The sequence below is a fragment of the Aliidiomarina sedimenti genome (assembly GCF_003986955.1).
GTDB classification, from domain to species: Bacteria; Pseudomonadota; Gammaproteobacteria; order Enterobacterales; family Alteromonadaceae; genus Aliidiomarina; species Aliidiomarina sedimenti.
This window is the reverse complement of record NZ_PIPN01000003.1, coordinates 230,032-456,427: the sequence shown is the minus strand read 5'-3', so window position 1 is coordinate 456,427 and position 226,396 is coordinate 230,032. Positions and strand designations below refer to the sequence as shown.

Annotated in this window: 206 protein-coding genes, 5 tRNA genes and 1 pseudogene (1 of these 212 cut by a window edge); 54 read left to right on the top strand and 158 right to left on the bottom strand. The window is 52.0% G+C overall.

The genetic code is table 11. From position 1 onward, the window contains the following. Positions 1 to 629: 629 nt before the first annotated feature. The 32 genes from rplQ to dusA all read right to left on the bottom strand — a co-directional run bounded on the left by rplQ (position 630) and on the right by dusA (position 18,861). The gene (gene rplQ / locus CWE12_RS09105) at positions 630 to 1,028 is read right to left on the bottom strand and encodes a 50S ribosomal protein L17 (protein ID WP_126789379.1); all 399 of its coding nucleotides are present in this window, start codon (positions 1,026 to 1,028) and stop codon (positions 630 to 632) included. A 55-nt stretch (positions 1,029 to 1,083) separates the two neighbouring features. Continuing rightward, positions 1,084 to 2,073, bottom strand: coding sequence for a DNA-directed RNA polymerase subunit alpha (locus tag CWE12_RS09100; RefSeq protein ID WP_126789378.1), 990 nt, complete (start codon positions 2,071 to 2,073; stop codon positions 1,084 to 1,086). A 25-nt stretch (positions 2,074 to 2,098) separates the two neighbouring features. After that, a complete protein-coding gene (rpsD, locus tag CWE12_RS09095; protein WP_126789377.1) occupies positions 2,099 to 2,719 on the bottom strand; it encodes a 30S ribosomal protein S4 in 621 nt (206 codons plus the stop codon). Between the two features lie 30 nt (positions 2,720 to 2,749). Further along, on the bottom strand, positions 2,750 to 3,139 hold the full coding sequence (gene rpsK / locus CWE12_RS09090; RefSeq protein WP_126789376.1) for a 30S ribosomal protein S11: 390 nt from the start codon (positions 3,137 to 3,139) through the stop codon (positions 2,750 to 2,752). Between the two features lie 14 nt (positions 3,140 to 3,153). Beyond that, positions 3,154 to 3,510 carry a 30S ribosomal protein S13 gene (gene rpsM, locus CWE12_RS09085; protein WP_126789375.1) on the bottom strand — a complete coding sequence of 119 codons (357 nt, stop codon included), beginning with the start codon at positions 3,508 to 3,510 and terminating at the stop codon, positions 3,154 to 3,156. A 122-nt stretch (positions 3,511 to 3,632) separates the two neighbouring features. Then, positions 3,633 to 3,746 (bottom strand): 50S ribosomal protein L36, encoded by a 114-nt coding sequence (gene rpmJ / locus CWE12_RS09080; protein ID WP_111570027.1) that lies wholly within the window; start codon positions 3,744 to 3,746, stop codon positions 3,633 to 3,635. Between the two features lie 24 nt (positions 3,747 to 3,770). Next, positions 3,771 to 5,099, bottom strand: coding sequence for a preprotein translocase subunit SecY (gene secY / locus CWE12_RS09075; RefSeq protein ID WP_126789374.1), 1,329 nt, complete (start codon positions 5,097 to 5,099; stop codon positions 3,771 to 3,773). A 7-nt stretch (positions 5,100 to 5,106) separates the two neighbouring features. Then, complete coding sequence (rplO, locus tag CWE12_RS09070; protein WP_126789373.1) at positions 5,107 to 5,541, bottom strand: 50S ribosomal protein L15; 435 nt, start codon at positions 5,539 to 5,541, stop codon at positions 5,107 to 5,109. A 3-nt stretch (positions 5,542 to 5,544) separates the two neighbouring features. After that, positions 5,545 to 5,727, bottom strand: a complete 183-nt coding sequence (rpmD, locus tag CWE12_RS09065) for a 50S ribosomal protein L30 (RefSeq protein WP_126789372.1) — start codon at positions 5,725 to 5,727, stop codon at positions 5,545 to 5,547. 7 nt (positions 5,728 to 5,734) lie between these two features. Then, complete coding sequence (gene rpsE, locus CWE12_RS09060; protein ID WP_126789371.1) at positions 5,735 to 6,235, bottom strand: 30S ribosomal protein S5; 501 nt, start codon at positions 6,233 to 6,235, stop codon at positions 5,735 to 5,737. A gap of 9 nt (positions 6,236 to 6,244) precedes the next feature. Then, on the bottom strand, positions 6,245 to 6,598 hold the full coding sequence (gene rplR, locus CWE12_RS09055) for a 50S ribosomal protein L18 (RefSeq protein ID WP_126789370.1): 354 nt from the start codon (positions 6,596 to 6,598) through the stop codon (positions 6,245 to 6,247). 9 nt (positions 6,599 to 6,607) lie between these two features. Beyond that, positions 6,608 to 7,141 (bottom strand): 50S ribosomal protein L6, encoded by a 534-nt coding sequence (gene rplF / locus CWE12_RS09050; RefSeq protein ID WP_126789369.1) that lies wholly within the window; start codon positions 7,139 to 7,141, stop codon positions 6,608 to 6,610. A 14-nt stretch (positions 7,142 to 7,155) separates the two neighbouring features. Next, positions 7,156 to 7,548, bottom strand: coding sequence for a 30S ribosomal protein S8 (gene rpsH, locus CWE12_RS09045; protein ID WP_126789368.1), 393 nt, complete (start codon positions 7,546 to 7,548; stop codon positions 7,156 to 7,158). Positions 7,549 to 7,574: 26 nt separating this feature from the next. Further along, positions 7,575 to 7,880 (bottom strand): 30S ribosomal protein S14, encoded by a 306-nt coding sequence (gene rpsN / locus CWE12_RS09040; RefSeq protein WP_126789367.1) that lies wholly within the window; start codon positions 7,878 to 7,880, stop codon positions 7,575 to 7,577. Between the two features lie 4 nt (positions 7,881 to 7,884). Next, positions 7,885 to 8,430, bottom strand: coding sequence for a 50S ribosomal protein L5 (gene rplE, locus CWE12_RS09035; protein ID WP_126789366.1), 546 nt, complete (start codon positions 8,428 to 8,430; stop codon positions 7,885 to 7,887). Positions 8,431 to 8,449: 19 nt separating this feature from the next. Further along, the gene (gene rplX, locus CWE12_RS09030; protein ID WP_126789365.1) at positions 8,450 to 8,764 is read right to left on the bottom strand and encodes a 50S ribosomal protein L24; all 315 of its coding nucleotides are present in this window, start codon (positions 8,762 to 8,764) and stop codon (positions 8,450 to 8,452) included. 10 nt (positions 8,765 to 8,774) lie between these two features. Then, positions 8,775 to 9,143, bottom strand: coding sequence for a 50S ribosomal protein L14 (gene rplN, locus CWE12_RS09025; RefSeq protein WP_126789364.1), 369 nt, complete (start codon positions 9,141 to 9,143; stop codon positions 8,775 to 8,777). A 232-nt stretch (positions 9,144 to 9,375) separates the two neighbouring features. Further along, positions 9,376 to 10,674, bottom strand: coding sequence for a carbohydrate porin (locus CWE12_RS09020; protein WP_126789363.1), 1,299 nt, complete (start codon positions 10,672 to 10,674; stop codon positions 9,376 to 9,378). 142 nt (positions 10,675 to 10,816) lie between these two features. After that, positions 10,817 to 11,080: a 30S ribosomal protein S17 gene (rpsQ, locus tag CWE12_RS09015; protein WP_126789362.1), complete on the bottom strand. Its 264-nt coding sequence runs from the start codon at positions 11,078 to 11,080 to the stop codon at positions 10,817 to 10,819. After that, complete coding sequence (gene rpmC / locus CWE12_RS09010) at positions 11,080 to 11,271, bottom strand: 50S ribosomal protein L29 (RefSeq protein WP_111570013.1); 192 nt, start codon at positions 11,269 to 11,271, stop codon at positions 11,080 to 11,082. Before rpmC ends, rpsQ begins: the two co-directional genes overlap by 1 nt. Next, positions 11,271 to 11,684, bottom strand: a complete 414-nt coding sequence (gene rplP / locus CWE12_RS09005; protein ID WP_126789361.1) for a 50S ribosomal protein L16 — start codon at positions 11,682 to 11,684, stop codon at positions 11,271 to 11,273. The genes rpmC and rplP overlap by 1 nt, the downstream gene beginning before the upstream one ends. A gap of 11 nt (positions 11,685 to 11,695) precedes the next feature. Continuing rightward, complete coding sequence (gene rpsC / locus CWE12_RS09000; protein WP_126789360.1) at positions 11,696 to 12,388, bottom strand: 30S ribosomal protein S3; 693 nt, start codon at positions 12,386 to 12,388, stop codon at positions 11,696 to 11,698. Between the two features lie 10 nt (positions 12,389 to 12,398). Continuing rightward, positions 12,399 to 12,731, bottom strand: a complete 333-nt coding sequence (rplV, locus tag CWE12_RS08995; RefSeq protein WP_126789359.1) for a 50S ribosomal protein L22 — start codon at positions 12,729 to 12,731, stop codon at positions 12,399 to 12,401. Positions 12,732 to 12,743: 12 nt separating this feature from the next. Continuing rightward, complete coding sequence (gene rpsS / locus CWE12_RS08990; RefSeq protein WP_126789358.1) at positions 12,744 to 13,022, bottom strand: 30S ribosomal protein S19; 279 nt, start codon at positions 13,020 to 13,022, stop codon at positions 12,744 to 12,746. Positions 13,023 to 13,041: 19 nt separating this feature from the next. After that, positions 13,042 to 13,866: a 50S ribosomal protein L2 gene (rplB, locus tag CWE12_RS08985; protein ID WP_126789357.1), complete on the bottom strand. Its 825-nt coding sequence runs from the start codon at positions 13,864 to 13,866 to the stop codon at positions 13,042 to 13,044. 17 nt (positions 13,867 to 13,883) lie between these two features. After that, positions 13,884 to 14,186: a 50S ribosomal protein L23 gene (gene rplW, locus CWE12_RS08980; protein WP_126789356.1), complete on the bottom strand. Its 303-nt coding sequence runs from the start codon at positions 14,184 to 14,186 to the stop codon at positions 13,884 to 13,886. Next, on the bottom strand, positions 14,183 to 14,788 hold the full coding sequence (gene rplD, locus CWE12_RS08975; RefSeq protein WP_126789355.1) for a 50S ribosomal protein L4: 606 nt from the start codon (positions 14,786 to 14,788) through the stop codon (positions 14,183 to 14,185). Before rplD ends, rplW begins: the two co-directional genes overlap by 4 nt. Positions 14,789 to 14,806: 18 nt before the next feature. Continuing rightward, positions 14,807 to 15,445 (bottom strand): 50S ribosomal protein L3, encoded by a 639-nt coding sequence (gene rplC / locus CWE12_RS08970; RefSeq protein WP_126789354.1) that lies wholly within the window; start codon positions 15,443 to 15,445, stop codon positions 14,807 to 14,809. A gap of 33 nt (positions 15,446 to 15,478) precedes the next feature. Beyond that, positions 15,479 to 15,790: a 30S ribosomal protein S10 gene (gene rpsJ / locus CWE12_RS08965; RefSeq protein ID WP_126789353.1), complete on the bottom strand. Its 312-nt coding sequence runs from the start codon at positions 15,788 to 15,790 to the stop codon at positions 15,479 to 15,481. A gap of 224 nt (positions 15,791 to 16,014) precedes the next feature. Next, positions 16,015 to 17,211, bottom strand: a complete 1,197-nt coding sequence (locus tag CWE12_RS08960; RefSeq protein ID WP_126789352.1) for a dipeptidase — start codon at positions 17,209 to 17,211, stop codon at positions 16,015 to 16,017. 205 nt (positions 17,212 to 17,416) lie between these two features. Continuing rightward, a complete protein-coding gene (locus CWE12_RS08955; protein ID WP_126789351.1) occupies positions 17,417 to 17,683 on the bottom strand; it encodes a hypothetical protein in 267 nt (88 codons plus the stop codon). Positions 17,684 to 17,889: 206 nt separating this feature from the next. Then, positions 17,890 to 18,861, bottom strand: a complete 972-nt coding sequence (gene dusA, locus CWE12_RS08950) for a tRNA dihydrouridine(20/20a) synthase DusA (protein WP_126789350.1) — start codon at positions 18,859 to 18,861, stop codon at positions 17,890 to 17,892. Positions 18,862 to 18,953: 92 nt separating this feature from the next. Here dusA and zur point away from each other — a divergent pair, with 92 nt between their 5' ends. Both zur and CWE12_RS08940 read left to right on the top strand, forming a co-directional pair. Next, a complete protein-coding gene (gene zur, locus CWE12_RS08945; protein WP_126789349.1) occupies positions 18,954 to 19,406 on the top strand; it encodes a zinc uptake transcriptional repressor Zur in 453 nt (150 codons plus the stop codon). A 19-nt stretch (positions 19,407 to 19,425) separates the two neighbouring features. Beyond that, positions 19,426 to 19,896, top strand: coding sequence for a chemotaxis protein CheX (locus tag CWE12_RS08940; RefSeq protein WP_126789348.1), 471 nt, complete (start codon positions 19,426 to 19,428; stop codon positions 19,894 to 19,896). An 83-nt stretch (positions 19,897 to 19,979) separates the two neighbouring features. On the opposite strand, the gene alr is transcribed toward CWE12_RS08940, so the two are convergent. The 9 genes from alr to rnr all read right to left on the bottom strand — a co-directional run bounded on the left by alr (position 19,980) and on the right by rnr (position 27,845). Continuing rightward, positions 19,980 to 21,062, bottom strand: a complete 1,083-nt coding sequence (gene alr / locus CWE12_RS08935) for an alanine racemase (RefSeq protein WP_126789347.1) — start codon at positions 21,060 to 21,062, stop codon at positions 19,980 to 19,982. Further along, positions 21,062 to 22,459: a replicative DNA helicase gene (gene dnaB / locus CWE12_RS08930; protein WP_126789346.1), complete on the bottom strand. Its 1,398-nt coding sequence runs from the start codon at positions 22,457 to 22,459 to the stop codon at positions 21,062 to 21,064. Before dnaB ends, alr begins: the two co-directional genes overlap by 1 nt. Before the next feature lie 194 nt (positions 22,460 to 22,653). Next, complete coding sequence (gene rplI, locus CWE12_RS08925) at positions 22,654 to 23,106, bottom strand: 50S ribosomal protein L9 (RefSeq protein WP_126789345.1); 453 nt, start codon at positions 23,104 to 23,106, stop codon at positions 22,654 to 22,656. Between the two features lie 42 nt (positions 23,107 to 23,148). Continuing rightward, positions 23,149 to 23,376 carry a 30S ribosomal protein S18 gene (gene rpsR, locus CWE12_RS08920; RefSeq protein WP_126789344.1) on the bottom strand — a complete coding sequence of 76 codons (228 nt, stop codon included), beginning with the start codon at positions 23,374 to 23,376 and terminating at the stop codon, positions 23,149 to 23,151. Positions 23,377 to 23,388: 12 nt separating this feature from the next. After that, a complete protein-coding gene (gene priB, locus CWE12_RS08915; protein ID WP_126789343.1) occupies positions 23,389 to 23,721 on the bottom strand; it encodes a primosomal replication protein N in 333 nt (110 codons plus the stop codon). A gap of 20 nt (positions 23,722 to 23,741) precedes the next feature. Beyond that, a complete protein-coding gene (rpsF, locus tag CWE12_RS08910; RefSeq protein WP_126789342.1) occupies positions 23,742 to 24,149 on the bottom strand; it encodes a 30S ribosomal protein S6 in 408 nt (135 codons plus the stop codon). Between the two features lie 129 nt (positions 24,150 to 24,278). After that, on the bottom strand, positions 24,279 to 24,704 hold the full coding sequence (locus tag CWE12_RS08905) for a hypothetical protein (RefSeq protein WP_126789341.1): 426 nt from the start codon (positions 24,702 to 24,704) through the stop codon (positions 24,279 to 24,281). Continuing rightward, a complete protein-coding gene (gene rlmB / locus CWE12_RS08900; protein ID WP_126789340.1) occupies positions 24,701 to 25,447 on the bottom strand; it encodes a 23S rRNA (guanosine(2251)-2'-O)-methyltransferase RlmB in 747 nt (248 codons plus the stop codon). Before rlmB ends, CWE12_RS08905 begins: the two co-directional genes overlap by 4 nt. Before the next feature lie 7 nt (positions 25,448 to 25,454). Further along, positions 25,455 to 27,845, bottom strand: a complete 2,391-nt coding sequence (gene rnr, locus CWE12_RS08895) for a ribonuclease R (RefSeq protein ID WP_126789339.1) — start codon at positions 27,843 to 27,845, stop codon at positions 25,455 to 25,457. Between the two features lie 215 nt (positions 27,846 to 28,060). On the opposite strand from rnr, the gene CWE12_RS08890 reads away from it, so the two are divergent. The 5 genes from CWE12_RS08890 (at position 28,061) to CWE12_RS08870 (ending at position 34,597) form a co-directional block, all read left to right on the top strand. Further along, positions 28,061 to 29,965 carry a DUF885 domain-containing protein gene (locus CWE12_RS08890; RefSeq protein WP_126789338.1) on the top strand — a complete coding sequence of 635 codons (1,905 nt, stop codon included), beginning with the start codon at positions 28,061 to 28,063 and terminating at the stop codon, positions 29,963 to 29,965. Between the two features lie 136 nt (positions 29,966 to 30,101). Beyond that, positions 30,102 to 30,902 (top strand): aldo/keto reductase, encoded by an 801-nt coding sequence (locus tag CWE12_RS08885; RefSeq protein WP_126789337.1) that lies wholly within the window; start codon positions 30,102 to 30,104, stop codon positions 30,900 to 30,902. A 77-nt stretch (positions 30,903 to 30,979) separates the two neighbouring features. Next, entirely contained in the window at positions 30,980 to 32,008 is a 1,029-nt protein-coding gene (locus CWE12_RS08880; RefSeq protein ID WP_338024193.1) for a response regulator, read from the top strand. Continuing rightward, positions 32,005 to 32,955 carry a GGDEF domain-containing protein gene (locus CWE12_RS08875; RefSeq protein WP_126789335.1) on the top strand — a complete coding sequence of 317 codons (951 nt, stop codon included), beginning with the start codon at positions 32,005 to 32,007 and terminating at the stop codon, positions 32,953 to 32,955. Before CWE12_RS08880 ends, CWE12_RS08875 begins: the two co-directional genes overlap by 4 nt. 97 nt (positions 32,956 to 33,052) lie before the next feature. Beyond that, the gene (locus CWE12_RS08870) at positions 33,053 to 34,597 is read left to right on the top strand and encodes a methyl-accepting chemotaxis protein (RefSeq protein ID WP_126789334.1); all 1,545 of its coding nucleotides are present in this window, start codon (positions 33,053 to 33,055) and stop codon (positions 34,595 to 34,597) included. A 43-nt stretch (positions 34,598 to 34,640) separates the two neighbouring features. On the opposite strand, the gene CWE12_RS13795 is transcribed toward CWE12_RS08870, so the two are convergent. The 6 genes and pseudogenes from CWE12_RS13795 to CWE12_RS08845 form a co-directional block, all read right to left on the bottom strand. Then, positions 34,641 to 35,135 carry a methyl-accepting chemotaxis protein gene (locus CWE12_RS13795; protein ID WP_476723723.1) on the bottom strand — a complete coding sequence of 165 codons (495 nt, stop codon included), beginning with the start codon at positions 35,133 to 35,135 and terminating at the stop codon, positions 34,641 to 34,643. Between the two features lie 30 nt (positions 35,136 to 35,165). After that, a pseudogene (locus tag CWE12_RS13790) lies at positions 35,166 to 35,867 on the bottom strand (PAS domain-containing protein); the annotation flags it as partial. Between the two features lie 340 nt (positions 35,868 to 36,207). After that, complete coding sequence (locus CWE12_RS08860; protein WP_126789332.1) at positions 36,208 to 36,990, bottom strand: ferredoxin--NADP reductase; 783 nt, start codon at positions 36,988 to 36,990, stop codon at positions 36,208 to 36,210. A gap of 343 nt (positions 36,991 to 37,333) precedes the next feature. Then, entirely contained in the window at positions 37,334 to 37,705 is a 372-nt protein-coding gene (locus tag CWE12_RS08855) for a DUF805 domain-containing protein (protein ID WP_126789331.1), read from the bottom strand. 36 nt (positions 37,706 to 37,741) lie between these two features. Continuing rightward, positions 37,742 to 38,269, bottom strand: a complete 528-nt coding sequence (locus CWE12_RS08850) for a hypothetical protein (RefSeq protein ID WP_126789330.1) — start codon at positions 38,267 to 38,269, stop codon at positions 37,742 to 37,744. 361 nt (positions 38,270 to 38,630) lie between these two features. Continuing rightward, a tRNA-Leu gene (locus CWE12_RS08845) sits at positions 38,631 to 38,717 on the bottom strand. Positions 38,718 to 38,860: 143 nt separating this feature from the next. Here CWE12_RS08845 and CWE12_RS08840 point away from each other — a divergent pair. Then, complete coding sequence (locus CWE12_RS08840) at positions 38,861 to 39,364, top strand: RDD family protein (RefSeq protein ID WP_126789329.1); 504 nt, start codon at positions 38,861 to 38,863, stop codon at positions 39,362 to 39,364. Positions 39,365 to 39,433: 69 nt separating this feature from the next. Here CWE12_RS08840 and lptG read toward each other — a convergent pair whose 3' ends face one another. Next, positions 39,434 to 40,504, bottom strand: a complete 1,071-nt coding sequence (lptG, locus tag CWE12_RS08835) for an LPS export ABC transporter permease LptG (protein ID WP_126789328.1) — start codon at positions 40,502 to 40,504, stop codon at positions 39,434 to 39,436. Next, positions 40,504 to 41,610, bottom strand: coding sequence for an LPS export ABC transporter permease LptF (gene lptF, locus CWE12_RS08830; RefSeq protein ID WP_126789327.1), 1,107 nt, complete (start codon positions 41,608 to 41,610; stop codon positions 40,504 to 40,506). The genes lptG and lptF overlap by 1 nt, the downstream gene beginning before the upstream one ends. Positions 41,611 to 41,791: 181 nt before the next feature. On the opposite strand from lptF, the gene pepA reads away from it, so the two are divergent. Genes pepA through CWE12_RS08815 form a run of 3 tightly spaced genes read left to right on the top strand, consistent with a single transcriptional unit; the run spans position 41,792 to position 46,619 of the window. Beyond that, a complete protein-coding gene (pepA, locus tag CWE12_RS08825; RefSeq protein ID WP_126789326.1) occupies positions 41,792 to 43,297 on the top strand; it encodes a leucyl aminopeptidase in 1,506 nt (501 codons plus the stop codon). Between the two features lies 1 nt (position 43,298). Further along, complete coding sequence (locus CWE12_RS08820) at positions 43,299 to 43,745, top strand: DNA polymerase III subunit chi (protein WP_126789325.1); 447 nt, start codon at positions 43,299 to 43,301, stop codon at positions 43,743 to 43,745. Positions 43,746 to 43,757: 12 nt separating this feature from the next. Further along, entirely contained in the window at positions 43,758 to 46,619 is a 2,862-nt protein-coding gene (locus CWE12_RS08815; RefSeq protein ID WP_126789324.1) for a valine--tRNA ligase, read from the top strand. Between the two features lie 111 nt (positions 46,620 to 46,730). Here CWE12_RS08815 and rraB read toward each other — a convergent pair whose 3' ends face one another. The 6 genes from rraB to nudF all read right to left on the bottom strand — a co-directional run bounded on the left by rraB (position 46,731) and on the right by nudF (position 53,297). Continuing rightward, positions 46,731 to 47,144 (bottom strand): ribonuclease E inhibitor RraB, encoded by a 414-nt coding sequence (rraB, locus tag CWE12_RS08810; RefSeq protein ID WP_126789323.1) that lies wholly within the window; start codon positions 47,142 to 47,144, stop codon positions 46,731 to 46,733. A 9-nt stretch (positions 47,145 to 47,153) separates the two neighbouring features. Then, positions 47,154 to 47,897, bottom strand: a complete 744-nt coding sequence (locus tag CWE12_RS08805) for a 1-acylglycerol-3-phosphate O-acyltransferase (RefSeq protein ID WP_126789322.1) — start codon at positions 47,895 to 47,897, stop codon at positions 47,154 to 47,156. A gap of 83 nt (positions 47,898 to 47,980) precedes the next feature. Next, complete coding sequence (gene parC / locus CWE12_RS08800; protein ID WP_126789321.1) at positions 47,981 to 50,278, bottom strand: DNA topoisomerase IV subunit A; 2,298 nt, start codon at positions 50,276 to 50,278, stop codon at positions 47,981 to 47,983. Positions 50,279 to 50,281: 3 nt separating this feature from the next. Then, positions 50,282 to 52,168, bottom strand: a complete 1,887-nt coding sequence (parE, locus tag CWE12_RS08795; RefSeq protein ID WP_126789320.1) for a DNA topoisomerase IV subunit B — start codon at positions 52,166 to 52,168, stop codon at positions 50,282 to 50,284. Positions 52,169 to 52,186: 18 nt separating this feature from the next. Then, the gene (locus CWE12_RS08790; protein ID WP_157981832.1) at positions 52,187 to 52,654 is read right to left on the bottom strand and encodes a DUF1249 domain-containing protein; all 468 of its coding nucleotides are present in this window, start codon (positions 52,652 to 52,654) and stop codon (positions 52,187 to 52,189) included. 25 nt (positions 52,655 to 52,679) lie between these two features. Continuing rightward, positions 52,680 to 53,297: an ADP-ribose diphosphatase gene (gene nudF, locus CWE12_RS08785; protein WP_126789318.1), complete on the bottom strand. Its 618-nt coding sequence runs from the start codon at positions 53,295 to 53,297 to the stop codon at positions 52,680 to 52,682. 233 nt (positions 53,298 to 53,530) lie between these two features. Here nudF and tolC point away from each other — a divergent pair, with 233 nt between their 5' ends. From tolC to lpxL, 3 genes are all read left to right on the top strand, one after another. Further along, positions 53,531 to 54,907: an outer membrane channel protein TolC gene (gene tolC, locus CWE12_RS08780; RefSeq protein ID WP_126789317.1), complete on the top strand. Its 1,377-nt coding sequence runs from the start codon at positions 53,531 to 53,533 to the stop codon at positions 54,905 to 54,907. A gap of 70 nt (positions 54,908 to 54,977) precedes the next feature. Next, positions 54,978 to 55,775, top strand: a complete 798-nt coding sequence (locus tag CWE12_RS08775; protein WP_126789316.1) for an undecaprenyl-diphosphate phosphatase — start codon at positions 54,978 to 54,980, stop codon at positions 55,773 to 55,775. A 28-nt stretch (positions 55,776 to 55,803) separates the two neighbouring features. Next, a complete protein-coding gene (gene lpxL, locus CWE12_RS08770) occupies positions 55,804 to 56,763 on the top strand; it encodes an LpxL/LpxP family Kdo(2)-lipid IV(A) lauroyl/palmitoleoyl acyltransferase (RefSeq protein ID WP_126789315.1) in 960 nt (319 codons plus the stop codon). Here lpxL and glnE read toward each other — a convergent pair. Further along, positions 56,760 to 59,636: a bifunctional [glutamate--ammonia ligase]-adenylyl-L-tyrosine phosphorylase/[glutamate--ammonia-ligase] adenylyltransferase gene (glnE, locus tag CWE12_RS08765; protein ID WP_126789314.1), complete on the bottom strand. Its 2,877-nt coding sequence runs from the start codon at positions 59,634 to 59,636 to the stop codon at positions 56,760 to 56,762. The genes lpxL and glnE overlap by 4 nt on opposite strands. A gap of 39 nt (positions 59,637 to 59,675) precedes the next feature. Continuing rightward, positions 59,676 to 60,323, bottom strand: a complete 648-nt coding sequence (locus CWE12_RS08760) for a CYTH domain-containing protein (RefSeq protein ID WP_126789313.1) — start codon at positions 60,321 to 60,323, stop codon at positions 59,676 to 59,678. Between the two features lie 226 nt (positions 60,324 to 60,549). Here CWE12_RS08760 and putA point away from each other — a divergent pair, with 226 nt between their 5' ends. Both putA and upp read left to right on the top strand, forming a co-directional pair. Further along, positions 60,550 to 63,717 (top strand): bifunctional proline dehydrogenase/L-glutamate gamma-semialdehyde dehydrogenase PutA, encoded by a 3,168-nt coding sequence (gene putA / locus CWE12_RS08755; protein WP_126789312.1) that lies wholly within the window; start codon positions 60,550 to 60,552, stop codon positions 63,715 to 63,717. 141 nt (positions 63,718 to 63,858) lie between these two features. Continuing rightward, positions 63,859 to 64,488 (top strand): uracil phosphoribosyltransferase, encoded by a 630-nt coding sequence (gene upp, locus CWE12_RS08750; RefSeq protein ID WP_126789311.1) that lies wholly within the window; start codon positions 63,859 to 63,861, stop codon positions 64,486 to 64,488. 26 nt (positions 64,489 to 64,514) lie between these two features. Here the strand turns inward: upp and CWE12_RS08745 are convergent, their stop codons facing one another. From CWE12_RS08745 to CWE12_RS08730, 4 genes are all read right to left on the bottom strand, one after another. Continuing rightward, positions 64,515 to 65,489 (bottom strand): META domain-containing protein, encoded by a 975-nt coding sequence (locus tag CWE12_RS08745; protein WP_126789310.1) that lies wholly within the window; start codon positions 65,487 to 65,489, stop codon positions 64,515 to 64,517. A gap of 37 nt (positions 65,490 to 65,526) precedes the next feature. After that, positions 65,527 to 68,715, bottom strand: a complete 3,189-nt coding sequence (locus CWE12_RS08740) for an AAA family ATPase (protein ID WP_198675722.1) — start codon at positions 68,713 to 68,715, stop codon at positions 65,527 to 65,529. Further along, positions 68,702 to 69,925 (bottom strand): exonuclease SbcCD subunit D C-terminal domain-containing protein, encoded by a 1,224-nt coding sequence (locus tag CWE12_RS08735; RefSeq protein WP_126789308.1) that lies wholly within the window; start codon positions 69,923 to 69,925, stop codon positions 68,702 to 68,704. The genes CWE12_RS08740 and CWE12_RS08735 overlap by 14 nt, the downstream gene beginning before the upstream one ends. Before the next feature lie 97 nt (positions 69,926 to 70,022). Further along, positions 70,023 to 71,072, bottom strand: a complete 1,050-nt coding sequence (locus CWE12_RS08730; protein ID WP_198675721.1) for a cytochrome-c peroxidase — start codon at positions 71,070 to 71,072, stop codon at positions 70,023 to 70,025. 175 nt (positions 71,073 to 71,247) lie between these two features. Between CWE12_RS08730 and CWE12_RS08725 the strand changes: the two genes are divergently transcribed. The 4 genes from CWE12_RS08725 to CWE12_RS08710 all read left to right on the top strand — a co-directional run bounded on the left by CWE12_RS08725 (position 71,248) and on the right by CWE12_RS08710 (position 74,624). Next, positions 71,248 to 72,498 (top strand): DUF2254 domain-containing protein, encoded by a 1,251-nt coding sequence (locus CWE12_RS08725; RefSeq protein ID WP_126789307.1) that lies wholly within the window; start codon positions 71,248 to 71,250, stop codon positions 72,496 to 72,498. A 9-nt stretch (positions 72,499 to 72,507) separates the two neighbouring features. Next, positions 72,508 to 73,521, top strand: a complete 1,014-nt coding sequence (locus CWE12_RS08720) for an LLM class flavin-dependent oxidoreductase (RefSeq protein ID WP_126789306.1) — start codon at positions 72,508 to 72,510, stop codon at positions 73,519 to 73,521. Positions 73,522 to 73,523: 2 nt separating this feature from the next. Beyond that, a complete protein-coding gene (locus tag CWE12_RS08715) occupies positions 73,524 to 74,039 on the top strand; it encodes a gamma-glutamylcyclotransferase family protein (RefSeq protein WP_126789305.1) in 516 nt (171 codons plus the stop codon). Between the two features lie 120 nt (positions 74,040 to 74,159). After that, the gene (locus CWE12_RS08710; RefSeq protein WP_157981956.1) at positions 74,160 to 74,624 is read left to right on the top strand and encodes a GNAT family N-acetyltransferase; all 465 of its coding nucleotides are present in this window, start codon (positions 74,160 to 74,162) and stop codon (positions 74,622 to 74,624) included. Positions 74,625 to 74,685: 61 nt separating this feature from the next. On the opposite strand, the gene CWE12_RS08705 is transcribed toward CWE12_RS08710, so the two are convergent. Together CWE12_RS08705 and CWE12_RS08700 are read right to left on the bottom strand one after the other, a co-directional pair. Next, positions 74,686 to 75,492: a PhzF family phenazine biosynthesis protein gene (locus CWE12_RS08705; protein ID WP_126789303.1), complete on the bottom strand. Its 807-nt coding sequence runs from the start codon at positions 75,490 to 75,492 to the stop codon at positions 74,686 to 74,688. A gap of 133 nt (positions 75,493 to 75,625) precedes the next feature. Continuing rightward, positions 75,626 to 77,638 carry a hypothetical protein gene (locus CWE12_RS08700; RefSeq protein ID WP_126789302.1) on the bottom strand — a complete coding sequence of 671 codons (2,013 nt, stop codon included), beginning with the start codon at positions 77,636 to 77,638 and terminating at the stop codon, positions 75,626 to 75,628. A 236-nt stretch (positions 77,639 to 77,874) separates the two neighbouring features. On the opposite strand from CWE12_RS08700, the gene CWE12_RS08695 reads away from it, so the two are divergent. The 3 genes from CWE12_RS08695 to rimI all read left to right on the top strand — a co-directional run bounded on the left by CWE12_RS08695 (position 77,875) and on the right by rimI (position 78,933). Beyond that, positions 77,875 to 77,951, top strand: a tRNA-Trp gene (locus tag CWE12_RS08695). 23 nt (positions 77,952 to 77,974) lie between these two features. Beyond that, positions 77,975 to 78,493 (top strand): hypothetical protein, encoded by a 519-nt coding sequence (locus CWE12_RS13605; RefSeq protein WP_157981955.1) that lies wholly within the window; start codon positions 77,975 to 77,977, stop codon positions 78,491 to 78,493. After that, positions 78,463 to 78,933: a ribosomal protein S18-alanine N-acetyltransferase gene (rimI, locus tag CWE12_RS08690; protein WP_198675720.1), complete on the top strand. Its 471-nt coding sequence runs from the start codon at positions 78,463 to 78,465 to the stop codon at positions 78,931 to 78,933. Before CWE12_RS13605 ends, rimI begins: the two co-directional genes overlap by 31 nt. A gap of 31 nt (positions 78,934 to 78,964) precedes the next feature. On the opposite strand, the gene CWE12_RS08685 is transcribed toward rimI, so the two are convergent. After that, positions 78,965 to 80,395 carry a M14 family metallopeptidase gene (locus tag CWE12_RS08685; RefSeq protein WP_157981953.1) on the bottom strand — a complete coding sequence of 477 codons (1,431 nt, stop codon included), beginning with the start codon at positions 80,393 to 80,395 and terminating at the stop codon, positions 78,965 to 78,967. Beyond that, entirely contained in the window at positions 80,364 to 83,216 is a 2,853-nt protein-coding gene (locus tag CWE12_RS08680; protein WP_126789299.1) for a TonB-dependent receptor domain-containing protein, read from the bottom strand. The genes CWE12_RS08685 and CWE12_RS08680 overlap by 32 nt, the downstream gene beginning before the upstream one ends. 255 nt (positions 83,217 to 83,471) lie before the next feature. Here CWE12_RS08680 and CWE12_RS08675 point away from each other — a divergent pair, with 255 nt between their 5' ends. The 5 genes from CWE12_RS08675 to CWE12_RS08655 all read left to right on the top strand — a co-directional run bounded on the left by CWE12_RS08675 (position 83,472) and on the right by CWE12_RS08655 (position 91,952). Continuing rightward, positions 83,472 to 84,044, top strand: a complete 573-nt coding sequence (locus tag CWE12_RS08675) for a hypothetical protein (RefSeq protein ID WP_126789298.1) — start codon at positions 83,472 to 83,474, stop codon at positions 84,042 to 84,044. Positions 84,045 to 84,245: 201 nt separating this feature from the next. Further along, positions 84,246 to 84,941, top strand: coding sequence for a hypothetical protein (locus tag CWE12_RS08670; protein WP_126789297.1), 696 nt, complete (start codon positions 84,246 to 84,248; stop codon positions 84,939 to 84,941). A gap of 10 nt (positions 84,942 to 84,951) precedes the next feature. Beyond that, positions 84,952 to 87,966, top strand: a complete 3,015-nt coding sequence (locus CWE12_RS08665) for a zinc metalloprotease (RefSeq protein WP_126789296.1) — start codon at positions 84,952 to 84,954, stop codon at positions 87,964 to 87,966. 235 nt (positions 87,967 to 88,201) lie between these two features. Then, the gene (locus CWE12_RS08660; protein ID WP_126789295.1) at positions 88,202 to 88,897 is read left to right on the top strand and encodes a hypothetical protein; all 696 of its coding nucleotides are present in this window, start codon (positions 88,202 to 88,204) and stop codon (positions 88,895 to 88,897) included. A 10-nt stretch (positions 88,898 to 88,907) separates the two neighbouring features. After that, a complete protein-coding gene (locus CWE12_RS08655) occupies positions 88,908 to 91,952 on the top strand; it encodes an InlB B-repeat-containing protein (RefSeq protein ID WP_126789294.1) in 3,045 nt (1,014 codons plus the stop codon). Positions 91,953 to 92,224: 272 nt separating this feature from the next. Here CWE12_RS08655 and CWE12_RS08650 read toward each other — a convergent pair whose 3' ends face one another. The 30 genes from CWE12_RS08650 to CWE12_RS08505 form a co-directional block, all read right to left on the bottom strand. After that, positions 92,225 to 95,128 carry a YjbH domain-containing protein gene (locus CWE12_RS08650; RefSeq protein ID WP_126789293.1) on the bottom strand — a complete coding sequence of 968 codons (2,904 nt, stop codon included), beginning with the start codon at positions 95,126 to 95,128 and terminating at the stop codon, positions 92,225 to 92,227. A gap of 3 nt (positions 95,129 to 95,131) precedes the next feature. After that, positions 95,132 to 95,797: a YjbF family lipoprotein gene (locus CWE12_RS08645; protein ID WP_241984178.1), complete on the bottom strand. Its 666-nt coding sequence runs from the start codon at positions 95,795 to 95,797 to the stop codon at positions 95,132 to 95,134. 90 nt (positions 95,798 to 95,887) lie between these two features. Then, entirely contained in the window at positions 95,888 to 96,193 is a 306-nt protein-coding gene (locus CWE12_RS08640) for a hypothetical protein (protein ID WP_126789292.1), read from the bottom strand. A gap of 162 nt (positions 96,194 to 96,355) precedes the next feature. Further along, entirely contained in the window at positions 96,356 to 97,804 is a 1,449-nt protein-coding gene (locus tag CWE12_RS08635) for a capsule assembly Wzi family protein (protein WP_157981952.1), read from the bottom strand. 40 nt (positions 97,805 to 97,844) lie between these two features. Further along, positions 97,845 to 100,607 (bottom strand): SLBB domain-containing protein, encoded by a 2,763-nt coding sequence (locus CWE12_RS08630; protein ID WP_241984177.1) that lies wholly within the window; start codon positions 100,605 to 100,607, stop codon positions 97,845 to 97,847. Between the two features lie 52 nt (positions 100,608 to 100,659). Further along, positions 100,660 to 102,603, bottom strand: a complete 1,944-nt coding sequence (locus CWE12_RS08625) for a nucleoside-diphosphate sugar epimerase/dehydratase (RefSeq protein WP_126789289.1) — start codon at positions 102,601 to 102,603, stop codon at positions 100,660 to 100,662. Positions 102,604 to 102,616: 13 nt separating this feature from the next. Beyond that, positions 102,617 to 103,168 carry a sugar transferase gene (locus CWE12_RS08620; protein ID WP_126789288.1) on the bottom strand — a complete coding sequence of 184 codons (552 nt, stop codon included), beginning with the start codon at positions 103,166 to 103,168 and terminating at the stop codon, positions 102,617 to 102,619. Between the two features lie 25 nt (positions 103,169 to 103,193). Then, a complete protein-coding gene (locus CWE12_RS08615; protein ID WP_157981951.1) occupies positions 103,194 to 104,150 on the bottom strand; it encodes an NAD-dependent epimerase/dehydratase family protein in 957 nt (318 codons plus the stop codon). 3 nt (positions 104,151 to 104,153) lie between these two features. Next, positions 104,154 to 104,894, bottom strand: coding sequence for a glycosyltransferase family 2 protein (locus CWE12_RS08610; RefSeq protein ID WP_126789286.1), 741 nt, complete (start codon positions 104,892 to 104,894; stop codon positions 104,154 to 104,156). A 128-nt stretch (positions 104,895 to 105,022) separates the two neighbouring features. Further along, positions 105,023 to 106,015, bottom strand: a complete 993-nt coding sequence (locus tag CWE12_RS08605) for a hypothetical protein (RefSeq protein WP_126789285.1) — start codon at positions 106,013 to 106,015, stop codon at positions 105,023 to 105,025. Positions 106,016 to 106,073: 58 nt separating this feature from the next. Then, a complete protein-coding gene (gene wecB / locus CWE12_RS08600; RefSeq protein ID WP_126789284.1) occupies positions 106,074 to 107,219 on the bottom strand; it encodes a non-hydrolyzing UDP-N-acetylglucosamine 2-epimerase in 1,146 nt (381 codons plus the stop codon). Then, a complete protein-coding gene (locus tag CWE12_RS08595) occupies positions 107,216 to 108,289 on the bottom strand; it encodes a glycosyltransferase (RefSeq protein ID WP_126789283.1) in 1,074 nt (357 codons plus the stop codon). The genes wecB and CWE12_RS08595 overlap by 4 nt, the downstream gene beginning before the upstream one ends. A gap of 318 nt (positions 108,290 to 108,607) precedes the next feature. Beyond that, entirely contained in the window at positions 108,608 to 109,735 is a 1,128-nt protein-coding gene (locus tag CWE12_RS08590; protein ID WP_126789282.1) for a CDP-glycerol glycerophosphotransferase family protein, read from the bottom strand. After that, entirely contained in the window at positions 109,716 to 110,498 is a 783-nt protein-coding gene (locus tag CWE12_RS08585) for a sugar phosphate nucleotidyltransferase (RefSeq protein ID WP_157981950.1), read from the bottom strand. The genes CWE12_RS08590 and CWE12_RS08585 overlap by 20 nt, the downstream gene beginning before the upstream one ends. Continuing rightward, positions 110,492 to 111,898, bottom strand: coding sequence for a capsular polysaccharide export protein, LipB/KpsS family (locus CWE12_RS08580; RefSeq protein ID WP_126789280.1), 1,407 nt, complete (start codon positions 111,896 to 111,898; stop codon positions 110,492 to 110,494). Before CWE12_RS08580 ends, CWE12_RS08585 begins: the two co-directional genes overlap by 7 nt. Before the next feature lie 45 nt (positions 111,899 to 111,943). Further along, positions 111,944 to 113,011, bottom strand: coding sequence for a pseudaminic acid synthase (gene pseI, locus CWE12_RS08575; protein ID WP_126789279.1), 1,068 nt, complete (start codon positions 113,009 to 113,011; stop codon positions 111,944 to 111,946). An 18-nt stretch (positions 113,012 to 113,029) separates the two neighbouring features. After that, positions 113,030 to 113,530 (bottom strand): UDP-4-amino-4,6-dideoxy-N-acetyl-beta-L-altrosamine N-acetyltransferase, encoded by a 501-nt coding sequence (pseH, locus tag CWE12_RS08570; RefSeq protein ID WP_126789278.1) that lies wholly within the window; start codon positions 113,528 to 113,530, stop codon positions 113,030 to 113,032. A gap of 8 nt (positions 113,531 to 113,538) precedes the next feature. Next, positions 113,539 to 114,645, bottom strand: coding sequence for a UDP-2,4-diacetamido-2,4,6-trideoxy-beta-L-altropyranose hydrolase (gene pseG, locus CWE12_RS08565; RefSeq protein ID WP_126789277.1), 1,107 nt, complete (start codon positions 114,643 to 114,645; stop codon positions 113,539 to 113,541). Continuing rightward, positions 114,642 to 115,352 (bottom strand): pseudaminic acid cytidylyltransferase, encoded by a 711-nt coding sequence (gene pseF, locus CWE12_RS08560; RefSeq protein WP_126789276.1) that lies wholly within the window; start codon positions 115,350 to 115,352, stop codon positions 114,642 to 114,644. Before pseF ends, pseG begins: the two co-directional genes overlap by 4 nt. Beyond that, entirely contained in the window at positions 115,349 to 116,509 is a 1,161-nt protein-coding gene (pseC, locus tag CWE12_RS08555; RefSeq protein ID WP_126789275.1) for a UDP-4-amino-4,6-dideoxy-N-acetyl-beta-L-altrosamine transaminase, read from the bottom strand. Before pseC ends, pseF begins: the two co-directional genes overlap by 4 nt. Continuing rightward, the gene (gene pseB, locus CWE12_RS08550) at positions 116,509 to 117,507 is read right to left on the bottom strand and encodes a UDP-N-acetylglucosamine 4,6-dehydratase (inverting) (protein WP_126789274.1); all 999 of its coding nucleotides are present in this window, start codon (positions 117,505 to 117,507) and stop codon (positions 116,509 to 116,511) included. Before pseB ends, pseC begins: the two co-directional genes overlap by 1 nt. 7 nt (positions 117,508 to 117,514) lie before the next feature. Further along, positions 117,515 to 118,801: a lipopolysaccharide biosynthesis protein gene (locus tag CWE12_RS08545; RefSeq protein ID WP_126789273.1), complete on the bottom strand. Its 1,287-nt coding sequence runs from the start codon at positions 118,799 to 118,801 to the stop codon at positions 117,515 to 117,517. Between the two features lie 54 nt (positions 118,802 to 118,855). After that, positions 118,856 to 120,025: a nucleotide sugar dehydrogenase gene (locus CWE12_RS08540; RefSeq protein WP_126789272.1), complete on the bottom strand. Its 1,170-nt coding sequence runs from the start codon at positions 120,023 to 120,025 to the stop codon at positions 118,856 to 118,858. A 16-nt stretch (positions 120,026 to 120,041) separates the two neighbouring features. Continuing rightward, positions 120,042 to 120,989 (bottom strand): Wzz/FepE/Etk N-terminal domain-containing protein, encoded by a 948-nt coding sequence (locus CWE12_RS08535; RefSeq protein WP_126789271.1) that lies wholly within the window; start codon positions 120,987 to 120,989, stop codon positions 120,042 to 120,044. Positions 120,990 to 121,493: 504 nt separating this feature from the next. Next, a complete protein-coding gene (locus tag CWE12_RS08530) occupies positions 121,494 to 122,861 on the bottom strand; it encodes a hypothetical protein (protein ID WP_126789270.1) in 1,368 nt (455 codons plus the stop codon). Positions 122,862 to 122,968: 107 nt separating this feature from the next. Then, entirely contained in the window at positions 122,969 to 124,681 is a 1,713-nt protein-coding gene (locus tag CWE12_RS08525; RefSeq protein ID WP_126789269.1) for a glycoside hydrolase family protein, read from the bottom strand. A gap of 133 nt (positions 124,682 to 124,814) precedes the next feature. Further along, entirely contained in the window at positions 124,815 to 126,176 is a 1,362-nt protein-coding gene (locus CWE12_RS08520) for a serine hydrolase domain-containing protein (protein ID WP_241984175.1), read from the bottom strand. A 123-nt stretch (positions 126,177 to 126,299) separates the two neighbouring features. Beyond that, entirely contained in the window at positions 126,300 to 127,445 is a 1,146-nt protein-coding gene (locus CWE12_RS08515) for a cytochrome-c peroxidase (protein WP_157981949.1), read from the bottom strand. Next, on the bottom strand, positions 127,439 to 130,129 hold the full coding sequence (locus CWE12_RS08510; RefSeq protein ID WP_157981948.1) for a TonB-dependent receptor: 2,691 nt from the start codon (positions 130,127 to 130,129) through the stop codon (positions 127,439 to 127,441). Before CWE12_RS08510 ends, CWE12_RS08515 begins: the two co-directional genes overlap by 7 nt. Next, positions 130,107 to 132,782 carry an Ig-like domain-containing protein gene (locus CWE12_RS08505; RefSeq protein ID WP_126789266.1) on the bottom strand — a complete coding sequence of 892 codons (2,676 nt, stop codon included), beginning with the start codon at positions 132,780 to 132,782 and terminating at the stop codon, positions 130,107 to 130,109. Before CWE12_RS08505 ends, CWE12_RS08510 begins: the two co-directional genes overlap by 23 nt. A 205-nt stretch (positions 132,783 to 132,987) precedes the next feature. On the opposite strand from CWE12_RS08505, the gene ligD reads away from it, so the two are divergent. From ligD to ku (CWE12_RS08485), 4 genes are read left to right on the top strand one after another with little or no spacing between them, the layout of a single operon-like run. Next, on the top strand, positions 132,988 to 135,600 hold the full coding sequence (ligD, locus tag CWE12_RS08500) for a DNA ligase D (protein ID WP_126789265.1): 2,613 nt from the start codon (positions 132,988 to 132,990) through the stop codon (positions 135,598 to 135,600). Next, on the top strand, positions 135,597 to 135,803 hold the full coding sequence (locus CWE12_RS08495; RefSeq protein WP_126789264.1) for a hypothetical protein: 207 nt from the start codon (positions 135,597 to 135,599) through the stop codon (positions 135,801 to 135,803). The genes ligD and CWE12_RS08495 overlap by 4 nt, the downstream gene beginning before the upstream one ends. Next, positions 135,803 to 136,579 carry a non-homologous end joining protein Ku gene (gene ku / locus CWE12_RS08490; protein WP_126789263.1) on the top strand — a complete coding sequence of 259 codons (777 nt, stop codon included), beginning with the start codon at positions 135,803 to 135,805 and terminating at the stop codon, positions 136,577 to 136,579. The genes CWE12_RS08495 and ku (CWE12_RS08490) overlap by 1 nt, the downstream gene beginning before the upstream one ends. Continuing rightward, entirely contained in the window at positions 136,572 to 137,390 is an 819-nt protein-coding gene (ku, locus tag CWE12_RS08485) for a non-homologous end joining protein Ku (protein WP_126789262.1), read from the top strand. The genes ku (CWE12_RS08490) and ku (CWE12_RS08485) overlap by 8 nt, the downstream gene beginning before the upstream one ends. A gap of 5 nt (positions 137,391 to 137,395) precedes the next feature. Here ku (CWE12_RS08485) and CWE12_RS08480 read toward each other — a convergent pair whose 3' ends face one another. Then, positions 137,396 to 138,829 carry an MBL fold metallo-hydrolase RNA specificity domain-containing protein gene (locus tag CWE12_RS08480; protein WP_126789261.1) on the bottom strand — a complete coding sequence of 478 codons (1,434 nt, stop codon included), beginning with the start codon at positions 138,827 to 138,829 and terminating at the stop codon, positions 137,396 to 137,398. A 143-nt stretch (positions 138,830 to 138,972) separates the two neighbouring features. On the opposite strand from CWE12_RS08480, the gene CWE12_RS08475 reads away from it, so the two are divergent. Continuing rightward, the gene (locus CWE12_RS08475) at positions 138,973 to 140,949 is read left to right on the top strand and encodes an acyltransferase family protein (RefSeq protein WP_126789260.1); all 1,977 of its coding nucleotides are present in this window, start codon (positions 138,973 to 138,975) and stop codon (positions 140,947 to 140,949) included. Positions 140,950 to 141,103: 154 nt separating this feature from the next. Here CWE12_RS08475 and CWE12_RS08470 read toward each other — a convergent pair whose 3' ends face one another. The 6 genes from CWE12_RS08470 to CWE12_RS08445 form a co-directional block, all read right to left on the bottom strand. Then, positions 141,104 to 145,699, bottom strand: a complete 4,596-nt coding sequence (locus CWE12_RS08470) for an RCC1 domain-containing protein (protein ID WP_198675719.1) — start codon at positions 145,697 to 145,699, stop codon at positions 141,104 to 141,106. Between the two features lie 193 nt (positions 145,700 to 145,892). Continuing rightward, the gene (locus tag CWE12_RS08465; RefSeq protein WP_126789258.1) at positions 145,893 to 146,714 is read right to left on the bottom strand and encodes an SDR family oxidoreductase; all 822 of its coding nucleotides are present in this window, start codon (positions 146,712 to 146,714) and stop codon (positions 145,893 to 145,895) included. Between the two features lie 21 nt (positions 146,715 to 146,735). After that, entirely contained in the window at positions 146,736 to 147,224 is a 489-nt protein-coding gene (gene rfaH, locus CWE12_RS08460) for a transcription/translation regulatory transformer protein RfaH (protein WP_126789257.1), read from the bottom strand. A gap of 175 nt (positions 147,225 to 147,399) precedes the next feature. After that, complete coding sequence (locus tag CWE12_RS08455) at positions 147,400 to 148,395, bottom strand: capsular polysaccharide export protein, LipB/KpsS family (protein ID WP_126789256.1); 996 nt, start codon at positions 148,393 to 148,395, stop codon at positions 147,400 to 147,402. A gap of 103 nt (positions 148,396 to 148,498) precedes the next feature. Continuing rightward, positions 148,499 to 149,350: a transposase gene (locus tag CWE12_RS08450; RefSeq protein WP_198675718.1), complete on the bottom strand. Its 852-nt coding sequence runs from the start codon at positions 149,348 to 149,350 to the stop codon at positions 148,499 to 148,501. A gap of 227 nt (positions 149,351 to 149,577) precedes the next feature. After that, positions 149,578 to 150,117: a hypothetical protein gene (locus tag CWE12_RS08445; protein WP_126789254.1), complete on the bottom strand. Its 540-nt coding sequence runs from the start codon at positions 150,115 to 150,117 to the stop codon at positions 149,578 to 149,580. A 294-nt stretch (positions 150,118 to 150,411) separates the two neighbouring features. Here CWE12_RS08445 and CWE12_RS08440 point away from each other — a divergent pair, with 294 nt between their 5' ends. Continuing rightward, positions 150,412 to 151,659 (top strand): conjugal transfer protein TraF, encoded by a 1,248-nt coding sequence (locus CWE12_RS08440; protein WP_126789253.1) that lies wholly within the window; start codon positions 150,412 to 150,414, stop codon positions 151,657 to 151,659. Between the two features lie 98 nt (positions 151,660 to 151,757). Here the strand turns inward: CWE12_RS08440 and CWE12_RS08435 are convergent, their stop codons facing one another. The 5 genes from CWE12_RS08435 to CWE12_RS08415 all read right to left on the bottom strand — a co-directional run bounded on the left by CWE12_RS08435 (position 151,758) and on the right by CWE12_RS08415 (position 159,896). Next, the gene (locus CWE12_RS08435) at positions 151,758 to 153,641 is read right to left on the bottom strand and encodes a M1 family metallopeptidase (RefSeq protein ID WP_126789252.1); all 1,884 of its coding nucleotides are present in this window, start codon (positions 153,639 to 153,641) and stop codon (positions 151,758 to 151,760) included. A 140-nt stretch (positions 153,642 to 153,781) separates the two neighbouring features. Next, the gene (locus CWE12_RS08430) at positions 153,782 to 154,831 is read right to left on the bottom strand and encodes an ABC transporter ATP-binding protein (protein WP_420836637.1); all 1,050 of its coding nucleotides are present in this window, start codon (positions 154,829 to 154,831) and stop codon (positions 153,782 to 153,784) included. Continuing rightward, on the bottom strand, positions 154,818 to 156,575 hold the full coding sequence (locus CWE12_RS08425; protein WP_241984174.1) for an ABC transporter permease: 1,758 nt from the start codon (positions 156,573 to 156,575) through the stop codon (positions 154,818 to 154,820). The genes CWE12_RS08430 and CWE12_RS08425 overlap by 14 nt, the downstream gene beginning before the upstream one ends. Before the next feature lie 59 nt (positions 156,576 to 156,634). Continuing rightward, entirely contained in the window at positions 156,635 to 157,675 is a 1,041-nt protein-coding gene (locus CWE12_RS08420; protein WP_126789250.1) for a Fe(3+) ABC transporter substrate-binding protein, read from the bottom strand. A gap of 223 nt (positions 157,676 to 157,898) precedes the next feature. Then, positions 157,899 to 159,896: a BCCT family transporter gene (locus CWE12_RS08415; protein ID WP_126789249.1), complete on the bottom strand. Its 1,998-nt coding sequence runs from the start codon at positions 159,894 to 159,896 to the stop codon at positions 157,899 to 157,901. A 188-nt stretch (positions 159,897 to 160,084) separates the two neighbouring features. On the opposite strand from CWE12_RS08415, the gene CWE12_RS08410 reads away from it, so the two are divergent. Next, the gene (locus CWE12_RS08410; protein ID WP_126789248.1) at positions 160,085 to 161,053 is read left to right on the top strand and encodes a calcium/sodium antiporter; all 969 of its coding nucleotides are present in this window, start codon (positions 160,085 to 160,087) and stop codon (positions 161,051 to 161,053) included. Positions 161,054 to 161,080: 27 nt separating this feature from the next. Further along, complete coding sequence (locus CWE12_RS08405; RefSeq protein WP_126789247.1) at positions 161,081 to 161,521, top strand: DUF3429 domain-containing protein; 441 nt, start codon at positions 161,081 to 161,083, stop codon at positions 161,519 to 161,521. Here the strand turns inward: CWE12_RS08405 and CWE12_RS08400 are convergent. The 5 genes from CWE12_RS08400 to asnC form a co-directional block, all read right to left on the bottom strand. Further along, complete coding sequence (locus CWE12_RS08400) at positions 161,518 to 163,125, bottom strand: Na/Pi cotransporter family protein (RefSeq protein ID WP_126789246.1); 1,608 nt, start codon at positions 163,123 to 163,125, stop codon at positions 161,518 to 161,520. The genes CWE12_RS08405 and CWE12_RS08400 overlap by 4 nt on opposite strands. An 80-nt stretch (positions 163,126 to 163,205) precedes the next feature. Beyond that, positions 163,206 to 164,219 carry an ArsJ-associated glyceraldehyde-3-phosphate dehydrogenase gene (locus CWE12_RS08395; RefSeq protein WP_126789245.1) on the bottom strand — a complete coding sequence of 338 codons (1,014 nt, stop codon included), beginning with the start codon at positions 164,217 to 164,219 and terminating at the stop codon, positions 163,206 to 163,208. Position 164,220: 1 nt separating this feature from the next. Next, positions 164,221 to 165,264: an ACR3 family arsenite efflux transporter gene (gene arsB / locus CWE12_RS08390; protein ID WP_126789244.1), complete on the bottom strand. Its 1,044-nt coding sequence runs from the start codon at positions 165,262 to 165,264 to the stop codon at positions 164,221 to 164,223. Positions 165,265 to 165,289: 25 nt separating this feature from the next. Beyond that, positions 165,290 to 165,625, bottom strand: coding sequence for an ArsR/SmtB family transcription factor (locus tag CWE12_RS08385; RefSeq protein WP_126789243.1), 336 nt, complete (start codon positions 165,623 to 165,625; stop codon positions 165,290 to 165,292). Between the two features lie 135 nt (positions 165,626 to 165,760). Beyond that, positions 165,761 to 166,207 (bottom strand): transcriptional regulator AsnC, encoded by a 447-nt coding sequence (asnC, locus tag CWE12_RS08380; protein ID WP_126789242.1) that lies wholly within the window; start codon positions 166,205 to 166,207, stop codon positions 165,761 to 165,763. Between the two features lie 177 nt (positions 166,208 to 166,384). On the opposite strand from asnC, the gene asnA reads away from it, so the two are divergent. Continuing rightward, positions 166,385 to 167,374, top strand: coding sequence for an aspartate--ammonia ligase (gene asnA / locus CWE12_RS08375; RefSeq protein ID WP_126789241.1), 990 nt, complete (start codon positions 166,385 to 166,387; stop codon positions 167,372 to 167,374). A gap of 69 nt (positions 167,375 to 167,443) precedes the next feature. Here the strand turns inward: asnA and bfr (CWE12_RS08370) are convergent, their stop codons facing one another. The 3 genes from bfr (CWE12_RS08370) to CWE12_RS08360 are packed head-to-tail and all read right to left on the bottom strand — an operon-like array spanning position 167,444 to position 168,729. After that, the gene (gene bfr / locus CWE12_RS08370) at positions 167,444 to 167,935 is read right to left on the bottom strand and encodes a bacterioferritin (protein WP_420836633.1); all 492 of its coding nucleotides are present in this window, start codon (positions 167,933 to 167,935) and stop codon (positions 167,444 to 167,446) included. A 30-nt stretch (positions 167,936 to 167,965) separates the two neighbouring features. Continuing rightward, a complete protein-coding gene (gene bfr, locus CWE12_RS08365; RefSeq protein ID WP_126789240.1) occupies positions 167,966 to 168,430 on the bottom strand; it encodes a bacterioferritin in 465 nt (154 codons plus the stop codon). Between the two features lie 26 nt (positions 168,431 to 168,456). Continuing rightward, positions 168,457 to 168,729 (bottom strand): bacterioferritin-associated ferredoxin, encoded by a 273-nt coding sequence (locus tag CWE12_RS08360; RefSeq protein ID WP_241984173.1) that lies wholly within the window; start codon positions 168,727 to 168,729, stop codon positions 168,457 to 168,459. A gap of 84 nt (positions 168,730 to 168,813) precedes the next feature. Here CWE12_RS08360 and CWE12_RS08355 point away from each other — a divergent pair, with 84 nt between their 5' ends. The 8 genes from CWE12_RS08355 to CWE12_RS08320 are packed head-to-tail and all read left to right on the top strand — an operon-like array spanning position 168,814 to position 175,768. After that, positions 168,814 to 169,317: a Na+/H+ antiporter subunit E gene (locus CWE12_RS08355; RefSeq protein WP_126789239.1), complete on the top strand. Its 504-nt coding sequence runs from the start codon at positions 168,814 to 168,816 to the stop codon at positions 169,315 to 169,317. Continuing rightward, complete coding sequence (locus tag CWE12_RS08350; protein ID WP_126789238.1) at positions 169,314 to 169,583, top strand: MrpF/PhaF family protein; 270 nt, start codon at positions 169,314 to 169,316, stop codon at positions 169,581 to 169,583. Before CWE12_RS08355 ends, CWE12_RS08350 begins: the two co-directional genes overlap by 4 nt. Continuing rightward, positions 169,580 to 169,897, top strand: a complete 318-nt coding sequence (locus CWE12_RS08345) for a cation:proton antiporter (protein WP_126789237.1) — start codon at positions 169,580 to 169,582, stop codon at positions 169,895 to 169,897. The genes CWE12_RS08350 and CWE12_RS08345 overlap by 4 nt, the downstream gene beginning before the upstream one ends. Beyond that, positions 169,897 to 170,823: a hydrogenase subunit MbhD domain-containing protein gene (locus CWE12_RS08340; RefSeq protein WP_126789236.1), complete on the top strand. Its 927-nt coding sequence runs from the start codon at positions 169,897 to 169,899 to the stop codon at positions 170,821 to 170,823. The genes CWE12_RS08345 and CWE12_RS08340 overlap by 1 nt, the downstream gene beginning before the upstream one ends. Next, the gene (locus CWE12_RS08335; RefSeq protein ID WP_126789235.1) at positions 170,813 to 171,112 is read left to right on the top strand and encodes an NADH-quinone oxidoreductase subunit K; all 300 of its coding nucleotides are present in this window, start codon (positions 170,813 to 170,815) and stop codon (positions 171,110 to 171,112) included. The genes CWE12_RS08340 and CWE12_RS08335 overlap by 11 nt, the downstream gene beginning before the upstream one ends. Beyond that, complete coding sequence (locus tag CWE12_RS08330; protein ID WP_126789234.1) at positions 171,109 to 172,551, top strand: complex I subunit 5 family protein; 1,443 nt, start codon at positions 171,109 to 171,111, stop codon at positions 172,549 to 172,551. The genes CWE12_RS08335 and CWE12_RS08330 overlap by 4 nt, the downstream gene beginning before the upstream one ends. Further along, positions 172,548 to 174,041, top strand: a complete 1,494-nt coding sequence (locus tag CWE12_RS08325; RefSeq protein ID WP_126789233.1) for a proton-conducting transporter transmembrane domain-containing protein — start codon at positions 172,548 to 172,550, stop codon at positions 174,039 to 174,041. Before CWE12_RS08330 ends, CWE12_RS08325 begins: the two co-directional genes overlap by 4 nt. Then, a complete protein-coding gene (locus tag CWE12_RS08320) occupies positions 174,038 to 175,768 on the top strand; it encodes a complex I subunit 5 family protein (RefSeq protein WP_126789232.1) in 1,731 nt (576 codons plus the stop codon). The genes CWE12_RS08325 and CWE12_RS08320 overlap by 4 nt, the downstream gene beginning before the upstream one ends. An 89-nt stretch (positions 175,769 to 175,857) precedes the next feature. On the opposite strand, the gene CWE12_RS08315 is transcribed toward CWE12_RS08320, so the two are convergent. Then, positions 175,858 to 177,225 (bottom strand): SLC13 family permease, encoded by a 1,368-nt coding sequence (locus CWE12_RS08315; protein ID WP_126789231.1) that lies wholly within the window; start codon positions 177,223 to 177,225, stop codon positions 175,858 to 175,860. Between the two features lie 287 nt (positions 177,226 to 177,512). On the opposite strand from CWE12_RS08315, the gene gltB reads away from it, so the two are divergent. Both gltB and CWE12_RS08305 read left to right on the top strand, forming a co-directional pair. After that, positions 177,513 to 181,988 carry a glutamate synthase large subunit gene (gltB, locus tag CWE12_RS08310; protein ID WP_126789230.1) on the top strand — a complete coding sequence of 1,492 codons (4,476 nt, stop codon included), beginning with the start codon at positions 177,513 to 177,515 and terminating at the stop codon, positions 181,986 to 181,988. A 13-nt stretch (positions 181,989 to 182,001) separates the two neighbouring features. Then, positions 182,002 to 183,417: an FAD-dependent oxidoreductase gene (locus CWE12_RS08305; RefSeq protein ID WP_126789229.1), complete on the top strand. Its 1,416-nt coding sequence runs from the start codon at positions 182,002 to 182,004 to the stop codon at positions 183,415 to 183,417. Between the two features lie 37 nt (positions 183,418 to 183,454). Here CWE12_RS08305 and CWE12_RS08300 read toward each other — a convergent pair whose 3' ends face one another. The 4 genes from CWE12_RS08300 to CWE12_RS08285 all read right to left on the bottom strand — a co-directional run bounded on the left by CWE12_RS08300 (position 183,455) and on the right by CWE12_RS08285 (position 187,353). Continuing rightward, positions 183,455 to 183,859 (bottom strand): type 2 periplasmic-binding domain-containing protein, encoded by a 405-nt coding sequence (locus tag CWE12_RS08300; RefSeq protein ID WP_126789228.1) that lies wholly within the window; start codon positions 183,857 to 183,859, stop codon positions 183,455 to 183,457. Positions 183,860 to 183,869: 10 nt separating this feature from the next. Further along, positions 183,870 to 185,018 carry a hypothetical protein gene (locus tag CWE12_RS08295; RefSeq protein ID WP_126789227.1) on the bottom strand — a complete coding sequence of 383 codons (1,149 nt, stop codon included), beginning with the start codon at positions 185,016 to 185,018 and terminating at the stop codon, positions 183,870 to 183,872. 80 nt (positions 185,019 to 185,098) lie between these two features. Continuing rightward, positions 185,099 to 186,712 carry a methyl-accepting chemotaxis protein gene (locus tag CWE12_RS08290; RefSeq protein ID WP_126789226.1) on the bottom strand — a complete coding sequence of 538 codons (1,614 nt, stop codon included), beginning with the start codon at positions 186,710 to 186,712 and terminating at the stop codon, positions 185,099 to 185,101. A gap of 500 nt (positions 186,713 to 187,212) precedes the next feature. Continuing rightward, entirely contained in the window at positions 187,213 to 187,353 is a 141-nt protein-coding gene (locus CWE12_RS08285; protein WP_126789225.1) for a DUF3149 domain-containing protein, read from the bottom strand. Between the two features lie 198 nt (positions 187,354 to 187,551). Between CWE12_RS08285 and CWE12_RS08280 the strand changes: the two genes are divergently transcribed. Continuing rightward, positions 187,552 to 189,555: an alpha/beta hydrolase family protein gene (locus CWE12_RS08280; RefSeq protein WP_241984172.1), complete on the top strand. Its 2,004-nt coding sequence runs from the start codon at positions 187,552 to 187,554 to the stop codon at positions 189,553 to 189,555. Positions 189,556 to 189,619: 64 nt separating this feature from the next. Here CWE12_RS08280 and CWE12_RS08275 read toward each other — a convergent pair. The 20 genes from CWE12_RS08275 to CWE12_RS08180 form a co-directional block, all read right to left on the bottom strand. Continuing rightward, positions 189,620 to 189,707: transfer RNA gene (locus CWE12_RS08275), tRNA-Ser, on the bottom strand. Positions 189,708 to 189,805: 98 nt separating this feature from the next. Further along, positions 189,806 to 190,141: a peptidylprolyl isomerase gene (locus tag CWE12_RS08270; RefSeq protein ID WP_126789224.1), complete on the bottom strand. Its 336-nt coding sequence runs from the start codon at positions 190,139 to 190,141 to the stop codon at positions 189,806 to 189,808. A gap of 88 nt (positions 190,142 to 190,229) precedes the next feature. Further along, positions 190,230 to 190,460, bottom strand: a complete 231-nt coding sequence (locus CWE12_RS08265) for a DUF2798 domain-containing protein (protein WP_126789223.1) — start codon at positions 190,458 to 190,460, stop codon at positions 190,230 to 190,232. Further along, complete coding sequence (locus CWE12_RS08260; protein WP_126789222.1) at positions 190,447 to 191,286, bottom strand: NAD-dependent epimerase/dehydratase family protein; 840 nt, start codon at positions 191,284 to 191,286, stop codon at positions 190,447 to 190,449. The genes CWE12_RS08265 and CWE12_RS08260 overlap by 14 nt, the downstream gene beginning before the upstream one ends. Before the next feature lie 120 nt (positions 191,287 to 191,406). After that, a complete protein-coding gene (gene nadA, locus CWE12_RS08255) occupies positions 191,407 to 192,447 on the bottom strand; it encodes a quinolinate synthase NadA (protein ID WP_126789221.1) in 1,041 nt (346 codons plus the stop codon). 155 nt (positions 192,448 to 192,602) lie between these two features. Beyond that, positions 192,603 to 192,678 (bottom strand) — tRNA-Lys (locus CWE12_RS08250). 29 nt (positions 192,679 to 192,707) lie between these two features. Further along, positions 192,708 to 192,783 (bottom strand) — tRNA-Lys (locus tag CWE12_RS08245). A gap of 149 nt (positions 192,784 to 192,932) precedes the next feature. Further along, positions 192,933 to 193,697, bottom strand: a complete 765-nt coding sequence (gene ybgF, locus CWE12_RS08240) for a tol-pal system protein YbgF (protein ID WP_241984171.1) — start codon at positions 193,695 to 193,697, stop codon at positions 192,933 to 192,935. 79 nt (positions 193,698 to 193,776) lie between these two features. Further along, the gene (gene pal, locus CWE12_RS08235; protein ID WP_126789219.1) at positions 193,777 to 194,322 is read right to left on the bottom strand and encodes a peptidoglycan-associated lipoprotein Pal; all 546 of its coding nucleotides are present in this window, start codon (positions 194,320 to 194,322) and stop codon (positions 193,777 to 193,779) included. Between the two features lie 82 nt (positions 194,323 to 194,404). Further along, on the bottom strand, positions 194,405 to 195,775 hold the full coding sequence (gene tolB / locus CWE12_RS08230; RefSeq protein WP_126789218.1) for a Tol-Pal system beta propeller repeat protein TolB: 1,371 nt from the start codon (positions 195,773 to 195,775) through the stop codon (positions 194,405 to 194,407). A 17-nt stretch (positions 195,776 to 195,792) separates the two neighbouring features. Beyond that, positions 195,793 to 196,695, bottom strand: a complete 903-nt coding sequence (gene tolA / locus CWE12_RS08225; protein WP_241984170.1) for a cell envelope integrity protein TolA — start codon at positions 196,693 to 196,695, stop codon at positions 195,793 to 195,795. Then, complete coding sequence (tolR, locus tag CWE12_RS08220; protein WP_126789217.1) at positions 196,696 to 197,130, bottom strand: protein TolR; 435 nt, start codon at positions 197,128 to 197,130, stop codon at positions 196,696 to 196,698. Position 197,131: 1 nt separating this feature from the next. After that, complete coding sequence (gene tolQ / locus CWE12_RS08215) at positions 197,132 to 197,884, bottom strand: protein TolQ (RefSeq protein WP_126789216.1); 753 nt, start codon at positions 197,882 to 197,884, stop codon at positions 197,132 to 197,134. Then, on the bottom strand, positions 197,874 to 198,278 hold the full coding sequence (gene ybgC, locus CWE12_RS08210) for a tol-pal system-associated acyl-CoA thioesterase (protein ID WP_126789215.1): 405 nt from the start codon (positions 198,276 to 198,278) through the stop codon (positions 197,874 to 197,876). Before ybgC ends, tolQ begins: the two co-directional genes overlap by 11 nt. Before the next feature lie 591 nt (positions 198,279 to 198,869). Beyond that, complete coding sequence (gene ruvB / locus CWE12_RS08205; RefSeq protein WP_126789214.1) at positions 198,870 to 199,871, bottom strand: Holliday junction branch migration DNA helicase RuvB; 1,002 nt, start codon at positions 199,869 to 199,871, stop codon at positions 198,870 to 198,872. Between the two features lie 139 nt (positions 199,872 to 200,010). Continuing rightward, the gene (gene ruvA / locus CWE12_RS08200; protein ID WP_126789213.1) at positions 200,011 to 200,622 is read right to left on the bottom strand and encodes a Holliday junction branch migration protein RuvA; all 612 of its coding nucleotides are present in this window, start codon (positions 200,620 to 200,622) and stop codon (positions 200,011 to 200,013) included. 59 nt (positions 200,623 to 200,681) lie between these two features. Next, the gene (gene ruvC, locus CWE12_RS08195) at positions 200,682 to 201,224 is read right to left on the bottom strand and encodes a crossover junction endodeoxyribonuclease RuvC (protein ID WP_126789212.1); all 543 of its coding nucleotides are present in this window, start codon (positions 201,222 to 201,224) and stop codon (positions 200,682 to 200,684) included. Next, positions 201,224 to 201,961 carry a YebC/PmpR family DNA-binding transcriptional regulator gene (locus tag CWE12_RS08190; protein WP_126789211.1) on the bottom strand — a complete coding sequence of 246 codons (738 nt, stop codon included), beginning with the start codon at positions 201,959 to 201,961 and terminating at the stop codon, positions 201,224 to 201,226. The genes ruvC and CWE12_RS08190 overlap by 1 nt, the downstream gene beginning before the upstream one ends. Positions 201,962 to 202,106: 145 nt before the next feature. After that, complete coding sequence (aspS, locus tag CWE12_RS08185; protein ID WP_126789210.1) at positions 202,107 to 203,864, bottom strand: aspartate--tRNA ligase; 1,758 nt, start codon at positions 203,862 to 203,864, stop codon at positions 202,107 to 202,109. A gap of 86 nt (positions 203,865 to 203,950) precedes the next feature. Beyond that, positions 203,951 to 206,104 (bottom strand): diguanylate cyclase domain-containing protein, encoded by a 2,154-nt coding sequence (locus CWE12_RS08180; RefSeq protein ID WP_126789209.1) that lies wholly within the window; start codon positions 206,102 to 206,104, stop codon positions 203,951 to 203,953. A gap of 80 nt (positions 206,105 to 206,184) precedes the next feature. Here CWE12_RS08180 and cmoA point away from each other — a divergent pair, with 80 nt between their 5' ends. From cmoA to CWE12_RS08165, 3 genes are all read left to right on the top strand, one after another. Next, positions 206,185 to 206,964 (top strand): carboxy-S-adenosyl-L-methionine synthase CmoA, encoded by a 780-nt coding sequence (gene cmoA / locus CWE12_RS08175; protein WP_126789208.1) that lies wholly within the window; start codon positions 206,185 to 206,187, stop codon positions 206,962 to 206,964. After that, the gene (gene cmoB / locus CWE12_RS08170; protein ID WP_126789207.1) at positions 206,957 to 207,934 is read left to right on the top strand and encodes a tRNA 5-methoxyuridine(34)/uridine 5-oxyacetic acid(34) synthase CmoB; all 978 of its coding nucleotides are present in this window, start codon (positions 206,957 to 206,959) and stop codon (positions 207,932 to 207,934) included. Before cmoA ends, cmoB begins: the two co-directional genes overlap by 8 nt. A gap of 64 nt (positions 207,935 to 207,998) precedes the next feature. Beyond that, on the top strand, positions 207,999 to 208,922 hold the full coding sequence (locus CWE12_RS08165) for a LysR family transcriptional regulator (RefSeq protein ID WP_420836636.1): 924 nt from the start codon (positions 207,999 to 208,001) through the stop codon (positions 208,920 to 208,922). Between the two features lie 89 nt (positions 208,923 to 209,011). Here CWE12_RS08165 and galU read toward each other — a convergent pair whose 3' ends face one another. Next, a complete protein-coding gene (gene galU / locus CWE12_RS08160) occupies positions 209,012 to 209,920 on the bottom strand; it encodes a UTP--glucose-1-phosphate uridylyltransferase GalU (RefSeq protein WP_126789205.1) in 909 nt (302 codons plus the stop codon). 66 nt (positions 209,921 to 209,986) lie between these two features. Here galU and CWE12_RS08155 point away from each other — a divergent pair, with 66 nt between their 5' ends. Further along, entirely contained in the window at positions 209,987 to 210,385 is a 399-nt protein-coding gene (locus tag CWE12_RS08155; RefSeq protein WP_126789204.1) for a DUF6170 family protein, read from the top strand. On the opposite strand, the gene CWE12_RS08150 is transcribed toward CWE12_RS08155, so the two are convergent. From CWE12_RS08150 to ccmA, 11 genes are all read right to left on the bottom strand, one after another. Beyond that, the gene (locus CWE12_RS08150; RefSeq protein ID WP_126789203.1) at positions 210,354 to 211,355 is read right to left on the bottom strand and encodes a response regulator; all 1,002 of its coding nucleotides are present in this window, start codon (positions 211,353 to 211,355) and stop codon (positions 210,354 to 210,356) included. The two genes, CWE12_RS08155 and CWE12_RS08150, sit on opposite strands and share 32 nt — an antisense overlap. Positions 211,356 to 211,438: 83 nt before the next feature. Further along, complete coding sequence (locus CWE12_RS08145) at positions 211,439 to 212,356, bottom strand: MlaA family lipoprotein (protein WP_126789202.1); 918 nt, start codon at positions 212,354 to 212,356, stop codon at positions 211,439 to 211,441. Next, positions 212,356 to 213,558 (bottom strand): c-type cytochrome biogenesis protein CcmI, encoded by a 1,203-nt coding sequence (ccmI, locus tag CWE12_RS08140; protein WP_126789201.1) that lies wholly within the window; start codon positions 213,556 to 213,558, stop codon positions 212,356 to 212,358. Before ccmI ends, CWE12_RS08145 begins: the two co-directional genes overlap by 1 nt. Further along, a complete protein-coding gene (locus tag CWE12_RS08135) occupies positions 213,555 to 214,055 on the bottom strand; it encodes a cytochrome c-type biogenesis protein (RefSeq protein WP_126789200.1) in 501 nt (166 codons plus the stop codon). Before CWE12_RS08135 ends, ccmI begins: the two co-directional genes overlap by 4 nt. Next, positions 214,048 to 214,662: a DsbE family thiol:disulfide interchange protein gene (locus CWE12_RS08130; RefSeq protein ID WP_126789199.1), complete on the bottom strand. Its 615-nt coding sequence runs from the start codon at positions 214,660 to 214,662 to the stop codon at positions 214,048 to 214,050. Before CWE12_RS08130 ends, CWE12_RS08135 begins: the two co-directional genes overlap by 8 nt. Continuing rightward, positions 214,659 to 216,638 (bottom strand): heme lyase CcmF/NrfE family subunit, encoded by a 1,980-nt coding sequence (locus CWE12_RS08125; RefSeq protein ID WP_126789198.1) that lies wholly within the window; start codon positions 216,636 to 216,638, stop codon positions 214,659 to 214,661. Before CWE12_RS08125 ends, CWE12_RS08130 begins: the two co-directional genes overlap by 4 nt. Beyond that, a complete protein-coding gene (gene ccmE, locus CWE12_RS08120) occupies positions 216,635 to 217,141 on the bottom strand; it encodes a cytochrome c maturation protein CcmE (protein ID WP_126789197.1) in 507 nt (168 codons plus the stop codon). The genes CWE12_RS08125 and ccmE overlap by 4 nt, the downstream gene beginning before the upstream one ends. Before the next feature lie 24 nt (positions 217,142 to 217,165). Then, positions 217,166 to 217,390 (bottom strand): heme exporter protein CcmD, encoded by a 225-nt coding sequence (gene ccmD, locus CWE12_RS08115; protein ID WP_126789196.1) that lies wholly within the window; start codon positions 217,388 to 217,390, stop codon positions 217,166 to 217,168. Next, complete coding sequence (locus CWE12_RS08110) at positions 217,391 to 218,143, bottom strand: heme ABC transporter permease (protein WP_126789195.1); 753 nt, start codon at positions 218,141 to 218,143, stop codon at positions 217,391 to 217,393. Position 218,144: 1 nt separating this feature from the next. Beyond that, the gene (ccmB, locus tag CWE12_RS08105) at positions 218,145 to 218,828 is read right to left on the bottom strand and encodes a heme exporter protein CcmB (RefSeq protein WP_126789194.1); all 684 of its coding nucleotides are present in this window, start codon (positions 218,826 to 218,828) and stop codon (positions 218,145 to 218,147) included. Then, complete coding sequence (gene ccmA, locus CWE12_RS08100) at positions 218,828 to 219,466, bottom strand: cytochrome c biogenesis heme-transporting ATPase CcmA (protein ID WP_126789393.1); 639 nt, start codon at positions 219,464 to 219,466, stop codon at positions 218,828 to 218,830. The genes ccmB and ccmA overlap by 1 nt, the downstream gene beginning before the upstream one ends. A gap of 117 nt (positions 219,467 to 219,583) precedes the next feature. Here ccmA and CWE12_RS08095 point away from each other — a divergent pair, with 117 nt between their 5' ends. Then, the gene (locus tag CWE12_RS08095; protein ID WP_126789193.1) at positions 219,584 to 220,666 is read left to right on the top strand and encodes a hypothetical protein; all 1,083 of its coding nucleotides are present in this window, start codon (positions 219,584 to 219,586) and stop codon (positions 220,664 to 220,666) included. A 1-nt stretch (position 220,667) separates the two neighbouring features. Beyond that, positions 220,668 to 220,955, top strand: a complete 288-nt coding sequence (locus tag CWE12_RS08090; RefSeq protein WP_126789192.1) for an EscU/YscU/HrcU family type III secretion system export apparatus switch protein — start codon at positions 220,668 to 220,670, stop codon at positions 220,953 to 220,955. Between the two features lie 466 nt (positions 220,956 to 221,421). Here CWE12_RS08090 and CWE12_RS08085 read toward each other — a convergent pair whose 3' ends face one another. The 6 genes in view from CWE12_RS08085 to CWE12_RS08060 are tightly spaced (at most 32 nt apart) and all read right to left on the bottom strand, a layout consistent with a single transcriptional unit that may run on beyond the window. Continuing rightward, positions 221,422 to 221,964 (bottom strand): DUF2802 domain-containing protein, encoded by a 543-nt coding sequence (locus CWE12_RS08085; RefSeq protein WP_241984169.1) that lies wholly within the window; start codon positions 221,962 to 221,964, stop codon positions 221,422 to 221,424. Between the two features lie 26 nt (positions 221,965 to 221,990). Beyond that, positions 221,991 to 222,497: a chemotaxis protein CheW gene (locus CWE12_RS08080; protein WP_126789191.1), complete on the bottom strand. Its 507-nt coding sequence runs from the start codon at positions 222,495 to 222,497 to the stop codon at positions 221,991 to 221,993. A 32-nt stretch (positions 222,498 to 222,529) separates the two neighbouring features. After that, complete coding sequence (locus CWE12_RS08075; protein ID WP_241984168.1) at positions 222,530 to 223,354, bottom strand: chemotaxis protein CheW; 825 nt, start codon at positions 223,352 to 223,354, stop codon at positions 222,530 to 222,532. Continuing rightward, on the bottom strand, positions 223,351 to 224,130 hold the full coding sequence (locus CWE12_RS08070; protein ID WP_126789190.1) for a ParA family protein: 780 nt from the start codon (positions 224,128 to 224,130) through the stop codon (positions 223,351 to 223,353). Before CWE12_RS08070 ends, CWE12_RS08075 begins: the two co-directional genes overlap by 4 nt. 9 nt (positions 224,131 to 224,139) lie before the next feature. After that, complete coding sequence (locus CWE12_RS08065; protein WP_126789189.1) at positions 224,140 to 225,309, bottom strand: protein-glutamate methylesterase/protein-glutamine glutaminase; 1,170 nt, start codon at positions 225,307 to 225,309, stop codon at positions 224,140 to 224,142. Between the two features lie 8 nt (positions 225,310 to 225,317). Then, on the bottom strand, positions 225,318 to 226,396 hold the 3' portion of the coding sequence (locus tag CWE12_RS08060; RefSeq protein ID WP_126789188.1) for a chemotaxis protein CheA. The gene runs 973 nt beyond the window's last position; the window shows 1,079 of its 2,052 coding nt (coding positions 974-2,052); its start codon lies beyond the right edge, outside the window — the gene reads right to left on this strand; it ends in the stop codon at positions 225,318 to 225,320.

Here is a 226,396-nt window from a genome sequence, read left to right as displayed (position 1 = left end):
AATTTTGACCCTACCTGCAGGACAAGCCTGTGGTTGAGATCTGCTACCGAAGTAGCTTTTTAAGTTGCTCAATCAATGTAAGTGCCCACACAGATTGCTTGGCTTTGATAGATTGTTAAAGAACGTTGCGTACGACTTTTGCCGTAGCAGGGATGCGCATTCTACGCTTCCGGTTACTGAAGTCAAGCCCCATTCATTAAGAATTTTGAACTTTTTCTTCAGCCCTTGTGCTCGACTAATTCATAATGAACTCAGGAGCTTCAAGGGTTGTCTGTGCGCTCAATGTGCCCTGACAACGGAGGCGAATTATAGAGATCTTCTCGCTGCGCGCAACCCCTTTTTGGATCTTTTTCCAATAAACAGGATCGAACGAATAAAATTCACCCAAAACGACCAATAATTAAACTCATTTTGTACGACATTGGCTAATCGTTTAAAAAATGAGCAAATAAGTCTGGCTAAGAGCAAGTATACATGTAACATTAATAAAACATGGATGTTGCGCGCTGCAAGGATGCTCCAGCGCACTTTCATTAGCTCTATCCACAATTACCTATTCAGAACTAAAACCATAGACATAAAAAAACGGGGTCACAAGGACCCCGTTTTTTATGAATAAAGCCTAAACCTTATTCTTCAGCTGCTTCTACAACAGCTTCTTCTTCAACTTCTGGACGGTCAACTAACTCGACGTACGCCATAGGCGCTGTGTCACCAGTACGGAAACCACACTTCATAATACGTGTGTATCCACCTGGACGCTCTGAATAGCGTGGACCTAAATCGTTGAACAGCTTACCTACTACTTCTTTATCACGTGTACGTGCGAAAGCCAGACGGCGATTTGCAACGCTGTCTTCTTTTGCCAATGTGATCAAAGGCTCGATAACGCGGCGTAATTCTTTAGCTTTTGGCAACGTAGTTTTAATAACTTCGTGGCGCACTAACGAACTAGCCATATTGCGGAACATCGCTTGACGATGACTGCTGTTACGGTTGAGTTGACGACCACTCTTACGATGGCGCATAACCTATACCCTTCTAAATAAAACTCTATACCAAGGTTATACCTGGTACGAACGATTAATCGTTGTCGATCAGGCTAGCCGGCGGCCAGTTTTCCAGGCGCATACCCAGAGACAGACCACGCGACGCCAAAACGTCTTTGATTTCAGTTAACGATTTCTTACCTAAGTTAGGAGTTTTTAACAGCTCCACTTCGGTACGTTGTACGAGGTCACCAATGTATTGAATCGCTTCTGCTTTCAGGCAGTTCGCTGAACGAACTGTCAGTTCCAAGTCATCGACTGGACGCAGCAAGATTGGATCGAATTCTGGTTTCTCTTCTTTCTCTTCTGGTTCACTCATGTCGCGTAGTTCGACAAAAGCTTCCAACTGTTCAGCCAGGATAGTCGCAGCACGACGGATAGCTTCTTCTGGATCTAGAGTACCATTGGTCTCCATATCGATCACAAGCTTGTCCAGGTCAGTGCGCTGTTCAACACGCGCTGAATCCACTGTATATGCGATACGCTCAACAGGGCTGAAAGAAGCATCAACCAGCAAGCGGCCGATTGGACGATCTTCATCCTCGTCATTATAACGAGTATTCGCAGGCACATAACCACGACCTTTCTCTACCTTGATTCGCATTGACACTTCAGTGTCGCCAGTCAAAGTACAGATAACGTGCTGTGGATTACAGACTTCAACGTCACCGTCAGTGGTGATGTCGCCTGCAAGTACAGGACCTGCGCCGGATTTAGTCAAGGTCAACGTAGCCTCGTTTTTGCCGTCCATTTTAACGGCAAGGCCTTTAAGGTTAAGCAGGATTTCAATAATGTCTTCCTGAATACCCTCTTTCGTGCTGTATTCATGCTGCACGCCGTCAATCTCAACTTCCGTGACCGCACAACCGGGCATCGAAGAGAGCAAAATACGACGCAGCGCATTTCCTAGCGTGTGACCAAATCCGCGCTCCAACGGCTCAAGGGTTACCTTGGCATGGTTGGCGCCGACTTGTTCAATATCTACTAACCTTGGTTTTAAAAATTCGGTTACAGAACCCTGCATTGTGTCCTCTCTTTATGCTTAAGCCTTACTTAGAGTAAAGCTCTACGATCAACTGTTCGTTAATTTCAGCAGATAAATCTGTACGCTCTGGAAGACGCTTAAAAGTCCCTTCCATTGCTTTATTATCTACTTCAACCCAAGTTGGCTTTTCACGTTGCTCTGCCAACTCAAGGGCCGCTGCAATTCGTGCCTGCTTTTTAGCTTTCTCACGAATGCTGACAACATCTTCTGGCTTCACGTTAAATGAAGGAATGTTGACCACTTGACCGTTAACGACTACAGCTTTATGGCTGACCAACTGACGCGCTTCCGCACGAGTTGTTGCAAAGCCCATACGGTACACAACATTGTCAAGACGCTGCTCAAGCAATTGCAGTAGGTTCTCACCTGTATTGCCTTTGATACGTGCAGCTTCCTTGTAGTAATTACGGAACTGCTTTTCTAACACGCCGAACATACGACGTACTTTTTGCTTTTCGCGTAACTGAACGCCGTAGTCAGACAGGCGACCGCGACGGGCACCGTGCTGACCAGGTGCAGTTTCTAACTTACACTTGGTGTCAATTGCGCGAACGCCGCTTTTCAGGAACAAATCGGTTCCTTCGCGACGACTCAGTTTGAGTTTTGGACCCAAATATCTAGCCATCTTCTTTCTCCAACTATCGTTTCACGCCAATTAAACGCGACGTTTCTTAGGCGGACGACAACCGTTGTGAGGAATCGGTGTCACGTCAGTAATGTTAGTGATTTTATAACCAACAGCGTTCAGAGCACGAATCGATGATTCACGACCTGGACCTGGGCCCTTCACAAACACTTCTAAATTCTTAACGCCGTATTCCTTCGCCATTTCACCAGCACGTTCCGCAGCTACCTGGGCAGCAAACGGTGTAGATTTACGCGAACCACGGAAGCCTGAGCCGCCTGAGGTTGCCCACGACAGAGCGTTGCCCTGACGATCGGTAATAGTGATAATGGTGTTATTGAAAGAAGCATGGATATGAGCCATGCCATCGGCGACTTGCTTTTTAACGCGTTTCCGAGAACGAGTAGGTTGCTTAGCCATTGCTCAATTCCCCCTTATTTACGGATTGGTTTACGCGGACCTTTACGAGTACGAGCGTTTGTTTTAGTACGCTGTCCACGAAGAGGTAAGCTACGACGATGACGAAGGCCACGGTAACAACCGAGGTCCATCAAACGCTTGATATTCATAGAAACTTCACGACGTAAATCGCCTTCTACAGAGTAGACGGCAACAGCTTCACGAAGTTGATCCAGTTGTTCTTCTGACAAAGAACCAATTTTAGTGGTTTCTGCGATACCAGTCGTTGCAAGGATTGCCTTCGAACGAGTACGGCCTACACCATAAATCGAAGTCAATGCAATGACTGCATGCTTATTGTCAGGGACGTTAATGCCAGCGATACGGGCCACTAACACATCTCCTATAGTTAAAGGGTCATCGGGTAAAAAGCCCGTTAGGATACTCAACCGATTGACTCAATGCAAATAAAAACCGAGCCCAGTGCCATTAGGCACTGGACCGATTCACTTACTTAACCCTGCCGTTGCTTATGCTTAGGGTCACTGCAGATTACACGTACAACACCGTTGCGACGGATAACCTTACAGTTACGGCAGATCTTCTTAACGGAAGCACGAACTTTCATTGCTACTCTCCGTAACGCGCGAACTTATCGGCCGTAGCCTTTAAGATTCGCTTTCTTCAGCACAGACTCATATTGATGAGACATCATGTGAGTTTGTACCTGTGCCATGAAATCCATGATCACGATGACGATAATCAGCAAAGATGTACCGCCGAAGTAGAACTGAACGTTCCACGCAATCATCATGAATTCAGGAACCAAACAAATAAAGGTAATGTACAACGCACCTGCGAGTGTCAGACGAGTCATTACTTTATCGATATAACGCGAGGTTTGCTCACCTGGGCGAATACCCGGAATGAACGCACCAGACTTCTTCAGGTTATCTGCTGTATCGCGAGGGTTAAATACCAACGCAGTATAGAAGAAACAGAAAAAGATGATCGCGGCTGCATACAGCATCACGTAAAGCGGTTGTCCAGGTGATAGCGTTAACGCTACTTCCTGAAGAATATTCGCAATACCAGTGTCACCCTGTCCAAACCAGGTCGCTATTGTACCTGGAAACAGAATAATACTCGATGCAAAAATTGGCGGAATTACACCAGCCATATTCACTTTAAGCGGCAGATGCGAGCTTTGTGCGGCAAAAACCTTACGGCCTTGCTGGCGTTTCGCATAGTTTACCACAATGCGACGCTGTCCGCGCTCAACAAATACTACAAAATAAGTGATGGCCAGAATAATTACGGCAATTAAAAACAGCAGTAAGACATTCAAATCGCCTTGACGTGCCTGCTCAATCGTTTGACCGATAGCAGACGGCAGGCCAGCGACAATCCCGGCAAAGATGATAATTGAGATACCGTTTCCAATCCCACGCTCGGTAATCTGTTCACCTAACCACATTAAGAACATGGTACCAGTAACCAGAGAAACAACCGCAGTAAAGTAAAACGCAAAACCCGGATCAATAACCAAACCTGGCATCAGGTTTGGTAAACCGGTCGCGATACCAATTGACTGGAACGTAGCAAGTACTAACGTACCCCAACGCGTATACTGACTGATCTTACGTCGTCCAGCTTCGCCCTCTTTCTTAAGCTCTGCCAACTTTGGATGAACCACAGTTAACAGCTGCATAATAATCGAGGCCGAAATGTACGGCATAATTCCCAACGCGAGTATGGAAGCTCGCTCCAGAGCACCACCAGAGAACATGTTAAACATGGCCACGATGGTGTCCTGTTGCTGGGAAAAGAGTTCAGCCAGAACGGCGGCATCTATACCAGGAATAGGCACAAAAGAGCCAGCACGGAACACGATGATCGCACCGAGCACGAATAGCAAACGCGATTTGAGCTCAGACAAGCCGCCCTTTGCGCTGGAGTTCTCCAATCCTGGTTTAGCCATTTATCTCTTATCCTTCGATTTTACCGCCGGCCGCTTCGATAGCTTCGCGCGCGCCTTTAGTTACCTTTACACCCTGAACAGTGATAGCACGATTGATTTCGCCAGACTTAACCACTTTCACGAACTGAATGTTCTTTTTGATTAAACCTAGTTCTTTCAACGTTGCTACAGAAGCAGTATCACCGTTCACTTTCGCCAACTCTGCCAGAGTTACTTCAGCAGTTACCATCGCTTTACGCGAGGTAAAACCGAACTTAGGCAGACGACGTTGAATTGGCATTTGGCCGCCTTCAAAACCTGGTTTCACGCTGCCACCTGAGCGAGACTTCTGTCCCTTGTGACCACGACCACCAGTTTTACCCAGGCCAGAACCAATACCGCGACCTACACGCTTCTTAGAGGTTTTCGCGCCTGGTGCAGGAGTCAATGAATTCAACAACATATCTTAACCCTCCACCTTAACCATGTAATTTACCTGGTTAATCATACCGCGAACTGAAACTGTATCTTCCAGCTCAACAGTGTGATTAATGCGACGTAAACCTAAACCGCGAAGAGTCGCTTTGTGCTTAGGCAAACGCCCAATTGCACTTTTAGTTTGGGTTACTTTAACTGTCTTTTTAGCCATTGTTCACTTACCCCACAATTGAACCAACAGGCAGTCCACGTTTCGCAGCAATCTGCTCTGGAGAATTCATAGCTTCCAGGGCTTTGATCGTAGCGCGGACTACGTTGATCGGGTTGGTTGAGCCGTATGCCTTAGACAATACGTTGTGAACACCAGCCACTTCGAGTACTGCACGCATCGCACCACCGGCGATGATACCAGTACCTTCGGAGGCAGGCTTCATAAATACCTGCGAACCAGAGTGACGGCCTTTAACAGGATGCTGAAGGGTGTCCCCATTCAGCTGCACAGTCACCATGTTGCGACGTGCTTTTTCCATAGCTTTCTGGATAGCGGCAGGAACTTCACGTGCCTTACCGTAACCGAAACCTACTTTACCCTGACCATCTCCGACCACAGTTAATGCGGTGAAACTGAAAATGCGACCACCTTTAACCACTTTTGATACGCGGTTAACTGTGATCAACTTTTCCATGAACTCACCGTTTTGAGCTTCTACATTTGCCATGTTCGTCTCCTAGAACTGAAGTCCTGCTTCACGGGCAGCATCTGCCAGTGCAGCAACGCGACCGTGGTACTTGAACCCGCTACGGTCAAAAGATACAGACTCAACGCCTTTTTCTTTTGCCCGCTCAGCAATGGCTTTACCCACTGCTTTAGCTGCTTCAACATTACCGGTTTTGCCAACGCCTTCGGCGATAGCTTTTTCAACCGTTGAAGCGGCCGCAAGTACTTCAGAACCATTTGGTGCAATCAGCTGTGCGTAAATGTGCCGTGGGGTACGGTGAACCACAAGGCGCATTGCACCCAACTCTTGAATCTTTTTACGAGCGCGAGTGGCGCGACGTAAGCGAGCTGTTCTCTTGTCCATCGTCCTACCCTACTTTTTCTTGGCTTCTTTACGACGCACATGCTCATCGGCATAACGTACACCTTTGCCTTTATAAGGCTCTGGTTTCCGATATGCGCGAATGTTAGCGGCAACCTGGCCAACTAACTGCTTGTCTGCGCCTTTCACTACGATCTCAGTCTGAGTCGGACATTCCACAGTAATACCCTCTGGAACTTCGTACTCGACCGGATGTGAGAAGCCTAAATTTAGGTTTAATTTCTTACCCTGTGCTTGTGCGCGGTAACCGACACCTTGCAGTAAAAGCTTACGCTCATACCCTTGGGCGACACCTTGCACCATGTTGTTCAACACTGCACGAGCGGTACCAGCTTGTGCCCAACCATTTGCAAAACCTTCGCGTGGAGCGAAAGTCAGCTGCTGGTCAGCACTGGTTACTTCAACAGCGTCGTTAACAACGCGGGTCAATGACCCTTTAGCACCTTTAATGGTTACTTCCTGGCCCTGTAACGTAACTTCTACGCCAGCAGGAATAGCGACAGGTGCTTTAGCAACGCGTGACATATCCTACCTCCCCGTTACGCTACATAACCGATGATTTCGCCACCAAGACCCGATTTACGGGCGGCGCGATCGGTCATTAAGCCTTTAGAAGTTGAAACCACAGCAACGCCTAAACCACCCATAACTGATGGTAAATCGTTGCGCTTTTTATAGATACGCAGACCAGGACGGCTAACACGTTGAATTGACTCGATGACAGGTTTGCCTTCGAAATACTTCAATTCAATAGTCAGCTCAGGCTTAGCGCCTTCTGCTACGTCGAAGCCAGTGATGTAGCCTTCTTCTTGCAATACTTTGGCAATCGCCTGTTTTTGCTTAGAAGCTGGCATGGTCACGGCGACCTTGTTCGCACCTTGCGCGTTGCGAATGCGAGTGAACATATCCGCAATTGGATCTTGCATGCTCATATTTGCTATCTCCCGTGATTCGTGGCTTACCAGCTAGCTTTTTTCAAGCCAGGGATTTCACCGCGCATTGCTTTCTCACGTACCTTGATCCGGCTCATGCCGAATTTACGAAGGAAACCATGAGGACGACCAGTCACATTACAGCGGTTACGCTGACGTGCTCGACTGGAATCACGAGGAAGCTTTTGTAGCTCTAGAACCGCTTCCCAACGTTGCTCGTCTGATGATGAAGGATCAGAAATAACTGCCTTCAGTGCGCTGCGCTTCTCTGCGTATTTCGCTACAAGCTTAGTACGCTTGAGCTCCCGCATTTTCATTGAAACTTTTGCCATAACTCTACACCTTACTCTTGAATGGGAAGCCAAATGCAGCAAGCAGTGCGCGTGCTACTTCGTCATTCCCAGCATTAGTGGTGATAGTGATGTCCAAACCTCTAACCTTGTCGACCTTGTCGTAGTCAACTTCAGGGAAGATAATTTGTTCACGGACACCCATGCTGTAGTTACCACGGCCATCGAACGACTTAGCGTTCAGACCACGGAAGTCACGAATACGAGGAATTGCGATTGAAATCAAACGCTGCAGGAAATCCCACATTCTCTCGCCACGTAGAGTTACTTTACAGCCAATCGGAAAGCCTTCACGGACTTTGAAGCCAGCAACAGATTTACGAGCAACAGTGCGAACTACTTTCTGGCCAGCAATGGCCTCCAGGTCTGCTACTGCGTTATCGAGAATCTTTTTGTCGGTTAATGCTTCACCAACACCCATGTTTAGGGTGATTTTTTCAATCCGAGGGACTTGCATGACGCTGTCGTAGCCGAACTGTTTCATCAGCTCAGGAACTACAGTCTCTCTATAATGTTCATGCAGTTTCGCCATCGTACACTCCAATGTTTAGTTAAATGATTTCGTTATTAGATTTGAAGGTGCGGACTTTTTTGCCGTCTTCAATCTTGAAACCAACACGATCTGCTTTTTCAGTCGCTGGATTAAAAATCGCTACGTTAGAAACATGAATGGAGGCTTCTTTTTCAATAATGCCACCAGCCTGGTTCAGAGCCGGATTTGGCTTCTGATGTTTCTTGATCAGGTTTACACCTTCAACGATTACACGATCCTTCTCGGCTAAGACAGACAGCACTTTACCGCGCTTGCCTTTGTCTTTACCGGCCAGGACTACCACTTCGTCATCACGTTTAATTTTTGCCGCCATTGTTTACTCCTTACAGTACTTCCGGCGCCAGTGAAACAATCTTCATGAACTGCTCAGAGCGTAGTTCACGAGTCACTGGTCCAAAGATACGAGTACCAATTGGCTGCTCATTTGCATTAAGCAAAACAGCCGCGTTGCGGTCAAAACGGATAACAGAGCCGTCTTGACGACGGACGCCTTTCCGGGTGCGTACGACCACCGCGTTTACTACATCGCCTTTCTTCACCTTACCGCGAGGAATTGCTTCCTTGACAGTAACTTTGATGATGTCGCCAATGTTAGCGTAACGGCGGTGCGAACCACCTAGAACCTTAATACATTGTACGCTACGCGCGCCGGAGTTATCGGCAACGTCCAGCATAGTTTGCATTTGGATCATCTCAGTGCTCCGCTTGAGTTAAATTACAGGCCCAAATTGGACCCTCTCCCACATCTTTACTCTGCTTTTTAACGAGCATTATAAAGACGTCCCCATATTAAAAGGGCGGCGAATTGTAACAGAAAAAAAAGCCAGGGAATAGGGCTGAAGGGAATTAAAATAATAACTGGGCCAAACCGTTGCGGCCCAGTCCAAGGCAAGGAGTCTTGCCTGTCGCGTAGTGTACTACAAATTAGAAGTAGTAGCCAAAATTGATGTTAAAACGAGTATTCCAACCAGTGTCTTCACCCGCTATCGAACCATTCGCAAACGGTTGATTTTTTGCGCTGACTAAATCGAAGTAGGTATAGATGCCGCCGGCAGCAACCGCCATCCCCGCTACATTCATCACAGTATCCTCCTGATAGCCCCTTTTGTCAGTGATCAGGCTGGTATTGTTATAGAACTGAAGTGACTCAACCGGGCCGAAGTCGAGCGGATAATTGTAGGCAACATTGGCGGTGTAAAGATTCGAGCGAGTCGGAATGGTATCAAAGTAGGCGTAGGCACCCACCACTACGCCTTCATTTTCTATATCAAGGTCGTAGTCATAATGTGTCCACTGGCCATGAAACTCCCAGCGCCCGGTGGTGTAGGCAGCGTGCAGTCCCAATGCCCGCTTACTGCCGACTGAATCAAGGCCATCATTGATATCACCATACTGACCCGAGACGCCAATTTCGAGCTCGTCTTCACCGAATGATAACTTGCGGGCAATGCGGGTAATAAAGGTATTGTTTTCGCTGGCGGTACGCTCAGGCTCGGCGTAAATATCCTCACCTGGCAGGCGAATTCCGCTGACATTGTAGTTGTAGCTGTCTGCGCGGCTGCGCACATCCCCCGTGCTGCCACCAAGGTCGTCATTGAGGATCAGGGCAAAATCGAGATCCCAGTCATCGCTACGCTTGGTAAATTTTATCCCGGTACCGGGGTTATCTTCAAAACCAATATAAAAGTTCGAACTAAAGAAATAGCTATGGGAATTGTAGGGCATTACGCCCCAGGGCTGGATTACCACCCCAACCTGGCCCTGCCACTCATCCGTGAAATTGTACCCAAAATAGGCATGACGGAGCGCGTCCATGTATTCAAACCAGCGATACTCAGCAGACAGAATAGCGCCGTTCATTTCGCCATCAAAATTCAGCCGGAACAAGTCGAACTGCATATCGCCGCCGCGATTTTTCTGACCTTCATCGTAATCAGCCAGCACATACTGGAAGCGCACCGCGCCACCGAACTGAATACCGCTACTGTCATCGTCCTGCGCTGCGACGGTCTCGGCAACCTCTTCATTTTCACGCTGAGTCTCGCGTAAGTCACGCTTGGCTACTGCGAGCTCCTCTTCCAGCTCACTCAGTCGCTGTTCCAGTGACTGCAGCCGCTGTTCTTCTCTATCGGACTCAGGGTTTTGTTGCGCTGTGACCGAGGTACTCACTAAACCACAGGCAATCGCTATTGGAATCACTTTCAACACTGTGTTGGCAGGCATCCTTACTCTCCGTTTTGCTATTGTGTAGCCCAAGTATAGTTACCTTTAACTCCTTAACAATCTGAGTTAAATCAAACGGATAAAAAAACGGCCCCGAAGGGCCGTTTTCTAAACCTTAAAACTATCTATGCAAAATAGACAATTAAATGGTGTTCGCTTTCTCAACAACGTCAACCAGTGTCCAGTTTTTCCCTTTCGAGATAGGACGCGTTTCGCGAATAGTCACGAGATCGCCCTGGCCACATTGGTTAGACTCGTCGTGCGCTTTGATCTTGGTAGTACGAGTGATGTACTTGCCATAGATTGGGTGTTTAACCCGGCGCTCGATAGCAACAACGATAGACTTGTCCATCTTGTCGCTAACTACACGACCTTGCAGAGTACGGATAGTTTTAGCTTCGGTCATTACGCACCCGCCTTCTGGTTGATAACAGTTTTCACACGTGCGATATCACGACGCACTTGCTTCAACATATGAGTTTGATTCAGCTGGCCGGTGGCAGCTTGCATACGCAAGTTGAATTGCTCGCGAAGCAGGCCAAGCAGCTCTTCATTCAGCTGTTCAACGCTCTTTTCATTAAGTTCGCTAGCTTTCATTACATCACCGTCCGAGAAACAAAAGTGGTTTTGAATGGCAGTTTAGCAGCCGCTAATTTGAATGCTTCACGTGCCAACTCTTCAGGAACGCCGTCCATTTCGTATAAAACACGACCTGGCTGGATTTGGCAAACCCAGTATTCAACGTTACCTTTACCTTTACCCATACGCACTTCAAGCGGCTTTTGAGTAATTGGCTTGTCTGGAAATACACGGATCCAGATTTTACCTTGACGCTTGACGTGACGAGTCATCGCACGACGTGCGGCTTCGATTTGACGAGCAGTCATACGACCACGCTCTGTCGCTTTCAGGCCGAAAGTACCGAAGCTAACTTTGTTACCAGTCTGCGCCAGACCGCGGTTACGGCCTGTATGAACCTTGCGAAATTTCGTACGCTTAGGTTGTAACATATCGGTTCTCCTTACTTACGACCTTTGCCGCGCTTAGCAGGTTTAGGTTGCTGTTGCTCTTCCTGAACCGGCATGCCACCAAGGACTTCGCCGCGGAATACCCAAACCTTCACGCCGATGATACCGTAGGTCGTGTGAGCTTCTGAGGTTGCATAATCAATGTCCGCACGCAGAGTATGCAGTGGAACACGACCTTCACGATACCATTCGGTACGTGCAATCTCAGCGCCGCCTAAGCGACCGCTAACTTCAACCTTGATACCTTGAGCACCCAGACGCATTGCGTTCTGTACCGCACGCTTCATAGCGCGACGGAACATGACGCGACGCTCTAACTGACCAGCGATGTTCTCACCGATAAGCTGTGCATCGAGCTCAGGCTTACGAACTTCTGAAATGTTGATCTGCGCTGGAACACCAGTCAGTTTAGAAACTTTCTGACGCAGCTTCTCAACATCTTCACCTTTTTTACCAATAACAACACCTGGACGAGCAGTGTGAATTGTTACGCGAACACTCTTTGCAGGGCGCTCAATAACAATCCGGCTCACAGACGCGCTTTTAAGTTCTGTTTTCAAGAACTCACGCACCTTGTGATCACTGTGCAGGTTGTTGGCGAAATCCTTGGAATCCGCGTACCAGGTAGCATTGTATGGCTTGGTGATACCTAGGCGAATACCATTAGGATGTACTTTTTGACCCATAATTTATCTCCTAGCTATCTGACACAACCACAGTAATGTGGCTGGTACGCTTCAAGATACGATCGGCACGACCTTTAGCACGAGGCTTGATGCGCTTCATAGTAGGACCTTCATCAATCATGATGGAGGATACTTTGAGCTCATCGATGTCAGCACCTTCATTATGCTCCGCGTTGGCGATAGCAGACTCTAAAACTTTCTTAACCAAAGCTGCCGCTTTCTTCGGGCTGTAACCCAAAATATCAAGCGCTTGTGCAACCGATTGGCCTCGAATTTGATCTGCAACCAGACGCCCCTTTTGAGGGGAAACGCGGGCAAATTTATGTTTAGCAATAGCTTCCATTGTATTTACCTCTTAACGTTTCTTCGCTTTCTTATCCGCAGCGTGGCCGCGGTAAGTGCGAGTCGGAGCAAATTCGCCTAGTTTATGACCAATCATTTCATCAGTAACGAATACTGGAACATGTTGACGGCCATTGTGAACAGCGATGGTCAATCCAATCATATCTGGAATGATCATTGAACGACGAGACCAAGTTTTTAATGGTTTCTTGTCCCCGCTTTCCATCGCTTTCTCCACCTTTTTCAATAGGTGAAGGTCAATAAATGGACCTTTTTTAAGAGAACGTGGCATTTAATGAATCCTCTTGCCTTTATTTAGTGCGACGACGCACGATGTACTTGTCAGTACGCTTATTCTTACGGGTCTTGAAGCCTTTAGTTGGCATGCCCCACGGAGATACCGGGTGACGACCACCTGAAGTACGACCTTCACCACCACCGTGTGGGTGATCAACCGGGTTCATGGCAACACCACGAACAGTCGGACGAACACCACGCCAGCGTGCAGCACCAGCTTTACCCAGTTGCTTCAGCATGTGCTCAGCGTTACCGATCTCACCGATAGTTGCACGGCAATCTGATAAGATTTTACGAACTTCACCAGAGCGCAGACGTACAGTTACGTACAAGCCTTCACGAGCCAGGATTTGAACGTAAGCACCAGCCGAACGTGCTAACTGAGCACCTTTACCAGGCTTCATTTCTACCGCGTGCACAGTACTACCTACTGGAATATTGCGCATTGGCAGAGTGTTACCTGCTTTAATCGGTGCATCAGAACCTGAAACGACGCTAGCGCCAGCTTTCAGGCCTTTTGGTGCCAGGATGTAACGGCGTTCACCGTCGGCATACAGCACCAACGCAATGTTTGCAGAGCGGTTTGGATCATATTCAATCCGTTCAACCTTTGCAGGAATACCGTCTTTATTGCGTTTAAAGTCAATCACGCGGTAGTGATGCTTATGTCCACCACCGATATGACGAACTGTGATACGACCTTTGTTGTTACGACCACCAGACTTGCTGTTCTTTTCCAGCAACGGGGCGTAAGGCTTGCCTTTATACAGGTCCTGGCCAACGACTTTAACGACGTGGCGACGACCCGGAGATGTAGGCTTCTGTTTAACAACAGCCATTTTCACTATCCTCCTGTTTATTCAGCGCCGCCGACGAAGTCGATGTCGGCACCTTCGGTCAGGGTTACGTAAGCTTTTTTCCAATCGCTACGCTTGCCCATGCGCGCACCAGTGCGCTTGGCTTTACCCTTCACGTTCAGAGTGCGAACGCCAGTTACTTCGACTTCAAACAATTTCTCAACTGCAGCTTTGATTTCTTTCTTAGTAGCGTCTTTTGCTACTTTGAAAACCAAGGTGTTGTTCGCCTCAGCACTCATCGTTGCTTTCTCAGAAATATGAGGAGCCAGTAACACTTTCAACATACGTTCTTCGCTAATCATGATAAGGCCTCCTCAAGCTGCTTGACCGCGTCAGCAGTGATTAGAACTTTATCGAATGCGATCAGGCTGACCGGGTCGATACCCTGTACGTCACGTACGTCAACCTTGTACAGGTTGCGTGATGCCAGGAACAGATTCTCATCTACTTCTTTAGTCACGATAAGAACATCTTTTAAGTCCAGCTCTTTCAGTTTGGCCGCAAGTTCTTTAGTCTTCGGCGCACTAACGCTGAAGTTTTCAACTACGATCAAACGGTCTTGACGAACCAGTTCAGATAAAATGCTTTTTACCGCACCGCGATACATTTTTTTGTTTACTTTCTGGCTGTGATCCTGCGGCTTAGCTGCAAAGGTCACACCACCAGAACGCCAGATTGGGCTACGGATAGTACCTGCGCGAGCGCGGCCCGTACCCTTTTGACGCCATGGCTTTTTACCGCCACCTGAAACTTCAGAGCGAGTCAGTTGAGCTCGCGTACCTTGACGCGCACCCGCAGCATAGGCAACTACAACCTGATGCACGAGCGCTTCGTTAAACTCACGTCCAAAGGTAGCTTCGGAAACTTCAAGAGCGCCTTTTGCGTCTTTTAATGCTAATTCCATCACTAATCTCCTCAGACGTTACGCTTTGACCGCAGGCTTAACGATGACGTCACCGCCAGTCGCGCCAGGGACAGCACCCTTAACCAAAATTAAGTTGCGCTCAGCGTCAACACGGACGACTTCCAGGGATTGTACAGTGACGCGTACGTTACCCATTTGGCCGGCCATTTTCTTACCTTTGAATACTTTACCTGGTGACTGGTTCTGCCCGATGGAACCCGGTGCACGATGCGACAATGAGTTACCATGCGTCGCGTCTTGCATGCTGAAGTTCCAGCGTTTAACAGTACCGGCGAAACCTTTACCTTTAGAGGTACCGGTTACGTCAACCATTTTAGTATCATTAAAAATTTCCACTGTCAGCTCAGCACCAACCGCGATCTCGTCGCCCTCACCTTCACCAAGGCGGAACTCCCAAAGACCACGACCCGCTTCAACGCTTGCTTTAGCGAAATGACCCGCTGCAGCTTTGTTGACACGGTTAGCTTTTTTGCTGCCGGTGGTCACTTGAAGCGCACGGTAACCGTCAACGTCCAGGTCTTTAACCTGAGTCACGCGGTTTGCCTGCACTTCGATCACAGTCACAGGAACAGAAGCGCCATCTTCTTGAAAGATGCGAGTCATTCCGACTTTACGACCGACTAGACCAATAGCCATTGTTAAAACCTCTTATCCAGAATCCTAGTGCTCTTAGCCCAAGCTGATTTGTACATCAACACCAGAAGCTAAGTCCAAACGCATCAGTGCATCTACCGTTTTTTCAGTAGGTTCAATGATGTCGATAAGACGCTTGTGAGTGCGGATTTCGTACTGATCACGAGCATCTTTGTTCACGTGAGGAGAAATCAACACAGTGAAACGTTCCTTGCGTGTAGGCAGTGGAATTGGACCACGAACCTGGGCACCGGTACGTTTGGCAGTATCAACGATTTCCGCAGTAGACTGGTCGATCAGACGGTGATCGAACGCTTTCAAGCGAATTCGAATTCTTTGACTAGACATAATCAAAGCCTCATAAAAAAGAGCATTTAAAAAAGAGCATAAAAAAACGCGCCTCTAGCCCGGCATTACTGCCGTCAGAGGACGTTTTTTTAACTACACGTTTGCCCCCCAATCGGGGGCATTGTTGCCGGCAGGAAGAGAAAACTCTACCTACCGTGGCGCGAGATTATACAGCAGCCAAAGGTGAAGTCAACTGCTGATCACGCCTGTCGCTAGGCTTTTGCTTAGCTGTTTTCGGCCGCGTATGCCTCTACTGCTCGCCATGCGCGAACCGTGTTCTTGTACAGGATCTGATCTATCTCATCTTCACTGTAACCGCGGTCTAACAAACCTTGAATTAAGTTCGGGAAAGTACTCACGTCTTTTAAACCTTCAGGCAGGGTATCTCCAACGCCATCAAAGTCTGAACCAATGCCAACATGGTCAATTCCGACTAATTCAACAATATGGTCAATGTGGTTAAGCACGTCATCGTAGGTTGCATACGGGAACTGGTTCTCTTCCTCCATACGAGCAATGGCGGCTTCGGCTTCAGGAGTACCTTCGCCGTGTTCTTCATTTATCGCTGCGGTCAGACGTTGAATACGGGCACGGAACTGGTTCGCCTGGGCTGTAACAAAGGTTGAACCAAAGGTCACCTGGATCACTCCATTGTTCTCAGCCAGGGTCTCGATCATCTCGTCGCTCATATTTCGTTGCCAGCCTGGCGTATAAGAACGTGCTGACGAATGGGTAGCGATAACCGGAACCTGGGTAATCTCCATGACGTCATAAAATGCTTTGTCACTGACATGGCTGATATCCACCATCATTCCGATCCGGTTCATCTCAGCAACCAGCTCTTTGCCAAACGGGCTCAGGCCACCCCAGCGCTGACGGATATCGTACGAGGAATCACTGATATGATTGTCTTCAGAATGAGCCAGGGTAATGTATCGCACCCCGCGGTCATAAAAATGCTGCAGATTTTCGAGCTTACCTTCTATAGGTGCGCCATTTTCCATCCCCATCGGCAATGAAATCAGGCCCTGCTCCACCTGCGCCAGAAGCTCATCCACGCTGTGTGGAATTGCATACTGGTCCGGTGCACGGTAGACCATGGATTCGACAAAGTCGATTAGGTGGTTGGCGAGTGTATAGGCACCGTTGTCTTCATAGGTACTTGGGACGTAAATCGCCATAAAGGGCGCGTTCAGTCCCCCTGCAACAGCTCGTTCATAATCAAAGTCACCACGTTCAGCGGCACCGGTCATATCTTCCCAGTCATCCATCAGCCGCCATGGCACGTCAATGTGAGTATCGATAATCAGGGTGTCCTGGGCGATCTGTTGTGCCCGTTCGCCGGCAAATATCTCGGTTGCCGAAGCCGAAGCCATGGTGCATACGCTAGCCAGCGCTATGCTCAGGATAGATAAACGCATCAAAGGTCCTCATCAGGGAAATTGTAAATAGAAGAGTAACCAGATTATCAGAGAAAGGACAGCGCGACGAGTTACGACTCATATACTCGTCGCGGGTGACGATTAGTCCGTCGCGACCAGCGGCTTACCAGGAGTGTCAGCAAGCAGGTTAAGGTAATTGCTAGTATTGGCAGCAATATCCATACAATGCTCAGCCACACCCACATTAGTTGCTCTCGGAATCGGCAGCGGCTAGAACCTCTGCTTGCTCAGTATCCAGAGACTCTGCGTCCTCTTCGTCGAAGAAGCGGGTACTGGCTGAAATACCTTCACTGACCGCTAACTTAACCATCGAGCTTACGGCGTTAACATCGTCAACCAGGTAACTACGGATTTGCGCTTTCACTTCGTGCAGATTAAATGACATGGTGTCTGCAACTGGTGCTGGTGACTGTAAAGAAAATAAGCTGACAGTGATTAATAAAGTGTTCATGATTTGTTTCCTTCTTAAGTAATGAGTCGTTCGTTGCGAAGTTTTACTTCACTTCGTACTTAAGAGATTACAAACCTTGTGCCAACTTCTATAAAACTTATAAGCTACTGATATTTAATATTTTTATATAAATCCGAGAGATTATACAAATACTCGACTTAGCCAGCTTTACCATTCGCTTAAAAAAATCGCTAATCTTTAGTTTTTTACGCCACTGCCTGTCCAAGTACTTTTTCCGCAGCTTCATATAAAGGTGCAGCAGATTCTGCCCGGGGGCCGTTCTCACTTAAATGACGACGCCACTGACGGGCACCAGGACGGTTTTGAAACAAGCCGAGCATGTGCCTGGCGACGTGCCAGAAACGCCCCCCGGCCGCAATGTGACGCTCAATGTAGTCGGCCATCACCGGCAACACCTCTTCGGGAGCCTGCCACTTGATCGGCTGCCCATACAAAACTGAATCCACCGCTGCCAGCATCCAGGGGTTTTGGTACACTGCCCGTCCTAACATCACGCCATCAACAAACTGCAGTTGCGCCTGCGCCTCGTCGAGACTCTGCAAACCACCGTTTAGCAGCACCTCAAAATGAGCTAAATCGCGTTTGACCTGATGCACACGATCATAATCAAGGGGCGGAATGTCGCGGTTTTCTTTCGGGCTCAGGCCATTCAGCCAGGCTTTCCGTGCATGCAGGGTAAGGCGGGACACGCCCGCATTATCGACCGCCTGCAGTAAACGCATCAGAAACGAATACGAATCCTGTTCGTCAATACCAAGGCGGGTTTTGATACTGACTGGCACTGTCCCCGCTGCGTCCTGCATAGCTTTCAGACAGTCACCAACCAACTCCGGCTCGGCCATTAAACAGGCCCCAAAGCGCCCATTCTGGACACGGTCCGACGGACAACCGACGTTTAAATTAATCTCATCGTAACCGCGTTCGACCGCTAGCCGGGTGCAGGCCGCCAGGTCTGCAGGGTTGCTGCCACCGAGCTGCAAAACAAGCGGATGTTCATCCTCGTTGTAGAGCAGAAAGTCATTTTTGCCGTGAATAATCGCCCCGGTCGTCACCATCTCAGTATAGAGAACTGCCCGTGTACTAAGCTGACGATGAAAGTAGCGACAATGTCGGTCAGTCCAGTCGATCATCGGGGCTACCGCAAAAATTTGTGACATCAGTTTCCTCGGATTCGGGTAAAATAGCGCAACATTATACAACAGCTTTAAAATGCATGCATTGGGCTACATTCTCATGCTAAGCTAACGCCATGAACAATAATAACACTGAACAATTACTTTCTCGTGCAGAAACACTTTGCGTGCATCGGGGCGTTCGCCTTACCCCGGCCCGGCGCGAAGTGTTTGCACTATTAAGTCAGCAGGAAGGTGCCATCGGCGCTTATGATCTGCTGGAACAGTTAAAAGAAGTGGTGCCAAACGCTAAACCACCAACCATATACCGGGCGCTGGATTTTCTTCAGTCGCAAGGGTTTGTGCATAAAATTTCATCGTCGAATAGTTATGTTCTCTGCTCCCACTTTGAAAAACAGCATCCGGTGCAGATGTTGATCTGTCGGGTCTGTGGTAGCGTACAAGAGATTCATTCTGATGGAGTGCACGAACAGTTCATTGATCAGGCACGAGCTGAAGGTTTCGCTGTGGAGCAGCAAACCGTCGAAGCTTTAGGAGTTTGCGCCCAGTGCGCACACAAGAGCAGTTAGTCGTAAATGGAAACTTGGTATGAATGCTGATTTTATAAATCCTTTTTTGACCGCAGTACAAAATGTGTTGTCGATGATGGCACAAATCGAACTTAAGCCAGGAAAGCCGCAGATCAAGAAAGACGATGTGGCTCGGGGCGACGTGTCAGGCCTTATCGGAATGGTTGGCCCACAAACCAAAGGCTCATTTTCAATCTCCTTTGATGAAAACCTGGCAATTGAGATCATGCATAAAATGCTTGGTGAGCGTCCGTCCGGCATCAATGAAGAAGTAACCGACATGGTCGGTGAAATTACCAATATGGTAACTGGTGGCGCAAAACGCACCCTGGGTGAAAAAGGCTACGAGTTTGAAATGGCCTCACCGGTCGTGGTCACAGGTACAGATCACACCATCCGTCATAAGTCGGAAGGCGCCAAACTGATCATGCCCTTTGAGCATGAAGCAGGCAGAGCCCACATCGAGATTTGCTTCGATAAAATCAGTTAGTCGGGTCTAAACCACGACCCACGCTGCAAAACAAAAAAGAAAGGCCGCACATGTGCGGCCTTTCTCATGCTCATAAAAAATCATTAGACACTGTCGTAATCAAGCACCACCCGGTGGGCAACATTGCACAAAAGTTCATAGGCAATGGTACCTACATAACGTGCCACTTCTTCTACTGGTAAATCAGGCCCCCATAACTGGCCTGTATCTCCCACCTCAACATCACTGTCAGGCCCCACTTCAACGGCCAGCATATCCATCGACACATGGCCGACAATTGGGTAACGCCGTCCGTTAATAAAAACCGGGGTGCCGTCCGGTGCCGTTCGCGGATAGCCATCGCCATAGCCGATTGCCAGCACCGCAATCCGGGTCGCCTTCGGCGCATGCCAGGCTGCGCCATACCCTACGCCTGCGCCCGCTTCTATACTGCGTACCGAGATAACGCTGGCCTGCAGTTTCATCACCGGCTTAAGGTTAAGCATCGCCCCGGTTTGCTCAGCAAAGGGGGACACGCCATACAGGGCAAGGCCCGGGCGTACCCAATCATCATGCTCAGCTACAGCGGCCAGCAAAGCTGCCGAATTAGAGAACGATACAGGCGCCTGCAACTGCGCTTGAATCGAGGCAAACGCCTGACGTTGTTCTTCGTTCTGTACCGTTTGCGGGCGATCCGCACTGGCGAAGTGAGACATCAGCACCGGTTCTGACTGAACATTCGGGCAGGCCTGCAGTCGGCGGTAAAAATCCACCGCCTGTTCCGGTTCAACGCCTAACCGGTGCATACCTGTGTCCACTTTCAGCCAGACTTTAAGTGGGTTAACCAGGCCTTCGGCCTGCTCCAGTTGCAGCAACTGATACTCGCTGTGGATCACCGGCTGCAAACCACTGGCCGCCAGAATCGGCAACTGCTCCGCAGCAAAAAAACCTTCCAACAGGACAATCGGCTTCACTACACCGGCATTGCGCAAAGCCAGAGCTTCATCCAGGCGCGCCACCCCGATCGCATCAACCCCATCAAGTTGCTGGGCTATGCGGGTTAACCCATGCCCATAGGCATTGGCTTTGAGAATCGCCAGTATGCGCGCGCCCTTAGCGTGCTGCTGCAACGCATCCAAATTATGCTGTAATGCCGCTAAATCAATCGCGGCCCAGGCCGGGCGCATTAATAGTCGTCCTCTGTATCCGCGCGGGCGTAGTTATCAAAACGAGACAACGCACCATGGAACTTCAGCTCCACTGAACCGATCGGTCCGTTCCGCTGCTTACCTAAAATAATCTCAGCCAGTCCCTGCTTATCCCCGTCCGGATGGTATACCTCGTCGCGGTAGATAAACATGATCACATCGGCATCCTGCTCGATCGAACCTGATTCGCGCAAATCCGAGTTAACCGGACGCTTATCCGAGCGTTGCTCGAGTGACCGGTTCAACTGAGAAAGCGCTACCACCGGGCATTTCAGCTCTTTCGCCAGCGCTTTTAATGAGCGTGAAATCTCCGCAATTTCCAGCGTCCGGTTTTCACTCATTCCCGGTACTGTCATCAACTGCAGGTAATCCACCATGATCATACTGACCCCGCCGTGCTCACGGGCAATCCGCCGCGATCTGGAACGTACCTCGGTCGGTGTCAGACCCGAGCCGTCATCAATGTACATATTGTTCTTTTCGTTCAGCATGCCCATGGTCGAGCTGATCCGCGCCCAGTCATCATCATCCAGGTTACCGGTCCGAACCTTGGTCTGGTTAACCCGACTCAGTGACGCCAGCATCCGCATCATAATCTGCTCTGCTGGCATCTCCAGACTGAATATTACCACCGGTTTGTCTTCGTTCAGCGCCGCATGCTCCGCCAAGTTCATAGCGAAAGTCGTTTTTCCCATTGAGGGCCTGGCCGCCACAATAATCAGGTCGGAGGGCTGCAGACCCGTGGTCATACGGTCGAGGTCGTGGTAACCGGTAGAGACGCCGGTGACGCCATTGTGATTGGTTTGCGTGCTTAAGAATTCGATGCGATCCAGCGTCCGGTTAAGAATATCGCCGATCCCTTTAGGGCCATCGTTGGCGTTGGTGCGCTTCTCTGCAATTTTAAAGACTTTCGACTCTGCCATATCAAGCAGTTCGTTACTGCTACGGCCCTGAGTGTCAAAACCTGATTCCGCAATTTCATTGGCCACACCGATCATTTCGCGCACGACCGCACGTTCACGGACAATGTCCGCGTAGGCAAGAATATTGGCTGAACTGGGGGTATTCTTCTGAATCTCGAGCAGGTACGGAAAACCGCCCACCTGTTGCAGCTCACCAGTCTGCTCCAGCAGCTCGGACAGGGTCACCAGATCAATTGGTTTCTCGCGGGAAATCAGTCCCTGCATCGAGCTAAAAATAATCCGGTGCGAGCGCAGGTAGAAGTCGTCTGCGATAACCCGTTCAGCCACGTTATCCCAGGCCTCATTGTCCAGCATCAAGCCACCTAATACAGATTGCTCAGCTTCAATAGAATGCGGTGCTGACTTAATAGCGTCGACTTTGGCGTCTTTGGGCTTGGTGTTTAGCTGTGCCACGGATGCTCCTCTTATAAGCGGTAACGATGCTCGAACAGGCTAAAAATAATACCTTAAGCACTCTCCAATGTCGCTTATATTACCCTAAATAATAACGTTCCTTTACAACATCCTGGAAACACTTAAACGGCTAAGCCTCAGGCAAAAAAAAAGACGCCATAAGGCGTCTTCTTTAAGCGGGTCAGAAGTGCTAATTACTTAGCAGCTTCAACAACCAGCTTCACTTGTGCAGTTACTTCAGCATGCAATTGCAGCTCAATATCGAACTCGCCAGTTTCGCGAATGGTGCCGTGAGGCATCAGGATTTCGCTCTTCTGAACTTTAACACCGGCTGCAGTAATAGCATCAGCGATGTCACGAGTACCGATAGAACCGAACAGTTTGCCTTCGTCGCCCGCTTTAGATTCGATAACCACTGGCTCCAGTGCGTTAACTTTCTCAGCGCGCTCTTCAGCAGCTTTAAGATCGGCAGCAATTTTAGCTTCCAGCTCGGCGCGACGTGTTTCAAACGCTTCAACGTTTGCTTTGGTCGCAGGTACTGCTTTACCGTGCGGGAATAAGAAGTTACGTGCGTAGCCTGGCTTCACAGCAACCTGGTCGCCTAAGCCACCCAGGTTAGCTACTTTATCTAATAAGATAATATTCATGAGTATGTTACCCCTTTCGAATTAGTTAAAACGAACCGACACTTACTTATGCAAGTCAGTGTAAGGCAACAAACTCAGGTAGCGTGCGCGCTTAATAGCACGAGCCAGCTGACGCTGATACTTCGCTGAAGTGCCAGTGATACGGCTTGGTACAATCTTGCCGCTTTCAGTTACGTAGTTTTTCAACGTAGCGATATCTTTGTAATCGATTTCTTTAACGCCATCTGCTTTAAAACGGCAGAATTTGCGACGACGGAAAAAACGAGCCATGGTAGTCTCCTGTTAAATCTTCTTTAGTTGCTGGGCGTGTAATACCAGTTTAGCGACACCGCTACTGGTCTCATGGCGATTTAAAAAACCAGCCACTTCTACCACACTCCCGACAGTTAATTGGTTTGCCAAGTCCTGTGCCCCTTTGCTGTCGGTGAAAACATCACCGGCAGCGGCACCGCTAGCTACAACCTGAATACGTAAAAAGCACTGTCGCGCCATTCCCGCTTCCTGTTGCTGCGACCTGTGGTCAATGACCAAATGCAGGTGCGCAATACCAGCAGGGCTCTTGCTTACGCGTGGAGGTTTAACCACCTCACCTTGCAGAACAAGTCGGTTAAGCACAGAGACGGCAACTGCTAACGCTACTCAGACTCAGACTCTGTCTCAGTTTCTGTTTCAGCATCTTCAGTTGCTTCAGTGCGTGCGTCAGACTTGCTGTCGCGACGCTCTTCTTTCGGCTTAGCGAAAGGAGAAGGCTCAGTTACACCTTCCTCTTTACGCATAATCAGATTACGCAGAACGGCATCGTTGTAACGGAAAGTGGTTTCCAGCTCTTCCACAACTTCTGCAGTCGCTTCAATGTTCAGCAGAACATAGTGTGCTTTGTGCAGCTTGTTGATTGGGTAAGCCAGTTGACGACGGCCCCAGTCTTCTAAACGGTGAATAGCACCACCGCCTTGCTTGATCGTTTCGCTATAGCGCTCGATCATGCCTGGAACTTGTTCACTCTGGTCAGGGTGAACCATAAATACGATTTCATAATGACGCATTGCTGCTCCTTATGGATGTTAAGCCTCGATCAGATCAGCCACACTGACATGGAGGCAAGGAACTTAAAGTAGTTTAAAGGCTGATTTAAGCTGGCGAATTGTACGGGATTTACACACTGGGGGCAAGCACTAGGCTTGCTCGAGGGTGCTATTTATTAAACTAAAGAGTTTTGCGGACAGGCTCGATGCTGCTCCGGCAGGGCCATTCACTTCGATCGGCTGGTTATCCACCAGTGCGCGTAAGTATAAAGTGCCTGCTTCCTCGTTCAGTTCAATAACCACATCGTGCAACAGGTACTCTTCAGGAATCACCATATTCTCAGTTAGCAGACGATAGCCATGGTGGGTATTCATCCGGTAACGAAGGTCATCCGCCACCTGAGCCAGGCGTCGGTTGCCGCTGTCGTAACTGATTTGCACATCCAGATAAGGGCGTTGCTGCATCGGCTGTTGTTGCCCCGGTAGCCAGGCCAGAACCAGCAACACCAGTGCCCCGGCCACGACCAAAATCGGGATCTTTAATGAGTTTGCGCGAGGTTGGTCAGATGATTTCATGCGCTTTGTCGCTGACGCACGACTTCAAATAAACACACCCCTGCAGCAACCGACACATTGAGACTACTGACCGACCCAACTAAAGGAATCGCAATCAACTGGTCGCAATGCTCGCGGGTTAACCTGCGCATGCCACTGCCCTCGGCGCCCATTACCAGGGCCACCGGCCCTTTGAAGTCCGCCTGATACAATGAATCCGTTGCTTCACCCGCAGTACCTACAATCCACACGCCCAACTGCTGCAGTTCGCGTAAGGTCCGGGCCAGGTTCGTCACCACAACCAACGGCATGGTTTCTGCCGCTCCGGATGCCACTTTACTCACCGTACTGGAAATTTTGGCTGACTTGTCTTTCGGCACGATGACCGCGGTCACTCCTGCAGCATCGGCCGTGCGTAAACAGGCCCCCAGATTATGCGGGTCAGTGACATTATCCAGCACCAGAAAACAGGCTTTTGTTCCGGCTTTTTCGTACAACCCCGGCAGATCATTTTCCTGATAATGCTTAGGTGCAGTAACCACCGCAATCACGCCCTGGTGATTCTCACCCTGAACTTTCTGGTCCAGCGTTTTACGCTGACACTCCTGCGCCCTTACACCGGCTTTACGCGCCTGCTGCAGAATGGTATCCAGCGCTTTGTCACGGCGTCCCTGCAATACAAATAGCTCAACCAGTCGTTCCGGGTTGTTCTTCACAATAGATGTCACCGCATGAATGCCGTGTACTAAATCTTTTTTACTCATGCTTTACCTATTTCTGGGCACGTTTAGCTTGTTTCGCTTTGCGCGCTCGATTCCCTTTGCTGGGTTTCTTCTTGTCTGTTTTTTTGCCTGGCTTAGTGCCCGACTTCTTCTCTGGCTTTTTGCCTGGCCGAGCGGCTTTGCCTCGGTCACCTTTCTTCGCGCCTTTGCTGGCAGCCATGCGTGCGGTCATCTTATCGGCATCTCGACGCGACTCGACCCGTCCGGCACTTTCAATATCAGCCAGTTCAAAGTCGATCTTACGCTCATCCAGATTAACCCCTTTAACTTTCACCCGCAGGTTATCGCCAATCCGGAAGACCCGTCGCGAATGCTCGCCAATCAGGAAATGGCGCTCGGCATCAAAGTGGTAATACTCGCTGGAGAGGTTAGAAATATGCACCAGACCATCGATCATCAGGTCGCTAAGGCGGACAAAGAAACCGAAATTGGTCACTGTGGATACCACGCCATCGAATTCAGCGCCGACGTGATCTTGCATGTATTCACATTTCAGCCAGTCATCAACTTGACGGGTCGCATCATCGGCACGGCGCTCGGTGCTTGAACAATGTGCGCCAAGTTCAGCCATGTGCTTTTCACCGTAATGAAAGCCACCGTCAAGACCGGTCAGGTCACGCTTCAATGAGCGCAAAATGTACTTAATCTCGCGGTGCAACAGCAGATCCGGATAACGTCGGATAGGTGAGGTGAAATGCGCGTACTCATCCAGCGCCAGGCCGAAATGCCCTTCATTGTCAGGCGTATACACAGCCTGCTTCAGTGAGCGCAGCAACAAGGTCTGGATCAGTTCATGGTCAGGCCGCTCCGCAACTTGCTGCAGCAGATTGGTAAAGTCTTTTGGTTGCGGTTCATCACCGCCCCCCAGTTGCAGACCCAACTCACCCAGGAACGAGCGGAAACCTTCAAGACGGTCGTCATCGGGCGTTTCATGCACCCGATACAAGGTTAAACCCTGATGTTTTTCAACAAAGCGTGCAGCGGCCACATTGGCCATGATCATGCATTCTTCAATGATCTTATGCGCCACATTGCGGTGCACCGGCACAATCTCGTCTATTTTGCGCTGAGCATTGAAGATAAAACGCGTTTCCAGGGTTTCAAATTCAATTGCGCCACGCTGTGCCCGTGCCGCTTTCAAAATGTCATAAAGCGACTTTAAATTCTTTAAGTGCGGCACCTGTGGTTCATATTGCTGCTGTAACTTAGGGTCACCTTCAAGGATCTTAAATACTTTGGTATAGGTCAGCCGGGCCTTCGAGTTCATCACCGCCGGGTAGAAATCGTATTTCTGCAGACGACCACGGCCATCAATACTCATTTCCGCGACCATACACAGGCGGTCCAGATTCGGGTTCAGCGAGCACAGACCGTTGGACAACTTCTCCGGCAACATCGGCACCACATTATCAGGAAAGTAGACCGAGGTACCGCGGGTATGTGCTTCATCATCTAAGGCGGATTTAGGCGTCACATAATGGCTGACATCGGCTATCGCCACCCACAAACGAAACCCTTTTCCGTCAGGCTCACAATAGACGGCATCGTCAAAGTCGCGCGCGTCCTCACCATCGATGGTCACCAGCGGCATGTCCGTTAAGTCGACCCGCCCCGCTTTGTCGGCGTCACTGACTTCTTCGGCGATGCTCTCCACCTGCGCCAGCACTTCGCTATTCCACTCATAGGGAATGCCGTGCTCACGAATCGCTACCTGAATTTCCATGCCCGGCGCCATGTGCTCGCCAAGGATTTCAGTCACGGTAGCCACGGGGCTACTGCGTCGGCTCGGCCGTGACACCACTTTCGCTACCACCATCTGGCCGTGACGGGCGCCATTTACATTTTCCGCCGGGACAATCAGGTCCTGGCTAATGCGGCTATCGTCCGGCACTACCACCGAAACGCCTTTCTCGACAAAGAAGCGTCCGACAATTTCCTGGGCGCCGGCTTCTACGACCCGCACCACACGAGCTTCCGTGCGGCCGCGTTGGTCAGTACCGCTTTCTTTAACCAGTACAATATCGCCATGCAGAACCAGCTGCATCTGATGATACGGTAAGAATAAGTCCGCCCCGCCTTCCAGCAACTGGACAAAGCCAAAGCCGTCACGGTGGCCGATCACGCGACCTTTTTTCAGGTCCATGCGCTCAGGCAAGCCGTAGGCATTTGCTTTGGTGTATACCAGCTGACCGTCCCGCTCCATCGCGCGTAAACGTCTTTTAACGCCTATATGCTGGCGTTCATCGTCAAGCTTAAACTGGCGGAGAATGTCGTCGTAGGCGAGTGGTTTTGCCTGAGCCTCAACGGCGGCAAGTAATTCGTCACGAGTGGGTATTGTCACTTCGTATTCGGGCTGATTTGCGCCCTGCTCATCTGTCATTGCGATGATTGTTTCCTGCTTAATAAATGGTTTAATTTCAAATTTGGGTGTCACCCTGTCCCGGCCAGCGCCTGGCGGCCTGAACCTTTCATTACTACTTTTAAACTGAGTATAACAGTCGCACCAGTATCATGCTATGTTGTTGCTTGCACGACTTTTTTGCCCCATGCCAAGGGCTGGAGCAGCAAATAAAGAAAACAATAACAGGAGTCCATATGCATAAGTCCATCCTTGCCGCGACCTTACTGGCGTTACTCGCCGGTTGTCAGGACGCGCCCGATACCAATTCAGCCCCAGCCGGTCAACAAAACGCTCAGGACCATGCCGCAGCAGGAAGTGAAACAAGAAGTGAAGCACAAAGCGACCAGAGCGCCAGTGAAGCAGAAACAGCACGCCTCAATAGCTGGTTCGATGAAAAATTCGAAGAGCAACTGCAACAAAGTCCGTTGCGGTTAACCATGCTTGGGCGTAAGGACCGCTATGACGAAATTGACGATGTCAGCCGAGAGGCTGAGCGCGAGCAATTTGCCTGGTTAGAAAGTAGTGCCGAAGAGCTACAAGCCAATTTTGATTATGACCTGCTCGACGACGATGCCAAAATTTCCTACGACCTGTGGATGTTTCAGTACGAGTTAGCCCGCGATGGCATGCCCTTTCTTGAACACGGCTATGCCTTTGATCAAATGCGCGGCGCCCACTCCTTCTTACCGCAAGTGCTACTGGCCTACCACGGGGTAGATAACCAGGGTGACATGGAAGCATACAACAGCCGTATCCGGGGCATCGGCGGCGCAATTGAAGAACTGCTAAGCCAGGCCCAGGCAGCCGCTGAAGACGACCGTCGGCCACCACGCTTTGCTTACGACCACGTCATTCGTCAAAGCAAAGCCCTCATTGACGGGGCTCCGTTCAGCGACAGCGACAACGAAGCACCTATTTACGCCGACGCTAAACGCAAAGTTGACGAACTGCGTGAGCAGGAAGAAATTAGCGCCGAGCAGGCTGACCAGTTGCTAAACGAAACCCGCACAGCGTTGACCGAAGAATTTGCTCCGGCCTATCAGTCATTGATTGACTGGCTTGAAAGTGATCGTGAAAACACCGAGGTCAACACCGTTGGTGTTAGCCGTCACGCCGATGGTGAAGACTACTACAACTACATGTTGCGCGTTTCTACCACCACCGAACTGACTGCCGATGAAATCCATCAAATCGGGCTTGACGAAGTCGACCGCATCACCGGGGAAATGAATGGCATTCGCGAGCAGGTCGGGTTCGACGGTGACTTACAGGAATTCTTTGAGTTTATTCGCACTGACGAACGCTTTTTCTTCCCCGACACCGACGAAGGTCGCGAAGCCTATTTACAGCAGTCCCGTGACTTTCTTGACAACATTGCCGATAAACTGCCTGAATTCTTTGGTCGTCTACCCAAAGCAGACCTCGTTGTCCGTCGTGTTGAGCCTTATCGTGAACAGGACGGCGCACCGCAGCATTACTACCCGGGATCACCAGATGGCTCGCGTTCAGGGGTCTACTACGCGCATTTGAGTGACATGAATGCGATGCCTAAAAACGAAATGGAAGCCATTGCCTACCATGAAGGTAACCCTGGTCACCACATGCAAATCTCTATTGCGCAGGAGCTTGAGGATGTTCCTCAGTTCCGCACTCAGGCACGCTTTACTGTTTACAGCGAAGGCTGGGCTTTGTATTCAGAGCCGTTAGCCAAAGAAATGGGCGGCTACGAAGACCCGTACTCTGACTTTGGCCGCCTGGTCACCGAAATCTGGCGCGCAGTGCGCCTGGTCGTCGACACTGGCATGCATGCCAAAGGCTGGACCGAAGAGGATGCAGTCGAGTACTTCTCGTCGCATACACCGGTTCCAGAAGCCGCTGTGCGCTCTGAAGTTCAGCGCTACCTGGTTATGCCAGGTCAGGCAACCTCCTATAAAATCGGCATGATGAAAATTCAGGAGCTACGTGCCTGGGCAGAGCAGGAACTGGGCGACGATTTCGATATCCGCGGCTTCCACGACACCGTATTAGGCGGTGGTGCACTGCCATTGCCGTTATTGGAACGTCAGGTGCAAAACTGGGTCCGCGAGCAGCAAAGCTAAACCGCCGCGCCCGCGTCACTCGTAGAAGCCCTGCCACTGGCAGGGCTTTTTTTATCCCTGTTTTACACCACTGTGGCTGGCAAGGCGCGTCAGCCTTTCTATAGTTAGGGGTATCCGTAACAAAGATGGAGGCAGTATGTTTGAACCTATCGGACTCGGTACCTTTCGTATTCAAGGCAAACAAATGACCCAGGTGGTCACTGATGCGCTTGAGATTGGCTATCGGCACATTGACACCGCACGCATGTATGGAAATGAAAAAGACATAGGCAAAAGCCTGCAACAAAGTTCACTGCGGCAAGAGCAGGTCTGGGTAACCAGCAAGGTCTGGCATGAAAACCTCGAACATTACGCTCTGCTCGACAGCCTGCGTAAAAGCTGCGATGACCTGAAACGCGACTTTCTTGATCTGGCCCTGATCCACTGGCCGGATACCTCCGGGGAAGTCCCGTTGAAGGAATCACTGGATGCACTACAAAAAGCAAAGCAGGAAGGGCTGATCAAACATTTTGGGGTCTCAAACTTTAACCGTCAGCTGTTAAAAGAAGCAATTTCTCACGTCGGCGCAGACAATATTCTGACCAACCAGATAGAAATGCACCCGTTCCTAGCCAATCTGCCAATTGCCAACCTGTGTGACCAGCATGACATCCGGGTAACCGCTTACATGCCCCTGGCCAAAGGCGAGGTGATGAATGACCCGACACTGCAACAAATTGCAGAAGACCACGACACCAACCCGGCAGCGATTAGTATTGCCTGGTTGCTGCAGCACAAACGCACAGCCATTCCTTCATCCACTAAGCTCGAGCATCTGCGCAGCAATTTCGATGCTCAGCACCTTCACCTGTCACCGCAGCAAATGCACCAGATCGACAGTCTGGATAAAGGCATGCGACTGATCGATCCGGATTTCGCTCCCGACTGGTCAAGTTAGTCAGCGACGCTCAGGCATAGGTGCCATTGCGACATCACCCTGAGTCGGGCAAAATAGACCCATAAGCCCGATTCCTGATGTATACAAAAGCGAGTGGACCTATGCCGTTACCTGTTCTAATCTGCGACGACTCCGCCATGGCTCGTAAAGTGATGGCTCGATCGTTACCAGGTGACTGGGATATCGACGTCAGCTTTGCCTGTGATGGACGCGAAGCCATCAGCGCGATCGAAGCGGGTCGCGCTGATTTACTGTTTCTCGATCTTAATATGCCGGTGATGGACGGCTACGAAGTCCTGCAGACCATTCGTCAGCGTGATTTGCCGACGATGGCGATTGTAGTCTCTGGCGATGTCCAGCAAGCCGCTTATGACCAGGTCATGGCATTAGGTGCCCTTGATTTCATTAAAAAGCCAGCCAACGGTAAAAAGATTGCCGATATCCTGCAGCGTTACGGCATCGTTGAGAAACCTCAACCACCGTCAGAGCGTATCGTCGACAGTGTCGCCGACACCCCGACCCTGGCAGTCGCCTTACAGGACCTGATGCAGGAAGTCGTCAACATCGCCATGGGCGAAGCAGGTGCCAGCCTGAGTAAATTGCTCAATACCTTTGTTAAATTACCCGTACCCAAAGTAATGTCCTGCCGCTATGACGAACTTCATCGCTACATTGCGGCAGCCAACTACACCACCCTGAGTGGGGTCACCGAAGGTTTTATCGGTAACAACATCACTGGCGAAGCCATTTTGCTGATTGACGAGCAAAGCTTTGGTCGTTTATTCAAACTCTTTGACTACGACCAGCGGCTGCGCAAAGTCAGTGACCTTGAAGTACTGGTCGACTTATCCTCAGTAATTACCGGTGCCTGTCTGCAAAGCATAGGCACGCAGCTGGATTTACAATTAAGCTATAGCGCGCCCGTCATGCTCGGCCGTCAGCAAAATGCCAGCGAATTACTCAACAATGCCAACAAAGCACAACAGGTCCTTGCCATCGAAGTAAATTATGCGATTCCCGATCAGTCAATTGACTGCGATCTGCTGATTGTGTTTACCGAGCAATCAATTGCCGAACTGGAAGACAGAGCCGGGTGCCACCAATGAACGAACAAACACAAAACATGCACAGCCTGTTACAGATGCTGCAAACCATCGAAGCAGGCTTAGTGGTATTAGACCGTAACAACCAGGTCCAGGTGTGGAATAGTTTCATGGAGAACCATAGCGGTGTCCGTGTCTCCAAGGCTCGCGGCAGCAACCTGTTCGAACTATTTCCCGAGCTCCCCGAGCGCTGGTTGCGGCGTAAAATTGATTTCGTCTTCGGCCTTAAAAGCCGCGCCTATTCGACCTGGGAACAGCGCCCTCACCTGTTTGATTTCAGCAGTGTGCGTCCGCTCACCGGCAATACCACGCTGATGTATCAGAATCTGACTATCAACCCGTTACTCGGACCCGACGGCGAGGTCGCTCAGGTGTGCATGCTGATCTACGACGTTACCGACACCGCGATGAGTAAACTCGCGCTGCGCAGTGCCAATCAGGCCCTGGAACACTTAAGTCAGACCGATAAACTAACCGGGTTATTTAACCGCGGTCACTGGGAAGAGTGCTTAATTCAGGAATTCCAGCGCCTCAAACGCTATTCCGGGGACGCCTCGTTATTGCTGTTTGATATTGACCATTTTAAAGCAGTCAACGACAACTACGGCCACGACGTCGGCGACGAAGTGCTCCGTCAAATGGCCAATCTGATCCGGGCCAATCTGCGTGAGACCGACATTGCAGGCCGTTTTGGTGGTGAAGAGTTCGCTGTCCTGTTGCCCAATACACAGGCTGAACCTGCTCTGCAATTAGCTGAGCGGTTGCGGCGCAAAGTACGCGAATATCCGATGCAACATACCGAGGGTAACTTTCAGGTCACCATCAGTATTGGCGTAGCCGACTTCAACAGCAACCAGACGTCGCATCAGGAGTGGTTAAAACACGCTGACAACTCACTGTATCAGGCTAAAAATGCAGGCCGTGATCAGGCGATCCTCTTTAAAAACTAGCTGAAATCACTCGACCTTGGTCGTAAAAGCACTACTTTGAGCGCAAATTATGTTAACAGTATAAGCACTTAATAATTATAACTAATAGGTGTTCTCAATGGCTCATATATGGATTTCTGCTATTGTCCTGCTCGGCATTGTGGTTCTGCATACACTATCACTCAGCGTTAACATACCACCCTGGTTAAGCCTTTCGCTGATGATCGTTGCAGCTGGCGGCCTGATCATTATAGTACGCCGACAGCAGCGCGCTCTGAGCGACGAGACACGGGTCGATGCCGGCGATGAACTGGATCTCGCTGCCATTACTGACGCCACCTCGCGGCTTGCAATTGGATCTGCCGAAGTTTCTTTTTTCATTGACGGCCTCAGCCAGCAAATTCACCACAGCAGCGATGCCAGTCGTGAGCTCGGTTCAGCCAGTCAAAACCTGTCTGATACCAGCCGACACCTGAATGACAACCTGCAGCAAATTGCCGGAAATCTGCAGCAGACTTCAACTGCGACAGCCGCCGCCGATCAGCGGATTAAAGGGGTGGTCGATAACCTTAACCTGTTGGCAAGCTCAGTCACCGACACCAGTAATCAGCTCCAGCAGCTGCACCATAGCGCCGATAACATTCAGCGCATTACCCAGGTCATTGAACAAGTTGCTGAACAAACCAATCTGTTGGCTCTGAACGCCGCCATCGAAGCAGCCCGGGCCGGCGAGCAAGGCCGCGGGTTTGCCGTTGTCGCTGATGAAGTGCGCACTCTTGCCGCCAAGACCGCCACCGCCACACATGAAATCACCGACATGCTCTCCACTATTCGCCAGCAAAGCGCGGACAGTGCTGCAGCCATGCAGCGACTGCAACAGCAGAGTACGGCAGTGCAGCAGGACCTCAACACCACCGCTGCCGACTTCAACGACATCACCGGGCAGGTTAACACGGCCACCGAGTCGGTCGGTCACCTCGAAACCCTCAGCGATACTCTGCAGAACACCAGCGAACGGGTCAATCAGTCGGTCGACGAGTTAACCGGCGCATTGCGCGACGTTGAACAGAAGAGTTCACAGATTGCTCAGCAGGCGGTGGCCCTTTCAGAACAGACTGAAAGCATTTACAGCAACCTGAGTGATTCAAGTCACGAGAGTTTTTATTCACCCATTTTTGTCGCTGCCAAAGAAGCGGCTGCCGCGGTCGGAGTTTGCTTTGAAAAGGCCATTGCCAATGGTGAACTGAACGAGTCTGATATGTTTAGTTACGACTACAAGCCGATTGCCAATACCAATCCACAAAAATATCAGACCCCGTACGACAGCTACACCGACCGTCATCTGCCAGCCATTCAGGAGCCTATTTTAGAAACCCTGGGCAACGTGCTTTATGCAGGTGCTGTGGACCGTAAGGGCTATTTTCCGACCCATAACAAAAAATTCAGTAAGCCGCTGACCGGTAACTACCAGACCGACCTCCTCAACAACCGCAGTAAACGCATTTTCGATGACCGCACTGGTAGTCGCTGTGGCGACCATCAGCACCCATTGTTACTGCAAACCTATAAAAGAGACACCGGCGAGATCCTGCACGACCTCTCGGTGCCGATTTATGTTCATGGTAAACACTGGGGTGGCTTTCGGATCGGGTTTAAAGAATAAATAAGTGACCCGGGGGCAGAATCTACGCGCAGCATTCCAGCGTCTAATTCAACTGCTGGATTGCCTGAGTGATATGTTCTGCGCCCGCCTCTATTTCCGTCATCACACTCTCAACTAATGAAATACTGCTATGACTCTCCTGCGCCAGCCCCGCAATGGACTCGGTGCCCGACGCTATTTCATTTGCGATATCACGACTTAATTGCATCACCCTGCCAATATCATCGGTCGCCAGAGTCGTGCGTCGTGCAAGGTTTCGCACCTCATCCGCCACGACTGCAAAACCACGTCCCTGCTCGCCCGCTCGCGCCGCTTCAATAGCCGCATTTAACGCCAGTAAATTGGTTTGCTCAGCAAGACCGTTAATCGTTCGCACAGTCTCTTCGATGTTCTTAGTCTGCCCCTGCAACCGCTCAACGACCGTACCGATTTGATCACTCGACTGATTAACCAAGGTGCCGGTAGCCACGGACGACTCAATAGCGCTTTTCACTTTAACAATAAGCGCAGCGGTTTGCCTTGAACTGACCAGAGCCATTTCAGCCACTTCCCGGGTCCGTTCGGCGGCTATGACTCGTTCGGTAATGTCCGTGGCGAATTTGATAACTTTGGTCACTTTACCCCGGGCATCCAGAATCGGGTTGTAGCTTGCTTCCAGCCAGATAACCTCGCCATCCCGGCGAAAGCGTTTAAACTGACCCGTTTTGTACTCACCTTGCGCCAGCGCTTGCCAAAATTTCGGATGACTGGTGTAGAATTCGTCATCACAGAAAATTCGATGATGCTTGCCGACAACCTCTGACTTGCTGTATCCCACCGCATTCAGGAAATTATCGTTCGCCGAGCGTATGTCGCCATCCGGACTAAATTCAATAACCGCCATGGAACGATTGATGGCATCACTAATTGCCCGCTCCTGCTCCAGCGCGTGTACGTCTTTCGTAACCTCGTTGGCAATCTTCATTATGGATGTCACTCGACCATTTGCGTCGCGAACAGGAAAATAGGTCGCATCCAACCAACAGACTGAGCCATCGCCCTTTATGCGCAGGAAACGTCCATGCTGAACCTCACCAGCAGCAAGCTGAGACCAGAATCGGCGATAATTCGGTGACTCGCGTTCTTCTTTGCTACAAAACATACGATGATGCTTGGCCTGCACGTCACTCAACTGGTATTGCATAACCCGAAGAAATACCTCGTTCGCAGTAATAACATACCCTTCAGGGGTGAAATCAATACGCGTCACATTCTCGTCAACCGCCGCCATTTGCTGTTCAAGCTCTTCGACTCGTTGACTTAAACCTGCCAGTTGAGAGCGCCTTTTGCTACCAAACATATACCCATATCCATTGGTCAAAATCAAAGCGGAAAGTATAAAAGAGCATCATTCGTTCTCAATATCTCAGGTGAGATAGCTAAACAAGCAAAGGATACTGTAGGTACACTACAATAAAACTCACTCCAAACTCGCTAAATGTGTATGCAAGATGTGTAATTCCTGACGCGTTTTGCAAGCATTTCAAGGCTAACGTCAGCACAGTGAATACGCGTAGAGCTCGCCAGCAAAACGTGTACTATTTGCTAACGAAAACAGGCCGCACTGTTACTTATTTTTCCAGAAAAGCCTGCTCTACCACAAAATCTCCCTGCCGCCGCGACGTGGCCTTTTGAAATCCCCGCTCGGTCAACAAGCCAATGCAGTCTTCCAGCATATGGTCATTGCCACATAGCATCAGTCGGTCATGCTCAGGGTTTAATGCCGGCATATTGAGTTGCTCTGTCAGGGTATTGGTTTCAATTAAGTGAGTGATACGGCGTTGGTGCGCCTCTGTACGAAATGGCTCACGCGTAACCGTTGGGTAATAGACCAGCTTGTCGCGGACCCAGTCACCAAAGAACTCATTGCCAGGCAGTTCGTCGCAGATTGTTTGCTGGTAGGCTAACTCGGTTATAAAACGTGCGCCGTGAACAAGAATAACCTTGTCAAACCGCTCATAGATATCGGGATCTTTAATAATACTCATGAAAGGCGCTAACCCAGTCCCCGTTGCAAGCAAATACAAGTGTTTGCCAGGAACCAAGTGGCCGGGAACCAGACTACCCGTGGGGCGGGTCGACAGAAGGACCTCGTCATCAACCTGCAAGTGTTGCAGTCTCGACGTCAGCGCTCCACCCGGTACTTTGACACTAAGAAATTCCAGTTCACTTTCATAATTTGCACTTGCGATGCTGTATGCCCGCAGCAGCGGCTTACCTTCAACGCGTAAACCAATCAACACAAACTGCCCGTTCTCAAAGGTAAAGGTTGGTCGTCGGGTCGTCTTAAAACTAAATAGTGTGTCGCTCCAGTGATGAACCTGAGTCACCCGCTCTGAAATTAAATTGCGCATAAGCACTTCCCTTCTGCCAAAGAACCAACCTATGTAGATGATGCATCAACACTCGCTGCTCACTATGCGCTTTCAGACGGGCGTACGGAAGCTACAAGCACTGGCAGCCAGGCCGGATTACGCGGGACTTAACTTGGAAGCTCAAAGTGAGATTAAACGAGGTTAACATGAGTGACACCAGCAACCCTAGATCATCGCCTTGGGAGTCGGTGCGTGACGAGTAAGGATTGGGTATTGAGAAATGACGAGTGACGAAAACGTTGGAGGTAAGCACTAAAGGAAAAAAGCGCGACTTGTGAAAAGTCGCGCTTTTTGATCACATGATTATCTTTTGAGACTAACCTTAGGCAGCAACTGCTTTTGGATTGCTACCATATATATTATCTTCAGGGTTGCTGTCCTGAACTAAAAATACAAGTAACACGATCAAACCGATTAACGGAATTAATGAGATGAAAATCCACCAACCTGACCGCCCTGTGTCGTGCAGTCTGCGCACCAGAACAGCAAGACTTGGAATAAATATTGCGAGTGCATAAACACCGCTAAGTAACCCTAGTCCAATTTCAGCATCGAACGTACCTATGACACCATCAATAAAGCCAAGAACAAAGCTTACAATTAAGTTAAAAAGTATAAACATCCAATATTCTTTGCGGCGTGCACGCCCCTGAAATACTGCATACTGCTTTAACACTTTTAAATACCAGTTCATATAGTTTCCTTATTGTGTGATTTACCTGATAGAAATTTAATTTGCTCTCGATTTAATAACCATAAACACATACGCCATCTGTGCCGCCACTGTGCTGTCCAGCTCATTCGGATCAAAGTTAAGTTGATTAGCATAGGCGGTTTGTAATTGCTCAACCGGTTCCTGCGAGTCTTCGAACGAGGTACCATCCGCCCACGTGGTTCTTATTTGAACATTATCAATTTGAAACGTCTGATCTCGATTTATCGTAAACTGAAAAGTTTGTAAGTTTGAATCAATATCCAGGTGGTCAGCATCTTCTAACTCATTTTCTGGCAACAAGCTCTTTGTGCGGGAAATAAACTGCTCGATTTTATGTTGACAGGAAAACTGAACAACTTGCACACCATTATCGGTCTCAAATTCTTCCCACTCTCTTTTTTCGCAGCTTTTCCAGCTATCCAGAGCTTCGCCAACGGTAATAGTCCCATTGAAATCCATGGTTCCGTTTTTCACAAAATCTGTATCACTCACGCAACCAGTTAAAGCCAAAACAAGAGGTGCGCCGAAGAGCAATTTCTTCATTCTCTATCTCCATTAGTTATTGATTCATTCTATGCGAAATCAGGACCGCGCATACAATGACATTTGCTTTCCTGCAGGGTATTTGAACGACGATAATAGAGGGGGGTGACAGTCAATGGAAATAGTGCGGCGAATTGACATGGTACATCCCTTTACGTTCTTTTTACATTCCTGGGTAGACCGTATCAATGTTCTTAATTTTCATCAAGCAATTAATGAACAACGCATTAACTCAGTACTGGAACTGACAAATCGAGTCCAGGCGCACGTAACCGCGGCTTGTAAGGGAATAAGCGCAATTCCGCCAGGCCGAAAGCCTCACTATAAAACACGTTATATATAACAGGGGAATCAAAAAATATGGTGCCTAGGGTCGGACTCGAACCGACACGGGTTTAACCCCGGCGGATTTTGAATCCGCTGCGTCTACCAATTTCGCCACCCAGGCTTAGGAGGGCTGCCCGACTGCGCTAAAAGTGCCGTCAAAGCGAGAGGCATTATACCCGCGCACTGAGTTGAATCAAGGGGAATTTCACAGAAATTTCATGTTATCATGCGCCCCCGTTCAAGTTTTAAACATGAGACTCGGTTATGTCCGCAAACCCCGACCACACCGTCTTTCCCCGTGCCGGATTTTTCCGTCGCGTTGGCGCATGGGTATACGATCTTCTGGCGATTACCGCTATTCTGATGCTTGCTTCCGGGCTCGCGCTGGCCTTCGTTGCTATATTGGTTGCCAGCAACCTGTTAACACTACCGGCTGGCACCGACCATGCAAATGTTCTGGAAGGCAATCTGCTGTTTCAGGCGTATCTGCTAGCTGTGGTGTTTTGGTTTTTTGCCGGGTTCTGGGTTCGTGGCGGTCAAACCATTGGCATGCGCGCGTGGCGAATGAAGGTACAGAATACCGATGGTTCCGGCATTAGCTGGAAGCAGGCAACCATTCGGCTGCTTCTGGCAGCATTCGGGTTAAGTAATATCGGCGTGCTGTTCTCGCGGGAAAAGCTGGGCTGGCATGATCGGGTGGCAGGCTGTGAGGTCATCGAATTAAGCGCCGAAGCCAATAAATTACGTAACTGGCGACGCCTTAAGTAACCAACCACGTACATAACATATATAACTAACATACAAAAAAACGCCTGCTAGTCAGGCGTTTTTTTTCACCTAAACCCGTTGTCGGTGCAATATATAGATTGCCGCAGTGGCAAATAAAAGGCTGGGTAACACCGCTCCTAACGCTGGCGGCAGACTATAGACCTGGGAAACCGGTCCGAATACTTCGTTCGACATATGAAAGACGAAGCCAGTAATGACCCCTAACAGAATCCTTGCGCCCATCGTCACCGAGCGCAACGGTCCGAAAATAAATGACAAGGCCACTAATAACATCACCGCGACTGTCAGGGGGGCCAGGGTTTTGCGCCACAATGCCAACTCATAGCGGCTTGCATCCTGATTGTTGCTGTTCAGATAATTGACGTATCCACGCAATCCCCGAATTGGCAAAGCCTCAGGGTTGACCGTTAACACCCCGAGCTTATCCGGGGTCAATCCCGAGCGCCAGACCCAACTGGCCAGTCGGTAATTATCGATCGCATCTTCCTGCATTTCGGTATAGCGCACATTGCGTACCCGCCAGCCGTCATCTGCATACTGAGCACTTTCACCACGAATGACCCGTTCCAGTTTGCGTTGTTCTGAAAACTGGTAAATCGTCACGTCCAGCAGCAAACCGGTGTCCTGCACTTCACCAATATTGATAAACTGGCTGCCGTCCCGTGCCCACTGCCCCTGCGGGCCGCTGATCAGGCTACCGCCCGATATCGCCTGGGCACGCAACTGGCGCGCCTTACTTTCCATCTGCGGCGCCACCCACTCGCCAATCGCGGTAATCGCCAGCATCATAATAATCGCCGACTTCATCACTGAGCCGACAATATCAAGCCGCGACCGGCCAGCCGCCATCATAACCACCAGCTCACTGTTACTGGCCAGCATCCCCATCCCAATTAGGCCCCCCAGCAGCGTCGCCATGGGGAAAAACTGCTCCACATCACGCGGCACGCTAAGAAATACAAACGCCAGTACGTCCATCATGTCGTAACTGCCGCGGCCAATACTGCGCACCTGCTCAACAAAACGAATCAAGCCGCTTAGCCCAGCCAGTACCGCAAGACTTAGGGCGGTGGTGGTTAACACTGTTTTACCAATGTAGCGATCTAGAATACTGAACATCAGCTACGCCCCCTGATTCTGGCCACCACTTTCTGCCCTGCGGAACGCCCTTTAAACACCAGTAAGAACCCAAACACGGCCAGCGCCACATGGATCCACCACAAGCCAATCACGGGTGAAAATGCACCATCACCCAGTGCCCGTTTAGCAGCCATCAGTACCAGGAAATACCCCAGGTAAATTAACAACGCAGGCCCCATTCGGGCGAATTTCCCCTGCCGCGGATTAACCCGTGATAATGGCACTGCAATCAGAGTAAGCAGGGGCATCGCCAGTGGGATCGCAATACGCCACTGCAACTCGGCCTGGGCCTGGTAATCGCCGCGACTGGCCAGCTCAAGGGTCGGAATCGCTTCTAAACGTCGTCGTTCCTGATCCACTTCCTGCTCGCGTATTTGCATTTGATAACGGTCAAACTGCATCACCTGATGGTCGAGATCGATCACATGTTGCGAATAACGCCGTCCGTTTTCCAGTACCAGAGTCTGAGCACCAGCACCGTCCGAATTGACCGTGCCCGTTTCAGCCATGACCACACTCGCCCGCTCCCCGCGGAGCTCAGCACGTTCCGGCAACTGGGCGACGAAAACCCCGCTCAGAGTGCCATCCGACTCCTGCCGTTCGACAAAAATAACCGCGTTCTGACTGGCCGCCTGTTGAAAACGTCCGGTCTGCACCGCGCTCAGTCCGGCTTCCATCCGCGCCCGTTCTGCAATCTCATATTCCTGACTCAGCGCCCAGGGGCCGAGCCATAAGGTGAGCACCGCGGTCATACATGCCAGAGCAGATGAGAGGACCAGAGTGACCCGGGTGACGTACCATTCGCTAACGCCGCAGGCATGTAACACCGCCATTTCATTGTCCGCATAGATACGCCCATGAGCCATCAAAATGCCTAAAAACAGGCTGATTGGGAGGATCAGTGCCGCTAACGCAGGCAATTGCAACCCAAGCACCTGTATGATGAGCCCGGCTGGTATACTGCCTTCTGAAGCATCGGCCAGCACAGAAACAAACTGCTGGCTTAGAAAAATAACCATCAGCACGGTAAAAACAGCGAGCTGAGCTTTGAATGTTTCGCGAGTTAAGTAACGAAAAATGCGCACGTAATAGTTCTCTTAACCTTGCTTTTCACTGGAAATAAGCGAGTATTTAGGTAAACTTGTCGTTTTCATAAGAATAGCCCTGCAAGCCAATATTCAGCATAGGCTCGCGTCATGAGTTCGACCCATGGATTCGACGTATAATGCCATGCTTGTTTGGAATTCACCAGAAATGGGAGTCACCATGGAATTTAATGTAAAAAGCGGCAGTCCCGAAAAACAGCGTTCAGCCTGTATTGTAGTCGGCGTTTTTGAGCCGCGCCGTTTATCTCCCGCTGCCGAGCAACTGGACACCGTGAGCGACGGCTATATCAGCAATCTGTTGCGCCGCGGCGATCTCGAAGGCAAAGCCGGACAAATGCTGTTGCTGCACAATGTGCCTAATATCCTTAGTGAGCGCGTACTTCTGGTTGGTTGTGGCAAAGAACGCGAGCTGGATGAACGCCAGTATAAGCAAATCATCAGCAAAACCATTGCCAACCTCAATGAGACAGGTTCAATGGAAGCCATCTGCTTCTTGAGTGAACTGCATGTCAAAGGCCGCGATACCTACTGGAAAGTACGTCAGGCGGTTGAAGCAGCCCACAGCAGCCTGTACACCTTTAACCAGCTTAAGACCAAAAAAGAAGAACCGCGTCGACCCTTGCGCAAGCTGGTCTTCAACGTCCCAACCCGTCGCGAACTCAACCTTGGTGAGCGGGCTATCAATCATGGCCTGGCCGTCTCCAAAGGGGTTCACCTGTGTCGCGACGCCGGCAATATGCCACCGAATATCTGCAATCCAGAGTGGCTTGCTGAGCAAGCTGAGAATGTAGCGGAAAATTACACCAACCTGCGTGTTGAGCGGGTTGAACGCGAACAAATGGCTGAACTTGGCATGAACGCCTATCTCGCCGTGTCGCAAGGCTCTGCCAACCCACCCGTGATGACACTGATGCATTACCAGGGCGCTAGCGATGACAAAGCCCCTATTGTGCTGGTCGGCAAAGGGCTGACCTTTGATTCCGGCGGTATCTCAATCAAGCCGTCTGAAGCGATGGACGAAATGAAATACGACATGGGCGGTGCCGCCGGTGTGCTTGGCACCATGCAGGCACTGGCTGAACTGCAGCTGCCTATTAATGTCATCGGTGTTCTGGCTGGCTGTGAAAACATGCCAGACGGCAAGGCCTACCGCCCAGGCGATGTGCTCACCACCATGTCAGGGCAGACCGTCGAAGTTCTCAACACCGACGCCGAAGGCCGCCTGGTACTGTGCGATGCACTGACCTATGTTGAGCGCTTTAATCCGGAATCCGTCGTCGACCTGGCAACTTTGACCGGGGCCTGTGTGATAGCCCTCGGTGCCCACGCCAGTGCGGTCCTCAGTAGCCATAATCCGCTCGCTCATGAACTGATCAACGCCGGTGAGCAAAGCAGCGACCGCGCCTGGCGCTTACCCTTATGGGATGAGTATCAGGACATGCTCGACAGTCCGTTTGCCGACATGACCAATTTAGGTGGCCGTCCGGCGGGAACCATTACCGCCGCCTGTTTCCTCTCGCGCTTTACCAAAAAATACCAGTGGGCGCATATGGATATTGCCGGTACTGCCTGGCAAGGTGGTAAAAACAAAGGGTCCACCGGTCGCCCGGTTCCTCTGTTAACCCAGTTCCTGCTCAGCCGTGCTGGTGCCGAGGCTGGCGAATAACATGGCTCATGCGCGCTTTTACCTGCTCGACAGCATCGGGGACGACAACCTGTTACCCTTCGTCTGTCAGCAGGTTAGCGACGCGTTCCGGCAGGGCCGTCGGGTGCTGGTCATGGCAAGCGACAAAAACCAGGCCGAGGCTATCGACGAGTTGCTCTGGCAACTACCGGCGCAGGCCTTTGTTCCGCATAGTTTAACCGGTGAAGGCCCGCCCTCAGGCTGTCCGGTCGAGGTCAGCTGGCCGGCTGCGAGTCAGGGCAAACCCTGGCCATTGCTGATTAACCTCAGCCAGCAAGTACCCTCTGTCGCGCAACGCGCCCAGCAGGTCATAGATTTTGTTCCTCAGGACGATACGGCGCGTGCCCTCGCCCGCGAACGCTATAAGCAATATCGTCAGTTTGGCATCGCTCTGCATACCGAGCAGGCCACCCTGACCGCCAACGATTAATTGAAGGATATTATGGATAAGACGTACTCTCCGCACGCCATTGAGCAGTCCATGTATGACACCTGGGAACAGGCGGGTTACTTTAAGCCCAGTGGGCAAGGCCAGTCCTACAGCATTATGATCCCACCGCCGAACGTAACCGGGTCCCTGCACATGGGGCATGCGTTTCAGCACACCATCATGGACACTCTGACCCGTTATAAGCGGATGGATGGCAACAACACCTTGTGGCAGGTGGGCAGTGACCACGCGGGCATCGCTACGCAGATGGTGGTCGAGCGCAAACTGGCGGCAGAAGGCGGACCGACCCGGCACCAATTAGGCCGCGACGCCTTTATTGATAAGATCTGGGAATGGAAAGAAGAGTCCGGTGGCACTATCACCCAGCAAATGCGTCGTTTAGGCGACTCAGTCGACTGGGAACGCGAACGTTTTACCATGGACGAAGGCCTCTCCACAGCGGTCCAGGAAGTCTTTGTTCGCTTGTTTGAAGATGATCTGATTTACCGTGGCAAACGCCTGGTGAACTGGGATCCCAAGCTGAAAACCGCTATTTCAGATCTTGAAGTTGAGAACATCGACACCGACGGCAGCCTGTGGCATTTACGCTACCCGTTAGCCGACGGCGCGACCACAGCTGAAGGTGCTAATTACCTGATCGTTGCTACCACCCGACCTGAAACCATGCTCGGTGATGTCTGTGTTGCGGTTCATCCGGACGACGAGCGTTATCAGCACCTGCACGGCAAATACATTTCTCTGCCGTTGGTCGGCCGCCGCATTCCGATTATCGCCGATGAGTATGTCGACCCTGAATTTGGTACCGGTTGCGTGAAAATCACCCCGGCCCATGACTTCAACGACTATGAAGTAGGTAAAAAGCACGGCATGCCATTGATCAATGTGCTCAATGACGACGCGCAATTGCTCACCGCTGCGGAAATCTACAGCAGCAACGGCGAACCACTGGCTGATGCTGACACCAGTCTGCCAGCTGAGTATGCCGGCCTTGACCGCTTCGTGGCGCGTAAGGCTATTGTTGAGGCATTCGAAGCAAAAGGCTTACTCGAGAAAATCGAAAAACACACCAATAAGGTCCCTATGGGTGACCGTTCCGGTGTCGTTATCGAACCTTACCTGACCGATCAGTGGTACGTCCGTGTCGCGCCGCTGGCTAAAGAAGCCACCTCAGCGGTTGAAGACGGTCGTATCGAGTTCGTGCCAAAGCAATACGAAAATATGTACTTTGCCTGGATGCGTGACATTCAGGACTGGTGTATCTCGCGCCAGCTATGGTGGGGCCACCGTATCCCGGCCTGGTATGACGAAGACGGTAACGTCTATGTCGGCCGCGACGAAGCTGAAGTACGCCAGAAGCACAGCCTGAGTGACAGCGTGGTGCTGAAACAGGACGACGACGTACTGGATACCTGGTTCTCATCCGCCTTGTGGACGTTCTCTACCCTGGGTTGGCCTGAAAACACTGAGGATCTGAAGACCTTTCACCCGACGGATGTTCTGGTCACTGGTTTTGACATCATTTTCTTCTGGGTCGCACGCATGATCATGATGACCATGCACTTCCTCAAAGACGAGCAGGGCCAGCCACAGGTGCCGTTCAAAAAAGTCTATGTGACCGGGCTGATACGTGACGACGAAGGCAACAAGATGTCCAAGTCGAAAGGTAACGTGCTTGATCCGCTGGATATGATCGACGGCATCAGCGCCGATGAACTGGTAGAGAAACGCACCGCCAACATGATGCAGGGCAAACTGGCAGATAAAATAGCCAAACGCACACGCAAAGAATTCCCTGAAGGCATTACCGCCCACGGCACCGATGCGCTGCGCTTTACCCTCACCGCACTGGCATCAACCGGGCGTGATATTAACTGGGACATGAAGCGTCTCGAAGGCTACCGTAATTTCTGCAACAAACTATGGAACGCCAGCCGCTATGTGCTGATGAACACCGAAGAGCATGACTGCGGTGTACATGCCGCTGATGACGATATCGAGCTGTCGCTGGCCGACCAGTGGATTATCGAGCGCACTAACAAAGTGGTCGCGGACTTCCGCAAAGCACTGGACACCTATCGTTTTGATCAGGCCGCCAGTATTGCTTACGAGTTCACCTGGAACCAGTTCTGTGACTGGTACCTGGAGCTGACCAAGCCAGTGCTCTTTAACGGCACTGAAGCACAGCAACGCGGGACCCGCCGTACCCTGGTGCAAACCTTAGAGAAGCTGCTGCGCATGCTGCACCCAATCACCCCCTACATTACCGAAGCCATCTGGCAACGTGTCGCTGTGGTCGCGGGCATCGACACCAGCGCGCGCCAAAGCATCATGGTAGAACCCTTCCCGATGGTTGAAGCAGAACGCTTCCCCCAGGCAATGGCTGATCTGGAATGGCTTAAGCTGGTCATCGAAGGCATTCGTAACGTGCGCGGGGAAATGGACATTTCACCAAACAAAGCACTGCCGTTGCTGATTAAGCATGCCGATGACACCGCCAGCCGTCGTTTGAATGACAACGCCAGCTTCTTAAAAGCGCTGGCAAAACTGGAAAGCATTGAGTTCCTTGGAGCCAACGACGAAGGCCCTGCCTCAGCAACCGCGCTGGTCGGCAAACTGGAACTTCATATTCCTATGGCCGGCCTGATTGACAAGGACGCTGAACTGGCGCGCCTTGATAAAGCCATTGATAAAGCGCAGGGCGAGATCAAGCGGGTTGAAGGCAAGCTCAACAACGACAACTTTGTCAGCAAAGCACCGCCTGCGGTAATTGATAAAGAGCGGGCCAAACTGGTTGAGCAACAGGAAACGCTAACCACGCTGGAGCAGCAGCGGGCGAAAATAGCCGCCATGTAAGCGGCGCTAACCCTGTCCGTAGCTACCACGGCGGCGGATACAAAAAAGCCTGAAGCAATCAAAGCTTCAGGCTTTTTTATTGGACTTAAACTCGAACGCTGAACCTCACCGCTAGTGCATCACCGGCTCGTCATCGTCTTCGTATTCATCACCATCCAGCTCAGGTAAATAGGTGCCCCAGCCATCATACTCAAGGTCAAATTTTACCACCAGGCTGAAAATTAAATCAGTTTGCTCATTAATTTCGTCCTGTTGCAGCACACTTTCTGTCATCACATCACAACAATAGCCGGTGCTGCCATCTTCCATCTCCACTTCGTCGGCATCTTCGACTTCAAAGCCCTTCTTAGCCAGCTCAACCACGGCCTTTTCCAGCTTGTCGAAATCCACGCCGAATAAATGATGCTCAATCAAATGTGGCTCATCCATGTCAGCGCCCACTTCTTTCAGTTCAGCCAGGGTTTCACGGGTAAACGCACGACAGGACTGTTCACTGTCCAGTACGTCATAGTCGGGGTCGGCCATGGGGCACTCCTATTTTTTTCGCGGAAGGTTGTTATCCAGCGACGCCACTTCAGCGTCCAGTTCGGCTATTTTAGCACTCATTTGCTCATGCGCGGTCTGCATTAACGCACGCGCACCTTCTTTTTTCAGGTTGGCGGTTTCTATCGGCGGTAAAAACTCGATAATCACAGTGCCATTGTGCCAGCGATTAAGGCTTACCTGATTATGGGTTGTCGACATACATACAGGCACTACTGGCACCTTCGCCTGCAGCGCAGTGTGAAATGCACCGGTTTTAAACGGCAACAAACCACGACCATAATTACGGGTGCCTTCAGGAAACATCCACACCGACAGCTTGCGCTGGCGAATAGCTGCTGCAGCGGTACCTATCGTGCCGTGGGCGCGCCCTTTATTCTTGCGGTCAATCAGGATATTTCCGGACAGCCAGTAAAGCTGGCCAAAGAATGGGATCCATTTCAGGCTTTTCTTGCCAATCGTTACCGTGCCCGGTAACAGCGAACGGCTCATGGTAAAAATATCATAGCTGTTCTGATGGTTGGCAATGTAGACAAAAGGCCCCTGCTCTTGCAGACCTTCTGGGACGCGAATAATAAGTCGCAAGCCAAATAAACGGTGCATGCGGCCAAAAACATGCGAAACAAATGCAGTATTATTGCGGTGAAAAGGTCGCAAAATGCAGAACAAACAACCCAATACACCCACTACTACAAAAAATACGGCCAGAATTAAAAGTCGAACTACGGCTAACATGAAACCTTCTCAAGTCGCGAAAAGGGCACAGTATACACCTGTACGCTGAAAAAAACTGCCTTCAGCGTACAGGTGTGATCTTTTTATTCCACTACACCCTCGTCCGGCTCATTGTCCGCCTGGATCGACTTGTCACCCGCTGGTACTTCAGCGAATAAGGCATCCACCCGTTGCAGACCGCGAGGCAGTTTGTTGCCCCGGCGTCCCCGTTCGCCTTCGTAGTGTTCCAGGTCGCTGGCTTTGAGCAATAACTTGCGCTTGCCAGCCATCACCGTCAGTCCGGCGCCCTGCGGCAGTATGGTCATGGCACACACATACTCTTCACGCATTTTTGCCCGGGTAGAGGGAATACTGATCATTTTATTGCCCTTGCCTTTACTCAGCTGCGGCATCTCACTGAGCGGGAATACCAGCAGACGGCCTTCATTGGACACAATGGCCACCCGGTCGTGCTCAATGGTATGCACCGGCACTGGCGCCAGAACCTTGGCAGCACTCGGCAGGCTAAGCAGCGCCTTGCCGTTTTTGACCCGGCTCTGCATATCGCTGAACTTAGTCACAAAGCCGTAGCCGGCATCCGAACCGACCAGATAACACTGCTCGTTAGCCCCCATCAGAACCCGCTCAATCGACTCACCACTGACCAGCGAGAAACGTCCGGTCACCGGTTCGCCATGGGTCCGTGCTGATGGCAAGGTGTGTGCTTCACAACTAAAACTGCGCCCTGAGGAATCAATAAAGACCACAGGCTGGTTACTGCGCCCTTTCGCACTGGCAAGAAACTCATCGCCTGACTTATACGCCAGGGCAGCACCATCAACGTCATGGCCTTTCGCTGCCCGCACCCAGCCTTTCTTCGACAGAACCACCGTTACTGGCTCTGAAGGCGCCAGTTCGCGCTCACTGAATGCCTTGGCTTCACCACGTTCAACCAGCGGTGAACGGCGTGCATCGCCATACTTCTCGGCATCGGCCTGCAGTTCTTTTTTCACCAGCGTTTTTAAACGACGCTCTGACCCTAACAACTTAGCCAGATGCTCGCGCTCTTTTGCCAGTTCGTCCTGCTCACCACGTAGCTTATGCTCTTCGAGCTTCGCCAGGTGGCGTAATTTCAGTTCCAGAATCGCTTCGGCCTGAGTATCCGTTAGCTTAAAGCGCTCCATCAACACAGGTTTAGGCTTGTCTTCGCTGCGGATAATCTCAATCACTTCGTCAATATTCAGAAACGCTATCAGCAAACCTTCCAGAATATGCAGCCGCGCTTCGACTTTATCCAGACGATATTGCAGGCGCCGGGTCACCGTCTGAATACGGTATTGCAGCCACTCACCTAAGATAGTAACGAGGGGCTTAACCTGCGGCCGGCCGTCAAGGCCGAGCATATTAAGATTGACCCGATAACTTTTTTCCAGATCCGTGGTCGCAAACAAATGCGCCATCAGCTGGTCAGTGTCGACCCGGTTCGAACGCGGCACCACCACCAGTCGGGTTGGGTTTTCATGGTCTGACTCGTCCCGTAAGTCTGCTACCAATGGCAGTTTTTTCGCCTGCATCTGCCCCGCAATCTGCTCCAGAATGCGTGCGCCTGATGCCTGATGCGGCAGCGCATCAATAACAATTTCGCCGTCTTCCATTTTGTAGCGCGCGCGCATCCGGATCGACCCTTTACCAGTGCGGTAAATCTGTGCCAGGTCCTTGCGCGGGGTAATAACTTCCGCGTCGGTGGGGTAGTCAGGCCCGTGCACGTGCTCCATCACTTCATCCAGATCAGCGGTTGGCTTATCCAGTAACAGTGAGCAGGCACTGGCCAGTTCGCGGGCATTATGCGGCGGAATATCCGTCGCCATGCCGACCGCGATGCCGGTTATCCCATTCAACAGAATATGTGGCAAACGGGCTGGCAGCACCTTAGGTTCATTCATGGTACCGTCAAAGTTTGGTACCCAGTCCGACGTGCCCTGCCCCAGCTCAGACAATAAAACTTCACTGAAGCGTGACAAACGGGATTCGGTATAACGCATCGCCGCGAACGACTTAGGGTCATCCGGTGAGCCCCAGTTACCCTGGCCATCGACCAGCGGGTAGCGATAGGAAAACGGCTGCGCCATCAACACCATGGCTTCATAACAGGCGGAATCACCGTGGGGATGAAACTTACCCAATACGTCACCGACGGTACGCGCCGATTTTTTATACTTGGCCAGGGCCGACAGGCCAAGCTCAGACATGGCGTAAATAATACGCCGCTGGACCGGCTTCAGACCGTCGCCAATATGTGGCAACGCACGGTCCATAATGACGTACATCGAATAATTCAGGTAGGCATCTTCAGTAAAGCGATGCAGTTCCATTTGTTCTGTGCTTTCAACCATAGTACTCATTGTTTAGGCAAGCTCCACCAGGTTTCCTTTTGACTCCAGCCAGGTTTTGCGATCACCTGAACGTTTCTTCGCCAACAACATGTCCATCAGCGCATCGGTCTGTTCGTTATCTGTCACCGTCAACTGCACCAGGCGCCGGGTATTGGGGTCCATGGTGGTTTCACGCAACTGCAGCGGGTTCATCTCACCAAGGCCTTTGAAGCGTTGCACGTTGACTTTACCGCGCTTTTTCTCCGCTTCAATTCGATCCAGAATGCCTTGTTTTTCGCTTTCATCCAGCGCGTAGAACACCTCTTTGCCGACATCCACACGGTACAGCGGTGGCATCGCCACATAGACATGACCCGCCTCAACCAGCGGTCTGAAATGGCGCACAAAGAGCGCACAGAGCAAGGTCGCAATGTGCAACCCATCAGAGTCCGCATCGGCGAGGATACAAATTTTACCGTAGCGCAGTTTGGTCAAATCAGCGGCGCCCGGGTCGACCCCTAACGCCACCGAAATATCATGAATTTCCTGCGACGCCAGCACCTGATCCGGGTCTACCTCCCAGGCATTGAGGATCTTTCCGCGCAGCGGCATCACCGCCTGAAAATCGCGGTCCCGTGCCTGCTTGGTTGAACCACCAGCCGAGTCACCCTCGACCAGAAAGAGTTCGCCACGCATGGTGTCCGAGGTCGAACAGTCGGTTAATTTACCAGGTAATGCAGGCCCCGAGGTCACCCGTTTGCGCACTACTTTTTTGCTCGCGCGCATGCGTCGCTGAGCATTGTTAATACAAAGCTCGGCTATCTGTTCCGCTAAATCAGTGTGCTCGTTGAGCCACAGGCTAAAGGCATCTTTTACCACACCGCTAACAAACGCGGCGGTCTGACGTGATGACAGACGCTCTTTGGTTTGTCCCGAGAACTGCGGGTCAGCCATTTTTATCGACAGAATGAAGCTGCAGCGCTCCCAGATGTCCTCCGGCGTTAGCTTGACCCCTCGCGGTAACAGGTTGCGAAACTCGCAGAATTCACGCAGCGCTTCGAGCATCCCCTGGCGCAGCCCGTTTACGTGGGTACCGCCTTGTGCGGTCGGGATCAGGTTGACGTAGCTCTCATGCAGACCTTCGCCGCCCTCAGGCAGCCAGGTCACCGCCCATTCAGCCGCCTCTTCGCGGGCACTAAAAGTGCCAATAAAAGGCTCCTGTGGTAAACGTTCAAAGCCGTCCACCGCTTCGCATAAATAATCCTGCAAACCGCCTTCATACAGCCAGTTCTCTTCCAGGCTCTGGTTATGGTCAATAAAGGTAATTGCCAGCCCCGGGCACAACACCGCCTTGGCGCGCAGCTGATACATCAGGGTGCGCACCGAAAATTTAGGCGAATCAAAATATTTTACGTCGGGCCAGAAGCGCAGCGTGGTTCCACTATTGCGTTTGCCCACAGTGCCGGTCACTTCCAGCTCACTGACCTTGTCGCCGTTCTCGAACGCCATCTGATAAACCTGGCCATCGCGCTTAACGGTCACTTCAACCCGCAACGACAACGCATTCACCACTGAGATCCCGACACCGTGCAGACCACCGGAAAACTGATAGTTTTTATTGGAAAACTTACCACCAGCATGCAGCTTGGTCATGATCAATTCGACCCCGGGCAATCCTTCTTCCGGGTGAACATCGACCGGCATGCCGCGTCCGTCGTCGATGACTTCCAGCGACTGGTCGGTATGCAGAATGACTTTAATTGATCGCGCATGGCCGGCAAGTGCCTCATCCACACTGTTGTCTATTACTTCCTGCGCCAGATGGTTAGGGCGCGAGGTGTCGGTATACATGCCCGGGCGACGTCGCACAGGCTCAAGGCCGTTGAGGACCTCAATGGCATCTGCTTTATAATCTGTCATTAGTATTGTTTACCTGAGTTATCTTTTTACCTGAAACTCGAAAGTTGTGCCGCTCGTAGAGATAGCTACATCATGCCAGTGTCCGCGGTGAAAACAAAGCCGTAACCAGTCTGCCAGAAAATGATTAATCTGCCGTTTCTCGTCGCGCTGGTGCATCTGCGGATTTGGCTGTTCATAAGTCGCTGCAAAACGCTCCAGGCCCTGGCTGGAAATCATCTCCGCCAGTTGCATGTCATGATACAGCCGCACCACAAAACTGGACTTAAGGTAGTCCGCCGCTGCACTTTGCTGTTCAACTTTAATGTCGGTTGTGTAAGGCGCTGCGGTTAATATGGTAACGCTGAAGTTAAGCCCTTCGCCCAACGTCAGCTGCCGCACGTCGCCCTGCTGATACTCGTCCGCCAGCAAACCACAGGCCGCCGCATAATTGCGTTCAGCCAAACTTTGCAGCTCACGTAAATCAGGGACGTAGCGCTTCTTATTCATACTACTCCTGGGTTGATTACCCGGTCTACTCCTGTGCCCACTCGTTGCACAGCGTTTCTTTATGCAAGGCCAGCCATTGTAACGCAATGACCGTCGCTGCATTATCTATTTTACCTTCATCCAGTAATTGCATCGCATCGGCCCGCGTGACTGCCTGCACCCGGATATCCTCATGCTCACTCGCCAGGCCACCGTACTCGCTGGCTCGCCGGGCATCAACCCGCGCCATGTAAATATAAATCCGTTCCGTCAGCCCGCCCGGGCTGGACAGGTAACTTAGCGCAAAACGCAGCCTGTCACTGGTTAAACCCGCTTCTTCATCAAGCTCACGCAGGGCTACAGCCTCGACTGTTTCCCCCGGCTCAGTCATACCGGCGACCAGTTCCAGCAACCAGGGCGTTTCGCTGGTGGCGATAGCCCCAACCCGAAACTGCTCCAGCATCACTATCTCGTCGCGTTCCATATCATAAGGTAACACTACCACCGCGTGGCCGCGATCCATCACCTCACGCTCAATGGTTTCACTCCAGCCGCCGCGAAACAGCTTATGCTGCAAACGGTACAAGGTGGTCTTAAAAAACCCCTGGTGCAACGGCTTTTTTTCTAATACCTTCACATCACTGCCCGAAAACTTTACTCTCATCAATTAAGTCACCGTAGATTCTATACCTGTTAACGATTCGGCCATGTTTCATCCAAACATTCTGTTACACTTGGCCGGGCTCAGAAAGTGCGTTTAGCATACGCTTTTCTATAAAAACGCGCTAACATGGCGGCAGTTTCAAAAAAGCAAACAACAAAGCAAAAGAAAAAACATACAAAGCGAAAACCAGCGCAACGCGGTGTTTTTCAATACTACTTTGAAGGAAACGATCGATGAAAATCAAAATCCTGTCACTCGCGCTAAGCTTAGGGCTTGGCCTTTCCGGTTTGACAGCCAACGCCACAGACTTGACCGATATCTATCGTATGGCGCTGGAAAACGATCCTCAGTTATTGCGTGCATCTGCCGAGCGTGACGCCGCCCGTTCTGCTGTTGATGTGTCACGAGCCGACTGGTATCCGCAAATCGGCTTTCGCCTTGGCTATAACTATAACGACTCAGACAGTACCGCTAATGTGGTCAACCCTGATGATCCCGACGGAGAACCCGTCACTGCGATCAACGGTAGCAGTTCGCGTACCTTCAACCGTGAATTAACCCTTAGTCAGGAAGTTTTTAACCTGGGCACCTGGCGTGCCACTGGCATCGTTGAAAAACAAGCCTATCAGGCCGAGGTCAACTACTTACTGACCCGTCAGCAACTCATGCTACGTGTCACCGACGCCTATTTCTCGATCCTCGCTGCGCGCGATAATCTTGAATTTGCCCAATCTGAAAAACGTGCCATTGAGCGCCAGCTCGATCAAACCCGTCACCGCTTTTCAGTCGGTCTGACTGCGGTAACTGACGTGCATGAAGCTCAGGCGCAGTATGACCAGGCTCTGGCCCGTGAAATTCAGGCTCAGAACTCGGTTGAAATCGCCTATGAAGCATTGCGTGAAATTACCGGACGCCAGCATCAGAATGTGCATGTACTGAATACTGAATTATTCGAACCCGTCACGCCACAACCTGAATCACCGCGACAGTGGGTCGATTTAGCTCACGAACGTAACCTGCAGCTGCTGATCAGCCGCAGTGGCCTTGAAATTGCCGACCAGCGCATCGAACTGGCCCGCTCAGGCCACTACCCAACGGTTAGCCTGACCGCCAGCTATGGCAACCGCGATGTAAACTATGGCGGTGGCCGCAGCTATGACGGGCTGGACTCAAGCTCCATCGGTTTACAACTGAACGTGCCACTGTTTAGTGGTGGCCGTACGGTCGCCAGCACCGAAGAAGCCCGCAGTGACTATGTTGCAGTCAGTCAGACCCTGGAAGAAAACCGCCGTGCCGTTGAACGCGAAGTACGCAGCGCGTACCTTGACGTCGTCGCCAATATTTCGACCATAAACGCTCTCGAACAGGCCGTGGTCTCTGCCGACAGTGCACTTAATGCCACCCAGGCTGGCTTTGAAGTGGGAACCCGCACCATCGTCGATGTGCTCGACAGCACCCGCAACCTGTTTAACGCCCGTCGCAATCTGTCTGAAGCCCGCTACGGCTACATTCAGGGTATTTTGCAGCTGCAACAGGCCGCCGGCACTATCAGTGAAGACGAACTTTTTGCTATCAACGACGCACTGCGTCCTGCCCCGCAAGACGACTAGCCAAAAATCGGTTACCATAAGCCGGCTTCGCGCCGGCTTTTTATTATTTGTTCGTCATTGAGTGCCACATATGGATTTATTGCACGTTATAATTCTCGCTATTATTCAAGGTCTTACCGAATTCCTACCGGTTTCGAGTTCAGCGCATTTATTACTGGTTCCGGTTGTTACCAGCTGGCAGGACCAAGGCCTCGCCTTCGATGTCGCCCTGCATATTGGTAGCCTGAGTGCGGTCGTTATTTACTTTCGCCACGAAATTGCGCGCATGTGGTGGGCCTGGGTTCAGTCGCTTCGCACCCGCCAGGTTGACGAAGACGGCAAGCTGGCATGGGCGGTTCTTCTGGCCACCATTCCAGTGGCAGTAGCAGGTTTACTGTTCAACGACGTCATCTCGTCGACACTGCGTTCACCTCTGGTCGTCGCCGCCGGGCTGATTGGCTTCGGTATCGTCCTTGGTATCGCAGACTGGCGCCATCGCGGCAACCGCAGTGAATACCAGATGTCACGCTGGAACGTGCTCTGCATCGCCCTCGCTCAGGCGCTGGCTTTGATCCCCGGCACCTCGCGATCAGGCATTACCATCACCGCCGCGCTTTTCCTTGGTCTGTCCCGCGAAGCCGCCGCCCGTTTTTCGTTTTTGCTCTCTATCCCGGTCATTGCCCTCGCTGGCGGTTACGAGACGTTAGGGCTGGTGCAGGCGGACACCGACGTAGACTGGCTGGCGTTGGTAGTGGGTGCAGTGGTCTCTGGCCTGAGCGCCTACCTGTGCATTCATTATTTCCTCGCTTTTATCCGTAAAATCGGCATGCAACCATTTGTGGTCTACCGTATCCTGCTTGGTTTGCTATTAATTTGGTTCTTCTGGTAAGTTCTGCCGGAAAACATAAGGTATCTGAATGAGCACCACTGAAGACAAGCGCGCAGTCCGTCTGCCCCGTTTTAAACTTCGCTTTTTACTGCCAGTCTATTGGCCCACCTGGTTGATGGTCAGCTTTCTGTACGCGCTGTCATGGTTGCCTTATCGCCTGCAGCTGGCAATGGGTAAAGCCGTCGGTCGGCTACTGATGAAAGTTGCCCCCAAGCGGGTCAAAGTAGCTCGTCGCACCCTCGCGCTGTCGTTTCCGGATATGCCCGGGGACGAACGCGAAAAACTCCTCAAAGAAAATTTTAAAAACGCCGGCATCGCCTTGTTTGAAACGGGTATTGCCTGGTGGTGGCCGGACTGGCGACTGAAACGTAAGATTAAGGTCGAAGGCTGGGAGCATGTACAGAAAAACCTTGATCAGGGTCGCGGCACCTTTGTCCTCCTGTTCCACTTTCTGAATCTTGAAGTACACGCCCGCGCCGTCGGACTGTTCGAACCCTCGGTCGGGCTTTACCGCCCGCATAACAACCCGCTGATGGAATATTTGCAAACCAAAGGGCGTAGCCGCAGCAACAAATACATGGTCGACCGCAAGGACGTCCGTGGCATGATTGGGGCGTTGAAGGATGGCGAAATTGCTGGTTATTTACCGGATCAGGATTACGGCCCGCGACGCAGTGTATTCGCACCTCTGTTCGATGTCGAAGACGCCTGTACAACGACCGGCACCAGTATTTTTGCCAATGTGAAAAATGCGACCACGCTGGTCACCGTACTCGAACGTTTACCTAAAGGACGCGGCTACCGTCTGTTGTTCTACCCGCCAACTCACACCATTCCCAGCGGCGACGAATTCCAGGACGCCTGCAACGTGAATAAGGAAGTAGAACGGGCAGTTGCCATCCAGCCTGAACTCTATATGTGGATGCACCGGCGCTATAAAACCCGGCCAGCTCCGGATTTACCCAGTTACTACCACAACTTAAGCTAACCGTCTGGGTTGACTGAATCCGCTTCCAGCAAGCGCTGCCAGATAGCACTTACCATGGCCGTGTGCTGGCTAAAGTCGTGTTCAGTCAAGCCGCCCTGCTCTGCCAGCGCCAGCCGGTGAACTTTGGCCCGAAACACTTTATAGCTGCTGATTAACGCCGCAGCATCGTCGTCGCTGATTAAGTCATGCTCCGCCGCTACCTCAAGAATCCGTACGTTATCGGTAAATTCACATAACCGAGGGTATTGCTGCGCATAGCCCAGCACCAGAAACTGGGTAATAAACTCGATATCGGTCATGCCCCCTGGCATCTGTTTAATGTCGCTATACCCCTGGCGTGACTGCCACAGGTGGCCGCGCATTTTTTCCCGCATCGCACAAATATCGCTGCGTAACACGTCCAGTTTCCGCGGTTGCTGCAGTCGCTCCGCGCGGATCGAGGCAAACCGTCTGGCCAGGCCATCGTGACCAAACACCATTCGCGCCCGCACCAGTGCCTGTAACTCCCAGGTCCATGCATCGTCCTGCAGATAACTGGCGTAGGTACTCAGCTGCACCACCATCAAGCCGGAGCTACCGGACGGCCGCAAGCGCATATCCACCTCATACAGCACGCCGCTCAGGGTTCGTGTCGTAAACAGGTGCAACACACGCTGCGCCAGCCTCAAATAAAACTGTTGGGCGTCAATCGGTTTAGGCCCCTGGGTCTGTACCTCGGGGATCTCATCACAGACAAACACCAAATCCAGATCCGAGCCATAGCCAAGTTCGATACCGCCCAACTTACCGTATGCGATCACCGCAAAACCGGTATTGTGGGTGTCCCGCCCCGGTGGTGCACCATGGCGGTCGGTCAGCTGCTGCCAGGCCATCCAGACTACCTGTTCAATTACCGCCTCAGCGAGGTAAGTCAGATGGTCGCTTACCTTCATTAAAGGCACAGCATCGTTCACATCCGCCGCCGCCACTTTGAGCTGAAAGCTCTGTTTAACCTGGCGCAGGGCCTCCATTTGCGCTTCCATGTCATCCTGCGGAATGCGGGTCAAAAATTCCTGCACCTGGGCCCGATAACTGGTCAGTACAGGCAGGTCATACAGTTGCTGCGGGTCGATCAATTCATCCAGCAAGTGCGGATAGCGCTGGATCTGATGCGCTATCCAGGGGCTCGCTTTACACAGAATCACCAGCTGTTTAAGCGCCCCCTTGTTACTGGCCAGTAAATCGAGATAGGCGGTGCGCGAGGCAATCGTCTGCAAAATGGTAAAAACCCGTTTCAACAGCTCACTGTTGCCCTCGCATTCAAGCACACGTTCAATGAGCCGGGGCACTACGGTAGCCAGCAACTCGCGGCCGCGCACACCCGGGCTTTTTTTGCGCACATCGCGCCGACAATCACTGATTTCCTTCCACCAGCCTTCCACATCACTGACCCCAGCGTCTGCCAGTACATCCTGAGCCGTCTCGTCGTCGAGTAGATCCTGCCACAGAATGGCAAGTTCACTGTCATCTTCATCCTCCAGATCCTCTTCGCCCCCCACCACATTGAGGAAATGACCATGAACGCACTGCATTTGTTGTTTAATCACCTCCAGCAATGGCTCAAAGCTGTCAAAGCCACAGGCCACGGCGACGCGCATTCGATCCGTGTCATCCGACGGCAAAGTCTGGGTCTGTTCGTCACGCAGTTGTTGCAGCACGTGCTCCACCTTACGCAGCAGCAAATAGGCATAATGCAGCTCGGCGACGCTGTCCTCATTCAGCAAATTCAGTTTTTCACATACATGCAGCGCCTTGAGCAGCGAGCGGGTCTGCAAATCAATGTCGCGGCCGCCCCGAATCAGCTGAAAGGTTTGTGCAATAAATTCAACCTCACGTATACCGCCCGGGCCCAGCTTAATATTGGCACTGACGCCGCGGCGCCGCGCTTCCTGGTTAATCAGCAGCTTCATCTTGCGCAACGCTTCGATGGCGCTGTAATCAATGTAACGGCGGAACACAAACGGCCGTAACAACTGAAAAAGCACCTCTTGCACGCGCTCAGTGGCGTTCAGGTAACGCGCCTTGACCATCGCATAGCGTTCCCAGTTACGCCCCTGCTCCTGATAGTAATCCTCCAGTGCGGAAAAGCTCACCGCCATCGGGCCTGACTGACCAAAAGGGCGCAGGCGCATGTCGACCCGAAACGCCTGACCATCCACCGTTTGCTGGCCCAGCAGCTTAATCAGGTTTTGCCCCATGCGGGTAAAATACAGACTGTGTTCAAGCGATTGCCGTCCACCACGGGTTTCGCCTTCTGCTTCAAAACAGAAAATAAGGTCAATGTCAGAGGAGAAATTCAGCTCGCAGCCACCGAGCTTGCCCATGGCTATCACCACCAGCGGCATGACCTCGTCATTGTCATCGTAGGCGAGCCCCCAACGTGGTTGATAATGCCGTTGCAGCCACTGACAGGCCTGCTCTATCAGCGCATCCGCCAGAGCGCTGTTGGCTTCCAGAAAGTCCGGTACACTCAGTTCACCGAGTAAGTCCTGACACGCCAGCCGGCTCAGCTCGATATGCCGGTAGCGACGAATAATCGCCATTGCCTGGGTATCGTCACTGACATCACTTAACAAGTCAGCCAGCGACGTCTGATGGTTTCCTGGTTGGCGGCGATACACCTCAGCCACCGCCTCTTCGCCATAGCGAATCGCCACCCGCGCGACAAAGTCACTCAGCGCAAATACCCAGGGCAGCCAACGCCCCAGCGTCCGCTCTCGCTCCGCATCGGGTTGCTGCGCTTCAAGGTACGCGGCCCAGTGCTGTTCAGCCTGGTCGCGTAATGGCTGGGGCAAGGTCTGCCAGTCATGTGACCGGGGAGTCAGGTGCTGCATAGCGTCTCCATTAGTAAATCTCCGCTAATAGCTCTGCGCTTACTCGCCGCGCGCCAGACGGAAGCCGCGTTCGGCTTTACTTTTGTTGAAATGTTGTAAATTAAAGCGTGAAGCCAATGTTTCTCCACAATCCACTAGCCCTTGCAGATCACCGCTTAACAGCTCCATTTCCACTTCAAAGACCGGTTCCTGCTTCTCGCCCGCTTGAATAACCCCTTGATCCAAAACAATTTCCAGTTCGCACACTGGGGCATCCAAGGGCCAGCCGCCATGCCAGCGACGGCGCTCAAATTCGACTTTAAACTGCATTTCAAGAGCGTCGTTTACGGCACTAACATTCAGCTTGTCGGGCCACATTGTGGACGGAAAACTTGTTAAATTGGGCTTTAGCTGCTTTCCTTGGGGTAGGTTGTATTCAGGACGCTGGTGCAGGCCATCAGCAATTTGCCCGGCAAGTTTGACCGTTTGCTCGGCGTGTTGTTCGCCTTCGGTAAACCAGCGTCGAATACGGCAGCCAATACGATGGTGGTTTAACTGGCCATCGCTGGTATCAAAATACTCATTACTGAGTTGTAAAGTGGTCTGTGGTTGCATGTGCTGCGTAAGATACTGCATAAGCGCCACAGCCGAATCGTCAGACAGAGTGAACTTAAGTTCACTTTCGGTAGCCGAACTGTCTTGCGTCATAAAAAACCCGTTTAGTCATCAATGATGTGATGCTGCCAAGCATATGCGCTGACGGCCCTTCACTCAAGACTTCACGCAAGACTTCTGTGAAGAAAGATTAAGCGGCATATTTTTGCCAAAATAAGTCCCCCAGAGGGCTTTACCAGGCAGAAAATAAACATATACTGGCGCCGGGACAGCCCGCAGCTTCATTCAGTTGGAGCGGCCGTGTTATACAGGAGACGTAATGTTCAAAGCGAGTAAGGTGTTAGAGACACGTTATCAGGCGAGTCAGCTCGACGAACTGTGGAAAGCCATTTCAGACAATTATATTGTGGATGAAGAGAGCTATCTCAAAGAGCTGATCGAACTGGTTCCTAACGACCAGGACACCATCGACCGCCAGACTGAAAAGTCTCGCACACTGGTAAAACAGGTGCGCAAAGATGCAGGTCGTGGTGATGGTGTGGATGCGTTTTTGCAGCAGTACAGCCTGGACACCCAGGAAGGTATTGTATTGATGTGCCTGGCTGAAGCCTTGCTGCGCATTCCCGATGGCCCCACTGCGGATGCTCTCATTCGCGACAAATTGTCTAGTGGTGCCTGGAAAAATTACATGAAAAAGAGTGAGTCCCTGTTGGTTAATTCCGGCACCTGGGCACTCAATCTGACCAACGAAGTGATCAACCCGAAAGGGCGTGACGACGACACCCCAGTGTCGCGTTTTCGCCGTCTGGTAAAACGGGTCGGCGAACCTGTCGTCCGCCAGGCCACCTATCACGCCATGGAGCTGATGGGTAAGCAATTCGTACTCGGCCGTAGCATTGAAGAAGCACTCAAAAACAGCCGTAAGAACCGCGACATTGGCTATACCCATGCCTATGACATGCTCGGTGAAGCGGCACTTACCATGAAAGATGCCAAGCGCTATCACACCGCGTATGTCGACTCGATCACCAAGATCGCCAAAGAGAACTTCAATAACGAAGAGGAAGTGCCACGGCCAACGATTTCAATCAAATTGTCAGCCTTGCACCCTCGTTATGAAGCAGCCAACCATGAACGGATCATGGACGAACTGGCCACGGACCTGTTAGAGCTGATCAAATTAGCCCAACAGGCCAATGTCGGTGTCACCATCGACGCCGAAGAAATGGACCGTTTAGAGCTGTCACTTGAGCTGTTCGAACGGGTCTATCGCACCGGCGTGTGTAAAGACTGGCCACGCTTTGGCCTGGTAGTACAAGCCTACTCGAAGCGCGCACTACCGGTCTTGTGTTGGCTCAATGCCCTTTCCAGAGAAGTTGGTGACGAGATCCCAATCCGCCTGGTGAAAGGCGCCTACTGGGATACTGAAGTCAAATTGTCTCAGCAGCTTGGCCTTGCCAGCTACCCGGTGTTTACCCGTAAAGCCAGCACCGATGTCTCGTTCATCGCCTGTGCTCGCTATCTGTTAAGTGAAGATACCGAAGGTCAGCTGTACCCTCAGTTTGCTACGCACAATGCGCAAACCATTGTCACCATTCAGGAAATGGCAAATGGACGGCGTTATGAGTTCCAGCGCCTGCACGGTATGGGGAAAGATCTCTACAATACCGTATTGAAAGAAGATCCAGAGCGTACGGTTCGTATTTACGCGCCGGTCGGCGCCCACAAGGACCTGCTGCCATACCTGGTACGCCGTCTGCTGGAAAACGGTGCCAACAGCTCGTTTGTGCATAAACTACTGGACCCAAGTGTAGACGTAGACGAACTGGTCGAGCATCCGCTCACCAACCTGAGTAAAAAGCCGACCTTGCACAACGACAAGATCCCACTGCCAATCGATATTTTGGCTCCACGTAAAAATTCGTCAGGACTTAATATGAATATTCACTCTCAAGGCGATGAATTCTTCGACAAAATTCGTAGCTTCCAGAACAATCACTGGCAAGGTGGCCCGATCGTAAACGGCGAACTGATTGAAGCCGACCACCGTGTCGCAGTTACCAGCCCTCAGCAAACCAGCCATCAGATGGGAACCATCGGCTGGGGCGACGCTAAGCTGGCGGAAAAAGCACTGACCAGTGCCAATAAAGCTTTCCCGGCCTGGACTCGCACCAAAGCCGACGAGCGTGCGGTGAAGCTGGAAAAACTGGCAGATCTGCTGGAAGAAAACATGCACGAGCTGATCGCGCTCTGTACCCTGGAAGCAGGTAAAGGCCTGCAGGACGGTATTGATGAAGTGCGCGAAGCCGTCGATTTCTGTCGTTACTACGCCATTAAAGCACGTGAACTGATGGGCGAAGGCGAAGCACTGCCAGGCCCAACCGGTGAGAAAAACGAACTCTTTGTACAGGGCCGTGGCACCTTTGTCTGCATCAGCCCGTGGAACTTCCCGTTGGCGATTTTCCTCGGTCAGGTCAGTGCCGCCCTAGCTACTGGTAACTGCGTTATTGCCAAACCAGCCGAGCAAACCGGTCTGGTAGCGTACCGCGCCGTTCAGTTAGCGCTTGAAGCTGGCATTCCGGGTGATGTACTTCACTTCGTACCTGGTAACGGTGGAGAGATTGGTGCCTACCTGGTAGGTCAGGAAAATATCGGCGGGGTTTGCTTTACCGGCTCAACCAACACCGCTCAGTCGATCAACCGCGCACTGGCAGCACGTACCGGCGCTATCGTTCCGTTAATCGCCGAAACCGGTGGTCAGAACGCGATGATGGTGGACTCCACCGCGCTGCCTGAACAGGTTGTCACCGACGTGGTGCATAGTGCCTTTACCAGCGCTGGCCAGCGGTGTTCTGCGTTGCGCGTAATTTACGTGCAGGACGACATTGCTGACCGCGTTATCGAGCTACTGAAAGGGGCAATGAAAGAGCTTATCGTCGGCGACCCGATTGACCACAAAACCGATGTTGGCCCGGTGATTGACGGCGTTGCTAAAACCAACCTGGAACAACACATCATTGATATCCAGCAGGCCGGTAAGCTAATTGGTGAAGCGCCGATGCCGGAATACACTCAGGGCGGCACCTTCGTCGCGCCGACTGCGATTGAAATCGACAGCATCAGTCAGCTGGTACGCGAGAACTTCGGTCCTATCCTGCATGTAATCCGCTTCAAGCATAAAGACATCGATAAAGTGATCGACGACATCAATAACACCGGCTTTGGACTCACCTTCGGCATTCACAGCCGCAACGAGACCTTTGCCTATGACGTCGCCCGTCGCATCAATGTCGGCAACGTTTACATCAACCGCAACCAGATTGGTGCTGTGGTCGGTGTGCAGCCGTTCGGTGGTCAGGGTCTCTCCGGTACAGGGCCAAAAGCAGGTGGACCACACTACCTGTATGCCTTTATGACCGAGAAAACCTTCACCGATAACATCACCGCCGTTGGCGGTAACGCGACCTTGCTGTCGCTGGGTGACTAACGCGTAAGCAAAGGCTGAGGCGCTTCGCAGCGCATTGCTCAGCCTGTGATATGCTAAAGGGCAGGTTTATCCTGCCCTTTTTTATTGGCTGCGACCGATTTAAACTTAGCAAATCAGACCACAATTCGACGAGAGACACTCATGGCGTTACATGTTATCCGACACCCGCTGGTCCAGCATAAGCTTGGCCTCATGCGCGACCAGGCGATCAGTACTAAGAGCTTTCGTGAGCTGGCCAACGAACTTGGCAACCTGCTGACTTACGAAGCGACCAAGGACTTCGAACTCGAACCTACGCGGATGACCAGCTGGAACGGCGACAGCATTCAGGTCGAACGTATTAAAGGTAAAAAAGTCACCGTGGTACCCATTCTGCGGGCCGGTATCGGTATGCTCGATGGCGTGCTTAATCTTATTCCAAGCGCCAAAGTCAGTGTGGTGGGTTTGTACCGTGACGAGGAAACGCTTGAGCCGGTCTCCTATTTCGAAAAGTTTGCCGGTAGTATGGATGAGCGCCTGGCTCTGGTGTTAGACCCCATGCTAGCCACTGGTGGCTCAATGATAGCCACCCTCGACTTGCTGAAGAAAGAAGGCTGCACCCGGATCCGGGTATTAGTGCTGGTGGCCGCACCCGAGGGCGTCGAAAAAGTGCTCGACGCACACCCGGATGTCGACATTTATACCGCCTCGCAGGACGACCGGCTCAATGAGCACGGCTACATCCTGCCCGGCCTTGGCGATGCCGGTGATAAGATCTTCGGCACCCGCTAAGCGCAGTACCTATTTTAACAGAGAGCTTAGTGAGACAGACGAATCCGCTCGTCCCCTGTGTCTAACCAAAGGACATCGGTGGCGCCGTCTTCACGTTCAATGCTAAACCGCTGCACCTCGCTGAGCACGCCCAGAAAACGGTACTCAGCGCGCATTTTATCGTCTTCGCAAGCCATCTTGGTGCCTGCCAGTTCGCCAAACTGCAACCCTTCACCGGTTAGTTCATACTGACCAAAATAGCGGTTGCAGGCCGCCCGTCCAGCGACGCTGCCATCGGCGGCGAAACGAACAAAAATCTCATAATCGTCCATCGACTCATCATCAATTGCGGCAACCTGCCAGTCAACGCCCTCCAGCAAACGCTGTGGAATACCGGCACAACCTTGTAGCCGCTGCCCGTCCACTTGCAGTTCAGCCGTCTGTGGGTAAGACATACCGCTCATACTGTCCTCACACAGCGTTTCATGTACCTGATAGGTCAGCTGTTCATCACTGTCTTTAAGCTCTGCCACAACCTCTGTGCTGCCATCCTCACGCCACTCCTGACTAACCACACTGAAGTTCTGCTCGTCTTCGCCCATATTACGCAACACTGCCTCACCCTGGTTGATTTCAATCAACCAGAAAGGTTCGTTGCCCCGCGCAATATGCGGCTCGATTATAGCCCCTGGTCGGGTGCACTCACTGTACGCACGGCTGCCAACCTCGAGTTGTGCGCGCTCCCCTTTACTCCAGAAAACCACGGTGTGGTCGGCATCCTGATTGCTATAGCGCGCACCGGAAGCCGCTTCTACCTGGTTCAACTGATACTGATCGTCGCCCAGGGTCAGCGTGACCTGTTCATCATGCGTTTCTATCTGCACCGGTTGTGCACCACAATGATAAACTGCGGTGGTCGCCTCCTCTGCACCTGAACAGGCCGTCAACAGCACCCCACTCAGCGCGCCAGCCATCGCCATCACAGTGGCCTTCAACCGCGGTCGTAACGTAGCGTTTGTCATTCTGTACCTCTCCTTTTGAATTTCAGCTTTGTCCGCTTTACTTATTACCTGTCTGTTCAGTATCTAACTGGCGTACTCCCGGCCCTGCCAACACCGAGCGTCCAGCGGCTCCAGCCTGAACCTGCAATTGCGTCGCAATGCGCTCCTTCAGCGAGCCGACATGGGATATCAGGCCGATCATTTTTCCGTCCTGACGCAAACTGGCTAACGTATCCAGCGCCTGGTCCAGCGCTTCCTCGTCCAGGGTGCCGAACCCTTCGTCGAGAAACAGCGAATCAACCCGCACCTTGCTGCTCGCCATTTGCGCCAGCCCAAGTGCCAGTGCCAGACTGACCAGAAAACTCTCGCCCCCCGACAGGTTGCGGGTCGAACGGATCTCGCCTGCCTGATAATCATCCATCACGTTCAGTTTCAGTGGCTCAGCCTCATCACGAACCAGCAGATAACGCTCAGTCATTTTCCTAAGCTTTTGATTCGCATAATCAATCATAATCTCGAAGGTCAGCCCCTGGGCAAACTTTCGATATTTTTTACCATCCGCTGAGCCTATCAGGCTATCCAGTGTAGCCCACTCATCGGTCTTTGCCTGTTGTCGCTTAACTGCATCCAGCTTATCGCGTTGCTGACGACGCAATGTCTCGTCTGCTTCCAGCCGGGTTTGCAATGCGCCCTGGCGTTGATGCAGGTCGGCCACCATCGCCTTCAGCCGCTTCAACTCCAGCTGATTCGCTGCGGCGTCTGCCGGTTGGTGAGCTTTCGCTTCGCTCAATTCCCGTTGCAGCCGTTCTGCTTCTGTTTTCAGCCATTGGCTGCTGGCATCCAGTTCCCGTGCCTGTTTACTCAGGCGGGCTTGAGTTGCATCATCAAGTAATGCCTGTTGCAGCGACTCAAGGTCGTCGAAACCAGCCTCGTTTAGACCCGCTTCGAGTTGCTTACCTGCGCTGCTTTGTTCCTGTTCCAGTTCCCCGACCCGCTGCTGCAACTGCTCGCTGCTCAACCGGGCGCGTTCAAACGCCTGTTGCGACTGCAGCGCTTGCTGGCCCAACTGCTCCCGGCTTTGCTCCGCCTGACCCAGGCGTTGCTCCCAGCGTTCAACCACTACTGCAACCGACTCACCAGCCAGTAACTGTTGGCGTTGCTGTTGCAATTGCTCACGGTCCGCACCAGTTCGCTCAACACGGGTCTTTAAATCAGCGCTCAGTCGTTGCTTCTCGTTACGCTGTTCCTGAACTCCTTCTAAACGGGCACTGAGACTGGCCAGTTCGCCGCGCAACGCTTGCTGCTTTTCCCGTGTCGCTTCGTAGCGATCACGCATAGTTTGCAACTGATGCAGCATGCCGGTCTGCTTTGCGGCTGACATATCACTGCCCTCAGCCTCATCTCCCAGCCACCGTGACACCCGCGCCTGCCAGCTTTGCAGCAACTCATTATAGCCCTGTTGCGCCCGTCGCACGTGCTGCTGCTCACGTTCCAGCGCAGTCTGTTGCGCCTGTTCCTGTTGCACGCGTTCACTCGCCCCCACCGCCTGCTCAATTTCAAGCTGCTGCAACTGTTGCTGGGTTGCCACCAGCGAGCGCTCGAGCTGAGCCAATTCGTTACGTTTGGCCTGCAGTGTCGACTCCACACAGGCATCACTTTGCAATGGCGCAGGATGTTCCACCGAACCGCATAAAGGGCAGGCTTCGCCTGCTACCAGTTCGTTGCGAAAATCCGCCAGCTTTTGCTCCAGCTGGGTCTGACTAATCGCCTCCTGCAAGGCCTGGTAACGTTGCTTATCGACACCTAGCTGTTTAGTTAGCCTGTCCTGTTGCTGCGCCAGCTGCGCACTGCTTGGTTTGGCCTGCAGCGCCTGCAATGCCTCTCGTTGCCGCTTCAGCGACTGCTCTGCAGCAACACATTCGGCCTGGCGTTGCTCAAGCTGAGCCCGCTGTTCGCTCAGTAGCGGTAGCTGGTTTGCCAATTCACCGTCGCTCGAGTGCGCTTCCAGCCAGTCTGTCAGCGACTGCAATTCATCCTGTTGCTGGCTAAGCGTCTGCTCCAGTTCACTGGCGCTGTCAACCAGCGCGCTCAGCTCGTGCTGCGCCTTTTCCTGCTGCGCGCACTCACTCTGGTAACGCTGTTTAATCAGCTGCAAACTTTGCTCCAGCGTCCGGGCTTTTTCGATCTCCGGTTGTAGCGTCGTCCATTGCTCTTTGCTTGTAGCAAATTCGTCGCGGGCACGCTGCGCCTGCGCCCCGGCTTTTTCAGCATTATCTTTAAGCGTTGGCAAAGCTGCCTGCTCGCTAGTAAACTGTTGCTGACTTCTGGTCAGTTGTTGTTGCAGGTAACGCAAATGGCTTAGTGCACTGGCAAAAGGTCGCGCCTGAGCATCCTTTTCCAGCTGCCTGCGTTGCTCTGAAAATTCGGCAACCTCGCTACTATGGGCGGCCTGACGCCCGGTCAGCTGGGACCACTCATGCTCCAGTTTGGCCAGGGTTTCAACCCACTGCGCCGAACGCTCACAAGCCTGATACTGCGTGTCCGTTTGTTCAACCTGCGCCTTAACCTGGTTCAGCTCTGCCTTAATCGCGTCCCGTTCCTCTTCAGCCAACGGCTGAATAGTCCCGAGCTCGTCCTGCAAACGCTGCAATAGCTCCCGTTGCATCTTGTATTTACTGTGGGCCGCTTGCGAAATTCGCGCATAAATTTCACTGCCGGTAATCTGTTCCAGCAGCGCACTACGCTCGCCTTCATCGGCATTTAAAAACGCAGCAAACTGGCCCTGCGCCAGCATCATCGAACGGGTGAAACGGTTAAAATCGAGTCCGCTTAACTGCTCTACCACCGCCGGTACCTGACTCACCTTCTCTTCCAGCAACTTGCCGGTCGCGGCATCAATCAGTTCATGTCGCGGGTGCTGCAGCGCACCGCCCGCTTGCCGCCGTGCCCGGTGCTGATACCAGAATGCGCGGTACTCGCCCTGCTCAGTGGCGAAACTAACCTCTGCCATGCACTCACCCTGATGGCGTGACATCACGTCGTTGTCTGACTTGGTTATTTTGCCCAGCCGCGGTGTTTGTCCATACAGAGCCAGGCAAATTGCATCCAGAATAGTGGTTTTACCCGCGCCGGTGGGGCCGGTTATCGCAAACAAACCTTCATTCACGTAATCCGGGTGGGCGAAATCGATTTCCCAGCTGCCATGCAACGAGTTTAAATTCTGCAGTCGAAGCTTAGTGATCCGCATTCGGGTCCTCCTCCGCCAGTTCCTGCAACAACTGGGCATGCAGTTCAGTCAGTCGCTGCCCTTCATCACCTTCTATCTCACTGGCTTCAAGGCGGCGTTTAAAGACATCGTCTGTGGTCAGCTGCTGCAGGCTTTCTTCACTCATTGTGCGCTTCAGGGTTTTCTCCCGTAGCGCCGGGTTGCGCACCCGTAACACCTGTACCTGGGTATCCGCCACCCATTCTGTCAGTCGTTGGCGCAGGTCACGAATGTAATCAGTGCCGCTGTATTCCACTTCCACCCAAATAGCTTCCTCTGCCTCAATCAATTGCTGCAACGCCGGCTGCAACTGCTCAAGATCCCCTTTTATCCGCTCCATGCGCTGAAAAACCGGTATCGGCAGCGTCGACACCTGCGCCTCACGGCCTTCAAAATCAATCAATACCACTTCTTTCTGTTGCCCCACTTCACCAAAACCCATCGCAATCGGCGAGCCGCTATAGCGCCGTGTAGGGTCTTTCGCTACCAATTGCGGAACATGTAAATGACCCAGGGCCAGATAATCAAAAGCATCCGGAAACGCCGACGCTGGCACCTGCCCCAGCGACCCCACATACAGGTCACGTACACCATCGCCCTCACGTAATTCGCCACCCACGGTGAACAGGTGCCCCATGCCAATAATCGGCACCTCGCGCTTGCCTCGTTTAGCCACCGCGGCCTCGGCGGTTTGCGCATAGTGAGCTTTCACTCCCTGCTGCACCTTACGTTCTTTGTCAGCAATGCCTTCACCGTCCTCGGCGCTGCGCAAATCACGCTCACGCAGGTAAGGAACCGCACACACAATCAACTCTAATTCGCCGTCGTGCTGAAGACACAGCACTTCGTTTGTTGGGTCTTCACAGGCCTCGCCAATCACATGCACATTCAACGCACTTAGCAACTGCTGCGGTGCATCCAGAAACGACGGTGAATCATGGTTGCCACCAATCACCACCACATGGCGGCACTGTGTGGCAGCGACCCGGGCCAAAAACCGGTAGTACAGCTGCTGGGCATAGTTGCCGGGGGTGTTGGTATCAAAAATATCGCCGGCCACCAGCAAGGCTTCAACCCGCTGTTCCTTGATAGTCTGCAACAACCAGTCGAGAAAAGCGGCAAATTCATGATGCCGTTTTTGCCCGTAGAGCACCCGTCCCAGGTGCCAGTCAGACGTGTGAAGTACTCGCATCGACAACCAGTTTCCTTGTGTCCGAAAAACAAAAAGAATAAAAAAAGCCCCGCAGTTTTTCACTGCAGGGCTCAGTCTAGCACGGACTCAATCGTGATTACTCGCGCTCAAAAGGCACCGGCTGTGGCGTATTTTCAGTCGACGGTGGCAGTTGCGGCAGCGTAATTTGTGGCTGTTCGCCGGTCAGCGTGCGCATAAAAGCGACCATGTTATCGATATCCGCTTGCGGCAGTTCCCGCCCTAGCTGCAAATAGGCCATAATTTCCGTCGCCTCTGCTAAAGTCCACACTGCACCATCATGAAAGTAAGGGTAGGTTCTTTCGACATTGCGCAACGAAGGCACCTTAAATGAAAAACGGTCTCTTTCTTCACCAGTGGCTTCAAAACGCCCCTGCGACGGATTCTCGGTGAGGTACTCATGAACCAGCCCCATGCGATGAAAGTCTTTCCCGCCCAGCGCTTCGCCATAATGGCAGGCGACACAGCCTATAGATTTAAACGTCTCATAGCCTGCCAGTTCATCTGCAGTTATGGCGCTGTCATCGCCTCGCAGCCATTGGTCAAATCGCGAGTTTGGCGTGACCAGAGTTTCCTCAAACTCCGCAATCGCGTCGGTGACATGGTCAATCCCGATATCGCGGGTGGCATAAACGGCTTCAAACATATCCACATAAGCGGGAATCGAACGCAACACCTCAATCGCCAGGGTGTGGGTATAGGCCATTTCCATTGGGTTATCGATGGGGCCTGCCGCCTGTTCCTGTAACGTCGCCGCACGGCCATCCCAGAACTGCGCCATATGCAGGCCCGCATTCAACACTGTCGGCGAATTAATCGGCCCTTCCTGCCAGTTATGGCCAATCGACGTTGGCAGGTTATCCGTACCACCACGGCTCAGGTTATGGCACGAATTACAGGAAATAAACCCGGAACGCGACAGTCGGGGTTCGAAAAAGAGCTTTTTACCCAGTTCAACTTTTTCCGGGTGCTCACTTTGGTAGGGCGCAATAGGCTGCACTGGTTCATTAGCAAGCCGTTCGCTGGCGTGGTCGGTACTGCCTTCACTGCTCGTTTCGGCAACTGCCGTCAGCAACCAGCCGGTCGCTGTTGCGCTCATAGCAAGCACTACTAACATTCGTTTAAACATGGTCTCGTTCCCCCTTTCCCATTCGGGCCAAGTATTCAGCATAGCTGCTGGCGGGTAAACAAACTTGACCTGAGTCAAACAAGGCGCCTATAAACAGGGGGTTAGTTTAGTTTGCGCGGCTCGCTGCGCAGAGTGGTTTTAATACCGCTAATTTTAATAACAATAGTGAGACCCTATGTTTTCAAAATGGCAGTGGCTTTGGTCAAAAATAAAAACAACCCTCTGGATCCGCGCTTGCCTGTTCGGTACCTTCGGCCTGGCCGCGGTGTTACTGGCCAGTTTTGCCGACACCTTTAGCGAGTTCGATCTGCCCTTTAAAGCGCCACAGGAGGCCGTTGACCAGATCCTCGCAATTCTTGCCAACAGTATGCTGATGGTCGTCACCTTTTCCCTCAGCGTGATGGTCTCTGCTTATATGGCAGCAACCAGCAACGTGACCCCGCGTGCCACCCGGTTGATTCGCCAGGACGTCACCACGCAAAACGTGCTGGCTACCTTTATTGGTTCCTTTATCTTCAGTCTGGTTGGCGTAATCGCCGTGAATACCGAAGTCTACAGTGCCAATGGCCGTTTCGTGCTCTTCATTTTCACCATGTTCATGATCGTGCTGGTCGTCCTCGCTATCTTTCGCTGGATAGAACATTTAAGTTTACTCGGCCGGGTGGGGTCAACCTCGAATCAGGTCGAAAAGGCCACCGCGGACGCCCTTGCCTTCTACCGCGACAACCCCTGTCTTGGCGGCCACTTGCGTACCGATGATAGTTTACCGCCCGAGGCCGAGTACCCGCTGCTTGCCGAAGAGGTAGGCTATGTTCAGCACATTGATATGGCGGCACTGCAAAGCTGTGCCGAGGACATGGACGCCGAACTTTATCTGGATACACAACCCGGCACCCTGGTTCATCCGACACGGGCCTTGCTGACCAGCAATAAGCCGATCACGGAACAAATACAGCGTGAACTGCGCAAGGCCATTACCGTCGACAATGAGCGTTCGTTCGCCCAGGATCCGCGCTTCGGCTTTTGCGTACTAACCGAAATTGCCCAGCGCGCCCTGTCGCCCTCGTTAAATGACCCGGGCACCGCGATCGATATTATCAGCCGCCATTTGCGTCTGCTCGCACCCTGGCGTGACCTTAGCAGTTACGACCTCAGTAAATGCCATTGCCCCCGCCTGCATGTGCCTGCTTTGCAGCTCGACAGTATCCTCGACAATGCCTTTTTGCCTATTGCTCGTGATGCCGGAGACATGCTTGAAGTACACATCCGTTTGCACAAGGCATTAAAGGCTCTGAGCCAGCAGGACTCCCCCGAACTGTACCAGGCGACGGAAAAATGTTCGGCAAAATGCCTTGAATATGGCCTCAACGGGCTCCATCTGCAGAAAGACAGAGAGCATTTACGTACATTGGTGAACACACCTTAGGAGTCTGTTTTGAAACTGTCAGTTCTGGATCTTGCACCGGTAACCGAAGAAACCTCCGTCAGTACCGCATTGCACAATGCCGCTGACTTAGCCGCCCACTGCGAACAACTTGGTTATCACAGGTTCTGGATGGCAGAACACCACAATATGACTGGCATCGCCAGTGCCGCGACCGCCGTGGCTCTGGGGCATGTGGCAGAGAAAACCTCGACGATTCGCGTCGGTTCCGGCGGGGTTATGCTGCCCAATCACGCGCCTTATGTGGTCGCCGAGCAATTTGGCACCCTCGATGCACTGCACCCCGGCCGCATCGACATCGGCCTCGGCCGCGCACCAGGGACCGATGGCCGCACCATGCGTGCATTGCGCCGTAAGCCGGAAGACGCCGAACACTTCCCGTCTGACGTCAAAGAATTATTAGGCTACCTTGCCGAAGCAGACCCCAGCGACCCGATCAAAGCGGTCCCGGGCTTTGGCCAGAATATTCCGGTGTGGCTGCTTGGTTCCAGCCTGTTTAGTGCCCAGCTGGCTGCCGCGTTAGGTTTACCTTACGCTTTTGCCTCGCACTTTGCGCCCGATATGTTGCATCAGGCGCTGAAGGTGTATAACAATGAGTTCACCCCATCGCGCTATCTGGACAAGCCATACAGTATGGCCGCGATGAACGTTTTTGCCGCAGACAGTGAACAGGAAGCGCGAACATTGATGAGCTCGATGCAATTACAGTTTGTCGCATTACGTCAGGGGCGAACCGGGTTCCTGCCTAAGCCAGTGGACAACATTCAGGCAGTCTGTGACCCCTATGCTCTGGCCGCGGCCAATCACGCCTTAAGCTACACCGCGTTCGGCACCGCCGAGCAGGTCGGCCGTCAGATCCGTAATTTTGCCGCCGAAACCGGCGTCGATGAAGTGATGCTGACCAGTCACGCCTATGACTTCCAGGCGCGCAAGCGCTCATTTGAAATCGCCGCAAAAGCCATCTCCGCTGGAACACCCTCTACAGAAGCAGCAAAGGATGTTTAATCATGTTTTACTTTGCCTACGGCTCAAACATGTCAAGCCGCCGACTACTGGCCCGGGTACCTAGTGCGCGGGCCGTTGGCGTCGCTCACCTTAGTGACTACGTCATGACCTTCCGCAAACATAGTCATGACGGTTCCGCCAAGTGCACCATCGAGTCTCAGCCCGGGGCCGGCACCCTGGGAGTCGTTTATCGCATCCCCGAGGACCAGCGTTACACCCTCGACCGCATCGAAGGCCAGGGCTTTGGCTACGCCGTTACTGACGTCAAGGTGGTGCTTCAGGAAGGCCGCACGTTGCCCGCCTTTACCTATGTCGGCACCGATATCGACGACACCTTACAGCCCTATAGCTGGTACAAATACCACGTCCTCACCGGCGCCCTCGAACACGGCATCGTTCAGCAGTACGTCGACAACATCAAAGCCGTCAGCGCCATCGAAGACCCTAACCAGGGCCGCCACAGCTACGAACTCTCCATCTACCAGGAGCTCAACCACCACCTCCTCCAACCCACCTGATTCAACATTCAAGCGCGGGGCTTGAATCTTGAATCGGTAAATTCGATTCAACGTTCGGGCGCGGGGCTTGATCATTGAATTTGCTCGGTCAGCTAGAACATATACCTAAGGAATCAGCCAGTGACTATCAGCATCACCACCGCCACAACGACGGACATTCCAGCTATCGCCGAGCTTGAGCAGCACTATTATCAACAGGAAGGCTATCCGGCGGGCTTTTTGTATCAGGCGTTGCGCCAATGGCCAGCCGCGTTGTGGGTTGCTCAAAGTGAAAATCAGTTAATGGGCTATGCGCTTATAGCGCCAGCACAAAGCGCACAGGGTTCCGCTGCAGAACCCTGGCTAATGGCGTTATTGGTGGCCGCTGCGGGACGTGGTAAGGGTATCGGCCGAAAACTATGCGAAGCTGCTATTAACCATTGCAGAGATCAGGGCCAACAAGGGCTATGGCTTAGTGTCGCCGAATACAATCAGGCGGCGATGCAACTCTATCTTAGCCTGGGTTTTGAAGCCATCGAGCTGCGTAAAGACTTTCTCGGCCCGGGTGAGGACCGCCTTCTTATGCGCTTAGCGCTGCAGCGCTAGCTCTTGCTGCAGCTTAAGTTCTGGTTCAACATAACATTGCCGGAAAGCCTTAGTTTCAAGCTCAACGGTCCCGCAAACGAATGGTCCCTTCAAGGTAAGTCACCGCACGCCCCTTCAGTAAAACCCGTGCTGCCTGCTGACCGGCAAGCACCTCACACTCAATGGACCCGCCACGCGCAGACAGCTGCTTCGCGTTAAGTTTTGATTTGCCGAGCCGTTCAGACCAGTATGCCGCCAGTTCACAATGTGCTGATCCGGTCACTGGATCTTCGTCGACCCGAAGTTTAGGGAAGAAACAGCGGCTAACAAAATCACAATCCTCGCCCGCTGCTGTCACCAACACACCGCGTCCGTCCAGTTCGCACAACGCGCTAAAGTTCGGCTTAAGCGCCCGTACTTCGGCTTCGCTATTGAGCACCGCAATATAGTCAAAGTCTTTCAGCACCTGCATCGGCTCCGCACCAATTCCGCGCATTAAACTGGCCGGAAACGTCACTTCCTTTAACTCACTTAACGGGAAGTCCATCACCAGCAAACCATCCTCTTGCTGAGCCACCGTCAGGACTCCACTGCGGGTTGCAAACGACAATGTAGAAGCGTCCACATCGCAATGTTCGAACAACACGTGGGCGCTCGCCAGCGTGGCATGGCCACACAAATCGACTTCGGCCGCCGGAGTAAACCAGCGCAACTCGTAGTCCGTTTTCGCATCGCTCGCAGCCACCAGGAAAGCAGTCTCTGACAGATTGTTCTCCTCAGCTATTTGCTGCAACACCCCGTCATCCAGCCATTCATCCAACAGCGCCACCGCCGCCGGATTGCCAGCAAACACCTCATCACTAAACGCATCCACCTGATACAACCGCATACCACTCCCATTCAACAATCGAGCGCGGGGCTTGATCATTGAATTGGTAAAACCAATTCAAGATTCAAGCCCCGCGCCTGAATCTTGAATGTAAAAAAGGCCACCGCAGCAGCCTTTTAATAACACCAGAACCTTACCACCAGTTGGTGGCGCACGCCTCTATCGAACGGCAACGCAAGGTAACCTGGGGCAATTGGTCAAGCACCAACGCGCCCTCATCTTCAATAAAGGACCATTCCAGAACACGCACTTCAGTGCCGTTGTTCTCACCGACAACTTTCCAGAAAATACGGCGTCCGGCAAGGTCAATCGAAGGCTCAGCCGCCGCATTCAGCGCAGCCACATCAGTCAGCCCTGCACTCTGTTCGAGGCCCCATTCAATCGCCAGACTGTCGGGTCCCTCAACCAGAAGGCCTGTGCCATTGCTCTGCAAACGAATAGACGCGTCAACCTCTGCAGTAAAGCCAGTTCGATGCCAGGCGTTGATCGCAACAAAATCGCGCAAAGACGCCAGCGCGCTACCTGTAGCCTGAGGTCGAGGTTCAACGTCTTCCAGCACAAAACCAGATCCCACCATCAAAGCGGCCGATTCAATATTCTCCACCAGCACTGAACCGATCCCATCATTGTTCACGCGTCGCATCCGATACCGTTCGCCGTTATCGCCAGTAAGCGCTAACACCTGATTTTCTTCCGTTAACTGGTAGCTACCAGTGGTAACAATCTGCGCGCCCAACTCATCGACGTGCGACGTACTAAAGCTACCATTGGTAAAACGATAGACAACCTCCGCTTGGGTATAGCCTTCGTCTGCAACCGGCAGGGCAGGCAACACCCAGTCCTGGGTTAAATCAAAAGCCAAAGACAAACGCTGCGAATACTCTTTGCGCTCAAGACGAAACGCTTCACCCTCGCTCCATAGCACTAACTGAGAATCGTCACTCGCCAGCACATACAGTTCTTCAAAGGGTGCCAGAGCATCGTTTACGCGTATCAAAGCCCCATTCGTCGTGTAGTCCGATGTGCGAAGTTGCTTATCGCCATCCAGCCAAAATATGCCATCGGTCTCCACCACCCAGCTTCGCTCGCCACTTTGAGACCACCACGGCACCTGGCTTCCTAACTCAGTAAAACGCCCTTCCACATCGCCATTCGACAACGATGGCATCAAGTCGCGATTAGCGAGCATAGTCTCCAGCGCCGGCGCTAAATCACCAGCCTGCTGAGCCTCCTCTACAGACGCAGTAAGCGCCTCCAGCTCTGCGCCTAATTCCCAGGTCGTCTCATAGCCTTCAGGCAGCGTATAGCTGCTATTTGTCGCTACAAGATAAATCCAGCCAGCTGTGTTAGCCAATCGATTACTATCGACAGCGCGACCATACCAGACAAGTTCGTCTTCATTTAGTTGCAACGCCTGAGCAGACGCGCCGTTTAACAACATGCTGTACGCCGTAGTTAACGCATTAACTCGCAGTCCAGCGACGCCGGTATCAGTCACGCGGTTGTCACCAGAACGCGCCGCATAAACACTTTGCGTTCCCGGCAACATGCTGTGCAGCGTCAGCGGGCTGCCATTGCGAGTACCAGCGACTGTCAACAGGCTGCTTTTATCGCTCTCAAGATTAAACAGCCGCAGCTCTATTTCAAACACGCCGTTTGCAGTCACCTCACCTGTACCGCCCACGTCGTCCCCACGAACGTCAACCTCAGGGTCGGTTATCCAGCCATGCGGAAAACTTCCTTCAAGCGTCAGCCGTTGATACACACGCACCGACACATTCACTTCAAGCTCGTTGAATCCGTTAGTAATGCGATAACTGAAAGCGTCATCGCCAATCGCTTCACGGTCAGCAAGGTAGGCTAACTCATTCGGACGATCTTCCGAACGATATACAATGCCTTTTTCACCATCCTGCCAACTATCAGCCACCAGCTGCAAAGTGCCACAGCCGTTGGCACTGGCATTTGCGTCTTCAAATACATCGACAAAGGCGATCGAACCACGCGACACCTCAATTTCAAAGGCTTCAGCCGTAGGCAGTCGCTCTTCGCATGGTCCCTGCGGCGACTCTTTAACCCCTGATGACAGGCAGCCCGCCAGAAAAACCGTCGAACAGACCGCACTAAATAACGTTCGTAAGCGCATCGAACACTCCGTGTTTATAAGAATTATTGCGCTAAATCATACCCACAAAGCAACCGCCCGTCACCACCATTCAACGATCGAGCGCGGGGCTTGAATGTTGAATCTAAATCGAAATTCAATGTTCAAGCCCCGCGCTTGATCGTTGAATGTTCGATATTTGCGCAAATGGTTGCGCTGCAGCGAATTTTCCCTTGCCTGAACAAAGGGGGCCAGTATAATGCTCTGCACCAATCGGCAGGGGTGTAGTTCCAATTGGTAGAACAGCGGTCTCCAAAACCGACGGTTGGGGGTTCGAATCCCTCCACCCCTGCCAACTTTCATGCTAGCATCAGAACCATGAACGATTCTCCCGACAAGCCCGCAACGGCAACCAGCAAATGGACCAGACATCAGCTCGAGAGCCTTCAGGCACTCGGCATTCCGCTGTACTCATTCGTCCAACCATCAGCAACCGCTCAAACATTCAATGATCAAGCCCCGCGCCTGAATGTTGAATCGGAGTCGGAATTCAATGATCAAGCCCCGCGCTCGAATGTTGAATCGGAGTCGGAATTCAATGATCAAGCCCCGCGCTCGAATGTTGAATCGGAGTCGGAATTCAATGATCAAGCCCCGCGCTCGAATGTTGAATTTCACTATCGGTTGGGGGGATGGACGTTGCGGACGGCGGAGCGTTTGCCGGTGGAGTTGTATCCGTGGCTGAAAGATCTCAGCAGTCATTTGCAGCAACAGCTGACAGAAATAAAAGCCGATCCACAGCAACCGCACCTGGATATTACCCCATGGTGCAAGACCACATTAAGCCCGGACGAAAAACGCGACCTATGGAACCAGCTGAAACTCTGGCTAAACTAATTGCCCCCTGCGACATCAGCGCCCCCGAATTCTATTTGATTGAATGCGCGGCCCATGGCGCGCCCTGGTCGCGCACCTCATTCAATGACTGCACCGGCAAGTACTACCGCACCCAGGCCCTGTACGTCGACCAAAAGCCCGTAGGCTTCACCATTTGCCGTCTGGTCGCCGACGAAGTCACCCTAATGAATATCGCCGTCCACCCGGAGCATCAGGGCAAAGGCTACGGTGCATTGTTGCTAAAAGACGTGCTCAATTACGCCAGCGACAAGCAAAACCAGCCGCAATACAAAGTATTTCTGGAAGTGCGCGAAAGCAACCGAAGTGCCATCGCCCTATATAGAAAGTACGGTTTTCAGGACATCGGCCGACGCCCCGGCTACTACCCTCCCGTTCCCCCGGCAAGAAAAAAAGAAACCGCCATCGTCATGCGCCGCTAAAAGCGCCGCTGGCCCAAGCCATTAAACGCCATCAATCAGCCTCATCCGGCAACGGCCGCACCAGCATATAAGCCATCAAAGTGCGCGCCGCATGGGTCGCTATCAGATCAATTACCATCCGGTCGCTGTCATCGGCCACTTCATAAGTCACCGCGTGCGTACCATGGGTATCCGCCATGTACTGTTTAAAATTGCCCTGCGCCGGGTTGGCCGCGGGTATCTCGCGCACCGGATTCGGTGCCACCGCAGCAGCCAGCATATTCAGCCAGTCAAAACTAAAATCCGGCTCTTTGTCGAGGTAGTCCCCCGGCGTGGTGTAATAAACGTCGCGAAAGGTCGAGTGAAAATCAACCCCGTAAACCAGCTCGCCCCCCTCATCAAGCAGCTCCCGGATAAAGGCATCAACCGCCTGCGTTTCCGCCTGTTCCAGGCTAAACCAGTCCCGGTTAAGGTCGACCCCGTTCGCATTGTGCCGCCAGTGTCCCCCCGCCACGCCGTCCGGATTCAAGTTCGGCGCAATCAATACATTGTAACGATCAAGGAATGCCTCACTAAACACCGGCGTATCCAGCAGCGCCTCAACAAAAGTCCGCATTGCCATCGCCCCGGTAATCTCCGGAGGATGTTGTCGCCCCAAAAGCAGCAACCATTCATTGCCCGCCCCGTAGTGAACCAGCGCCGGTAACTCACGATCCTCTTCGCTACGGCCAAGCTGTATCCGCTGCAAATGCTCATACCGCTCTTCAAGTTGCGCCAGCCAAACCTGATAGTCATTGTTATCAAACAATTCCTGCCCGGCAATCCATATTTTCTCAGGCCCCACCTCAACCGTAAAAAACTGCGAACTGCCTTCGCTTTCGAAATCCATGACATCCCAGGTCGTCCGATCAAGGCTGATTTTCGGCCGGTAACGCGTACGTGCATGCTCACTTCGAATTTCAATTTCAATCGTGCGGGGTTCATCAGACTCAATCGTAAAAGCATGCCAGGGGCTGGGGTTTATCGGCGTACTTTCCGGCTCCAGATGGAGGATCAAACGTCCATCGTCGCCACGTTCACAACGACCAAAACGACCTTGTGGAAACTCAGCACTAAAACGGACATCTGAGAAATCGCAGCTGACCCAGGTAGTTGGTTCATCACTCGCTTCCTGATCTTGCTCAGAGCCCTCACCTTCCTCAGGGCCACCAGCTTCAGCGTCCGCCCCCTCATCTTGCGAGGACACTGCTTCAGCTTCAGCTACATCATCGTCAACCGCAGCCAATTCAGCCCCGGCTTCAGCCAAAGCCGCCCCCATAACCGAAGCGCCAACCCCCACCGAAGGCACAACCGCCTCCTCCGCAGCCAAACGCTCTAACGCCACTTCAACCGGAACCCCATCACTTCCGCCAGCAAACATCAAACACACCAACGCTGGTACGCAATAGGGGTCAAAACGCAATGCTGTAATCCAGATAAACATACCGCCCACGATTCGAATGCACATCTGAAATATAGCCGAAACTGGCGCTGGCAACAGGTGGCGCCTCATCAGTCAGGTTGCGCACGCCAAGGCGGATACGACTCTCATCCAGCCAGTTCGCGGCACGAATGCGGTAATCAGCAAACACATCGTAGGTCGTCATACTCGGAATAGGCATAGCCTCTCCGTCGTCGTTGGTCACACTGGTATTGTCAAAATCACTAATATAATTAACCCGTAACTGGGTCCCCCATTGGCGGTACTCCCAGCCCACCGAGGCAAAACCACGCCATTCAGGGTTGCCGTTCGAACGGCGCAAATCACCCGCCCCCAAAACCGCAATGTCCTGCGGCAATGCTGGATTCCCCGCCGCCTGCTCCGCAATCACCAGCGCGCTAATAGGGTCCGGCGTTTGCTCAAACTTGGTCAGCTGAGCCGCATTAAGGTTAAAGCGGAAAGTACCCATGTCCGTCGGCAGGCTATAACTTACACTAACGTCCATCCCTTCGGTGGTGCGCGGGTTAAGGTTGCCATACTGGTTCTCAATATAAAGCACCTCGCCCGCGTCATTGCGCACAATCGCCTCGTTCACCGACCCCTCTGCACGCAGCAACGCGTCGTACAACAAGTGGGTCTGGCTATTCAGAATCCCCACCGTACCGACCTGCTCAATGTTCCACCAGTCGACCGTAATCAGTAAATTCTCAAGCGGCGACAACGCCACCCCATAGGACAGGTTTTCACTTTCTTCCGGCTCCAGCTCCACGTTGCCGCCGCGCACTTCCGCCACGCCATAACGCATGTCCAGCAAGGGGTCATACCGGGTATTCGAACGTGTCACACCTTGCTCCACCACTTGCGGCAGATTCGGTGCGCGAAAGCCCTCGGTGTAAGCCGCCCGCAACTGAACCCAGTCCGCAGGTCCCCAGGCCAAAGCCAGCTTAGGTTTAAGCACACTTCCCACATCCGAAAAGTCTTCATAACGGGCCGCCAGCTGCATATCCAACGTCGCATGCAAAGGCACTTCCAACTCCGCATAAACCGACATCACATCGCGGTTACCATCCGCCGACGGCGTCGAGCTACTGCCTAATGCCGCGCTGTCCGATAAAAGCTCGCCAGTCACCTGGTCAACAAAAGGCAATTCACCACTTAACAGCGGGTCCCGTTCATCTTCGTAGGCTTCATAGCGGTATTCAACGCCAACCGCGGCCCCAATGGCGCCCGCATACCAGTCAAACACCGCCGGGTTGGACAGTTTAAAGTCCCATAGCGCCAGCTCGCTGGTACTTTCCCGAAACACATCCACGGTAAAGGTATCAATCACCGACTGCGGGTTACGCCGCAAGGTACCCGAATTCGGACTCGTTGGGTCACCACCTAAAAACGGGTTATAGGCCAAATCAGGGTCGGTCTGGTTAATCGCATTTTGCAGTGCATCGCCGCGAATGCGGTTGTAATCCATATCCAGCGTGGTCGCCCGCGAGTACAGCACCGCACTTTCCCAGTCCCAATATCCAAACATGCCACGCAGCCCGGCCAGCGTGCGGTAGCTGTCATCGTCGACCACAATCCGCCGTCCTCCCGCATCCACCGCACGGTAATTGCGCAACAGCACATCTTCACCAAAGGGGTTGTACGCCGCATCCGCAGCAATGGTAAAACGTTGCGCAGCCAGGTTAGCGTTCTGTTCACGCAAGCGGGTCGACTCAGCCGTGTACCACAAACCTTCAGCAAAAAACTCCAGGTTGTCGTTAATCTGGTGGGTCAGATAGCCAAACACGTTAAAGCGATCCACATCCGAGGTCATCGACTGATCCTCAAGTGCCGGATCATAATACCAGTCACGATCCGCGGTGCCGCTCGCCGCACACACCTCATCGTCGACCACGTACTCACAGTTTTCACTGCCCGCCGGCTGAATATGCACAGTACCAATCGAGTCGCCGATAAAGTGCCCCCAGGGGCTCGCAATCAGACGGTTATCCAGTGACGGATTGCCTTCAAATCCCGCCGGGATATCCGGGTGAAAACGCAAATCACTATTGCCGGAATAATCCCGCTCACTGGCCATTATCCCGGTACGGGTGTAATACGCCGCGGACAAACTAAGGTACGTCTGATTGTCATTAAATGTGCGGCCATGCAGCGCGGTCAGCGTCATCTGGTCAAACGAGGTGCCATCAGAGGCACCATAATTCGCTGCCACCTGAGTGCCGTCCACGTCATCTTTCAGCACATAGTTAACCACCCCGGCGACTGCGTCCGAGCCGTAAATCGCCGCCGCTCCGTCGCGCAATACTTCGAGCCGGCTCAGGCCTCGTACCGGCAAAGTATTCGAGTTCACCGTCGTCACCGGCACAAAATTTTCCGTTTGCGTTCCGGGGTGCAGCACCAGCCGCCGCCCGTTCAAAAGGGTCAGCGTATTGCCGGTGCCAATCCCGCGCAGGTTAATCGACGCTACATCGCCGCGAGCGTCGTTGACACCACCAATGGTGCGTTCGTTATTAAAACTGATATCACCAATCTGCGGAATCGAGCGCAGCAGCTCATCGCCAGTCGCCGCCCCGGTCGCCCGAATATCCTCCTCGCTGAGTACCGTTACCGGCAGGTTACCCGCCGCGCGCGCTCCGCGAATATTTGAGCCAACCACCCGGATGCGTTCAATCGCAGGTTCAGCAGCCTCGTCCTCTTCGACATCACTTTGTTGTGCGTACACAGGGCTGACCAGCGCGCCCCCGCTTAAGGCTACAAAAAGACAGACACGCAGATAACTGGGCTTATTAACAGAATTGAGAGAACGACGTTCATTTAAGCGCACAAGGCACCTCCGGCAGCGGGTAGTAGTTAACAAATAGTAAACAACCACCCCGTTTCCACCCTCCGTTTTACATAATTTTTGCTAAGCCTTTGCTACCAGAAGCCACCTAAAACGCAGCCGTTCTTTGAATATACCCGCAATGTTAGCTATACCTTGAAGCATCGTAAGGCATAACTCTGCCTGCCACTAAATGGCTTTCTATGAAGTCAGTAACATGATCAGTACCATTTCCAGCAACATTAAAGGATGCCCGTTATGAAGAATTATGCATTAGCCATTGCCCTGTTAACCGCACTCGGCTTAACAGCCTGCAGCGACCCGGATGATCAGCAAGGCGACCCAACCAACCCTACCCAACAGGTCCAGCAACGACAGCAAGCCGAAGATCAGGACACCGGCACCGCAGGTGAGCGCGACGCAACCACCATGCGCAGCGCACAACCCGCCCCAGCTGACTCAGAACTCAGACCCGAGAACGACATACAGGGGCGTAACCAAATGCAAGAATTCACCCAGCAACAAGCCGAAGAACACGCTGAACTGCGCACCTACCTCACCTCATACACCCGCAATAACGAAGCTGACAGTCAGGACCAGTGCGCCTTCTTTGCCCTTGGCGACAAGCCCTGCGGTGGTCCGGAAAGCTATGTGGTGTATTCACAAAAAGACCTCAGCGACGAGGACATCGCGAATCTGGAAAAGCGCGCCCAGCGCTACCGCGAGCTGGATGCCATGATGCATGCCGCAGAAGGGATGATGAGCACGTGCGACGTAACCCCGCAACCCCAGGTGACACTTGAAAATGGTCGCTGCGTAGCACGCAATTAAACGCACAGCTTTTAACTGACAGTCCATAACTAACAGTCCTTTGCAGACAGCGAGGCACGAACAAAAGCATCGTGCCTGCCGCGCACCCCATCCTATCAGCCCCCTTACTCCGCGAAATCACCAGTCGCTATAGCAGATGACCTATTCTTTTACGCTGCGTTATTGGTTACTATTTGACGCCAAATTAGATGGATTTAATTCATGTCAAAACAGTCGCTCCTTAAACCAGTCCTTGCCTGCGTGTTAGCTGCCGTGCTTACTGCCTGTACCCATTCAACGTCAACCAGTGCCGCCGAACAGAGCACCTCGTTCGAGCCAGTCAGCGAAGCCCATGGTATCCAGCTCAGTGGCGTTTTCGAGGCACCAGACGAGTGGCGACTGAATTTGGCCACTCCATTACTGCAAGCGCCGCAAGCAGCGACTGAGAACAACCCTCCTGGTAACCATAATGAGTACTGGGTTCGCATTAACGACGCCACTGAACGTCTGCCGGTTGCGGTCAGCGACATCTCAAAAGGCCCAATGCATTTTTCTGTAGACGTCGGCCACAGTCACTTACCCATTCAGCAGCTCACCCTGTATCGCAATCAGCACCAGCTGCAGGTTATTGAGAACGATCAGCCGCTCCCGGCCGCCGGGCAATGGCTGCCGATGGTAAAACTCGCCTCAGTCCCCGCCTCAGAGCACGGCGAACAAGGCCAGCTTTGTGTAACCTGGCCAGATCAGTTTTTCGCGCGGGCAGCCTTACTGACTGTCAGCGACCAGGGCCGATTGCAGTTACAACAGCAATCCACCTCCAGCCCGGTATGTATTGACGCTACCGACGAAAGCCATGCGCAGCTGCGAGTTAACCTTCGCAACCCTATGTTTGCAGTGCAGCTCAAAACGAACCGCTAAGCGAGGCAGTATGTTTCCAATTAAACCTTTACTAGGGGCCATTCTGGCTCCGGCGCTGGCCCTTTCGCTCGCCGCCTGTGGTGGCGATTCCACCAGCTATACCGTCACTACCTCTGCTGGCGAAGGCGGTGCTATTTCCCCCGCACAGAGAACCGTAAACGCCGGTCAGTCAACCACCTTCAGTATCAATCCGCTTAGCGGTTACCGGATTAACCAGGTCAGCGGTTGCAACGGCCAGTTAAGCGGTCGCAACTATGAAATAGCGGAAGTAACTCAGGACTGCCAGGTCAACGCGTCCTTCGAAATCCAGACGTATGCAGTGACCACAGAGTTTAACTTCGGCGACCAGCAGCCGAACGAAGCCATGCTGCCGACCATCGATCCCGAGTCAGTCGACGTTCTTTACAACCAGCAACAAACCTTTGAACTTCGCCTGCCCGATGACAAATGGACCTTCAACACCGCCACAGGCTGTCCCGTCAGCATGTTCCGGATCCAGGCCGGCACCAACATCAGCATTACCACCAGACCCATTTTACGATCCTGTACGCTTGAACTTGATATCACACCACCGGATCCGAATAAGGGCTACGAAATCAGTGCCGACATCGCTAACGGAAACGCTTATCTCGAGGGGCCTGAACGCCCCAGCGACTCCTTCAGCTATGGTGAACAAGTTCAGATCGACCTGCAGCCAGTCGGCGAGCGCGACCTGATCCGTTTCACCCCCTCGGCAACGAACTGCGAGTTCCAGCAGGACGGCACCTCAGTCACCATTACGGTTCTTGGGAATTGCCACTTTTCCGCTCTTTTCCTCGCCGAAGGCGAGCACAACTTCGCCAGCAATTCTCTACTAAGAGCGTTCCGCGATGCGCAGGATCTCGCACCAGAGGATCACCTGACTGAAGCACTGGTAGCGGCAGTAGACTCTGTTGACCTCTTTACCGATGAATCGGTGGTACTCAACCTCGACGGTATCCAGGCAGCCCAGAGCCTGACCTCGCTCGCTTTTCGCACCGTCCAGGCGGACCTTGCTCCTTTAACCGCGCTCCCGCTGACAACACTTAAAGTTGAGAAAGTTGAATACAACGGTCCACTCAGTCTCGAGCCGCTTAAAACTATGCCGCTGCGCCATCTGCAGCTGACCTTTTTCGAAGCAACCCAGCAGGACTACGATCTGCTAAGTGGGTTAAGCGACCTTAGGTCCCTTAATTTAAGCAGTAACCGAGGCCTCCAGAAGATCGATTTCGTTGAACACCTGTCCGAGCTGGAAACATTAACGCTTAGCCAGAGCGGCGTGGTTGATATTCGGCCAGTGCTGCAGTCAGGCCTGCCCCTCCACCCGGGGACTGCCCATTTTACCGTCAATGGCTGTGCCAGCCTCGAACAGCCGGTCACCCAGGACGTCATCGACGAACTTGAGACAGACGGCGTTAGTACGTCTGTGGGTAGTAATTCAAATCTGAGCCTGTGCCCGGATGCCAGCGACTACTATAGCGGCACCCTGACCGCTGATCTCAACACCGATCAGCTTAGCCTGGACTGGACTTCTGATGCCGACGACGTTGTCTCATGCGCGGTCTATTACAACCTGCATGCGCAGCAGCCGCGTGTCATGGATGCCGAAATCACCCCATGCGGTGTAACAGGCTCCGAGACACTGACCGTCGATCTCGACGTGCAACAAGTAGACCTCTATATCAATGACGGACTCTTTCCTGTCCCAGTAAAGCTCGCTTCTACGCAGGTGGACAGTACCAACGACAGCACCCAGTTGCGTTTAGCCGCTGTGGACTGGGGACAAACCACATTTAAAGCCAATCCCTACCTTGTGCCTGGCCGCAGTGCCTTGTTGCGCGCCCACGTGATTGCCGATAGCAGCGCGACCCTGCCAGTAGTCAGCGCCTCCTTACGCTTAGGTGGCACGTCTGATAACCAGGACTTCGATCAACCTGCCGAAATTCCTGCCGCCCCCGTATTTGATTCACTGGACGGCAGCTATCAACTGCAAATACCGGCAGAGTTCATGCAGCAGGGCCTCGAAATCGATATCAGCATGGACGGCGCCCCGATCTATACCGTCGAGCCAACCTTTGCCGATCCCAACACCCTCTATCTGACCGTAGTACCTATGGTTGTCGACGGAGTGGTTCCGGACATCCCCTCCAATGAAGAGCTTGCGCGCACCATCAAAGAATACTGGCCGATCGGAGAGGTCGTGATTGAACGCCGCAGCCAGTTTGAAGTAGAAGATTCAAATAGCTTAATCGGCGCGCGCGACTTGCTGTACATGTTACGCGATCTGCACGCCCAGGAAGGTGCTCAGCATTATTACCACGGTTTCTTTAATATCGACGCGCTGGATACCAGAGACGCTGCAGGTGTTGCCTTCCGTCCTGGCCGGGTAGGTGTCACCTGGGATTCACCCTACGGTGTAGAGGGGACATTTGCCCATGAACTTGGCCACAATTTCAGCGTTGGCCACATTGATTGCGGCGGACCAACCAGCGTTGAGGTTCAGTACCCTTACGCACCTGAATTCATGGGCAGCATTGGCGTTAACCATGACTTTTCTGAAATTTATGGCAGCGAGCAACGCGCCGATGTGATGAGCTACTGTGACCCCAGCTTTACCTCAGACTGGGTTTACGAAAAAGCCCAGGACCATCTGACTGCCAACCCGCCGCGCCCATTTAATGCAGCTAAGGCATTCGATGCGACAGTCCTGTCGCAACCCACCTACAGCACCTACATCAGTGGTGTGATTGATCAGGTAGAGGGCAACAGCCGCATTCTCAGCCACTTCGAGCTGAACCAGGCTGCCGGTCGCGAAAACTATGGACCTTTCCTGATGATCGCCACCGACAGCAATGGCCAGAAAATCGAGCGCAACTTCGCTATCGAGCAAATCTCTGAAAGCACCAGCGAGACCAACGGCTACTTCAACGTCCGTCTGCCAGCGTACGACATTCGCGACGTTCAGATCCTTTATCAGGGCAAAGAAGTACTCCGCGTCCAGCTGTAGCCTCCCACCGACAAATTCAACATTCAAGCCCCGCGCTTGAATGTTGAATTCAACGATCGAGCGCGGGGCTTGAATGTTGAATTCAGCACCCGAACATTAACACAAAATTTACATTTCACTGCGAAACCTACTAGTTGTCCATAATCCTAGCGGGCTACGAGCTATAGCATAAGAACTATTCTTTTATGGGTGGCATTTGGTTATTATCTGAGCCTAAATTAAATGGAATTAATTCATGCCTACACAATCGACTCTTAAACCGATCCTTGCATGTGCGTTAACCGCCGTGCTAACTGCCTGTACTCATTCAAGCCCAACCGAAGCGACCGACCAGAGCAGCGATTTCGCGCCTGTACACGAAGCCAACGGCATTCAGATCAGTGGCGTTTTTAATCCACCTGACCAATGGGACTTGCATCTTGCCACTCCATTACTGGAATCATCGCAAGCAGCGACTGAGAGTGGCTCAAATAGTGGTAATAACGAGTACTGGGTGCGAATTAATGACGCCACTGAACGGCAGCCAGTCACTGTCAACGAGGTGGCAACAGGCCCGTCGCATTTTACCCTGGCGGTCGCACAGGCTGACTTACCAGTTCGCCAGCTCACCCTATATAAAAACGACACCCAGCTGCAGATCATCGAAAACGAGCATCCACTCCCTGCAATTGGGCAATGGCTGCCGACGGTGAAACTCACAACTGAGTCAACCCCCGTGCACAGCGCACAAAACCAGCTTTGTTTAACCTGGCCTGATCAGCTTTTTGAACAGGCCTCACTACTGACCGTCAGCGAGCAGGGTCGACTGCAATTACAGCAGCAATCCACCTCCAGCCCGTTATGTGTCGATCCTATCGAAGAAAACCACGCACAACTGCGAATTAACCTTCGCAACCCTGTGTTTGCAGTACAGCTCAAATCTAACCGCTAAGCGAGACCTTATGTACACAACTAAACCTTTACTGGGAGCCATACTGGCTTCGACGCTGGCCCTTACCCTCGTCGCTTGCGGCGGCGGTGGAGACGATGATGGTGGTTCCACCAGTTACACCGTCACAACCTCTGCAGGCCAGGGTGGCTCAATCTCACCCGAACAACGAACCGTTAACGCGGGTGAGTCCACCAGCTTTACTATCGACCCGTTGACCGGCTATCAAATTGCCCAGGTTTCAGGGTGTAACGGCCAGTTAAGCGGCGGCACCTATAACATCGCGGAAGTAAACGCTGACTGTCAGGTCACGGCATCATTCGAGACCCGAACCCTTGAACTGACCACAGAATTTGACTTCGGAGACCATCAGGTCAGCGCTGATAATATGCCCACTATCAGCCCCGAGTCAGTAACCGTTGACTACAACAAAGAACAAACCTTCGAATTAACCATGCCAGGTCCTGGCTGGACCCTGAACAGCAGCTCAGGTTGCAAGATTGATACGGCAACCGAACAGAATAACATTAACTTTACCCTGACCACGGCACCTATCTTAAAGGACTGTAATCTGGTTCTTACTATTACGCCTCCAGGGTCCTCTGCCGGCTACGAAATCAGTGCAGACATCGTCAACGGCCGGGCTAAGCTTGACGGCAACTACCGCAGCACAGACGCGTTCAGCTACGGCGAAAAGGTCACGGTTAACCTTGAAGCATTTGGCGAGGGCCGTGAGCTTGTTCGCTTCCAGCCGTCTTCAGCAAGTTGCGATTTCGAACGGGACGGAAATTCAGTCACCATTACCGTCTTCGACAACTGTCACTTCTCTGCCCTGTTTCTTGCTGCAGACGAGCATAGTTTTGCCAGCAACCACATGGTGAGAGCGTTCCGCAACGCGCTGAGCATTGAACCAGAAGAGCATATGACCGCAGCAATGGTCGCTTCAGTAGAATCTGTCGATCTGCTTAACAGCCCCGCCGTAGTGCTTGACCTGGATGGTATTCAGGCGGCCCTCGACCTGACCTCACTCTCGTTCCGCACCCTGGCAGCAGACCTGGCTCCTTTAGCTACGCTGCCGTTGACTACACTTAAAGTCGAGAAAATTCAGTACAGCGGCCCGGCAGATCTCGAGCCGCTCAAAGCGATGCCACTGCAACATCTGGAATTAACCTTTTTTGAAGCATCGCAGAGCGATTACGAGAGCGCCCTTAGTCCGCTGTCTGAGCTTAGAACCCTGAATTTAAGCAACAGCCGGGGCCTTGAGCGTATCGATTTCATGCATACGTATAGCCATCTGACTACGCTAAACTTAAGCAATACAGGCGTTCTTGATATTCGCCCGGCACTGGATTCAGGGCTCGTCCACCGGCCTGAAGCGAGTTTTAGCGTAAGTGGCTGTGCCAGTCTCGAGCAACCGGTAACTCAGAACGCCAAAAATAATCTGGAAGGCTTCGGTGTTCATACCAATATCGGTAGCCGTTCAAATTGGGACATGTGTCCGCTTCCTGATGATTACTATAATAATCTCGGTGATCTTTTCAATGCCACCCTCAATGCCGACCAGCTTAGCGTAGATTGGATGCTTTTCGATAATCACGGTGATGTCTCGTGCGAGCTTCACTACAATCTGCACAAGCAGCAACCGCGTATTGCTGATGCTGAGATACCGACTTGCGGTACGATTGGTAATGAAACCATGACTGTCGACTTTGACGTGCAGACGGTCGATATGTACCTCAATGACGGGCTATTTCCTGATCCGATAAAAGTTGGTCTTACCAAGGAAGTAGTTAGTACGAACGACAGCACGCAATTGCGCCTGGCCGCCGTTGAGTGGGGACAGACCGTCTTTAAAACTAACCCATATCTGGTGCCTGGTCGCAGCGCTATGCTGCGGGCTCACGTGATTGCCGATGGCGAACCGACTGCGCTTCCTATGACTGCAGAGCTACGCCTGAATGGTTCACCTGTTGCAAATGGTAATTTCACAACACCTGCATCAATTCCTGCCGAGCCTGTTTATGAAGACGGAGGTTCTGGTTATCAACTGATAATCCCGGCCCAATTTATGGAAGAAGGCCTGGAAATCGATTTTACTCTCGACGGTGACCTGATTTATACAGCTGAACCGGCCTTTGCCGACCCGACGACTCTCTCCATCACTATCGTACCAATGGTTGTAAACGGAGTCGCTCCAACTATCCCGTCTGACGAAGAACTGGCTGAAACCATAAAGACATACTGGCCGGTCGGCGAAGTGGAAATTGAACGCCGTAGCCCGGTTATCGTTTCAGACGCCGGCGGCGATATCGCTATCCTGGATATACTCTACAACTTGCGTGATCTTCACACTCAGGAAGGCGCTCAGCACTATTATCACGGTTTTTTTGATATCGAAGCCCTGAATAATAAAAATGCTTCAGGCGTAGCCTTCATTTCCGGGCTGGTTGGTGTTAGTTGGGATTCAAATCTTAACACCTTTGCTCATGAACTAGGCCACAACTTTAGCCTGGGTCACATTGACTGTGGTAGCCCTGAACAGATTGAGATGAATTACCCCTACCCGACAGACCAGATGGGTAGTATTTTCATTAATTATGACCATAGTCAACTCTACACCCCAGACCTCGCCAAAGATCTCATGAGCTATTGCTCGCCTCGCTTAATCTCAGACTGGGTCTACGAGAAAGCACAAGATTACCTGGCAATCAATGCACCACAACCGTTCACCGCAGCGCAGGCGTTCGATAGCACAGTTTTATCGCAACCAACCTACAGCACCTACGTCAGTGGTGTCATTGACCAGGTGAACGGCAACAGCCGGGTACTCAGTCACTCTGAACTGAGCCAGCCAGCCGGTCGTGAAAACTACGGACCTTTCGTAATGATCGCCACCGACAGCAACGGCCAGACATTCGAGCGCAACTTTGCCATCGAGCAAACGTCTGAAAACGACAGCCAAACCAACGGTTACTTCAACGTGCGTCTGCCAGCCTATGACATCCGCGACGTTCAGGTCCTGTATCAAGGGAAAGAAGTACTGCGGGTTCAGCTGTAGTAGTTAGCTTAAAGACCTGACATAACGTTAGTCGAAATAACAGAAAGCCCCTGGTACTGCTACCAGGGGCTTTTTTTTGCTTCAACGCACCGCCTATACATCGAATAATAAGTGACGCGTACAGATTCAAGATTCAAGCGCGGGGCTTGATCGTTGAATCCTATCTCCAGATACAAAAAACCCGCTTCAGCCTGGGCTGAAGCGGGTTTTTAATTGAATGCCTGCCTCAATTCAATGTTCAAGCCCCGCGCTCGATCGTTGAATGCGGGAGGTTAGCGGTTCCAGAACGGCGAGCGTTCATCAAGCGAGTCGTACAGGCGCGCACGGCGCATTAGCTGGCGTCCACCATTTCTGGCTAACGGTATCCAGGTCATACCCACGCGTTGGCGGGTTGGCCGCACTGACATCAGGTCAAACGGAATATTAATAAAGAAGCCTTTAGTAAAGCTGCCTTCCCCGTATTCCTCAGACGACACATCAGTAAAGGCGGCAAAGGCGCCAGCCGTTACCCCACTCTCAAAGCGTTTCATGAAAGTTACGTTGACCCCGTCATCACCTGCAAGAAAGCGACCAAAGTCCAGCTGCATGGTGGTGTCTTCCAGCCACGGCATCTGGTAGTAAAGACTGACAAAGCCGGTAGTGACTTCATAATCTAGGAAGCCAGTACCACCTGTGTAATTACGCTGCCGCACACGGTTAACATCAAAACCAACCGCCCAAGGTTGGTCGAGTGGCCGATACACCATTTCCAGGCCTACGCCACCAAACATACGTTCAATATAACCACCGTAAGCCATCGCATACAGACTATTGGTTAACTGGGTATAGTAAGTAGCCTGAGCGCTATCCAGCCAGACATCCTTCTGTATATAGCGACGCACATCGGTACGCACTGGCGGTAAGTCATCCAGACGATCGCTCACGTAGTTAAACTTGTCGTAGTTATTGGCTATGTTAAAACCAAGCTCTCCAAATAACTCCAGATTCGGATTCAACCAGCGTCGCGCAAAGGCGGTAATACCAAGCTGATAAACATGGAAGGTTTCCGGGCTACCAAAGTCCTGATTGAAGAACGGTTTAGCACCATAGCCAGTACCAAAACGAAAATCCGGGTTATACAGCCAGTCCTCGTCGTTCTCCGGATAGTCTTCTGCATCACTGCGTACAAACAACTCATTGACTTCCTCAGGCCCCTGCTCGTCCTGGTAACGAATTCGTGCTTTGAATGCTTCAGCATCTATGCGGGTACTGATACTCGGTTCAAAAAACTGGGTGTCAACAATGTCATAGGTGGTAATGCTATCAGGTACCTCGTCAGCCAGAATACGTGCTGCACGGTCAAGGTTCTCATTATAGTCGCGGTAACGCCGCGGGCGTGAGAACACCCGCAGGGTATTGTCGCCTTCCAGCGCAAAACGGCTGTTCGCCAGTGCATAGTTACGCCGTAATTTACGTGACACCTCACCCCAGTCAACATCTTCAACTCGTTCCACTTCAACTACACCAGGCTCGACTTTACGAGGTTCAACCCGCGCCTGCTGCATGGTGTTAAAGTTTGTACTGAGGGTGAAATTCATCATTAGGGTATCGCCACGTTCATAGCTTGCCTGCACATCCAGCCAGTCGGTCACCCGATAATTCAAGCCGATATTCCAAGGAGTTTGCGCTTCAATAGGCACACCGGCGCGGTCTTCTGAGTAATCATTGCTGTTGTACTCAACCTTAACCCGAAGTGGCTGCCACGGGCTTTGCCATTCGACGCCACCAAATAGTCCTGCGTTACCCTTAAACCACTTGTCATATTCGAACGAGCCGCCGCCTCCGCTAAAACCACCGGGCCGGCGACAATACTCATCATTTAGCTCACAAAGCGGGTTCGATATATTATCCCGGGTACCTAAACGGCCAAAGCCCACTCCTAAGCTGAAATCAAAAGCACCAAAACGCTTATTCGTCACTATATATTCCGCATCGAAAATACCGGTCCCCGCGAAATCACGTAACCCAACTGAGACTTCCGGCAACCAATAGCTTTCCTGCCACAGACGAAATTTCACGTCGAAACCCTTGTCGGTTAAAATCGTGCTTCCGCTAAAATCAGGTACATCGCTATACAATCGGTTGGGGAAGCGAACGTAAAAACCTGTTGCTTCCATCCATGGTAATACTTGCAGCGTCGCGGAGTAACGGTAGTACTCTTCCATATCGGAATAGGTCAGACTGATTTCACCTTCATCAAACATCCGCGCCGTCGGCGTCTGCAATAAACCAGCTCCACCATCGTGGGTCCGGCTCGGCCGATAATCTAGCCGCGACCAGTGTCGTTCGCTTACGGCAGCCTCAGGCTGAAGCAACTCGCTCACCCCAGGCCGGGCCACTCGATCGTTGTCAAAAGAGTTTCTGTCATGAGCATTCGCGTTATAAGCCACAAAATGCTTTAGCAATGCAGCAATATCATCATTCAGGTTGGAAAAACGGCGTGGTAACCCTCGCAGAGGAGTCCAAACAATATCACCTGGCTGAGCTTCAAACCCATCACGGTTATAGTAGGCCCAATCCACCTGGTGTTGGGCGTCACCTCGCACCACCACCGCTTGATTGTTGTCGTGCCCTTGCAGCAACAACCCGTTTTGTTTTGCAGTATGTAAATACTGGCTTACCGGAGCACCCGCTGCAAACGACACATAACCAGGTTCGCTCACAGCGCCGAGCATCAAAATAGCATCACTGCGCTGAGGTAAAATCAATTGATAAGAAGCAGCCTGCAACAACGGGTTATGAGCAATAAACTGACGGCTTAACGCCAGGTCAATTTGCCCGTAGGGTTGTGTGGCAACCTCTAAACGCTCGATCTGCGCGGCTAGCTTTGCAGCACTTTCAGCTCTAGTCTCTGCGCCACGGCTTCGCCAATAGCTTTGCAGTAACACCAGCTCACTTAAAATCGAATCTTTCATCTCCTGAGCATGGCTATCGCTGGTATTCGCAATACGGGCTGCAGGCCAGTATACGTTGACCGCACCAGTTGCTCCTTGTGCCCGCTCGTTCTGCGCCCCGAGTAGCTGCATCGACTGGCTCAGTACCTGATTAAGCCGCACAGCTTCACTGAATTCGAGTTGGTAGGTATCGTTTAACTGCACGGTGACGCTACTCGCCACTAAAAAAGACAATATTGACATCTACTAGCGCCCTACCCATTTTACTTGTGTTAATTCCAGCAACTTCCGTTCCGGAACTATTAGCTGACGGCTTTTCACAACATGACCATCGGCTTCTATCCAGAACGTATTATGAAACTTCTGGCTACCTATGGTTCCATGCTCTTCAACACGGGTAACCTGGTACTCACCCGAGGGTAACTGCAACACTTCGTCACCAAGAATTCTGAATTCAGACCGCACCGAACGTGTGTAGCGGCTGTCCTCGGTGCCTATATCAATTTGACGTTGCCAGCTAAGCGCACAGTTTGCAGGGGCAGTGACCACACATTGCAGCGGGTCCTGACTCAAATTTGATACCGCCATAAGTTCATAGTCGACCCCGGCTGTCCGGACTACCCGCCCATTGACAGTCACCATTGTCTCGCGGTCAGCGCTTACCCAGTTGTACTCGCCGCTATCAATGTAGCCCAATACGATCAAAATTTGCGCACTGTCGTCCCATTTCGCATATAAAGCGGTATAAGGAAAGTCATTAATCTCGTCAGCACTAAGCTGCACGTCATCAGGTTTGCTAAAGGCATACTCGAGAGTGGCACGGGTTTCTTCGGTCACAGCAGTGCAACCCACTATAGCGGTTACAAGGCCTGCCATAGCCAGGTAGCGAAGAGAAGAAATTTTAAAAGGCATCGGTTTGCTCGGGTTAAAATTGCGATAACATCAAACAAAAATACCGCCCGGAGGCGGTATTTAAAACACTAAAAACTGTACAGCGTCTGCTTAGTTAGAAACAGGAACAGTAATTGTGTAAGTGTTGGTGCCAGTACCAGTTACGGTAACAGTTGACGTGTCGTCGTCATCATCGTCGTCATCGTCGCCATCAACAACTGGCTCAGAAGACGAGCTGTCAGCCAAAATCGCTACAGCAGCAACAGCGCCAGCGCCGATTGCTACCATTGCGGTAGTACTCATTCCACCAGCACCAGAAGTAGCGGCTTCATCACCAGCAGTACCAGCGTCTTGCGCCATTACTGGGCTGATTGCCAGGCCTAATGCGGCAGCAACTGCCAAACTTACTTTTTTCATATTAAATACCTCACTCTAGAGATTACAGATACATGTATCGCTGATTACTTACCGCGTGGACCCTGAACTCATCCAGTGAGCCAAAATCCGATCGATTCATAAGCAACTAGCACTCATACTATGGGGCTACCCCAAAAAGATCAACCTTTATTTTACACGGCATCAATACCGAAATTCCCATGCAGCACGCACAGTTAAGTCATTTTCAGTAGTAGCAATCAGGTTATCGGCAGCGCTGGCGCGGGTCTTAATCTCATCCCTCGAAAATGTGCCAGCAAGGGTAAATAAAGTCTCGCCTAGTGCCGTCTGGTAACTAATATCAAGTTGCTGCCGATTTACTTCAAACATATCGTTCGCAACTGCACTCTGTTCCGCATGTTGCACCGCCATTAAGCGATTGCTGGAACCTAAATTCTGTTGCCGCAGTGTAATCCGCCAGGCCGTGCCGTCAGCCAGTTGAAAGCGGTAACCCAAGCTTATCGAACTTACATCCTGGTCCTGCCCTGCTCCCATACTTGCCTGCCAGCGACGATACCCCTGCGGATCAACCTCGTCATCATAAAAGTAGGCGGGCACGTCGGCGTATTCAAGGAACAGCTGGTGTAAATTATCGCTAAAGGTCAGGTAATGGTCTGCCCCAATCAGCACGGCCGCGTCAGACACCTGTTTTGAATCGCCTGCCCGTCGTGCCACTTCACCATAAATCGCCACTGCGTAAGGCAAGGCAATCCGCGCATCGGCAGCGACTAAACTATTGCGCTGCTGACCGTAATCGACATCGCTTTGTGCGCCAGTACCTCCACCGAAATCCCCACCAGAGCCGCCCCATTGCTGGGTGTAGCTCATCCCCAGCTGCAAGGCTGAAAACGGACGTGTGGTTAACCGCGCACCGGCTATTTCGCTGTCGCCCAAAGGGCCAGCGGACTGAGTACGGCCGATAAAGGCCGTCGCATGCCAGTGTCCGGCCCAGCTTAAAATGGGCAACTGAAAAGGGTCATCCTGCAATCGGTTAACCCGCAGCGCCTGAATGGGTTGCGCATTGGTGGACAGAGCTAATGCACTGTCCTGCCCAGGCCCCCACCACACTGGCATCTGGTCTATGCTAACCGCCCAGTTACCCAGGGTCGTAGCGAGGTAACTGCCCTCAAAAGTGTAATCTTTACCATCACTGCTGCCAGCCCTAAAGCTGGTTCGCAGTCGGCCCGCACTGTGTGCATTGACGAAGGTGCGTGAAAACTGCAATGCACCGTTCTCACGGTACGTATCGGCAAAGCTCTGCTGGCGATACTCGTCACTGTTAGCGCTCAGCTTAATCCCGTTAATTCGCGGCTGCTGAGCGAACTGCAGCGCTGAGCGAATGCGGTAATAAGCAAGCGTCTGGTCGTCGGTTAGCCAGTTGACATCAATCCCGCTCATATCGCGGGCAATACCACTCCACATCAGCGGGTAGGTCGTTACATGGCCACGTAAAAAGCCAGCATCTGCCAGTTGCTGAATACTGGCACGCAAATACACATCGTCAGCGTCAATCCACGGCCCGGCGTGGGCGGCAAAGTTGCCGCTCAGGCCTGCAAGTATAATAGCCATCAACCCATTGCGAGCGAACTTCATAGCACAATCCATGCCTCAACAACTAACCAGAGCTACGCTTTTAAATACCATTGATAGCAGCAAGAGCGACAGCCGAGTTATAAATAATACCAGTAACCTGTGACCACAACTCGAGGTTCTCGGTATAGGTGGTATCCAGCGGTACGACAATCGCGTCACCTGGTCTTAGCTGCGCCGAGCCACTGGTGCTGAACCAGCCACGACGTTGCCGGTGCGGCTCAAGCGCACCGTTTGCCCTTACCACGTATATGCGATCAGTATCAGCTTTCTGTTTGGTACCACCACTCATATTAATGTAATCGGTCACGGTCAGGTCACGGTCAAAGCGGTACGACGTCGCCATCTGCACTTCACCCATAATGCTGATCGAGTCCATCCGCGACGGCACATGCAGCACATCGCCGTCTTTCAACTGGATGTCGCCCGCCTGGCTTTGACCGTTAAGAATTCTCGGCAGGTCAACAATCAAGCGACCTACTGGTTCAACCGACATTAGATCCGCCAGCAAGGTCCGCATCTGGTCATAGCTTTGGTTACTGCCCCCGGTACCGGTAATCGAGTTGCTGGCAATTTCCCGTTGCAGCTCTTCAGCCAGCATCGTCATCCGGCGACGTTCCTGCTCTCTTAACTCCTCGCGAGTAAAAACCGCCCCTTCCAGGAAAGCAAAGTCAGTAAAACCACCGGCGCGCTCAATCAAGGCGCTTAAGTCCTCGCCACGGCGAATAGCGTAAGTTCCCGGGAACCTAACCTCACCGCGCAGCGTAACCTCATAGGTGTTCTGCCACTCAGGGATGCTCAGCACATTTAACCGGTCACGACCCTGCAGTTCAATGTCGCGGTTGCCCAGAATCACATCCATCAGATCAAAAGCTTTGTATTCAGTTTCTGCTTCACCGGCGTCCAGGTTAATCCGGGTGATTTCTGCACGCTGCAGATAAGCAGAATCACGCAGACCACCAGCAGCTGCTACCAGCCTACGCGCTGTCGCATTCTGCACCAGAGGATAGACGCCCGGATGGTTTACTTCCCCAGCCACATAAACAAACGGTGTATTGCCGCGCTCGGTGCGCTGGCGTTGCAGGCGTTGCATCAGTGGTTCCAGCATACGGTCACGCGAATATTCAGCCAGCTCTTCCGGGCTGATTGCGTCGTCATCGTCCGGGGTACCAAACAACTCACGGATTGGCACTTCACCGCCGTTGCTGCTCTCGGTGTTAACAGTTGCATTAACCTGGGTCATGCCTTCGATATAAGCCTGACGATAGGCATCCAGGCTGCGACGGCGTTCAGCCCGACGACGCTCATCCTGGGTCAGTGACAAATCTGAAATATTCTGCCGCTCTTCCTCTTCTGTCTGGTAACGGCTAAAAATCAATACATAGTCACGCTCGTTCAACTCAAGGTCATCTTCAGCCTTGCCCTCTATCGCATTGGCCACATCGAACTGCCATACCTGAAGCCGTCGGCGGGTGCCCTCTTCACGAACTACCAGGCCATAACTTAAATCAGCGTATTCAAGCAGGTCATGGCGGCTACTTTTCAGCATGTCACTAATGCGCATACCCGGTTGCCATTCATAGCGGCCCGGGCGGTTTACTGCACCAACCAGCATCACCGCATCATCAACGGTTTCCGGCGTCGTACGCAGCACAATATGATCACCGCCCTGAACATCCGCCTGCAATGTCGACTCGTCACTTAAATCCAGGTTGCGTACGCTGCGGCGCCCTTCGCTTACACGGCGTACGGTTACGTCGCCCATATAGGCATCAGGCTTGGCACCACCGGCAAATTCGAGCAGGTCGGCAAAGGTTTCATCACCCTTAATTTCATAAATCGCAGGGCGGTTTACTTCGCCTTCAACGGCGACCGTGTTGCCGCGTGGCGGAATAAAAATCACATCGCCATTTTGCAGAATACGGTCCGCCGAACTATCGCCTTTTATCAGCAGGTCATACAGGTCAAAATTGGTCACCACCTCGCCACCGCGCACCAATTGCACGTCACGCAGCGAAGCAATATCTGAAAAACCACCGCTGACATGCAGCGCCTGGCTTACCGTCGCAAACGAACTCACCGTATAAGCACCCGGCTTATGGGATTCGCCCACAATGTATACCTGAATTGAACGGGTTGCACCCATCGATACCGCGACCTGCTGGCCTATGGTACGTTCTTCAACAGTATGTTTAATCAGCTCCTGCATCGAGCTATAGGTAAGCCCTGCCACCTGCACCTGACCAACATCAGGAATAATCAAATAGCCTTCACGGTTGACTGCAAGGTAATGATACACAGTGCGCTGACCAAACAGCTGCACCCGCACCATATCGCCAATGCCAATAATATAACTGGACGGCACCGGTGTTCCTGTCACCGGCGCAAAGGTACTAGGTTCACCAGCAAACATGTCATAACCGAAATGCTCAAGTTTGCTTTCCAGGGAATCAAACTGGGCTTCGACCTCGTTGGGCAACAAGGTTCCCCGTGCTTGTCCTTGTTGTGTGCTGCGGTCTTGGGTAACGGGTTCGTCGTCTGGTACCGGTTCCTGGGTGTCACGTTCATCCTGCCCCAGGTACTGCAGTGCTTCAGTATCAACACCAAACTGACGCGCCAGTTGCTCCTGCTGTTCACGCGGCAATGCCCGCAGCTGTTCGATTTGAGCCTGACTTGGTGTTGCTTGCGCATAGGCAGAGGAAGGCAACAGCAACCCTGAACCAAAGGCTCCCAACGTTAACGCAGCAGTAATTCCAACCGCAGCGATAGTCTTACCTGCCGCTCCAACTAAATATCCAAACTTCACCTGCATGCTCCCGTTCCCATGTTCAATTCCCGTATTCAAATCCTGCAGCCGACTAATCCTGCGCCAGCCAAAGCAAATCGTTGATCCCGCTTGAAGGCGTAAAGCCCAGCGGGACGCGTTGTAATAAGTCATGAATGTCGCGTATTTTAAGCGTATGACAATAACTGTCCAGTAGTTCCAGTATCTCTTTTACATCCGCCCAGGGTAAGTCAGCCTCGCAGGCCGTCATTATCCGAGGGTGATCAGTCGGTTGCACGTTATCGCCAATCAGTAATTCTTCATAAAGCTTTTCGCCGGGGCGTAAACCGCTGTAGGTAATCTCAATATCACCTTCCGGATTATTTTGGTCTTTAACCTCTAGGCCCATCAGGCGGATCAGTTTGCGCGCCAGGTAATCAATTTTAACTGGTTCGCCCATGTCCAGTACGAATACGCTGCCACCGTTGTTCTTCAGCTCGCGCGCAGTCAGACTGCCCATAGCTCCGGCCTGAATCACCAGCTGTGCGGCCTCAGGAATGGTCATAAAATAGCGGGTGATTTCGGGGTCGGTCACCGTCACCGGGCCACCGTTGATAATCTGTTCGCGGAACAACGGCACCACAGAACCAGATGAGCCCAGCACATTGCCAAAACGAACCATCGAAAAAGTAACATGGTTTCCCTCTGGCTGCTGGTCACGTTTACCTTCTTCGCGTTTTGCCAGAGCCTGTAAAACCAGCTCAGACATGCGCTTAGTAGCGCCCATCACATTGGTCGGGCGCACCGCTTTATCAGTCGATATCAGAACAAAATCCGACACCCCTGCAGTCGCAGCCGCCTCAGCAGCGTTCCAGGTCCCAAATACGTTGTTTCGCACGCCTTCTACAATATTGTATTCAACAATAGGTACGTGCTTATACGCCGCAGCGTGGTAAACCGTATCGATTTTGAAAATCTGCATCAGCTCGGTCAGGCGTTTGCGATCCTGCACTGAACAAAGCGCCGGCCGCAGCTGAACCATCAATTGCCCCTCGGCAATAGCCTGAGAAAGTTCACGCTCGATCCGGTACAGATTAAACTCTGACACTTCCGCCAGTACTAAGGTCTCGGGTTCACACCGGGTAATTTGCCGACAAAGCTCGGCCCCTATCGAACCGCCTGCGCCGGTCACCAGCACCCGTTTACCACGAATATTGGTGTTCATCAGCGCTTGTCGAGGTTGCACAGGGTCACGGCCTAACAGGTCTTCAATATTGACGTCCTGAAGGTCGTCTATTGAGACATTGCCGTCAACCATATCTGCCATGCCCGGCACCGTTTGCACCTGGACTTTTAAGGGTTCAAGAAAATCAAGAATTTGTTTACGCCGTGCACGTGAAATACGCGGCATAGCCAGCAACACTCGGCCCGCTTCGCACTCGTCGATGCAGTGAGCCAGTTCATTTGGGCTACGTACGCGAAGGCCGAGCATGGTTGAACCGTGCAAGGTAGTGTCATCATCAACAAAACAAACCGGGTGGTACTCGGCCCCGTTGCTAATAGCCTGTGCTAACTGCCGTCCTGCCGAGCCGGCGCCGTAAATAATCACCCGTTCTTTTCGCTTATTCGCATGTTGTTCATAAAGAGCGCGCATTAACAAACGAAGGCCGCCAATCAGTACCAGCGACATCAGGGTGTAGTTAACTATCACACTGGGAGGAACCGATGCACCAAGAAAGTACACCGCTAACGCCAGCACTACACTGGAAGAAACCACACCAAAGAAAACCGTCATCAACGCGGAAAGCGCCATATAGCGTACAACCGCCCGGTAGAGCCCAAACTTAGCGAATAAGCCCAGAGAAACTACAATGGCAATAATAATGGCGCCCCATACGTCGGCATCCGGCGGCAAATACCAGGTTTCATAGCGCACTGACAACGCGAAAAGATAGGCGAATAGCAGGGCAATGACATCAATAACCAGCGAGACTGCACGTTTGGTCTCGCGTGGAAGCGAAAAGAGGCGTCGTATCATGTTGTTCTTCTTATCACTTACGTACCCGATCCCCGGAACCCTTGCCGGAAACCGTCATCAGGATGTATTTGAAATAATTCTTCAGGTTCATTGTTCTTATCATTTCTGCGTCAACTTGCGCCAGCTTTTCCGGTGTCGACATATCAATTTCGTTAACTTGCGCCAACCCGGTAATACCAGGCCGCACCTTGAAGACACCATGCTGTTCACGGGCTTGCGTCAGCTCTTCCTGATTAAATAGCCCAGGCCGGGGACCGACCAGGCTCATTTCGCCTTTTAAGACGTTCCAAAGTTGAGGAAGTTCATCCAGCTTTGTGCGGCGTAAAAAGTGACCGAACCTGGTAATAGACGCAGTACTGGCCAAATGACTCGCAACGCTGACTGTGTCTTTACTCATGGTGCGGAACTTAACCAACGTAAAAGCGCGCTTATTCCGCCCTACCCGCTCCTGTCGAAAAACCGGAGAGCCAGTATCGAACAGGCCGATTACAAACAGAACAAGTAAAACAGGGAACCCGACTAAAAGCCCCAACAGCGAAAAAATGAAATCAAGTAATCTTATCATTGTGAAAGACTATCCTATAGCTTAACTAGCTGGTGACATTGTTTTGATTTAGCGTGTCCGGATCAGTTTTAACACAATCCCGTATCGCTTGCTCAAAGGGTACTGGTGGCTGCCAGTTAAGAGTTTGCTTGGTATAACTAATGTCCAGTTGTAAGTTTCCGAACAACCTGTCAGCTACTGGCTTCTTACCTAACAGACCCGCAATAACGCGCATTACTGACACTGGAAACGGTAACAACCTTGGCTTTTTACCGTAAGCCTGGGTTAAAGTTTCTAGTAGTTCTTTCGTAGAAACATCGTGATCATCGCTCACTAAGAAGGTTTCATTTAAAGACGAAGGATACTTAACACATGTAACAATCAAATCAACTAAGTTATCTACTGAAACTAAACTACGTCTATTTGAAACAGATTTAAATGGTAAAGGTATATTACGATCAGCCAACTTCATTAAAGATCTAAAATTCCCTTTAACACCCCGACCATAAACAAGCGGCGGGCGAACAATGACTAAATCCATGTCAGAATTAGATAATTCATTCTTCAAAGCAATTTCCGCATCCCGTTTCGATTCACCATACAAATCTTCGGGATGGTATTCGCTAGCAACGGAAAGTTTAAAGTTATTCGTCGTGGAGTCTGCAAGAGCTTTAACAGAACTCAGAAAAATAAACCTTTTAACTCCATTTTTTTTGGCCTGATTGGCAATATCACAAGGAGCTAAAACGTTAATTGACTTAACTTTTTCTCGAAAATAAATATCGTTCTCTAAGGGAACGTGAGCCAACGCAGCACAGTGAATTACTACATCTACGTTTTGTAATACACTATTCCAGTTCTTATCCTCTAACCCAATCTTAACTATAGAATCATTAGCTTTAGATTGTGAGGTTCCAATCACATAGATTCCTTTGTGACTTTCGAGCTCTCTTTTCAAAGCAGACCCTATAAACCCCGTAGCTCCTGTTATTAGTACATTCACCAACTAGCCCCTCTTACGAGCACGTAAAACCTTGACGCTATGAATCAAGGTGTATAAAAAGCTTTTTAAAACACCTTCGCCAATTACATCTCTATAGATGTTAAAAATATTAAGTGCTTTCTTAAATTTATTGCTGGACAACGAATTACTATTCACCGTATAAACAGCGAGAATACCCGGGTACTTAGTGGCAACCACTCCTTTTCTAAGTATAAGCAGCCAAGTAGCCCAATCCTGACCTTGCCTTAAATTCGGCATGTATACTCGCCCTAATGACTCACGATTATAGCAGACCGTTAAACAACCTATAGGACATGACGTAAGGATATCTTTATATTTGAGACTTTCTGGAGCGGAAAAAAGGGTGCGCTTACCTGTTTCAAATTCGATCCAGTAATCGCCGTAAGAAAGTTCCACGCTATGCTCTTCCATAAATCGAATTTGGGAACTCAACTTATTCTCTAACCAATAATCATCAGCATCAAGAAACATAATATACTTACCGGTAGCCTTCTCAATGGCTAAATTACGTGCAGCACCGGCTCCAGCATTATTCTGGCGTATAATTCGGAGATGAGGTATAGCGGAAGCCAGCCTGATTAATGCATCGTAGGTATCATCAGTAGAACCGTCATCCACGACGATATGTTCAATCTCAAATTCCTCAGAAACCGTGACTGATTTAACGCACCGCTCTATTGTCGCAGAGGCGTTATAAACCGGAGTTACTATCGATACTTTCATAACTTGATATTCAACCTAGATGATGAAATTCTGGATTAATTGGCATAGGACGTTGATGTAAAGAATCTCATATTGTATAAACTAATAACTGCAACTAATTATAAAATTACACCCAAGGGATTATCACCCTAAGGAACGATAAATTGCCTCACACCAAATATTAAAATAGGAGCAAACCCAAATACAACTAGACAAGCTCTTAATAAGAAAGCTTGCCGATAATATCGCTCGATAAATAAAACAAGATGAGGGTAGATTAAAACCAAAGAAAAAAGCCCGACTCTTTCCGCCCCAGTTGAGGTCAGTATCACGGAAGAAATAAATACTAAATAAATGCTAAAGATAGCTATACCCAAGGACTTTCTATTATGTCGATTGACTCTTAATCGAGTAGACAGGATCATAAAAATGACCATAACAACGAGCAATGCTATATAGGCGACAACTAGATTTTCTCCTGTAGAAGCAGCAGACTTACTCCCGGCTGCAAATAATATTAAGAGCGGAGTAAGAGCTAGAACAACAAATCCTGCGGCACGCTCTAAAAACGATTTGGACATTAAAAACAAGGGAGCTAGAAAAAGCCCTGCTACATTATGAGATAGTCCAGCTAACGTATAAAGGCCATAGCGTTTCGTGAATGACCCATTACTGAATACATATGAAAAAGCGAGTAAACAGAAAATGGCTGACACCCATTGTCGATAGACGTTCTGCATCCCCATAATAAATGGGAAAAAAACTAGAAAAGCATAGAAGGCATAGTATGGAAGACGGTATTTTGTAAATGAAGCATAAACGCAAATTAATAAAAACACATCAAATAAAATAAATACCAGAACGTCCGATTGCAAAACCGAGTACAAATATCGCTGACCAAACCAAACTACAGGTTCCCTCAAGTAATAAAACGAAATCGATTCGAATCGCATAGAGTCTGCATAAGTAGCTATGTCGATATCAAAGCCCGATAAGCGAACAACGATGGATAGACAAGACGAAACAAATACATACAGTAGAAACTTAACACCATTCGACATACTTGGATGCGGTGCAATGGCAAACCAAAAAGCGATTAGTACAATAAGCAAATATATAATAAGCTCGGCGTATTCAAACACAGTTAAATAATCCGTTTACAACCCCGTTTTTGTAGCTTAAACCGTTCCTGCACATGGGCTAATTATCAAAAAACTGGCGAATGGTATCGGTAATTCTTTGGCTAGCTTTACCATCACCGTAGGGATTCGATGCTTGACTCATCGAGCTGTAGAGGGCTTGATCATCTAGTAAATTTTGAACATTTAAAACTATATCAACGACATTCGTGCCCACAAGTTTTACCGTTCCGGCTTCCACGGCCTCTGGTCGTTCTGTTGTTTCTCTCATCACCAAAACTGGCTTGCCCATCCCCGGAGCTTCCTCCTGAACTCCGCCGCTATCTGTTAGTACTAAATAGCTGGCTTTCATTAAATAAACAAAGCTTTCGTAATTTAACGGGTCGATCAAATGTACGTTGGCGATATTTCCCAATAACCTGCGGGCAGGCTCCAAGACATTGGGATTTAAATGAACGGGATAGATAAAGTGAATGTGTGGATTCTTATGAGCTAATTGGCTAATAGCGTTGCAGATATTCTCAAATCCGAGACCGAAGTTCTCTCTGCGATGTCCTGTAATCAGGACATATTGGTTACTGTCAACGTCTAAAGATAACCCGGAACCTAGAAGGTTTGACTTGATTTCATTCTTCAGCTGTACCGAAGACTGAATTTTTTCAGTGATAATGTGAAGAGCATCAATAACAGTATTACCTGTAACGAAAATATTTTCATTAGATATACCTTCATGACGCAAGCTATCCGCATTCTTAACTGTCGGCGAAAAATGCAAAGTGCTCAAACGAGCTGTCAAACAACGATTAGCTTCTTCAGGCCAAGGAGAATATATATCTCCAGTTCGCAGCCCTGCTTCGATATGCCCGATTGGAATTTTGTGATAAAAAGCTGCTAGCGAAGATGCGAAACAGGTTGCAGTATCACCGTGAACTAGAACGAGATCAGGCGTCAGCTCCTGGAGAACAGGTTTCAATCCCAGCAAAATACGACTAGTAATATCGCTTAAATCCTGACCTCGCTTCATTATATCTAAATCATAGTCAGGAGTAACCTCAAAAAGTTGTAATACCTGATCGAGCATTTCTCTATGTTGGCCCGTTACTGCTACCTTTACTTCAAACTCATTGCATTCAGCCAACGCGTGAACCACCGGAGCCATTTTGATTGCTTCAGGACGTGTCCCGAATATAATAAGTATCATCTTCATACAATATCACTCAATATAAAGTTTAATTCTTCTTGGGCTAACGTCGAAGGGGAAAATTTCTCCACAACACTTCTGTCTTTTAGGGGGGTCAACTTAAGGCTACTTATATTAAGTGAGCTAAACCCTGCGTTGTTAACAAATATACAATTATCAAATTCGCTAAGCATTTCTCTGCAGACCGGCAAATCTGATATAATCAGAGGAACTCCATAGCTAGCCATTTCACACATCATTACACCTTGTGCATCCAAGCGGGTCGGCATTACTGCAGCCCTATATCTATTAAGCAGACTCGGTATATCTTTTTGTTCAACAAAATGATTAAAAACCTCAAGATTATTGGGCTTGTCAATGAATTCGAATAGCTTACCTGAACCATAGAGGTGAAAGCTATAATCGGGATTGAACTTAGCAAGAGCTACAACTAAGTCGACCGCGTATTTAGGCTCATCAAATGGCCTTATAGTGACGAAATCAGCGAGTTTATCTGTAGGTCTATATTCAGAGGTATAAAAACTATTATTTATTGCGTTATTTATAACAACTTGATCAATTTTGTACGAGCTTGGAATGTTCATGCAGCTCAATGCAGCTTGACGCATCCATTCACTTACATAAATGACTTTTACGTTAGCTTTACGCAGGAGTCCTTTTAGCAACCTAAGTTTCATTGAATCGTAAAATTTTTGCAATACCGTACTTTTAATAGTCTTAGAGTTATTCCAACTAAACGGCTTAGGGTAGTACTGATTTATTTTGAGAGCTTCGTGACCATGAAAAAATATCGTTAATGATTTTATTTTACTTAAGTTCCGTACAAAGAATAAATAGTGGCTTCTAATATTTGGCGCATGAGATACTACTGCATCATATAAGTTAAAATCTATTTTTGAGCCAGAGCCTAGAACATTGATACCTTCAAATTCATAATCGTGTGAATTAGAAAATGATAGGACATCGACTCCGATACCTCTACGCACATATTCTATATTCCGACTATGTACATAAGCCATACTATACAACGCGTCTTTAGACGGATAAGCTTGTGATAGAACTAGAATTCGTTTCATAAAATACCCGTTAGCCAGACATACTAATCTAATGCAGACTAATAAATATAAAAAATCAGTAACAACACATTTTAACTTTAAAGTTTTACATGCTTTGTCAGCTGACAAATAAAGTTAATTACGTTATACCTAGATGAGAAAGCAACTCTAAATCATTAGTGACTAATAAATAAAGAATAAGCGCAAAAAGAAAAGCCAGATTTACTTGCTTTTTATCTTATTCGTTTTTACATGATTTATCGTTAATGAAAACTCCAATAATGCCTTAAATGCAAGATTGAATATACACCATTACAGAGTTACTCGTTATAAATACCGCTAAGATAAACTGTTAACAAATCGAATTATATTGCTATTAGGAGTAGTTGGAGAAAGTCCTCGATTTTTCTTATGCAAATCTGAAAAAACTTCCTGAATGCAGTCAATAGATATTATTTTTTGCCTTGTCACCACACAAAATAAATCATAAAAATCACTCCGAACTCGCTCTTTCTCTATAAAAAAATCGATTGATTGAGTATCTAGAACAATAGGCCGATTTAACGCATTGAAATCGTACCAAATACTAGAGAAGTCAGTTATTAGATAGTCAACATCCCTCAGCAAAACCTCGGTAGAGGGAAAATCAATATTATTAAAAATATACACACTATCCGGAAGAGAGGTTAACTCCAATAAGCGATAGCTTTTAGGGTGTAGCCGCAGTCCTAACTGACATCTATCGCTTCCAGCTAAAGATTTAATTATAGCCTCTACTTTCTCCAGCAAGACGTTGGGAGCATCGGTGAACACATCCCATGTTGGAGCGTATAGTATTAGCTCCTTCTCATTTTTAACCGCCTCAACTTTACTTTTCTGCAGTAATTCTTCCCGACTGAGTGCGCTTTCCGGGCACAGAATAGCCTCGTATCTGGGATATCCGGTTATTATAATTCGTTCAGAATTAAGTCCAAGAATTTCTTCCATGCGAGTTTTATCGAACTCGTCGTGTGCAAGCACGTATTCAAATAGATAGGATGAGAACTTGTGCCAAGATCCGTTAGCCTGTCTTTTTGTTCCTACGCCGTGCCATAAAAGAATTCTATATCTGCGAAGAGCGCCTAAATTTCCTAGCTTTTTGAAGGCGTTACAAAAAAACAATGACAGAAGGTCTGGACCGTGCGAGGTGAAAACGAAACCCGATAAAAGATACTCTCTACACAACAAGCTGCTTTTGAATTCAACTCGGTTCTCAGTAAGGTGATCTCTTGTACTACTTTTCAAAGATAAATCAATAACGTAAACACTATAACCAAACTTTTTGAGGGCCTCATGTAACGACTTAAAATTCCCTGTCCAGTTCTCATCCTGATGTAGGATCAAGGCAATTGACTGTTTGTCACGAAATGGCGTCAAACCAATGAATAGTAAAGCCAGCCATATATATTTAACGATCTTTTTTATCATCTTTCATCTTATTGTACAGATTTATATACTCATTTGGAGAATCGATTTCCAACCATGATCCATCAGGTACCGTTTTACCTCCAATTAAAATACCATCAGATATTAAAACATTAATTAATGAATGCCAGTTCCAATCTGAAATAGCTCTCGGATTGCCTTCAAGTAATCCTTTGAACTTTCCGTAGAACTCTCTTATTTGTGCATTTCCTTTGATTAAAAGGACGCCAGTTGAGTATGCATTGGTAATTGAGTCGTCTAGGTCTTTGGAGACCGCGAGAATTCTCTCTCCATCAACTAAAGCGACACGCATGCCATCATCGTCTTCGTCACAGCTTTCGCTAACGAAAAGATAGTATCCAAATTTACTTTTAGTTGATTCAACTTCTGTTTTTACATACTCTCGAATCGATTCAAATAGAATCGTATCACCATTGCAAATTAGTAATTCGCTGCTTTTAGATAGGTCTATATTGGTTAATAAAGACCATATTGAACCGAGCGGACCTGCAACTTTGAAAAATGGATTTAATATTAACTGAACGTTTTCATTCTTAATAACCTCTTCATTGGAAGAGAATAATTCAGATTTGTATCCAGAAATCACTTTAATCAAGGGGTCGCGAAACCCGCCACAGAAAAACTTAATATTTTCACTTAATATACAACTTCCAGTTGGAAGTGAAACTAGTGGTTTTGGTTTGCTCAACGTGTACGGATTTAACCTTGTTCCTAAACCCGCGCTTAGAATACCGACAATTAACAATTTTCGCCCCCTAAAATCAATTCATCAATCTCTAAAATACTTTTTGCCGTTATTTTGTTAGCCTCTTCATTTTTCATCTGGCTAATTGGTTTATAAGGAGCATACACCAAACCCGTTCCACAACGACTAATAATATTATTGACTTCCTTCTTGACCAAGTCGATATCGACCTCAAAGTCCATATACTTTAATAAATCAATGCCGCTCTCATATTTTTTAGCGCCAGGAATATTACCGTACCAAGCATTTCCAAAAAACAAAACTGGCTTCTTCTCTAATAGAGCTTCATATCCTGCAGTACCTGTTATGGTTGCGACAAAAATTGATTCTCTGATAAGTTTCTTAGAGTCCGCAGCTGAATCACTCCATAGCACGTTAGGTAAACGCTTCAGTCGCAAATAGAAATTCTCATTCCTATAAAGCCACGTTTGTTTTGGATTTTCCTTAATTACAATCGACACGTCCAACGGTAAAGAATGGGACAAGGACTCTATCGCACTCACTTGGTCGTCCCAGTCACCGCCCAAAGCCGAGGTAGTTGCCTCTGGTTCAAGATGAAGTGGAAAGTAAACAAAATGTTTAGGTATCGCCTTCTTGGTAGCCATACCGTTTTTAGTTAACTTATCATATCTCCACTTCTTTAAATCAAGAAATACAGCTTGACCAATAAAATCCGATTTAGGTAAGGCTAACGCGTAAACGAAACTACTTAATCGATGGGGTTTTATACCTTTAAAAATATGATTTTTTTTAGCGCTAGCTAGCTCTTTTATCTTATCAAAATTCTTTTTCTGCGGTCTTTTCTTCATATAAAACAAGTTAAGTTCTTTAATCTCTATTGGATCAGAGACCCTTGCTTTGTTCTCAGTACTAAATAGCTCTTCTACAGTCCGTCCATAGAAAAATCTATCTGGGAATAGACTTTGGTGAAATATAAGTTTTGGAACACTTAAATCTTCTGCAACGTCATTCAATACGGTATCAAATCCCATATGAGGTACTCGGTTGAAGAAAATGCGCTCTACATTTTCTCGTATAACTATACTTCTATAATAGTCATACAAAATCCAGTAAGTATCCTTGTACCAATCAAATAGCTCAACTCTTGGCCTCGAAGAGCTGTACCCCTCTCTTTTCCAATGGCTTTCGGAATGCCGACTAAAGTGTTTTAAAAACTCAAATATACGAGCTTTACTCTTAACGCTTCCTCTTTGTTGTACGGCTGTGCGTCCTATCTCAACACTCTCTCCAGAAGCCTCACTCAGTATGTGTCTCTGCTCGATACTACGCTTAGCGAAATTACTTGAGATTCCATAATTGAATACAATTTCATAACCAACATTTGATAACTCCAAGAGTAAATCATCATTTTCTTTTGTAAAATACGTAATTGTTTTCAAATTCAGACCTCATTAAACTTGCTCAAATACTATAGATGGTTATGGTTATAATTCTATGCTTTCTGTTGAAACTGGTTCGTACTTATTAATATCTCTAGCAAGCCTCTTGTTTAATATTGACTTTATTTCTTTGGGGGCTAAACCATAACCAGGCCTTACACTGCGCACACAATCCTCAGTAATCACATCCCCGGCTTTCATATCTTTCACAAAGTACAATGACCGCCGGAACTGTGCATTGCCCTGCTCGCTTGATTTACGTCCATAATCAACCTTACCCAGCGCACTCCAGGCGGTCTTGCTGTCGTGGCAAAGCGCTTTTAACTCCGCTGGCTCTAGGGAGAAGCTATCATCCGGGCCGCCACCGGCTCGGTTAAGCGTAAAATGTTTTTCTATGATGGCCGCGCCAAGGGCGACACTGGTAATCGCAGTCGTATTATCGATAGTATGGTCAGACAGCCCGGTCACCAAACCGAACCGCTGCGCCATATCGGTAATCGTACGCAGATTGTAATCTTCCGCCGGCGCTGGATAACCGCTCACGCAATGCAAAATAGCGAGCTGCGTACAACCTGCCCCTTTCGCGGCATCTATCGCCTCAGAAATCTCGTCGTCGTTGGCCATGCCCGTTGAAATAATCATGGGTTTGCCAGTGCTCGCGACGTATTCAATCAACGGCAGATCAACCGCTTCAAAGCTGGCAATTTTGTAGGCCGGTGCGTTTAAATCTTCCAGCAAATCCACCGCGGTGCTATCGAACGGTGAGCTAAAGATGGGTATATCTAAGCTTCTGGCATATTCAAACAATGGCTTATGCCACTCCCAGGGAGTATGTGCCTCTTCATACAGCTCATAAAGAGTGCGCCCATCCCAAAGACCACCTTTGATCTTGAAGTCGTCGCCATCACTATCAAGGGTAATGGTATCCGGCCGGTAGGTTTGCATTTTTACCGCATCCGCTCCCGCCTTTTTAGCTTCTTCAATAATTCGCTTTGCGGTGTCGATTGAGCCATTATGATTCGCTGACAATTCCGCGATGATGTAAGGTGATTCGTGGACCGAAATGCGCCGACCCGCTATCGCTATTTCAGGTGTGCTTTTTGATGTACTCATTTGTGCCTCATAATTTTTTTATTCAGTTAACCAGTCTGCTTTTAACAAACCAAAGCAGAACACATCAACAAAATCACTGCGAATACATGCATGCGCTCTCAGGGTACCTTCATGCGTAAAGCCAAGGGCTTTGTGAAAAGCAATGGAGCCCTCGTTAAAGCTCAACGCCTCACCGCAGACCTTTTCCAGCTGCAGTTCATGAAATGCATAGTCGAGCACTGTATGGCCAAGCTTCCGGCCGGTCCCCTTTTTGGCATCGGGTGACACGTAAAACCCCCAGTCTGCACGGTGCGCTTTTACTGTTAACTGGGCATAGCCACGTGGGGTGCCGTCTTCAACATACATGAGCAGGTGAACCTGAGGGTTAGTCTGCATGCGCTCAAACCATGCCTGATGCTCGTGGGCGGTAATTTCATGCTGGGTATACATATACCGGCGGATATCAGGGTGATTCCGCCAACGGCGTAGTATCGGTAAATCGGTTACGTCTACCTGTCGTAGTGTTTCAACATCGGCCATAAAATTCGTTATGCTCCCAGGGACACCAGCGTCCGCGCAACATGGGTCGCCCCGTCACCCGTGCACACCGCTCGAGCGTGTTCAGACATGCTCTTCAATGTAGTCTCAGACAAATCATGCAGTACGTGTGGTAGCTCGTCGTTAAGCGTATCGGCTGACATGACCTCGCATGCGCCAATCTGACTTAACTGGTTTGCTATCAGCTGCTGGTTCTGCGCCAAAACGACCATGACCGCGGGTAAGCCCAAACAACACCGCTCCCAAGACGTCGATCCAGCCGCGCCAATGGCGAAGTCTGCATGTGCCATCAGCTCCGCCATATTACTGACCCCCGATAAAACCCGAGTATCCAAATCCATAAGCGCCGCTTTGTCTCGCACCGCCTGAAGATGGGGCGCGGACGCGCCCATAACGACTACAATGCTGCAATCAGCCGGTAGTTTGCACGCTGTCAGTGCATCCAGCAAGTCGCCGGTGACGTTGTCATTATCAACACCACCGAGGTTTATTAAGATAGTCTTTAGCTCAGGTACTTCACGGCGCTTTAAACTGTACGCCCGCCATTTTGCAAACTCAGGGCGAAGCAATGCGTAGTCAGCACCTACCAGTAGCCTGGTGTCAGGACTTACCAGGCTGCGATACTCGTCTTCTTTTCTGCCCAGTGTTTGATCTAACAAAACATCGGCATGGTGATGAGGACGGTCGGCTAAATCATCGATTACCATGAGCTTTCGGTAGTATGGCGTCAGCGCCTGCTCCCAACCATGGTCAAGCGCATAGTGGTCAACAACAAGCCAGTCGGGCTTTACCGTATCCAGCACGCAGCCGGTTTGTACGGCATCCAGTTGCCAGGTGACCTTAAGCCAGTCGGCATGCTGCGTTGTACTGTGCTGTGTTGAAGGTACTCCCATCTCAGCATGCTCGCTGTCTTCATGCAACAAATGGCATGGATACCCCTTGGCCCGAATAAACTCAGCCAGGTGCCCTTTATGATTCCGGCATATAAACTGACAGTCGCCGCCCGCCTGTGTGAGCGCGTCCGCCAGGGTGAGACAGCGCATCACGTGGCCGCTGCCGATTTGGTGAGAGGCATCGGCGCGAAACACAACCTTCATTCGTTCATGGCCTGCATGGCTTTAAACAGCCACTCTGCGCGCTCCCAGTCTTCCGGAGTATCGATATCCTGTACCCGGTGTCGCGGCAATATCACCGGCGCGCTTGCGGGTGTAAAAAGCAGTTTCTGTTCTAACCAGGCAGCAGCCCTGCCCCAATAAAACTGACCGGCATCATGATAGGCTTCGGTCAGGTCCTGAGAGCGCGTGCTAAAGTGCTCTGGTTGAAACATGGTGACCCGCTGCTCATCTGTTAATCTGAGCGCACGCTGAATAGGGAACGGGTAGCTGGTGACACTAAAAGCATACTCAACGCCCGCCTTGTTAACCTGTTCTAATCCTGCCTTGATATCCGCGGGTTGCACGAAAGGGGCCGTCGCATAAATACAGCAGGCATGTGTGACCGGACCTACATTAGAGTTTGCATTGTGCTCGTTCAAAGTACGGATAGCATGGGCAATGACAGGAATGGTCCCGGTGTAATCGTCACTTAACGATGCAGGGCGAGTGAATGGAACCTCGGCACCGTATTCTTCCGCTATTTCTGCAATAGCGTCATCGTCAGTGGATACTATGATTTTATCAAAACAGCCGCTTTCTTTCGCTGCCTCAATGGACCAGGCAATCATGGGTTTGCCCGCGAATACTTTAATGTTTTTGCCCGGTATTCGTTTGCTACCTCCACGAGCTGGGATGATCGCAACGTTCACGCTGCCAGCACTTCTTTCAATGTGTCAATAACGAACTGCTGGTCATTATCCGACATACCATGAAACATCGGGATGCTAATCGCGTCACGGTAATATTGCTCAGCAACGGGGAAGTCCCCTTGTTTGAATCCAAAAGCCTGATAGTAAGGCTGCAGGTGAACTGGAATATAATGTAGATTGACACCCACACCCCGTTCACGTAGTTCTTCAAACACCTGCAAATGGCTCTTGTTGAGCTTCGCTAAATCAAGTCGAATAACATACAGATGAAGGCCCGAGTAGGCATCCGGATGCTGCCAGGGTCGTGTTAAAGGCAAACTTGCTAGTGCCTCATTATACACATTCGCCAGCTCATGCCGACGTGAAACAAACTCATCCAGGCGTGTCATCTGGCTCACGCCTAGCGCTGCCTGCAGCTCGGTCATCCGGTAGTTATAACCTAAATCAATCTGCTGATAGTACCAGGGACCATCGGGTGCTTGAGTCATTAACTCCGGGTCGCGAGTAATCCCGTGGCTACGTAGCAACGCCAATCGCTCAGCAAGCTCATCCGAATTGGTAAGCGCCATACCACCTTCTGCTGTGGTGATGATTTTCACCGGGTGAAAACTAAACACGGTAATGTCACTAAAATGACAATTCCCTATAGGCTCACCCTGGTATTTCCCACCAATGGCATGTGATGCATCTTCTATGATTTTGAAGCCATATTGCTGACTCAGCGCATGAATCGCTTCCATCTCACACGGCTGTCCGCATAGATGCACTACAACGATTACTTTAGGGAGTCTGCCGGTCTTTTCTGCATCGACAAGCTTTTCTTCGAGTGCCTGAACACTCATATTGTAAGTTCGCTTATCAATATCGACAAAATCGACATCTGCGCCACAATAGAGAGCACAATTTGCTGACGCTACAAAGGTGATCGGCGAGGTCCATAGAATATCACCAGCGCCCAGATCCAAAGCTAGACAAGCAATATGCAGCGCTGACGTAGCACTATTCACCGCAAAGGCATGCTTTGCACCACAATGATCTGCAATCGAACGTTCAAACGCAGGAACCTGAGGGCCTTGCGTCAGGAAATCAGATTTCAGTACATCGATAACCGCATCAATATCCTGCTGACTAATACTTTGCCGACCATAAGGAACCATTAAATTGCTCCAATTTTCTCGTGATTTGCTTCAATCCAGGCTTCTAATTCTGCGTCGCTCATCCACTCGTTATTATTATCGCTCGAGTAAACAAACCCTTCAGGAACGAGTGTACCGTCTTTAATGCGGTTTGCATCTTTGTCCCAGTTGTTAATTTGAGGCAGAATTTTGTAATGCTCTGGATATTCGTAAGTAAAATAAGAATCTTCAGCACCGATCATCTGCTCGTGCAGCTTCTCGCCGGGTCGTATGCCGACAATCTCCTGCTTCGCTTCAGGGGCAACAACGCGAGCCAAATCCGTGACCTTCATCGACGGTATTTTCTTCACATAAATTTCGCCGCCTTCCATGTCTTCAAACGCATGCCAAACCAGTTCAACCCCTTCTTCAAGAGAGATCATGAATCGAGTCATACGATCATCAGTAATGGGTAAGGTGCCCTTTTCCTTAATTGACATGAAAAATGGAATCACTGAGCCACGTGACCCCATTACATTGCCATAACGTACGACTGAAAAGCGCGTCCGATGGGCGCCAGCGTAATGGTTTCCAGCTACAAAGAGTTTGTCTGAGGTTAGCTTGGTTGCACCGTACAAATTGATAGGGCTGCTTGCTTTGTCAGTGGACAACGCGACAACTTTTTTAACACCCTTATCGATACAGGCATCAATAAGATTCATCGCACCGTCGACGTTCGTTTTAATACATTCAAACGGGTTGTACTCTGCCGTAGGAACGATCTTAGTCGCAGCCGCATGCACGACATAATCAACGTTATCGAGGGCGCGGTACAGACGCTCACGATCACGTACGTCACCGATGAAAAACCGGACGCGGGAATCACCTGCAAAAAGCTTAGCCATTTCCCATTGTTTCATTTCATCGCGTGAATAAATGATGACTTTCTTAGGGTTATATTTTTCCAATACCATAGGAATGAACGTATGGCCGAAAGAACCAGTGCCACCGGTAACTAGAATTGTTGAATTTTCAAACATATTATATCTACTTTTGTATAGCAAAAATTTTAAACCAAGGCATGCTAACCATCCGGCTAGCAACCAACCATGTCACGATCCATTGGACGAACTTGCTAATACAGTAAGCCCAAGCAGCGCCGATAAGACCTGCATAACCGATCAAAACGAACAGCAAAGCGACATTTAACAGCCCGCAAAAAATTGTAATCGTCGATAATACTCCAGTATTTTTAGAGTAAAAAAGGTAATTCGTTACCATCAAGTAGCCACCGTGAAACGCTTTCGCTAATATAACCCAACCAATCAAATTAGCAGCGTCAGAATAATCGCGACCAACAATTAAAAGAAGGACGTCACCCGCCACAATAAACCCTAGGAACGCACCAAATCCGAGAAGACAATAATAAGCATAAGTTGCTTTCACTATCATTAACTTTTCGTTGATTTCATTCCGCTTCAAACGTTCATAAAGCCATGGAACGAATGATTTATTGACAGCATCAAGTATAATACCTGCAGCCATACTTAGTTGGATTGCCACCATATATATACCAGCTTGATCAAGCCCTAACTCTGAAGTTATCACTACCCTGTCGACAGTGTTCAATAAGAACATTCCTACGATATGGGGTATCAGTGGCACACCGAAATTTAAAGCTTCTTTTGCCATATCAGGCCGCCAAGCAAACTTTATCAAACGGTCTTTAAACAGTGTTAAAATAGATATAATTGCAAAAACGAAGAACGTTGATGATATAGCTAGAATTCTTCCTGATGCTCCGAGATAAAGCACCACAACAAAAAACAAAGTCAAACTAACATTCGCTAGTGATTGACTGACTTGGTGCACACCATACCTAGCTGCCTGTTTACTAACCTGCCATTGACCAAGTCTTAATTTATTGATAAAACCTAAAGCCGCAACCGGAACACCTATAATTAGCCATACATATGAAATGTTTAACATTTTACTCAGGTAAGGCCCAAGAATTACTACAATCCCTAGCATAATCAACGAGCTGACCATGAGAATCGAAAAACACATAAATATGTATTTAGCTAACTCGTCAGCGTTTTCATCAATATCGAAATACTTCCGATTTGCAGCTCCGTGCACACTAAGTCCACATAGAGCGCCGATAAGCGATACCCAAACTAAAAACATAGCAACTTCGCCATACTCAGCTGGTGATAAATATCGTGTGAGGACAGGCAGAAGCAGAAGAGGAATAGCAGCGTTCATAGCGCTTGCCAGTAGGTAAATTGCTGACCCACGAAACAATTCATGATTTGCTATTTTTTTTAGTAACATTACGGCGTTTCTGACCGCGTAAAATCAAATATTAATTTATAAATCTGTACTAAATTAATCACTGTTAAATAAATCTCTTGTATAGACCTTAGCCGCCACATCATTCAATTCACTTGCTAGTCTATTTGAAACTATCACACAACTTTTAGACTTGAATTCATTAATATCTCGGATCACTTTCGAATTATAAAAAAGGTTATCTTTAAGCTCTGGCTCATAAACAATGACCTCTATACCTTTCGCTTTGATCCGCTTCATTACACCTTGAATTGCTGAAGCTCGGAAATTATCTGAGCCAGATTTCATTACGAGACGATAGATACCGACCACTTTTGGCGCTTTAGCGATAATCGCATCAGCAATAAAATCTTTACGAGTACGGTTGGCATCAACAATGGCTCGCATAATATTCTGCGGTACCTTTTCAAAGTTCGCTAGTAACTGCTTGGTATCTTTAGGTAAACAATAGCCCCCGTACCCAAAGCTAGGATTGTTATAATGATTACCAATACGCGGGTCCAACCCCACCCCTTCAATAATCTGGCGACTATTTAACCCGTGGACTTCTGCATAGGTATCCAACTCATTAAAATAGGCAACGCGCATTGCTAAGTAAGTATTCGCGAAAAGCTTGATCGCTTCAGCTTCAGTGCTGTCGGTAAATAACACTGAAATATCCTTTTTTATGGCGCCCTGCCTCAGTAACCTCGCAAATGATTCTGCTCGTTCGCTTCGTTCTCCGACAATAATTCGTGATGGATACAAATTATCATAAAGGGCTTGACCCTCACGAAGAAATTCCGGCGAGAAAATAATATTGTCCGTTTTAAACTTCTTTTTTAATGACTTCGTAAAGCCCACGGGGATTGTAGATTTGATAATCATGACTGCATTAGCATTAACTTTTAACACTTGATGAATCACTGATTCTACACTTTTCGTATTAAAATAGTTTGTTTCCGGATCGTAGTCAGTTGGAGTGGCAATGACAACAAACTCAGCATCCTTATAAGCCTCTTCACCATTCATCGTTGCGTTTAGGTGCAGTGTTTTACTGCCAAGAAAATCTTGAATTTCGGGGTCCGAAACTGTCGATTTCTTGTCATTTATCAACGCTACCTTCTCTTTGACAATGTCAACAGCAGTCACTTGATTGTTCTGTGCCAACAACACTGCGTTAGAAAGCCCGACATAGCCAGTGCCGGCCACTGCGATTTTTTTCATTTGACTACGCCTTAACTTATGCAGACTTATCTTTTGTTATTAGATTCAGAATTAAAACAACAATCAAGGATAAGAAGCCACCCAAGAATGTACCCACAATTGCAATAATCGCTCTTGAAGGCTTAGCTCGTTGTTCAGGTACAACTGCGGGATCAACCACTCGATAAATGTATTCTGGCCGCACATTTGCCAGCATAATAGTCTGAGTTTGCTGTTCCATTAGACCCGAAAATATCTGTTGCGTGCTGCGTAACGTAGCGTTAGTCATTTCACGCTCTATGTATTCCATGCTTCGTTGGGATTCTTCAATATCGCGCTCACGCATTTCATTGTTAATGTCCTCAATCAACCAATCAACCCACTGTTTTGCTACCGTCGGTGAACGGTGTTCGACTTTTATTATCGTAAGTGGCGATTCAGTTCCTTGTTCTACAATTAACAATTCTCTAAACGCATCAACCAACTCCCAACTAGAGGGTTCGGGTTGCTTTGGAGGGTCAACCTCACGTAACCAATTACCTGTTTCAGGATTGTAAGCATCGCGATCTATAATCAACTCGCCACTATTTGCGTCCCATTCTTTCACCGCAAGTAACTCAGGCTGAATTTTGTGCCGGACAATGAATTCACTAAGAAACTTACGCGACTGCAAGATTTCCATCGCTATAATCGCGGGGGTTATCTGGTTTTGCCCCATATTCAACCCCGCTAAGCTTGCAAGTCCCCCTAACTGTCCATCCATGTCACGCAAACCACCTTGAGCTTCTTCAGTCGGTGCCAGCTTAGCTTCCGCCGCGTAAATATTAGGTAAGCTCAGCGCATAGATAACTGACCCCACGGCAAATGCAAAAGTAATCGCGATGATTATCCATTTACCTTTCCAAAGGATCGCGAATAACTCGCGTAAGTCGATTTCATCATTCTCACTATGACGCTGCGGGGCATGTTGATATTGCTCTGTCATGGGTTCGCTTCCGTTAGAAGTTGCTTTTTTATTTGATATTGAGTTTGGCACGGTGCTGTTGTCATGTCTGACAAGAACGCTTGTCACAAAGCATCCTATAGATTTCAGACACGCTACCGCCCCTAGGTTAAGGCTCCCAATATGCCTGCGTAATGCTAAAATTTGTTAGGCGTAGCAACGTAAAAAGCCCCCGCGTACAAGTACGCCGAGGCTCGGTAAACCTATTTAGCTGATAGCTGGTGCTTTATTATTTGCTTTTAGATTCTTACGCTTTTTGTCAGCCTGCGCACGCCTGAAAACTTGCATACTGCTTTTTATCCTTCTTCCTTCGTGCAAGTGCGTTACGATTTCACAAATCCGATCTGTGTCGCTACTAACTGGTTTTTACGTCCTGCCAAGGGGTAGAAGTCTACCTTAGCTGCGTAGTTGCTTCAATTGTTAATGTGCTTTGATGCTAGTTTGTTTAAGGCGTTTGCGAGCCCTGCTTGCTAAGCAATTTTCCAGTTATCCAACCCCATGATGACGTAACAAAATCAAATTTACCAACAACGACTCTGAGACGACATAACTGCTATTGCCGAGAGTGAGTCGAACCGAAGTTTCACGAGGCCGACCTTCGGTTTTGCTGTTAAGTGATGCGTACACAGTGTCAGCCCGAACCAATAGATAAGACTCGTTTTCATTCAGGTCGATAGCCTGAATATCATGCGACTCGTTTTCAGATTGTTCGTTTGTGGTCCGCTCATGACCTTTTTGTAAGGTTCTGACATGTGCGGCATCCCAGGGCAACTGATAGCTGAAAAATAGCTCTGGCTTACCACAACGACGCAGCTCTCTGGACATTCCCAGAAAACATGCTGATTGAAGCTCCAGCCGCAATGATCTGATGTCTTCGGGAAACGCCGTCAAATTCGCTACCGACAACTGCAGGAACGGTAATTCTTCGCTAGTTTCCTGGGCGAGCCAGGCCAGTGGAGTATAGACATTTTTCGTGTCGTCGAAACAGGTTGGAATATTACCAGCACCACTCACGCTGGGCGATAGTTGTCCTTTGAATACATTGGTAGTTTTCTTTCGCACCGGAATCAGTAGATGATTATCCGTAGTAAGCATCAAACAACTCAGTCCAACGTGGTTCTCCGCTATTGCAACATCAGGATTGTGCAGTGCAGGACCTGGCTCAAGCACATCGCGATAACTTAAGCCCCCTGGCAACCTTGCCTCCGGCAACATATTGGTCGCCAGGTAGCTGTAGTAATTGGATTTGCGAAACCGCAGTGTCAGTTGCTCAGCCGATGGTTGTATGTTTTTCAGCGACAATGTCAGCCCATTGTAATCATGTTTTTCAAGCGCGTTGAAGCGCCTTAGCGTTTGATCCAGAGCGTGGTCAGCGACAAACCACGGCAATTCGTACCACTCGTCATCCAACTCAAATTTTACGTCAGCGATACTCAGAGGCTTTGAAGGCAGATACTGCAAAACGCTTTGTGAAAGGACCATTTTGTCCTGCCGTCCCTCGGCTACATTCTTTGCTGTCAGCCCAACTTTTGCGTTGGCCGAAGTTTTATCCAGCCACAACCATCGGTTCTGCTCTGCCGCGTAAAATTTAAGGTAGAACCCGGTATCCAGCGAATAACGGGTTTTCTCGCTTTTCGAAGAGTTCAAGTACAAAAAAGTGATAGCAGCCTGAATTAACAAAAACTGCACGAAATCAGCCAAATATGTCAGTGTAACGCCGCCGGTTACCTGGTCGATAGCACCACTAACAGTTCCCATCAGCCCTAGCACGCCATGCACCAGCACAACCACCAGCAATGCAATGCGCAATTTTGGCCGCGCAAACACAATCCCCAAATGTTGAGTAACCGTCATCTTCCACTCCTGATTCAACGTTCAAGCGCGGGGCTTGAACATTGAATTTTTTTCAATTAAAAGCATTTAGCTACACTGCTGCGCAACCTTAACTTTCCAAGAACAGCTTAGATATACCGCCCATACATCAAGAACCCAGTCAGCGAGTGCTGGGTGAAGTCGACCTGGATGTTCCAGTGCGCGGTTCTGCACTGAAAACCACCTTCGGCGCGTTCCGGGTTCTTCAGATAGGTACTGTTGATGCTGTCGAAGCGGAACTGCAACTGCAGTTTCAGGCCTGCTTCAATCGCGGTTCTTAGTGTCGCTAATCTTTCCGCGTCTTCGCCAGCGCGGCTTAATAGTCTGTAGCCAGCCAGCATTCCTTCGCACATGCAGGCGGTAGCGGTAATATTCAGTGGGTCCTGGAAGCCCCCTATCCAGTCCGGCACGTTGGCTTTCTTGTGCTGGCTGTAGGTGATCGCCTCCAGTAATCGCTTGCAGTGGTCAACAAATTGCTGATGCGGCACAACCTGATAGAGTTCGTTCAGGCCGTATAACAACCAGTGGTCTCGTTCCAGCTCTTCAATCGACTTATCGCCATCGCGCACCTCTATGAGCCATTTGGCGGCGCGGTCGGCGCTGTTTAACCACTTGTGGTTGCGGTCAATTTTATACAGCTCCATCAGCCCAAGAATCGCTTCGCCGGGGTAATAGCCTGATATAAACGGGGCTTTTTCGACTGTGTCGAGATACGCCTTATGCAGAGTAAACTCCCCATTCGGCGCCTGAATGGCGACGATCCAGTCGGCTAATTCACGCATGACCGGCAGGATATCGCGTCGTCCGAGATATTTGTACGCGGCTGCCATCGCCACCAGCGCCAGCCCGTTGCCGCCAAGTTTTGCTTCGTTTTCATACGCGATAACTTTCAGCCTTGGGTAGTCTGGCGAGAACGCCTGCACGGTACTGAGCAGATAGTCCAGCGCGCGGTTACAGGCACCATGCAACTTAACGGTTGGTGCATCTTTGTAGACCTGCAGCATCGACCACAAACTGCCAGCGTGACGCAGGATATTGTAGCCTTTCAAAACCCGGTCATTGGCGGCATCGAACAGGTAGTTCATCTGGCCGCTGTCGGTGGTATGGCGCGCCAGATAGTCCGCCCCGTCTTTGGCAACTTCACTGGCAAACTCCGGAGTTAGCTGGGGGTTTACCACGTGGTTGCGTAGCAAGGGTAAATTGGCGAGCTGACCTTCGCTGGTTTTCAGAACCAGGCGACTTAGTGTGCTGAATATCCATACTTTATTGCTGTCAGGGTTGTTAATTCGTTGGCCGAGCCGAGCCCGTATTTTTGCCCGATTCAGATGACCTTTGAGGCCAACAAAACCTTCGCGCATGCTCTCTTCTGCCAGCCAGGCCTGATCATAGTTCTCCAGAATGACACCTACCAGTGAGCGATCACTGACAATTGGAAGCCCCTGTTTTACCCGCGCCTCGTCAATTGGCACGACATCCGCCATGATATCGACTTTGACCCGTTCGATTTTGCGTCTGGCGGCATTGTTGGCTTTATCGGCTTTTTCGGTGCCTTGGTAGGTAACCCGCGCTTTATCCAGCGCCGACTGTCCCGCCTGGGCCAGGTTCATCGCCATTGCCGATGCGGTGGCATAATGCCCGCGTTCATCCGCTAAGGTGACAAACACCACCCGCATATTCATGCTTTTTTGATCGTCTTTTAACACCTGCGGCATCGCATAGTTGTCATCCGCCAATGCCTTAATCGCCAGCCAGTTCGACAACCCAACCACCAGCGCCTCGTTCAACCCCGTATCAAGCTTCATCTCAACTCTCTTAATATATCTTCCGTGTTCAACCTCCCGCTAACCTACCATAAATTCAACATTCGAGCGCGGGGCTTGATCATTGAATCTGCCGCCTGAATTCAACATTCAAGCCCCGCGCTTGATCATTGAATTACCGTTGAAGCAACCAATCTGCCAATGCGGCATATGCAGGTAAGGACGTGGGATCTATCAGGCTGTTGCTAGCCTGGGGGAAGGAAGCGAAACGCACGATCACCATTTCAGCGGTGGGGTCTACGTAGATAGTTTGCCCGTGTACGCCACGTGCGGCATAGGCTCCGTTTTCATTGTGCAACACCCACCACATGCTGCGGTAACTGGCGCCAGGCAAGGTACTGTATCCAGCTTTGGCAAAGGCTTCTTGATTACCGCCGCCCTCAATTGACGCTACCACATCAGCCGGGAACACCTGGCGATCGCCGGCTTGGCCTTGATTCAGCATCAACTGACCGATTCTAGCCAGGTCACGTAACCCAGCACTTAAACCACCGCCAGCAAACGGGGTGCCGAGCGCATCCACCGTCATGTAGGCGTCTTGTTCTGCGCCGATATGCTGCCATATCCGTTCTGATAATAGGGTGCTGACAGCGTCGCCACTTGTACGGGAGATAATCCAGCCCAACGCGTCTGAGTTTACGGTCCTGTAACCGAACGTCTCGCCGTGTTCGCCGTCTTTTTCTACCGTTTGCAGATAATCAAAATAGCCATTCGGTCCACTGTAATCAGCAGGCTTCGGCAATGGACTTGCTGCTCGCGAATACTGCCAGATATCGGCATTCGGGTCGGCGTAGTTTTCGCTCAACTGCAGCGCCGTTGTCATATCCATTACCTGCCGCACTGTGGCGTCACCAAACGCACTGCCGGCAAGTTCAGGCACTACTGTATCGACCCGAGCAGTGTCATCCAACGTGCCTTCGGCGACCAGAATCTCCGCCAGTAGCCCGGTTAGCGATTTCGTCATCGACATCGCAGCGTGCTGTCGGCTTTCATCCAGGCACCCTGAATAGTACTCATACACCACCTGCCCCTTATGCATGACCAGGAGGCCATCGGTGTAATTTGCATCCAGCGACTCGCGCCAGCTCATTTCAGTTTCGCTATTGAGTGGGGTAAAGGTCAGGTTATTGATTTCATCGCGCAGTATCGGGTTAACCATGGTCTCCACGTCGGTTCCGGTCCGCTCTTCAGCTGCGTCTGGCATTGCGTAGTCCAAAGAAGAGGGCGCAGCTAATCCGCGTGACACTTGTGTGGTCGGCATCAGTTCACGAATGTGACACACCGTCCAGCGCAATTTAGGAAAACTAAAAAAGTCAGATTCCGGCTGCATAATGCGTTTATCCACCGGCGGCGGGAACCCCTGCATCCAACCAAGCTCTTGTGGGTCCGACTGCTGCGCAGTCATCTGCTCCGCCAATGCCACCACCGCAACACCACTCGCCAGCAACGTTCCAACCACCCAAGCTAATCGCTTCATACTCACCACCTAATATCATCACCTACTAATGATAATAGACCGAATTCAACGATCGAGCGCGGGGCTTGATCATTGAATCTGCCGCCTGAATTCAACATTCAAGCCCCGCGCTTGAATGTTGAATCACAAGGTTTGCAGGAAGGCGAGCAGCGCCTGCTCTTCGTCGGGGGTTAAAGGGAATTGTTGCAGTAGTTCGGAGGTGACGGGGAACAGCGGGTCGTCGACCTGCTCACCTCGTGGCCGCGGTCTTGCTCCGCCGTGGCTGTACATGCGGATAATACCGAGCAGGTCGTTAAACAGCCCGTTATGCATAAAGTGGCTGCGCTCGCCCAGGTAGCGTAAGGACGGCGTACGGAATTTGCCGACGTCGCTGGCTTCGCCGCTTATCAGGTAATGGCCCAGATCTTCGTGTCGTCGACCATAGTAAGTCAGGCCGATATTGTGCAGTCGCTGATCTGACAGCAAAACCCCGCTATGGCATTGCACGCAGCCGGCTTTACCACGAAACAGGTGCAGGCCTTCTATCTCCTCAGCGGTGAATACCTCAGCCGCCGCCGCGTAGTCCGAGGCGGCCACCGCACGCATAAAATGGTCGAACGGTCGCTCGGGCGCTTCAATACTGCGCATAAACTCCGCTATCGCACGCGCAATATGCCACCAACTGACGTCTTCGCTGTCGGTATTATTTGCTTCAGCAACATGACCTGAACCACCATCGCCGAAGGCCACTGCCGCAAACTGCTCAACATAACGCGGTTGGCCACGCACATACTCCACCGCCGCCTCTGTACTATTGTTCATTTCATGCGCCGCGGTCAGTGGCTGCTCCACCAACGCTTCCAGGCTATCCACCCGAGCGTCCCAGAACAGCACGTCCCAGTGTTCAACTAAACGCAGCATCGGCGTGGTGCGCTTGCCTAATCGCCCTTCGACACCGGGCGACAGCTTGTCGCTATCGGCAAAGTGCTGCTCAGGCCGGTGGCAACTACCACAGCTGACGCTGCCATCGCCTGATAGCCCCGGGTCAAAGAACAGCTGCTCTCCAAGTTCCGCTAACAACGCATCAACCCCCGACGAATCGGGCACGGCCCGCACATCATCTAAAGCCTGCGGATGCAAAGGCGGCCACGCATCCTGAGCCTGCAGGTAGTCTGCGCTGCTAAAGCCATCTGCAAACTGCCGTACATTAGCACCACTTTCAGCTTCAGCGGCAACCGCCCCGGCCAACACCCCAAGCAATGCAACACCACAAACAAACCGCCTTACCACCGTACATTCACTCCCAGCCAGAACTCCCGACCCACTTCGATTCCGGCGGCCCCCGGTGACACCAGGTGAGTACGCTGGTTAAACAGGTTATTGATTTCCAGGTTCAGCGCCGCGCTCCAGTCCTTACTCAGGCCTAAGCGGTATTCCAGCCGCGCATTGGTGCTCACCCGGGCAGGCCGTTCGTACTCGTCGAACAACGGGTAGGTCAAATTCTGCAAATCACAGTCGTCACACACGACGTCGCCGCGCGACATCTCGTACAAAATGCCGGTATCAATGACCGATTCAAACTCGCCGACATAGGCCAGGCTCAGTGTTGAGCTGAATGCTTCCAGCCAGCTTGCGTTCCACACCAGGTTTGCGGTTAACGGACGGCTAAAGTCCATCTGCCGCCGGGTCAGGTCGTCGTAGCTCATCAACTGGTACGTCGTCCCCGCTTCATCACCCACTTCAATTTGCCGCCGCAACACCACCAACTCGTCTTCGGGTACGCCCAGCACCGTGTCGTCATACGACTCTGCACTGCTTTCATTGTCGGTGTAATTGATGTTGAACGTCAGCGAATGGTTCTGCCACGCCTGGTTAAGCGACAGTGACACCCGGTCATGCCGGTTCGAGCCTTCATTGGTCTGGTACAGATAGGTGTAACCATCAATATACTCCTGCGGGCCTCGGGTGATCTGGTCATAACCCCGTCGCTGCACGTAGCGCAGCGTCAGCATAGCGTTGTGCCAAAGCCGCTGGTTAATGCCAACACTCACCTCGTCACTGTAAGGCGTGCGCACGTCATCGAACCGATAGCGATAACGAGCCGCCGACGACGAGGTAATCCAGCCCGCTACCTCACCGTTGCTAATAGGACGATACTGGGTCAGGTAAGGCCGTTGCGCCTCACGTAACTGATAAGTCACTAAATTGGCCGCATAGTAACGATTGAAGCCGGCATTCAGCCGCGTCATGTCGTTGCCAAACAGATCCCAGGAGGCACGGGTTCGATACGCCAGGTTAAGGTTCTCAAGAAAATCGTCATAGTCACTACGACCACCAAGCGTCAGTTGCAGGCGCGGCCAGTCAAAATGGTACTCTGCATAGGCGTTCGCTTGATTCAGTATCACTTCGATGTCTTCGCTGAGGTACAGCCGCCGGTAGCGCATGAACTGACCACGTGTCAGTAAGTTATCCTGATACGCCTGAATATGGTCAGGGTTGCTAAAATCAATTTGCCCGCCCAGTTCTGCCGCCAGTTCGTCCAGTGACATACGGTAGCTTTGCTCGATACAGTCCAGGGTCTGCCCGCCACACTGCACACTGGCGTCGCGAAACGGAGCGGAATAAACCGCCGATGTCTGTGGCCGCTGGCGACGCAGTAGCATACGCTCAACACCGAGCCCAAGTTCAAAGCTGTGCCGCGCCCCCAGCCACTGAGCATCCAGCTCGCGACTAAAGTCCGTTGTCGCCGACCAGCTGGTCTGGGTTTTATCCAGATCGCCGTAACCGCCTTGCATGCTAAATGGCGGCGACCCCTGATCAATACCCCAGTCTTTTCCCGCTGCCCGATACCATGGCAAAAAGACATTCGGCGCCTGACGGCTGTTTTCGCTCTGGCTCCAGGCCAGTTTCGCCTGCCACTGCCCACCCCACAACGAGTTCCATGCGCCCACACTTGCCCGCATGCCGCCGCCGTCGAGGTCGAATTCTGAGTCCAGTACGTCTTTGATCAAATGACGCCCACTATAGGGTGAATAGCCCAGATTAAAGCGCAAGCGGTCGAATAGCATGTCGTCCAGTTGATAGCTAAGCGATGTACTGACTGACTCGCGCTCGGTTTGCACCGCTTTATTTAAACTGATGTCGGTAATGGTTGAAGTGGTGCGGGCCACCGACAGCATTAATGACTGCCGGTCGCTGAGCTGGTGGCTCAAGCTGAAGGTAAGGCTTTCCTTATCGAATTCGGGTTCACGCGGCCAGTCGATCTGTTGCGCCGCTGCTTCAGCGTCTTCGTTATAGCGACGGTCGTCAATGTAATGATAGCTGCCCCACCCGCTGTTCGAACGCCGGTAATCAAGGGTAAACGTCGGTGCCGACTGCGCATCGCGCAACTCCATGTCGACGACACCACCGTTAAAGGCGCCGAAGCGCGCTGGCACATTGCTGTCGTACAGGGTGACGCTGCCAATCAGCTCATGGTTAACAAAGGACGCTTCGGGGTGCCCCTGGACATCGTTAATCGCGGTCACTGAGCGCCTGGAACTACCAGGGTCGAGGTACGAGTTGTTGTCCAGCCCGTCAAGCACAAACGAGGTCTGCCAGGGTTGTGCCCCGGACACTGAAATCAGCTGGCTTTTGATTTCGCCTTGCCGATCTGCACTTAATGCCCCTTCGGCACCCTGCACGCCCGGTAGAAACAACAGCATATCAGTGACATTGCCGTTGCCTTTCAGGGCGTTGTCGAGAAACTCACGGCTGAGGGTAAAGCTGCCCTCAGCCGTGGTGGTTTCCGGCAACCAGCGTCTACCGCGTATTTCAATCCGTTCGATACGCGGGTCTGTCTCAGCGTCAACTTCCGTCGCACTGTCAGTGGTTTGTGACGCCTCTACCTCTTGCTCTGACTGCGCCAACCCCGTACCGCAAAACATCCATGTCAGCCCCAGCAGCGAGGCACTAACCCAATGGTTGCGGATCATCTTCATCCTTCACCCCATCGCCGTCTGCGTCGTCATCCAGTTCGATATCGGTCTCTGCCAGTTGCTCAGTGGTAGCTGATACCGCGAAGAAGTTGGCGCGGCCATCCAGATCCGTGTCCACCGTTGCGATTACGCTAGCCGGAAAGTCATCCTGCACTGCCTGAATTTCCGATATCAGCGCATTTAGCTGCAGGCGTTCTGCATCACCAACGGCCAGCGACGCCGCGACCTGCTCGGCTTTGCTATACAGACGGGCTGCACTGAGTGCCTCCACCAGCTCTTCGCTGAGTCCTTCATGTTCGGGCTCTGGTTGTGCCATCACCTCAGCAGTCAGCGTATCCAGCAGATTCCCGCTAAGCTGGTTCAGCTGTTGCATCCAGCTTTGGTACTCAGGCTGGGTATAGGCGTGGGAGCGCAGCTCCACCATTAGTGAATTAGTAATATTGTAAATACTGGTCTTCTTGGACAGGCCCGATACATTCTCCAGCTCCGTCAGCACCGCCTTGATCTCACTCGGGGTCGTTGTGGGTGCCAGGCTAAGCTGGGCAAAGCCCTTTTCAGCAGCTTCCATCGCATGCTCGTAGCTTCGTGCCCGCGCCATCAGCTTCGCCAGATAAAACCAGTCACCAGCTTTACTCAGTGCGCTTTCTTCACTTATATCCAGCTGGTAGATAGCCTGAGGGTACAGACTAATCGCATCTTCTACCCGGTCGACCAGCAGGTAGGTGCTGATCACGTTGTGTATATTCGCCACATGTTGCGCTGAGGCGTTGCCAAGCAGGTTTTCACAGGCTGCAGCGCGCTCACGCGCCAGCTCTTGGCTGACATCACGATAGATAATATTAATCACTTTAAAGCAGCCGCTGGAGCCGGTTAAATACTGCGCCGAATGCCCTTGCTCTGTAGCAAACAGGTTTGAGTTAACAATATCAAAGGCAGCATCTACCGCCGCGTCCGCCTGCACGCTGTAACCGAACCGGCGCAGCAGGCTGCCGAAGTTCGGGTTGCTCGAACCGGCCTCAGTCAGCATTGCTATCTGGTTGCGGGTGCTGCCGTCGTAGTAAGCCAATAAGTCGTTGATGACAGTCGCTACTGGCTCGCCTTCCATGGTTCGCTTGAGGAACTGCATATCCTCGATCACGGCCAGCGCCCTGTCATATTGATTTGAGTCCACTGCTTCGAGTATATCGAGCGGGACATTAGTATCGGCATCCGGATACAGCAAAGCGAAAACACCCGCCGCGTCTTTTAGCGGAATGGCATAATCGCGCAGGGTAATATCAGCATAAGGCAGCGCCTCGAACTGATAATCAGGGTCGTAATCGGTGGCCTGATAAAACGAGATAGTATAAGCGAGCTGCCGCTTAGCCGAGTCACTGTCGCCAATAAAATAGTACAGCTCTGTCGCCCAGCCACTATAAAGCGGCGCGATTTTGAACAGGCGTTCGTCATCCCGGGTGGTTTGGTACCCCGTCTGGGTCACCGCATACGAAATTTGGTCAATAGCCGCTAACGCGCTCTCGTAGTCACGTGACAGGCCACTCGTCAGGGAGTCTTCAGTACTACGTTGTGCCGCTGCGCGCAGGCCCTGAATAATATAGCCACTCGCATTCAGGTATTCACCACCGCCTAGGGCATCAACATACGACCGGGTTTGCCTGTCTATTTGCTCAACAAGCTCGTCATCACCAGCTTCGAGCGCTCGGATGCGTAAGGTCCAGTAAAAGCTGCCGTTGCCGTTGGTCATGTTTTCGATGCCGTTGTCGAGCACCATCTGAGCGTGAGTCGTTAAGGCCTCGCGTCTGAACTCAGCGGCGTGTTCCGGCTCGTTGCGTCTGTTGTAAATGGTAGCCAGGTCAGCCAGCGTGTAGGCCCGGTCTTCCTGGCCTGTAATCCGTGCGTCGAGCAGGCGCTGCATTTCACCATCCATGCTGCCATACAGATAGCCCTCGGCCAGCCGCTGGTAGCCCTCAACCGTATCCCGGTCTGAATTGATTTGCTGCAGTCGTTGTTCCGCCTGCACCAGATGGGAGTGACGCGAGTGATAGTAATACGCCGCCTTTTCCTCATTACTGCTATATGCCGGCAGCAAGGTGACGGTTTCAATAACCGGGTCATTCACGTTATCTGAAATAGACACGGTGAAGGAGGCATTGGGTAGCGCCAGCTCGCCAAGCTGGTAGTCGAAGCCCCCGCTGCTGTTGAGGCTAAAATCACCCTGCTCTGGTGCTTCGATCACTTCAAACTGAATGGGGTCGTCATCCTGATCATAAACCTCGAGCTGACCACGGATCTCACGGTGGGCGACGACTTCGATTTGCGCGTTGAGTAACTGCGGCGGCTGATTAACCGCTACAACGCTAAACGTCAGCGTATAGATTGCCTCGCTGCCTTCAACCCGCGCGCTGTCGGTGCCACGGAACGACGGCTCCGGCGTATAGGTCAGGCTGTCGCTGGCTACCTGCAACTGACCATGTTGCGGGCTTTCTATAACACTGGCAAATTGCCCCAGCGCCAGACTTTGCTGCCATTGCCCGCCCTGGTTCAGCTCCGCACTGATCGCCTCTTCACGTAACCCCGAATCATCAGAGTTACAACCAGCCAGCACCAGCAACGCCGCTGCCGTTACCCATACCATTCTTATCATTTTCATTATCGATCCATCCGCGTTTTCAAACCCAATATGAACAGGCCGCGGATCTTATCGATAATCATTCTCATTATCAATACCTAGATTCAACATTCAAGCGCGGGGCTTGATCATTGAATTCAGGCGGCAGATTCAACGTTCAAGCCCCGCGCTTGATCGTTGAATAGTTGTGCTAGGTTTATGACAGTGGGGCTGTTCGGAGTTTGGTATGGAACGTTTAAAAGAGTACCGCGGTAAACGCGACTTTAACCGCACGCTGGAACCTGCTGGGGCGCAAAATCACGTGCAGAGCGCTGACACACCAGCGGAACCAGGCGGGTCGTTTGTTATTCAGAAGCACGATGCGTCGCGCCTGCATTACGATCTGCGCCTGGAACTGAATGGGGTTTATAAAAGTTGGGCGGTGCCGAAAGGGCCAAGTTTAAAGCCCGGTGAAAAACGACTGGCAGTCGAAGTGGAAGACCACCCGCTTGAATATGGCACCTTCGAAGGCACCATTCCGGCTGAAGAGTATGGCGGTGGCACGGTGATGCTCTGGGACTGTGGCCACTGGACTCCATTTGAGAAGAAGGGCAAAGAGGCGGTGACTGCCGATCGCATCGACTTTGTTCTTGCCGGCGAAAAGCTGCGCGGAGCCTGGTCGTTAATTCGTACCTCGGGACGGCCTTCAAGCGGAAAAACTAAAAAGAGCAAACAGAATCAATGGCTACTTATCAAGCGCAGTGACAAAAACGGCGAGCATTCCGAGGTTCACGACCTGAGCGTCAAAACTGGTCGCAGCATGGAGCAGATCGCCAACGACGAACCAGCCCCACAACAGGACCCTGAAGAACAAAGCAGCGCCCCGGACCCAAGCAAGCTACCCGGGGCAAGCAAAAAAGCTCTGCCTAAAAAGCCTGAACCAGCCCTCGCCACGTTGCGAAAAAAAGCCCCGGACGGCCCCGACTGGATCCATGAAATCAAATTTGACGGCTACCGGATTATGGCCCACCTGGATAAGGGCAGCGTCACCCTGTTCAGCCGCAACGGCAAAAACTGGACCAGGAAATTTCCGCAATTGGCATCCAGCTTAGAATCATTTAATTGCGACCAGGCACTGTTAGACGGCGAGGTCGTCGCTTACAAAAAGGACGGTACCACTAACTTTGCTGACCTGCAGGAGGCGCTCTCGTCAGGCTCAACCCGTAATCTAAGCTATCAGCTTTTCGATATCTGCTACCTTGACGGGTACGATCTGAGTAAGACGCCTCTCACCGCCCGCAAAAGCGCTCTGCACGGACTGATGCTGGCCAGTGGAATTGATGACAGCGGTTTGATTCGCTACACCGACCATGTTCACGGTCAGGGCCCCGAATTCGCCGAGCATGCTGGCCACCTCGGCCTTGAGGGGATTATCTGCAAACGCGCCGATGGCCCCTACCGTTCGGGCCGCAATCGTGAATGGCTTAAAGTAAAATGCAGTGGCCGCGACGAATTTCTTATCTGCGGTTATACCGAGCCTAAAGGCAGCCGTAAGGGGTTTGGCGCACTTCTGCTCGGTGCCTGGCACAACAAAACGCTGCGCTACACAGGCAAAGTCGGCACGGGCTTTACCCGCAAAACACTCACCGACTTAACCGCCAAACTGGAAAAACTCAGCGTTAAAAAAAGCCCGTTTAAAGACCCACCCGGGGAAGATAAGGTGCACTGGGTGAAGCCGTCGTTGATTGCCGAAATCGAGTTTAGCAACTGGACCCGGGATGGTGTATTGCGCCACCCGGCTTTTCAGGGCTTGCGTGACGACAAGTCGGCGAAAGACGTTAAGTTACCAGCCGCCGCATTGGGTGAGGCTGAACAGCCCGCCGAACCGCAAGATAACGAGCACGCGACCAAAACCAAGACCAAAAGCAAGCCCAACTCGGCGCCAGCCAAAGCGACTAACAAGCGACCACAAATTGCCGGTGTCACCTTATCGAGCCCGGACAAAGTGCTGTATCCCGAACAAGGCATCACCAAACTCGAGCTGGCCCAGTACTATGCCGACATTGAATCCTGGATCCTGCCGCATTTGCAACACCGCCCGCTGTCGCTGGTGCGCTGCCCGGGCGGCCACACCAAACAGTGTTTTTTTCAGAAGCATCCCGGTAGTACCGTCAGCAAGAAAGTCCCGCGCATTATGATTGAAGACTCCAGCGGTGAGTCACCCTACCTGTATGTGGAGAGCCTGTCGGACATTATCGCATTGGTGCAGATTGGCGCGCTCGAATTTCATACCTGGGGCAGCACAATTGACGATATTGAACATCCGGACACCCTGGTTTTCGACCTCGACCCATCGCCGGAAGTACCGCTGTCGCAGGTATTTGAAATTGCCCGGGACTTAAGAGGCCGGCTCGAGGAGTTGGGGCTGCAAAGTTTTCCCCGCACCACCGGCGGCAAGGGGCTGCACTTAGTGGTGCCGATAGTTCCGAACTATAATTGGGATGAGATCAAAGCGTTCTGCCGCGGCGTGGCTAAAGCGCATGTGCGGGATGATGCGAAACGGGTGACAGCCACGATGTCTAAAGCAAAACGCAAAGGCCGGATATTTCTCGACTATCTGCGCAATGGTCGCGGTGCAACTGCGGTCGCCTCGTTTTCTGCCCGCGCCCGCGACGGGGCCCCGGTGGCTGTGCCGGTTCGCTGGGATGAGGTCAACAGTAGCCTGAGCCCGGATCAGTACTCAGTTAAAAACCTGCGCCGTCGCTTAATCGCCTTGCGGCAGGACCCCTGGCACGATTACGGGGACGCGCGCACTAAACTAACCGCGAAAGCGATGCGTAGCATGGAGGACAAAAAATGAGCGCCTGGTGGAGTGACGCAGGGCCCGAATCCTGTCCGTTTTGCGAAGTGTCCTACTATGCTGAATGTGGCTACTACTGCGCCGAATGTGACCGCCCGCTGTGTGCGTCCTGCATCGTGACCGATTACGCACAGCGGCGCGTGCTGTGTTCGCAATGCCAGGCTGAGGCTGATGCCAAAACAAAACCCAAAGGAGACAACTAATGGCTGCACGAGCGATGTGGAAAGCGGTTATCCGTATGGGCAATGCCGAAATACCGGTAAAACTGTATTCCGCCATTGAAGATCGGGACGTCCATTTTCGCCTGCTGCATAAAAAAGATCACGCGCCGGTCAGCCAGGCCATGGTTAACCCGGAAACCGATAAGGTGGTGGAAAAAGACAGCATTCGTCGCGGTTACTTTTCCGATGAAGGCGACCTGGTGATGTTCACCCCAGATGAGCTGGATAACGCCGAACCAGACGAGTCGCGTGATATTACTATGCAATGCTTTTTGCCGGTCGATGCTATCGACCACCGTTACTATCGACGCCCCTATTACCTTGGCCCGGATGAGTCAGACAAAGAGTACGCAGCACTGATAAAGGCGCTGGAGACATCCGGCAAGGAAGGCTTTGCACGCTGGGTGATGCGCAAAAAAGAGTACCAGGGCGCGTTGCGTGTGCACAACAAACGCCTGATGCTGATTGCGCTGCGCTACAGTGACGAAGTGGTGGCGCTGGAAAGCCTCGACGCCCCCAGTGGTTCTGAGCTGGATAAGCGCGAACTGGAAATGGCCCACCAACTGGTGGAGATGTTAGCCGAGGACTTTGATCCGGACGCCTACCATGACAACTACCGCGAACAGGTGTTACAGCTGATAGACACCAAGGCGTCAGGCGGAAAAGTGAAAGCGATCCGCGCGCCGCGCAAAGCACCATCCAAAGATCTTGCAAAAGCACTCGAAGCCAGTTTAAAAAAGGAGCGCAAACGTGCCTGATACCCGCCCATTCTGGTCCGGCACCATCGCCTTTGGTTTGGTGAGCCTGCCTGTGAGTATGTTTACTGCCAACCGCAGCAGTCAAATTCGGTTACGGATGTTGGACCAAGACGGCACCCCGCTGGCCCGTCGCTACTTTTGCAGCAAAGAAAACAAAATTCTAACCCGCGACGATCTGGTGCGCGGCTATGAAATTGAAAAAGACAAATACATTGAGGTTAGCGAGGACGAGCTCGACGCGCTGGAACCGGAAAAATCACGCGAAATCGATCTGCGCCGGTTTGTGCCACTGGACACCCTGGACCCGATGTTTTTTGAGCGCGCCTATTTTCTTATCCCGGATGAAGGCGCGATTAAGGCTTATCGTCTGCTGGCCCATACCATGCAGGAAACCGAGCGCGCTGGGGTGGCTACGGTGGTGATGCGAGGCAAAGAGTATCTGGTCGCTATTCTTGCTGAAGACGGGATCTTACGTGCGGAAACCATGCGTTTTTCGGATGAGCTGCGCTCCCCCTCCGACATGGGAATAGCCGAGCCTGAGAAAGTTGATAGTAAACTGGTTAAATCGCTCACCAGCCAGATTAAAAAACTCAGTGAGAAAGACATCAGCCGCAAAGAGCTTGCCGACACCGCCAGCAAACGCATGATGGCGCTGATTAAACGCAAGTTGAAGTCAGGCAAGGATGTTATTCAGGATGCCGATGATCAGTCTGAGCACCAGTCCGAGGAAGAACACAATGTGATCGACTTAATGGACGTACTGAAAAAGCGGCTGCAAAGCGAAGGCAAAGGCAAAGGCGACAAAAACTAGGTCGTTTAGCTGATCTCGATATTAAATTTTTCCTGTAGCGCTGTGGCCAGAGTGTGTTTGGCATCGTCCTCGCCATGTACCAGCCGAACCTCGCCAACGCCACCCTGCCCGACAGCGGCGCCAACAAAGTCGAGCAATTCGTTTTGATCAGCGTGCGCTGAATAGCCGCCCAGGGTGTGAATTTGAGCTTTAATATCGATTCGCTCGCCTTCCAGCACGACATAGCCACCGCGCGGGCCGTATTTTTGAATATCCGCGCCGGGTGTGCCACGCGCCTGATAGCCGACAAACAGCACATCGGTGCGCGGATCAGACAGCAACGCTTTGAGGTAATTAACAATTCGCCCACCAGCGCACATGCCGCTGGCAGCAATAACAATGCATGGCGCGGCACTTGAGCGCAGGTAACCGACCAGGTTGGCATGCTGATCGTGGCTGTCGATGGTGTGCAGCCGTTCGAAATCTAGTGGGTGGCGGTCGCTGGCCAGTCGCTGTTTAGCGTCGTTGTCCCACAGCTCGCGCATTCTCTGGTATTGCTCGGTGAATTTAGCCGCCATGGGCGAGTCGAGAATGACCTGAATGTCCTGCCATGCGGGATTATTGGCACCCTGTCGATGGATAATATCTTCCAGTTCGTACAGCAGCTCCTGAGTGCGGCCAATACTAAACGCCGGAATTAACACCGCGCCACGGTTCTCAACGCAATGCTCGATCACCGCCTGAAGTCGCTGTTGCCGCTCGGCGCGAGCCTCATGGTTGCGGTTGCCGTAAGTGCTTTCCAGCACCAGCAGATCCGCTCGTTCCAGTGGCGTAGGGTCAGGCAACAAGGGCGTGTTTTTGCACCCTAAGTCGCCGGAAAAGACCACGCGTCTGCCATCACTCAGCTCTATTTCGATATAACTCGAACCCAGGATATGCCCCGCCTGACGAAAGCGCAGCTGGACCTTGTCCTGCTCAACGTCAATGGTTTCCCAGCGGTCGTATGCCACCGGCCGCAGTTGAATGGCAATGCGGTTTTTCACCGCGCCAATTAATTGACCATTGCGCGTCATGCCCACGCGGAGCGCGTCTTCAATGACCAAAGGCAATAAATGCGCGGTGGCTTCAGTGCAGTAAATTGGCCCGCGGTAACCCGCAATCAACAGCCATGGCAAGCGGCCAACATGATCAATATGACAATGGGTCAGCAACAAAGCCTTTATATGGGTAATCGGAAACTGGATGCTCTGGTCATCGGCAATGCCGTTGGAGCGAGCTCTATCGCGACCAGTCCTGTCAGTGGGGCTCTTACTGATGGGGATGCCGTCTCCGGGCCTGTCGGCGCCCTGAAACAGGCCACAATCAACCAGCAGACTACAATTGTCGTTAACCTTAAACTCGTGACAGGAGCCCGTCACGCCATTAAAGGCACCATGATGTAAAAGCTGGTTACTGAGCATGCAATCTCTCCCTGACAGAACTTTCAGTGTAGCCCAATTATTTATTTCGCCGCGATTTCACCGGGCTAAACTTTAAAGTCTCCAGAGATGGATTTGCAACCTTGTTGTTGTAGAATACAGCCCATCTGGACGAGAGGACTAGTATGAAAGTTATAGAAAACGTAAACCAATATCGGAACGATATTCAGGGCATTAGGGCAATAGGTGCCTTACTTATATTAACTTTTCATATTTGGTTCAATAAAGTGTCTGGCGGTGTCGATGTTTTTTTTGTCGTATCAGGTTTCCTGATGACGGGAGTGCTGCTTCGTGCGCATGAAAAACACGCCGCTGTGCGACCTGTTGCATTTTGGAGCCATGTTCTTAAGCGAATAGCACCCACTGCATTTCTCGTACTGTTTACCACAGCAATCGCCAGTTACTTTCTGTTACCAGCCCCCCTGCTTAGAGAGTTTGGTAATGAACTTTTAGCCAGCGCCGTTTTCACTCAGAACCTGCACTTGATGGATTCGTCTGTCGATTATCTGGCTTCAGCCTTGCCGCCTAGCCCCGTTCAGCAGTTCTGGGCACTATCGGTGCAGATCCAGCTTCTCTTCTTATTGCCACTAGTGCTTGCTCCATTGCTATGGTTTTGCTCTAAACTGATTTCTCCCAACCATCGTAATACAGTCTTAATTGTTGCGCTTTCCATTCTTGGAATCTCGTCGTTCAGCTACGCTATTTATCAGGTAAACATCGACCCGGCGCCAGCCTATTTTAATAGCATTGCCCGGGCCTGGCAGTTTTTGGTGGGTGGGCTTCTTTATCTGACAGCGCCGCTACTGTCCCGGTATCTGAATACAGTCAAGCAAACTAGCTTAGCCGCCGTTGGACTGATATTACTGGCTGCAAGTGCCGTCGCTTTGCCTGCTGGGGCGTCATTTCCAGGCTTTCCAGCCCTGCTCCCGGTGAGTGCCGCTTTATGTCTGTTGTTAGCCGGTTACCGGGGAACCAATGCCGTGAGTCGACTGCTTGGGTCGTCACTGTTATTGGCTATCGGGGCGATGTCATTCACGCTTTACCTATGGCACTGGCCTATCCTGATATTTTATCAGCACTTCACCAATAGCACCGATGTGAGTCTTGTTGGGGGCATTGCCATTATCGTTCTCGCCCTGGTCTTATCATGGCTTACATTTCGCTTTTTCGAGTCTCCGTTACGCCTGCTTCCTATCCCGACTAAGCGTAAATCGTTCGGTCTCGTTATTCTCTGCTTAATTCCTGTCATTGCTGTTACGGCATTACTTCGGATTCATGTCTTGTCTACCCATGAGCGATACATCCAGCAGCTCGAACAAGCGCCGTATGCCCTGATTGAAAAGGAACTGCAACTTAGCGACCTGACAGCGCAACGGGTCGACCCGAATGAACTGGCCATCGCGATGCACTATTTGCCATCGGGATACAGCAAGGGCTGCAACCAGCACCCGAGAAATCCGGAAGTACTTAAGTGCATTAGCGGGGACACCCAGTCGTCGGTGGTGGTCGCTTTAGTAGGAAATTCGCATGCGGCTCAGTGGGAACCCGCCATCACCGCGATAGCTGAGCAATACGGGTTTCAGCTTGTGACCATGACTAAAAGTAATTGTTCTTTCGGCTCATTGGAAGATGCTGATGAGTCCTGTTATCAATGGAATGACGAGTTACTGGAAATTTTGCACCAATTGGATCCGCAACTGGTTATTACCAATTCGACGCGTTCTGTAGAAGGTGGAGAGTTCATTCCGCAAAGTTATGTGGAACAGTGGCAGCGATTGCAAACTATGGGCATTGCCGTTGCTGGTATTCGCGATAATCCCAGGTTCAACTTCGATCCGCCGCTGTGCTTAAGCCACCATGAGGAGGCCTCGTTAAACTGCTCGACACCCCGTGATGAGCAGTACCCTAACCCCGACCTGTTATCGGAGTACGAAGACCTCATCTATAACGTTGACCTGACTTCCTATCTTTGCACGGATGAGATATGTCCAACCAGCTCTGATGGAAAGCTAATCTACCGGGACGACAACCACCTGCATGTGCCCTACGTACTAGCCCTCAGAGCAAAATTAGCCGACGCCCTCCTCCCCAAAATTCAATGATCAAGCGCGGGGCTTGATCATTGAATCCACCCCTTTTCAACATTCAGGCGCGGGGCTTGATCATTGAATCCACCCCTTTTCAACATTCAGGCGCGGGGCTTGATCGTTGAATCCACCCCTTTTCAACATTCGAGCCCCGCGCTCGATCGTTGAATTAGCGGCGGTGGCGTCCGCGTTGGGCGTCGACGCTCGCTGGGATGCGGTAGCCTTGCTTCATTCCGGTGTAGCCGATACCGAAGCGGAACATCGGCTCGACGCCTTCAAGCGGTGTCTGAAAGGCAAAGGTCAAGCCGAAACCGCCGCCAAGGCTGAAGTGAGAATTCAATTCCAAAAACGCGTAACTATTGAAGGTATTGCCACCTGACAGGCGTTCCCAGGGCCCACCCGGCTCCATCTGAACTTCGGCCCGGCTTGCATCGCTCCAGGAATTTATCTCAGCGGCGTAGTTAACCGTCACCGAAGACACTATTGAATCGTTCCAGGCGCTGTACCAGAAGCCAACACCCGCGGTTGCCACCAGCGCGTCCAGTTCCAGTTCCACCGGTCGGCCGATGCTGTCCCGCGTTATGCGCATGCGGTGACTGCGCGTACCCGCGCTAAACTGGGTACTGAAATTAAGTCGGTTAAAGTATCTCTGAATCTGCAGCTCGAAGTCGCCGTCCGGGCTCACGTAATCAACAGCCCGCACACTATCAATAGCACGCAAATCGCCGTACCCAATGTCACGCCCCCGCACCCATGGGATCTTGAAACCGTCTTCAGGCTGCCCGCCGCTGCGCGTTTGCAGCAAATTAAAACGCCATCCCTCGTGAAACGGACTGCGATAGGCCGGCGCCACGTACTGATGCTCGACCAACCCATCCTGCGTCACATGAAACCTGTCCTCAATCAGCTGGTAATCCGGATCAAACGTCTCATCACGCTGTAAATGCCCAATCTGCACCAGGTACTCACCCACTTCAAAATCCTGGTTCACCGCATTGCTTTCGGTGGTGAGCTCTAGCTGACCATTGCGATAAATTTTGAACCGCCCGTCGCGCCCTTCCGTGCTAAGGCTCATACCGCCGTACTCACGCTCCTGCAAGCGGAAATCAAGAAACACGAAAGCCGCGCCCTTAGGCACTTCCAATAGTTGCTGCTGACTACGGTGAGTATTCAGTTCGGCGGAAACTTTATACGTGCGGCCACTTTCCACTTCGAGTACCCGTGGCGCCGCCTGGGATCTACCATCAAGGATAATGTTGGCGTCATCCGGATTTTTGTAAATGTACAACGTGGCGCTTGAGCTACGTTCAAGTGCACTGCGGGCAAACCGCGCATTGTGCATTAATTCAAGCTGCGGATGCACCCACAGCACCGTATCCTCGTCGCGACCATAGCCCAGGATATGGACGTCAAACGCCTCGCCCAGGGCATCACTGCTGATCGTCTTTGTGACACCCGAGGCATCGGTGACCACTTCCTCACCGTTGATCAGTATCGCCGCGCCTGGCTGAGGACGATGACTGGCATCGTCGATCACCACAAAGCGGTAGCCATCGCCGCTCGCCTGCAATAAAGGAAGAACGCGCATCGCCCGTACGCTAGTCTCAACCTGCGCCTGGAAATAGTTGCTAAAGGTTGCGGACTGCCCGTCGGCGGTGGTGAATGTTTCCGCCCCCACGCTATCGCGCGCTACCACAGCCAGACCTTCAAGCGCACGGCGCAGACGCCGCAACGGCTCATCCGCGGCCGTGCGTTCTAACTGCAACACCTTATCCAGCGCCGGCGCAATGCGGTGCGCCCGCTCTATAGAACGGCGCAGGTCACGGTCGGTCATACTCATCCGCGCATACCAGCCATCGCCATGTTGCTCGGCAGTATCGATGCGTACATTTTCTAACTGCACATTGCTCCACGAGAAGACCGCACGGGTGAACGATGCGCTTAAACCTTCATCTCCCTCGCGAACACGCTGCTCAGATTCACTGCGCACGCTCACAAGGACCTGCTCGGCCAGCCGGTAACGCGCATTCTGAATGGCTTCTTCCTGGTCCATGCCGACGCCATGGCCATAGTTAAAACCCTGCTCCTCAGCGAAGCGTTCCATCTGCGTGCGCATATATTGCTCGGCTTCAAATGTATCGCTGGGCCCGGATGCGCAGGCACTGAGGGTGACCACAGCCGCCGCGGCTAGCAAAGCCCGGCGCAGTTTAGGTACCGCGACCGCGACGCTGGCTATCAGCGCAACGGCCAACAGCCAGGGCATATGCAGCGCCAGCCAGGCAAACCCAATCAGTGGCAGTAGTAACAGCCGGATCAGCGCGGCCAGCCAGCCGTGCTGACGAACCTGATCAGCAACCGGCGGCGAGAATTTGTAGTAACCGGCAATAAAGGCATCGCCTACCCGATTGCCACGCAAAACATGGTCGCGAAACTCGCGTAGCACGCTGACTTTCGGGTCAAGTAGAGAGCCAAAGGCGGCGGTGGCAATGAAGCAGGCATCCACTTCCCCCTCCTCAAAGCTGTCACCACCACGAATGTCGTAGCCTGCATTGCAGCCTTTTGTGGTTAAGTCACTGAAGTCTTTGGTTAGTGAAAAGCCTTCTAATTGTGCAGTCACGCGGAGGTCGAAACTGCTCTCACACTCCAGCTGACTGATCAGTAGCGCCTGACTGCTTTGATCGTAACTGACCTCAACCGGTTGCCCATCGCTACTGCCCTGATAGTAAGCTTCGGCACTGAAATCCGGAGTCACATCAAGAAATTTGTCGATGTCGACATAAGCGGCAACCTGGCTGCCGCCTACTTCAGGCTCGCTTAACCAGGCGCTGTCACAGCCAAGCGTTGCCACCTCGCTCACCCCGGAATAGGCAACGTTGCCGCCAGTGCGGTTGCGCACGGCTACCCGGGCTTGATACTTGTTGCCACAACTTAAATCGACCAGAGTGTGACTGAATTCATAAGGAACATCGTTCACCCAGTCCACCCGACCCTCGGCCTGAGTCCAGTCTGTAGCACCGCCGTCAGTATCGGCCTGGCGCGTTTCCAGCCAGGCATCTGACGAGCTGTCGATACGATAAATGGTTGCTTCCAGGTTCATTCCATTGAAATAGGTTAGGTACACTGCTGGTCTGCTGGTTAGCGACAACTCCCCGGCCGGAAGTGATAACTCAGACACCTGAACCACTGCGGCAGCATGATCACTGCTTGCTTGCCAGTGCCAACGCAACTCTCGCTGAGCCTTTTCTACAAGCTCAATCTCAACCCGCTGGGTTGCGCTGCTTAGCTGCTGCGAGTCCCATAATATTTCGTCATTGCCATACAGGGTAAGGGTTCCCGCCGCCTCATCCTCTGTCACGGTAAACCCGAGTATGCCACCGGCGTTGAAGGTTCCGCTCACACTAAAGCTGGCTTGCCCGCCAGCTTCCAGAGCCGGCACCGCCAGATCATCCCTGCGATGTCGCCATGTGGGCGTGGATGACCCGGAGTCCTGTCCACTTTGCAACCCGTGGAAATGCACGTAGTACGGCAGATCTCTGTCTGTCAGCGCGGTCCGCGAAAAACCATCAGAAAATATACTTTCGCCGCGCAACGCAACCGGCAGCGTATGCATAGATCGATCTGATTGCGCCAGCATGTTGTAGTTCAGATGGTTCGAACCCCAGCCAAACACCCGCTGGTCATCCACAACTGCATAGGCACTGCGATAACCCAGCTGCAACTCAATGGGGGTGACGTTCTCAAAGCGCATTTGCACAGCATCGCGGGTGCTGACGGTGTTGCCACTGGCGAGTTGACCGTCGCTGTTGTTACCGAGCGCCCAAACCGTGCTGTCGTCCCGCGCCATAAACAAAACGCCGTCATCCACATCATCGGTTCCGCGGGCATGGATTGATGTGATGTTATTCAATTCCGGATGCGTCAGCATCGCGGGTGCGCCGCTGCCCGATCGCCCCAGCCCGCTGATATCATTGCCCCACGACCATACAATGCCGTTTTCATCCAGTGCATAACTGGTACTGTAGGCCGCTGCCACCTGTATGAAACGACGGTCGGTCGGAAGGTCCACCCGCACTGGCTCGGCTTGTGGGTTGGCGGCCGCGGCATTGCCGAGCTCGCCATCGCTATTACTACCCCAGGCCCAGGCAACGCCATTGTCGTCCAACGCCAACCCGTGGCGGTAGCCAGCAGCAATATAGGTAATGCTGGCGGCTTCAGGCGGAAACTGAATCGCGCCCCAGGCATCTGCGGCATTGGCGCGCTGGTTGTTCGCATTGTAGCCGGATGCCCTGACTGTCCCTGTGTCAGTCAGTAGTAGGCCAAAGTCGTGCCCCGCTGCGATTGCGACGGCCTTTTCGCTATCGGGAAGAATGGCTTCAACAGGATAGTTGCGGGTCGACAGAGTGCCGTCGCCAAGCTGGCCGTAGTAGTTGTTGCCCCATCCTAGTACGCTACCATCGTTAAGCAACGCATAGCTGTGTTCGCTGCCCGCGCTGACATAGGTGGCGCCTGATGGCCCAATAATAGGTTTGAGGTCGCTGACGCTGTCAGAGCCCTGTCCGTGTCGGCCACCCCGGCCAATCGACCAGATGCTGCCGTCGTCGCGCACTACCAGGGTAAAATGTTCACCCCCGGCGACTTTGGCCATGTTATTGGACATCGGTGTTGCATCGTTTTCAGCGCCCGACGCTGCAACAACAGACAAAGAGGAACCACTCAGACACGCAAACAGCGCAACCCGAGCAAAGCGTGACAGCAGCTTGCTCATAATTATTCTACCCCAGCGCCACGACCTGATAACCGCGCGCAACATCCTGATATGTGTGTTTATTCTTATATTACCGCTATTCTAAGCAACTCCCACCAAAAGACAACGAATTCAACATTCAAGCGCGGGGCTTGATCATTGAATTCGTCAGCCCATTCAACATTCGAGCGCGGGGCTTGAACGTTGAATTGTTTTATTTGCTTAGGGAGGATTTAAGCTGTGCCTGCCATGACGGGACAAACAGGCAAAAGTTATCTTCAGCTTTTTGTACGCTGACGGAGGTGCCGAGGCTAACTACTTTTGAGCTCGGCTCTTGCTGCAATAATTGCGGATTATTATATTGCATGCTCACTTCGCGGAAAAAACGCTGCCAGTCGGCACTGCCTTTACTACACAGGTTATACACGCCGGGCACCACTTTAAGCACGCGGCGATCAATCCGCTTCAAGGTACGTACCACGGTACTCGCCACGTAGCGCACCGAGGTCGGAGCGCCAACGACTATAGGGTCGGGTTTTGTCTGAGCGTGCTTTGTAGCGTCGCAATACAATGAACAAAGCCTGAAAATCAGATAGTTAGAACAGTTACTTACAATCGACTGTTCCCCCTGCAACTTTGTTTGGGCATAAATACCTAACGGATTTGTCTGGTCGTCCTCGTGGCAATAGCGTTCGCGCTGATTTGGCTTCCCATATACATCCACGCACGAAAAATGGACCAGGCTTGCATTGGGGCGACCGCGCACATATCGGGCAAGCACACGTGGAAGTTCACTATTCAACCGCATTGCAAGTTGCGGATTTTCTTCGTTTTTCTTCGTCCCGGTGAGACCCGCAGCATTCAGTATCAAGTCGGGTTGCTGCTGTTCCAGGTAGGTTTCTACACTTTCAAGATCAGTGAGGTCGAGTTCGCGGCGGTTCGGTGACAATACTTCCCGAACAGACTCAAGTTCACGCAGCAATGCATGTCCCAATTGGCCTGACGCACCCAATAGTAGTGTCTTTTCGATTGTCATCTAAGCGTCCCGCTTACTGTGTTAGCGCTTTTTAAGTGCAGCTTCTTTTAGTTCTAGTTGCTGCTGTTTACCCATCATTTCCAGTAGAACCAGGCAACGGTCGTCGCCCTTACTTATTTTATAAACCGCTGGCAACCCAGCAAACGGGCCCTCCGCGATTTCAACTTCGGCACCGGCTTCAAACTGCGCCTGAGGATCTGTCTGTTGACCCTCCAACGCCTGAAACTGCTCAATTACCGACGGCGGAATTTTACTTGGTATACCGCCAAACCGAACAAAGCCGTTGACCCCGCGGGTACTGCGGATGGAATTGAAATTGGCATTTTCCATGTCTATTTGAATAAACAGATAACTTGGAAACAGCGCTTCTTCAACCACCTGACGCTTTCCGCGCAAGGTTTTCTGCAGACGAATGGTAGGAAGGCAGGTGGTATAGCCTTGATTTTCTATGTGCATTTTCGCTCGCGCTTCCTGCCGCGCCTTACAATGCAAAAGATACCAGTCCGTCATATAGCTCCCTTTAAAACCGACATACCCGCACTAATCGTGTATGAGAATCATTCTACATCTGATGAATACCATATACCAATTCAACGTTCCGGCGCGGGGCTTGAATGTTGAATTGACCTATCTGCAATACCTGAATTCAATGTTCAAGCCCCGCGCTTGAACATTGAATCTGCGCTTAGCGCATCAGCCACCGTAACCAGCGTGGTGCGGCTGCACGTTGCTTTGCCTTTTTCTGAGCCTCAGCCAACGCGTCAGGACGCGTTTTCTCCAATAGAGTTAGCGCCTCTTCGACGGTCAGCCGTTTATGGTCATAGGGGCTCACGTATCTTGAATATTCCACCAGGTACGCATATGCCAACTGAGCAACTCCCGCTTCCAGTGGACTTCGTCGAGCTGGCGCCGGCAATCGGTCATCAGTCAGGCCCCAGCCTGCGTAAAAGGGCATACCACTCACATGAACCCGTTTCCCCCACAGCAGGGCCTCAAAACCAACCGGCGAGCTATGAGCCAAAACTGCGGCGGCTTCTGAAATCGCATCCGCAGCATAATCTTCAGCCTGCACGATAACGATTTCATGTTCGGGATAGGCTTGTCTCGCTTGCTCACACAGGCCCACCGTTGCTTGTGCACTTGCACGAAAATCTGTGCCTTTGTTTACGGGTTCAGCGAGTACTGCAACAAATTTCTGGCTGGGTAAATGAGGTCCGGTAGTATGATTGCAACGCGAGGCACGAATGCTTTTCCATTGGCGAATTATCTGCTCGGTGCGTTCTAACTGTGCCGCGTTTAAAGGGGTTTTAATCAGCCCTTCGAGGTGAGTTTCACGACTTGAGTCGTGAGCAAAACCCAGGTGATCAAAGTTCATCGATAACGACTCATGAGCTTTATGGCGAAAGCTTTTTAATGGTCCGAAATCGGTGTATAGCAGCGGCAACTCAAGCGCAGTACTTGCCGATAAAGCCTTGCGGGCGGCCTTTCCTCCGCCGTGAATAATGACCGCACATGAATGGTGAAGCATTAAAGGCGAATGAGTGACTTTGCAGCCAAGCAGTTCGTCGAGTGTTTTAATCTCGGATATGGACGTCGTGACACACAAAACCCGGTGATCGGGGCCTGCCTTGTCGCGGATGATGTCGTGGATGTGGCCTACTGGCTCAGTTTTTTTCAGCATCCGGGCATCATAGCAAAACTCTACCTGCCGCCGCCATATTCAACATTCAAGCGCGGGGCTTGAATGTTGAATTGATTTCATTCGCCGGCACCCAATTCAATGATCAAGCCCCGCGCTCGCCCGTATTGAATTTACGTAACACGACGCATACGGTGGACGGATGCACACCCAGGTACCTCGCAATGGAGGCCTGACTATGCCCCGCCTCCATGTGAGCTGCTGCGATGAATTGGTTTCTATCAGGGTAGGAATTTTTGAGATCCCTCAATGTAATTTGAGGTGCCCGCGCTAATGCTTTGGGCAAACTTTTTGGGATTTTTTTAGGTAGATGAGTACGTACAAACTCATCACTCCCAAGAAAAGCCCCATGCTTTATTCGATGCCACAGATTTTCATAATCTCGTTCATTAATAAAGCGCACGAACTCCTGTTTACCATCCAGCCCGTTTTTAGCCCCCTGTTTTTCAAAGGCATTTAACAAATAATCCCTTGCGAACCATTCAGCTACTGGCTCAAACCCCATTGTCATACGATAGCTGCAGAACTCGTACCACCGGGGGTGCCCAATCATCATCGCACGCACTGGGTTCTGCATAATGTAGCGAACGACTGTCAGATAATATATTTGTTCTTCAATTAGTTGAGAGTCGAACCGCCCCTGAAAGACATGCCCGACCCGTTCATATTTCTTGTTTACAAAGCAGGCAAAAGCGGATTCAAATTGCATCACCGCATAGGATAAGTTGGCTTCAGGGGTTTCCAACAGCACATGATAATGGTTAGACATCAGGCAGTATGCATGGACTTTGACATTGCTGCGAACGCAGGCGCGAGCCAGATACTTGATGAAGAATTGCATATCCCCCCGACTTCTATAAAGCACTTCCTTATTGTTGCCACGATTAGTCACATGATAAAAACCGCCCTTCCGGGGCGCACGATACTTTCGACTCATAGGCCTGAACCCGATAACCATTGTTAAGTTATCTAACCTTAGCCTCCATGCCTCTGTTCGCTCCGCCAGCTCTGTGCGCCATCGCTTAATTCAACATTCGAGCGCGGGGCTTGATCGTTGAATTTGCGCCACTAGCAAACACCGAATTCAATGATCAAGCCCCGCGCCAGCGCATTATTGAAACAAAAAACCCGGCACAAGGCCGGGTTTCTTAAACGTGCAGACAATTAGAAGCTGTAGGTCAAACCTACACGTACTTCGTTGTCCATGCCGCTGGTATTTACGCGGTAACCTACGTCACCTGACAAACGGTCGAGGAATTCGTAACGGAAACGAGCACCCACTGAAAAGAAGCCATCCAGCACTGTGTCGTAGCGCGCATCCACGATGAAGCGTGAATACTGGTCGAACTTAGTGGTGAAACCCGCACCAGCGTATACGCCAGTGTCGTCGCCTGCTGAAAAGTCCGGACCATCGGAGAAGTCGTAGTGACTAACACCCGCCTGAATAAAGGTTTCTACATCCTGGCTTTGACCAAAATCAACGAAGTACTTACCGCCACCGTACAAAGAGAATTCCGCTGCATCGGTGTACTGAGCGCTTAAGACCAGGTTAGGGTTAAGGCGCATTGAACCTTCAAGGTAGATATCGCTATCGCCAATATCATAAATACCACCACTCACATAGGTGAAGTCGTCAGCCTGTGCTGAGCTTACCGCGCTTGCCATTAAACCTGCTGTTGCAAGTGCAATCATAGACTTTTTCATCGAGTTACTTCCTTATCTACAGTTGTAGAACCAATTGGCTTAGACCTTTAATTATAGGCATCGACTCCTTTATTCAAGGATCCCCCCTCCTGATTTAATGTTTCTTTACTTAAATCAGATAATTATTAATCAATCTGTGCAGATTTCAGGCACCCTGATTCAACGTTCAAGCCCCGCGCCCGAACATTGAATTCAAGATTCAAGCGCGGGGCTTGAACGTTGAATTTGATTGTGTAACCGACCACAAATACATAAACTAGGCGCGCAACCATATAAATAAAACGGACTAATTCTATGCTATTTACTCGATCGACTCTCGCATCGCTGATTGGCCTTGCGCTTATTGCCTCGCCTGCACTAGCTAACGACAACCGCTCTCACGCCATGGGCGGTTCAGGCGTTGCCAACGGCAAGTACTTCCATTCAGGATCTTTAAACCCGGCGCTGGCTGCCAATTTTGAAGAGCGCGACCATTTCGGCCTGATCCTACCTGCTGCTTACTTTGAAGCCGCCGATCAGGATCAACTGACAGACCGCATCGATGATTTCCAGGATAGCTTCGACCAGCTGGAATGGCTACTGGAACAAGCGGATATGGGTGTTCCAGTGAATGAACAGCAAGTGGAGCAAGCCCGGGGGCAGCTCGCTGACGACTTCACCAATATACGGGGCACCGTTATCGCTGATGTGGGTGTTCACGCATCGGCATCTATCCCTAACCGTTTTGCCGCCGCTTCGTTCTTTATAAATACTGATTTAAGTGCGTTCACCTCAGCCAAGCCTGACGAGAATGATATCGAGCGTATTCTGAATGCTCAGAGCGACAATGAACTGAACAATTTAACCTCTGAAGGCTACGTGGTTGGTCGCTTGATTACCGATTTCGGTGTCGCACTGGCGCGCGACTTTAATCTTTTTGGCCGTAACCTGACGTTCGGTGTTGCACCGAAAGTTCAGCAAATAGAAAGCTTTACCTACTTTTCAGCGCTCAGTGACATCGACACCGATGACTTCGATGCAGACGAATACCGCTCTTCTTCATCAGCCGTCAACGTCGACCTTGGCATGACAATGGATCTCAGTGAACGTATGAGCTTCGGCGTTTCAGTGCAAAACCTGTTAAGCCAGGAAGTAGACGGACAGCCTATCTACTCTCGCCAGCTAAATGATTTGGTATCACTGGATTACGAGATAAAACCACACGCAGTAGCGGGGCTGGGTTACAACACTCGTCGCATGTCGTTGAGCCTGGATCTGGATTTAACCAAGCAGAACTACCTTGGCTTAAGCCCGGCCAGTCAGCTGCAGGTGTTCGGTGAAAGCCGGGAAACCCAGTTTGTGCGGGCTGGCTATGAGTACGATCTCGCCCGCTGGATTCAGGTACGTTTAGGCTATCGCCACGATCTGCAAGACAGCTATGAAAGCGCAATCACCGCAGGCCTTGGCTTCTCGCCGTTTGGTCGCATGCACATCAACCTGTCAGCCATGTACGCCGACGACCGCAACCTTGGCGCCGGCGTCCAGCTCGGGTTCACATTCTAACTTTCAAGATTCAAGATTCAAGCGCGGGGCTTGAACGTTGAATTGGCAGAAACAGCAAAGCCAAATTCAATGATCAAGCCCCGCGCTCGATCGTTGAATCAGCGCGCGTCAGCCAGCAGCGCTTCGATGGAGTCGCGTGTCAGCTGGTGGTAGCCTGGTTTGGCTTGTTCATACAGCTCAACAGCTCGCGTCGGATCGGTTTCCAGCAACGCGCTGTAGACAGGTATTAAATAGGCCAGTCGCCCCATCCCTAACGCCATTTCCTCTACCCGATGCAAGGCGGGCTCGTAGTCATGGCGAATCGCAATCTCAAGCCAGTTCGTTAGTACCGCGTTATTCTGAGTGGATGTCAGCCCAAGCTCACGGTCAAGACGCGCTAGCTCGTCATCCGACATCCCATCCGGTAAATGACGTAAAAAGTACAAGCGTTCGTGAATACTCCACTCCGACATATCAACCGCCGACCCTTCAAGCCAGGCCTGACGTGCGTCATCAACCTCGGAGAAAGCATCAACTTCAACCGTCACCATGCTGTCCGGCAAGCCCGGCTGATACAGCCATTGCTGCACATCCTCACGGCTCACGTTGTCGTTTGCATCCACCAAATTGTCATACAAATACTGCTCGAACTCTTTAGTATTCAAACTCTTAAACGAGTAATCGGCGAAGTATTGGCGAACAAAACTATCGAATACATCGCGCCCAACCCGTGACTCAAGGAAGAAAAGAAACGACGCCGCTTTGTCGTATGGCACCGAAGTGAAAATCGTTTCCGGGTCGCGCTGCTCAAGCTCCAGATGCAGCACTTGCTGACGTTCGGTCAACGACTCAATTGAGCGCTTAAGGCTTTGATCTGCAAGCATACGCTCCATCAGAGCCCGCTCTTCACCATACACTGCTTCCATGATCCGATTCTGCACGTACGAGGTAAATCCCTCGTTTAGCCACAGATCACGCCAGGTGGCATTGGTCACTAAATTTCCTGACCAGGAATGCGCTAACTCATGCGCAATCAGGCTCACCAGGCTTTGGTCCCCCGCAATAACGGTCGGCGTAATGTACGCCAGTTGCGGGTTTTCCATTCCACCGAATGGGAAGCTCGGTGGTAAAATCAGCTGATCGTAACGGTCCCAGGCGTAAGGTCCGAACATCGACTCAGTCACTTCCATCATATCGGTGGTATAGGAAAACTCATTGACCGCAGCTTCGAGCACCGAAGGTTCCGCGTAAATGGCCATCCGCTCGTTCAGCGCGTGAAACTCAAGGTCACCCACCGCAATCGCCATCAGATAGGGCGGGATAGCCTGTTCGCTGGCCATTTCATAAACACCGGTCCGCTCCGGGTTCGGTGGGTTATTTGCTCCCATCAGACCAATCAGTTGCGGTGGTGTGGTCAGGCGCGCACTAAAGGTCAGCCGCGATGACGCGGTGTCCTGTATCGGCACCCAGGTGCGCGCATAATGCGGTTGCGACTGGCTATATAAGTAGGGGTGCTCGCCACCGGCAGTACCTGCGGGTTCAACCCAGTCAAGACCTGTCGCCGTTGGTGACGAGGTGTAGTGAACACGCACTTTGCTTGGCTGATCAGTCAATTCAATTCGAAGCGCTGAGCCCAAAACCGGGTCATCATCACCAAGGTGAAAACTACCGTCCTGCCAGCCTTCGCCATCGCTTAACTCAACCCGATGAATATCAAGATCATCCGTATCAAGGACAAATTCAGCCGCATCGCCATTGATATACTCCAGCTGATATTCCGCGAACCCCGATAAGGTCTTCTCTTCAAAGTTCACATCGAGTTCTAAATGCAGGTGCGGCGCGCGCACGTCGTTGGTGTTCGCAAAACTATGCAAGTCATCCGTCGGCGTTTGCACCCGGTAATGCTCTGAAGGGGAAAAGTCAGTAACCGGTTCAGGCGCAGGAGAACACGCAAGCAACCACACTGGCGCGCTTACCAGCAGCGTCGTTTTTATTGTTTTCATGATGGTATCCACACTGTTGTTGGGGTCAGATATAGCTACTCTACCACAGCATTCAATGATCGAGCGCGGGGCTTGAACGTTGAATTGGCGGAAACAGCGGAGCCAAATTCAATGATCAAGCCCCGCGCCCGAATGTTGAATCAGGTGTCGCAGTAGCCGGCGTGGAACAGCACCAGGTGGTCGAGGTTCATTTTCAGCCGGATCTGGCTGCCAACGTCATACTGATAATGCGACGGAGCCATGCACAGTACTTGTGCGCCATCGGCCAGCTCGGCTGTATAGAGGAAGTGCGAGCCACGGAAGCCGCGAGAGACGATAGAGGCTTCCTGCTCACCAGCAGAATCGATCACAATGTCATCCGGACGAATAAGCACATCAACCACTTCACCAACACCGGCACTGCCAAAATGCTCGCCATGCAAGCATCCGAGCGGCGTTTCAACGCATCCATTCTGATTAATATGGCCGCGCAGCAACACACCATGACCAATAAAATTGGCCACCAGGTGGTGCGAGGGTTGGTGATAAAGCCCGTATGGCGTGTCCCACTGCAGCAGCCGACCGCGGTACATCATGCCCGCTTTGTCAGCCATCGCAAAGGCTTCCTGCTGATCATGGGTAACCAGCAATGCGGTAATATTTTCTTTTTTCAGCACCGCCCGAACTTCTGTCGCCAAGGATTCACGCAACTCAGCATCAAGCGAGGAAAAAGGTTCGTCTAACAACAGGAGTCGCGGCCTCGGCGCCAGAGCCCGAGCCAGCGCCACACGTTGCTGCTGGCCACCGGACAACTGATGCGGGTAACGCGGCCCGTATCCCTCAAGACCAATGTGCTCAAGCAACTCCGCCACCCGGCTCCGTTTCTCAGCCGTTGAGGCGCCACGCAGCCCGAAACTGATGTTATCGGCCACGGTCAAATGCGGAAACAAGGCCACGTCCTGAAAGACCATACCGACCTCCCGGTGTTCCGGCTCAAGATGAACCTCTTCACCAGACACCCGCTGATCCGCAAGGTAAACCGCACCACCCGCAACCCGTTCAAAGCCTGCTATCGCACGCAACAAGGTGGTTTTACCGCAGCCGGATGGCCCCAGCAAACAACCAATTTCGCCACGCTCAAGGGTTAAACTGACATGGTCAACAATGGTATGGCCACCCAACTCAACTTCGATTGAATCAAGCTTTAACAGGCTCATAAATATCCTCAGGCTTAGGTTCAGCAGCGTTCGCCGCTTGCTCTGCTTCGTTACGACGACCCATCGCGCGACTCAGTAAAATGACCGGAATCAACCCGGCCAACACAATCATCAGGGCCGGAGGCCCGGCATCCGCGAGGCGTTCATCGCCCGCCATTTCGTAGGCTCTGACCGCAAGCGTATTAAAATTAAACGGCCGCAACACAATTGTAGCGGGCAGTTCTTTCAACACATCGACGAAGACCAGAATGGACGCGGTTAAAATACTGGTCCGCAACAGTGGAAAATGGATCCGTTTTAGTACTTCCCGCGGGGACAGCCCCAGTACCCGGGCACTTTCATCCATGCTGTGGCGGATTTGGCTCAGCCCGCTATCCACAGTTTGAATCGATATCGAAAGGAAACGCACCGCATAGGCAAAAATCAGCGCCACGATAGTACCCGACAAGATCAGCCCTGGGTTCCAGCCAAATAAAAATTCAGTGATATCAATGAACCTGTTATCCAGCCATGCCAGCGGAACCATGACCCCAACCGCAATCACCACCCCGGGAATGGCATAGCCAAGCGTCGCCATTCCGACACTTCCACGAACCATCCGCGTTGGCGACCTACGTTTGCCATAGCACAACCACAGCGCCAACACGACAGTGACAAACGCGGCGATAGTAGCCAGTAGCACGGTATTCCCTACCAGGCTCCAGAATGTCGGTTGCAGCCATATTTCGGCCCGTTCCAGTGACCACCAGCCGAGCTGAATCGCAGGGAACAAGAAGCCAAATAAAACCGGTAGAAAGCAGGCTAAGAAGGCACCTGCAGCTTTCCAGCCCGTAAGTACATGAGGTCGGGCCCGAACCGATGACCGCCCGGCGCCATGGTAACGGGAGCGCGCCCGCGAAATGCGTTCAACCACCATCAATACCACCACGAATGTCAGCAACATCGAGGCCAGTTGCAGGGCGCCAATCTGATCGCCCATGCCATACCAGGTGCGGAAAATACCGGTGGTGAAAGTAGTGACCCCGAAGTAATGCACGGTGCCGTAGTCAGCCAGGGTTTCCATCAGCGCCAGTGTGACCCCGGTAGCAATCGCCGGCCGCGCCATTGGTAACGCGATACGCCAGAAGCTCGCCCAGGGCCCCAGCCCCAGCGTTCGCCCCGCTTCTATCGCAGCACTGGACTGCTCGATAAAAGCAGCGCGGGTAATCAGGTAAACGTAGGGGAAGAAGACCAGCCCCAGCATCAGCACGGCGCCTCCGATGGAGCGTACTTCAGGAAACCAGTAGTCGCCAAAGCCCCAGCCAAATGCACTGCGCAATGCGGTTTGTACTGGCCCTTCGAAGGCTAATATACCCGTATACGTATATGCGGTTATGTAAGCGGGCATGGCCAGGGGCAACAACAATGCCCAGCGTAACCAGCGCACGCCCGGGAACCGACACGCCGTGGTCAGCCAGGCAGTCGACACACCGATTACTACCACCATGAAGCCAACGCCGACCAGTAAAATACCCGAATGACGAACGTACTCGCCGATCACCGTGTCCCATAAATGAGCCAGGTTGGCGCGTTGTTCTACAGAAAAAATACCAAGAAAGAATGCCGCTACCACGACTAACAGCGGCAGGCAGATGATCATCGCCACCAATGGCAGGCTAAAACGCGAAAGCCGTGAGCCCGACAATGTCGGGTTCACGGCTTGTGTGCTTGACTGAGACAGCTTAGCTTCAGTGTTCACCTTAAATAATCAATCCTTAGCACTCTGCCGCTACTGCACTTGTCAGCAGCGGCTATTCATTAACGCCAGCCAGCACGGTTCATTAAGCGTACCGCGGCTGCATTGTTTTCACCCAGTTCGCTGACCGGTAATTCGTCCGCTTCGAACTCACCCCAGGCCTGGGTAATTTCACTGCGTGGCGCATCCTCGCGTACCGGATATTCGTGGTTACGCTGAGCATAGGAACCCTGCGCTTCCGGACCAGCCAGAAACTCAATCAGACGAATTGCGTTTTCTTCGTTCTGCGTGTGACGCAGCACACCAATGCCACTGACATTCACGTGCACGCCCTGTTCACCCTCACCCTGTGCAGGCCAGTGGATCGACAAGGCTTCGACAGTCGCCTGATCGTTGCCGTCGTCGCTCGCCGTAAGGCCACCGAAGTAATAGGTATTGGCAATCGCAATATCACACTGACCATTGGCCACAGCATGTAACTGGTCACGGTCGCCGCCAACCGGGCTGCGCGCGAAATTAGCTACCAGACCACGAGCCCACTCTTCGGTCACTTCCTCGCCATGGTGCGCAATCATGCCTGCTACCAGCGACTGGTTATAAACATTGTCCGAGGAACGCACACAAATACGACCACGCCATTTTTCATCGGCCAGGCTCAGGTAGTCACTCAGCTCGCTTGGATCAACACGGTCATGCGCATAGAAAATCGGACGAGCGCGCAGGCTCAAACCAAACCACTGATTATCTACATCACGCAGGTGAGACGGGATAGCGGCTGCCAGCTCCGGGGATTCAATGGCCTTAAATAATTCCGCATCTTTAGCGCGCTGCAGACGACCCGCATCAACGGTAATAAACACGTCGCCCGGGCTGTTTTCACCTTCTTGCTGCAAACGGCTCAGCAGTGCATCGCCAGATCCCGTTAACAGGTTTACCTTGATCCCGGTTTCATCTTCAAACTGATCCAGCAATGGCTTAACCAGGCTCTCAATACGAGCTGAATACACAGTCACTTCATTGTCATCGCCATTGCGGCTGCTGAAGGCCAAAATAATTGCCAGCAAAACGCCGGCCACAATGACAACTTTGAGTACGTTCTTCATTCCATAAATCCTTAGGTTTTCTACCGCTCATGTTAAGACATGGAGTTGATAATCACAATGATTATCAGGCGCTATACCCCACCGGGCAGCGCCTGGCTCCGTGGGGGAGTCAGCCGCTACCATAGATAAAGAAGAGAAGCGATGCTAACTCCACACCGACCGAAATGATAATGGTTCTCGTTCACCCGGTCGAGTATACACCGCCCAAAAGCAGAATCAACCCTTAACGCACCACGTGCAGAAAGTGCATGTGTTTCTCGTATTGGTCGACAATATCCGCGATAACCTGGTCTTTACTCCAGCCATAGAGGTCATAGTCCTGACCGCCTTCGCGCAGGTGAACCTCGGCGCGGAAGTATTTCAGCTCAGCATCACGTTTTTTAGCGATGTCGCGCATTACAAAGCTAGGCGGACTATAGGCGCGCGGCCGTACGGAATAGAAAAAGTCCATTTCGTCGCCATGCTCAGTCTGGATCCAATAGCGTCCGTCTTCATCATCGCCAAGCACAACACGCATATCCTGTGCTTTCAGCTCTGCTGCAACGGACTCCATGGCTTCCCGCACCGTGCTCTGAATAAAGTTGATCACTTTGTCCTGCCGCGGATGATCAACAATTTGCTTCAGCCGTGCCTTCCAGTGTCCGGTGTCGGCAACCGGGGCCAACGTGGCCTGGCGCAGTGACACTTTTTTCACCACTTCTAAGCGCAGTGCGCGGATTAAACCCCAGCACATCAGCAGCATCACCACCGTAAACGGCAGTGCCGAGGCAATGGTCGCGGTCTGCAGTGCGCCCAGCCCCCCTGCTATCAGCAAGGCAATCGCCAGTAAGCCTTCCAGCCCCGCCCAGAAAATGCGCTGCCACACTGGCGAGTCATCCTCGGTGCCGCCGGAGGTCAGCATGTCCACCACCAGGGAACCAGAATCCGACGAGGTCACGAAGAAAGTGATAACCAGAATCGTGGCAACCACCGAGGCAATAGTAGAGAACGGCAGATACTCGAAGAACTGGAACAACGCACGGGATTCGTCGGCCATGACCGCGGTACCCAACTCGCTAATGCCCTGTTCCAGGATCATATTGATCCCGGTGTTCCCAAAAAAGGTCATCCACATAAAGGTGAAGCCCATGGGTACCAGCAGCACGCCCGTTACAAACTCACGAATGGTGCGGCCGCGTGAAACCCGGGCGATAAACATACCGACAAACGGCGACCAGGCAATCCACCAGCCCCAGTAGAACAGCGTCCAGCCACCAAGCCAGTCGTTTTGCTCGTAGGCATACAGATTGAAGGTCATATTGACGATATCGGAGGTGTAGGCACCGATGTTTTGCACCAGCGTTTGCAACAGATACACCGTCGGTCCGGCAATCAGAACGAAGGCCAGCAATGCCACCGCAAGAATCAGGTTGAGCTCGGAAATACGACGGATACCGCCATCCAGCCCCATTACCACCGAACCGGTTGCGATAATGGTGATACCGATAATAAGCAGCACCTGCACCCAGAGCGCAACAGGCACCTCAAACAGGAAGTTAAGCCCCGCGTTGACCTGCATTACCCCCAGGCCAAGTGACGTCGCCACCCCGAACAGGGTACCGACCACCGCGAAAATATCCACCGCATGGCCAATCGGCCCGTAAATACGGTCTCCGATTAACGGGTACAGTGCCGAGCGTATGGTCAGCGGCAAGCCATGGCGAAACGCAAAGTACGCCAGTGACAAAGCTACCACCGCATAGATCGACCAGGCATGCAGGCCCCAGTGGAAGAATGTCACCTTCATTGCTTCGCGCGCGGCGTTCACCGTTTCAGCATCACCAGTCGGCGGTGCCACATAGTGCATGACTGGTTCAGCGACGCCAAAGAACATCAGGCCGATGCCCATACCGGCAGAAAACAGCATGGCAAACCAGGAGCCATAACTGTAGTCAGGCTCAGAATGATCCGGGCCGAGCTTGATGCGCCCAAACGAGGACAGCGCCAGTACAATCACGAAAATTAAGAAAATAGCGACTGACAGGATGTAAAACCAGCCTGCTTTTTCTATCACCCAACCCTGAATCGCGTCAAACCAGGCCTCGGATTCATCAGACCACACCATCGCGACGATAACGAAAATCGCCGCAATCAAACCCGAACCAATAAACACGGGCGGGTTCATCACCAGGTTCGGTTTAACTATTAACCCCTTTTGGGACTTTTCCGGATCATGCTGCATTTTTCCCCCTTTCAAGATTCAAGCGCGGGGCTTGAATCTTGAATTGGCTACCCATGTGTGCGACCAATTCAATGATCAAGCCCCGCGCCCGATCGTTGATTTACTCAACAAACAGTTGATTTTATATAGGTTCGTTTTAGGCTTTACAGTATAGTTAAGGGCATATATTAGTAAACCAATGGATTATTATGTGGATTCCAATCGCTGCAATTATCGTCGGTCTGGCATTACTGGCCTGGAGTGCGGATCGATTTGTTGACGGGGCCTCATCGACGGCTCGTCACCTTGGCATGTCGCCATTACTGATCGGTATGCTGATTATTGGCTTCGGCACCTCAGCCCCGGAAATGGTGGTGTCGGCAATGGCGGCAATCGACGACGCGCCGAATCTTGCCCTGGGTAATGCCTACGGTTCAAATATTGCGAACATTGCACTGGTACTTGGTCTGACTGCAATTATTCTTCCAATTTCAGTGACTTCCGGGGTTCTGCGCCGCGAGATTCCACTTCTTTTTGTGGTCATGCTGGTCGCTGGCTGGCAGCTGCAAAGCGGTATCATCACCCGCTGGGAAGCATGGATACTGCTTGGTTTATTTGCCGCATTTTTAATCTGGGCGATTCGTTTGAGCAAACAGGGCGATGATATTTTGAGCAGCGAAAGCGAAGCTGAACTCGACAGTCACCCCATGCCGTTGGCTAAATCAATTATCTGGCTTGTCGTCGGCCTGGTGTTGCTGGTACTCAGCTCACGCATCCTCGTCTGGGGTGCGATTGATATCGCTGAAGCCTTTGGCGTCAGTGAGCTTGTTATCGGCCTCACCATCGTCGCGGTTGGTACCTCGCTGCCCGAGCTGGCGTCCTGCATTGCCGCCGTGCGCAAAAACGAACACGATCTGGCGCTGGGTAATATCCTCGGCTCAAACGTCTTTAACACCCTGGCGGTGGTCGGTATCGCCGGTGCTATCACGCCGATAGAGTTCGACTACGATGTGTTTACCCGCGACTGGGCGACCATGATGGTGCTGACTGCAGTGCTGCTGATTTTCGGCTTAGGCCGCGGCGGCAAAGGACGTATCAACCGCGTTGAAGGTGCCGTTCTACTGCTGCTTTATATCGCCTACATGGTCTGGTTGTTCACCTCTCAGGTCAGTAGCTAACCACGCTGAATTAAACGGGATTCCGCTATGAACGATGTTACTCAACAAACCGCGATTCGCCTTGCCTGGGCCGGTTTAGCGCCTTTTATTTTGCTCGCTGCGCTGGGCGTTGTCGGCATCTATCAGGGGCTCGCGTTGCAGGCGTTTCTTGCCTACAGCGCCGTGATACTGTCGTTTCTGGGGGGCATCCACTGGGGTCTGATCATGGCCGGCGAGATGGAAAAACCGCAGGGCCGCTTGTTAATCTGCATGCTACCTTCGCTGGTCGGCTGGCTTGCTGTGGCCTTCGCACCGGCGCTGGTTGCCTTGGTTGTATTGGGGTTATTCTACATACTCTGGCTACGCTACGATGTCGAAGCGGTAACCCAGGACTGGTATCAGAAAATGCGCCGCCCGATTACTTTTGTCGTTACCGGCACCCACTTTCTTTGGTTCATTGCCATCGCATCCGAGCGTGCCGTCGGCTAGGCAGTTGCTACAGGCTCCGTTGCTACAGGCTCCGTTGGCGCGGGATAGAGAATATTGGCAATCCGGATTACCCGCTTCGCGCTGTCTTCGCACAGCGCAATAATAGCCAGATACTCGGTTACCCGGGTCGCCTTCTGAGTACCATTCTCAATCTCTGCCAATAACTGACGTCGGGTCAGCCTACGAATCGTGGCGATGTTGGCGAGTGCTTGCTCCCGATGATTGCCGCTCAGCGCCTTTAATTGGCCACTTCCAAGTAGATCTGAAAACTGCAACAGTAACTCAGGCGGTATAGCGCCGTGCAAGCGCTCAAACGGACGTTTACGCAGCTCGTTTAAATTCAGTCTGAGTTCACGCAGCTCCTGCTGCGCCCAGCTTAAATTAAGAAACGTCTCGGCGCTTCCTGCCAGATTCGCCTGGCTGGTCAATGCTTCACCAAACTCCTCGATTCGCTCGAGCAACGCCAGCGTATTCACTTCGTCGTGACCATCGCGCTCGTCTTCGCTTAACTGCAATATATTGCGTGCGCGCCGTAGCAACTGCTTAAATACGCGCTTAAGCTCAGAGTGCATCGCTGCTACGCCCATTGCGGGGGACGACAGCACCGTTTTATCGAGATACCTGGGTTTGTCTGAACTGAGTTCCGGCTGTTTGATCCAGCGTTCAACGCGCCGAAACAAATACTCAGAAAACAGCCACATAAGGAGCACACCAAGGACATTAAAGAGGGTGTGGAAAAGCGCCAGCGCGGTGGTAATAGTGCCGCCAGTGTGATCAGCAATGTAATCGACTAACAGCCACATCGGCCACAGCAGAAGCAAGGCAATAAGACCGGTAAAGGCCTTCTGACTGACGTGAACCATCGCCAGACGCCGGGCATTTGCAGTCGCCCCAATTGCCGCCAGCAGCGAGGTGCCGGTGGTGCCGAGATTGGCCCCTATAACCAATGAAGCCCCCACCATGGGAGTAAACACACCGGTCACCGCCGCGGTCAGAATAATCGCCAGGGAGGCGGAGGACGACTGTATTAAAACCGTTAACAGCGCACCACCCAAAACGCCTATTACAATCCCCCAGCCGCCCGCTGCGGCAATCTGCTCGACCGGAATTACATCAGCAATGTTATCAAAGGCGTCGCGCAGTGTACCCAGACCAAAAAAGAGGATACCGAAGCCCGCCAGCGCGAAGCCAAGGTGCTTCAGCCGGCCTTGCTGCAGGAACAGGTGAAGTAGCATTCCCACGCCGATCATCGGCAGCGCCGCGGCATCAACCCGCACTTTAAGTCCGATTAAGGCAACGATCCAGGCGGTGACTGTAGTGCCGACATTACTGCCAAATACCACCCAGGCGGCTTTGCGCATGGTCAACATACCGGCGTTGGTAAAGCCCAGTGTGGTCATAATCACCGCACTGGACGACTGCACCACCGCGGTCAGGGTAAAGCCGGTCAGCAACGCACGCGGCCGGGTCTGCGTCGAACGCTCGAGAATACTGCGCAGGGAATCCCCCGCAGCCGCTTTCAGGCCCTCGGTCATCATTGCCATTCCCAGCAACAAAAACCCCAGCCCACCCAAACTCATCGCCCAGTCCGTAAAACTCATCATCCCCACCTTTCAACGATCGAGCGCGGGGCTTGAACATTGAATTGTAAAAGGCAGATTCAACGATCAAGCCCCGCGCTTGATCATTGAATTTGTGCGATGCGTTTGACCAGGTCGACGACGCGCATGGAGTAGCCCCATTCGTTGTCGTACCAGGCGTAGACTTTTAGTTGGGTGCCGTTGATGACCATGGTCGACAATGCGTCAACAATGGACGAGCGTGGGTCGGTTTTGTAGTCAATCGAGACCAGTGGTCGTTCTTCGTAACCGAGGATGCCCTCCAGTTCGCCGGCGGCGGCTGTGGCAAACGCGGCATTGACTTCGTCGACTGTGGCTGGCTTTTCAAGCTCAAATACCATGTCGGTCAGCGATGGGCACTCTAGTGGAACACGTACCGCATGGCCATTGATTTTACCGCTAAGCTCCGGAAAAATTGCAGTAATTGCTTTTGCTGAGCCAGTCGTCGTTGGGATCAGTGACATACCACAGGCCCGTGCCCGGCGTAAGTCTTTGTGGGGAGCATCGAGTATGGTCTGGGTGTTGGTCAGCGCGTGAATGGTGGTCATGCTGCCATGTTTAATTCCCCAGTTGTCTTTAACCACTTTCACTACCGGCGCCAGACAGTTAGTAGTGCAGGATGCTGCAGTGACAATGGTATGCACTTTCGGATCGAAATCCTCGTCATTCACGCCGACCACAATGTTAGGCACCCCATCCGATTTCACCGGTGCCGTTACCACCACATGCTCAACGCCTTGGTCCAAGTACGCCTGCAACACGTCAGCCGTTTTATTGGCGCCTGAGGCTTCAATCACTAAATCACAGCCTGACCAATCGGTCTTTTTAATCTCTTTTTCCGCCGTGCAGTGTATTTCACGGCCATTAATTTTCAGCGTGCTACCGGCCCCTTTTACATCGTTTCCCCAGCGTCCGTGGACTGAGTCAAACTCGAGTAAATGTGCCATGGTTGCCGCGTCCGCACCAGGGTCGTTAATCTGCACAAACTCGATATTATCCGCACCAAACCCAGCCCGCAGCGCCAGGCGGCCAATGCGTCCAAATCCATTGATGCCAACTTTTACAGTTTTCTTGCTCATGTCACTTTCCTTCTTGTTGGTGGGCGCGGCGATCAGTTGCCGGCGCTAATTTATTCATCAGATATACCAAAGATAGCATTACTGGCACTTCTACGAGGACACCCACCACAGTGGCGAGCGCCGCTCCCGAAGTAAGACCAAACACAGAAATGGCCACAGCAACCGCCAGTTCGAAAAAGTTAGAGGTGCCAATCAAGCATGCAGGTGCCGCCACGCGATGCGGTAAACGCAGCAGATAGGACCCTACATAGCCGATGCCGAATATTAAGTAGGTTTGTATAATCAGTGGAATAGCAATTAAAACAATCACGAACGGCTGGCTGATCAGGCTTTGCGCCTGAAAGGCAAACAACATCAGCACCGTCAGGCAGAGACCGCCGGTAGCTAATGGTTTGACCCCATGCTGAAATTTTTCCAGCGCCTGCAAGCCACCGCGCTTAAGCAACCAACGGCGTGCCAGCACACCAGCCAACAGCGGCAGCACCACATACAACACCACAGACAGCAGCAGCGTATCCCACGGCACCGTCAGATCGGTAATACCGAGTAGAAAGCCTGCAATGGGTGCAAAAGCAAAAATCAGAATCACATCATTGACCGATACCTGCAGCAAGGTATAGGACGCATCGCCGCGGGTGAGCTGGCTCCAGACAAAAACCATGGCGGTACAAGGCGCCACACCGAGCAGGATCATGCCCGCAATGTATTGACTGGCATCATCAGCGCTGACTAAGTTGGAGAACAAACCGCGGAAAAACAGGTAACCAAGTGCAAACATAGTGAATGGTTTAATCAGCCAGTTGACCACCAGCGTTAACACCAGCCCGCGCGGTTGTTTGGTTGCCGCCCGCAGCGAACTCAAGTCAATCGCCGTCATCATCGGGAATATCATCGCCCACACCAGCACCGCGACAACCAGGTTCACACTGGCGAATTCGAACTGCGCCAACGCCTCAAACACCTGAGGAAAAGCTACCCCCAAGGCGACGCCTGCTGCAATGCAAAGTGCCACCCATAGCGACAAATAGCGTTCAAAAAGTCCCATTAACCAAACTTCCCTAATTCAATAATTAACAACAACGCTCAGGGCGTGACGGCATCTGTTCAACCCGCGCCAGTTGTTGCCAGGTTTGTGGCTGATACTGCAAACGTAGATTGTCCAGCAATTGCGCTGCCCAATCCGGAAGTTCCTGCGCCCAAGCGTAGAACATCCATTGACCCTGGCGTCTGTCGCAGATCAATCGGGCGTCTTTTAATAATCGTAAGTGGCGGGATATCTTCGGCTGAGACTCATCCAGTGCAGCCACCAGCTCACAGACACAGAGTTCTTTTTCTGTCGCTAACAGCAGCATGATCGCCAGGCGGGTCGGGTCAGCCAGTAATTTAAGAGTAGCCGCAGGGTCCATAATGAGCTCCTTTGCATACGGATATATAGATAGGCGCATATGCATTTAAACACATATACGTATATATGCATATCCAGCTATAAAGAAAACTATAGCCCTTCCTGATGACAACGCAATGACACCGCTAACCTAACCTTACACCGCAATATCACGGGCAATCGGGTTCTGCAGCGATATCAGCGTATCCGTGGACTGGATTTCGTCAATCGGCTGAATACGTTCAATCAGCAACTGCTGCAGATCATCAATACTCTTCACCATGACTTTAATAAAAATACTGTACTGCCCGGTGGTATAGAAGGCTTCCGTCACTTCCGGCAAGGCCTCAAGCTTTGCCAGGGCTTTCGGATAGTCGCCCGCCTGCTTAAGAATGATGCCAATAAAACAGGTTACGTCGTAGCCCAGTTTGCGCGCATCGACTTTCAACCGGGTGCCTTTAATAATCCCCGAATGACGCATTTTCTCCACCCGCACATGAATCGTCGCCGGGCTAACCTGGTTCTGTTTGGCAATTTCTGCGTAAGAAATGCGCGCGTTGCCCATCAAGGTGCGCAAAATCGCCTGGTCCAAATTGTCGATCATTTAAAATCCATCTCCATTAAGCGGGTTGAATTAGATAGAAAATAAAAATAAGGCCATTTACTAACAAATACAAACAACCGAAACGGACTTTAATTAAACACTATTGAACAAATCCCCGCCATAGACAATGCTGAATCAGAACAACATTTAAACCCAGCAACCAGCGAGACGACCCAGATGAAACGCAAATTCCTCCACCGCCAGCAACAAATCCGCTATATCAAACAGCTTTTTACCGAGCTATTGTGTGACGAACTCAACCTGACCGAAGTCCAGGCTCCACTGCTAACGGATCCGCGTGACGGTATTCAGGACACCTTATCCGGCCATGAAAAAGCAGTGGCCGTTGACGTTCGCAGCCTGCAAACCCGCTATGAAGTGGTCCACTCTTTAGCAAAATGGAAACGCCAAACGCTGGCTCGCTATGGCTTTGAGCCGGGCGAAGGCATCGTCACCCAAATGAAAGCCCTGCGCCCTGACGAAGAGCAGCTCAGTGCGGTGCATTCGGTGTATGTCGACCAATGGGATTGGGAGCAGTCGTTGTGCCCGAGCCGACGCACCAGTGCCCAATTGAAGCAAGCGGCCAGTGCCGTTTATCAGACGCTGCTGAAAACTCACCGCCAGGTTCAAACCATCTACCCAAGCCAGCTGCAATTGCCTGAATCGTTAACCTTTATTAGTACCGAAGCTTTGCTGCAGAAGTACCCGCAACTTTCGCCCAAAGAACGCGAACGCGCGTTCACCCGAAGCCACAAAGCCGTCTTTATCAGCGGTATTGGCGCCGCCCTCAGTAATGGCCAGCGCCACGACGCCCGCGCCCCCGACTACGACGACTGGACGACGCTTGATGAAGACGGCGAACAAGGATTAAACGGCGATATTCTGGTCTGGAGTGACGTCCTTGACGACGCCATTGAACTGTCAAGCATGGGGATCCGTGTGGATGCCTCCGCCCTGATTAAGCAACTCGCATTAGCTGGCCGCGAAGCGGCTGCGGAGCAACCCTGGCATCAAGCATTATTAAACGGGCATTTACCGGCATCGGTCGGAGGTGGGATCGGGCAGTCCCGGGTGTGTATGTTTCTGATGGAGGAGGCCCATATCGGTTATGTTCAACCCGGTGTCTGGTGCGAGAAAACCCGCGCCGAGCACACCGAGTTGCTTTAACCAGGACCTGGAATCAGGAACCTGGCACGCAAGCACGCAAGCATGCAAGCACACCAGCAAACAGAAAACCTATAGCTGCGCCTGCAGGTAAACCTGCTCGCCAAGTTTTTCCATCAGCTCAAGCTGCTGGCGCAGCCAATAGGCATGATCTTCTTCTGTATCAGCAAGAATTTCAATCAGCATACGGCGGGTAACAAAATCCTGATTCTCTTCACAAAAAGCAATCACCTTCTTCAAGGTGCGTGCATTATCACGCTCCAGTTCAAGTCCAACTTCGAGCATCTGGCGTACGCTTTCACCGACCGGGTACTCGACCCGGGTACGCATGTCTGGGGTACCACCGAGAAAAATAATCCGGTCCATTAGCATCTTTGCGTGATTGCGTTCATCGTCGGCTTCATGCGCAATACGCTCATGCAGTTTACTAAAGCCCCAGTCATCAAACTTTGCCGCATGGGCGGTATACTCATCGATTGAAGTCAGCTCGTAGGACAGTAAATTATTCAGTAACTTAACCACTTCCTCGGGTTGCTTCATCGCGCCATTCATTGTGTTCGCCATACTTCCTCCTAAAACCAGACTGCGCAAAACTTACAGTTTGGTCTGCAAATATTTTTCCACGCCCAACGTCGTAATCAAGTCCTGCTGTGTCTCTAACCAGTCCTGATGCGCTTCCTGTTGTTCCAGGATTTCACCAAGCTGATCACGGGACACATAGTCGCGATGCTCTTCGCACAAGGTCATCGCTTCGCGTATCGAAGCGCAATCATCGGTCTGCACTTTTAAATCGAGCTTGAGCATTTCCGCAGGCTCTTCGCCAATATAAAGTTTACCCAGCTCTTGCAGGTTGGGCAGCCCCTGCAAAAAGAGGATCCGCTCAATGACCACATCAGCATGCTTCATCTCAGCGATCGAGGCTTTATAAATGGTGGAATTAAGTTCAGAGAAACCCCAGTTTTTATACATGCGTGCATGCAGAAAATACTGGTTAATTGCGGTTAACTTGCGGGTCAGTACGCGGTTTAACGCACTGAGAATTTCGGGATCGTTTTGCATCAAGCGCTCTCCTTAACAACTTTCTGTTAAGGATAGCATACGCCTGAGCCAGTACCTGTGACAACCGTTACCGTTGCCTCGGTGACTGGTGCTTGTTGTTGCAGTGCGTCGTCAAGGACCTCTTTAGCATGCCCGGCACAGCGGCCACACTGGGATGCAACCCCATGCTCCTGGCGCAGGCAGCGCATACTGCTCGCCCCCGCTTGCACGGCGCGCTGAATGTCTTTGTCGGTGACGGCTTTACATAAACATACATACATGGCTGAATTTAAGCATAAATACGAATCGTTATCAAACACATTTCGCAAACTCAATTTCACCGTTACTTCAAATTACGCTACGCTTAGCAGCTAACTGGTTGAAATTTAAGTATCAAGGCGGCTATGCATTTTTTCGTATCGGTGCTTTTAACAGGTAGTTTGTGGTGGATCCTGACTGAGGGAGCACAAGCCTGGTGGATTGGTGGCCCGGCCGTATTGCTGGCCAGCTATGTCGCCACGCGTTTGCACCACCCTGATAGCCAACGGATCAACTGGTTACAGGTGCCGCTGTTTGCACTTTTTTTTCTGGCCCAATCACTCAAAGCGGGGGTCGATGTGGCGGTGCGGACGCTTCGTATCCGTCCTGCGATCAATCCTGGCACCCTGTATTATCGCACGTCATTGCCGCCAGGCACCGCGCGCTACCTGTTTGGCTCCATCGTCGGTTTGTTCCCCGGCACCTTATGCACAGACTTTGACCACGATCAGGTCATTTTGCACGTACTCGACACCAACGCCGATATCGCTATGGACTGCCGCCGACTCGAGCGCCGCATCGCGCGGTTGTTTTCGCTGCCGCCAGCAGCAATACCGCCCACGTCGCTAAACAAGGAGGCTCAGTCATGACGGCTTTCTGGTGGACGGTCGCCGCGCTCCTTCTGGTGACCTTGTTGGCTGGCCTGATCCGTATCTGGCGGGGGCCAAACCCTGCGGACCGCATGCTCGCGGCGCAATTATTCGGCACCACGGGCGTCGCGATTTTGCTATTGCTGGCCCAGGCCATGCAGACACCGGCGTTAAACGACGTCGCCCTGGTGCCGGCGTTGCTCGCCGTGGTCGCCATGGTTGCGTTCGTGCGTCGCGCCCGCCCAGAAGCGGAGGAGCCAGAATGATTTACCTGCAATACCTGCTGGTGGGTGCCGGTTGCCTGTTTTTTATTGTCGGTACCCTAGGTTTGTTGCGTTTTCCGGATACCTTTACCCGTATTCACGCCATCACCAAGGCTGACAATCTGGGCCTCGGGCTACTCATGCTGGGCCTGTTACCTAGCACCGAGAGCCTGCCGCAAGCGCTCAAGCTGATCCTGATCTGGTTATTGGTGCTGGCAGCCAGTGCCACCGCCAGCTATCTGATTGCCCATTACGTCAAAGCACAATCCCCGGATGCGCTGCCTCATGCTGACACCACAAGCGAGGAGCAGGACTGATGCAATTTGCCTTCGATAGTATGCTCGGCCTTGGACTTCTGGCATGCGCCGCTGGCGTATTCTGGTCACGCGATCTGTTCCGCTCCGTGGTTATGTTTATTGCCTTCGGGCTGTTACTGGCTCTGACCTGGGTGCGGCTGGAAGCGCCTGATCTTGCCTTGGCCGAAGCGGCCATCGGCGCTGGCCTGACCGGGGTGTTGCTATTAGATGCAATTGGCCACTTACGTCAGCATAACGAACACAGCCCCCGTAACCACTGGCTGTTGCCTTTACTCTGTTGCATTGCGCTTGCTCTGCTATTGATCCTGAGCTTTAACGCGCGCCCGGAAGCGAGTATCTCATTGCCACAGCTGGTCGCTGAATCACTGCCGGAATCCGGAGTTGAGCACCCGATCACCGCTGTATTGCTCAACTTTCGTAGTTACGACACCCTGCTTGAAATCGCCGTACTCCTGGTCGCCGCCGTTGTCGCCATGGCATTAAATGACGGACTTGCAGCCGCCGCTCGGACAAGCACAGAGCAATCAAACCGAGACCCCGTGCTGGCTGGATTCACCAGTCGCTTAGCGCCAGTTATTCTGCTGGTTGCTATCTATGTATTATGGGCTGGTTCGTACATGCCTGGTGGCGCGTTTCAGGGCGGCGCCATTCTCGCGGCAGGCCTGGTGTTGCTGAAACTGGCTGACTTCCATATTGAACGTTACGCCGAATCACTGCTACGCCTTGGTTTGGCGTTCGGCTTCCTGGTTTTCCTTGCGGTAGCCACCAGTGTGATGATCGGTGGCCGTCCGTTCTTAACCTACCCGGAAGCCTTCGCCGGGCAGTTTATTCTGTTTATCGAGGCGGTATTAACATTCTCTATTGGTCTGATTTTATTTAGTTTATTTAATCAGAGCCCAGGCCAGGAGGTGCCCCATGACAACTGATTTCTGGTTCGCCTGCATCGGCGCGGTGCTCATCGCGATGGCGCTGTTTACCTTTATCCGCCACACCCATCTGCTCCGCCGCATTTTAGCCTTCAATATTATGGGTTCCGGGGTATTTTTGATTCTGGTTGGGCTGGCTCAGCATCAACGCCAGACCGATCCCGTTCCGCAGGCGTTAGTACTGACCGGAATTGTCGTCGCCGTTGCCGCCACCGCCCTGGCTTTAATTATTTTCCGTCGTTTCTATCAGCTTAGCGGGCGTACCGAACTGGACGAGGATCAGCAATGAATTTGATCCCGCTGTTGCTGGTTATCCCACTCGCCTGGGCCTTGCTCAGCTTATTGCTGCCCCGGCTGCCAATTGGCTTACTGGCGCTGGCCGGTATTGTGTTGCAGCTGGGCACCGCCGCCATGCTGTGGAACAACGTGCAGGTGCATGGCGCGTCCAGCTATGCCATTGGCGACTGGGTTGCCCCGCTTGGCATTACCCTGGTAGCCGACGGGCTGACCGTGACGCTGCTCGCTATGACCGCTTTGATCGCCGTGGTGTGCGCCTTCTATGCAATTTTTTACCTCAGGGCCTATGAAAAAGAGAGGCGCTATTTCTGGCCGCTGTTCTGGTTTTTACTGGCTGCCTTGAACGGCATCTGGCTGGCCGGCGATCTGTTTAACTTATATGTCGGTCTTGAGCTCCTCACCCTGTCGGCCGTCGGCATGGTGACCCTAAGTGGAGAGCGCCATGCCCTGGCTGCCGGGCTACGCTATTTATACGCCGCCTTGCTCGGCTCACTGGCCTATCTGCTCGGGGTAGCCCTACTCTACGGCGCCTATGGCACGCTCGACCTGGGCCAGCTGAGCAGTTTGCTTGACGCAAATTTAATGACTCAGCTCGCCCTGGCATTAATGACCTTTGGTCTGCTAATGAAAACCGCGGTGTTCCCGTTACATAGCTGGTTACCTCCCGCCCATGGCGGTGCTTTGGCGCCGGTCAGTGCAATCTTGTCCGCGTTAGTGGTGAAATCCTCGTTCTATATTCTTGCCCGTCTCTGGATGGATGCCGGCGATGCCCTGATGCCAGTCAGTGCTGCGCAGTTGCTAGGTACCCTCGGCGCACTGGCTATAATCTGGGGTGGCTGGCAGGCATTCAGGCAAAGCGAAATTAAAATGTTGGTCGCCTACTCAACCGTCGCTCAGCTCGGCTATTTAATGCTGCTCTTTCCGCTCGCTATTGGACAATCGCAGCAGAGCGCCGTACTCGCCTGGCAAGGCACCATGCTGCATTTGCTCTCGCACGGCTTTGCCAAAGCCGCGATGTTTCTCGCCGTGGGCACGCTGGTGCTGGCGGTAGGAAAAAAACGAGTTGTCGACATGGCCGGTATTTCCGCCAAAATGCCGCTGGCACTGTTCGCTTTCGGGCTCGCCAGCATAAGCATAATGGGGTTGCCGCCAAGTGGCGGTTTTAATGCCAAATGGTTGTTGATGCAGAGCGCTATTCAAAGCGGGCAATGGCATTGGGTCGCGGTATTGCTGGTCGGAAGCCTGATTACCGCGAGTTATGTATTCAGGGTTTTCAGTGTGTCATTTCAGAAAGATGCCGACCCACAGATCAGATCAACCCACCCGGCTCTGGATCTGAGCGCTTTACTGCTCGCCGCCATCGCGATTGCACTCGGCTTCGCCGCTGCCATTCCGGTTGAATTACTAACCTTACCAGAGGACATGTTATGAACTTCTGGTTACCGCTCTTAGTACTGGCGACGTCGCTGGTAGCGGCGCTGTTCATTTTTACCCTGCCGGAAGAGCGTCATGCCCTTCGCGGGAGTTTTAACCTGCTTGCCGCGGTGGTAAAAATCGCCCTGGTCGGGTGGATGATTATAGCGGTTGCGAACCAGCAAACTTTTGAGACCCGCTTCACCCTGATGGGTGATATCGATTTTGTGTTGCGTGCTGACGCCCTGTCACTGCTGTTCGCCGGCCTGTCATCCTTGCTCTGGTTATTTACCACTATCTATGCCATGGGTTACCTCGAAGGCACGCCCCAGCGCAGTCGTTTCTTTGGTTTCTTTAGCCTTTGTGTGGCCAGTACCATGGGCGTTTCCATGGCCGGTAATCTGTTTACCTTCCTGATTTTCTTCGAAATGCTGACCCTGTCGACCTATCCGCTGGTGGTCCATAAGGGCTCGGCCGAGGCGCTCCGGGCTGGCCGCACCTACCTGTTTTACACCATCGGTGGCGGTGTCGCCCTGCTCGTGGGTATCGCCTCACTGCATGCGCTGGTTGGCCATACTGAGTTTGTCGAAACCGGGGTACTGCGTGATGTATCGCCCGATCTTTACCCTGCATTAACCGCCATTTTTGTCCTCCTAATTGCCGGACTCGGCGTTAAAGCGGCCATTGTGCCACTGCACGGCTGGCTACCTGCCGCCATGGTCGCGCCGGCACCGGTGAGCGCGCTACTGCATGCGGTGGCGGTAGTGAAAGCCGGTGCCTTCGGCGTCGTGCGGGTGATTTACAATGTGTTCGGGGTCGAGTTTTCCTATCAACTGGGGGTGCTGGTACCGCTGGCTGCAGTGGCGTCGTTCACCATTATCTGGGGTTCAATACAGGCACTGCGTCAGTCTGACATTAAAAAACGGCTGGCTTTTTCCACCGTGTCCCAGGTCTCCTATATTATTCTAGGGCTCAGTCTGTTTGGTCCGATTGGCACCATGGGCGGGCTGGTCCATCTGCTCCATCAGGGCATTATGAAAGTCACCCTATTTTTCTGTGCCGGTATTTTTGCGGAAACTCTGGGTATTACCAGAATTCGCGATCTCAACGGGGTTGGTAAGCGCATGCCGCTGACCTCTGCCGCCTTTACCATTGGCGCTTTCGGTATGATCGGGATACCTCCGGTAGCCGGCTTTATTTCCAAATGGTACCTCGGCTGGGGTGCAATGGAAGCCGGACTGCATTGGGTACTCGGCGTGCTGTTAGTCAGCTCGCTGCTCAATGCGGCTTACTTTCTGCCGGTTATCTACCGGCTTTGGTTTGCCCGCCCGGCCCCTGAATGGCCGGACGAACAAATCCCGGCGGGCCGCTTCGAAACCAATCCCTGGTTACTGCTGCCGACGGTTATTACCGCCGCCTTTAGTCTCGGTGCCGGCGTCTTTGCGGCAGCGGCCTGGAGCCCATTGAGCTGGGCTGAACTGATTGCTGTGCGGGAGTACCTGTCATGAGCTGGATACTGATTTTAGCAACCCTGGTACCGCTGGCCGCGTTCCTTTTTGTCGCTCTGTGCAACACACCTCGCGTCGCGCCCTGGTATGCCGTGTTGACGCCGTTGCCAGCGCTGCTAATTGCGCTAGTCGCGCCTGACATCACCATGCAGGCGCCCTACATTCTGTTCGGTGTGGTCTGGGAGCTGGATAGTCTGTCCCGTCCACTGCTCGCTATGACCGCCATATTATGGCTGCTTGGCGGCTTGTTTATCCGCGATTATTTGCGCGATGACCCGGCGTTACGCCGCTTCCTGCTGTTTTGGTTGCTGACAATGCTCGGCAACCTGGCACTTATTATGGCACGTGACATCGCCAGCTTTTACACTGGCTTCGCCCTTATGACCTTCGCCGCCTATGGCCTGGTGGTGCACAATGCCAGCCGTGAAGCCTTGCATGCCGGCAAAGTCTACTTGGTTATGGCGCTGATAGGTGAAGTCCTGATCCTGGCTGGTTTTCTGACCCTGCTGCCGGGGCTGGTTGAACCTATGCTTCACTACGTCCCTCTTGCCATCGCGACCGAAAGCTATGGCTTTGTCGCCGCCGCGTTATTATTTACTGGTTTTGGCGTCAAAGCCGGGGTACTTGGCCTGCATATGTGGTTACCGCTGGCGCATCCGGTAGCACCTACCCCGGCCAGTGCAGTGCTCAGTGGCGCCATGATCAAAGCCGGTTTGCTTGCCTGGATGCAGATGCTACCGCTAACCGGCGAGGCGGCCGAATTGGTGCGCCTGGATACCTTTGCTATGTGGATTATTGCGCTAGGTCTTGGCGCCGCCTTTGTTGCTGGTGTGGTTGGCTCATTACAAGACCAGGCGAAAGCGGTACTGGCCTATTCCAGTATCAGTCAGATGGGGATTATGACCACCCTGGTAGGGGTTGCTCTGTTACGACCAGAGCTGACCCCAGCGCTGACTGTTGCGATTGTCGCTTATATCGTCCATCACGGCCTTGCCAAAGGCGCCTTGTTCCTGACCGTGGGTCTGGCTCAGCACCCCGCCGGGTTGAGCCGCGTAGCGGTGCTTCTGATCGCCTTATTACCCGCGCTTGCTCTGGCTGGAGCGCCGCTAACATCAGGCGCGGCCGCCAAGTATCTGATGAAAGACGGCCTCTATAACCAGCAACTGGATCAACTGATATTTGCCCTGACGTTGGCCGCAGTTGCCACGGCCTTGCTCATGCTGCGCTTCCTCTATTTGCTTGGGCAGCAAAAGGCAAGCGACAAAGCTATGCCCAGCGTGACGCTGGCAGTAGCCGGATCGATCATAGCAAGTTTGCTGCTAATCTGGTGGTTACCGTTGCAACTGCCGTTCATGGCCCCGATTAGTGTCTCTGCACTATGGGATGCGACCTGGACCCTCGGCCTGGCTGTCCTTATTGCCGGAGTTGCCTATAAATCTCAGAGTTTTATTCAGCTGAGCATCCCAGCAGGTGATATTGTCTGGCCGCTGCAACGCATACTGCGTTTAATCGCCCGCCTTTATCCGCCACTCCGTGACAGCGCCAGCTGGCTCCATCAGCGTTGGCAGCACCTCACTCTGGGGGGCAGCAAACTCAGTCTGCTCGCCGCCACCCATATCTTCAGCCGCCTGCTCAGCGAGCGCACCCTCCAGCGCAACATCGCCCTCGCCGCCGCCCTCCTCCTCATCACCTTCACCCTGCTTTCAACATTCAAGCGCGGGGCTTGATCGTTGAATTCGGCCAATTGGTCATACCAATTCAAGATTCAAGCCCCGCGCTTGAATCTTGAATGGTGGTGATGCAGGCGTGGTTGGGGTTACACCAGGACGTAGATGACGGCGCTGGTGATGACCGCGAGGATGATGTTGAGATACATGCCCTCGCGGCTCATTTCTTTGATGGTGACCATGTCGGATGAGAAAACGATGGAGTTCGGTGGCGTAGCAACCGGCAGACAGAACGCGCAGCTGCAGGCGACCACTGCCGGGATCGTCAGCAATTCCAGCGGAAGATTAGCGGCAATGGCGGTGGATGCCAGAATCGGCATCAACAAAGTGGCCGTCGCTGTATTGGAGGTGATTTCAGTTAAAAACGACACCGAGAGCGTCAACAGCAACACCAGCAGGAAGGTCGGCAGCACAGTCAGGTTCGCCAGCGCGCCACCAATCGTTTCGCTCAGCCCACTTTGCATAAAGCCCTGCGCCAGACAAATACCACCCGCAAATAACAGTAGTATTCCCCACGGGATATCGACTGCACGCTCCCAGGTAAGTAAACGTCCGCCTTTGCCGTCAGAGACCAGGAACATCGCAACGACACCAGCCAGTGCTACCGTCGCGTCGCCCATCATTGGCAAGCTAAACCAGTTCATCCAGCCGCCAAAAGGCTCTGAGCGCAACACCCACAAACCAACCACCGTACCAAACACGGCCAACGCCCGTTTTTCCTGTACGCTAAACTCACCCACCTCCCGCAAATGCACGGGTTCGTCCAGATGCAGACCACGGGTTAGCCAGAGCGCCATCACCGGCAAGCCAATCAGTACAATCGGAACCCCGTAATACATCCAGCGCAGAAAGCCAAACTCCTCACCATTAAAGGTCTGGTACACCGAGGCAAAAATAAGATTGGGCGGACTGCCGATCAATGTTGCTACCCCCCCCAGCGATGCGGCATATGCAAGGCCCAGTAACAAGGCGATTTGAAAGCGGTGATTGTCGGTGGCGCTGGCTATCGCCACGGCAACCGGCAACAAAGCCAGCACTGACGCCGTGTTGGAAATCCACATCGACAAAAACGCCACCGCCGCCATAAACGAAAACACAATCAGCTTGGCGTTCTGCCCCCCAAGCCGACTAATCAGCCCCAGAGCAATACGTTCATGCACCCCGGACGCTTCGATGCCGCGGGCCAGCATAAACGCCGCCATAAAGAGAACAATAACGTGGTTGCCCAAGGACAAGGTCGCGTCCTGATAGGACATGATGTTGCCAAGCGGCAACAGCACAAAAGGCAACAACGAGGTCGCCGGGATCGGAATGGCTTCACTGATCCACCACCAGGCAACCCATACCGTCACCCCGAGGGTCCAGGCTGCGGGTTGCGGCATGCCACCAAGCATGGCCGACAAGAAAGCCACGACTGCCACCACAGGCCCGGCGATTTGATGAATAGTTTTTGTCATGGTGTTAGAACCGCTCTTCTTATTATTCATGGATGCATTCGTAACGGGTGCATTAGTAACCGGCACCTTGGTAGCCTACACATTACTAACCGGCACTTTAGTAACCGGCAAAGATACCGCAGCGCCCTATTGTAAACCATCACTATAGCAACGCCTGGCCAGCCGCCGACATAGCTATGTCAAGAAATTCAATATAATCTTAACAAATAGCGCTTATGCGTCATGCTTGTATTGCCAACCTGTACAACTGCGCTTATGTTGAATAGGTTAAGTTTAAGGGGGACGTTATGACGTTGTATCAAGCCGACAGTCGGGCCAATGACGAGCGCGACAATTGTGGTTTTGGCTTAATCGCCCACCTTGACGGTGAGGCCAGTCATCGCCTGGTGCGCCGTGCAATTGGCGCACTCGACAGAATGACCCACCGTGGCGCCATCGGGGCAGACGGCAAAACCGGAGACGGCTGTGGTATTCAAATGCAGCTGCCGGAGTCATTTTTTCGCGATCTGGCCGCCGAAAACGAATGGAATTTAGGCAAAAAATACGCCATCGGACAAATATTTTTTAGTCTCGATAGCGACGCCCGTGCCACAGAAAAGGCAGTCATTGAAGAAGAGCTGAGCCGTGAAACCCTCAGCCTGGTCGGCTGGCGCGTTACCCCGACCAACCCGGATGTACTCGGCGACACCGCACGCCAGAGCATGCCTCATTTAGAGCAGGTGTTTGTCAATGCGCAGCCCGGCTGGCGTAAAAAAGACCTCGAACGTCGCCTGTATATGGCGCGGCGCCGCATTGAAAAGCGTCTGCAAGAGCATCCCGATTTCTATATCGCTTCCTTGTCGTGCATGGTGATCGTCTATAAAGGCTTAATGATGCCAGCTGATCTGCCTGGTTTTTACCCGGATCTGGCCGATATTCGTCTGCAGACCTCTATCTGCGTGTTCCACCAGCGTTTCTCCACCAATACCATGCCGCGCTGGCCGCTGGCTCAGCCTTTCCGTTTCCTCGCTCACAACGGCGAAATCAACACCATATCCGGCAATCGCCAGTGGGCACTGGCACGCAGCTATAAAATGCAGTCTCCTTTGTTGCCGGACTTAAAAGACGCCCAGCCCTTTGTCAGCAGCCGCGGCAGTGACTCTGCCAGCCTCGATAACATGCTCGACATGCTACTGGCAGGCGGCATGGACTTATTTAGGGCCATGCGCTTGTTAATCCCGCCCGCCTGGCAAAACGATCCGACCATGGACCCTGAGTTGCGCGCGTTTTACGAGTTTAACTCGATGCACATGGAACCCTGGGACGGCCCGGCCGGCGTGGTCATGACCAATGGTCGCCATGTCGCCTGCTGCCTCGACCGCAACGGTTTGCGCCCGGCGCGCTTTATTATTACCCGTGACCGCACCATCACCGTCGCCTCAGAAGTAGGCACCTGGGACTACGAAGCCGACGAAGTCCTGGAAAAAGGTCGCCTCGGCCCGGGCCAGATGCTCGCCGTCGATACCTACAACGGCACCCTATGGCGCAGCCATGAAATTGACCAGGATCTGAAAGCGCGCCACCCGTACAAGGAATGGCTCGGCAAACACATTCGTTACCTCAAGCCGTTTGAGCAGTATGAGGAAACTGAAATTGGTGACCGCCTGTTTAACGACAGCCAGATGGCGACTTACCACAAACAGTTTTTCTACAGCACGGAAGAAATTGAGCAGATTATTAAGGTGCTGGCCAAAGACGGTCAGGAAGCCACCGGTTCGATGGGCGATGACACGCCTATCGCAGTACTGTCGTCGCAGCCGCGGCTACTCTATGATTACTTTCGGCAGCAGTTTGCGCAGGTCACCAACCCGGCGATTGACCCTATTCGCGAACGCCATGTGATGTCGCTGTCCACCTGCATAGGCCGCGAACAAAACCTGTTCAATGAAACCTCAGGCTATGCTGACCGGGTCCTGTTCGATTCGCCGGTGCTGATGTACACCGACCTCGATCAGCTCAAAGACTTCGATGAAAATCACTACCCGTGGCGCAGCTTCAGTCTCTATTACGCGCCGGAAAAAGAGAGCCTGGAAACAGCCGTCGAGCGCCTGACCAATGACGTTGAAAATGCAGTGCGCGACGATAAGATTGCGATTGTCATTCTCTCCGACCGTCACATCGAGAAAGGCACGCTACCTATCCCGGCTCCTATGGCCGTCGGCGCGGTGCAAACCCGGCTAGTTCATGCCCAGTTGCGCTGCGACTCCAACATTGTGGTTGAAACAGCCTCCGCCCGTGACCCGCATCATTTTGCGGTGCTGATTGGTCTTGGCGCCACCGCTATCTACCCCTTCATGGCCTATGAAACTGTCGAGCAATTGGTAGCGCAGCAACGAATCAACCTGACCCCGCGCGAGGCGGTGCTTAACTACCGGCAGGGCATTAACAAAGGCTTGCTCAAAATCATGTCGAAGATGGGCATTTCGACCGTCTCAAGTTACCGTTCCGCAGGCCTGTTTGAAGTGGTCGGCGTGTCGCAGGCTATTTACCAGCGCTGCTTTCCAACCTGTACCCTACGCCTGGCCGGCGCTGACTGGACTGATTTCGAACAGGACTTACAGCGCTTGCATAAAGAAGCCTGGTTAGCCCGTAAGCCTGTGCCCCACGGTGGCCTGCTTAAATACGTCCATGGCGGTGAATACCACGCCTACAACCCGGATGTGGTGACCAGCCTGCAGCAGGCGGTGGAAACCCGCGATGAGCAAGCTTACAAAGCCTATTGCCAGCACGTAAATTTACGCCCGATTGCGACCTTGCGCGACCTTTGGCAGCTTAACCCACCGACAGACGTTGAGGCAGTTGAACCTGAGCCCACCAGTGCTATGTTCAGCCGGTTCGACACCGCCGCGATGTCCATTGGCGCGCTAAGCCCGGAAGCACACGAAGCCCTTGCCGTTGCGATGAACCGCTTAGGTGGGCACTCGAACTCCGGTGAAGGTGGCGAAGATCCGCGTCGTTTCGGCAATGAACGTAACTCCCGTATTAAGCAAGTCGCCTCGGGCCGTTTTGGCGTCACTCCACACTATCTGGTCAACGCCGATGTGCTGCAAATCAAAATTGCTCAGGGCGCTAAGCCCGGTGAAGGAGGCCAACTACCGGGTGAAAAGGTCACCGCAGAAATTGCCAAACTTCGCTATTCGGTGCCGGGTGTCACTTTAATCAGCCCGCCGCCGCACCACGATATTTACTCGATTGAAGATCTCGCCCAGCTTATTTTTGACCTTAAGCAAATTAATCCAGAGGCAGTGGTCTCGGTAAAACTGGTGTCTGAGCCTGGCATCGGCACCATCGCTACAGGGGTTGCTAAAGCCTACGCTGACCTGATTACCGTGTCCGGTTACGATGGCGGCACCGGCGCCAGCCCGCTGACCTCGGTTAAATACGCCGGTAGCCCGTGGGAACTCGGCCTGGCTGAAGTGCACGAGGCATTAACGGTCAACAATCTGCGCCACAAAGTGCGTTTGCAGGTCGATGGTGGCCTCAAGACCGGCCTGGATGTGGTCAAAGCTGCAATTCTCGGCGCCGAAAGCTTTGGCTTCGGCACCGCGCCTATGGTCGCGCTGGGCTGTAAGTATTTACGTATATGCCATTTAAATAACTGCGCCACCGGTGTTGCCACCCAGGACCAAACGCTGCGCCAGCAACATTTTCATGGCCTGCCAGAGAAAGTCGAAAACTACTTTCACCTGCTTGCCGATGAAGTGCGCGGTTACTTACGCCAACTGGGTGTGGTCAGTCTGACTGATCTGATTGGCCGTACCGATTTACTCACCACGGTGGACCGCCTCACCACAGAGCGGCAACAACACCTTAATCTGGACGCTATCCTCGGCGCGGCAGCGGTCAGCAACGACTACCCGAACCACTGTCAGGAAAACAATCCACCGCACGACCCAGCCCGCCTCAACCAGGCGTTGCTGGAACGTTGTGCGGAGGCCATAAAGCGTAAACAAGGCGGTGAATTTAGCTTTGAAATTCGCAACGACGACCGCTCTGTAGGCGCGGCACTGTCCGGCCTGATTGCCCGCCAGCATGGTAATCAGGGCATGGCATCGCGGCCGCTACTGCTGAACTTCCGCGGCACTGCCGGACAGAGCTTTGGGGTCTGGAACGCCGGAGGTCTGCATCTAGACCTAGTCGGTGACGCCAATGACTATGTCGGCAAAGGCATGGCCGGCGGACGTATTCATTTACGCCCGGCCAAAGGTGTGGCCTATAAGTCTCATGAGGCCATTATCATGGGCAACACCTGTCTTTACGGTGCCACTGGCGGCCGCTTGCATGCCGCAGGCTGTGCCGGCGAACGCTTTGCTGTGCGCAACGGCGGCGCGGTCGCTGTGGTCGAAGGCATTGGCGACAACGGCTGTGAATACATGACTGGCGGCGTCGTCGTCGTGCTCGGTCGCACTGGTATTAACTTCGGCGCCGGTATGACTGGTGGCCTGGCTTATGTGCTCGATGAAGACAACGATTTTAACCAGCGTATTAATCCCGAACTGGTCGAAACCCTGGCGGTGGACAAGCCCATTTTACAAGAACATTTGCGTGGCTTTATTCACGATCACTATGAAGCCACGGGCAGTCAGCGGGCATTGGATATTCTGACCAATTTTGACCAGTACGTTGGTCATTTTGCCCTGGTCAAACCTAAAGCGAGTGATATCGCCACCTTAATTGGTCGTCGCGCCCAGTCTGCTGCAGAGCTGCGCGTGCAAGTGATGTAAAGGAGAGCGAGCAATGACCCGCAACGTATATCAGTTTGTTGACGTGCGCCGTGTCGATCCGCCGAAACGGCCCATCGACGAACGCCGCATCGAGTTTGTTGAAATTCAGCACCCAATGGAGCAGTCACAGGTCAGTGGCCAGGCAGACCGCTGCATCGACTGTGGCAACCCGTACTGTGAGTGGAAGTGCCCGGTGCATAATTACATTCCGCAATGGCTGGAACTGGCGGCCGAAGGGCGCATTATCGAAGCCGCTGAGTTGTCCCACCAAACCAACAGCCTGCCCGAGGTCTGTGGCCGGGTTTGTCCGCAGGACCGCCTCTGCGAAGGTGCCTGCACTCTGAACGACGACTTTGGTGCGGTGACCATTGGTGCGATCGAAAAATACATCAATGACAAAGCCTTTGAGATGGGCTGGCGACCCGACTTGAGTGCCGTTCAGGCAACCGGTAAGAAAGTTGCCATCGTCGGCGCCGGACCTGCCGGGCTTGCCTGCGCCGATGTGCTGGCACGTAATGGTGTGCAGGCGGTGGTGTTCGATAAGCACCCGGAAATAGGTGGTTTGCTTACCTTTGGTATTCCGTCGTTCAAACTGGAAAAGTCGGTTATGCAGCAACGTCGCGAAATTTTCACTGAGATGGGAATTGAGTTTAAGTTAGGTGTGGAGGTCGGACGCGACCAGCCTTTCGATGAGTTACTGAACAACTACGACGCCGTCTTTCTTGGCCTTGGTACCTATAAAGGGGTCGATGGTGGCTTACCCGGCCTCGACAGCAAGGGAGTCTACCCTGCCCTGAGCTACCTGATTGGCAATACGGCCCGCATCGCCAACTACCAGATGCCTGACTACCCGGCAATTGATTTTGAGCAGCAACGGGTGGTGGTGTTGGGGGGCGGCGATACCGCCATGGATTGTGTGCGCACCGCCGTACGGCAGCAGGCTGATCATGTTATTTGTGCCTATCGACGCGATGCACTGAACATGCCGGGTTCGCGCAAAGAAGTTGAGCACGCCAAAGAAGAAGGGGTCGAGTTTCAATACAACGTGCAGCCTCTAGAAATTGTCGCCAATGGCGATGGCCAGGTGACCGCCGTGCGCTGCGTTAAAACACAGCTAGGACCGCCGGATGATGCCGGTCGCCGACGCCCGCAAGCGGTTGAAGGCTCTGAATTTGAACTTGCCTGCGATGCGGTGGTACTGGCCTTTGGTTACCAGGCCAACCCACCACAATGGCTGGCGAAGCATGATGTGGCACTGAACGACTGGGACCTGGTCAATGCCCGGGAAGACAGTGAGTGCGCTATGCAGACCTCGAATCCAAAGATCTTTGCTGGCGGTGACATGGTGCTGGGTGCTGATTTGGTGGTGACTGCGATTGCGCAGGGTCGAAAAGCCGCAAACGGCATATTAGATTATCTGGAATTGTAGGGCAGGCGCCCATGCACCGCATGCGCGCCTTTTTCAATTAAAACTCGATGATAACCTTTAAGTCACCGGCTTTACTGACGTCTGAGATGTAACCTATGGTGTTCGGGTTACTGCGGACGAACTCCAACACAGCCTCATCGGACTCCACTTCACGCAATGCTGAAGCGCGACCAGTGAATATCAGGCGCGACCAATGCGCACGAAGTTGTTCAGCAGAGCGGCCCAGTACTTCATTTTCGAAGCTCTGGCGTACTGCTGAATCTTCCATTTGGTTAACCGCAAACAGGTCACGCGACTGACCCAGGTAAATACGACTGACCACAGCCTCGTCCACTTGAGCCTGACTGACTACAGCGCCGCTCGCTGCTGACGCGGTAGCAGTAAAAAACAACAGCGTCAGGCTCGTTGCAAATACAGCGATTGAAGAGAGTAATTTTTTCATCGTTTAGTCCTTAAAATACCGTTTGCAGAGCAAAAGAAATCAGATTCGACGTCTGGTCGTTGTTTTTGTCGTCTGCATGGGTGAAGTCGAATTTCACCGTGATACCACGCGCAAAGTCATAACGCAGACCGACTGAGGTATAATCAATACGGCTCGCCTGGCTTTGAGCCAGACCTTCTACAGCACCAACGAAAGGTGTAAAAGCAGGGACAGCTGGAATCGTAGCAGCGGCATTGGACGCTTTGTCGTCAGTTTGCGCAAACGTCCCGTGCAGCGTGTATGAACCAAAACGCTTACCGGCTGTAAAATAGTTAGAACGGTCAGTACCAAAGATACTGTCTTTGTTTTCCAGCTCCGTGTACTCAAACCCGGCAAACCAGCTCATGTTGTCGTAGAACGCGCCTACACTGGTAAAAGTGCCGGTATCGCCGAGGAAGTCGATAGCATCGACAGTGTCAGTTAAACCCGCCTGATTCAGACTACCAATAAGTCCCTGATACGCAGGGTCAATCATAAATACACTGACATCGTTGGTGTGGAAGTAACCCGCGCGTAAAGTCCACGAATGAATCATAGCGCTGACACTGGCACCTAACAGATTGTTCGTCTCCACCCGAATGTCTTCATCGGACGTTGGCGCGTAAACGTTGTCATCCACGTTGCCTGCGACAAACTGGGTGCTGATCACTGCGTCGCCAACAAAGGTATTGTGCTGCAGGCTAGCGCCGGTGTAGTTTTCAAAAGGCGCACGGTAGACGCTTTCTGGTGTACGCAACCAATGGTAGCTATAAGCTACGTCCAGCGAGTCTGAGTAGAGATAGAACGGCAAACGCAATTTACCGGTATTCAGGGTCAGGCTGTCGGTCATGCGAAAGCTGATATATGCCCATTCAACACCAAGGTTAAAGTCATCGTTCCCACGCGCCATTAGCTGGGTGGTTACGCTGATGCGGTCAGACAAGGTCGCCGTACCCTGTAGCGCGAATAATGTATCCGGCAGAAAAGACATATCATTGTCGTAGCCAAATAGTTGTTCGTCACTTCCTGTGGTCACACCGCCGCCAACGCTGGCAAAGCCACTCCAGTCGATGTTGGCTGACGCAGGCATACTGAGTGCTGCAAGTACCGCGGCGGCAGTGATTGTTTTGATTGTTTTCATAATGGTCCTTCTTTCCATCGTGTTGCTAAATAAGGCGTTAATGCCTCAGGGTTAAACAGGGCCTAACCGCTACATCAGGCCTAGAGATTAAATTTATCGGTTGCCTGACTCAGGCGGTTGGCAAAATCGGTCAACTGGATGCTGTCTTCTTCAAGCTCACGAATCGTCGCTTTCATACCATTCAACGACTCGTGCATTGTCGAGGCCTGCTCTGCAGAACGCGCGGCGACCTGGGTCTGCTCTTCAGTCGCGGTTGCTATCTGACCGGCCCGCGCATTTATATCTGCGATCATGCTACTGATTGCTGAAAGTACGCCGCCAGCCGCTTCTGCCTGCTGTACGTTCTGCTCTGAACGCTGAGCCGCAGCTTGCATCGAACCGACCGATTCGCCAGCACCATTGGTTAGGCGGTCCAGCACTTCGCGGATCTCCGCGGTGGCTTTGGCAGTGCGAGATGCCAGTGAACGTACCTCGTCCGCAACGACCGCGAAACCACGCCCTTGTTCGCCAGCGCGCGCTGCTTCAATGGCGGCGTTGAGCGCGAGTAGATTGGTTTGTTCTGCGATACCCGTAATCACATCCAGTACATTGGTGACATTGGTTGCGTCTTCAGCCAGTCGCTCCACCACACCTGATGCTTTCTGAATATCCTGTTGCAGTTCATTGGACGTATTCAAAGACGCCTGTACCGCTAGGTTCCCCTGCTCTAACTCATTTTCTGCAGAGCGGGTTGCATCAGCTGTTGCTGAGGCACTTTCCGAGATTTCCCGTACGCTGTCCTGCAGTTCATCCATCGAGTTCTTTAATTCATAAGCCTGCACCGCTTCACTGTCACTGCGCGTCATCACGTGTGCACTGCGCTGATTGATTAACAGCGCGGACTTGCTGAGCGGCGTAGCGACACTAACCACATCCTGTAACGAGCTACGTAGTAACACCATGAAGCGGTTAAAGTTATTTGCTACCGTGCCCAATACATCGTTGCTGGAGACCTCGATTTGATGATTTAAATCGCCGCGACCGTCGGCCAGCTCCTGTAACGAGTTTGCGACCGAATTGGCGGACTTCACAATATAACTGGTCACGATAACGGCCACTGCGATGAGCGCAGCAAGCGCCAGACCGCCGACCACCAGCATCATCACGATGGTTTGCTCGGAGCGTTGCACCGACTCGGCCGTCAGCCCCCGGAACTGATCCGCAACTTGCTGGCTCATTTGTTGTAATGAATCGGTGATTTGATCGTAAAGCTGGCTCTTTTGCTGTGCCTGAGCACCAATACGGCTAAAATCAGCATCGACGGATAATATCTCAGTCACAATAGTTTGGTTGAGCCGCTGGTAGCGCTCCAAATTACCGCTGATGGTTTGCACTTCACGCTGATACAGCGGATCACGTTGCGCTACCTGGCTGAGATTCTGGCGAAGGTTGTCGTAGGCCGCTGTCGCTTGCTCCGTTATGCTCTCATCGCCGGTTGAAACCGCTTGCGTGTAGAGTTCTTCAATACGCTGGATTTGAATAACGTTTTCGCCAGATAAGTTGGCTAGAGGAAACACCTGCTGCTGTAAGCGCTCCAGATTCTGATTGTTCTGGTTCAGCATCACTGCGGTAATCGCTATCATCAGCACGTAGGCCAGAGCCGCGATCACCACGATAAAATAAATTTTTGCGCCTAAACTTAAACGGTTCAACATGGTAGAGCTCACTGTGTAAAAAAAAGGCGAATACCTTAATGAACGCGGAGTCTATATGTAATGACGGTTGGTTGCAGTAGTACATATAGCGAGCATTTATTGTTATCAAAAAGCGCTGCAGTGAGGGCCTCTAACAAATTGAATACGTTTAATTTCTGCTGCAAGGCAACGGAGAGTGCGCGGCATAACAAAAGTGTCATACAACTGTAGTTATTAGTGATTAGATATACGAAATAGGACGCCCTTTAGAGCGAAGTGAAAAGTATACAACCTGGTGTTTTTCTACATGCACTTTGATCCGGATCAAGTTCTGTCTTCGATCAGTATCGGAAACACGATGCAGAAAGCCGCTGGATATCAGCGGCTTTTGTCGGCGGGCTATGGCTGGGCAGCCATGCAGGGCGTACCCTAACCACATTCAACATTCAAGCGCGGGGCTTGAATGTTGAATGGTAAGACCAATTCAATGATCGAGCCCCGCGCTTGAACCTTGAATTGGTTTAATGGGAACGCTTTTCGGCTTTTACCATTTTCACGTAGAAATAAATGGCATAGAAGATACTCATGCCAACCAAAATAGCGAGACCAGTGAACGAAAAGAAGATTACCGGATCTCTGAAAAATTCCTGCCATAGACTCATGCCTGTTCCCTCTCAATTAATACACGATGGAAGTAGCCTAGAGCTTTGCAAAACCAAACAGTATGACCAGGATCAAGATTTCCAGCGCGGTACAACGAGACAACACAGATCCTTGCGCTATATCAAAATTGATGGTGACGTTTTCTTCAGCTTGCTTTACTATATCCGCAACAAGTTTATAACAAAAAAGGAGTTTATATGTCCTCAACACATAAAACAGGGATGGGATGGCTTGCGCTGCTTACCAGTTGTTTTCTCTTCCTGCTTCAAAATTTAGCCTACGCATCCGATACGGGCTCTGCACCGTCCTTGCAGGATTACGCCCGTCATGCGCAGTTTATTAACATCAAAATATCACCCCAGGGTGACTACCTAGCGGCTTCCACCCGGGGCGACGATGGCAACGTCAGATTGGTCGTTCTCAACATGGAAACCCGTGAAGTTATGTCGTCCATTGCCGGACATCGCGAGGATTCGATTGGCTCGTTCGATTGGGCCAATAACGAACGTCTTGTGATCAGTCTGGTACGTGAAGTCGGTGCATTCGAAGCACCGATCATGACTGGTGAAATATTTGCCATAAACGCCGACGGGTCTCGTCGCCAGGCATTGACCGGGCCGAATTCGCCGGATCAGAATTATGTCATGGCGGAAGTGTTTGACTGGTTGCCCGACGACCCTAACGGCATCATGATCTATGAATTCTCACTGCGTCGGGCTGAACCTTTCTTACAGGTATCCCGCGTTTTACTTAACTCGGGGCGGAAAATTCCCGCAGGCCGAATCCCGCTTCGTTATTCGCGCGAAGGTGGCGTTCAGATCATTAGCGACGACCAGGGCGTACCACGAGTGGTGGTGGGCGTCGATCCCGACGACAACAGCAAACGTCTGACCATGGTCCGCGCTTCTGAAGATGATGAATGGGAGCGCCTGCGTTCTCAGGATGACCTTGATTTTGGTTTTGTTCCCCTTGCCTTTTCGAATGACCCTAATAAGGTTGTCGGGCTGAGCCGGACACAAACCAACACCACGGCGATTTCGTTAATGGATCTGCAAACCGGTGAGGAAGAGATCCTTGCCTCTCACCCGGATACCGATCTGATGCCGCTGATGGGTCTGAAAGATGGCAAGCCACATGATGTGATTGGTGCCGCCTATGAGCTGGACGCTTTGGAAACGGTATTTTTTTCCGGCTCCGGGGATGAGGCCTTTGTGCAGACTGCGATGGGGTTACAAAATGCATTTCCGAACCAGACACTTCTTGTCACCTCAGCGACCTCAGACAATCAAACCCTGGTCATTCGCGTAGGGTCAGCGAACCAGAACGACACTTTTTACCTGTACAATCGTGAAGAGAATCATCTCGCTCACCTGTCTGCCGCGGCTCCCTGGCTCAGCGACGCGCTGATTCCACAAACCCGCAGTATTGTCTATGAAGCACGGGACGGACTGGAGATTCATGCGCTGCTCACCGTGCCACCAGGCATTGACGAAGAGAACCTGCCACTCATCATGCTCCCCCACGGTGGCCCTCATGGTGTTCGCGATAGTCTGACGACCTTCGACCGTGACGCCAAGGTCTTTGCCTCAAATGGTTATGCAGTGTTACAGCCAAATTTCCGTGGTTCAGGCGGCTTTGGTGACAGCTTTGAACAAGCTGGTTACCGCAACTGGGGCACCAGCATGATCGATGACATGACGGACGGGGTTCAACACCTGGTCGATGAAGGCATTGTCGATCAGCAACGGGTGTGTGCTTATGGTGGTTCCTACGGCGGCTATGCGGCGCTGCAAAGTGCGATTCGTGAGCCTGATTTGTATAAGTGCACGGTCGGTTTTGTCGGTGTGTTTGACCTTGACCTGATGCTGGAAGAAGGTGATATTCCCGAGCGTGAATCCGGTCTTCGTTATCTCGCTCAGGTACTCCCGCCTGAGGGCGAAGAACGTGACGCTCAGTCGCCGATTCGTAATCTGGACAAGTTAAAAGCCCCGGTGTTTTTGATTCACGGCGCGGAAGACTTCCGGGTTCCTCAGATTCAGGCGGATAATTTGAAAGCCGCATTAGAAGCGCGCGATCATCCGGTTGAATGGATGGTGAAACGCACTGAAGGCCACGGCTTCCTCAACCCGGACAATAATGTCGAGCGCTGGGAACGGATGCTGGAGTTCTTTGATCGCTATATCGGCGAGGACGCTGACTAGAAGCCGAACCATACTGCTCTTACAGCAATAAAAAAAACCGCCACAAGGGCGGTTTTTTGCTATTTGGCGGAGAGAGAGGGATTCGAACCCTCGATACGTTGCCGTATACACACTTTCCAGGCGTGCGCCTTCAGCCGCTCGGCCACCTCTCCAGAGCCGCGTATGGTAGGGAATTTCTTTCGTGTAATCAAGTAAAAAGGGCCATAACGGCCCTTTTCGATGATTTACTGAGCATTGCAGGATAATTTGCTTAGCAGTTATAGTCCGCTTTTTGCTGCAATTCGATTCCCGCTTCCATCATCCGTTGCTCAAACGCTTCTAACCGCGCCTGCTGCTCTTCTGATAATTCGTCCGAGTCACTTAACTCCAGTTCCTGCGCTAACGCCATGAACTTTTCGCTACCGTCAGTAAACACAGCTTCCATTTCCGACAAGCACACGGATTCGCGTTCTGTCAGCGCCTCAACCTCGGCGACAAAGCTTTCCATTTCTTGCAGCATCTGGTCTTCCGGGCTGCTATTACCGCTACAGGCAGCAACAGAAAACGCTAACAAGACTGCGCTGGCAGCCAAAACCACTTTTTTCATGTTTGATAAGTCCTTTATAAATAACTGCTTTATTAGCTGGTTTACCATTCCCTAGTTTGCCGGTTAAGTCAACTTAACCGATCAGGTTCTAGGACCCACCGACAATTCGTTCACTAAGTGCCCGAATCCGCGCCGCGCCAAAAAAGACCAGCAAGAAGGCAATCGGCCAGGCGAGATAAAACGCACGCCACCAACGGGCAAAAAAGTCGCCCTCCACGCCGGTATTGATCCAGGTGATTAACCCGGTCATTAAGAACGACATATAAATTGACATCAGCACCGGAAATACAAGCCGCTGCGGCCACTTAAAGTCCTTCATAGCCTTCCTTCCAGGTTGGGAAAATGAAGCGATAACCTGTTTCCTGCAGGCGCGCATTATTACAACGCTTACTGCCCCTTGGCCCAATCTGGTCTGTTTCTGGAAGCGTCGTTGGGTCCAGGCCCAGATACGTTGCCAAACCAGTAGCAAATTCCGCCTGACGGATCGGTAGGTTGTCACTGCTAAGATAGATTTCGTCGACTTCCAAACCCTGGTCATAGCGGGCAATCAAATGAGCGATGGTGCCGACGCAATCCCGCACATGGATCCGATTTGTCCAGGCCGGTGTCAGGGTGACTTCACCACTGATTAAACGAGCTATCATGCCTTCCCGTCCCGGGCCATAAATCCCGGAAAAACGCACAATGGTATGCGGATATCCGGATTGGCATATATGCTGTTCGGCTTCGAGTAATCGCTTACCCGCGAAGCCCGTCGGACTGGTATCGCTGGTTTCATCAACCCATTCACCCTCACGATGTCCGTATACACTGGTACTGGACACAAAGACAATAAATGGCCGGTAGTCAGGGTCACACTCCGATAACGCCAGGGTCAGCGCCTCAGTGGGTTTTACGTAGCCCGCCAGATAACCTTGATCACTATAGTCCGAGGGCGTCAGCGTTATCACTATCACCGCAGGTTTATGCGCCAGGACCTTCAGCCAGTCATCTACTTTACTGGCATCCGCCTGCACCAGTTCGAAGTCTGCAACGGACGTAGCCGTGCGCCGTGCACCGACAACTTCATACCCTTGCGTTTTCAGCAAAGGCGTTAAGCGGCTCGCCAGATCGCCCGCCCCCATCAATAGTGCCCATTGTTTCATTTATCAGTCCTCAATCCAGACATCCAAGGTCAGGCCGTGTCTAGTTGTCGGCCTGTTAAGCAATATTATCAGACCACTTAATGAAAAGGGGCCCACGGCCCCTTTTCAATAGCTACCTGCTTAACGCAGGGTTTTAGCAAAATCGAGCATTCGGTTGAGCGGGATCATCGCTTGCTTACCCAGTTCCGGGTCAACCTTGATCTCATGCGCTTTACCGCCAGTAGTCAAAGCATTCTCAATGGCAGCCAGGCCATTCATCGCCATCCACGGACAATGCGCGCAGCTGCGGCAGGTTGCACCATTACCACCCGTCGGCGCTTCGATAAATGTCTTGCCGGGAGCCAGTTGCTGCATCTTATAAAAAATACCTTTATCAGTCGCCACAATAAAGGTGTCATTGGCCATGGTTTGGCTGGCTTTGATAAGTTGCGAGGTCGACCCCACCGCATCAGCAAGTGCGACCACGTTATCCGGTGACTCCGGATGAACCAGTACCGCCGCGTTCGGGTATTCCTCTTTCAGCTGCTTAAGGGCACGTGACTTAAACTCGTCATGCACCACACAAGCGCCCTGCCACATAATCATATCAGCACCGGTTTGCTTGGCGATATAGCCACCAAGGTGACGATCTGGTCCCCACAGGATTTTCTTGCCCTGTGCGTCCAGATGTTCCACCAGTTCAAGCGCCATGCTTGACGTAACCACATAATCCGCCCGCGCTTTTACCGCCGCTGACGTATTGGCATACACAACCACCGTCCGCTCCGGATGCGAGTCACAGAACTCACTGAACTTATCTGCCGGGCAGCCTAAATCCAGCGAGCAGGTTGCTTCCAGCGTCGGCATCAGGACCGTTTTTTCAGGAGTGAGTATTTTTGCGGTCTCCCCCATGAACTTAACCCCAGCCACAATCAGGGTATCGGCGCTATGTTCAGCCCCAAAGCGCGCCATTTCTAACGAATCCGACACACAGCCACCGGTTTCTTCTGCCAGTGCCTGAATTTCAGGATCGGTATAGTAGTGTGCCACCAGCACCGCGTTATTGTTCTTTAATAACGTCTTAATGCGCTCGCGATGTTGCGCTTTCTGTTCTTCACTCAGAGGTTTGGGCTTCGCCGGGAATACGTAGTCCAGGTTATCCACTGTATCTATTTCAATCATACTGCCTTCATCTAGCTATGCGGTGTAGCGTTACCAATACGCGCAGAGTATACGCAAAGTTTACTCACTGGTCATCTTTTGACAGATGGGGGCATCACCCGTTCAATTCAAGCTGGATACAAAAAACCCGGCGCGAGGCCGGGTTTCGGTATAAGTGGTGGGTCGTGCTGGATTCGAACCAGCGACCAATTGATTAAAAGTCAACTGCTCTACCAACTGAGCTAACGACCCACTCGGGGGTGTTGCGAATTTAGAGGAATTGGTGGGTCGTGCTGGATTCGAACCAGCGACCAATTGATTAAAAGTCAACTGCTCTACCAACTGAGCTAACGACCCACATTGTTCCTGTGCAACGGCGGCATATATTACTCAAATCCTGCCGGCATGCAACCAAAAATAGTAAAAAAAATGCCTTTCGCTCAAAATTGCGTCGAATCGGTTATTTTCGACGCTTATCTTAACAAACTGCTAACTTGAACGCTGACTTACAGATTATTGAGGCGCGAACGAGCCATGCCTGCTTCGGTGCTATCCGGGTACTCATTAATGACCTGCTGATAGCGTCGTTCGGCTGTCGAATTATCATCCTGATTCTGCGCAATAATGCCCAGTTTCAACATGCAATCCGCGCGCTTATTTGAATCCGGATAGTTATCAACAACTTCACTGAAGTGCTGTTGTGCATCGCTGTACTCATTGCGCGAGTATAGCAACTGTCCCAGCCAATAATGGGCATTCCCCAAATAACTGGAATTTGGGTAACTTTCGATAAAGGCACGGAATTCTGGAATGGCGTCGTCGTAACGTCGCTCTTCGAGCACCATCGCGATAGCACGGTCATAGGCTTCATTTTCACTCAGGTTATCTGAGTAGTTCACCGCTGCCATATCATCGCGTGTCGGCACTGCCACACTGCTGCTGGTCCCAGAGGCCGAAGCGCCGGCGCCATTGCGAACTTCGCTAACCCGGCGTTCAATTTCCTGATAGAGATCGCGTTGCCGCTCCAGAACTTGCTCCAGCTGATGTGAATGCTCTTCGGTAATGCCTCTGAGCTCACTCACTTCCCGCTGCAGGTTGCTTAGCTGTTGCCCCATGCGAGCTTGCTGCTCGCCACGTGCCTCCAGCATTCGCTCCATCCGGTCAACCCGGCCTTCCAGCGAATCCTGCGCATTGGCAACACTAATCACCGGTGCCGGACTTTGCGCCAAAGCAACGCCGCTGACGGTTAACGCCAGCAACAAACTGGTCATTCTCATAATTCCCTGCCTTTTCCGCTTAACACCTGCCGGCCAGATTGCCAGCAGGTGTCATCAGATCACATCAACGCAATTAGTATACTAATACAGCGCGACGGTTCTGAGCCCATGCTTCTTCGTTGCTACGACGAACCACTGGCTTCTCTTCACCATAAGACACAGTTGACAACTGCGACGACAAAACGCCCTGGTTTTGCAGGTGGTTTACCACTGCATTCGCACGACGCTCGCCCAACGCGATGTTGTACTCAGGTGTACCACGCTCATCAGTATGACCTTCAACCACAACGTTTACGTTCGGGTTATTAAGCAGGTACTCAGCGTGGGCATCCAGCACTTCAGCATATTCGCTGGAAATGTTTGAGTCATCGAACTCAAAGTGGATGGTGTTTTCCTGACGCAGCTCGTCCATACGCTCACGACGCTCTTCTTCAGGGGTCATTTGACGTTCAGCAGAACCTGTCTCAACGCCACGTTGCTCTTCTTGCTGAGTACGTTCCTGAGTTGCACGACGCTCTGCTTCGCTGTCTGCAGTAGTATCTTCAGTTGAGCTACAAGCGGCCAAAGCGAGAACCGGTAGCGCAAAAACAAGGGCTTTAACGAGTTTATTGATTTGCATTGTTATATCCTTAAGTTTTTAACCATAGGCTCAGCTTGACCGTCAACGAACCGACGCAAACATTGCCATCGAAATAGCCTGTTTATATAAATGGCGACCAGGCCGGTGCCTTTACTTCCCCTTCTCGCGAAGGAATTCGAGCTCGGAAACGACCATCAGTTGACACTAACGCAAGTACCTGTCGATTACGATACTTTGTACTATATATAATCATACTTCCGTTCGGCGCCAAACTCGGCGACTCGTCCAACTGCGTTTCCGTTAGAACCTGAAAATTCCGCCCAGACGGAAAATCCTGCTTTGCAATATGATAACGACCGTTAGTACGGTTTACCATAATTAAATGGCGACCATCCGGTGTCACCGACGCGCCCAGGTTTGATTCACCCTCAAAGGTCAGGCGGCGCACGTTACGGCTACGTACATCGACGTGATACACCTGTGCGCGTCCACCCCGCTCTGAGGTAAAAACCAGCCCCGAGCCATCAGGTACCCAGCTTGGTTCGGTATCAATTCGCCAGTGCTCTGTCACTCTGGTCAGGCGATCTGTTTCCAAATCAAGTACATAAATATCAGGCTGACCGTCTTTCGACAAGACCATTGCAAGACGCTTGCCATCTGGCGAAAAAACAGGATTTCCGTTAATCGCTGGGAACGACGTGACCTGGCGGCGCTCGGTGCTATAAATGTCCTGAATATAAATTTCTGAACGGCGGTTCTCGAAGCTAACATAGGCAAGCTTGCTGCCATCCGGGGACCATGAGGGCGACATCAACGGCTGCGGTGAACGCAGCAAAGTGCGCTCGTTATGACCATCGTAATCTGCCACTACCAGTTGATAGGGCAAATCCGCATCAGGTTCCACGATGACATACGCGATACGTGTCATAAAGGCGCCACGCTCGCCAGTCAGTGCTTCATACACCACATCAGAGATACGATGCGCGTACTGGCGGAACTGGCCGTCATTCACCACCGACGAGCGTGATTCGATAATATGATCCTGACTATGGACTAATTCGCCATTTTGCAGGCTTTGCGACCCGCCACCGGTAATTTGTCCACGCAATACATCAATAAGCTCGTAACTTACCCGGTAGCGACCAATACCCTGCGACTCCACATGGCCGACCAGAATCGCTTCAACCCCGGAACGCGCCCAGGCGGAGTAATCCACATCCGCATCACTGGTCGGCTGGCCCGGCATGTCATCAACTGCAATCGGATTAAATCGGCCGCTGCGGCGTAAATCTGCCGCTATTACCTCGGTAAAATCATAGGGCGCTTCACCATTACCACGCCACTCAAACGGAACGACCGCCACCGGGCGTGCGCTGTCGATACCTTCGGTAATTACGATCTCTAAGGCTGCATGGGCAGACGGACTTTGTAGCCCGAAGCCGGTCAGCAAGGTGGTCAACACCAAAAAGGTGTATACGCGTATGTGTTTCATTTGTGCTTTCACACCTCTTAGTTAAATTCAGGCTCAATCCGCAGGCGGATTTCACTCATTTCTTGATACACTTCGGCATCTTCTGAAACTGGCAGGGTACCAGCACGCAAGGCCGCTGCCCGGCCGGCTTCACACACTGCGCGGTCGCCTTCATCGATCTGCACATTGGTCACAAAACCGCTGCGTGCAAGACTAATAACCAACACACAGGACTGTCCGCGCATCGAAGAATCAACCAGCAAATTGCGTTGAATAGTCTGACGTATCAACGCCTGGTAACGCTCAACTTCGCTCAGCACCCGTTGCTGACGGGCCGATTCGCGTCGTGCGCGCTCTTCTGCCAACTCTTCCTGCAATTGGCGCTCACGTTCCGCGCGTTGTTGCTCTTCCGCTTCCCGCCGTTGGCGTTCTTCTTCCTGACGCTGACGCTCGGCTTCTTCAGCACGACGGCGTTCTTCTGCAGCCGCTTCTTCTTGCGCACGTCGCTCCGCTGCTTCTTCAGCTCGGCGCTCTTCGGCTTCCGCCTGTTCACGCAAACGCTGGGCTTCAGCCTCAGCTTCTGCCCGTTCACGTTGTGCCTGCTCGCGAGCGCGCTGCGCCTGCGCTTCTTCCTGCTGACGGCGCTGCTCAGCTTCCTGCGCGCGGCGTTCTATTTCTGCCACCCGCTGCTCTTCCGCTCTCTGGGCGGCTTCACGTTGCTCGCGAATACGCTGTGCCTGGGCATCAACCTGAGCCTGGTCCACCGCCGTTGCCTGAACAATATCTACTTCCGGCGTTGCCATTTGTGGCTGACGGTCACTCTGCCAAAACTCAAAGTTAGCCCCGACCACAAAAATCAAAAGCAACCCAACATGCACAGCGAGCGCCTTAACCAATGCGGTCTTCATGCCTGTTTTCACCGCTTCTGCCTGTTTCGCCACTTAATTCTCCGGAGATCGCGTCATTAAACCCACTGAACCGGCACCCGCACGTTGCAGCACTACCATTAACTGAACCACGTCCGCATAAGGGACCGCGCCATCACCGCGCACCACGACCGGTGTTTCCGGTTCCAGCTGCAAGTGAGCAGCGACCAGCGTTGCAAGGTCAACCGCCGACATAGGTTCCTCTGAACTATCACCGATGTTCAGGTAATAACGGCCTTCAGCGTCGACCGACGCCACCAGTGGCTGCATATCGTCTGATTCAATCGCCTGCGCTTCTGCCTGCGGCAAATCTACGTCAACCCCCTGGCTCAGTAACGGCGCCGTGATCATAAAAATGATTAACAACACCAACATAACATCGATGTAGGGTACCACGTTAATTTCCGCTACCGCACGGCGCTTGCGCCGGCTAGGAAAGACTTGCTGCATATCAGGCTCCGTCTTGACTGGCTGTCGCAGAACTTGCTGAGGTTGCCGTTGCCGCCGTACTACCAGCCCCACCATTACTATTATTCAGGGTCTGCCGCTGGAGAATGCCGGAAAATTCTTCCATAAAGTTGATGTAGGCTGAGTCGAGCAATTCAACCCGGTAACTAAACCGGTTGTAAGCGACCACCGCAGGAATCGCGGCAAACAGACCAAGCGCGGTGGCAATCAGGGCTTCTGCGATATCCGGTGCGACCATTGCCAGCGTTGCCTGTTGCACACTGCCGAGCGAGGTAAAGGCGTTCATGATCCCCCACACGGTGCCGAACAAGCCAACATAGGGGCTAATCGAACCTATGGTAGCAAGCCAGGTCAAGTGAGTTTCCAGCTTCTCGATTTCCCGTGAGTGGGCCACCCGCATGGAACGCTGAGCCCCAGCCAGAACGGTTAGCGCGTCCGCATTAGGGTTCCCGCGCAAGCGCGCGAATTCACGAAATCCGCCATGGAAGATCCGTTCCAGCCCAAGCAGGTTAGCACCCTTAGCAGAAAGCTCTTTATACAGACGGGCCAGATCCACCCCCGACCAGAAACGGTCTTCAAACTTAACCGTTTCCGTCGCGGTACTGTTAATCAGTTTGCGGCGCTGGAAAATAATTGCCCAAGAAACAACTGACATCAGCACCAGCAGCACCATCACTGCCTGTACCAGTAAGCTTGCCTCTAACAGCAGATCCCAAATTGACAATTCATGTTCCACGCTTAATTACCTCTGCTATCGCTGCCGGAATAGCCACCGGCTTCATAAGATGAATATTCACACACGCCGCTTTGACGTGAGCGCTACATAATAGTTGCTCATGCTGATTAAAAATTTGCTGTTCAAAACGCACGCTGGCTCGTTTTACATCAGTCACCAGGGTACGCACACTGAGCAAATCGTTAAAGCGCGCCGGCGCTTTTAAATCCATATCCACGTGGCGTACCACAAAGGCAGTCCCTTCGCCCAGCCAACCATCCTGTTCAACACCCAGCTCACGTAGCCATTCAGTACGCGCCCGCTCGCAAAACTTCAGATAATTGGCGTAGTACACAATGCCGCCCGCATCTGTGTCTTCATAATAAACCCGAACAGGCCAGCTAAATTCGCTCACACCGAGCCCCCTAACGTTAATTTGCGTTAATTTACTATAACCTGGCCTGGAGACCAATTTAAAGGCACCTTCAAAGCTCGGTATCGGCGTAAAAACTACGTAAATACGGCTTTAAAACGGTTTTCTGTTGTCGATTGTTAACGCTTTGTGCTTTCCAGACTTTTATTTATCGTTTTATTTTTAGTCAGCTACAAACTAATCATTATAAATCAACGAATTAACAAAATTACCGACGTTTAATTGGTTAATAAACAATCTCAACAAGCCACTAACAGATTAATTTAAGTAATCCGAAGGTGGGTTAATTCTCGTTTGAAACTGGTCTGCCCACGGTTATAATACGCACATGTTTTGGGGGTTAACACTGGAAACAAGCCAAAACACCTGTTTTTAAGAGATTGTTGTCGTATCTCTTACGTAGTTCCCTGGATTTATTCCTCCTTGTTGTTGTTTTTGCCCGCTCATTGAGCGGGCTTTTTTTTGTTTACCATTCCTCCATTCAACATTCCAGCGCGGGGCTTGAACGTTGAATCAGGCTAATCGCAAAGGGCAAATTCAACGTTCAAGCCCCGCGCTCGCCTTTATTGAATTTTATGATTTTGTCAGGCCGAAGTGGCGGTACGCGTGATTGGTTGCAATCCGTCCGCGCGGTGTGCGCTGCACAAAGCCCTGCTGAATCAAAAACGGTTCCAGCACATCTTCTATAGTGTCTTTCTCTTCACCTATAGCGGCGGCCAGGTTATCCAGCCCCACCGGTCCACCCATAAACTTCTCAATGATAGCCAGAATCAGCTTGCGGTCCATGTAGTCAAAACCAGCTTTGTCGACATCGACCATATCCAGCGCTGCGGACGCCACCTCAACGTTGATAATACCGTCCGCACGTACTTCTGCGTAATCGCGCACCCGGCGTAGCAAACGATTGGCAATTCGCGGTGTACCCCGTGACCGCGCTGCTACCTCATGGGCTCCCTGCTGATCCATATTCAAATTCAGAAAGTCTGCGGAGCGGCGCACAATAGTGGTCAGTTCCTCTACCGAATAAAATTCCAGTCGCTGCACAATGCCAAAGCGGTCGCGCAGCGGCGAGGTTAATGCACCAGCACGGGTAGTTGCACCAACCAGAGTAAACGGCGGCAGATCAAGCTTAATTGAACGGGCTGCGGGGCCTTCACCAATCATTATATCGAGCTGATAGTCTTCCATCGCCGGATAAAGAATTTCTTCCACCACCGGGCTTAAACGGTGGATTTCATCAATGAAAAGAACATCGTTCTCTTCAAGATTGGTCAACAGAGCCGCTAAATCACCCGCCTTTTCCAGTACCGGGCCGGACGTCTGCTTAATTGCTACATCCATTTCGTTGGCAATGATATTGGCCAGCGTCGTCTTACCGAGGCCCGGCGGACCAAAAATCAACACATGATCCAACGCATCTGAGCGCTTGCGAGCCGCCTCGATATAGATACTCATTTGCTCGACCACATGCTTCTGGCCGGTATAATCCGCCAGCATCTTGGGCCGGATAGCGCGGTCAATCAACTCATCTTCGTTGGTTGCCGATGCCTGTATCATGCGATCTGCTTCAATCATCTGAATGTCCTGTTGCGCTACTATTCAACATTCAAGCGCGGGGCTTGAATGTTGAATTGGCATCACTTGCAAGAGACCAATTCAATGATCAAGCCCCGCGCTCGATCATTGAATGTGCGCTTAATCATTGGAGGTATGGTTATACCATCGATTTTAGCGCCTGGCGGATGATGGCTTCTGAATCCATATCGGCGGTGGCCACTTTTTTCACAGCTTTTTCTGCGTGAGCGGGCTTATAGCCGAGCGCCAGCAAGGCGCTTAACGCATCGTCCAGTGGATTATCCATCGCCACCATCATTGCCGGTTCCGGGCTCTGCCCGCCGTTTTCCAGCGGACTGGTGCCAGCGAAGTCTTTTAGCCGGTCACGCATTTCCACCACCAAACGCTCAGCGGTTTTTTTGCCGACACCGGGAATTTTCACCAATGTCGAGACATCACCTTGCTGTACGCTGGCCACAAACTGATTGGCTGACATTCCGGACATAATCGCCAGTGCCATCTTCGGACCCACGCCCTGCGCTTTGATCAGTTGCCGGAACAACGCCCGCTCGTTCATGCTGTTAAAACCATACAGCAGCTGGGCATCCTCGCGCACCACAAAATGGGTCCACAAACTGACCTCGCTGCCGACCGCTGGTAACTCAAAGAAACAGGTCATCGGCAACTGAATTTCGTAGCCAACCCCTTGCACATCGACCAGTAGGTCGGGGGCCTGCTTGTAGATAATAATGCCCTGAATACGGCCTATCATAATTTATCCTGTCCTCTCGGTCCTGATCTCGGTACAAATGACTGGCAGCGCAAAGACATCTAACGCAGCCTGCCCCGAACCGTTTTCCGCGCAGCACCCGCCATTGAAACCAGGCTTTGCCGGGTATGACAATGGCAAATCGCCACAGCCAGCGCATCCGCCGCATCGGCTTGTGGCCGTTTCGGCAATTTCAGCATTTGCATCACCATATGCTGGACCTGGGTTTTATCTGCCGCACCACTACCCACCACCGATTGTTTTATCTGTCGCGCTGAATACTCGGCCACGACCAGGTCATGCCGTGCCGCAGCAACGATTGCAGCGCCTCGCGCCTGCCCAAGCTTAAGTGCGGAGTCAGGGTTGCGCGCCATAAACACTTGCTCGATAGCAAATTCATCCGGCTGAAACTGCGTAATTAATTCGCTAACCCCATCATGAATGATGCGTAACCGTTCTGCCAGCGTTCGTTCTTCGTCTGCGGACCCTGCCCGCACCACCCGGATGCAGCCACTCCCCAGATACGTCAACGTACGCCCATGCTGCTGGACTAAACCATAGCCTGTTAAGCGTGAACCCGGGTCAATCCCCAGTACAATGGCCATTAGTCCCAGGCACTCTCAGGTAATTCAGCGTTGTGGTAAACATCCTGCACATCGTCGAGGTCTTCTAACGCATCAATCAGTTTCGCGCAGCGCACGCCATCCTCATCATTAAGCTCCGCTTTGGTCGACGGCACCTGGGTTACTTCCGCATTGTCAGCGGTAAGACCAGCCGCATCTAAGGCATCTTTTACCGCACCAAACAGCTCGGGTTCACAAAACACATCAAGCGAACCGTCCTCATAGGTTTGCACGTCGTCGGCGCCGCCTTCCAGAGCCGCTTCGATAACTTTCTCTTCCGCGGCGCCGGGCGCAAAACTGATCACGCCACGCTTACTGAATAAATACGCAACTGACCCGTCGGTCCCTAAATTACCGCCCAGCTTGGTAAACGCATGGCGCACATCAGACACTGTACGGTTGCGGTTGTCGGTCATGCAGAACACCATAATCGCGGCACCACCTGGGCTGTAGCCCTCGTACGTCAGTTCTTCAACGGCATCGCCGTCGAGTTCACCGGCGCCGCGTTTGACCGCGTTATCAATGGTGTCGCGCTTCATATTATTCGACAGTGATTTATCGATAGCGGCGCGCAAGCGGGGGTTGGTCTCTGGATCAGCTCCGCCTTCACGGGCAGCCACCGTCAACTCACGGATGAGTTTGGTAAAAATCTTGCCGCGCTTAGCATCCTGCGCCGCCTTGCGATGTTTAATATTGGCCCATTTCGAGTGACCCGCCATGCGTACCTCCTCGTTGTGACGTTAAGAGTTTCGGCTTCGGCTGGCTTTGGATGGCGGTTGACAGGTACTTTGCCAGGGACGTATTCACGGCGTCCCCATCAAGGTATATACCTCCCCCACAAAAGCCAGCGGCCAGGCCTCGGCCCTAATCTTTCTTCAGTTGCACACCCAGCTCAGCAAGCGCATCCGGGTTGGCGAAGCCCGGGGCATCGGTCAACGGACACGCTGCGGTGGTGGTTTTGGGGAAGGCAATGACGTCGCGAATGGACGTGGCCCCTACCATTAGCATTACCAGACGGTCCAAGCCGAAAGCGAGTCCCGCGTGGGGTGGCGTGCCATATTTCAGTGCATCTAATAAGAAGCCAAATTTTTCGCGCGCTTCTTCATCGCTGATGCCAAGAATACGGAATACCGCAGCCTGCATGTGTTGCTCATGAATACGCACTGAACCACCGCCGACCTCGACACCGTTCAGCACCATGTCATAGGCATTGGACAGGGTGCCTTCCGGGTTTGCTTCCAGCTCTTCGGCATTCACTCCGACTGGGGCAGTGAACGGATGATGCAGCGCAAACAGGCCCTCGTCAGTGGCTTCAAACATAGGGAAGTCGACCACCCATAGTGGGCGCCAGCCATCTTCAACCAGGCCTAAGTCTTCACCCAGCTTGAGACGCAACGCGCCTAACGCTTCAGACACTACAACGCCATTGTCGGCACCGAAGAACAAAATATCGTCATTTTGCGCATCGACCCGCTTCAGCAATGCTTCAACCGCATCATCCGGTAGGAATTTCAGGATCGGTGACTGCAGCCCTTCGCGGCCAGCTGCCACGTCGTTCACTTTCAACCAGGCAAGGCCTTTAGCACCGTAGATTTCGACAAATTTGCCATATTCATCAATGTTTTTGCGGCTTAACTTAGTCGCAGCGCCCGGAACCTTAATCACCGCAACACGCCCTTTCGGATCGTTTGCCGGCCCGGCAAATACTTTAAACTCGACATCTTTGAGGATGTCCGCCACATCAACCAGCTCCAGCGGGTTACGCAAGTCAGGTTTATCTGAACCGAAGCGGCGCATGGCTTCGCTGTAGGGCATGCTGGGGAAATCACCAAGCTCAACCTCAAGCATGTCGTTGAACAGCTTACGCACCAGTTTCTCGGTCACCTCACGCACTTGTTCCGCGCTCATGAACGAGGTTTCGATATCAATTTGGGTAAACTCTGGCTGACGGTCGGCGCGTAAGTCTTCGTCACGGAAGCACTTAACGATCTGATAGTACCGATCAAAACCGGACATCATCAGTAACTGCTTAAACAGCTGTGGCGACTGCGGCAAGGCAAAGAATTTGCCTTTGTGAGTGCGGCTCGGTACCAGGTAGTCACGCGCGCCTTCCGGGGTCGCCCGGGTCAGCATGGGCGTTTCAATGTCTAAAAACTGATTGTCATCGAGGAAGCGACGCACTGAGCTGGCAACACGGGCACGAAACTGCAGACGTTCATTCATCAGCGGGCGACGTAAGTCGATGTAGCGATAACGCAGACGCTGCTCTTCGCTGACTTCACTGTTAAAGTCGATGGGCAGCGGCTCGGAACGGCTTAAAATGGTCAGTTCAGTGGCAATCACTTCGACCTTACCGGTTTTCATGCTGTCATTGACCTGGCTGGCAGGGCGCTCTTTCACGTTACCCTGGATTTGAATGCAGAATTCCTGGCGCAGGCTGTCGGCATGCTCAATCGCAGCTGCCTGCTGCGGGTCAAATACCACCTGCACAATGCCTTCACGATCACGCATATCAATGAAGATAACACCACCGAGATCACGACGGCGGTTAACCCATCCGGCTAAAGTGACATTTTGTCCGCTCAGGGTTTCATTGACTTGTCCACAATAATGGCTGCGCATGCTGATAGTTCCTGTCTTTTATATGGCGATGTATCGCAAGCTGCGATAAGGGTTTCAAAGTAGGCGCATAGTATATCGGACTGCGCCTAAATGTCATCCTTCGCGGGCCGCGCATCGCCATTCCCTGCCACCAGCATCACCCCATTTTTACCCTGGCTTTTCACCTCATACATCGCTTTATCTGCACGGCGCATTAAGGTGGCTGCATCGTCTCCATGCTGCGGATACATCGCAACGCCTATACTCACGCTCACCTCAGCTGTTACCCCATGGCCGCGACTGTCTTTTAACTGGTAAGGTTCGACTATCAGCGTGACCAGTTTTTCAGCCACCTGCGTGCTTTGCTGTGCCGAGTGTTGCTCAGTCAGCACCACAACAAACTCGTCGCCACCAAACCGACACAAAATATCCTGTTTGCGCAGGTTTTTACGCAAACGCGACGCCACTTGTTTGAGCAATTCGTCACCTATGTCATGACCAAGTTCGTCATTGATTGCCTTAAAGCCATCCAAATCAAGAAATAACAATGCAAACTGCCGTCGGTAACGCTGATGACTGGCGAGCGTCTGCTGCAGACTGTCACGTAATAAATGGCGATTCGGTAATCCAGTCAGTTCGTCGTGACGAGCGAGATAACGCATTCGTCGCTCGGCGCGCATGCGACGTCGCACTTCACGGCGGAGCTGACTGTTCCAGAACCAAAAGGCAGCGACCACGGCAACAAAAATCAATCCGCCCCAAATCAACCAGCGTCGCATGCTCTCAAAGCTAAGATCTTCCTGATATTGCACATCAAACCAGCGCTCGGTGATCGCTGCGCGATCATCATAGGTCAGGGTATCAACCGCACGCTGCATCACGTCACGCAGTACTGGCCAGTCCTTACGCACCGCAAAATTAACCTGATCACCGGGGTAGTCGCGCAGAATAGACAAATGCAAGGTTCCGGTATGCTGTTCCCGCATTCGCTCAACCAGTAACGGCAGGCTGTCCATATAGGCATCTGCTTTCCCCTCAAGCACTGCCTGCAGCCCCTGACCCGGCGCATCAACCAGTACCACCTTAATGCCCTCTGTTTGCGCTATCTCGGCATTGTTCACATAGCCCCGGGTCAAGGCCAGGGTTTTACCCTGCAGTTCATCGAGGTCATTGGCATCGACCGGGTTGGCGTCGCTGGAAGCCAGGGCCCAGGGTGTTTCCCAGTAAACGGAGGTAAATACGGCAAAGTCACGACGTTCTGCGGTGTCGCTTAGAAAGCTCAGCACATCAATCTCGCGGCGCGCCAGCGCCTCAATGCACTGTTCCCAGGTACCACAGCCCACATAGTTAAAACTGAGCGGTGTTCGCGATTCAATCAGGCCAAGAAAATCAGCATCCAGACCCACTGCTTCACCATGCCGGTTAAAATAGAGGACAGGCGTAGAGTCATCCGGCACACCAACCCGGATGTGTTCCTGTTGATCAAGCCAGATTAGTTCATCCAACTGCACCGAGACTAACCCTGTCAGGCCACTATTGGCCCGGACGTGGAGCAAGCGTAATTGCTCGGTACTGGAGAATTCCAATGCCGACTGGATCATAGCGAGTCGCGTATCAGCATGGCGTGCGGCTAAATAGCGCGGTTCACTGAAAAGCTGAACCCGACGATCGAGCGGAAACTGTGTCAGCAGCTCGCTTAACTGCCTCTGTTCGCTGAGGTCAAAATGGCTGGCCAGGAAGACATGCAGTTCGCCCGCCAGTGCAGCTTCAAGCATCGACTCTGCATCGGCAAAACGGCGTGTGCTCTGGTCTGCATGATGCTCGCTTATCCAGCCTGCAGCACTACTTTCAGCAACGACCCCTAACACATACCCGGACGCATGACCGAGATCAGCAACATCGGGCATGCTGCGACGACTGAAAATATAAATCGCTTCTTCCAGCAATACCGGTCCGGCGACAAATCCGTGTTGCTCAATCTCACTTTGCCGTACCCCGGCGAACCAGTCGATCTGAGTGTCACCAGGGGCAGTCAACGCGTGACGGAAGTCCGCACCCGGCAACACATACAGCTCTACCTCAAGGGCAGACTGCTCCGCGCCGACCAGGGTAATATCCCTGAGTAACTGGGTATACGGTGGTTTGCCTGCTTCGACCGCAATTCGTATGGTGGTGTCAGTGGGTGTAGCATGGGCTGCCCCCATCTGAAGGAGCAGCGCCAGCATTAGCCAAATCAATCCCCGACGCACTTGTTTTCTCATTAACGTTCTTCTCAACTGGTTGCCAAGCGCCGCATCAGTTACAATTCAGCTCATTCAATGAGGCTTATTTTCTCACCACTATGACTGATACTGCAAACAAAAAAGTAACAAATCACGACGCTATCTATGCCCAGCCCCATGCTGAGATCCAGGATTTCAGCTTTGACGAACGCGTAGCGGACGTATTTCCCGATATGATCAACCGGTCGGTTCCCGGTTATGCGACCATCATTCATGGTATCGGCCGACTTACAGCACGCTTTGCCCAGCCAGACACCCTGCTCTACGACTTAGGCTGTTCACTTGGGGCAGCAACGCTGGCGATGAAGCAAAACAATCCCGCCGCAAATAGCCTGATTGTTGGCATCGACAGCTCCACGGCCATGGTCGAGCGCTGTCGCAAGCACGTCGATGCGTTTCGTGGTGAGACACCGGTCGAAATACGGCTCGGCGATATCCTTAATCAGGACTATCAGCCATGCTCGGTGGTGGTACTGAATTTCACGCTGCAGTTTATTCAGCCCGCGCAACGCGAAGCGTTGCTCAACCGCCTTTATCAGGCGCTCATACCGGGCGGTGTGTTAATACTGTCAGAGAAGGTGCGCGACGAAGACAGCCGTTGCAACGATCTGCTGATTGACCTTCATCATGAGTTCAAGCGCGACAATGGTTACAGCGAACTTGAAATAAGCCAAAAACGCGCTGCTATTGAGAACGTTATGCAGTTGAATAGCCTGTCTGAACATCTCGATCGTTTGCAGCGCGTTGGCTTTAGTCACGCTCAGGCATGGTACCGTTGCTACAATTTCTGCTCGATCTTCGCTATCAAACCTGACCCAACCAAGGACACCCATGATTGATTACGGCCCGTTTTACGCACGTCTCGCGACCAGTCCTCTGGCTCCGTGGCTGCGTACGCTGCCGGCTGAGGTTCATCGTTGGCAAACAGAACAATTGCATGGTGACTTCGCTAAATGGCTTAAGACCCTGAATACCCTGCCTGATGCCACGGCGTCCAGTGTCTCTCTGGACGCTGTCATACGCTTTGGCGAACCCGACGATCTGAGCAGCGGACAACGCGCCAAACTGGAAGCATTGCTGAAGCAATTTAAACCCTGGCGCAAAGGTCCTTTCGATTTATTCGGATTAAATATCGATACCGAATGGCGCTCTGACCTCAAGTGGCAGCGAGTACTTCCTCACCTTGACGATTTAGCCGGACGCTACGTGCTGGATATTGGTTGCGGCAGCGGATACCATCTGTGGCGCATGAAACAGGCGGGCGCGAAAATGGCAATCGGGATCGATCCGAGTCAACTTTTTCTGATGCAATTCAAAGCGATCCAAAAATATGCGCCAATTAATCTCGCAAATGACGTGGAACTGCTACCTTTAGGGGTGGATGAGCTACCAACATTACAAGTTTTTGATACAGTTTTTACTATGGGCGTCTTGTACCATCGTCGCTCTCCTGTCGATTTCCTTAAGCAATGTTGGCAACAACTACGCCCGGGAGGTCAGCTAGTACTGGAAACCCTGGTTGTAGAAGGTGACAAATACACCGTCCTGATGCCCGAGAATCGCTACGCGCAGATGCGCAATGTCTGGTTTCTGCCAAGCACTGACGCACTGTGTTTATGGTTGCGTCGGAGCGGTTTTAAGGACATCGAGGTGGTCGATTTAAATACCACAACAACCGAGGAACAACGGCCAACGGAGTGGATGGAAAACCAATCTCTTTGCGATTTTCTTGATCCAAATGACCGTTCTAAGACTATTGAAGGTTACCCCGCACCATTGCGTGCGGTCATTACAGCTCGCAGAATCTAAATTCCATCTCTGTGGGCTGTGTTAAAGCCTCCGATTCAGGATGTGTAAGGATTTTATAGTGAGCATTTACAGACCCAAAACCACAGTAGAGCAGTGGCGCATATTGCAAGCCGTTGTCGATTTTGGCGGCTATGCTCATGCAGCGGAACAGCTAAATAAAAGCCAGTCATCATTAAATCACGCGGTGGCTAAGCTACAGCAGGTGCTTGGAGTTCAACTACTCGAAGTGCGGGGTCGAAAGGCCTACCTTACCGAAATTGGGGAAGTGATGTTGCGCCGTTCGCGCCAGCTTACCCAAACCGTCACCGAGCTCGAACAGCTTGCTGACAATCTTCATTTTGGCTGGGAACCCGAGGTTCGCCTGGCCGTCGAAATGGTCTGTAACCGCTCACCATTACTCCCTATTTTCGCTGACTTTAACCGTGAAAGCCGCGGCAGCCGCCTGATCATTGATGATACAGTGCTGACCGGTACGCTGGAACAAATTGTCGAGCAGAGCGCGGATGTGGTGATTACCCACCACCTTCCCAAAGGTGTACTCGGCGAACCCTTTGCTGAGTTTCGCATGGAGCTGGTATGTCACCCACAACACGAACTGGCCAAATTACCTCAGCCAATTAAACAGTCCGATTTACTCAATCATTTGCAGGTTGTCATTCGCGACACCGCCAGCAAACCGAGCGAAACCTCAGGCTGGCTGAAAGCGGAGCAGCGCTGGACAGTCAGTCATTTTGACGAGGCGCTGCGCCTGATTAAAAGTGGTCTGGGCTTTTGCTGGTTGCCAACCTATATGTCCGAAGAATCGGTCAGTCGTGGCGAGTTAACCCGACTCACCATTGACGGTAGTTCACATCGCAGTGGCTTACTGTATCTGGTTCTGCCAAAAGGCGAAAAAACCGGCCCCTGTGCCAAGCTGTTAGCGGATAAACTCCTCGAAAGCCGCAGTTCGAATCTATCCCCTGAAGTGCTGGCCGGGTCACTGTCGTAGACTAGTTTCCCGGCCTCAGAACGTAAGAAGGGCAGGTTAATAACCTGCCCTTCTTACGTTGGTTTGCCTGACCTGAGTTTCTGCTAAGGCTACCCTTGTAACCATGCATTAAACTCGTCGCCGAGTTCAGAATGGCGTTTGGCATACTCCACAAATGCCATTGCGTAGCCTAACTTGTTGCCACAGTCATGGCTTTTGCCCTTCATGTAATAGGCATTAACCTGCTGCTTATTTAACAGCATCGCAATCGCATCCGTTAACTGAATTTCGTCACCGGCTCCAACTGGCGTCACGGCCAATAACGGCCACAGTTCGCGGGTGAATACATAACGCCCGACCACAGCCAGATCTGAAGGCGCAGAATCAACCGGTGGCTTTTCTACCAATTGACTGATTGGCGCCTGTTCACCCGCCTGCAGCGTCGCGCCACCAATATCAGCAACCCCATAGTTGCTGACCAGTTCTGCCGGAACCTTTTCCACCATCACCTGGCTTACTCCCTGCTTAGCAAAGCTCTGCACCATTTCGGCCATGTTGTCTTTGCTAAGATCGGCCGTCGACTCATCTAACAGCACGTCCGGCAAGACCACCGCAAAAGGTTCATCACCAACCAGAGGACGAGCAGTCAGAATCGCATGACCAAGGCCTTTCGCCACGCCCTGACGGACATGCATAATTGTCACGCCCGGTGGGCAAATGCTCTGGACTTCATCAAGTAACTGGCGCTTGACGCGGCTTTCCAGGGTCGCTTCCAGCTCGAAACTGGTATCAAAGTGGTTTTCTATCGAGTTTTTACTGGAATGGGTGACCAGGATAATTTCCGTCAAACCCGCCGCCGCGCATTCGTTAACTATGTATTGAATAAGCGGTTTATCAACCAGCGGCAGCATCTCTTTTGGGATCGCTTTGGTCGCGGGTAGCATGCGTGTCCCAAGTCCGGCTACCGGAATGATGACCTTACTGACTTTCTGGCCTTTATTGGTTGACGTCTTCGTCATGCTTCGTTGTCCTTAATGTCATAATACACTGCGTCAGAGTTTACCATTGTCAGCGACGAAAATGATATGATCAGGCCAAACTTCGCCAACCTCAAGGTCATTATGAAATTGTACTGGAGTGCCCGAAAAATCCCAGAGCTGGCTCCGTTTCGGGCTACCGGGCGTGCGCAGATTATTCAGTTAGCAGCACGCACTATGCCACTCCCTCGACGCTATCTGACTAACTTCCTGAAGCTGCTGGTATTGGCGGCCCTGTTCTGGCAGCTGGTCACAGTAGAGGGCTGGGGCTTGCGCATTCTTGCCTTACTCGCCGCTGGCTTGTTCTATCCGCTGCTGTTACACCCGTTAACGCTCAACCTGGCACGCCCTTATCTGAAGGACGCAGCAGAGCAATTTCAACAGCAGGCAGCTGCGACTGGAGAGGACGATGACACTAAGCCGCCGACACCGCCGCCGGGCGCATAATCGATAGCATGGTGCGGTCATTGCCGATGCTTAGTTTGCCCTCATCGGCAACCTGCCCATGGTGAGCCTTGAAGCTCGCGTGAGCCCAGATCCCTAATGCCAGGTCTGGTTTACTGTCCATACTGATGCGCAGACTGTCACCGGCGTGGCCCCAGTGAATTGCCCCACTGTCACCGTCGAGCCAGAGCAGGACCATGTCGAAAGCAGATTTCATTTTCGAATGGCACAGTTCAGCATTCAGTCGTTCTAAGATTTTATGGGGGTTGGCCAGCATTTCCGGGTGGTTGGTGGTCGCGGCGCGGACAATTGGGTTAAAGATCGTTTTAAGTACCAGTAACGATAGCAGACTTTGACCGGCCAACGCCTGGGCATTGGCCATCACCGCAATTGCTTTGTTATCGGGTAAACGATGGTAGTCGACCCAGACTGCATCGCTATCCTGATCATCTAAATGGTGAGTTATTTCGAACGGTCCGATGTGCAAAGGTTCGTGCGGAGTCAGATCGTCGGACAATTGCTGCGACATTTTATCGCTGTCAAAGAGCACATCGATATGGTCATCGAGCTCCCAGCGCTCATGCTCCCAGCTCGCTTCCAGCGAGTTACGATGCAGGCAGTTCTGAATCGCTACATCCAGGGTTTCCAGATGTTCAACTGGCTTCACCAGATAGTCCCAGGCGCCCAGGCGCACTGCCTCGCGGATGTCCGACATCCGTTCCGACGCTGATATAACGATCACCGGCAACTGCGCATAGCTGTGTAACAGGCGCTCAAGAACCTCAAGCCCACCAAGCCCCGGCAGATTCAGATCGCACAGCACAATATCGAACTCGCCTTGTTGTACTAAGTTCCAGCCCTGCTCACCGTCATCTGCACAGGTGACCTGATATCCGCGCTGTTCAAGAAAACGCTCGACGAGCTGCTGAAAAATCAGATCATCTTCAATCAAAAGTACCCGTGTATTGAGCATCTACGCCTCCGCTTTGCTCATACTTTAGGGTTAATGATTATTCAGCATTGCCTATTCGTCAATACAACTATTTGCACCTGTTGTCAGTTTGCACGTTTAATCGTTTGCCAGGCCTGCTCGTCTTCCCGATCTGACCAGCTTGCGTCACTCTCCGAATGCTCTGCCCAGCTTTCGTCTTCCCAGTTATCCCAGTCGTCCAGATCCTGGTCCCAGCGATCTTCACGCGGCGGTTCACCATCATAGACTTTGTCCCGCCAGTAGGAAAAATAGACGTCACGTACAAACGCGTATTCGTCCAGTGAGCTTTCCAGCATAGGTTCCAGTTCTCTGACTTCCAGACGCTGCTCCAGGCCCCGGATAGCATAGCGCGCCAGGCTTACGTAGAAGTTAAAATAATTGGTTGGCGAGTACAGGTCATCGACAAAGTCACCACCACGATCGACCACCACGGTGGGCCCGATGCCCGGCAACATAATATAGGGCCCATCCGGGCTACCCCAAACGGCCAGGGTTTCGCCAAAGCTTTCTTTATCCTGCTCAAGTCCCATCGGGGTGGCGACATCAAAGAAGCCAAGCAGACCAATAGTGCTATTAAGAACGAAACGTCCTACACTCACTGCCGATGACTTGCCTTTACCCTGCAGCACGTTATTCACCACTGAGCCAGGTTCTGTCAGGTTTTCGGTCATGTTATACAGACCGCTGCGCACCGGCTTAGGAATATAGGACCAGCCCGTTGCCGCTGGAGTCACAAAAAATGGGTCAAGAATATTGCGATTGAAACTCCACATCCTGCGGTTGAACTCTTCCCAGGGGTCGCGATCATCGCTGAAGTCAAACTCCGGTTCACCAGCATCATCTGGTTGCGGGGTGTCCTCTTCAGTGCTGTCGGCAGTTACTGCGTTGTCAGCAGCCTCCTCAGTGGGCGTGCCAGAGCAGGCAGAAAGGGTCAGAACCAGTGCAGGTACCAGCCAAAAAGACCAGAACGTCTTGTGTTTCATTAATGCATCTCAGTAATCGTCAGGTTAACTTGCTGACCTGACTCAGTTTCCAATAAACGTGGGCGTGCTTCCATAACGCCAGGACCAATTTCGATGGTTTCCGCTGTCGTCAGACGCGCACTAACCAGCCAACTTTCGATGGTTACCAGTGTGTGGCCGTCTACCATGGCGTCATTTTCAGTTAATGTCAAAGTGACCGGAAAGTCACTAACTGGCTGCCGAATAACCGCTGCCGGGGCCCTGCTACCGTCCGGGTCGCGAACAAACACGAACAGGTTGGCCTGGGGTGGCATTTCATTGCGCAAGGTTTCACTAATATCGACGGTAACGGTCAGATACACCAAATCGCCGGACAGTCGTGTTTCGACCTGATCCAGGGAAGCCTCAATGGCGGCATAGCGCGGGTCATTACTATCCAGCAACTGCAGCGTGATCTCCCAGGCTTGCCTGGCCTGGGCGTAGTCACCACGTTCAAAGGCGACCACGCCTAATAAACCGAGCGCTTCTGCATTCATCGCGTCCTCGTCAAGGACCTGACGGATATTGCCAGCCGCACGCGCCAGATCATTGTCACTGCCCATCATAATCAGGGCCTGCGCATGGGTAATAAGAGTTGCAGTGCGATTTGGATCAAGTAGCAATGAGCGCTCATAGGCTTCGATAGCCTGCTCAATTTCCCGCATCTGCATCATCACCCGTCCGTACAACAGCCAGGCGCCTGCGTCCGGCTGTTGGTCAAGCCGTTGGCGCAGCCCCAAGGCGAAGGTTTCGACTTCTTCCATACTCGGCTGTTCGCTGCCGTTACCAAGAATACGCTCGCTTAATTCAGGTAGTGCCAGCATGGCGTCGTCCGCCTGGCGTTGCAGTTTCCAGCTGTCGCCAACCACGAAGTACAACACCAGTACCAGCGCCACCAGTAAACCTGCTGGCAACCACATATTGGCGGCTTCTTCGCGCACCGGCTTCTCGTCATCGTCGTTCTCCGCAACAAAGCTCTTCTGCAACTCGAGCAACGCATGGTCATAATCGCTCTCGCTCAGAGTGCCTTCATTACGCTCGCTCTCAAGTTCACGCCGACGGGCTTCGTACAGGGTTCGGTTTGACGCCTGAATACTATAGGCGGCGCTCTGCTGACGTCGCACCCACACCAGGATCAAAACTGCGACCATTAATAGCGCCGCTAATATTGCATACCACATCATCGGCGTTGCTCCTCAGATTGCTCGTCGCTTTGCTCTTCTTTCAGCAATGCATCCAACCGCTGCTGTTCCTGCACCGACAGGTTCAGTGCTTTCTTTTGCCGCTTCGCCATCACCACAATGGTTAGCACCCCGATAATCAAAACCGCCGCCGGACCGAGCCAAAGCACCAGCGTACTGGCATTCAGCGGCGGCTTATAATGCACAAAATCACCGTAGCGCACGCGCATAAACTCGATAATCTCGCCGCGGCTCTGCCCTTCCATCGTCATCTGATAAACCCGTTCGCGAAGGTCCTGAGCCAGCGGCGCATCGGAATCAGCAATCGTCTGATTCTGACATTTAGGGCAGCGCAGCTCGTTAATTAGCTGGCGATACTGACGCTCCTGGGCGTCGGTTTCGAAAGTATAGGTTTCACCACTGGCGCTTGCCGCGGATACAGCGAACAAGGTCCAGCTTAGCAAGGCAAGCAGGCTCAACCATGATAGTGCTTTACTCATCAATGCCTCCCTGCTCACTGTCGCGAGCTAAATGACGGTACGCTTCAGGCACGCTGAGACCGGCCTGTAAGCGCGCGCGGTAGAATATTGGCGCGACCGTTTGCTGCCAGACCCGCTCGTTCATATCACCCACATGGCGGTGTAAGATAATGCCATCGGCGTCAATCACATAGGTTTCCGGCGCGCCATAGACGCCAAGATCCAACGCCAGCATGCCGGTTTGGTCAAACAGATTGATTTGATAAGGATCATCCAGTTCCTGTAACCAGTTGACTGCGGCGGCACGGGAGTCATCTTTGTAATTCAGACCGATAATATAGACCCCCTCTTCGCGCAACGTATTCAAAAAGGTATGCTCGGCATAGCAGGTCGGGCACCAGGTCGCCCACACGTTTAGCAGCATGGGCTCACCACCCAGAATACTCTGGTCATGAGTCTGGTCCGGATTATACAAATCCGGTAATTCAAAAGGCGGCACTTCGCGCCCGACTAATACAGACTCCAGCTTGCTCGGATCCGAGAACAGGCCACTGTACAGGAAGCCCGCCAGGCCAAGAAACGCCAACAGCGGTAACAGAAAAATCAGCGTTTTAAGTTTCTGGTTCATAGCGGCGTCCCTTTCGATGTTTGTCCCATAACCCGTGCCGACTGCCTTTTTAGTCGATAGCGCTTATCAGAAATCGACAAGGCACCACCGAGCGCCATAATTAAAGCACCCGCCCAGATCCAACGTACGAAGGGTTTATAGTGAATACGAAATGCGTAGCTGCCATCGCCAAGCTCATCGCCAAGGGCAATGTAGAGGTCACGGAAAAAGCCAACCTGGAGCCCGGTTTGAGTCATTACCTGGCGGCGCACATTGTAAAAGCGTTTCTCGGTAAACAGGGTTTCAACGTCGCGTTCATTACGGGTAATGTGGATTACCGCTTTATCGCTATGATAATTCGGCCCCTCGATGGCCCGTAACTCCTCGAAGTGGAAGGTATAGCCATGTTCGCTATAACTTTGTCCCGGAGACAGGCGCACGTCGCGCTCCACTTCATAGTTTTGCACCATGGTTATGCCGATCAGCGTCACCGCGAAGCCCAAATGGCCAAGCACCATACCCCAGTGACTCGGACCCAGTTTAACCAGGCTGCTCAGAATGTTATCCCGCTGCGCGATGCGCATTTTGATTTCAGCGACAGAGGCAAACACAATCCACAATGCCAGCAACAGACCTAATACCGCCAGTCCGCTAACCCGTTCTGCAAAGATAGCCGGCAGAGCCCATCCCAACAGTACCGCGAGCGTAAAGGCCAGCAACACCGATTTTTGAATATCGGCCCACTTTTGTCGCCGCCAGCGCACCAGCGGCCCAAGGCCGACCATAAGAGCGAAGGGTATCGTCAGCCACATAAAGACCTGGTCAAAGAAGGGTTCGCCGATTGATATTGAGCCTAAACCCAATTCCTGATGCACCAGAGGTAGTAAGGTGCCGAGCAGAACCACCATGGTCGCTACCACCAGCAGCACATTGTTACCCAGTAGCATCACCTCGCGGGAAAATAATTCGTAACGCGAGTAACTGACCACTTTCGAGGCGCGTAACGCATACAGCAGCAACGAGCCGCCAATGACCACACCAAGGAACCCGAGCAAAAAGGTACCCCGGGCCGGATCAGTAGCAAACGCATGCACCGACACCAAGACCCCGGAGCGGACCAGAAAGGTGCCGAGTAAACTTAAACTAAACGCAGCAATCGCCAGCAACACGGTCCAGGATTTAAAACTACCGCGTTTTTCCGAAACCGCCAGCGAATGCATCAATGCGGTACCGGCCAGCCACGGCATGAAGGACGCGTTTTCTACCGGATCCCAGAACCACCAGCCACCCCAGCCGAGTTCGTAATACGCCCACCAGCTACCCAGGGCGATGCCCACGGTCAGAAATATCCAGGCCGCAATGGTCCACGGACGTGACCAGCGCGCCCAGGACGCATCCAGTCGTCCGCCTAACAGCGCGGCGATAGCAAAAGCGAAGGCCACGGAAAATCCGACATAGCCCATGTACAGCAACGGCGGATGAATGATCATGCCGGGGTCCTGCAACAGCGGATTAAGGTCGTGGCCATCCACTGGGATCATTGGAATGGTGCGGTCAAACGGATTCGAGGTCAGCAGCATAAAGAAGTAGAAGCCGACCCCTATCATCCCCATTACCGCCAGTACCCGGGCGGCAAAAACCAGCGGCAAACGTTTGGAGAACAATGCCAGTGCAGCCGCCCAGCCGGCCTGAATCAACATCCACAGCAGGAACGAGCCTTCATGAGAGCCCCACACTGCGGTTAGTTTGTAAATCGCAGGTAGCTGGGTATTGGAGTTTTGTGCCACATTAAGAATACTGAAATCGCTGACCAGGAAGCCCCAGCACAGGGCAATAAACGAAATCAGAGTGAAGAGGAACATACCATAGGTAAGTGGCCGCGCCATTGCCATTTGCCCGCCGTGACTGCGTGCAACTCCAGTCAGGGGCACCACAGTCAGCAAGAGCGAGAACGCACAGGCAATGACCAGTGAAAAATGTCCAATTTCAGCGATCATTCGTATCCCCCTGAGCCATTGTCGCTCTCTTCCTGCTGTTGATTTGCTGGCGGCACGTGCTCAATACCTTTCAGTGCTTTAGCAAGTTCCGGCGGCATATACTCCTCGTCGTGTTTGGCTAACACCTCGCTGGCACGGATCCGGGTTGATGAAATCAACTCGCCCTGCGCAACAATCCCCTGCCCTTCGCGAAACAGGTCCGGCAGAATACCGGTGTATTCCACCGTAATCTGCGCCGGCCCTTCGTCAATCAGATCAAAGGCAATCGTCAAACCGTCATCAATCCGTTCTACACTGCCCGGCACCACCAGCCCGCCGACGCGCAGGCGCTGGCCAACCTCAGGTTTAACCTGAGCCGCACCTTTGCCTTCCACCAGCTCGGTCGGGGTATAAAATAAATCGATGTTCTGTGACAGTGCATAGAGCACCAGCCCGGTCGCTGCGGCCAGTGTCACCAGAATGATACTGACCATAGTCAGGCGGCGTTTACGTCTTGGGTTCATATGCTACATCTTCAGTGGCTAAATTTAATCGTTACGGGTAGCGCGGGCAGCCTTTGCCGCCCGGGCTTTCTCAATTCGTTCAATGCGTGCCAGTTGTTTCAGTGCTTCGCGACGCAGTGCTTTACGTACATAGAGGGTGTGCCAGGTTAGTATGCCGAGACAGAAAAAAGTTGCAGCGAAGGCACTCCAGACATACGCGGCGTACCCGCCCATAGCCAAAAATTCGGCGAAGCTGTCAAAGTGTCCCATTTACTGACCTCCTTTGAGAATAGCGATAGCCCATGGCCGCCGTACTTCGCGGCGTAGAATTTCATTATTCAGGCGCATGATAACCAGCGCTGCACAGACACCGAGGAACCCAAACAGGTTCACCAACAGCGGCCACAGCATCTCCGCTGGCATAGTAGGGGCTTCCAGCCGGGTCACCATCTGGGTAATCGTCGACCCCTGGTGCAGCGTATTCCACCAGTATACGGAGTAGTGGATGATGGGAATATTAATCACCCCGACCATCGCAAGAATACCGGCCGCCTTAGCGCCGGTACGCTGATCTTCGAATGCCACGTACAACGCCATCACCCCAAGATACAAAAACAGCAGAATCAGTTGCGAAGTCAGTCGCGCATCCCAAATCCACCAGGTCCCCCACATCGGGTGGCCCCAGATAGCACCGGTGAACAGCGATATGAAGGTCAGCACCGCGCCCACCGGGGCAATCGCCATCAGCGCCCATTCGGCGGTGCGGATCTGCCATACCACAGCAATCAAAGCCGCCACAGCCATGCCGACATAAAAGCCCATCGCCCACATCGCGCTTGGCACGTGAATGAAAATAATCCGGTAACTGTCGCCCTGCTGATAGTCGGCAGGGGCAAATACCAGCCCCCAGACCAGCCCCACCGCTAGCAGAACAACGCCCGGCCAGGCAAACCACGGCAGCAGTTTTTTGTTCAGACGATAGGTCGCCTCAGGTTTTGCATAGGGGTGTAACCAACGCCACATATTAATTCACACTCACTTGTAAGGCCGCTTTCACTGCCAGCGGCGATAAACCCAACGCCAGCACCAGAAACGCCGCCATCATTGCTAAAGGGCCAGCGGCTGACAGGTTGTAGGTCGCCGCTTCCAGGGCTGCCGTTGCAAAAATCAGCAGCGGAATTAACAGCGGCAACAGTAATAAACTCAATAAAGCACCACCGCGATTCAGGCTCACCGTGAGTGCCACGCCAATGGCTCCGACAGCACTTAGTACGGGCGTACCCAGCAACAGGGTCACTATCAGTATCGGCAGTGCCTGCATTGGCAGACTTAGCAACAACGCCAGCAGCGGCGATATCAGCAGCAACGGCAGTGCTGTCAGCAGCCAGTGCACAATGACTTTACCCAATACGGCCAGTTCGACCGGACAGGGAAGTAGCAACATGTGCTCCAGGGCACCATCACGGAAATCATCGCGAAACATGCGTTCCAGACCGAGCATCGCAGACAGCAATGCGCTGACCCAAATAACCCCCGGGGCAATGCGCGCTAACGTATCAGCAGATGGGCCAACCGCCAACGGAAATAAAGTTATCACCACCAGCAAAAATATAATGGGATTCAAAAACTCACTGCGCTGGCGCAGCGCCACCCGCAGGTCGCGACGAATAAGCTGCTGCAATAGCGCTGTATTTGAGACTCGTGCCATCACCAACTGTACTCCAGTTGCAAACGGACCAACGAACGTCCAGCCCAGTCCAGCGGCTGATGTGAGGTCAAAATAATCGCTCCACCTGCCTGCAGATGCGCATCGAAACGGCGGTGCAACAAGGCGATCCCCGCCACATCCAGCGATGTAAAAGGTTCATCCAGAATCCACAGCGCCGCGCCGGAAACCCACAGCCGCGCCAGTGCAATACGGCGTTGCTGGCCGGCGGATAAATTTGCCGCCGGAACATCTTCCAGCCCGACCAGGCCCAGTTGAGCAAGCAACTCAAAGGGTGGTTCTGCGCAGGGTTGCCCCTGCGTCGCGGCAAAAAACTCAAGATTTTCCAGCGCAGTCAGCTCCGGCTTAACCGCTGCTTTATGACCGATAAACAGCAAGTCTTGCAGAAACTCGCGACGCACGTGTTGACGTAGCTCACCTTTGTACAGGATGTCACCTGACAGAGGCTGCAAAAGCCCGGCAATGATCCGCAGCAGACTCGATTTGCCTGCCCCATTGGGCCCTTCAATCTGATACAGATGCCCGGGATGCACAGCAAGGTTTAAATCCTCGAACAGGGTCCGCTCACCGCGTACCGAGGTAACTTGTCGAGCTTCGAGTAACGCAGCACTTTGCGCCATACGGCTGTTGTCCCATTTGCCATCGCTAAATGGCCGGCATTTTACCATAACTACAGACAATTTCGCGACTTTACAGGGGTCGTTGATCGCGGCACTATGCAATGAAAGGAGCAAACCATGGACACATCCCTTAGCAACCTGAAGCAAAGCCTGCTGCAACACCTGCTGCGCAATGCCCAGGGTAACAGCGCCGAGAACGTCACCGCGGCAAAACAGGCAGCCAGACTCAGTGCCTTAACCGAGATGCCGGGGGCCGCACGCGGCGACGCCGTGGCCGCCAACCAGACCCGTATCACTTTGCCCCCGACCCTGCGTCAGTTATTTGCTCAGCATCAGCAGGTACACCACCTGCTGCCAACTATCCAGAACAGCGCAGTAGCCTCAACCACTGGTGGAGACAACCCCGCCATGCGCCTGGTTCAGGTATTTGCCAGCCAGCTTGCAACTAACCCTCAGTCATTAACGCCAGAGGCACTCAAAACATTGGTCAGTCAGTGGTTCTCAACCAACCCGGCGCAGGCGTTAAGTAGCGCCCCAATCGCCAGCTCCGCCAGTTGGCTGCAAAGTCTTTCACCCATGTTACTCCTGACGTTGTTACAACGGCTGCCCGACGGCCCCGTACGCCAGCTGCTGAACCAGCTATTCGGGCAACAACCCGCTCCTGCGACTACCGCACAAGCAGGCGCTACCCCAGCGCACAGCCCGCTAGCCAACCTGCTTAGCAACAGCGGATTAAGCAATCAACTGCAAGGCAGTCTCAATGACATTCGACTCAGTCAGGTCCTGCTTGCCGACAGCAGTGCAAACCAACAACCCGACTACTACCTGGTGCTACCCTATCAGTTACAGCAACACCCCAGACATCTCGAGCTCCTGCTACGTAAACGCTCGCGCCAACACAACCAGCAACAGCAAACCTACTGGCTGTTCAGCATGCGTTTTGAAACCAGCAGTGCCGGCCCTATTCTGGCCAAAGGCCGTTACCAGCAGCAACAGAACGACGAGCAGGCGCCAAGCGCCCAGCTGCGCCTCTACACCCAGGGAGAAGCACAACGAGAGACCGTACAGCAACACCTCAAGCGCCTCGACAGCAAACTCAAAGCAGCCGGCATTCAACACCTCGACAGCGAAGTCCACGTCGGCCGGGTACCGGACACCCTCGCCCCTCAACCCCACGAACTCGTAAAAGTGAGAGGCTAAGATGGCAGATAAACCAGAAAGGCGCGCCATAGGACTCTACTACTCAGGCAACAAAGGGTCAGCTAACCATGATCCCAGCGCCGCCCCCACCGTCATCGCCAAAGGCTTCAACGAGCTCGCCGACGAGATCATCCGCCTCGCCAAAGAGCACAACGTCCTCGTCCACGAAGATCCCGAACTCGCCAACTTCCTCTCCCGCCTCGACGTCGGCGACGAAATCCCGCGCGAACTCTACGTCATCATCGCCGAACTCATCGCCTTCGCCACCTGGCTCGACCTCAAAGCCTGACCACCCAGCTTCGGAGGAGGTTGGCGTCGGCTTGTGCATAGGGGCTCCGGGACATTTGGCGCGGGGGAGGAATGGGCCTGGCCAGGTTGGCTTTGCGGAGCATCAGACATGTGTTTGCTGGGACGCCGTAAACCCTTCCCTGGGGGCTCGGCTCGCGCATCCCTGCGCGAGACGCCCAGCAAAGCACATCGTCTGATACTCCGCGCCAACCTGACCATGCCCATTCCTACTCGCATCCTGGTACCCCTAGAACACTTCATACTCGAGGATTGCAGGGGACAACCCGCTAAGCGCTAAGGCTCAGGGACGTTTGGCGCGGGGGAGAAGGTGATGTGCTTTGCCGGGTGTCGGCCGCAGGGATGCGGCCGTCAAGCCCCCAGGGACGGGTTTACGGCGTCCCGGGAAACACTCACCTTCTCCCCCGCACAGCCAAATGTTCCTGAGCCGTGCGGACCCGCGTGCGGGGTTAGTCGCGGCGGTGGAGGGAAATCAGTAGTTCGGCTTCGTTGCGGGGGATTTCGCAGTCTTTCATCAGGTCTTCGACACTGGCGCCTTTTTCGACCAATTTGGCAGCGCGTTGGTAGAAACGGCTTTCTGGGGTTTGTTCTTCGACTTCGGCCTGGCGTTCTTCCAACGCGTTTTGCATATCCTGCAGCGATTTTTGTTGCGCTTGCAGTGCTTCCTGCTGTTGGCGTAACTCAGCGAAGCTTTGTTCTAATGCCTGCTGAGTTTTCTCCAGTGCACTAAACTGCTCGTCCAGTTTTTGCTGGGTTGCAATAACGGGCTCTGTAGCGGTTTGCGTTTCTTTTCTGGCTGCGGTTTTGGCCGCTTTCTCGGCGGCTGTTTCGGCAACGGCTTTCGCCGATACCTGGGCAGCATCGGTAATTGCCTGGGCGGCGCGCACCATATCCTGGCGCTGTCTGACCAGCGCTATAACCACAACTATAACGCCGGCCAACGCGGCCAGCGCAATGCTCATACTCAACCAATTAGCAAATAACAAGTGCATGATGTCCTGTGCTTGCGGGGTCGCGATTAAATACGCGAGATCTCATCCCACTCTTCGTCAGTAAGTAGCTTATTGAGGTCGACCAGAATTAATAGCTCGCCATCGCGATTACTTACGCCCTGAATAAACTTAGCGCTTTCTTCGGTGCCAACATTCGGTGCACTGTCGATCTCTGAGGTACGCAGGTACACTACTTCGGCAACGCTGTCGACCAGGATGCCGATAACCTGTTGTTCTGCTTCGATAATAACCACACGGCTATTTTCGGTCACTTCGTGAGTTGGCAGGCCAAAACGGGTGCGGGTGTCGATGACGGTTACCACGTTACCACGCAGATTAATTATTCCCAGCACGTAGTCAGGTGCGCCCGGAACTGGCGCAATCTCGCTATAGCGAAGCACTTCCTGGACCTGCATTACATTAATGCCGTAGGTTTCCTCTTCTAAACGAAAAGTCACCCATTGCAGGATCTGGTCGTCGCCTTCTTTGGCGGTCTGGTTCTTAAGACTGCGATTATCGTATTTGTCGCTCATAGTGCTCACCGTTACTCCATTGAGTCAGGCGCTTAGTCCTGACTGTTTAAACCTTTTTCCAGCATGTCTACCATAGCATCGACGTCGAGAATGGCGCACATTTTTTCGCGCACCACACCCGCCAGCCAGGGGCGTTTAGAGCCTTCGCCTTTTCGCCACTGAACGTCTTCCGGTGACAACGACTCTGTCGTCACCAGGGTTTCACATGCTAGCCCCCACTGGCTTTCGCCAAGCATAATAAGGTACTGATAATTAATTGATTCTGCTAACTCTGGTGTATATTTCTCTGGCATGACCCAACGCGCGGTGTCGACTACATTGAGCTTCTCATCGCGGTTGGTCATGATACCAAGGTACCAGTCCGGCTTGCCAAAAATTGTATTCGCTTCTTTCCACTGGTGAATACCACCCAGACTTTTCAGTGGTACTGCCAGCTTGAGCCCGGCGACACTAAAAAACAGCGCCTGAAAATCGCCCTGTTTATAGTTTTCCATGTTGCTAACCGGAGGCGGCGGTACATCTATCAATGCTTCGCCCTGCGCTTGCTCAGCCTGTTTTTCAAGCTGCGCTGCCATTTCGGCCTCTTGCTGACGTTCCAGTTCAAGCAGTCGCTGCTGTTCAGCCTGCTTTTTCGCAACTGCGGCCTGTTCAGCCTGTACCCTGGCCTGCGTCTCGGTTTCCGCCTGGGCCTCCGCCTGCTCATGCTCGCGCAAGGTGGCCTGGGCCAGTAGCCGTTCAAGCTCGGCTGTATTCTTCTCTGCTACCGGGGCCGATTCGGGCTGGCTGGCTGGCGTTTTTTCGTCAAACAGCAAAGCGTCAAGGTATTCATGCATTGCTAACTTCTGGTCGCGGCTCATGCGGAGGCCTCCTGACTTAGCAAGACCTGCAACAAGCCTTTATACGCAAACGCCCCCCGACTGCCTTTTGCATACATCGATATCGGGGTCTGTGCGGTACTGGCGTCGCGGAACTTGGTGTCGATCGGGATCATGCCGTTCCATACTAACTTGCCATGCTTGCGTCGCAGTTCCTGATAGGCTTCCAGAGATGCCTTGGTACGTCGGTCATACATGGTCGGTACTATGGTGATGTCATGGGTCAGGCCCTTTGAATCCTGCACCATGTCCAGCGTTCCCATCATTCGGTCAAGGCCTTTCAGCGCCAGGAACTCGGTCTGCACTGGTACGATAACCCGGTTTGCAGCCGCCAGTGCGTTGATCATAAGGACGCCCAGTACCGGCGGAACGTCGATTAAAATAAAGTCGAAATCATCTTCAAGCAATTTACGCACGCGACGCAATAACAAACCCATTCCGCTTTGCGGACCGAGTTTACGGTCTAAAGTAGCCAATGCCATACTCGCTGGCATGACTGATAAATTTTCAAACCGGGTCGGCTGTATAACATTGGTTACCTGCTCTTTATCCACTTCTTTACCGTGCATGAACAGGTCATAGAGGGTGGCACTGCCATCCTCGCCGTCTATATCGAAATAATAGGTTAGCGACGCATGCGGGTCGGTGTCGATAAGTAGCACTCGCTTACCTTTTTCTGCCAGCATGCCGCCTAAACTGACCGTGGTGGTTGTTTTACCCACACCGCCTTTCTGGTTTGCTATTGCCCATACTATCAAGTGACGCTCCTATGTATATCCGACTTCACGCAGAATCTTACCGGCCATCTGGTCCAGTGAATAACTTTGTGTAGCAATACCGGCCGCGGTCACTGCTTGCGGCATACCATAGACGACACAGGATTCCTGATCCTGCGCCCAGATAGTCGCACCTTGGTCTTTCAGCATCCGGCACCCCTCGCGTCCATCAGCGCCCATCCCGGTCAGGATCACGCCGAATACCTCACCGCCGAACACCTTGCTCAACGAGGCAAAGGTCAAGTCCACGCTGGGTCGATAGGTGATGCGTTCGCTGTCATCAGCACGAATACGCAACCGGGCCTGACCGGCGCGACCATCGGCCAGCATTTGCATGCCGCCGGGTGCCAGGTAGGCGGTACCAGGCCGCAACACATCGCCGTCTTCAGCCTCTTTCACGGTAATCTTGCACAGACCGTCTAAACGTTGGGCGAAGGCTTTAGTAAATGAGGCAGGCATATGCTGAACGAGCACTATCGGATACGGAAAGTTCGCTGGAATACTGGTCAGAATTTTTTGCAGCGCGACAGGTCCCCCTGTCGAGGTGCCTATGGCAAATAATTTGTATCGCGAGTTTGTTTGCAGCTGATTTCCAGGCAAGCCCTCATCAGCACTGCCGGTTGAAGCTTTGGCGGCAGGGCTCAGCACAGGCCGCTGAGGACGAGACGCCGGTGGTACACTGACTGTACTGCTTCGCTCACGCAACGACGTCGCCGATTTTTCGGGCCGTCTTACAGGCGTGCTTGCTGGCCGGCGCATCCCAGGTTTGCGAGCAATCTCACGTACCCGCTGCTGCAACACAGCAACCGCATCATCACGGTTGCGTGCTATATCTTCGAATTTTTTCGGTAAGAAATCAACCGCACCAGCCTCAAGTGCATCCAGGGTCGCTTTGGCACCTTCATGGGTCAGCGAGCTGAACATCAAAATCGCGGTCGGTGATTCGGCCATGATTTGACGCACAGCACTAATACCATCGAGTACCGGCATTTCGATATCCATGGTAATCACGTCGGGTTTCAACGACCTGGCTTCACGCACGGCTGCTGCGCCATCTGCGGCGGTGCCTATGACTTCAATATTGTCATCAGCATTGAGAATTTCACTGACCCGGCGACGAAAAAAGCTGGAGTCGTCTACAACTAAAACACGAACCGTCATGCGCAGCCTTACCGTCTTGCGTAATGTTTCAGCAGATTTGGTGTATCCAGAATCAAGGCAATACCCCCATCGCTGGTAATAGTCGCACCGGCCATGCCTGGTGTACCTTGTAGCAGGCGGTCAAGCGGCTTAATCACCACTTCTTCCTGACCTATCAGACCATCAACAACAAAACCTACCTGTTGCGTGCCTAACTGAACCACGACCACATGCCCTACCGTAGGCCGCTGTTTGCGGTCAGCACCGCGTCTTAACCAGTGCTCAAGGTAGAACAATGGAATCGCTTTCTCACGCACTATCATCGTACGCTGGCCATCGACGGTATTAATCAGCTCCTGATCAAGGCCGATAATTTCGCTAACCTGAGCCAGTGGCAGCGCAAAGGTTTGCTTCGCTACCAGCACCATCAGGGTTGGCAGAATGGCCAGGGTCAATGGCAGTTTAATCTGCAATATGGTGCCGCGGCCTAATTCAGAGTCAATCTTAACCGAGCCATTGAGCTGGTTGATTTTGGTTTTCACCACATCCATGCCCACACCACGGCCGGAGACGTCTGAGATCTCCACCTTGGTCGAGAAACCGGCTGCAAAGATAAGATTGTAAGCCTCTTCGTCGCTCATTCGAGCGGCGGAGTCTTCATCCAGGATGCCTTTGCTAATCGCTATGCTCTTGAGCTTTTCTGCATCCATACCAGCACCATCATCGGTGATGGTAAGCAGAATATGATCCCCTTCCTGTGAGGCAGCAAGCTTAACGTTACCTACCCGTGGCTTACCGTTTTTCTCCCGCACATCAGGGGTTTCAATACCGTGGTCAACCGCATTGCGAACCAAATGCACCAAGGGGTCCGCCAGTGCTTCAACCAGGTTTTTATCCAGATCAGTTTCTTCGCCTTCAAGTTCGAGGCTGATTTCTTTTTTCAATGTACGTGCAAGGTCACGAACCACGCGCGGGAAGCGTCCGAACACTTTCTTCACCGGCTGCATGCGGGTCTTCATCACTGCACCTTGCAGATCACCAGTCACGACATCCAGGTTGGCGATGGTTTTGCTTAGCTCTTCATCGTCAATATCCTGCTTACTATCCA

Bases quoted from the DNA above. Each gene is read 5' to 3' on its own strand.
- rplQ (WP_126789379.1), bottom strand. From the start codon at position 1,028: ATGCGCCATCGTAAGAGTGGTCGTCAACTCAACCGTAACAGCAGTCAT.
- CWE12_RS09100 (WP_126789378.1), bottom strand. From the start codon at position 2,073: ATGCAGGGTTCTGTAACCGAATTTTTAAAACCAAGGTTAGTAGATATT.
- rpsD (WP_126789377.1), bottom strand. From the start codon at position 2,719: ATGGCTAGATATTTGGGTCCAAAACTCAAACTGAGTCGTCGCGAAGGA.
- rpsK (WP_126789376.1), bottom strand. From the start codon at position 3,139: ATGGCTAAGCAACCTACTCGTTCTCGGAAACGCGTTAAAAAGCAAGTC.
- rpmJ (WP_111570027.1), bottom strand. From the start codon at position 3,746: ATGAAAGTTCGTGCTTCCGTTAAGAAGATCTGCCGTAACTGTAAGGTT.
- secY (WP_126789374.1), bottom strand. From the start codon at position 5,099: ATGGCTAAACCAGGATTGGAGAACTCCAGCGCAAAGGGCGGCTTGTCT.
- rplO (WP_126789373.1), bottom strand. From the start codon at position 5,541: ATGTTGTTGAATTCATTGACTCCTGCACCAGGCGCGAAAACCTCTAAG.
- rpmD (WP_126789372.1), bottom strand. From the start codon at position 5,727: ATGGCTAAAAAGACAGTTAAAGTAACCCAAACTAAAAGTGCAATTGGG.
- rpsE (WP_126789371.1), bottom strand. From the start codon at position 6,235: ATGGCAAATGTAGAAGCTCAAAACGGTGAGTTCATGGAAAAGTTGATC.
- rplR (WP_126789370.1), bottom strand. From the start codon at position 6,598: ATGGACAAGAGAACAGCTCGCTTACGTCGCGCCACTCGCGCTCGTAAA.
- rplF (WP_126789369.1), bottom strand. From the start codon at position 7,141: ATGTCACGCGTTGCTAAAGCACCTGTCGCTATTCCTGCTGGCGTAGAA.
- rpsH (WP_126789368.1), bottom strand. From the start codon at position 7,548: ATGAGCATGCAAGATCCAATTGCGGATATGTTCACTCGCATTCGCAAC.
- rpsN (WP_126789367.1), bottom strand. From the start codon at position 7,880: ATGGCAAAAGTTTCAATGAAAATGCGGGAGCTCAAGCGTACTAAGCTT.
- rplE (WP_126789366.1), bottom strand. From the start codon at position 8,430: ATGGCGAAACTGCATGAACATTATAGAGAGACTGTAGTTCCTGAGCTG.
- rplX (WP_126789365.1), bottom strand. From the start codon at position 8,764: ATGGCGGCAAAAATTAAACGTGATGACGAAGTGGTAGTCCTGGCCGGT.
- rplN (WP_126789364.1), bottom strand. From the start codon at position 9,143: ATGATCCAAATGCAAACTATGCTGGACGTTGCCGATAACTCCGGCGCG.
- CWE12_RS09020 (WP_126789363.1), bottom strand. From the start codon at position 10,674: ATGCCTGCCAACACAGTGTTGAAAGTGATTCCAATAGCGATTGCCTGT.
- rpsQ (WP_126789362.1), bottom strand. From the start codon at position 11,080: ATGACCGAAGCTAAAACTATCCGTACTCTGCAAGGTCGTGTAGTTAGC.
- rpmC (WP_111570013.1), bottom strand. From the start codon at position 11,271: ATGAAAGCTAGCGAACTTAATGAAAAGAGCGTTGAACAGCTGAATGAA.
- rplP (WP_126789361.1), bottom strand. From the start codon at position 11,684: ATGTTACAACCTAAGCGTACGAAATTTCGCAAGGTTCATACAGGCCGT.
- rpsC (WP_126789360.1), bottom strand. From the start codon at position 12,388: ATGGGTCAAAAAGTACATCCTAATGGTATTCGCCTAGGTATCACCAAG.
- rplV (WP_126789359.1), bottom strand. From the start codon at position 12,731: ATGGAAGCTATTGCTAAACATAAATTTGCCCGCGTTTCCCCTCAAAAG.
- rpsS (WP_126789358.1), bottom strand. From the start codon at position 13,022: ATGCCACGTTCTCTTAAAAAAGGTCCATTTATTGACCTTCACCTATTG.
- rplB (WP_126789357.1), bottom strand. From the start codon at position 13,866: ATGGCTGTTGTTAAACAGAAGCCTACATCTCCGGGTCGTCGCCACGTC.
- rplW (WP_126789356.1), bottom strand. From the start codon at position 14,186: ATGATTAGCGAAGAACGTATGTTGAAAGTGTTACTGGCTCCTCATATT.
- rplD (WP_126789355.1), bottom strand. From the start codon at position 14,788: ATGGAATTAGCATTAAAAGACGCAAAAGGCGCTCTTGAAGTTTCCGAA.
- rplC (WP_126789354.1), bottom strand. From the start codon at position 15,445: ATGGCTATTGGTCTAGTCGGTCGTAAAGTCGGAATGACTCGCATCTTT.
- rpsJ (WP_126789353.1), bottom strand. From the start codon at position 15,790: ATGTCTAGTCAAAGAATTCGAATTCGCTTGAAAGCGTTCGATCACCGT.
- CWE12_RS08960 (WP_126789352.1), bottom strand. From the start codon at position 17,211: ATGCGTTTATCTATCCTGAGCATAGCGCTGGCTAGCGTATGCACCATG.
- CWE12_RS08955 (WP_126789351.1), bottom strand. From the start codon at position 17,683: ATGAACACTTTATTAATCACTGTCAGCTTATTTTCTTTACAGTCACCA.
- dusA (WP_126789350.1), bottom strand. From the start codon at position 18,861: ATGTCACAAATTTTTGCGGTAGCCCCGATGATCGACTGGACTGACCGA.
- zur (WP_126789349.1), top strand. From the start codon at position 18,954: ATGAACAATAATAACACTGAACAATTACTTTCTCGTGCAGAAACACTT.
- CWE12_RS08940 (WP_126789348.1), top strand. From the start codon at position 19,426: ATGAATGCTGATTTTATAAATCCTTTTTTGACCGCAGTACAAAATGTG.
- alr (WP_126789347.1), bottom strand. From the start codon at position 21,062: ATGCGCCCGGCCTGGGCCGCGATTGATTTAGCGGCATTACAGCATAAT.
- rplI (WP_126789345.1), bottom strand. From the start codon at position 23,106: ATGAATATTATCTTATTAGATAAAGTAGCTAACCTGGGTGGCTTAGGC.
- rpsR (WP_126789344.1), bottom strand. From the start codon at position 23,376: ATGGCTCGTTTTTTCCGTCGTCGCAAATTCTGCCGTTTTAAAGCAGAT.
- rpsF (WP_126789342.1), bottom strand. From the start codon at position 24,149: ATGCGTCATTATGAAATCGTATTTATGGTTCACCCTGACCAGAGTGAA.
- CWE12_RS08905 (WP_126789341.1), bottom strand. From the start codon at position 24,704: ATGAAATCATCTGACCAACCTCGCGCAAACTCATTAAAGATCCCGATT.
- rlmB (WP_126789340.1), bottom strand. From the start codon at position 25,447: ATGAGTAAAAAAGATTTAGTACACGGCATTCATGCGGTGACATCTATT.
- rnr (WP_126789339.1), bottom strand. From the start codon at position 27,845: ATGACAGATGAGCAGGGCGCAAATCAGCCCGAATACGAAGTGACAATA.
- CWE12_RS08890 (WP_126789338.1), top strand. From the start codon at position 28,061: ATGCATAAGTCCATCCTTGCCGCGACCTTACTGGCGTTACTCGCCGGT.
- CWE12_RS08885 (WP_126789337.1), top strand. From the start codon at position 30,102: ATGTTTGAACCTATCGGACTCGGTACCTTTCGTATTCAAGGCAAACAA.
- CWE12_RS08880 (WP_338024193.1), top strand. From the start codon at position 30,980: ATGTATACAAAAGCGAGTGGACCTATGCCGTTACCTGTTCTAATCTGC.
- CWE12_RS08875 (WP_126789335.1), top strand. From the start codon at position 32,005: ATGAACGAACAAACACAAAACATGCACAGCCTGTTACAGATGCTGCAA.
- CWE12_RS08870 (WP_126789334.1), top strand. From the start codon at position 33,053: ATGGCTCATATATGGATTTCTGCTATTGTCCTGCTCGGCATTGTGGTT.
- CWE12_RS13795 (WP_476723723.1), bottom strand. From the start codon at position 35,135: ATGGCTCTGGTCAGTTCAAGGCAAACCGCTGCGCTTATTGTTAAAGTG.
- CWE12_RS08860 (WP_126789332.1), bottom strand. From the start codon at position 36,990: ATGCGCAATTTAATTTCAGAGCGGGTGACTCAGGTTCATCACTGGAGC.
- CWE12_RS08855 (WP_126789331.1), bottom strand. From the start codon at position 37,705: ATGAACTGGTATTTAAAAGTGTTAAAGCAGTATGCAGTATTTCAGGGG.
- CWE12_RS08850 (WP_126789330.1), bottom strand. From the start codon at position 38,269: ATGAAGAAATTGCTCTTCGGCGCACCTCTTGTTTTGGCTTTAACTGGT.
- CWE12_RS08840 (WP_126789329.1), top strand. From the start codon at position 38,861: ATGTCCGCAAACCCCGACCACACCGTCTTTCCCCGTGCCGGATTTTTC.
- lptG (WP_126789328.1), bottom strand. From the start codon at position 40,504: ATGTTCAGTATTCTAGATCGCTACATTGGTAAAACAGTGTTAACCACC.
- pepA (WP_126789326.1), top strand. From the start codon at position 41,792: ATGGAATTTAATGTAAAAAGCGGCAGTCCCGAAAAACAGCGTTCAGCC.
- CWE12_RS08820 (WP_126789325.1), top strand. From the start codon at position 43,299: ATGGCTCATGCGCGCTTTTACCTGCTCGACAGCATCGGGGACGACAAC.
- CWE12_RS08815 (WP_126789324.1), top strand. From the start codon at position 43,758: ATGGATAAGACGTACTCTCCGCACGCCATTGAGCAGTCCATGTATGAC.
- rraB (WP_126789323.1), bottom strand. From the start codon at position 47,144: ATGGCCGACCCCGACTATGACGTACTGGACAGTGAACAGTCCTGTCGT.
- CWE12_RS08805 (WP_126789322.1), bottom strand. From the start codon at position 47,897: ATGTTAGCCGTAGTTCGACTTTTAATTCTGGCCGTATTTTTTGTAGTA.
- parC (WP_126789321.1), bottom strand. From the start codon at position 50,278: ATGAGTACTATGGTTGAAAGCACAGAACAAATGGAACTGCATCGCTTT.
- parE (WP_126789320.1), bottom strand. From the start codon at position 52,168: ATGACAGATTATAAAGCAGATGCCATTGAGGTCCTCAACGGCCTTGAG.
- CWE12_RS08790 (WP_157981832.1), bottom strand. From the start codon at position 52,654: ATGAATAAGAAGCGCTACGTCCCTGATTTACGTGAGCTGCAAAGTTTG.
- nudF (WP_126789318.1), bottom strand. From the start codon at position 53,297: ATGAGAGTAAAGTTTTCGGGCAGTGATGTGAAGGTATTAGAAAAAAAG.
- tolC (WP_126789317.1), top strand. From the start codon at position 53,531: ATGAAAATCAAAATCCTGTCACTCGCGCTAAGCTTAGGGCTTGGCCTT.
- CWE12_RS08775 (WP_126789316.1), top strand. From the start codon at position 54,978: ATGGATTTATTGCACGTTATAATTCTCGCTATTATTCAAGGTCTTACC.
- lpxL (WP_126789315.1), top strand. From the start codon at position 55,804: ATGAGCACCACTGAAGACAAGCGCGCAGTCCGTCTGCCCCGTTTTAAA.
- glnE (WP_126789314.1), bottom strand. From the start codon at position 59,636: ATGCAGCACCTGACTCCCCGGTCACATGACTGGCAGACCTTGCCCCAG.
- CWE12_RS08760 (WP_126789313.1), bottom strand. From the start codon at position 60,323: ATGACGCAAGACAGTTCGGCTACCGAAAGTGAACTTAAGTTCACTCTG.
- putA (WP_126789312.1), top strand. From the start codon at position 60,550: ATGTTCAAAGCGAGTAAGGTGTTAGAGACACGTTATCAGGCGAGTCAG.
- upp (WP_126789311.1), top strand. From the start codon at position 63,859: ATGGCGTTACATGTTATCCGACACCCGCTGGTCCAGCATAAGCTTGGC.
- CWE12_RS08745 (WP_126789310.1), bottom strand. From the start codon at position 65,489: ATGACAAACGCTACGTTACGACCGCGGTTGAAGGCCACTGTGATGGCG.
- CWE12_RS08740 (WP_198675722.1), bottom strand. From the start codon at position 68,715: ATGCGGATCACTAAGCTTCGACTGCAGAATTTAAACTCGTTGCATGGC.
- CWE12_RS08735 (WP_126789308.1), bottom strand. From the start codon at position 69,925: ATGCGAGTACTTCACACGTCTGACTGGCACCTGGGACGGGTGCTCTAC.
- CWE12_RS08730 (WP_198675721.1), bottom strand. From the start codon at position 71,072: ATGTTTAAACGAATGTTAGTAGTGCTTGCTATGAGCGCAACAGCGACC.
- CWE12_RS08725 (WP_126789307.1), top strand. From the start codon at position 71,248: ATGTTTTCAAAATGGCAGTGGCTTTGGTCAAAAATAAAAACAACCCTC.
- CWE12_RS08715 (WP_126789305.1), top strand. From the start codon at position 73,524: ATGTTTTACTTTGCCTACGGCTCAAACATGTCAAGCCGCCGACTACTG.
- CWE12_RS08705 (WP_126789303.1), bottom strand. From the start codon at position 75,492: ATGCGGTTGTATCAGGTGGATGCGTTTAGTGATGAGGTGTTTGCTGGC.
- CWE12_RS08700 (WP_126789302.1), bottom strand. From the start codon at position 77,638: ATGCGCTTACGAACGTTATTTAGTGCGGTCTGTTCGACGGTTTTTCTG.
- CWE12_RS13605 (WP_157981955.1), top strand. From the start codon at position 77,975: ATGAACGATTCTCCCGACAAGCCCGCAACGGCAACCAGCAAATGGACC.
- rimI (WP_198675720.1), top strand. From the start codon at position 78,463: ATGGAACCAGCTGAAACTCTGGCTAAACTAATTGCCCCCTGCGACATC.
- CWE12_RS08685 (WP_157981953.1), bottom strand. From the start codon at position 80,395: ATGTTTATCTGGATTACAGCATTGCGTTTTGACCCCTATTGCGTACCA.
- CWE12_RS08675 (WP_126789298.1), top strand. From the start codon at position 83,472: ATGAAGAATTATGCATTAGCCATTGCCCTGTTAACCGCACTCGGCTTA.
- CWE12_RS08670 (WP_126789297.1), top strand. From the start codon at position 84,246: ATGTCAAAACAGTCGCTCCTTAAACCAGTCCTTGCCTGCGTGTTAGCT.
- CWE12_RS08665 (WP_126789296.1), top strand. From the start codon at position 84,952: ATGTTTCCAATTAAACCTTTACTAGGGGCCATTCTGGCTCCGGCGCTG.
- CWE12_RS08660 (WP_126789295.1), top strand. From the start codon at position 88,202: ATGCCTACACAATCGACTCTTAAACCGATCCTTGCATGTGCGTTAACC.
- CWE12_RS08655 (WP_126789294.1), top strand. From the start codon at position 88,908: ATGTACACAACTAAACCTTTACTGGGAGCCATACTGGCTTCGACGCTG.
- CWE12_RS08650 (WP_126789293.1), bottom strand. From the start codon at position 95,128: ATGTCAATATTGTCTTTTTTAGTGGCGAGTAGCGTCACCGTGCAGTTA.
- CWE12_RS08645 (WP_241984178.1), bottom strand. From the start codon at position 95,797: ATGCCTTTTAAAATTTCTTCTCTTCGCTACCTGGCTATGGCAGGCCTT.
- CWE12_RS08640 (WP_126789292.1), bottom strand. From the start codon at position 96,193: ATGAAAAAAGTAAGTTTGGCAGTTGCTGCCGCATTAGGCCTGGCAATC.
- CWE12_RS08635 (WP_157981952.1), bottom strand. From the start codon at position 97,804: ATGAAGTTCGCTCGCAATGGGTTGATGGCTATTATACTTGCAGGCCTG.
- CWE12_RS08625 (WP_126789289.1), bottom strand. From the start codon at position 102,603: ATGATACGACGCCTCTTTTCGCTTCCACGCGAGACCAAACGTGCAGTC.
- CWE12_RS08620 (WP_126789288.1), bottom strand. From the start codon at position 103,168: ATGATAAGATTACTTGATTTCATTTTTTCGCTGTTGGGGCTTTTAGTC.
- CWE12_RS08610 (WP_126789286.1), bottom strand. From the start codon at position 104,894: ATGAAAGTATCGATAGTAACTCCGGTTTATAACGCCTCTGCGACAATA.
- wecB (WP_126789284.1), bottom strand. From the start codon at position 107,219: ATGAAGATGATACTTATTATATTCGGGACACGTCCTGAAGCAATCAAA.
- CWE12_RS08595 (WP_126789283.1), bottom strand. From the start codon at position 108,289: ATGAAACGAATTCTAGTTCTATCACAAGCTTATCCGTCTAAAGACGCG.
- CWE12_RS08590 (WP_126789282.1), bottom strand. From the start codon at position 109,735: ATGATAAAAAAGATCGTTAAATATATATGGCTGGCTTTACTATTCATT.
- pseI (WP_126789279.1), bottom strand. From the start codon at position 113,011: ATGAGTACATCAAAAAGCACACCTGAAATAGCGATAGCGGGTCGGCGC.
- pseH (WP_126789278.1), bottom strand. From the start codon at position 113,530: ATGGCCGATGTTGAAACACTACGACAGGTAGACGTAACCGATTTACCG.
- pseG (WP_126789277.1), bottom strand. From the start codon at position 114,645: ATGAAGGTTGTGTTTCGCGCCGATGCCTCTCACCAAATCGGCAGCGGC.
- pseC (WP_126789275.1), bottom strand. From the start codon at position 116,509: ATGGTTCCTTATGGTCGGCAAAGTATTAGTCAGCAGGATATTGATGCG.
- pseB (WP_126789274.1), bottom strand. From the start codon at position 117,507: ATGTTTGAAAATTCAACAATTCTAGTTACCGGTGGCACTGGTTCTTTC.
- CWE12_RS08545 (WP_126789273.1), bottom strand. From the start codon at position 118,801: ATGTTACTAAAAAAAATAGCAAATCATGAATTGTTTCGTGGGTCAGCA.
- CWE12_RS08540 (WP_126789272.1), bottom strand. From the start codon at position 120,025: ATGAAAAAAATCGCAGTGGCCGGCACTGGCTATGTCGGGCTTTCTAAC.
- CWE12_RS08535 (WP_126789271.1), bottom strand. From the start codon at position 120,989: ATGACAGAGCAATATCAACATGCCCCGCAGCGTCATAGTGAGAATGAT.
- CWE12_RS08530 (WP_126789270.1), bottom strand. From the start codon at position 122,861: ATGACGGTTACTCAACATTTGGGGATTGTGTTTGCGCGGCCAAAATTG.
- CWE12_RS08525 (WP_126789269.1), bottom strand. From the start codon at position 124,681: ATGAAGCTTGATACGGGGTTGAACGAGGCGCTGGTGGTTGGGTTGTCG.
- CWE12_RS08520 (WP_241984175.1), bottom strand. From the start codon at position 126,176: ATGAAGCGATTAGCTTGGGTGGTTGGAACGTTGCTGGCGAGTGGTGTT.
- CWE12_RS08510 (WP_157981948.1), bottom strand. From the start codon at position 130,129: ATGATCCGCAACCATTGGGTTAGTGCCTCGCTGCTGGGGCTGACATGG.
- CWE12_RS08505 (WP_126789266.1), bottom strand. From the start codon at position 132,782: ATGAAAATGATAAGAATGGTATGGGTAACGGCAGCGGCGTTGCTGGTG.
- ligD (WP_126789265.1), top strand. From the start codon at position 132,988: ATGGAACGTTTAAAAGAGTACCGCGGTAAACGCGACTTTAACCGCACG.
- CWE12_RS08495 (WP_126789264.1), top strand. From the start codon at position 135,597: ATGAGCGCCTGGTGGAGTGACGCAGGGCCCGAATCCTGTCCGTTTTGC.
- ku (WP_126789263.1), top strand. From the start codon at position 135,803: ATGGCTGCACGAGCGATGTGGAAAGCGGTTATCCGTATGGGCAATGCC.
- CWE12_RS08480 (WP_126789261.1), bottom strand. From the start codon at position 138,829: ATGCTCAGTAACCAGCTTTTACATCATGGTGCCTTTAATGGCGTGACG.
- CWE12_RS08475 (WP_126789260.1), top strand. From the start codon at position 138,973: ATGAAAGTTATAGAAAACGTAAACCAATATCGGAACGATATTCAGGGC.
- CWE12_RS08470 (WP_198675719.1), bottom strand. From the start codon at position 145,699: ATGAGCAAGCTGCTGTCACGCTTTGCTCGGGTTGCGCTGTTTGCGTGT.
- CWE12_RS08465 (WP_126789258.1), bottom strand. From the start codon at position 146,714: ATGACAATCGAAAAGACACTACTATTGGGTGCGTCAGGCCAATTGGGA.
- rfaH (WP_126789257.1), bottom strand. From the start codon at position 147,224: ATGACGGACTGGTATCTTTTGCATTGTAAGGCGCGGCAGGAAGCGCGA.
- CWE12_RS08455 (WP_126789256.1), bottom strand. From the start codon at position 148,395: ATGCTGAAAAAAACTGAGCCAGTAGGCCACATCCACGACATCATCCGC.
- CWE12_RS08450 (WP_198675718.1), bottom strand. From the start codon at position 149,350: ATGAGTCGAAAGTATCGTGCGCCCCGGAAGGGCGGTTTTTATCATGTG.
- CWE12_RS08445 (WP_126789254.1), bottom strand. From the start codon at position 150,117: ATGAAAAAGTCTATGATTGCACTTGCAACAGCAGGTTTAATGGCAAGC.
- CWE12_RS08440 (WP_126789253.1), top strand. From the start codon at position 150,412: ATGCTATTTACTCGATCGACTCTCGCATCGCTGATTGGCCTTGCGCTT.
- CWE12_RS08435 (WP_126789252.1), bottom strand. From the start codon at position 153,641: ATGAAAACAATAAAAACGACGCTGCTGGTAAGCGCGCCAGTGTGGTTG.
- CWE12_RS08420 (WP_126789250.1), bottom strand. From the start codon at position 157,675: ATGAAGAACGTACTCAAAGTTGTCATTGTGGCCGGCGTTTTGCTGGCA.
- CWE12_RS08415 (WP_126789249.1), bottom strand. From the start codon at position 159,896: ATGCAGCATGATCCGGAAAAGTCCCAAAAGGGGTTAATAGTTAAACCG.
- CWE12_RS08410 (WP_126789248.1), top strand. From the start codon at position 160,085: ATGTGGATTCCAATCGCTGCAATTATCGTCGGTCTGGCATTACTGGCC.
- CWE12_RS08405 (WP_126789247.1), top strand. From the start codon at position 161,081: ATGAACGATGTTACTCAACAAACCGCGATTCGCCTTGCCTGGGCCGGT.
- CWE12_RS08400 (WP_126789246.1), bottom strand. From the start codon at position 163,125: ATGATGAGTTTTACGGACTGGGCGATGAGTTTGGGTGGGCTGGGGTTT.
- CWE12_RS08395 (WP_126789245.1), bottom strand. From the start codon at position 164,219: ATGAGCAAGAAAACTGTAAAAGTTGGCATCAATGGATTTGGACGCATT.
- arsB (WP_126789244.1), bottom strand. From the start codon at position 165,264: ATGGGACTTTTTGAACGCTATTTGTCGCTATGGGTGGCACTTTGCATT.
- CWE12_RS08385 (WP_126789243.1), bottom strand. From the start codon at position 165,625: ATGGACCCTGCGGCTACTCTTAAATTACTGGCTGACCCGACCCGCCTG.
- asnC (WP_126789242.1), bottom strand. From the start codon at position 166,207: ATGATCGACAATTTGGACCAGGCGATTTTGCGCACCTTGATGGGCAAC.
- asnA (WP_126789241.1), top strand. From the start codon at position 166,385: ATGAAACGCAAATTCCTCCACCGCCAGCAACAAATCCGCTATATCAAA.
- bfr (WP_420836633.1), bottom strand. From the start codon at position 167,935: ATGGCGAACACAATGAATGGCGCGATGAAGCAACCCGAGGAAGTGGTT.
- bfr (WP_126789240.1), bottom strand. From the start codon at position 168,430: ATGCAAAACGATCCCGAAATTCTCAGTGCGTTAAACCGCGTACTGACC.
- CWE12_RS08355 (WP_126789239.1), top strand. From the start codon at position 168,814: ATGCATTTTTTCGTATCGGTGCTTTTAACAGGTAGTTTGTGGTGGATC.
- CWE12_RS08350 (WP_126789238.1), top strand. From the start codon at position 169,314: ATGACGGCTTTCTGGTGGACGGTCGCCGCGCTCCTTCTGGTGACCTTG.
- CWE12_RS08345 (WP_126789237.1), top strand. From the start codon at position 169,580: ATGATTTACCTGCAATACCTGCTGGTGGGTGCCGGTTGCCTGTTTTTT.
- CWE12_RS08340 (WP_126789236.1), top strand. From the start codon at position 169,897: ATGCAATTTGCCTTCGATAGTATGCTCGGCCTTGGACTTCTGGCATGC.
- CWE12_RS08335 (WP_126789235.1), top strand. From the start codon at position 170,813: ATGACAACTGATTTCTGGTTCGCCTGCATCGGCGCGGTGCTCATCGCG.
- CWE12_RS08330 (WP_126789234.1), top strand. From the start codon at position 171,109: ATGAATTTGATCCCGCTGTTGCTGGTTATCCCACTCGCCTGGGCCTTG.
- CWE12_RS08325 (WP_126789233.1), top strand. From the start codon at position 172,548: ATGAACTTCTGGTTACCGCTCTTAGTACTGGCGACGTCGCTGGTAGCG.
- CWE12_RS08320 (WP_126789232.1), top strand. From the start codon at position 174,038: ATGAGCTGGATACTGATTTTAGCAACCCTGGTACCGCTGGCCGCGTTC.
- CWE12_RS08315 (WP_126789231.1), bottom strand. From the start codon at position 177,225: ATGACAAAAACTATTCATCAAATCGCCGGGCCTGTGGTGGCAGTCGTG.
- gltB (WP_126789230.1), top strand. From the start codon at position 177,513: ATGACGTTGTATCAAGCCGACAGTCGGGCCAATGACGAGCGCGACAAT.
- CWE12_RS08305 (WP_126789229.1), top strand. From the start codon at position 182,002: ATGACCCGCAACGTATATCAGTTTGTTGACGTGCGCCGTGTCGATCCG.
- CWE12_RS08300 (WP_126789228.1), bottom strand. From the start codon at position 183,859: ATGAAAAAATTACTCTCTTCAATCGCTGTATTTGCAACGAGCCTGACG.
- CWE12_RS08295 (WP_126789227.1), bottom strand. From the start codon at position 185,018: ATGAAAACAATCAAAACAATCACTGCCGCCGCGGTACTTGCAGCACTC.
- CWE12_RS08290 (WP_126789226.1), bottom strand. From the start codon at position 186,712: ATGTTGAACCGTTTAAGTTTAGGCGCAAAAATTTATTTTATCGTGGTG.
- CWE12_RS08285 (WP_126789225.1), bottom strand. From the start codon at position 187,353: ATGAGTCTATGGCAGGAATTTTTCAGAGATCCGGTAATCTTCTTTTCG.
- CWE12_RS08280 (WP_241984172.1), top strand. From the start codon at position 187,552: ATGTCCTCAACACATAAAACAGGGATGGGATGGCTTGCGCTGCTTACC.
- CWE12_RS08270 (WP_126789224.1), bottom strand. From the start codon at position 190,141: ATGAAAAAAGTGGTTTTGGCTGCCAGCGCAGTCTTGTTAGCGTTTTCT.
- CWE12_RS08265 (WP_126789223.1), bottom strand. From the start codon at position 190,460: ATGAAGGACTTTAAGTGGCCGCAGCGGCTTGTATTTCCGGTGCTGATG.
- CWE12_RS08260 (WP_126789222.1), bottom strand. From the start codon at position 191,286: ATGAAACAATGGGCACTATTGATGGGGGCGGGCGATCTGGCGAGCCGC.
- nadA (WP_126789221.1), bottom strand. From the start codon at position 192,447: ATGATTGAAATAGATACAGTGGATAACCTGGACTACGTATTCCCGGCG.
- ybgF (WP_241984171.1), bottom strand. From the start codon at position 193,697: ATGACCAGTTTGTTGCTGGCGTTAACCGTCAGCGGCGTTGCTTTGGCG.
- pal (WP_126789219.1), bottom strand. From the start codon at position 194,322: ATGCAAATCAATAAACTCGTTAAAGCCCTTGTTTTTGCGCTACCGGTT.
- tolB (WP_126789218.1), bottom strand. From the start codon at position 195,775: ATGAAACACATACGCGTATACACCTTTTTGGTGTTGACCACCTTGCTG.
- tolR (WP_126789217.1), bottom strand. From the start codon at position 197,130: ATGCAGCAAGTCTTTCCTAGCCGGCGCAAGCGCCGTGCGGTAGCGGAA.
- ruvB (WP_126789214.1), bottom strand. From the start codon at position 199,871: ATGATTGAAGCAGATCGCATGATACAGGCATCGGCAACCAACGAAGAT.
- ruvA (WP_126789213.1), bottom strand. From the start codon at position 200,622: ATGATAGGCCGTATTCAGGGCATTATTATCTACAAGCAGGCCCCCGAC.
- ruvC (WP_126789212.1), bottom strand. From the start codon at position 201,224: ATGGCCATTGTACTGGGGATTGACCCGGGTTCACGCTTAACAGGCTAT.
- CWE12_RS08190 (WP_126789211.1), bottom strand. From the start codon at position 201,961: ATGGCGGGTCACTCGAAATGGGCCAATATTAAACATCGCAAGGCGGCG.
- aspS (WP_126789210.1), bottom strand. From the start codon at position 203,864: ATGCGCAGCCATTATTGTGGACAAGTCAATGAAACCCTGAGCGGACAA.
- CWE12_RS08180 (WP_126789209.1), bottom strand. From the start codon at position 206,104: ATGAGAAAACAAGTGCGTCGGGGATTGATTTGGCTAATGCTGGCGCTG.
- cmoA (WP_126789208.1), top strand. From the start codon at position 206,185: ATGACTGATACTGCAAACAAAAAAGTAACAAATCACGACGCTATCTAT.
- cmoB (WP_126789207.1), top strand. From the start codon at position 206,957: ATGATTGATTACGGCCCGTTTTACGCACGTCTCGCGACCAGTCCTCTG.
- galU (WP_126789205.1), bottom strand. From the start codon at position 209,920: ATGACGAAGACGTCAACCAATAAAGGCCAGAAAGTCAGTAAGGTCATC.
- CWE12_RS08155 (WP_126789204.1), top strand. From the start codon at position 209,987: ATGATCAGGCCAAACTTCGCCAACCTCAAGGTCATTATGAAATTGTAC.
- CWE12_RS08150 (WP_126789203.1), bottom strand. From the start codon at position 211,355: ATGCTCAATACACGGGTACTTTTGATTGAAGATGATCTGATTTTTCAG.
- CWE12_RS08145 (WP_126789202.1), bottom strand. From the start codon at position 212,356: ATGAAACACAAGACGTTCTGGTCTTTTTGGCTGGTACCTGCACTGGTT.
- ccmI (WP_126789201.1), bottom strand. From the start codon at position 213,558: ATGATGTGGTATGCAATATTAGCGGCGCTATTAATGGTCGCAGTTTTG.
- CWE12_RS08135 (WP_126789200.1), bottom strand. From the start codon at position 214,055: ATGAGTAAAGCACTATCATGGTTGAGCCTGCTTGCCTTGCTAAGCTGG.
- CWE12_RS08130 (WP_126789199.1), bottom strand. From the start codon at position 214,662: ATGAACCAGAAACTTAAAACGCTGATTTTTCTGTTACCGCTGTTGGCG.
- CWE12_RS08125 (WP_126789198.1), bottom strand. From the start codon at position 216,638: ATGATCGCTGAAATTGGACATTTTTCACTGGTCATTGCCTGTGCGTTC.
- ccmE (WP_126789197.1), bottom strand. From the start codon at position 217,141: ATGAACCCAAGACGTAAACGCCGCCTGACTATGGTCAGTATCATTCTG.
- ccmD (WP_126789196.1), bottom strand. From the start codon at position 217,390: ATGGGACACTTTGACAGCTTCGCCGAATTTTTGGCTATGGGCGGGTAC.
- CWE12_RS08110 (WP_126789195.1), bottom strand. From the start codon at position 218,143: ATGTGGCGTTGGTTACACCCCTATGCAAAACCTGAGGCGACCTATCGT.
- ccmB (WP_126789194.1), bottom strand. From the start codon at position 218,828: ATGGCACGAGTCTCAAATACAGCGCTATTGCAGCAGCTTATTCGTCGC.
- ccmA (WP_126789393.1), bottom strand. From the start codon at position 219,466: ATGGCGCAAAGTGCTGCGTTACTCGAAGCTCGACAAGTTACCTCGGTA.
- CWE12_RS08095 (WP_126789193.1), top strand. From the start codon at position 219,584: ATGGACACATCCCTTAGCAACCTGAAGCAAAGCCTGCTGCAACACCTG.
- CWE12_RS08090 (WP_126789192.1), top strand. From the start codon at position 220,668: ATGGCAGATAAACCAGAAAGGCGCGCCATAGGACTCTACTACTCAGGC.
- CWE12_RS08085 (WP_241984169.1), bottom strand. From the start codon at position 221,964: ATGCACTTGTTATTTGCTAATTGGTTGAGTATGAGCATTGCGCTGGCC.
- CWE12_RS08080 (WP_126789191.1), bottom strand. From the start codon at position 222,497: ATGAGCGACAAATACGATAATCGCAGTCTTAAGAACCAGACCGCCAAA.
- CWE12_RS08075 (WP_241984168.1), bottom strand. From the start codon at position 223,354: ATGAGCCGCGACCAGAAGTTAGCAATGCATGAATACCTTGACGCTTTG.
- CWE12_RS08065 (WP_126789189.1), bottom strand. From the start codon at position 225,309: ATGACGGTTCGTGTTTTAGTTGTAGACGACTCCAGCTTTTTTCGTCGC.